The organism is Lysobacter koreensis, from assembly GCF_042677045.1.
GTDB classification, from domain to species: domain Bacteria; phylum Pseudomonadota; class Gammaproteobacteria; order Xanthomonadales; family Xanthomonadaceae; genus Lysobacter_K; species Lysobacter_K koreensis.
The window spans coordinates 112,652-333,713 of the sequence record NZ_JBHTIH010000007.1 but is presented as its reverse complement, the minus strand read 5'-3'; the positions used below and the strand labels follow the sequence as shown (position 1 = coordinate 333,713).

Annotated in this window: 214 protein-coding genes and 1 pseudogene (2 of these 215 cut by a window edge); 110 read left to right on the top strand and 105 right to left on the bottom strand. The window is 69.2% G+C overall.

Features of this window, described 5'->3' with window-relative positions; genetic code table 11:
* The 4 genes in view from ctaD to ACFQZQ_RS13630 are tightly spaced (at most 31 nt apart) and all read left to right on the top strand, a layout consistent with a single transcriptional unit that may run on beyond the window.
* A protein-coding gene (gene ctaD / locus ACFQZQ_RS13645; protein ID WP_386813466.1) for a cytochrome c oxidase subunit I crosses the window boundary here: on the top strand, positions 1-31 show its end. It extends 1,607 nt beyond the left edge of the window; 31 of the gene's 1,638 nt are visible here — the last part of the coding sequence; the start codon falls outside the window, past its left edge; its stop codon occupies positions 29-31.
* A gap of 18 nt (positions 32-49) precedes the next feature.
* Complete coding sequence (locus tag ACFQZQ_RS13640) at positions 50-184, top strand: hypothetical protein (protein ID WP_386813465.1); 135 nt, start codon at positions 50-52, stop codon at positions 182-184.
* The gene (locus tag ACFQZQ_RS13635; protein ID WP_386813464.1) at positions 181-792 is read left to right on the top strand and encodes a cytochrome c oxidase assembly protein; all 612 of its coding nucleotides are present in this window, start codon (positions 181-183) and stop codon (positions 790-792) included. The genes ACFQZQ_RS13640 and ACFQZQ_RS13635 overlap by 4 nt, the downstream gene beginning before the upstream one ends.
* A gap of 31 nt (positions 793-823) precedes the next feature.
* Positions 824-1,702, top strand: a complete 879-nt coding sequence (locus ACFQZQ_RS13630; RefSeq protein ID WP_386813463.1) for a cytochrome c oxidase subunit 3 — start codon at positions 824-826, stop codon at positions 1,700-1,702.
* 108 nt (positions 1,703-1,810) lie between these two features.
* Here the strand turns inward: ACFQZQ_RS13630 and ACFQZQ_RS13625 are convergent, their stop codons facing one another.
* The gene (locus tag ACFQZQ_RS13625; RefSeq protein WP_386813462.1) at positions 1,811-2,017 is read right to left on the bottom strand and encodes a twin transmembrane helix small protein; all 207 of its coding nucleotides are present in this window, start codon (positions 2,015-2,017) and stop codon (positions 1,811-1,813) included.
* Between the two features lie 93 nt (positions 2,018-2,110).
* On the opposite strand from ACFQZQ_RS13625, the gene ACFQZQ_RS13620 reads away from it, so the two are divergent.
* Genes ACFQZQ_RS13620 through ACFQZQ_RS13605 form a run of 4 tightly spaced genes read left to right on the top strand, consistent with a single transcriptional unit; the run spans position 2,111 to position 5,530 of the window.
* Positions 2,111-2,830 (top strand): SURF1 family protein, encoded by a 720-nt coding sequence (locus ACFQZQ_RS13620; protein ID WP_386813461.1) that lies wholly within the window; start codon positions 2,111-2,113, stop codon positions 2,828-2,830.
* The gene (locus tag ACFQZQ_RS13615) at positions 2,827-3,411 is read left to right on the top strand and encodes a hypothetical protein (protein ID WP_386813460.1); all 585 of its coding nucleotides are present in this window, start codon (positions 2,827-2,829) and stop codon (positions 3,409-3,411) included. The genes ACFQZQ_RS13620 and ACFQZQ_RS13615 overlap by 4 nt, the downstream gene beginning before the upstream one ends.
* A 14-nt stretch (positions 3,412-3,425) precedes the next feature.
* Positions 3,426-4,598, top strand: a complete 1,173-nt coding sequence (locus ACFQZQ_RS13610) for a COX15/CtaA family protein (RefSeq protein WP_386813490.1) — start codon at positions 3,426-3,428, stop codon at positions 4,596-4,598.
* Between the two features lie 11 nt (positions 4,599-4,609).
* Positions 4,610-5,530: a heme o synthase gene (locus ACFQZQ_RS13605; RefSeq protein WP_386813489.1), complete on the top strand. Its 921-nt coding sequence runs from the start codon at positions 4,610-4,612 to the stop codon at positions 5,528-5,530.
* Positions 5,531-5,657: 127 nt separating this feature from the next.
* On the opposite strand, the gene ACFQZQ_RS13600 is transcribed toward ACFQZQ_RS13605, so the two are convergent.
* From ACFQZQ_RS13600 to rpsU, 4 genes are all read right to left on the bottom strand, one after another.
* The gene (locus tag ACFQZQ_RS13600) at positions 5,658-7,640 is read right to left on the bottom strand and encodes a S9 family peptidase (RefSeq protein ID WP_386813459.1); all 1,983 of its coding nucleotides are present in this window, start codon (positions 7,638-7,640) and stop codon (positions 5,658-5,660) included.
* Positions 7,641-7,760: 120 nt separating this feature from the next.
* Positions 7,761-9,485 (bottom strand): DNA primase, encoded by a 1,725-nt coding sequence (dnaG, locus tag ACFQZQ_RS13595; protein ID WP_386813458.1) that lies wholly within the window; start codon positions 9,483-9,485, stop codon positions 7,761-7,763.
* A 137-nt stretch (positions 9,486-9,622) separates the two neighbouring features.
* Entirely contained in the window at positions 9,623-10,069 is a 447-nt protein-coding gene (locus ACFQZQ_RS13590) for a GatB/YqeY domain-containing protein (RefSeq protein WP_386813457.1), read from the bottom strand.
* Positions 10,070-10,236: 167 nt separating this feature from the next.
* On the bottom strand, positions 10,237-10,452 hold the full coding sequence (gene rpsU, locus ACFQZQ_RS13585; RefSeq protein WP_036137208.1) for a 30S ribosomal protein S21: 216 nt from the start codon (positions 10,450-10,452) through the stop codon (positions 10,237-10,239).
* A gap of 173 nt (positions 10,453-10,625) precedes the next feature.
* On the opposite strand from rpsU, the gene tsaD reads away from it, so the two are divergent.
* The 4 genes from tsaD (at position 10,626) to ACFQZQ_RS13565 (ending at position 13,787) form a co-directional block, all read left to right on the top strand.
* Positions 10,626-11,648: a tRNA (adenosine(37)-N6)-threonylcarbamoyltransferase complex transferase subunit TsaD gene (gene tsaD / locus ACFQZQ_RS13580; protein ID WP_386813456.1), complete on the top strand. Its 1,023-nt coding sequence runs from the start codon at positions 10,626-10,628 to the stop codon at positions 11,646-11,648.
* Positions 11,649-11,754: 106 nt separating this feature from the next.
* Positions 11,755-12,108: a dihydroneopterin aldolase gene (gene folB, locus ACFQZQ_RS13575; RefSeq protein WP_386813455.1), complete on the top strand. Its 354-nt coding sequence runs from the start codon at positions 11,755-11,757 to the stop codon at positions 12,106-12,108.
* 270 nt (positions 12,109-12,378) lie between these two features.
* A complete protein-coding gene (gene folK, locus ACFQZQ_RS13570) occupies positions 12,379-12,861 on the top strand; it encodes a 2-amino-4-hydroxy-6-hydroxymethyldihydropteridine diphosphokinase (RefSeq protein ID WP_386813454.1) in 483 nt (160 codons plus the stop codon).
* 95 nt (positions 12,862-12,956) lie between these two features.
* Positions 12,957-13,787, top strand: a complete 831-nt coding sequence (locus ACFQZQ_RS13565) for a DUF6159 family protein (RefSeq protein WP_386813453.1) — start codon at positions 12,957-12,959, stop codon at positions 13,785-13,787.
* 112 nt (positions 13,788-13,899) lie between these two features.
* Here ACFQZQ_RS13565 and ACFQZQ_RS13560 read toward each other — a convergent pair whose 3' ends face one another.
* Positions 13,900-14,697 carry a pteridine reductase gene (locus ACFQZQ_RS13560; protein ID WP_386813452.1) on the bottom strand — a complete coding sequence of 266 codons (798 nt, stop codon included), beginning with the start codon at positions 14,695-14,697 and terminating at the stop codon, positions 13,900-13,902.
* 67 nt (positions 14,698-14,764) lie between these two features.
* Here ACFQZQ_RS13560 and ACFQZQ_RS13555 point away from each other — a divergent pair, with 67 nt between their 5' ends.
* From ACFQZQ_RS13555 to ACFQZQ_RS13545, 3 genes are all read left to right on the top strand, one after another.
* Positions 14,765-16,015: a class I SAM-dependent methyltransferase gene (locus ACFQZQ_RS13555; RefSeq protein WP_386813451.1), complete on the top strand. Its 1,251-nt coding sequence runs from the start codon at positions 14,765-14,767 to the stop codon at positions 16,013-16,015.
* Positions 16,016-16,026: 11 nt separating this feature from the next.
* Entirely contained in the window at positions 16,027-16,446 is a 420-nt protein-coding gene (locus ACFQZQ_RS13550; RefSeq protein ID WP_386813450.1) for a VanZ family protein, read from the top strand.
* Positions 16,447-16,641: 195 nt separating this feature from the next.
* A complete protein-coding gene (locus ACFQZQ_RS13545) occupies positions 16,642-19,242 on the top strand; it encodes a TonB-dependent receptor plug domain-containing protein (protein ID WP_386813449.1) in 2,601 nt (866 codons plus the stop codon).
* A 384-nt stretch (positions 19,243-19,626) separates the two neighbouring features.
* Here ACFQZQ_RS13545 and ACFQZQ_RS13540 read toward each other — a convergent pair whose 3' ends face one another.
* From ACFQZQ_RS13540 to ACFQZQ_RS13515, 6 genes are all read right to left on the bottom strand, one after another.
* A complete protein-coding gene (locus ACFQZQ_RS13540; protein ID WP_386813448.1) occupies positions 19,627-20,850 on the bottom strand; it encodes a multifunctional CCA addition/repair protein in 1,224 nt (407 codons plus the stop codon).
* 318 nt (positions 20,851-21,168) lie between these two features.
* Complete coding sequence (locus tag ACFQZQ_RS13535) at positions 21,169-21,546, bottom strand: PH domain-containing protein (RefSeq protein ID WP_386813447.1); 378 nt, start codon at positions 21,544-21,546, stop codon at positions 21,169-21,171.
* 98 nt (positions 21,547-21,644) lie between these two features.
* Entirely contained in the window at positions 21,645-22,022 is a 378-nt protein-coding gene (locus ACFQZQ_RS13530; RefSeq protein ID WP_386813446.1) for a response regulator, read from the bottom strand.
* Positions 22,019-25,975 carry a chemotaxis protein CheB gene (locus ACFQZQ_RS13525; RefSeq protein ID WP_386813445.1) on the bottom strand — a complete coding sequence of 1,319 codons (3,957 nt, stop codon included), beginning with the start codon at positions 25,973-25,975 and terminating at the stop codon, positions 22,019-22,021. Before ACFQZQ_RS13525 ends, ACFQZQ_RS13530 begins: the two co-directional genes overlap by 4 nt.
* A gap of 96 nt (positions 25,976-26,071) precedes the next feature.
* Entirely contained in the window at positions 26,072-26,980 is a 909-nt protein-coding gene (locus ACFQZQ_RS13520) for a complex I NDUFA9 subunit family protein (protein WP_386813444.1), read from the bottom strand.
* A gap of 10 nt (positions 26,981-26,990) precedes the next feature.
* Entirely contained in the window at positions 26,991-29,081 is a 2,091-nt protein-coding gene (locus ACFQZQ_RS13515) for a lytic transglycosylase domain-containing protein (RefSeq protein WP_386813443.1), read from the bottom strand.
* A gap of 106 nt (positions 29,082-29,187) precedes the next feature.
* Here ACFQZQ_RS13515 and ACFQZQ_RS13510 point away from each other — a divergent pair, with 106 nt between their 5' ends.
* Together ACFQZQ_RS13510 and ACFQZQ_RS13505 are read left to right on the top strand one after the other, a co-directional pair.
* Complete coding sequence (locus ACFQZQ_RS13510; RefSeq protein WP_386813442.1) at positions 29,188-29,988, top strand: sulfite exporter TauE/SafE family protein; 801 nt, start codon at positions 29,188-29,190, stop codon at positions 29,986-29,988.
* Between the two features lie 151 nt (positions 29,989-30,139).
* The gene (locus tag ACFQZQ_RS13505; protein WP_386813440.1) at positions 30,140-33,043 is read left to right on the top strand and encodes a TonB-dependent receptor plug domain-containing protein; all 2,904 of its coding nucleotides are present in this window, start codon (positions 30,140-30,142) and stop codon (positions 33,041-33,043) included.
* A 132-nt stretch (positions 33,044-33,175) separates the two neighbouring features.
* Here the strand turns inward: ACFQZQ_RS13505 and ACFQZQ_RS13500 are convergent, their stop codons facing one another.
* From ACFQZQ_RS13500 to ACFQZQ_RS13485, 4 genes are all read right to left on the bottom strand, one after another.
* Entirely contained in the window at positions 33,176-33,937 is a 762-nt protein-coding gene (locus ACFQZQ_RS13500; protein WP_386813438.1) for an endonuclease/exonuclease/phosphatase family protein, read from the bottom strand.
* A gap of 20 nt (positions 33,938-33,957) precedes the next feature.
* Entirely contained in the window at positions 33,958-34,758 is an 801-nt protein-coding gene (locus ACFQZQ_RS13495) for a thiol:disulfide interchange protein DsbA/DsbL (protein ID WP_386813436.1), read from the bottom strand.
* A 171-nt stretch (positions 34,759-34,929) separates the two neighbouring features.
* Positions 34,930-35,619 (bottom strand): thiol:disulfide interchange protein DsbA/DsbL, encoded by a 690-nt coding sequence (locus ACFQZQ_RS13490; RefSeq protein WP_386813434.1) that lies wholly within the window; start codon positions 35,617-35,619, stop codon positions 34,930-34,932.
* A 147-nt stretch (positions 35,620-35,766) separates the two neighbouring features.
* Entirely contained in the window at positions 35,767-36,642 is an 876-nt protein-coding gene (locus ACFQZQ_RS13485; RefSeq protein WP_386813433.1) for a c-type cytochrome, read from the bottom strand.
* A 270-nt stretch (positions 36,643-36,912) separates the two neighbouring features.
* Here ACFQZQ_RS13485 and yihA point away from each other — a divergent pair, with 270 nt between their 5' ends.
* Positions 36,913-37,521, top strand: coding sequence for a ribosome biogenesis GTP-binding protein YihA/YsxC (yihA, locus tag ACFQZQ_RS13480; protein ID WP_386813431.1), 609 nt, complete (start codon positions 36,913-36,915; stop codon positions 37,519-37,521).
* An 88-nt stretch (positions 37,522-37,609) separates the two neighbouring features.
* Here the strand turns inward: yihA and ACFQZQ_RS13475 are convergent, their stop codons facing one another.
* From ACFQZQ_RS13475 to ACFQZQ_RS13460, 4 genes are all read right to left on the bottom strand, one after another.
* Positions 37,610-38,437, bottom strand: coding sequence for a putative signal transducing protein (locus ACFQZQ_RS13475; protein ID WP_386813429.1), 828 nt, complete (start codon positions 38,435-38,437; stop codon positions 37,610-37,612).
* Positions 38,438-38,538: 101 nt separating this feature from the next.
* Positions 38,539-39,477 (bottom strand): ABC transporter permease subunit, encoded by a 939-nt coding sequence (locus tag ACFQZQ_RS13470; RefSeq protein ID WP_386813427.1) that lies wholly within the window; start codon positions 39,475-39,477, stop codon positions 38,539-38,541.
* A gap of 1 nt (position 39,478) precedes the next feature.
* A complete protein-coding gene (locus ACFQZQ_RS13465; protein ID WP_386813425.1) occupies positions 39,479-40,174 on the bottom strand; it encodes a VIT1/CCC1 transporter family protein in 696 nt (231 codons plus the stop codon).
* Positions 40,175-40,203: 29 nt separating this feature from the next.
* Complete coding sequence (locus tag ACFQZQ_RS13460) at positions 40,204-41,790, bottom strand: peptide ABC transporter substrate-binding protein (RefSeq protein WP_386813423.1); 1,587 nt, start codon at positions 41,788-41,790, stop codon at positions 40,204-40,206.
* A gap of 93 nt (positions 41,791-41,883) precedes the next feature.
* Between ACFQZQ_RS13460 and ACFQZQ_RS13455 the strand changes: the two genes are divergently transcribed.
* Positions 41,884-43,278, top strand: a complete 1,395-nt coding sequence (locus ACFQZQ_RS13455; protein WP_386813421.1) for a glutamate--cysteine ligase — start codon at positions 41,884-41,886, stop codon at positions 43,276-43,278.
* A gap of 100 nt (positions 43,279-43,378) precedes the next feature.
* Here ACFQZQ_RS13455 and ACFQZQ_RS13450 read toward each other — a convergent pair whose 3' ends face one another.
* Positions 43,379-45,076, bottom strand: a complete 1,698-nt coding sequence (locus ACFQZQ_RS13450; RefSeq protein ID WP_386813420.1) for a hypothetical protein — start codon at positions 45,074-45,076, stop codon at positions 43,379-43,381.
* Positions 45,077-45,221: 145 nt separating this feature from the next.
* Between ACFQZQ_RS13450 and ppc the strand changes: the two genes are divergently transcribed.
* From ppc to fghA, 3 genes are all read left to right on the top strand, one after another.
* A complete protein-coding gene (ppc, locus tag ACFQZQ_RS13445; protein WP_386813418.1) occupies positions 45,222-48,023 on the top strand; it encodes a phosphoenolpyruvate carboxylase in 2,802 nt (933 codons plus the stop codon).
* Positions 48,024-48,255: 232 nt separating this feature from the next.
* Complete coding sequence (locus ACFQZQ_RS13440) at positions 48,256-49,365, top strand: S-(hydroxymethyl)glutathione dehydrogenase/class III alcohol dehydrogenase (protein WP_386813416.1); 1,110 nt, start codon at positions 48,256-48,258, stop codon at positions 49,363-49,365.
* Between the two features lie 12 nt (positions 49,366-49,377).
* A complete protein-coding gene (gene fghA, locus ACFQZQ_RS13435; RefSeq protein ID WP_386813414.1) occupies positions 49,378-50,208 on the top strand; it encodes an S-formylglutathione hydrolase in 831 nt (276 codons plus the stop codon).
* A 44-nt stretch (positions 50,209-50,252) separates the two neighbouring features.
* Here the strand turns inward: fghA and ACFQZQ_RS13430 are convergent, their stop codons facing one another.
* From ACFQZQ_RS13430 to ACFQZQ_RS13390, 9 genes are all read right to left on the bottom strand, one after another.
* On the bottom strand, positions 50,253-50,939 hold the full coding sequence (locus ACFQZQ_RS13430) for a Dph6-related ATP pyrophosphatase (RefSeq protein ID WP_386813413.1): 687 nt from the start codon (positions 50,937-50,939) through the stop codon (positions 50,253-50,255).
* Positions 50,940-51,136: 197 nt separating this feature from the next.
* Entirely contained in the window at positions 51,137-51,481 is a 345-nt protein-coding gene (locus ACFQZQ_RS13425) for a hypothetical protein (RefSeq protein ID WP_386813411.1), read from the bottom strand.
* A 137-nt stretch (positions 51,482-51,618) separates the two neighbouring features.
* Entirely contained in the window at positions 51,619-55,134 is a 3,516-nt protein-coding gene (locus tag ACFQZQ_RS13420; protein ID WP_386813409.1) for an amidohydrolase family protein, read from the bottom strand.
* Between the two features lie 155 nt (positions 55,135-55,289).
* Entirely contained in the window at positions 55,290-56,234 is a 945-nt protein-coding gene (locus ACFQZQ_RS13415) for a DegV family protein (RefSeq protein ID WP_386813407.1), read from the bottom strand.
* A gap of 108 nt (positions 56,235-56,342) precedes the next feature.
* A complete protein-coding gene (locus ACFQZQ_RS13410; protein WP_386813406.1) occupies positions 56,343-56,975 on the bottom strand; it encodes a 2-hydroxychromene-2-carboxylate isomerase in 633 nt (210 codons plus the stop codon).
* Positions 56,976-57,082: 107 nt separating this feature from the next.
* Positions 57,083-57,487, bottom strand: a complete 405-nt coding sequence (locus ACFQZQ_RS13405; protein WP_386813404.1) for a DUF1761 domain-containing protein — start codon at positions 57,485-57,487, stop codon at positions 57,083-57,085.
* Between the two features lie 246 nt (positions 57,488-57,733).
* On the bottom strand, positions 57,734-57,997 hold the full coding sequence (locus ACFQZQ_RS13400) for a hypothetical protein (RefSeq protein WP_386813402.1): 264 nt from the start codon (positions 57,995-57,997) through the stop codon (positions 57,734-57,736).
* Positions 57,998-58,029: 32 nt separating this feature from the next.
* Entirely contained in the window at positions 58,030-59,400 is a 1,371-nt protein-coding gene (locus ACFQZQ_RS13395; RefSeq protein ID WP_386813400.1) for an amidohydrolase family protein, read from the bottom strand.
* 215 nt (positions 59,401-59,615) lie between these two features.
* On the bottom strand, positions 59,616-61,070 hold the full coding sequence (locus ACFQZQ_RS13390; protein ID WP_386813398.1) for an amidohydrolase: 1,455 nt from the start codon (positions 61,068-61,070) through the stop codon (positions 59,616-59,618).
* A 162-nt stretch (positions 61,071-61,232) separates the two neighbouring features.
* On the opposite strand from ACFQZQ_RS13390, the gene ACFQZQ_RS13385 reads away from it, so the two are divergent.
* Positions 61,233-62,009, top strand: a complete 777-nt coding sequence (locus ACFQZQ_RS13385; protein WP_386813396.1) for an AMP nucleosidase — start codon at positions 61,233-61,235, stop codon at positions 62,007-62,009.
* Positions 62,010-62,074: 65 nt separating this feature from the next.
* Here ACFQZQ_RS13385 and ACFQZQ_RS13380 read toward each other — a convergent pair whose 3' ends face one another.
* Positions 62,075-62,647, bottom strand: a complete 573-nt coding sequence (locus ACFQZQ_RS13380) for a hypothetical protein (RefSeq protein ID WP_386813394.1) — start codon at positions 62,645-62,647, stop codon at positions 62,075-62,077.
* 942 nt (positions 62,648-63,589) lie between these two features.
* On the opposite strand from ACFQZQ_RS13380, the gene ACFQZQ_RS13375 reads away from it, so the two are divergent.
* The 3 genes from ACFQZQ_RS13375 to ACFQZQ_RS13365 all read left to right on the top strand — a co-directional run bounded on the left by ACFQZQ_RS13375 (position 63,590) and on the right by ACFQZQ_RS13365 (position 65,275).
* Complete coding sequence (locus ACFQZQ_RS13375; protein WP_386813393.1) at positions 63,590-64,189, top strand: lysozyme inhibitor LprI family protein; 600 nt, start codon at positions 63,590-63,592, stop codon at positions 64,187-64,189.
* A gap of 126 nt (positions 64,190-64,315) precedes the next feature.
* Positions 64,316-64,858: a DUF924 family protein gene (locus tag ACFQZQ_RS13370; RefSeq protein ID WP_386813391.1), complete on the top strand. Its 543-nt coding sequence runs from the start codon at positions 64,316-64,318 to the stop codon at positions 64,856-64,858.
* Positions 64,859-64,924: 66 nt separating this feature from the next.
* Positions 64,925-65,275 (top strand): hypothetical protein, encoded by a 351-nt coding sequence (locus ACFQZQ_RS13365; RefSeq protein ID WP_386813389.1) that lies wholly within the window; start codon positions 64,925-64,927, stop codon positions 65,273-65,275.
* Positions 65,276-65,361: 86 nt separating this feature from the next.
* Here ACFQZQ_RS13365 and grxD read toward each other — a convergent pair whose 3' ends face one another.
* The gene (gene grxD / locus ACFQZQ_RS13360; protein WP_386813388.1) at positions 65,362-66,291 is read right to left on the bottom strand and encodes a Grx4 family monothiol glutaredoxin; all 930 of its coding nucleotides are present in this window, start codon (positions 66,289-66,291) and stop codon (positions 65,362-65,364) included.
* 329 nt (positions 66,292-66,620) lie between these two features.
* Between grxD and ACFQZQ_RS13355 the strand changes: the two genes are divergently transcribed.
* Entirely contained in the window at positions 66,621-67,457 is an 837-nt protein-coding gene (locus tag ACFQZQ_RS13355; RefSeq protein ID WP_386813387.1) for a polysaccharide deacetylase family protein, read from the top strand.
* Between the two features lie 67 nt (positions 67,458-67,524).
* On the opposite strand, the gene ACFQZQ_RS13350 is transcribed toward ACFQZQ_RS13355, so the two are convergent.
* The 3 genes from ACFQZQ_RS13350 to ACFQZQ_RS13340 all read right to left on the bottom strand — a co-directional run bounded on the left by ACFQZQ_RS13350 (position 67,525) and on the right by ACFQZQ_RS13340 (position 70,230).
* Positions 67,525-68,232, bottom strand: coding sequence for a methyltransferase domain-containing protein (locus ACFQZQ_RS13350; RefSeq protein ID WP_386813385.1), 708 nt, complete (start codon positions 68,230-68,232; stop codon positions 67,525-67,527).
* Positions 68,229-68,861, bottom strand: a complete 633-nt coding sequence (locus tag ACFQZQ_RS13345) for an SGNH/GDSL hydrolase family protein (RefSeq protein WP_386813488.1) — start codon at positions 68,859-68,861, stop codon at positions 68,229-68,231. Before ACFQZQ_RS13345 ends, ACFQZQ_RS13350 begins: the two co-directional genes overlap by 4 nt.
* 94 nt (positions 68,862-68,955) lie before the next feature.
* Positions 68,956-70,230, bottom strand: a complete 1,275-nt coding sequence (locus ACFQZQ_RS13340) for an aminotransferase class I/II-fold pyridoxal phosphate-dependent enzyme (protein ID WP_386813384.1) — start codon at positions 70,228-70,230, stop codon at positions 68,956-68,958.
* A 165-nt stretch (positions 70,231-70,395) separates the two neighbouring features.
* Here ACFQZQ_RS13340 and rsgA point away from each other — a divergent pair, with 165 nt between their 5' ends.
* The 4 genes from rsgA to ACFQZQ_RS13320 all read left to right on the top strand — a co-directional run bounded on the left by rsgA (position 70,396) and on the right by ACFQZQ_RS13320 (position 76,385).
* Positions 70,396-71,547, top strand: a complete 1,152-nt coding sequence (gene rsgA / locus ACFQZQ_RS13335) for a ribosome small subunit-dependent GTPase A (RefSeq protein ID WP_386813383.1) — start codon at positions 70,396-70,398, stop codon at positions 71,545-71,547.
* Between the two features lie 217 nt (positions 71,548-71,764).
* Positions 71,765-73,018 carry a flavohemoglobin expression-modulating QEGLA motif protein gene (locus tag ACFQZQ_RS13330; protein ID WP_386813487.1) on the top strand — a complete coding sequence of 418 codons (1,254 nt, stop codon included), beginning with the start codon at positions 71,765-71,767 and terminating at the stop codon, positions 73,016-73,018.
* Between the two features lie 95 nt (positions 73,019-73,113).
* Positions 73,114-75,417 (top strand): NADP-dependent malic enzyme, encoded by a 2,304-nt coding sequence (locus tag ACFQZQ_RS13325; protein WP_386813382.1) that lies wholly within the window; start codon positions 73,114-73,116, stop codon positions 75,415-75,417.
* Complete coding sequence (locus ACFQZQ_RS13320; protein WP_386813380.1) at positions 75,414-76,385, top strand: glycosyltransferase family 2 protein; 972 nt, start codon at positions 75,414-75,416, stop codon at positions 76,383-76,385. The genes ACFQZQ_RS13325 and ACFQZQ_RS13320 overlap by 4 nt, the downstream gene beginning before the upstream one ends.
* Positions 76,386-77,317: 932 nt before the next feature.
* Here ACFQZQ_RS13320 and ACFQZQ_RS13315 read toward each other — a convergent pair.
* From ACFQZQ_RS13315 to ACFQZQ_RS13300, 4 genes are all read right to left on the bottom strand, one after another.
* Entirely contained in the window at positions 77,318-78,997 is a 1,680-nt protein-coding gene (locus tag ACFQZQ_RS13315) for a M28 family metallopeptidase (protein WP_386813379.1), read from the bottom strand.
* A 70-nt stretch (positions 78,998-79,067) separates the two neighbouring features.
* Positions 79,068-79,445 (bottom strand): response regulator, encoded by a 378-nt coding sequence (locus ACFQZQ_RS13310; protein ID WP_386813378.1) that lies wholly within the window; start codon positions 79,443-79,445, stop codon positions 79,068-79,070.
* The gene (locus tag ACFQZQ_RS13305) at positions 79,442-79,882 is read right to left on the bottom strand and encodes a response regulator (RefSeq protein ID WP_386813376.1); all 441 of its coding nucleotides are present in this window, start codon (positions 79,880-79,882) and stop codon (positions 79,442-79,444) included. The genes ACFQZQ_RS13310 and ACFQZQ_RS13305 overlap by 4 nt, the downstream gene beginning before the upstream one ends.
* Positions 79,879-81,693: a sensor histidine kinase gene (locus ACFQZQ_RS13300; protein WP_386813375.1), complete on the bottom strand. Its 1,815-nt coding sequence runs from the start codon at positions 81,691-81,693 to the stop codon at positions 79,879-79,881. The genes ACFQZQ_RS13305 and ACFQZQ_RS13300 overlap by 4 nt, the downstream gene beginning before the upstream one ends.
* A 245-nt stretch (positions 81,694-81,938) precedes the next feature.
* Between ACFQZQ_RS13300 and aceE the strand changes: the two genes are divergently transcribed.
* From aceE to ACFQZQ_RS13275, 5 genes are all read left to right on the top strand, one after another.
* Positions 81,939-84,644, top strand: a complete 2,706-nt coding sequence (aceE, locus tag ACFQZQ_RS13295; protein WP_386813373.1) for a pyruvate dehydrogenase (acetyl-transferring), homodimeric type — start codon at positions 81,939-81,941, stop codon at positions 84,642-84,644.
* A gap of 216 nt (positions 84,645-84,860) precedes the next feature.
* The gene (locus ACFQZQ_RS13290; RefSeq protein WP_386813371.1) at positions 84,861-85,148 is read left to right on the top strand and encodes a type II toxin-antitoxin system RelE/ParE family toxin; all 288 of its coding nucleotides are present in this window, start codon (positions 84,861-84,863) and stop codon (positions 85,146-85,148) included.
* Between the two features lie 29 nt (positions 85,149-85,177).
* The gene (locus ACFQZQ_RS13285; protein ID WP_386813370.1) at positions 85,178-85,552 is read left to right on the top strand and encodes an addiction module antidote protein; all 375 of its coding nucleotides are present in this window, start codon (positions 85,178-85,180) and stop codon (positions 85,550-85,552) included.
* An 86-nt stretch (positions 85,553-85,638) separates the two neighbouring features.
* On the top strand, positions 85,639-86,727 hold the full coding sequence (locus ACFQZQ_RS13280; protein WP_386813369.1) for a DNA glycosylase AlkZ-like family protein: 1,089 nt from the start codon (positions 85,639-85,641) through the stop codon (positions 86,725-86,727).
* Positions 86,728-87,291: 564 nt separating this feature from the next.
* Positions 87,292-88,380: an ImmA/IrrE family metallo-endopeptidase gene (locus ACFQZQ_RS13275; RefSeq protein ID WP_386813367.1), complete on the top strand. Its 1,089-nt coding sequence runs from the start codon at positions 87,292-87,294 to the stop codon at positions 88,378-88,380.
* On the opposite strand, the gene ACFQZQ_RS13270 is transcribed toward ACFQZQ_RS13275, so the two are convergent.
* Genes ACFQZQ_RS13270 through ACFQZQ_RS13260 form a run of 3 tightly spaced genes read right to left on the bottom strand, consistent with a single transcriptional unit; the run spans position 88,361 to position 91,081 of the window.
* Positions 88,361-89,293 (bottom strand): alpha-glutamyl/putrescinyl thymine pyrophosphorylase clade 3 protein, encoded by a 933-nt coding sequence (locus tag ACFQZQ_RS13270; RefSeq protein ID WP_386813366.1) that lies wholly within the window; start codon positions 89,291-89,293, stop codon positions 88,361-88,363. The genes ACFQZQ_RS13275 and ACFQZQ_RS13270 overlap by 20 nt on opposite strands.
* A complete protein-coding gene (locus tag ACFQZQ_RS13265) occupies positions 89,280-90,062 on the bottom strand; it encodes a hypothetical protein (protein ID WP_386813364.1) in 783 nt (260 codons plus the stop codon). Before ACFQZQ_RS13265 ends, ACFQZQ_RS13270 begins: the two co-directional genes overlap by 14 nt.
* A gap of 23 nt (positions 90,063-90,085) precedes the next feature.
* Positions 90,086-91,081, bottom strand: coding sequence for a thymidylate synthase (locus tag ACFQZQ_RS13260; protein ID WP_386813363.1), 996 nt, complete (start codon positions 91,079-91,081; stop codon positions 90,086-90,088).
* Between the two features lie 416 nt (positions 91,082-91,497).
* Between ACFQZQ_RS13260 and ACFQZQ_RS13255 the strand changes: the two genes are divergently transcribed.
* Positions 91,498-91,995, top strand: a complete 498-nt coding sequence (locus tag ACFQZQ_RS13255; RefSeq protein ID WP_386813362.1) for a hypothetical protein — start codon at positions 91,498-91,500, stop codon at positions 91,993-91,995.
* A 135-nt stretch (positions 91,996-92,130) separates the two neighbouring features.
* Entirely contained in the window at positions 92,131-92,334 is a 204-nt protein-coding gene (locus ACFQZQ_RS13250) for a hypothetical protein (protein WP_386813360.1), read from the top strand.
* Positions 92,335-92,533: 199 nt separating this feature from the next.
* On the opposite strand, the gene ACFQZQ_RS13245 is transcribed toward ACFQZQ_RS13250, so the two are convergent.
* The gene (locus ACFQZQ_RS13245; protein WP_386813359.1) at positions 92,534-93,640 is read right to left on the bottom strand and encodes an NADH:flavin oxidoreductase/NADH oxidase; all 1,107 of its coding nucleotides are present in this window, start codon (positions 93,638-93,640) and stop codon (positions 92,534-92,536) included.
* 140 nt (positions 93,641-93,780) lie between these two features.
* Positions 93,781-94,197: a hypothetical protein gene (locus ACFQZQ_RS13240; RefSeq protein WP_386813357.1), complete on the bottom strand. Its 417-nt coding sequence runs from the start codon at positions 94,195-94,197 to the stop codon at positions 93,781-93,783.
* Positions 94,198-94,442: 245 nt separating this feature from the next.
* Here ACFQZQ_RS13240 and ACFQZQ_RS13235 point away from each other — a divergent pair, with 245 nt between their 5' ends.
* The 3 genes from ACFQZQ_RS13235 (at position 94,443) to ACFQZQ_RS13225 (ending at position 95,695) form a co-directional block, all read left to right on the top strand.
* Positions 94,443-94,907, top strand: a complete 465-nt coding sequence (locus tag ACFQZQ_RS13235) for an Hsp20/alpha crystallin family protein (RefSeq protein WP_386813486.1) — start codon at positions 94,443-94,445, stop codon at positions 94,905-94,907.
* 71 nt (positions 94,908-94,978) lie between these two features.
* Positions 94,979-95,269 carry a hypothetical protein gene (locus ACFQZQ_RS13230; protein ID WP_386813356.1) on the top strand — a complete coding sequence of 97 codons (291 nt, stop codon included), beginning with the start codon at positions 94,979-94,981 and terminating at the stop codon, positions 95,267-95,269.
* A gap of 207 nt (positions 95,270-95,476) precedes the next feature.
* Positions 95,477-95,695 (top strand): hypothetical protein, encoded by a 219-nt coding sequence (locus ACFQZQ_RS13225; protein WP_386813355.1) that lies wholly within the window; start codon positions 95,477-95,479, stop codon positions 95,693-95,695.
* Between the two features lie 77 nt (positions 95,696-95,772).
* Here ACFQZQ_RS13225 and ACFQZQ_RS13220 read toward each other — a convergent pair whose 3' ends face one another.
* A complete protein-coding gene (locus ACFQZQ_RS13220; protein WP_386813354.1) occupies positions 95,773-96,570 on the bottom strand; it encodes an alpha/beta hydrolase-fold protein in 798 nt (265 codons plus the stop codon).
* Between the two features lie 193 nt (positions 96,571-96,763).
* On the opposite strand from ACFQZQ_RS13220, the gene ACFQZQ_RS13215 reads away from it, so the two are divergent.
* Positions 96,764-98,023 (top strand): putative DNA modification/repair radical SAM protein, encoded by a 1,260-nt coding sequence (locus tag ACFQZQ_RS13215; RefSeq protein WP_386813352.1) that lies wholly within the window; start codon positions 96,764-96,766, stop codon positions 98,021-98,023.
* A gap of 14 nt (positions 98,024-98,037) precedes the next feature.
* Positions 98,038-98,847: pseudogene (locus tag ACFQZQ_RS13210) on the top strand (TIGR03915 family putative DNA repair protein); the annotation flags it as partial.
* 64 nt (positions 98,848-98,911) lie between these two features.
* Here the strand turns inward: ACFQZQ_RS13210 and ACFQZQ_RS13205 are convergent.
* Positions 98,912-99,181, bottom strand: a complete 270-nt coding sequence (locus tag ACFQZQ_RS13205; protein WP_386813350.1) for a hypothetical protein — start codon at positions 99,179-99,181, stop codon at positions 98,912-98,914.
* 255 nt (positions 99,182-99,436) lie between these two features.
* Between ACFQZQ_RS13205 and ACFQZQ_RS13200 the strand changes: the two genes are divergently transcribed.
* Complete coding sequence (locus tag ACFQZQ_RS13200) at positions 99,437-100,087, top strand: DUF4136 domain-containing protein (RefSeq protein WP_386813349.1); 651 nt, start codon at positions 99,437-99,439, stop codon at positions 100,085-100,087.
* Positions 100,088-100,294: 207 nt separating this feature from the next.
* Here ACFQZQ_RS13200 and ACFQZQ_RS13195 read toward each other — a convergent pair whose 3' ends face one another.
* From ACFQZQ_RS13195 to ACFQZQ_RS13180, 4 genes are all read right to left on the bottom strand, one after another.
* The gene (locus ACFQZQ_RS13195; RefSeq protein ID WP_386813348.1) at positions 100,295-100,750 is read right to left on the bottom strand and encodes a hypothetical protein; all 456 of its coding nucleotides are present in this window, start codon (positions 100,748-100,750) and stop codon (positions 100,295-100,297) included.
* A 132-nt stretch (positions 100,751-100,882) separates the two neighbouring features.
* A complete protein-coding gene (locus tag ACFQZQ_RS13190; RefSeq protein WP_386813347.1) occupies positions 100,883-101,410 on the bottom strand; it encodes a DUF4199 domain-containing protein in 528 nt (175 codons plus the stop codon).
* A gap of 49 nt (positions 101,411-101,459) precedes the next feature.
* Positions 101,460-101,843: a VOC family protein gene (locus ACFQZQ_RS13185; protein WP_386813346.1), complete on the bottom strand. Its 384-nt coding sequence runs from the start codon at positions 101,841-101,843 to the stop codon at positions 101,460-101,462.
* A 114-nt stretch (positions 101,844-101,957) separates the two neighbouring features.
* Entirely contained in the window at positions 101,958-102,371 is a 414-nt protein-coding gene (locus ACFQZQ_RS13180; protein ID WP_386813345.1) for a helix-turn-helix transcriptional regulator, read from the bottom strand.
* A gap of 100 nt (positions 102,372-102,471) precedes the next feature.
* Between ACFQZQ_RS13180 and ACFQZQ_RS13175 the strand changes: the two genes are divergently transcribed.
* The 3 genes from ACFQZQ_RS13175 (at position 102,472) to ACFQZQ_RS13165 (ending at position 104,597) form a co-directional block, all read left to right on the top strand.
* Entirely contained in the window at positions 102,472-102,612 is a 141-nt protein-coding gene (locus tag ACFQZQ_RS13175) for a hypothetical protein (RefSeq protein WP_386813344.1), read from the top strand.
* Positions 102,613-102,638: 26 nt separating this feature from the next.
* Entirely contained in the window at positions 102,639-103,583 is a 945-nt protein-coding gene (gene rlmF / locus ACFQZQ_RS13170) for a 23S rRNA (adenine(1618)-N(6))-methyltransferase RlmF (RefSeq protein ID WP_386813343.1), read from the top strand.
* 195 nt (positions 103,584-103,778) lie between these two features.
* Complete coding sequence (locus ACFQZQ_RS13165; protein ID WP_386813341.1) at positions 103,779-104,597, top strand: NAD-dependent epimerase/dehydratase family protein; 819 nt, start codon at positions 103,779-103,781, stop codon at positions 104,595-104,597.
* Between the two features lie 165 nt (positions 104,598-104,762).
* Here ACFQZQ_RS13165 and ACFQZQ_RS13160 read toward each other — a convergent pair whose 3' ends face one another.
* From ACFQZQ_RS13160 to ACFQZQ_RS13140, 5 genes are all read right to left on the bottom strand, one after another.
* On the bottom strand, positions 104,763-106,673 hold the full coding sequence (locus tag ACFQZQ_RS13160; protein WP_386813339.1) for a transglycosylase domain-containing protein: 1,911 nt from the start codon (positions 106,671-106,673) through the stop codon (positions 104,763-104,765).
* Positions 106,674-106,870: 197 nt separating this feature from the next.
* On the bottom strand, positions 106,871-107,581 hold the full coding sequence (locus ACFQZQ_RS13155; RefSeq protein ID WP_386813338.1) for a hypothetical protein: 711 nt from the start codon (positions 107,579-107,581) through the stop codon (positions 106,871-106,873).
* Between the two features lie 172 nt (positions 107,582-107,753).
* Complete coding sequence (locus tag ACFQZQ_RS13150; RefSeq protein WP_386813336.1) at positions 107,754-108,110, bottom strand: PDZ domain-containing protein; 357 nt, start codon at positions 108,108-108,110, stop codon at positions 107,754-107,756.
* A gap of 74 nt (positions 108,111-108,184) precedes the next feature.
* Complete coding sequence (locus tag ACFQZQ_RS13145) at positions 108,185-108,553, bottom strand: DUF6463 family protein (RefSeq protein ID WP_386813335.1); 369 nt, start codon at positions 108,551-108,553, stop codon at positions 108,185-108,187.
* A 175-nt stretch (positions 108,554-108,728) separates the two neighbouring features.
* The gene (locus tag ACFQZQ_RS13140) at positions 108,729-109,451 is read right to left on the bottom strand and encodes a L,D-transpeptidase family protein (RefSeq protein WP_386813334.1); all 723 of its coding nucleotides are present in this window, start codon (positions 109,449-109,451) and stop codon (positions 108,729-108,731) included.
* A 269-nt stretch (positions 109,452-109,720) separates the two neighbouring features.
* Here ACFQZQ_RS13140 and ACFQZQ_RS13135 point away from each other — a divergent pair, with 269 nt between their 5' ends.
* Positions 109,721-110,119, top strand: coding sequence for a hypothetical protein (locus ACFQZQ_RS13135; protein WP_386813332.1), 399 nt, complete (start codon positions 109,721-109,723; stop codon positions 110,117-110,119).
* Between the two features lie 44 nt (positions 110,120-110,163).
* Here ACFQZQ_RS13135 and ACFQZQ_RS13130 read toward each other — a convergent pair whose 3' ends face one another.
* Together ACFQZQ_RS13130 and ACFQZQ_RS13125 are read right to left on the bottom strand one after the other, a co-directional pair.
* Positions 110,164-110,541 carry a hypothetical protein gene (locus tag ACFQZQ_RS13130; protein WP_386813330.1) on the bottom strand — a complete coding sequence of 126 codons (378 nt, stop codon included), beginning with the start codon at positions 110,539-110,541 and terminating at the stop codon, positions 110,164-110,166.
* Between the two features lie 122 nt (positions 110,542-110,663).
* Positions 110,664-111,071: a DUF2784 domain-containing protein gene (locus ACFQZQ_RS13125; RefSeq protein WP_386813329.1), complete on the bottom strand. Its 408-nt coding sequence runs from the start codon at positions 111,069-111,071 to the stop codon at positions 110,664-110,666.
* 189 nt (positions 111,072-111,260) lie between these two features.
* Between ACFQZQ_RS13125 and ACFQZQ_RS13120 the strand changes: the two genes are divergently transcribed.
* The 3 genes from ACFQZQ_RS13120 to ACFQZQ_RS13110 all read left to right on the top strand — a co-directional run bounded on the left by ACFQZQ_RS13120 (position 111,261) and on the right by ACFQZQ_RS13110 (position 115,818).
* Complete coding sequence (locus tag ACFQZQ_RS13120; RefSeq protein ID WP_386813328.1) at positions 111,261-112,958, top strand: tetratricopeptide repeat protein; 1,698 nt, start codon at positions 111,261-111,263, stop codon at positions 112,956-112,958.
* Between the two features lie 430 nt (positions 112,959-113,388).
* The gene (locus tag ACFQZQ_RS13115; protein WP_386813326.1) at positions 113,389-114,624 is read left to right on the top strand and encodes an MFS transporter; all 1,236 of its coding nucleotides are present in this window, start codon (positions 113,389-113,391) and stop codon (positions 114,622-114,624) included.
* Between the two features lie 171 nt (positions 114,625-114,795).
* Positions 114,796-115,818, top strand: a complete 1,023-nt coding sequence (locus tag ACFQZQ_RS13110) for an alpha/beta hydrolase family protein (RefSeq protein WP_386813324.1) — start codon at positions 114,796-114,798, stop codon at positions 115,816-115,818.
* A gap of 44 nt (positions 115,819-115,862) precedes the next feature.
* Here the strand turns inward: ACFQZQ_RS13110 and ACFQZQ_RS13105 are convergent, their stop codons facing one another.
* The 4 genes from ACFQZQ_RS13105 to ACFQZQ_RS13090 all read right to left on the bottom strand — a co-directional run bounded on the left by ACFQZQ_RS13105 (position 115,863) and on the right by ACFQZQ_RS13090 (position 118,587).
* A complete protein-coding gene (locus tag ACFQZQ_RS13105; protein WP_386813323.1) occupies positions 115,863-116,195 on the bottom strand; it encodes a hypothetical protein in 333 nt (110 codons plus the stop codon).
* 30 nt (positions 116,196-116,225) lie between these two features.
* A complete protein-coding gene (locus tag ACFQZQ_RS13100) occupies positions 116,226-116,456 on the bottom strand; it encodes a hypothetical protein (RefSeq protein ID WP_386813322.1) in 231 nt (76 codons plus the stop codon).
* Positions 116,457-116,594: 138 nt separating this feature from the next.
* On the bottom strand, positions 116,595-117,872 hold the full coding sequence (locus ACFQZQ_RS13095; protein WP_386813321.1) for an ATP-binding protein: 1,278 nt from the start codon (positions 117,870-117,872) through the stop codon (positions 116,595-116,597).
* Positions 117,862-118,587, bottom strand: coding sequence for a response regulator transcription factor (locus ACFQZQ_RS13090; protein ID WP_386813319.1), 726 nt, complete (start codon positions 118,585-118,587; stop codon positions 117,862-117,864). Before ACFQZQ_RS13090 ends, ACFQZQ_RS13095 begins: the two co-directional genes overlap by 11 nt.
* A 450-nt stretch (positions 118,588-119,037) precedes the next feature.
* Here ACFQZQ_RS13090 and ACFQZQ_RS13085 point away from each other — a divergent pair, with 450 nt between their 5' ends.
* Entirely contained in the window at positions 119,038-119,757 is a 720-nt protein-coding gene (locus ACFQZQ_RS13085) for a phosphatase PAP2 family protein (protein ID WP_386813318.1), read from the top strand.
* A complete protein-coding gene (locus tag ACFQZQ_RS13080) occupies positions 119,754-121,433 on the top strand; it encodes a phosphoethanolamine transferase (protein ID WP_386813317.1) in 1,680 nt (559 codons plus the stop codon). The genes ACFQZQ_RS13085 and ACFQZQ_RS13080 overlap by 4 nt, the downstream gene beginning before the upstream one ends.
* A 62-nt stretch (positions 121,434-121,495) precedes the next feature.
* Here the strand turns inward: ACFQZQ_RS13080 and ACFQZQ_RS13075 are convergent, their stop codons facing one another.
* The 8 genes from ACFQZQ_RS13075 to ACFQZQ_RS13040 form a co-directional block, all read right to left on the bottom strand.
* The gene (locus ACFQZQ_RS13075; protein WP_386813316.1) at positions 121,496-121,960 is read right to left on the bottom strand and encodes a helix-turn-helix transcriptional regulator; all 465 of its coding nucleotides are present in this window, start codon (positions 121,958-121,960) and stop codon (positions 121,496-121,498) included.
* A gap of 123 nt (positions 121,961-122,083) precedes the next feature.
* A complete protein-coding gene (locus tag ACFQZQ_RS13070) occupies positions 122,084-122,464 on the bottom strand; it encodes a hypothetical protein (protein ID WP_386813315.1) in 381 nt (126 codons plus the stop codon).
* Positions 122,465-122,714: 250 nt separating this feature from the next.
* Positions 122,715-123,509, bottom strand: a complete 795-nt coding sequence (locus ACFQZQ_RS13065; protein ID WP_386813313.1) for a LytR/AlgR family response regulator transcription factor — start codon at positions 123,507-123,509, stop codon at positions 122,715-122,717.
* A complete protein-coding gene (locus ACFQZQ_RS13060; protein ID WP_386813312.1) occupies positions 123,502-124,758 on the bottom strand; it encodes a sensor histidine kinase in 1,257 nt (418 codons plus the stop codon). The genes ACFQZQ_RS13065 and ACFQZQ_RS13060 overlap by 8 nt, the downstream gene beginning before the upstream one ends.
* A 192-nt stretch (positions 124,759-124,950) precedes the next feature.
* Positions 124,951-125,334, bottom strand: a complete 384-nt coding sequence (locus ACFQZQ_RS13055; RefSeq protein WP_386813311.1) for a GNAT family N-acetyltransferase — start codon at positions 125,332-125,334, stop codon at positions 124,951-124,953.
* Positions 125,335-125,462: 128 nt separating this feature from the next.
* Positions 125,463-125,852 carry a nuclear transport factor 2 family protein gene (locus ACFQZQ_RS13050; RefSeq protein WP_386813485.1) on the bottom strand — a complete coding sequence of 130 codons (390 nt, stop codon included), beginning with the start codon at positions 125,850-125,852 and terminating at the stop codon, positions 125,463-125,465.
* A 59-nt stretch (positions 125,853-125,911) separates the two neighbouring features.
* Positions 125,912-126,382, bottom strand: a complete 471-nt coding sequence (locus ACFQZQ_RS13045) for a YehS family protein (protein WP_386813310.1) — start codon at positions 126,380-126,382, stop codon at positions 125,912-125,914.
* 132 nt (positions 126,383-126,514) lie between these two features.
* Positions 126,515-127,408, bottom strand: a complete 894-nt coding sequence (locus ACFQZQ_RS13040; protein WP_386813308.1) for an ATP-grasp domain-containing protein — start codon at positions 127,406-127,408, stop codon at positions 126,515-126,517.
* Positions 127,409-127,575: 167 nt separating this feature from the next.
* On the opposite strand from ACFQZQ_RS13040, the gene ACFQZQ_RS13035 reads away from it, so the two are divergent.
* Both ACFQZQ_RS13035 and ACFQZQ_RS13030 read left to right on the top strand, forming a co-directional pair.
* A complete protein-coding gene (locus ACFQZQ_RS13035) occupies positions 127,576-127,956 on the top strand; it encodes a hypothetical protein (RefSeq protein WP_386813306.1) in 381 nt (126 codons plus the stop codon).
* A 134-nt stretch (positions 127,957-128,090) separates the two neighbouring features.
* Complete coding sequence (locus tag ACFQZQ_RS13030) at positions 128,091-129,233, top strand: GGDEF domain-containing protein (protein ID WP_386813304.1); 1,143 nt, start codon at positions 128,091-128,093, stop codon at positions 129,231-129,233.
* 6 nt (positions 129,234-129,239) lie between these two features.
* Here the strand turns inward: ACFQZQ_RS13030 and ACFQZQ_RS13025 are convergent, their stop codons facing one another.
* From ACFQZQ_RS13025 to ACFQZQ_RS13015, 3 genes are all read right to left on the bottom strand, one after another.
* Positions 129,240-130,508 carry a serine hydrolase domain-containing protein gene (locus ACFQZQ_RS13025; RefSeq protein ID WP_386813302.1) on the bottom strand — a complete coding sequence of 423 codons (1,269 nt, stop codon included), beginning with the start codon at positions 130,506-130,508 and terminating at the stop codon, positions 129,240-129,242.
* A 63-nt stretch (positions 130,509-130,571) separates the two neighbouring features.
* Entirely contained in the window at positions 130,572-130,898 is a 327-nt protein-coding gene (locus tag ACFQZQ_RS13020; protein WP_386813301.1) for a hypothetical protein, read from the bottom strand.
* A gap of 143 nt (positions 130,899-131,041) precedes the next feature.
* Positions 131,042-131,485, bottom strand: coding sequence for a hypothetical protein (locus ACFQZQ_RS13015; protein WP_386813300.1), 444 nt, complete (start codon positions 131,483-131,485; stop codon positions 131,042-131,044).
* A gap of 296 nt (positions 131,486-131,781) precedes the next feature.
* Between ACFQZQ_RS13015 and ACFQZQ_RS13010 the strand changes: the two genes are divergently transcribed.
* Positions 131,782-133,098, top strand: coding sequence for a vanadium-dependent haloperoxidase (locus ACFQZQ_RS13010; RefSeq protein WP_386813299.1), 1,317 nt, complete (start codon positions 131,782-131,784; stop codon positions 133,096-133,098).
* A 48-nt stretch (positions 133,099-133,146) separates the two neighbouring features.
* Here ACFQZQ_RS13010 and ACFQZQ_RS13005 read toward each other — a convergent pair whose 3' ends face one another.
* From ACFQZQ_RS13005 to ACFQZQ_RS12995, 3 genes are all read right to left on the bottom strand, one after another.
* On the bottom strand, positions 133,147-133,521 hold the full coding sequence (locus ACFQZQ_RS13005; protein ID WP_386813298.1) for a YciI family protein: 375 nt from the start codon (positions 133,519-133,521) through the stop codon (positions 133,147-133,149).
* Between the two features lie 169 nt (positions 133,522-133,690).
* Complete coding sequence (locus tag ACFQZQ_RS13000) at positions 133,691-134,020, bottom strand: RcnB family protein (protein ID WP_386813296.1); 330 nt, start codon at positions 134,018-134,020, stop codon at positions 133,691-133,693.
* A gap of 160 nt (positions 134,021-134,180) precedes the next feature.
* Complete coding sequence (locus tag ACFQZQ_RS12995; protein WP_386813295.1) at positions 134,181-136,298, bottom strand: catalase; 2,118 nt, start codon at positions 136,296-136,298, stop codon at positions 134,181-134,183.
* Between the two features lie 217 nt (positions 136,299-136,515).
* On the opposite strand from ACFQZQ_RS12995, the gene tsaA reads away from it, so the two are divergent.
* The gene (gene tsaA / locus ACFQZQ_RS12990; RefSeq protein ID WP_386813294.1) at positions 136,516-137,049 is read left to right on the top strand and encodes a tRNA (N6-threonylcarbamoyladenosine(37)-N6)-methyltransferase TrmO; all 534 of its coding nucleotides are present in this window, start codon (positions 136,516-136,518) and stop codon (positions 137,047-137,049) included.
* Between the two features lie 210 nt (positions 137,050-137,259).
* On the opposite strand, the gene ACFQZQ_RS12985 is transcribed toward tsaA, so the two are convergent.
* Positions 137,260-137,769, bottom strand: a complete 510-nt coding sequence (locus ACFQZQ_RS12985) for a fasciclin domain-containing protein (protein WP_386813484.1) — start codon at positions 137,767-137,769, stop codon at positions 137,260-137,262.
* A gap of 333 nt (positions 137,770-138,102) precedes the next feature.
* Here ACFQZQ_RS12985 and ACFQZQ_RS12980 point away from each other — a divergent pair, with 333 nt between their 5' ends.
* The 3 genes from ACFQZQ_RS12980 to ACFQZQ_RS12970 all read left to right on the top strand — a co-directional run bounded on the left by ACFQZQ_RS12980 (position 138,103) and on the right by ACFQZQ_RS12970 (position 140,301).
* Complete coding sequence (locus tag ACFQZQ_RS12980) at positions 138,103-138,369, top strand: DUF2798 domain-containing protein (RefSeq protein WP_386813293.1); 267 nt, start codon at positions 138,103-138,105, stop codon at positions 138,367-138,369.
* An 89-nt stretch (positions 138,370-138,458) separates the two neighbouring features.
* Positions 138,459-139,385, top strand: coding sequence for an ABC transporter ATP-binding protein (locus ACFQZQ_RS12975; protein ID WP_386813291.1), 927 nt, complete (start codon positions 138,459-138,461; stop codon positions 139,383-139,385).
* Positions 139,386-139,539: 154 nt separating this feature from the next.
* Entirely contained in the window at positions 139,540-140,301 is a 762-nt protein-coding gene (locus tag ACFQZQ_RS12970; protein WP_386813483.1) for an ABC transporter permease, read from the top strand.
* Positions 140,302-140,850: 549 nt separating this feature from the next.
* On the opposite strand, the gene ACFQZQ_RS12965 is transcribed toward ACFQZQ_RS12970, so the two are convergent.
* Together ACFQZQ_RS12965 and msrB are read right to left on the bottom strand one after the other, a co-directional pair.
* Positions 140,851-141,105 carry a DUF3297 family protein gene (locus ACFQZQ_RS12965; RefSeq protein ID WP_386813290.1) on the bottom strand — a complete coding sequence of 85 codons (255 nt, stop codon included), beginning with the start codon at positions 141,103-141,105 and terminating at the stop codon, positions 140,851-140,853.
* Positions 141,106-141,228: 123 nt separating this feature from the next.
* Complete coding sequence (msrB, locus tag ACFQZQ_RS12960) at positions 141,229-141,696, bottom strand: peptide-methionine (R)-S-oxide reductase MsrB (protein ID WP_386813288.1); 468 nt, start codon at positions 141,694-141,696, stop codon at positions 141,229-141,231.
* Between the two features lie 104 nt (positions 141,697-141,800).
* Between msrB and ACFQZQ_RS12955 the strand changes: the two genes are divergently transcribed.
* Both ACFQZQ_RS12955 and ACFQZQ_RS12950 read left to right on the top strand, forming a co-directional pair.
* Positions 141,801-143,675: an ABCB family ABC transporter ATP-binding protein/permease gene (locus ACFQZQ_RS12955; RefSeq protein WP_386813286.1), complete on the top strand. Its 1,875-nt coding sequence runs from the start codon at positions 141,801-141,803 to the stop codon at positions 143,673-143,675.
* Positions 143,676-143,790: 115 nt separating this feature from the next.
* The gene (locus ACFQZQ_RS12950; protein WP_386813285.1) at positions 143,791-144,351 is read left to right on the top strand and encodes a DUF6630 family protein; all 561 of its coding nucleotides are present in this window, start codon (positions 143,791-143,793) and stop codon (positions 144,349-144,351) included.
* A 76-nt stretch (positions 144,352-144,427) separates the two neighbouring features.
* Here ACFQZQ_RS12950 and ACFQZQ_RS12945 read toward each other — a convergent pair whose 3' ends face one another.
* On the bottom strand, positions 144,428-146,140 hold the full coding sequence (locus ACFQZQ_RS12945; RefSeq protein WP_386813284.1) for a sialidase family protein: 1,713 nt from the start codon (positions 146,138-146,140) through the stop codon (positions 144,428-144,430).
* A 176-nt stretch (positions 146,141-146,316) separates the two neighbouring features.
* On the opposite strand from ACFQZQ_RS12945, the gene ACFQZQ_RS12940 reads away from it, so the two are divergent.
* Positions 146,317-146,697, top strand: coding sequence for a YajD family HNH nuclease (locus tag ACFQZQ_RS12940; protein ID WP_386813283.1), 381 nt, complete (start codon positions 146,317-146,319; stop codon positions 146,695-146,697).
* 118 nt (positions 146,698-146,815) lie between these two features.
* On the opposite strand, the gene ACFQZQ_RS12935 is transcribed toward ACFQZQ_RS12940, so the two are convergent.
* The gene (locus ACFQZQ_RS12935; RefSeq protein ID WP_386813282.1) at positions 146,816-147,100 is read right to left on the bottom strand and encodes a DUF4031 domain-containing protein; all 285 of its coding nucleotides are present in this window, start codon (positions 147,098-147,100) and stop codon (positions 146,816-146,818) included.
* A gap of 123 nt (positions 147,101-147,223) precedes the next feature.
* On the opposite strand from ACFQZQ_RS12935, the gene ACFQZQ_RS12930 reads away from it, so the two are divergent.
* The 5 genes from ACFQZQ_RS12930 (at position 147,224) to ACFQZQ_RS12910 (ending at position 152,227) form a co-directional block, all read left to right on the top strand.
* Entirely contained in the window at positions 147,224-148,012 is a 789-nt protein-coding gene (locus ACFQZQ_RS12930; protein WP_386813280.1) for an NRDE family protein, read from the top strand.
* 322 nt (positions 148,013-148,334) lie between these two features.
* Positions 148,335-148,544 (top strand): cold-shock protein, encoded by a 210-nt coding sequence (locus ACFQZQ_RS12925; RefSeq protein WP_386813279.1) that lies wholly within the window; start codon positions 148,335-148,337, stop codon positions 148,542-148,544.
* Positions 148,545-148,707: 163 nt separating this feature from the next.
* Positions 148,708-149,121, top strand: a complete 414-nt coding sequence (locus ACFQZQ_RS12920; RefSeq protein ID WP_386813277.1) for a hypothetical protein — start codon at positions 148,708-148,710, stop codon at positions 149,119-149,121.
* 158 nt (positions 149,122-149,279) lie between these two features.
* Positions 149,280-149,957, top strand: a complete 678-nt coding sequence (locus ACFQZQ_RS12915; RefSeq protein WP_386813275.1) for a DsbA family oxidoreductase — start codon at positions 149,280-149,282, stop codon at positions 149,955-149,957.
* Between the two features lie 113 nt (positions 149,958-150,070).
* Positions 150,071-152,227: a TonB-dependent receptor family protein gene (locus ACFQZQ_RS12910; protein ID WP_386813273.1), complete on the top strand. Its 2,157-nt coding sequence runs from the start codon at positions 150,071-150,073 to the stop codon at positions 152,225-152,227.
* Between the two features lie 16 nt (positions 152,228-152,243).
* On the opposite strand, the gene ACFQZQ_RS12905 is transcribed toward ACFQZQ_RS12910, so the two are convergent.
* Positions 152,244-152,504, bottom strand: coding sequence for a hypothetical protein (locus ACFQZQ_RS12905; RefSeq protein WP_386813272.1), 261 nt, complete (start codon positions 152,502-152,504; stop codon positions 152,244-152,246).
* Between the two features lie 143 nt (positions 152,505-152,647).
* Between ACFQZQ_RS12905 and ACFQZQ_RS12900 the strand changes: the two genes are divergently transcribed.
* Together ACFQZQ_RS12900 and ACFQZQ_RS12895 are read left to right on the top strand one after the other, a co-directional pair.
* Complete coding sequence (locus ACFQZQ_RS12900) at positions 152,648-153,769, top strand: class I SAM-dependent methyltransferase (protein WP_386813271.1); 1,122 nt, start codon at positions 152,648-152,650, stop codon at positions 153,767-153,769.
* Entirely contained in the window at positions 153,766-154,467 is a 702-nt protein-coding gene (locus ACFQZQ_RS12895; protein WP_386813270.1) for a pseudouridine synthase, read from the top strand. The genes ACFQZQ_RS12900 and ACFQZQ_RS12895 overlap by 4 nt, the downstream gene beginning before the upstream one ends.
* On the opposite strand, the gene ACFQZQ_RS12890 is transcribed toward ACFQZQ_RS12895, so the two are convergent.
* Entirely contained in the window at positions 154,464-155,003 is a 540-nt protein-coding gene (locus ACFQZQ_RS12890) for a DUF1415 domain-containing protein (RefSeq protein WP_386813269.1), read from the bottom strand. The genes ACFQZQ_RS12895 and ACFQZQ_RS12890 overlap by 4 nt on opposite strands.
* A gap of 37 nt (positions 155,004-155,040) precedes the next feature.
* Entirely contained in the window at positions 155,041-155,523 is a 483-nt protein-coding gene (locus ACFQZQ_RS12885) for a YajQ family cyclic di-GMP-binding protein (protein WP_386813267.1), read from the bottom strand.
* 159 nt (positions 155,524-155,682) lie between these two features.
* Between ACFQZQ_RS12885 and ACFQZQ_RS12880 the strand changes: the two genes are divergently transcribed.
* The 3 genes from ACFQZQ_RS12880 to ACFQZQ_RS12870 are packed head-to-tail and all read left to right on the top strand — an operon-like array spanning position 155,683 to position 158,196.
* On the top strand, positions 155,683-156,762 hold the full coding sequence (locus tag ACFQZQ_RS12880) for an NAD(P)-dependent alcohol dehydrogenase (RefSeq protein ID WP_386813266.1): 1,080 nt from the start codon (positions 155,683-155,685) through the stop codon (positions 156,760-156,762).
* Between the two features lie 16 nt (positions 156,763-156,778).
* Positions 156,779-157,315 carry a DUF1453 domain-containing protein gene (locus tag ACFQZQ_RS12875; RefSeq protein ID WP_386813265.1) on the top strand — a complete coding sequence of 179 codons (537 nt, stop codon included), beginning with the start codon at positions 156,779-156,781 and terminating at the stop codon, positions 157,313-157,315.
* The gene (locus ACFQZQ_RS12870; RefSeq protein ID WP_386813264.1) at positions 157,312-158,196 is read left to right on the top strand and encodes a DMT family transporter; all 885 of its coding nucleotides are present in this window, start codon (positions 157,312-157,314) and stop codon (positions 158,194-158,196) included. The genes ACFQZQ_RS12875 and ACFQZQ_RS12870 overlap by 4 nt, the downstream gene beginning before the upstream one ends.
* A 72-nt stretch (positions 158,197-158,268) precedes the next feature.
* Here the strand turns inward: ACFQZQ_RS12870 and ACFQZQ_RS12865 are convergent, their stop codons facing one another.
* Positions 158,269-158,463: a hypothetical protein gene (locus ACFQZQ_RS12865; RefSeq protein ID WP_386813262.1), complete on the bottom strand. Its 195-nt coding sequence runs from the start codon at positions 158,461-158,463 to the stop codon at positions 158,269-158,271.
* 298 nt (positions 158,464-158,761) lie between these two features.
* Positions 158,762-159,439 (bottom strand): OmpW/AlkL family protein, encoded by a 678-nt coding sequence (locus tag ACFQZQ_RS12860; protein ID WP_386813260.1) that lies wholly within the window; start codon positions 159,437-159,439, stop codon positions 158,762-158,764.
* Positions 159,440-159,741: 302 nt separating this feature from the next.
* Between ACFQZQ_RS12860 and ACFQZQ_RS12855 the strand changes: the two genes are divergently transcribed.
* The 14 genes from ACFQZQ_RS12855 to ACFQZQ_RS12790 all read left to right on the top strand — a co-directional run bounded on the left by ACFQZQ_RS12855 (position 159,742) and on the right by ACFQZQ_RS12790 (position 173,507).
* Entirely contained in the window at positions 159,742-160,584 is an 843-nt protein-coding gene (locus tag ACFQZQ_RS12855) for a DUF2884 family protein (protein ID WP_386813258.1), read from the top strand.
* On the top strand, positions 160,585-162,162 hold the full coding sequence (locus ACFQZQ_RS12850) for a dihydrolipoyllysine-residue acetyltransferase (protein WP_386813256.1): 1,578 nt from the start codon (positions 160,585-160,587) through the stop codon (positions 162,160-162,162). It abuts the gene before it with no gap.
* Between the two features lie 7 nt (positions 162,163-162,169).
* Positions 162,170-162,916, top strand: coding sequence for a hypothetical protein (locus tag ACFQZQ_RS12845; protein WP_386813255.1), 747 nt, complete (start codon positions 162,170-162,172; stop codon positions 162,914-162,916).
* A complete protein-coding gene (gene lpdA / locus ACFQZQ_RS12840) occupies positions 162,903-164,738 on the top strand; it encodes a dihydrolipoyl dehydrogenase (protein WP_386813254.1) in 1,836 nt (611 codons plus the stop codon). Before ACFQZQ_RS12845 ends, lpdA begins: the two co-directional genes overlap by 14 nt.
* A 598-nt stretch (positions 164,739-165,336) precedes the next feature.
* Entirely contained in the window at positions 165,337-165,705 is a 369-nt protein-coding gene (locus ACFQZQ_RS12835; RefSeq protein WP_386813252.1) for a hypothetical protein, read from the top strand.
* 10 nt (positions 165,706-165,715) lie between these two features.
* The gene (gene atpB / locus ACFQZQ_RS12830; RefSeq protein WP_386813251.1) at positions 165,716-166,540 is read left to right on the top strand and encodes a F0F1 ATP synthase subunit A; all 825 of its coding nucleotides are present in this window, start codon (positions 165,716-165,718) and stop codon (positions 166,538-166,540) included.
* Between the two features lie 77 nt (positions 166,541-166,617).
* Positions 166,618-166,902, top strand: a complete 285-nt coding sequence (gene atpE / locus ACFQZQ_RS12825) for a F0F1 ATP synthase subunit C (protein ID WP_386813250.1) — start codon at positions 166,618-166,620, stop codon at positions 166,900-166,902.
* 103 nt (positions 166,903-167,005) lie between these two features.
* On the top strand, positions 167,006-167,476 hold the full coding sequence (locus tag ACFQZQ_RS12820; protein ID WP_386813249.1) for a F0F1 ATP synthase subunit B: 471 nt from the start codon (positions 167,006-167,008) through the stop codon (positions 167,474-167,476).
* Positions 167,477-167,493: 17 nt separating this feature from the next.
* Positions 167,494-168,021, top strand: coding sequence for a F0F1 ATP synthase subunit delta (locus ACFQZQ_RS12815; protein ID WP_386813248.1), 528 nt, complete (start codon positions 167,494-167,496; stop codon positions 168,019-168,021).
* 68 nt (positions 168,022-168,089) lie between these two features.
* Positions 168,090-169,640, top strand: coding sequence for a F0F1 ATP synthase subunit alpha (atpA, locus tag ACFQZQ_RS12810; protein ID WP_386813247.1), 1,551 nt, complete (start codon positions 168,090-168,092; stop codon positions 169,638-169,640).
* An 83-nt stretch (positions 169,641-169,723) separates the two neighbouring features.
* Positions 169,724-170,587 (top strand): F0F1 ATP synthase subunit gamma, encoded by an 864-nt coding sequence (gene atpG / locus ACFQZQ_RS12805; protein ID WP_386813246.1) that lies wholly within the window; start codon positions 169,724-169,726, stop codon positions 170,585-170,587.
* 82 nt (positions 170,588-170,669) lie between these two features.
* Positions 170,670-172,070, top strand: coding sequence for a F0F1 ATP synthase subunit beta (gene atpD, locus ACFQZQ_RS12800; protein WP_386813245.1), 1,401 nt, complete (start codon positions 170,670-170,672; stop codon positions 172,068-172,070).
* Positions 172,071-172,163: 93 nt separating this feature from the next.
* A complete protein-coding gene (locus tag ACFQZQ_RS12795) occupies positions 172,164-172,589 on the top strand; it encodes a F0F1 ATP synthase subunit epsilon (RefSeq protein ID WP_386813244.1) in 426 nt (141 codons plus the stop codon).
* A 297-nt stretch (positions 172,590-172,886) separates the two neighbouring features.
* Positions 172,887-173,507 carry a thymidine kinase gene (locus ACFQZQ_RS12790; protein ID WP_386813242.1) on the top strand — a complete coding sequence of 207 codons (621 nt, stop codon included), beginning with the start codon at positions 172,887-172,889 and terminating at the stop codon, positions 173,505-173,507.
* Between the two features lie 24 nt (positions 173,508-173,531).
* Here ACFQZQ_RS12790 and ACFQZQ_RS12785 read toward each other — a convergent pair whose 3' ends face one another.
* Together ACFQZQ_RS12785 and ACFQZQ_RS12780 are read right to left on the bottom strand one after the other, a co-directional pair.
* Positions 173,532-176,378: a serine/threonine-protein kinase gene (locus ACFQZQ_RS12785; protein ID WP_386813241.1), complete on the bottom strand. Its 2,847-nt coding sequence runs from the start codon at positions 176,376-176,378 to the stop codon at positions 173,532-173,534.
* A 16-nt stretch (positions 176,379-176,394) separates the two neighbouring features.
* The gene (locus ACFQZQ_RS12780; RefSeq protein WP_386813240.1) at positions 176,395-176,955 is read right to left on the bottom strand and encodes an ECF-type sigma factor; all 561 of its coding nucleotides are present in this window, start codon (positions 176,953-176,955) and stop codon (positions 176,395-176,397) included.
* Positions 176,956-177,407: 452 nt separating this feature from the next.
* On the opposite strand from ACFQZQ_RS12780, the gene ACFQZQ_RS12775 reads away from it, so the two are divergent.
* Entirely contained in the window at positions 177,408-178,607 is a 1,200-nt protein-coding gene (locus tag ACFQZQ_RS12775) for a S1 family peptidase (RefSeq protein ID WP_386813239.1), read from the top strand.
* A gap of 181 nt (positions 178,608-178,788) precedes the next feature.
* Here ACFQZQ_RS12775 and mutM read toward each other — a convergent pair whose 3' ends face one another.
* Positions 178,789-179,616 (bottom strand): bifunctional DNA-formamidopyrimidine glycosylase/DNA-(apurinic or apyrimidinic site) lyase, encoded by an 828-nt coding sequence (gene mutM / locus ACFQZQ_RS12770; RefSeq protein WP_386813238.1) that lies wholly within the window; start codon positions 179,614-179,616, stop codon positions 178,789-178,791.
* Positions 179,617-179,906: 290 nt separating this feature from the next.
* Here mutM and ACFQZQ_RS12765 point away from each other — a divergent pair, with 290 nt between their 5' ends.
* The 5 genes from ACFQZQ_RS12765 to ACFQZQ_RS12745 all read left to right on the top strand — a co-directional run bounded on the left by ACFQZQ_RS12765 (position 179,907) and on the right by ACFQZQ_RS12745 (position 183,972).
* Positions 179,907-181,112, top strand: coding sequence for a DesA family fatty acid desaturase (locus ACFQZQ_RS12765; protein WP_386813236.1), 1,206 nt, complete (start codon positions 179,907-179,909; stop codon positions 181,110-181,112).
* Positions 181,087-181,464: an EF-hand domain-containing protein gene (locus ACFQZQ_RS12760; RefSeq protein WP_386813235.1), complete on the top strand. Its 378-nt coding sequence runs from the start codon at positions 181,087-181,089 to the stop codon at positions 181,462-181,464. Before ACFQZQ_RS12765 ends, ACFQZQ_RS12760 begins: the two co-directional genes overlap by 26 nt.
* Before the next feature lie 105 nt (positions 181,465-181,569).
* A complete protein-coding gene (locus tag ACFQZQ_RS12755; protein WP_386813234.1) occupies positions 181,570-181,938 on the top strand; it encodes a hypothetical protein in 369 nt (122 codons plus the stop codon).
* 58 nt (positions 181,939-181,996) lie between these two features.
* Positions 181,997-183,394, top strand: a complete 1,398-nt coding sequence (locus ACFQZQ_RS12750) for a PQQ-dependent sugar dehydrogenase (protein WP_386813233.1) — start codon at positions 181,997-181,999, stop codon at positions 183,392-183,394.
* A complete protein-coding gene (locus ACFQZQ_RS12745; protein WP_386813231.1) occupies positions 183,391-183,972 on the top strand; it encodes a hypothetical protein in 582 nt (193 codons plus the stop codon). Before ACFQZQ_RS12750 ends, ACFQZQ_RS12745 begins: the two co-directional genes overlap by 4 nt.
* A 17-nt stretch (positions 183,973-183,989) precedes the next feature.
* Here ACFQZQ_RS12745 and ACFQZQ_RS12740 read toward each other — a convergent pair whose 3' ends face one another.
* On the bottom strand, positions 183,990-185,663 hold the full coding sequence (locus ACFQZQ_RS12740) for an MFS transporter (protein WP_386813230.1): 1,674 nt from the start codon (positions 185,661-185,663) through the stop codon (positions 183,990-183,992).
* A gap of 138 nt (positions 185,664-185,801) precedes the next feature.
* On the opposite strand from ACFQZQ_RS12740, the gene acs reads away from it, so the two are divergent.
* Complete coding sequence (acs, locus tag ACFQZQ_RS12735; protein WP_386813229.1) at positions 185,802-187,763, top strand: acetate--CoA ligase; 1,962 nt, start codon at positions 185,802-185,804, stop codon at positions 187,761-187,763.
* 156 nt (positions 187,764-187,919) lie between these two features.
* Here the strand turns inward: acs and ACFQZQ_RS12730 are convergent, their stop codons facing one another.
* On the bottom strand, positions 187,920-188,282 hold the full coding sequence (locus ACFQZQ_RS12730; protein WP_386813228.1) for an endonuclease domain-containing protein: 363 nt from the start codon (positions 188,280-188,282) through the stop codon (positions 187,920-187,922).
* Positions 188,283-188,575: 293 nt separating this feature from the next.
* Here ACFQZQ_RS12730 and ACFQZQ_RS12725 point away from each other — a divergent pair, with 293 nt between their 5' ends.
* The 8 genes from ACFQZQ_RS12725 (at position 188,576) to ACFQZQ_RS12690 (ending at position 196,029) form a co-directional block, all read left to right on the top strand.
* Positions 188,576-189,616 (top strand): patatin-like phospholipase family protein, encoded by a 1,041-nt coding sequence (locus tag ACFQZQ_RS12725; protein ID WP_386813227.1) that lies wholly within the window; start codon positions 188,576-188,578, stop codon positions 189,614-189,616.
* Between the two features lie 402 nt (positions 189,617-190,018).
* Entirely contained in the window at positions 190,019-190,498 is a 480-nt protein-coding gene (locus ACFQZQ_RS12720; RefSeq protein WP_386813225.1) for a hypothetical protein, read from the top strand.
* Positions 190,499-190,569: 71 nt separating this feature from the next.
* Positions 190,570-190,917, top strand: coding sequence for an excalibur calcium-binding domain-containing protein (locus ACFQZQ_RS12715; protein ID WP_386813224.1), 348 nt, complete (start codon positions 190,570-190,572; stop codon positions 190,915-190,917).
* A 187-nt stretch (positions 190,918-191,104) separates the two neighbouring features.
* Positions 191,105-191,488 carry a VOC family protein gene (locus tag ACFQZQ_RS12710; protein WP_386813223.1) on the top strand — a complete coding sequence of 128 codons (384 nt, stop codon included), beginning with the start codon at positions 191,105-191,107 and terminating at the stop codon, positions 191,486-191,488.
* 137 nt (positions 191,489-191,625) lie between these two features.
* Entirely contained in the window at positions 191,626-192,120 is a 495-nt protein-coding gene (locus ACFQZQ_RS12705) for a hypothetical protein (RefSeq protein ID WP_386813222.1), read from the top strand.
* 146 nt (positions 192,121-192,266) lie between these two features.
* On the top strand, positions 192,267-193,529 hold the full coding sequence (gene chrA, locus ACFQZQ_RS12700; RefSeq protein WP_386813220.1) for a chromate efflux transporter: 1,263 nt from the start codon (positions 192,267-192,269) through the stop codon (positions 193,527-193,529).
* A gap of 331 nt (positions 193,530-193,860) precedes the next feature.
* Entirely contained in the window at positions 193,861-194,406 is a 546-nt protein-coding gene (locus tag ACFQZQ_RS12695; RefSeq protein WP_386813218.1) for a hypothetical protein, read from the top strand.
* Positions 194,407-194,523: 117 nt separating this feature from the next.
* Complete coding sequence (locus ACFQZQ_RS12690) at positions 194,524-196,029, top strand: hypothetical protein (RefSeq protein ID WP_386813217.1); 1,506 nt, start codon at positions 194,524-194,526, stop codon at positions 196,027-196,029.
* 577 nt (positions 196,030-196,606) lie between these two features.
* Here the strand turns inward: ACFQZQ_RS12690 and ACFQZQ_RS12685 are convergent.
* From ACFQZQ_RS12685 to ACFQZQ_RS12640, 10 genes are all read right to left on the bottom strand, one after another.
* Positions 196,607-197,428 (bottom strand): EAL domain-containing protein, encoded by an 822-nt coding sequence (locus ACFQZQ_RS12685; protein WP_386813216.1) that lies wholly within the window; start codon positions 197,426-197,428, stop codon positions 196,607-196,609.
* A gap of 255 nt (positions 197,429-197,683) precedes the next feature.
* The gene (gene rpmG, locus ACFQZQ_RS12680; RefSeq protein ID WP_207522235.1) at positions 197,684-197,848 is read right to left on the bottom strand and encodes a 50S ribosomal protein L33; all 165 of its coding nucleotides are present in this window, start codon (positions 197,846-197,848) and stop codon (positions 197,684-197,686) included.
* A gap of 13 nt (positions 197,849-197,861) precedes the next feature.
* Positions 197,862-198,098, bottom strand: coding sequence for a 50S ribosomal protein L28 (gene rpmB / locus ACFQZQ_RS12675; protein WP_386813215.1), 237 nt, complete (start codon positions 198,096-198,098; stop codon positions 197,862-197,864).
* A 358-nt stretch (positions 198,099-198,456) separates the two neighbouring features.
* Positions 198,457-198,783, bottom strand: coding sequence for a lipid-A-disaccharide synthase N-terminal domain-containing protein (locus ACFQZQ_RS12670; RefSeq protein WP_386813213.1), 327 nt, complete (start codon positions 198,781-198,783; stop codon positions 198,457-198,459).
* A gap of 12 nt (positions 198,784-198,795) precedes the next feature.
* Entirely contained in the window at positions 198,796-199,521 is a 726-nt protein-coding gene (locus ACFQZQ_RS12665; RefSeq protein ID WP_386813212.1) for a glycosyltransferase family 2 protein, read from the bottom strand.
* Entirely contained in the window at positions 199,518-200,492 is a 975-nt protein-coding gene (locus tag ACFQZQ_RS12660) for an NAD-dependent epimerase/dehydratase family protein (RefSeq protein WP_386813211.1), read from the bottom strand. Before ACFQZQ_RS12660 ends, ACFQZQ_RS12665 begins: the two co-directional genes overlap by 4 nt.
* Before the next feature lie 265 nt (positions 200,493-200,757).
* A complete protein-coding gene (locus tag ACFQZQ_RS12655; RefSeq protein ID WP_386813210.1) occupies positions 200,758-201,687 on the bottom strand; it encodes a ParB/RepB/Spo0J family partition protein in 930 nt (309 codons plus the stop codon).
* Complete coding sequence (locus ACFQZQ_RS12650; RefSeq protein WP_386813209.1) at positions 201,684-202,505, bottom strand: ParA family protein; 822 nt, start codon at positions 202,503-202,505, stop codon at positions 201,684-201,686. Before ACFQZQ_RS12650 ends, ACFQZQ_RS12655 begins: the two co-directional genes overlap by 4 nt.
* 119 nt (positions 202,506-202,624) lie before the next feature.
* Positions 202,625-203,287 carry a 16S rRNA (guanine(527)-N(7))-methyltransferase RsmG gene (rsmG, locus tag ACFQZQ_RS12645; RefSeq protein ID WP_386813207.1) on the bottom strand — a complete coding sequence of 221 codons (663 nt, stop codon included), beginning with the start codon at positions 203,285-203,287 and terminating at the stop codon, positions 202,625-202,627.
* Between the two features lie 112 nt (positions 203,288-203,399).
* Entirely contained in the window at positions 203,400-203,996 is a 597-nt protein-coding gene (locus ACFQZQ_RS12640) for a 4'-phosphopantetheinyl transferase family protein (protein WP_386813205.1), read from the bottom strand.
* 155 nt (positions 203,997-204,151) lie between these two features.
* Between ACFQZQ_RS12640 and ACFQZQ_RS12635 the strand changes: the two genes are divergently transcribed.
* Positions 204,152-205,537, top strand: coding sequence for an AMP-binding protein (locus tag ACFQZQ_RS12635; protein WP_386813482.1), 1,386 nt, complete (start codon positions 204,152-204,154; stop codon positions 205,535-205,537).
* A gap of 172 nt (positions 205,538-205,709) precedes the next feature.
* Entirely contained in the window at positions 205,710-205,982 is a 273-nt protein-coding gene (locus ACFQZQ_RS12630; protein ID WP_386813481.1) for a GlsB/YeaQ/YmgE family stress response membrane protein, read from the top strand.
* An 81-nt stretch (positions 205,983-206,063) separates the two neighbouring features.
* On the opposite strand, the gene xth is transcribed toward ACFQZQ_RS12630, so the two are convergent.
* On the bottom strand, positions 206,064-206,837 hold the full coding sequence (gene xth, locus ACFQZQ_RS12625; protein WP_386813204.1) for an exodeoxyribonuclease III: 774 nt from the start codon (positions 206,835-206,837) through the stop codon (positions 206,064-206,066).
* An 89-nt stretch (positions 206,838-206,926) separates the two neighbouring features.
* Between xth and ltaE the strand changes: the two genes are divergently transcribed.
* The gene (gene ltaE / locus ACFQZQ_RS12620) at positions 206,927-207,943 is read left to right on the top strand and encodes a low-specificity L-threonine aldolase (RefSeq protein ID WP_386813203.1); all 1,017 of its coding nucleotides are present in this window, start codon (positions 206,927-206,929) and stop codon (positions 207,941-207,943) included.
* Positions 207,944-208,112: 169 nt separating this feature from the next.
* Here ltaE and tssA read toward each other — a convergent pair whose 3' ends face one another.
* Positions 208,113-209,138 carry a type VI secretion system protein TssA gene (gene tssA / locus ACFQZQ_RS12615; protein ID WP_386813201.1) on the bottom strand — a complete coding sequence of 342 codons (1,026 nt, stop codon included), beginning with the start codon at positions 209,136-209,138 and terminating at the stop codon, positions 208,113-208,115.
* 225 nt (positions 209,139-209,363) lie between these two features.
* Here tssA and ACFQZQ_RS12610 point away from each other — a divergent pair, with 225 nt between their 5' ends.
* The 4 genes from ACFQZQ_RS12610 to ACFQZQ_RS12595 all read left to right on the top strand — a co-directional run bounded on the left by ACFQZQ_RS12610 (position 209,364) and on the right by ACFQZQ_RS12595 (position 215,778).
* Positions 209,364-212,339, top strand: a complete 2,976-nt coding sequence (locus tag ACFQZQ_RS12610) for a type VI secretion system Vgr family protein (RefSeq protein ID WP_386813200.1) — start codon at positions 209,364-209,366, stop codon at positions 212,337-212,339.
* A gap of 3 nt (positions 212,340-212,342) precedes the next feature.
* A complete protein-coding gene (locus ACFQZQ_RS12605) occupies positions 212,343-213,152 on the top strand; it encodes a DUF4123 domain-containing protein (RefSeq protein WP_386813199.1) in 810 nt (269 codons plus the stop codon).
* A 6-nt stretch (positions 213,153-213,158) separates the two neighbouring features.
* Positions 213,159-214,037, top strand: a complete 879-nt coding sequence (locus tag ACFQZQ_RS12600) for a DUF3304 domain-containing protein (RefSeq protein WP_386813198.1) — start codon at positions 213,159-213,161, stop codon at positions 214,035-214,037.
* 82 nt (positions 214,038-214,119) lie between these two features.
* Positions 214,120-215,778, top strand: a complete 1,659-nt coding sequence (locus ACFQZQ_RS12595) for a T6SS phospholipase effector Tle1-like catalytic domain-containing protein (RefSeq protein ID WP_386813197.1) — start codon at positions 214,120-214,122, stop codon at positions 215,776-215,778.
* Between the two features lie 435 nt (positions 215,779-216,213).
* Here ACFQZQ_RS12595 and ACFQZQ_RS12590 read toward each other — a convergent pair whose 3' ends face one another.
* A complete protein-coding gene (locus ACFQZQ_RS12590) occupies positions 216,214-216,597 on the bottom strand; it encodes a GtrA family protein (RefSeq protein ID WP_386813196.1) in 384 nt (127 codons plus the stop codon).
* Complete coding sequence (locus tag ACFQZQ_RS12585; protein ID WP_386813195.1) at positions 216,594-218,648, bottom strand: hypothetical protein; 2,055 nt, start codon at positions 218,646-218,648, stop codon at positions 216,594-216,596. The genes ACFQZQ_RS12590 and ACFQZQ_RS12585 overlap by 4 nt, the downstream gene beginning before the upstream one ends.
* A 195-nt stretch (positions 218,649-218,843) precedes the next feature.
* Here ACFQZQ_RS12585 and glmU point away from each other — a divergent pair, with 195 nt between their 5' ends.
* Entirely contained in the window at positions 218,844-220,217 is a 1,374-nt protein-coding gene (gene glmU, locus ACFQZQ_RS12580; RefSeq protein ID WP_386813194.1) for a bifunctional UDP-N-acetylglucosamine diphosphorylase/glucosamine-1-phosphate N-acetyltransferase GlmU, read from the top strand.
* Between the two features lie 415 nt (positions 220,218-220,632).
* Here the strand turns inward: glmU and ACFQZQ_RS12575 are convergent, their stop codons facing one another.
* A protein-coding gene (locus tag ACFQZQ_RS12575) for a sensor histidine kinase (protein ID WP_386813193.1) crosses the window boundary here: on the bottom strand, positions 220,633-221,062 show its 3' portion. Its footprint extends 887 nt past the window's final position; only the last 430 of its 1,317 coding nucleotides appear in the window; its start codon lies beyond the right edge, outside the window; the stop codon is at positions 220,633-220,635.

Below are 221,062 nucleotides of genomic sequence, written 5' to 3'. Positions count from 1 at the left end.
CGACCTCGCCCACGGCGACATCACCCACTGACCGTGGCTTGAAACGACCGTGACCCCGACCTCCGCCCCCGACCACGATGCCGCCGCACGCCGCCAGCGCGCGCGCCGCACCGCGTTGTGGGCGGCGGTGATCGCGGCGTCGGTGTACCTGGGCTTCATTGCGATGGGGGTGCTCGCGCAATGAACACGCCCGGCGCCGACGGCAACGCGCGCGCGCACCGCACCGGCATCGCCAAGATGGTGCTGGTGGCGCTGGGCGCGTTCGCATTCACCTTCGCCCTGGTGCCGCTGTACCGGATCGCCTGCGAGAAGGTGTTCGGCGTGCGCCTGGAGCGCGGTGCCGCGCAGGAACAAGGCGCGGCCAAGGCCGCGGTGACCCAGCGTCTGGTCACGGTGCAGTTCGACGGCGGGGTCAATTCCAAGCTGCCGTGGGAGTTCGCACCCAAGCAACTGACCATGCAGGTGCGCCCGGGCCAGTCGTACGAGACCACCTACTTCGCGCGCAACACCAGCGACCGCGCGATCGTCGGCAGCGCGGTGCCGTCGGTAGCGCCGGCGCGCGCGTCGGGCTACTTCAGCAAGACCGAATGCTTTTGCTTCACCGCGCAGACCCTGCAGGCCGGCGAGGCGCGCGACATGCCGGTGCGTTTCATCATCGACCCGAACCTGCCGGCCGACGTCAAGACCGTTACCCTGTCGTACACGTTCTTCAAGAACGACGCGCTCACCGCGCGCGCGTCCGCACTGCCTTCCTCCGCTGCAGCGCCCACCGCGCCGCGCGCCGCGCCCTGACTTCCAGCATTACTGATACGGAAACGCCGCCATGGCCCAAGCCCACACGCCAGACGCCAACATCTACTTCGTGCCGCACAGCAGCCGCTGGCCGTTCCTCGGTTCGATCGCGCTGTTCATCACGATGATCGGCTTCGCCAGCTGGCTCAACGAGGTCAGCTGGGGCAAGCCGGCGTTCTTCGTCGGGCTGGCGCTGATGTGCGGCGTGCTGTTCGCCTGGTTCGGCGACGTGATCCGCGAGAGCCTGCGCGGCCACTACAACCGCCAGGTGGACATCTCGTTCCGGATGGGGATGGTGTGGTTCATCTTCTCGGAAGTGATGTTCTTCGCCGCGTTCTTCGGCGCGCTGTTCTACGCCCGCCAGTTCGCGTTGCCGTGGCTGGGCGGCGAGGGCGACGGCATGGCGACCAACTCGCTGCTGTGGAACACCTTCAGCAACGCCTGGCCGAGCAATGGCCCGGCCGCCGTCGGCGGCGCCTACCAGACGATCCCGGCCTGGGGCCTGCCTCTGCTCAACACCCTGATCCTGCTGAGCTCGGGCGTGACCGTCACCATCGCCCACCACGCGCTCAAGGCCGGCCACCGCAAGCAGCTGAACATTTTCCTGGGCCTGACCGTGCTGCTGGGCTGCCTGTTCCTGTTCTTCCAGGCCGAGGAGTACATCCACGCCTACAAGGAACTGAACCTGACCCTGGGCTCGGGCATCTACGGCTCGACGTTCTTCATGCTCACCGGCTTCCACGGCCTGCACGTGACGCTGGGCACGATCATGCTGGCGATCATCTGGTTCCGCTGCATGACCGGCCACTTCGACCGCGACAACCACTTCGCGTTCGAGGCGGTGGCCTGGTACTGGCACTTCGTCGACGTGGTCTGGCTGGGCCTGTTCCTGTTCGTCTACGTGCTGTAAGCCGCCACATCCGATGCACGCACGGGCCGGCACTGCCGGCCCGTTGCGTCTCCAGCGACGCGTTTTTCCCATCGAATCGGGGCCATGGTCCCGATGCGTGGGCGCCGATCAGCCGCCGACGCCGTGCGGCACGATCCAGCCCATCCTGATCGCGATCGCCACGATCACGATCAGCGCGACGGACAGCGCGATGCGACGGGTCAGCGCGTTCACCGTGCGCTTGCTCTGGCCCTTGTCCACCAGCATGTAATAGAGGCCGGCGCCGAGGTTCCAGAGGATGAGAATCAGGAAGGCGACGATCAACAGGGTTTTCATGACCAGGCTCCGGCACAGCGGCACCGGGCGCGGCGCCGACACCGGCGGTGGCGCCGGGGCGCGGGGATTATCGCAGGGCGCCGGAGCGCGCACGTGAGCCGCACCCGCAACCTGTGGGTCGGGTGGCTGCTGGCGTTGCCGACGATCGTGCTGTTTGTCGGGCTTGGCCTCTGGCAGGCGCGGCGCGCGGTCGAGAAGCAGGCGATGCTCGATGGCGCCGCGCGCGTGCTCGCGGCACGCAGCGCGTTGCCGCTGGCGGCCGCGGCCGATCCGCTGCGTGCCCGCGCGGTCGACTGGGCCGCGGGCAGCGGCGCGTTCGATCCACGCGGGCCGTTGCTGCTCGACAACCAGCAACGCGATGGCCGCGCCGGCGTGCGCGCCTACCGGATCTTCGTGCCCACGCAGGGCGCGCCGCTGCTGGTCGACCTGGGCTGGCTGCCGCTGGCCGGCGACCGCGCATTGCCGGCGGTCGCGCGGCCGGCGGGCACGCTCGCGTTGCGCGGCCTGCTGGCGCCGCCGCCGTCGGCCGGGATCGCGCTCGGCCCGGGCATCGCCCGTGGTGGCGAGGGCTGGTTGCTGACCCGCGTCGACATGGCCGCGATAGCGCGCGACACCGGCCTATCGCTGCCACTGGCGCCGCGCGTGCTGCGCCTGGATCCGGCGCTGCCGCTGGGCTACGCCCGCGACCTCGCGCTGCTCGCCAACACCCTGCCGCCCGACAAGCACCGCGGCTACGCGCTGCAGTGGTTCGCGCTGGCGCTGACGGTGCTCGTCGTCGCCTTACTCCTTACGTTCCGCAGGCCCCGCCGATGACCGAACCAGTGCACGACCGCACCCGCAACCGCAACCGGCTGATGCTGATGGCGATCTTCGCCATGTTCTTCGGCTCGATGCTGGTCGCCGGGTTGCTGCGCTTCTCCGGCTGGCGGCCGGCCGGCAGCAAGAACGTCGGCGAGATGCTCGACCCGCCCGGCGACCTGCGCCGGGTCACGCCGCAACGCGTCGACGGCAAGGCCTACGCGTGGAACCCGGCCGCGCGCACCTGGCGCATCGCGCTGGCGCCGCCGGCGGTCTGCAGCGGCCAGTGCGAGCAACTCGCGCGCGACATCGACACCGTCTGGCAGCTGTTCGGCAAGGACGCCGACCGCGTCGACGTGCTGTGGCTGTGCGCGTCGATGCCGTGCGCGCTGCCGGCCGGCGCGCCGCGTCCGACGACGCTGCAGCTGCTGAAGCCCGACCCCGCGCTGCGCGCCGGCCTGCCGCGCGTCGATGACGCCCAAGGCGTGCCGGTCTATGTCATCGACCCGAACGGCTTCGTGGTGCTGCGCTACGCTCCGGGCACCGACCCGGCCGGACTGCGCGCCGACCTGGCCAAGCTGCTGAAGTTGAAGTGATGCCCGAGGCCCGCATGACCGCACCGCACCAAGCCCCGTCGAAGCCGGCCCCGTCGAAGCCGGTCTACAGGCACCTGCACCGCCTCGCCTGGCTCGCGGTCGCGCTGGCGCTGGGGGTGATCGTGTTCGGCGCGTTCGTGCGCCTGTCCAACGCCGGCCTGAGCTGCCCGGACTGGCCGACCTGCTACGGCCAGGCCGCGTGGCCGACCGCCGTCCACGAAGGCGCCGACCACGTCGCCGCCAGCATCCGCCCGGTCGAGCCGCACAAGGCCTGGCGCGAGCAGCTGCACCGCCACTTGGCCGCGTCGCTGGGGGTGCTGGTGCTGGCCCTGGCGTTACTGGTCGCGCGCCGGCGCCGCTATGGCATCGCCCAGGTGCTCGCCGCCGCCGCGCTGGTCGGCGTGTCGATCCCGCTGTACATGCAGGGACAGTACGTCGCCGCGTCGGTGCTGGCCGCGCTCGGCGAGGGCGTGCTGCTGTTCGCCGCGCTGCGCTGGAGCAACCACGACCTCGCCCGTGTCGGCGCGCTGACCCTGGCGGTGATCGTGTTCCAGGCGCTGCTCGGGATGTGGACGGTGACCTGGCTGCTCAAGCCGCTGGTGGTGATGGGCCACCTGCTCGGCGGGCTGCTGACGTTGTCGTTGCTGCTGTGGATGGCGTGGCGCGCGACCAACCTGCCGATTCGTCTGGTCGACGCGGCCAGCGTGCGCAAGTGGCTGGTCGTCGGGCTGGTGCTGCTCGGCGTGCAGATCGCGCTGGGCGGCTGGACCAGCGCCAACTACGCGGCGCTGGCGTGCGGCAGCGATTTCCCGACCTGCAACCGCCAGTGGTGGCCGCCGACCGATTTCGGCGAGGCGTTCGTGCTGTGGCGCGGACTGGGCATCGACTACGAAGGCGGCGTGCTCAGCGGCGCGGCGCTGGTCGCGGTGCAGCTCGCGCACCGGATGATGGCGGTGGTGGTGTTCGTGTACCTGCTCGGGCTGGCGGCCAAGTTGCTGCGCACGCCGGGCATGCGCGGCTGGGCGGTGATGCTGGGGGCGCTGACGCTGGCGCAGGTCGCGCTCGGCATCGCCAACGTCAAGCTGTCGCTGCCGTTGTGGACGGCGGTGGGGCACAACGCCGGCGCGGTCCTGCTGCTGTTCGTGCTGGTGTCGCTGCTGGCGCGCCTGCGCGCGCCGGAGGCATGATGGCCACGACCATGCGACCGACCCTGCGCCAATACTTCGACCTGACCAAGCCGCGCGTGGTGGCGCTGATCGTGTTCACCGCGATCGTCGGCATGTTCCTGGCCGTACCCGGGCTGCCGCCGTTGCGCGAGTCGGTGCTCGGCTTCCTCGGCATCTGGCTGGCGGCCTCCAGTGCGGCGGCGATCAACCAGCTGCTCGACTCGCGCATCGACGCGAAGATGGCGCGCACCTCGTGGCGCCCGATCGTCGCCGGGCAGATCACCCCGGCCCAGGCGCTGGTGTTCGCGCTGGCGCTGGCGGCGTTGTCGATGCTGATCCTGTTCGTGTGGGTTAACCCGCTGACCGCGGTGCTGACGTTCGCCTCGCTGATCGGCTACGCGGTGGTCTACACCGTGTTCCTCAAGCGCGCGACGCCGCAGAACATCGTGATCGGCGGCATCGCCGGCGCCGCGCCGCCGCTGCTGGGCTGGGCCGCGGTCACCAACATGCGCGGCGAATGGGCCTGGGCGCACGCGCTGCTGCTGGTGCTGATCATCTTCGTGTGGACGCCGCCGCATTTCTGGGCGCTGGCGATCTTCCGCCGCGCCGACTACGCGCGCGCGATGGTGCCGATGCTGCCGGTCACCCACGGCGTGCAGTACACGCGCGTGCAGATCCTGCTGTACACGATCCTGCTGGTGGTGGTGACGGTGCTGCCGTGGCTGGCCGGCATGAGCGGCGCGTTCTACCTGTGCGGCGCGCTGGTGCTGGGTGTGGGCTTCCTGTGGCATGCCTGGAAGCTGATGGACCCGCCCGACGAGCTGTACGCGATGAAGGTGTTCAACTACTCGATCGTGTACCTGATGGCGCTGTTCGCGTTCCTGCTGGTCGACCACTGGCTGCTGCCGTGGCTGCAGCCGGGGGCGGCGATGGAGTTCATTCCGCAGCGGTAGGCCGCATCGCGTACCCCGCGCGAACCCGTGGTGCAGCGTGGCCACGACTGGGATCGCTAAACCGCCAGCCGAGAGAAAAGGCCCGCATCGCTGCGGGCCTTTTCGTTGTTCGCAGTGGCGCGGTGGTCTATTCGCTACCGCCGAGCAGGTGCTGCTGCCAGAACAGCATCGTCGCCGCGCCGAAGTAGTCGGCGTTGGCTTTCTTGGCGAAGCCGTGGCCTTCGTCGTTGTACATCAGGAACCACACCGGCTGGCCGTTGCCGCGCACCGCTTTCACGATCTGCTCGGCCTCGGTGTAGGGCACGCGCGGGTCGTTCTTGCCTTGGGCGACGAAAAGCGGCGCGGTGATCCTCGATGCGCCGTTGAGCGGCGAGATCCGATCGAACACCGCCTTCATCGCCGGGTCGCGTTCGTCGCCGTACTCGGCGCGGCGCAGGTCGCGGCGGTAGGCCTCGGTGTTGTTGAGGAAGGTGCCGAAGTGCGAGATGCCGACGATGTCGACGCCGGCCTTGATGCGCTCGGGGTAGTGCATCAGCGAGGCCAGCACCATGTAGCCGCCGTAGCTGCCGCCGTAGACGCCGACGCGGCTCGCATCGAGTTCGGGCTGCCGCGCGATCCAGTCGAGCAGCGCGCCGATGTCCTTGACCGAGTCCTCGCGCTTGGCGGCGTTGTCGAGCGACAGGTAGGTCTTGCCATAGCCCGACGAGCCGCGCACGTTCGGCACCAGCATCGCCACGCCCAGTTCGTTGGCGAGGAACTGCGCGGTCGGGTTGAAGGTCGGCAGCGACTGGGCTTCGGGGCCGCCGTGGATGTTGATGACCACCGGCAGTTTCCTGCCGGCCGGCACGTTGGCCGGCTTGTAGTAGAACGCCGGGATCGTGCGTGGCTTGCCGTCGACCTGGTCGAAGGTCGGGTAGCGCACCAGGGTCGGGGCGACGAACTTGGCCGCGTCCAGCCCGCCGACTTCGCTGCGCGTCCAGCGCGCGAGCGTGCCGCCGGCCAGGTCGAGCACGTGGATGTCGCTGGGCGAGGTCGCGGTGTTGAGCGTCAATGCCAACTGCTTGCCGTCGGGCGAGAAGCCGAAGCCGCCGATCGCGCCGACCGGCAATGCCGGCAGCGCAAGCGGCTGGTGGCCGGGCAGGCGCAGCACGTGCAGCTTGTCGATGCCGTCCTCGTTGCTGACGTAGGCCAGGTGCTTGCCGTCCTCGGCGATATCGAAGCTGTCCACGTCCCAGGGGATGTCCCGGGTCAGCACCTTGAACTCGCCTGTGGCGGGGTTGTGGTAACGCAGCGTGCCGAACTCGCTGGCTTTGCCCTGCAGCGGCTCGTCGGAGACGAAGTACACCGCCTGGCCGTCGGGCGCGAAGCGGAAGCCGTTGAACGCGGCCTTGCCGCCATCGACCGGGAACAGCTCGAGCTTGCCGCTCGCAAGGTCGACCACCCCGGGATACGACTCGGCGGCGGACACGTACTTCATCACCAGCAGGCGCTTGCCGTCGGGCGAGAAATCCATCGCGCTCCAGTTGCCGCCTTCGGTGACGACGGTGCGTGGCTTGCGGCTGGCGAAGTCCATCACCCAGATGTCGGTGTCCTTGCCGTTGCGCGCGGTGCTGCTCCAGGCGAACTGGCGGCCGTCGTGCGCGAACAGCGGCGACTGGTTGCGCGCCTTCCCGTCGGTCAGCAGCGTGGTCGCGCGGGTCTTCAGGTCGAACCAGTGCAACTGCCAGAACTCGTTGCCGCCGACGTCCTTGCCGAACACGAAACCGTCGAGACCGGACTTGAGCGGCGCGGTGCCCAGGCTGTTGACCGGCTCGGGGTAGAACGTGAGCTGCTCGCGCATGCCCATCGGCTGGCACACGCGGTGGGCCTGGACGGTCTCGGCGAAGCGGGTGCCGACCAGCATGCAGCCGTCGCGGGTCCAGCCGGCGAAGCTCGCGCCGCGGGTGTTCTGGTAGCGGTTGAGCTGCTCGACCAGTTCCGGCGGAATGGCGGGTACGTTCTCGCTGACGCGGTTGCCGACCTCGAGGCGTTGTACGGGCGGTGACTGGGCGAACGCGGACGCGCAGGCGAGGGTGAGCGCGGTGGCGGTGAAGGCATGGCGCAGCGACATGGTGGATTCCCGGATGGACCAGGATCCGAGCTTATCGCGCGCCAGCGGAGGCGACTTGGCCGAAAGTCATGGCCCGGCGAAAGGCCTGGAGACGGGCTGACACCCGTCCCGCAGAGGCGGCTAGGCGAACCGCGATTGCAGCAGCGCGCGCAGTTCGTGCTTGTCGTCGTCGTCGAGCCCGCCCTCGCGCTGCTTGGCCTGCAGTTCGTCGAGGCGCTGCTGCAGCGTCAGCCGGTCGAGCTGGGTGATGACGTCGGTGAACTCGGCGCGCAGCGTGCTCTCGTCGCCAGGCAGCGACTGCAGCGCGAGCTTCTGCAGCGCCGCGTGCTCGTCGCGTCCGGCGAAATGCTCGACCAGCGCGCCGGTGCCGATGTCCGGGCGCTGGTAGACCAACTGCAGCAGGTCGACCAGCAGCGGGATGCCGGGCTGGCGCAATGCGGCGAAACGGAACGGTGCCTGCAGCTGCAACGCCAGCGCGGGTTGCTGCAGCAGCACCGAGATCGCGCTGCGCACCAGGCTGCGTTTCGGCGCCGCCACGGCGCTGCCGGGGCGTGCGCGCGGGGCTTGCGTTTGCTGCGGTTCGGGCGCGCGTGCGCCCACGCCGGTGAGTTCGGTCAGTCGCTGCTTCATCAGGTCGCCGAACGCGCCATCGGGGATCTGCGCGAGCAGCGGCTTGGCGCGCTCGGCCAGCCGGCCCTTGCCCTCGAGCGTGTTGAGGTTGACGTCCTGGCCAAGCGAGTCGAACAGGAACTGCGACAACGGCGTGGCCTGCTGCAGGCGTGCCTCGAAGCCGTCGCGGCCTTCCTGGCGCACGATCGAATCGGGGTCCTCGCCGTCGGGCAGGAACAGGAAGAACGCCTGGCGGCCGTCCTTCATGCGCGGCAGCACCGACTCCATCGCCTTGAGCGCGGCGCCGCGGCCGGCGCGGTCGCCGTCGAAGCAGAAGTAGACGTCCGGGGCGTTGCGGAACAGCAGTTCGGCGTGGTCGGCGGTGGTCGCGGTGCCGAGCGTGGCGACCGCGGTGTCGACGCCGTGCTGGAACAGCGCGACCACGTCCATGTAACCCTCGACCACGATCAGCCGCGGAATCTTGTTGTGCGCCTGGCGCACCTGCCACAGGCCGTACAGCTCGCGGCCCTTGTGGAACAGTTCGGTCTCGGGCGAGTTGAGGTATTTCGGGCTCGCGTCCTTGTCGAGCACACGGCCGCCGAAGCCAATCGTGCGGCCGCGGCGGTCGAGGATCGGGAACATCACCCGGTCGCGGAACTTGTCGTAGACGCGGCCGCTGTCGTTCTTCGACATCATCCCGCCGCGTTCGAGCAGCGTCATCCGCCGCGCGTCGCCGCCGAGCGCGTCGCGCAGCGCGTTGTAGCCCTCCGGGGCGTAGCCGATCGCGAAGCGCGCGCGGGTGTCGGCATCCACCTCGCGGCGATCGAGATAGCGCTGCGCCTTGTCGCTGGCGGCCAGCTGCGCGACATAGAACCGCGAGGCCGCGTCGAGCACGCCATACAGGTCGTGCGCGTCGGGGTTGGCGTTGCGCTGCTGGGTGTCGCGCGGCACTTCCACGCCGACCTGCTTGGCCAGTTCCTCGACCGCGTCGAGAAATTCCAGGCGCTCGTAGTTCATCAGGAAGCTCAGCGCGGTGCCGTGCGCGCCACAGCCGAAGCAGTGGTAGAACTGCTTGGTCGGCGACACCGTGAAGCTCGGCGAACGCTCGTCGTGGAACGGGCAGCGCGCCGAGTACTCCTTGCCCTGCCGCTTCAGCGGCACGCGCGCACCGATCAGCTCGACGATGTCGGCGCGCGCGAGGAGGTCGTCGATGAAGGCGTCTGGGATGCGGGCCATCAGGCGTGGCCCCGCAAAGTGCCCTGCGTCGTTACCGGGCGGCAACCGCGGCGCTTTTTCGGCTGGCCACTCGTCACGCCAGCGACATCGGGTTTGACAGATTGGTCGCGGGTGGCCATGGCCGCCAGCTTAGTGGATCAAGCAGACAGCTTCTTCTTGACGAGGGCCGACACCAGGCCCATATCCGCCTGCCCGGCCAGCTTCGGCTTGAGCGCGCCCATCAGCTTGCCGATGTCGGCCGGACCGGCGGCACCGGTCTCGGCAATGGCGGCCTCGATCGCGGCCCCGATCGCGGCCTCGTCCATCTTCGCGGGCAGGTAGCGGTCCAGCACCACGATCTCCTCGCGCTCGATCGCGGCCAGGTCCTCGCGGGCGGCGGCCTCGAACTGGCTGACCGAGTCGCGGCGCTGCTTGACCATCTTGTCGAGCACGCCGATCACCGCGACGTCGTCCAGCTCGATGCGCTCGTCGACCTCGCGCTGCTTGATCGCGGCGTTGATCAGCCGGATCACGCCGAGGCTGTGCTTGTCGCCGCCCTTCATCGCGGCCTTCATGTCGTCGATCAGTCGTTGCTTGAGGCTCATGGCGGATCCTTGGCGGTGGTCGCCCGGGCGGACCGGGCGGGGGCGGAGCACGTCCGCGTCACGAAATCGAAGAACGCAAAAAGCCGGCGGCGCATCGGCGCGGCCGGCTTTCGCACTTCCGTTGCAGCCTGACCCAAGGCCAGGCTACCGGGAAGAAACCGCTGTACTCAGTACAGGCGCTGGCGCTTGGTCACGTCGCGCGAGGCGCGGCGGGACTGGCGCTTCACCGCCGCGGCGGCCTTGCGCTTGCGCTCCTGGGTCGGCTTCTCGTAGAACTCGCGCTTGCGGGTCTCGGCGAGCACGCCGGCCTTCTCGCAGGTGCGCTTGAAGCGGCGCAGGGCAAACTCGAAAGGCTCGTTTTCGCGGACTTTGACGCTCGGCATACGTTATCTCTGTTCAGGGACAGGCCCGGGCACACCGGGCGAGCCGCGCATTATAGCGGCGGCCCGCGAGCCGGTGCAAGATAGCCGGACATGAAGAGCCAGCAACCCACCAGACAGCGGTTTTCCCGGGCCGCGGCCCCTGCGGCCCCGGCCTGGCCCGGCGGTGGCCGGCGATGAAGGTCCTGGGCATCGAAACCAGCTGCGACGAGACCGGGGTGGCCGTCTACGACACCGCCACCGGGCTGCGCGCGCACGCGCTGTACAGCCAGATCGCGCTGCACGCCGAGTACGGCGGGGTGGTGCCCGAGCTGGCCAGCCGCGACCACGTGCGCAAGCTGCTGCCGCTGATCCGCCAGACCCTGGCCGAGTCCGGCATGGCCGTTGCCGACATCGACGGGGTCGCCTACACCGCCGGCCCGGGGCTGGTCGGGGCGTTGCTGGTCGGCGCCGGGGTGGCGCGCTCGCTGGCCTGGGCGCTGGACGTGCCGGCGGTCGCCGTCCACCACATGGAAGGCCACCTGCTCGCCCCGCTGATCGAGGACGACCCGGCGGGACGCCCGCAGCCGCCGTTCGTGGCCCTGCTGGTCTCGGGCGGGCACACCCAGTTGGTCGCGGTCGAGGCGATCGGCCGCTACCGGCTGCTCGGCGAGACCCTCGACGACGCTGCCGGCGAGGCGTTCGACAAGACCGCCAAGATGATGGGCCTGCCCTACCCGGGCGGGCCGCAGCTGGCGGCGCTGGCCGAACAGGGCCGTCCCGGCGCCTACAAGTTCAGCCGGCCGATGACCGACCGGCCCGGGTTGGACTTCAGCTTCAGCGGCCTCAAGACCCAGGTGCTGCTGGCCTGGCGCGACAGCGACCAGAGCGACGCCACCCGCGCCGACATCGCGCGCGGTTTCGAGGATGCGGTGGTCGACACCCTGGCGATCAAGTGCCAGCGTGCGCTGGACGCGGCCGGCTGCGACACGCTGGTGGTCGCCGGCGGGGTCGGCGCCAACCGGCGGCTGCGCGCCAAGCTGGCCGAGATGACGGCCAAGCGCGGCGGCCGCGTCTGCTTTCCGCGACCCGCGTTTTGCACCGACAACGGCGCGATGATCGCGTTCGCCGGCGCGTTGCGGCTGCAGGCAGGCCAGCACGAGGCCGCGTCGATCAGCGTGACCCCGCGCTGGGACATGGCAACCTTGCCGGCGGTTTGAATCATCCTTGGGTAGGAGCGGCTTCCGCCGCGAGCTCCTGTTCGCTTGCGTGGCACTGACGACCCCATCGCGGCTGAAGCCGCTCCTAAAACAGCGCTGGATCGGCATGGACAAGGTTTTCATCGAAGCCCTCGAGATCGAGGCCCTGATCGGCATCTACGACTGGGAGCGGCGCATCCGCCAGCCGCTGCTGTTCGACGTCGAGATGGCGTTCGACAACCGCGTGCCGGCCGCGACCGACGCGATCGCCGATACGCTGAACTACAAGGCGGTCAGCAAGCGGCTCATCGAGTACGTGTCGCAGTCCGAGTTCGGCCTGGTCGAGACCCTGGCCGAGCGCGTGGCCGCGATCATCCTCGACGAGTTCGGCGTGCAGCAGGTCAAGCTCAAGCTCAGCAAGCCCGGCGCGGTGCGCGGCGCGCGCGCGGTCGGGGTGATGATCGAGCGCAGCCGACAATGAGTTTGCAGTTTCAGCGCCCTCCCTTGCGCATGGCGCAGGGGAGGGTTGGGGAGGGGTGCCTTTGACTTCGGTGTTTGCGAACAGCACCCGGAGCACCCCCTCCCAACCGTCCGGCCCGCAGGCACAGCCTGCGGTCATTCGTCGGCCCGCAAGCCGGTGGCTTGGAAGCGGCCCTCCTCATCCCCCTGCGCTACGCGCAAGGGGAGGGGCAACAGCAGCCCTGCTCTGGCGGGGGCTAAAGACTGGACCGCGCGGAATGACGGGAATCGCATGAGCAAGGCCTACCTCAGCCTCGGCAGCAACCTGGATGCGCCCACCCATTTGCGCGGCGCGGTCGCGGCCTTGCGCGAGCGTTTCGGCGCGATCGTGCTGTCGCCGGTGTACCGCACGCGCGCGGTCGGCTTCGACGGCGCGGATTTCCACAACGCCGCGGCGATCGTCGACACCGACCTCGATCCGCAGGCGCTCAACGCGTGGCTGCATGCGCTCGAGGACGCCCACGGCCGCGACCGCAGCGGGCCGCGCTACGGCGACCGCACGCTCGACATCGACATCGTCCTGTTCGACGACCACGTGCTGGAGGGACCGGGCCACCTGAGCATCCCGCGCCCCGAGCTGCGGCATGCGTTCGTGTTGCAGCCGCTGGCCGACATCGCGCCGGGCGTGGTCGTGCCCGGCGACGGCCGCACATTGGCGCAGCTGTGGGCGGCGCACCCCGATCGCGACGCGGCGACCACCACCGTCGAACTCTGAGCGCCGCCGCGCGGGCGGCCGCAGGCGGGCGCCGCCGTTGCAGCCCGCCCGGGTTCGCCCGAGACTACGGCCTGTCACTACAGGGGAGTTCGACGATGTTCGAGAAATTTTCGCGTAGCTGGGGCCTGGTGAAGGCGAGCGCGGCGGTGCTGCGTTCGGACAAGGAGCTGATGCTGTTCCCGGTGATCTCGACGATCGCCACGCTGGTGGTGCTCGCCACGTTCGCGATCCCGACGTTCGCGCTGCGCCTGTTCGACAACGGCTTCAGCGTGTTCGGGGCGATCTGGGGATTCGCGTTCTATTTCTGCCAGTACACGGTGATCATCTTCTTCAACTGCGCGCTGGTCGGCGCGGCGATGATCCGGCTCGAAGGTGGCGACCCGACGCTGGCCGACGGCCTCAACGCGGCCAGGGCGAAGCTGCCGGCGATCCTGGGTTACGCCGCGATCGCCGCCACCGTCGGCGTGCTGCTGCAGTCGCTGAAGAACCGCGACAACAACTTCTTGGTGCGCCTGGTCGGCAGCGGCCTCGGCGTAGCCTGGACCCTGGCGACGTTCCTGGTGGTGCCGGTGCTGGTCAGCCAGAACGTCGGCCCGGTCGACGCGCTGAAGCAGAGCGTGGCGCTGCTCAAGCGCACTTGGGGCGAGAACGCGATCGGCAACGTCGGCATCGGCGCGGTGTTCGGCCTGATCACCTTCGCCGTGTTCGTCGTGGGCGCGCTGCTGGCGGTTGCCGCGTGGCAGGTGTCGGTGATGCTGGCGATCGCGGTGGTGGCGCTGTTCGTGATCGGGGTGTTGCTGCTGGGGGTGTACCAGGCGGCATTGAGCGGGATCTACTCGGCGGCGTTGTACCGCTATGCGACGCAGGGCGAGGCGCCGGCGGCGTTCCAGGGGGCGCAGCTGGAGCAGGCGTTCGCGCCCCGATAAAGCGACGTCCGCTGGTGGAAACGCCGGGCCAGGTGCCCGGCGTTTTTGTTTCCGGGTGCGGTGGATGCGTGATCGAGCCCCGCGCGTTCCGGTCGCGGCTCCGCGCTGGGCGTTAACCCGCCAGCAGCCGCCCGCCATCCAGCTGCAGCACCTGGCCGGTGCAGTAGCTTGCGTCCTGCAACAGCCAGCGCACGGCTTCGGCGACCTCGTCCGGGGTGCCGGTGCGCGCCAGCGGAGTGCGCGCGAGCATCGCGTCCTGGGCGGGGGTGTTGCCCGCGTTTTCCTGCTCGTCGGCATCCGGCCACAGGATCGCCCCGGGCGAGACCGCGTTGACGCGCACTTCGGGGGCGAGTTCCAGCGCCAGCGATTTGGTCGCCATCAGCAACGCGGCCTTGGCCATGCAGTACACGGCGTGCTGGCGCAGCGGGCGCTCGCCGTAGATGTCGGTCAGGTTGACGATCGCGCCGCGCGTGGCCCTCAAGTGCCGCGCGGCGGCCTGGGCGAGGAACAGCGGCGCGCGCGCGTTGCTGGCGAACAGCGCGTCCCACTGTGCCGGCGTCGCGCTGCCGATCGGGGTGGGCGTGAATGTCGAGGCGTTGTTGACCAGCGCGTCGAGCCGGCCGAAGCGGCCAACGGTGTTCGCGACCAGTTCCGGCAGGCGGTCGAACTGCGCGAGGTCGGCCTGCAGCAGCAAAGTGCTGCCCGCCCGCGCGCGTTCGAGTTCGGCGGCCAGTGCCCGCGCCTCGCTCGCCGAGTGGCCGTAGTGCAGCGCCAGGTCGTAGCCGGCCGCGTGCAGCGCGCGCGAGATCGCGGCGCCGATGCGGCGCGCGCTGCCGGTTACCAGCGCGACCGGCGCGGACGGCGCGGCTTGTGCGCCCGAAGCGGGCGCGTGCGTGGGTGGTGTCGTCATGACGGACTCTCCGGGTCGCTGCCGTATCCTGCACGCAGTTTCCCATGCGTCCGCGACGCCTGCCGGCATGCCCCCCGCACCCACGTCCCCCGATTTCCCGTCGCGTGAGCCCACGCTCCCCGAGCGCCAGCGCGAAAGCCAGTCCCTGCCGCCGCCGGAGGCCGACGCGCTCGCCCACAGCGCGCGGCTGGCGGCGGGCATCCGCGCCGAGATCGCGGCCAGCGAAACGGCGGCGATCCCGTTCTCGCGTTTCATGGAGCTGGCCTTGTACGCGCCGGGCCTGGGCTACTACAGCGCCGGTGCCAGCAAGTTCGGGCAGGAAGGCGATTTCGTCACCGCGCCCGAATTGGGGCCGGTGTTCGCCGCCTGCGTCGCGCAGGGCGTGGCGCCGGTGCTGCAGCAGCTGGGCGCTGATGCGATCTTCTTCGAGCTCGGCGGCGGCACCGGCGCGTTCGCCGAGGTCGTGCTCAAGCGCCTGCTCGAGCTGGACGCGCTGCCCGACCGCTACGCGATCCTCGAGCCCAGCGCGCAGCTGCGCGAGCGCCAGCGCGAACGCCTGCAGCAACGCCTGACGCCGCCGCTGTTCGCGTTGGTCGAGTGGCTCGACGGGCCGCTGCCGCACGACTGGAACGGCGTGCTGTTCGCCAACGAGGTGATCGACGCGCTGCCGACGCCGCGTTTCGCGATCCAGCACGGCGAGGTCTACGAGGAGCACGTGGTGGTCGACGGCGACGGCTTCGCGCGCGTGCTGCGGCCGGCCGATGCGTTCCTCGGCAACGCGGTGCGCCAGCTCGAGCGCGCGCTCGGTACGCCGTTCGCCGAGGGCTACCGGTCGGAACTGCTGCCGCAGCTGCCGTACTGGATCCAGGCGGTGTCCGGCGGGCTCACGGCCGGCGCGATGCTGTTCGTCGACTACGGCTACCCGCGCGCCGAGTACTACCAGTCCGCGCGCAGCGATGGCACCCTGCGCGCGTTCTACCGCCACCGCATGCATGCCGACCCGCTGCGCTGGCCCGGCCTGCAGGACCTGACCGCGTCGGTGGATTTCACCGCGCTGGCCGAGGCCGGGGTCGCCGCCGGCTTCGGGTTCGCCGGGTACTGCTCGCAGGCCAGCTTCCTGCTCGGCAACGGCCTGGCGCAGGTGCTGCAGCGCATCGAGAAGATCGAGGACGTTGGCGAACGCCAGCGCCGCCACAACGAGGTCAAGCGCCTGACCCTGCCCAGCGAGATGGGCGAGCGGTTCCAGGTGATGGGCTTCGAGAAGGGCGTCGAGTTCGGGGCCGCGTTCCTGGCGGGCGACCTGAGTTTCCGGCTTTGAACGAGCCTGCTGTGAGCGCGGCAGCGCGCGGCGCCGTGCTGCGCGCGTTCCGCCGCCCGCGGCTGTGGCTGGGGATCGGCGCACTGGGCCTGCTGGTGCTGGTCGGGCTGGCGCTGCTGCCGGCGCGCGGTCTGCCGCCGGCGCCGTTCAGCGGCTTCGACAAGTTCGGCCACTTCCTCGGCTACGCGGCGCTGTCGGCGTACGCCGGCATGCTGTTCGCGCGCATGCGCGCGCAAACCTGGGCCGCGGCCGGGCTGGTCGCCCTGGGCTTCGCGCTCGAGTTCGCGCAGGCGCAACTGACCGACTCGCGCAGCGGCGAACTGCGCGACGCGGTCGCCAATACCGCGGGCGTGCTGGCCGGGCTGGTGTCGGCCCGGGCCTCGCCGCGATGGGCCGGGCTGCTGCAACGGCTCGACGCGCGTTTGCCCTGAGCGCGTCGCTGGCGGGCGGCGCCCGGTCCGGCGGCGGGCATCCCACCGGGCCAGGTTGGCCCCACACGGGCCGCCCCTCCTTCAACCGACAGCTTCGGCAAACCACGCGGCCCGCTTGCGCAAAGGTTAAACATTGGTGAAGCTCTGGTCAGGGCTCGACAGGGGGAGTCCGTCCACCACTTCAAGGACCCGAGCATGATCGCCATTCACCGCAACCGTCTCACGCTCGCCGTGATCGCCACACTGGCCGCCGGCACCCTCCATCCCGCCTTCGCGCAAGACAGCAGCAACCCGGACAGCGCCACCGCGCAAGCCAGCGCACAGGCGCAGGCCGCGGCAGCCGACGAGCCGACCACGACGCTGGAAACCGTCTCGGTGCTGGGTTCGCGCACCAAGCCGCGCACCGAGTCCACTTCGGCGGTGGCGATCGACATCCTCGGCGGCGAGGAATTCCACAACCAGCCGTCGGTCGACGTGCTCGACAAGATGCGCACGATGATCCCGTCGTTCAACGTCAGCACCATTCCGATCGACGACGCCGCCACCCTGGTGCGCCCGGCCAACCTGCGCGGCCTGCCGCCGGACAACACCCTGGTGTTGGTCAACGGCAAGCGCCGCCATCGCGCGGCGGTCATCACCTTCCTCGGCCACGGCCTGTCCGACGGCTCGCAGGGCCCGGACATCTCGGTATTCCCGTCGCTGGCGCTGGAGCAGGTCGAAGTCCTGCGCGACGGCGCGGCCGCGCAGTACGGTTCCGACGCGATCGCCGGCGTGATCAATTTCGGCCTGAAGAAAATCGACCACGGCGGCACCGTCGAAGCGTTCGCCGGCGAGCATTACGAAGGCGACGGCTTCACCCAGCAATACTCGGCGCAGGTGGGGCTGCCGCTGACCGCGAACGGCTTCGCCACCCTGACCGCCGAATGGCGCGACGCGGATCCGACCTCGCGCAGCGTGCAGCGGGACGACGCCGCGGCAGTCGCGGCCGCCGGCTACCCGGGCGTGCGCAACCCGGCGCAGATCTGGGGCTCGCCCGAGGTCCACGAGGACATGAAGTTCATCGCCAACTTCGGCGTCGACGGCGAAAACGTCAGCTTCTACGGCTTCGGCAACTACGCCAAGCGCGACGTCGAAGGCGGCTTTTACTACCGCAACCCGACCACGCGCAACGGCGTGTATTCGAACGACGGCGGCCAGACCCTGCTGATCGGCGACCTCAACACCAGCAACGCCGTCACCTGCCCGACCATCGCGCTGCGTGCCAACGGCAACCTGCTGCCGTACGCGGGCGTCGCCGCCGCGGTCGCCGCACTGCCGCCGGAATGCTTCACCTTCCTGGCGCAGTTCCCCGGCGGTTTCACCCCGCAGTTCGGCGGCCGGATGGAAGACCAGTCGCTGGTGCTGGGCCTGAAGGGCGTTTGGGGCGACGGCTGGCACTGGGACCTGAGCGGCAGCCACGGTCGCAACGACATCGATTTCTACATGCTCAACACGGTCAATGCCTCGCAGGGACCGAACCAGCCGGGCGATAACGAGTTCGCCCCTGGCGGCAACACCCAGACCGAGACCACCTTCAACTTCGACATCGGCCATGACTTCGAGACCGGCTTCACCACCGGGCCGCTGAGCGTGGCGATGGGTGCGGAATGGCGCGAGGAAGAGTTCGAGGTCAAGGCCGGCGATCTGTCCTCCTTCGCGATCGGGCCATTGGTCTCGCAGGGCTTCGCCCTGGGCTCCAACGGCTTCAACGGCTTCAACCCGCGCACGGCCGGCTCGAACAGCCGCGACAACTGGGCGGTCTATGTCGATGCCGAAGGCCGCCTGACCGAGCAGCTGCTGCTGGCCGCGGCAGTACGGCACGAGGACTTCAGTGACTTCGGCGGCACCACCAACTGGAAGTTGACCGGCCGCTTCGACTTCACCGAGACCTTTGCCGCGCGCGGTGCGGTCAGCACCGGCTTCCGCGCGCCGACGCCGGGCCAGGCCAACGCCGAGCAGGTGACCACGTCCTTCATCAATGGCCTGCTGCGCGACACCGCCGTCCTGTCGCCGACCAACCCGATCGCCGCGTTCTACGGCGCCGAGCCGCTGACGCCGGAGGAATCGCAGAACGTCTCGCTCGGCCTGGTGTGGGACAGCGGCCCCTGGTTGGTCACGACCGACTGGTACCGCATCAAGACCGAGGATCGGATCTCCCTGAGCAACTTCTTCACCGTGACCGACGCCGATCGCGCTGCCCTGGTGGCCGGCGGCAACCCGGAGGCGGCATCGATCAGCGAGGTGCAGTTCTTCGTCAATGACTTCGACACCACCACGTCCGGCGTGGACTTCGTGTCCAGCTATGCCAGCGAACACTTCGGCGGTGACACGACCTACTCGCTCGCGGCCAACTGGAACAAGACCGAAGTCGACGATTTCACCCCGGGCATCATCACCCCGGTGCGGATCAAGAAGCTGGAGGAATCGCTGCCGAGCACCAAGGGCTACTTCAGCATCAACCACCAGCGCGAGGTGTTCCACGCCAACGCACGGGTGAACTACTACGGCTCGTTCTTCGAGGACCACCTCGACGACGGCGGCCTGCCGATCAACGAGGGCAGCGCGGTGACGCTGGACGCCGAGATCGGCTGGAAGTTCGCCTCGGGCCTGTACTTCAACCTCGGCGCGCAGAACCTGCTGGACAAGGTGCCCGACAACAACCCGTGGGGCGGCATCGCCGGCGCGCAGTACCCGGTGCACGCGCCGTACGGCTTCAACGGCGGCTTCTACTACGCGCGGGTCGGCTTCAAGTTCTGAGATAGGCAACGGGCGCAGCGGGGGAACGCTGCGCGCCTGGTCAACGTGACAAGGGCATCAACACGCCGGACGGTCCTAGGATCGCCCGGCGTTTTTTTCCTCGTCCTTCTCTTCGCGCCGCGCATCTACTCCCTCCCTTGCGAAGCAGGGGGCGATGCGATTCGCCTGCGAGCCATCGGCACGAGTACCGAAGAGCGCCGGGCGCGTTGTGCGGGCCCGCCCCATCTGCCCGCATCTACTCCCTCCCTTGCGAAGCAGGGGAGGGTTGGGGAGGGGTGCCTTTGCGGTTGCCGTTGGAGTTCAGGAACAACAACCGCAAAGGCACCCCCTCCCAACCTCCCCCTGCGCTTTGGGCAAGGAGAAGGGTGGGAGCCACCGCGACGCTCAGCGCTTGCCGGTAACCGCCGCGACCGCCGCGATGCGCGCCTTGCGCACCGCCTCGCCCAGGTCCGGGCCGCTGAACTGCTCGGCCAGTTCGCCCGCGCGCACCGCGCACGCGGCGGCGTGCGCCGCGCGCAATGCGCGGCCCGGTGGGTAATCGTCATCGGCGTGGCCGGTGCGGCCGCGCTTGTCGGCCTCACACACCAGCGCCAGCTGGGCAATGCGCGCCGGCTTGCGGAAGCCGTCGCAGCGTTCGATCAGCTTGACCACGGTCTCCGCGCGCAATTCGTCGAAGCGGTGCACGTTGAGGTGCTCGCGGCAGGCCGCTTCGGCCAGTTGGCGGTGCTCGGCGGGGATCTTCAGCCGCTCGCACAGGCCGCGCAGCGGCGCCACCCCGGCCTGCTCGTGGCCGATGTGCTTGGGCAGCACGTGCGCCGGCGTCAGCGCCTTGCCCAGGTCGTGGGTCAGTGCGGCGAAACCGACCAGGTCGTCGCCGGGCGCGAGCTTGGCGGCCATGTCGCAGACCAGTTCGGCATGCACGCCGGTGTCGACCTCGGGATGAAACTCGGCACGCTGGGGCACGCCGTACAGCGCCTCGACCTCGGGCAGCACCACCGCCAGCGCGCCGCAGTCGTGCAGGGTGCGCAGGAACGCCGATGGGGTTTCGCTGGCGAGCGCGCGGCGCAGTTCCTGCCACACGCGTTCGGGCACCAGCTCGCCCAGCTCGCCGCCGTCGACCATCTGCCGCATCAGCGCGATCGTTTCTGGTGCGACGTGGAAACCCAGCGACGCGAAGCGCGCCATGAAGCGGGCCGCGCGCAGCACCCGCAACGGGTCCTCGACGAACGCGGCGCCGACGTGGCGCAGCACGCGCGCGTCGATGTCGCGCGCGCCGCCGTGCGGATCGACCAGGGTGCCGTCTTCGGCCTGCGCGATTGCGTTGATGGTGAAGTCGCGCCGGCCCAGGTCCTCGTCCAGGGTCACCGACGGATCGGCGTCGACCACGAAGCCGCGGTAGCCGCGTCCGGACTTGCGTTCGGTGCGCGCCAGCGCGTACTCCTCGCCGCTGAGCGGGTGCAGGAACACCGGGAAGTCGCGCCCGACCGGCTTGAAGCCGGCCGCTTCCATCGAGGCCTGGGTTTCGCCGACCACCACGTGGTCGCGGTCGCCCGGCGCCAGCCCGAGCAGGCGGTCGCGCACGGCGCCGCCTACGAGGTAGGTGTTCATGGATGAATTGGGCACAAGCTGACAGGCCAGTTGGTGGGGAGCATTGTCATTCCGACCGTAGCGGGAAATCCGCAGTTGCGTTTGCAGTTGCGTTTCCAGTTGCAGTTGCAGTTGCAGTTGCCTTCGTCCGTCATTCCCGCGAAGGCGGGAATCCAAGGACGTTGCTTCTCAAGCCTCGCAGCAGCCAAGGCGAAGTCCATGGATTCCCGCCTTCGCGGGAATGACGAGCAATAGCCAAAGCGCTTGGGCATCGCGGGACCAAGCATTGAATAGAGTTCCGCATCCCGACGAACCAACGGTGCCGTTGACCCAACGGCCCTACCGCGGTGCGTGCTGCGCTAGCAGCGACACGATGTCCTGCGCGCCGGAGTTGCGGCCCAGGCTGCGCTCGATCGGCGCCGCCTGCCCCGACACCCAGATCCGCAGTTCGGCCTCGAGGTCGAAGTGGCCGGCGGTCTCCAGCGAGAACATCACGATGCTGCGGTAGGGCAGGCTCAGGTACTCGACCTTGCTGCCGGTAACGCCCTGCTTGTTGACCAGGATCAACCGGCGGTCGGTGAACACGATCAGGTCGCGGATCAGGCCGAACGCGCGTTGCAGGGTTTCGCCCGGCGCCAGCAGCGGCGCGAAATCTTCGCTGAGCTTGTCCACGGATTTTTCGCCGGCGTGGCCGAGCAGGGTGTCGAGCAGTCCCATGGCAGTGTCCTGTGGGGCGGGGGAAAGAAGCTGCGCCATCCTAGGGCCGGGCTGGCCAGGCTGCACCTTGTCGCGGACGCTGCCGGCCTGCGCGCGTGTCAGCCGCGCAGCAACGCCAGCAGTGCCTGCTGCAGCTGCTCCAGGCCATAGGGCTTCTGCAGGATCGGGTGCGCGCTGTACTCGTCCGGCAGGCCCTTGTAGCCGTAGCCGGAGGTGAACATCAGCGGCACGTCGCGTTGCCTGAGCGCGTCGGCCACCGGAAACACCGGCTTGCCGGCGATGTTGATGTCGAGGATCGCGGCGTCGAAGCGTTGGCTCTCCACCAGTTCCAGCGCGGTGTGCACGCGCGCGGCCTTGAGCACTTCGTTGCCGGCGTCCCGCAGCAGGTCCTCGAGCATCATCGCCAGGCACGCCTCGTCCTCGACGATCAGGATCCGCGCGCGGGTGGAACCGAAACCGGGGGCAGGCTGGCTCATGGTTCGTCCTCGGACAGCGGCACGTCTATGGTGCAGACCACGCCATCGGGCTCGAACTGCAGCGCCACGTCGCCGTCGAGTTCGAACGCGAGCCCGTCGGCGATCAGCCGCGAGCCGAAGCCGCGCCGCGCCGGCGGCGCCACCGGCGGCCCGCCATGCTCGCGCCACTCCAGGTGCAGCCAGGCCCCACCGTTGCGGTAACGGCCTTCGCCGCGCACCGCAACCCGGCCCTCGGGCACCGACAAGGCGCCGTACTTGACCGCGTTGGTGGTCAGCTCGTGCAGCGCCATGCTCAGCGCCAGCGCGGTCTTGGGGGTCAGTTGCAGGTCTTCGATGTCCAGCTCGGCCTGCACGTGGCCCTCGCGGCGATAGGGGGCGAGCTCGTTGAGCACGATCTCGTTCAGCCAGGCGCCGCTCCAGGCGTCGACCGCCAGCAGGTTGTGGGTGCTGGACAGCGCCTGCAGCCGGGCCAGGAACGTCTCCTTGAACGCCTGGGTAGACGGCGCGTGCGCCAGGGTCTGCAACGCGATGGACTGCACGCTGGCAAGGGTGTTCTTGACCCGGTGGTTGAGCTCGCCAAGCATCAGTTCGCGGTGCTGCGCCGCACGCCGGCGTTCGCTGATGTCCTGCACCACCGCCAGGATGCGCCGCGGCTCGCCGTTTAGCGACTCCATGCGCGACATGCTGTTGATGACCCACACCGCGGAGCCGTCGGGACGCAGGTAGCGCTTTTCGATCTGCATCGCCGGCCCGCCGGCGAGCAGCGTCTCGATGGCCTGCACGCTGACGGCCAGGTCTGCCGGGTGGGTGACGTCCTGCAGGCGCAGTGCGTACAGGGCCTGCGCGCTGCGTCCGGTGATCTCGCAGAACGCCGGGTTGACCAGCACGAAGCGGCCGTCGGCCTCGACTTCGGCCAAGCCGGCGGTGGTCTGGTCGATGAGCTGGGCCAAGCGGCGTTCGCTGGCCTGCAGCGCCCGGTCCGCGCGCACGCGGTCGTCGATCACGCGCGCGATCAGCGAGCCGGCGATCACCTGGCCGGCGGCGTCGTGCACCGGGGAACAGGTCACCGCGACCTGCACCGTGCCGCCGTCGTGGTGCAGCCATTCCATTTCGAAGCTCGTCGGCTGCGGCTGCCCGCACCCGGCCAGCAGCGTCTGCAGCTGTGGTGCGCTGGCGCGCACCAGCAGCGACAGCGGCTTGCCGAGCGCCTTGCCGGCGGGATAGCCCAGGGTGACGCGGGCGCTGTCGTTCCAGCTGGTGATGGTGCCGTCCAGCGCGTGGCCGATGATGATGTCGCTGGACGAGTCGACGATCGCCGCCAGCGTGCCGCGTTCGAGCTCGTGGCGGCGGCGCTCGGTGATGTCGGTGAAAGTCAGCACCACGCCGTCGATGACGTTGTCGATGGTGCGGTAGGGGTGCATCCGCAGCAGGAACACCGGGCCGTGGGCGTGGCCCTGCAGCAGGCGCTCGACCATCCCCAGGCTGCGCGAGACCTGGCGCACGTCGGCTTCCAGGTCCGGATACGGGATGCGCGAGGAGATCTCGGTGATCGGCCGGCCGAGGTCGCCGTCGCGCAGGTGGAACAGCGCGCTGACGGTCGGGGTGAAGCCGGTGACGTGCAGCTGCGCATCCAGGAACAGGGTCGCGATCTGGGTGCTTTCCATCAGGTTGCGCAGGTCGCTGTTGGCGCGCGTCAGGGCGGTGTTCTTGTTGAACAACTCGGCGTTGACGATCTGCAGCTCCTCGTTGATCGACTGCATCTCCTCCTTCGAGGTCTCCAGTTCCTCGTTGGAGGACTGCAGCTCCTCGTTGACCGACTGGTATTCCTCGTTGGCCGATTTCAGCTCCTCGTTGGCGGTTTCCTGCTGGTCGATCGCCGCCTGCAGCTGCAGGCGGGTGGCCTCCAGTTCCTGCTCCAGCAGCTGCACGCGGCGGTTGTCGGCGCTGTCCTGGCCGGCGAGCGCGGCTGCGGCCGGCTCGCGCTCGCGGAACGCGACCACGCACAGCGCGCCGGCGCCGTCGGCCTCGGGCAGCGGTTCGACGATCAGCTGCAGCAGCCGGCGCTGGCCGTCGATCTGCAGCAGAACGTCGTCCTGCACCACCGGGCGCTGCTGGGCGAAGGCCTGCTGCACGCCGACGCGCGCGGCGCCGCGCAGGCCTTTGTGCAGCAGCGCGAACAGGTTGAGGCTGGCCGCGCCCGAGGACGGCTGCAGGTAGCGGCCGGTGTCGCCGCAGAACCGCAGCACGTCGCACTGGCTGTCGATCACCACGTAGGCCGGCGAGTGCCGTTCCAGCACGCGGCGGGCGTTGCGCTCGATCAGGTCCTCGGCGCCGGCGCGGGCCGGGGCGGCGGCGTTGCGGGCCGCCGCGGCAAAGCCGGCGCCGGGCGTGTAGCGCGCGGGCAGCGCCGGCAGGCGGGCGTTGCCGTCCTCGCGACGCAGGTAGAGCCGGTGCTTCTTGTCGACCACGCCGAACAGGCGCGCGTTGCGCGACAGCCCTTCCGACGGCCCCAGCAGCAAATAGCCATGCGCTTGCAGCGCGTAGTGGAAGACCCGCACCAGCCGCTCCTGCAGCTCGGCATTCATGTAGATCAGCAGGTTGCGGCAGGAGATCAGGTCCAGCCGCATGAACGGCGGGTCCTTGATCGCGCTGTGCGGGGAAAAGATGCACAGCTCGCGGATCGCCTTGCTGACCACGAAGTCGTCGCCATCGGCCAGGAACCAGCGCTCCAGCCGCTGCGGCGAGATCCCGGTCAGCGGCCCGCGGAAGCGGCCGGCGCGCGCGCTGGCGATCGCGCGATCGTCGATGTCGGTGGCGAAGATCTGCACCTTGGGCTGGCCGTGGCCCGATGCCATCGCCTCCTTCAGCGCGATCGCGATCGAGTAGGCCTCCTCGCCGGTGGCGCAGCCGGGCACCCACACCCGCAGCGTGTCGGCGGCGCCCTTCTCGGCCAGCAGCGCTGGAAACACGCTTGTCTGCAGCAGGTCGAACGCGGTCGGGTCGCGGAAGAATTCGGTGACGCTGATCAGCAGCTCGCGGAACAGCAGGTCGAGCTCGGCCGGCTCCTCGCGCAGGCGCTGGAGGTAGTCGGCCGCGGTCGCGGTCTGCAGCACCTGCATCCGCCGCTGGATGCGGCGCACCAGGGTCTTTTCCTTGTACTGGCTGAAATCGTGGCCGCTGTCGGCATGCAGCAGGCGGGTGATCTCGCGCAGGTGGCTGGGCACGTCGTGGCGGACGCCATCGGGCCCGGCCTGTTCGCGCGCGATGCGCAGCTGTTGCTGGTGCGCGAGCAGCCGCGCCGGCATCTGCTCGACCGGCAGCACGTCGTCGACCAGGCCGGTGGCGGCCGCGCTGGCCGGCATGCCGCTCATCGCAGCGTGGTCGAAGCCGGCCTGGGCCAGGGTCAGGCCGCCGTGCTCCTTGACCGCGCGCAGGCCGCGCGCGCCGTCGCTGCCGCTGCCCGACAGCACGATGCAGGCCGCGCAATCGCCCTGGTCCTCGGCCAGCGACATGAAGAACGTGTCGATCGGCCAGCGGTGCTGGCGCGGCGGCGCCGGCTTGCTCAGCTGCAAGGTGCCGTCGGCGATGGTCAGGGTCGCGTCGGGCGGGATCACGTAGACATGCCCCGGCTGCACGCGCTCGCCGTCGCTGGCTTCGACCACCTCCATCGCAGTGCTGCGCCCGACCAGTTCGGCCAGCAGGCTGGTGTGCTGCGGCGCCAGGTGTTGCACCAGCACGAAGGCCATCGCGCTGTCGTTGGGCATGTGCGCGAAGAAGCTCTTGAACGCTTCCAGGCCGCCGGCGGACGCGCCGATGCCGACAATCAGCGGCGGCAACGCAGGCGCGGTCAACGTCTTGCGGCTCGCCAGCGCTGCATCACCGTCGCCGGTGGTCGCCGCTGCCGGAATGACCCTGCGCGGTTTGCGGCGCGACGCGGTGGGATCGGAGGACATCGCGTGATCTTGCGCCTTGGGCCGTGTGACAGGCCAGTATCCATCCCCGCCACGCGCGCTGTCACTGCCGCGGCGCGGGGCCGCGGCAGCTGTGCGTCATCCGCGCGCGGGAGCGCCGAGGATCTGCGGCAGCAGCGGCGTCACCGCGGTGCGGGCGATGCCGAGGCGGGCCAGGCCGTCGTCGTCGCTGACCGAATCGGTCTGCAACGAGCGCCAGTTGTCGCGGCTGATCGGCTTGCCCGGCAGGTGCTCGCCGATCTCGGCCTGCAGCCGGCCGAGCACCTCGGGCAGGGCGATCACCGCGCGGTGGCGGCCGCGCGCCTGCGCGGTCATGCGCACGATCTCCGCCAGCGTCAGCACCTCGGGCCCGACCAGGTCGTAGCGCTGGCCGATGCTGGCCGGGTCGCGCAAGGCCCGCGCGAACGCCTCGACCACGTCGCCGACCCAGACCGGCTGGAACCGCGCGTCGGCGCGGCCGATCGGCAACGCCGGGGCGATCCGCAGCAGCTGGTCGAAGCGGCAGAACAGGCCGTCGCCGGGGCCGGCGATCACCGACGGCCGGAACACGGTCCAGTCCAGACGCGAGGCGAGCACCTCGCGTTCGGCGCGGCCGCGCGCCTGCAGGTAGTGGCTGTCGCCTTCGCCGGCATGCAGCGCGCTCATCTGCAGCAGCCGGCGCACGCCGGCGGCCTGCATCGCCGCGATCACCGCTTCGGTCAGGCCGATGAACACGCGTTCGAAGCCGCTGCCGCTGTCGCCGTCCTCGTTGAGGATGCCGACCAGGTTGATCACCGCGTCGGCGTCCTCGAACGCGTCGCGCAGGAAGCCGGCATCGAACGGATCGCCTTCGCGCAGTTCGGCGCCGGGCGGCAACGCGGTGCGCGTATCGGCGTGCAACGCGCGACTGAGCACGGTCACGCGGTGGCCGTCGCCGAGCAGGCGCGGGACCAGGTGCCGGCCGACGAAGCCGGTGCCCCCGAGGATCACGACATGCTGGTGGGCCATGGCGGCCACCTCACTTCTTGCGGGACGGTTTCGCCGGCGTGGTCGCCGCGGCCGGCGCGGGTGCCGCAGCCGGCGGCGACGCCAGTGGGCAGGCAAACCGCTTGCGCGCGCCGTCGGTGCGACCGCGCATGCGCTCGCTCAGGGTCAGCGCATCGCCGTTGAGGCGCCAGTCGTAGATCACGCTGAAGGCGAGCACGCGCGCGACGTAGTCGCGGGTCTCCTTGTAGCTGATCGTCTCGATCCAGAAGTCCGGGTCCATCCCCGGGCGCTGCGACTGCCAGCGCGCGAGCGGCGCCGGGCCGGCGTTGTAGCCGGCGATCGCCTGGTAGGGCTGGCCGCCGTACTGGTCGAGCATCTGCCGCAGGTAGGCGCTGCCGAGCATGATGTTGGTGTCCGGCACGTACAGGCTGTCGGCGCCGGCCCACGGCACGCCGATGCGGCTGGACACCGCCGCGCCGGTGCCGGGCAGCACCTGCATCAGGCCCATCGCGTTGGCGCCGGAGCGCGCGCGCGGATCGAACACGCTCTCGGCGCGGATCTCGGCGGCGACCCAGGCCGGGTCGATGCGGTTGCGCGCGGCCTCGCGGCGGATGCTGGCGTCGTGGTGCAGCGGGAACCGCAGGTGGTACAGGCGCAGTTCGTCCGGCTTGGGCGTACCGCTGGCGTCCTTGCCCAGCGCGAACACCGCGCGGTCGAACCAGCCATTGGCCTGCGCGACCTCGACCGCGCGCCGCCGCTGCGCGTCGTCGAAGCGCGCCAGCGCCTCGTTCCATTCGCGCTCGGCCCAGCTCTTGCGCTGCAGGTTGTACAGCGCCATCGCGCGCACGATCGCCGGGTCGCGCGCGATCGCGGCGCGCGCCGCAGCGCTGTCATCCGGCATCAGCGGGCACAGCGCGTACGGCAGGTTGAGCTTGTCGGCGGCCAGGAAGCCGTGGAACTCGGGCTTCTTCGCGGCCTCGCTGTACAGGCGCTGCGCTTGCGCCTGCTCGCCGGTGCGCTCGGCCAGCCGCGCCTCGAAGTACTGCCAGCGCGAATCGGCGCGCTGCTTGGGCGGCATCTTGCGGATCGCGGCCAGCGCGGCGCGCCAGTCCGAGCGCGCCATCGCCTCGCGCGCGCGCCATTCGTGCAGCTTGTCGTCGTAGCTGGCCTCCGGCACCGCGTTGAGGCGTCGCGCCGATTCGGGTTCGTACGAGGCCACCGTCCATAGCGCGACCTGGTACAGCACGCGGCCGCGGTCGGCGTCGGAGAAGCCCAGCGCGTTGGCGTACTTGGGCAGTTGCGCCTCGGCTGCCATCGGCACTGACTTGCCCAGCCGCGCCAGGCCGTGCGAGGCGATGCGGCGGCTGCGTTCGGTCTTCGGCCAGGCCAGCGCGCGTTCGTTGACGGCCTCGAGGAACGCCGCGTAGTCGTTGGCCAGCGCGGCCTCGTCGGCCGGCAGCCCACGCGCGGCCGAACGCATCACCGTCGGCTGCCATTCGGCCGCGGCCGCGTCGATGCGCTGCCAGCGCAGGTCGGCCGGCAAGCCGCCCTTGGCGGCGAGCACCGCCAGCGGCGCATCGCATTCGCCCGGCAACGATTTGCCGGAGCTGCGCCAGATCTGCTGCGCGTCGGCGATCCATCGTGCGTCGGCGCGGCCGAGCGCCTGGCGCGCGTTCAATTCCGCGCAACGCAGGCCGACGCTGGCCGTGCCCGGCTTCCACGCGGCCAGGAATGCCGGCCAGTCCTCGCGGCGCGCGGCGGCGGCGAGCCAGAGTTCGCGGAACGCGGTGGCCACCGCCTGGTTGCCATGACGGGCGAGGAACGCCTGCGCCTGCGCGTTCGACAGCGTGTCGATGCCGCGGCGCAGGCTGGCGTACTCGATCCAGCCGTACAGCGGATGGCCAGCGAGGTCGGCGTACTGCGCGGCGTCGAAGCCGCCGCGTTCGGCCGCCTCCAGCGCGGCGCGCACGCGCGGCAGGCGCGGGTCGGCCGCGGGGGTTGTCGGCACCGGCGCGGCGATCGGCGCGGACGCGGTGGTCTGCGCGCACGCGGCGGTGACGAAGGTCGTGGTGAGTGCCGCCAGCGCGAGCACCAGCGGGCGGATTGGGGGTCGAATACGCATGCGCCGGACTATAGACGAGCGATGTGAAGCATCGGTCGGCGCTGCGCGACGCGCGCTCAGCGCGCGTTACGATCGCGCGATTCGCTTCGCCATCACCGGATAGCTCGTGCTTGCATCATTGCTGTTGTTCCTCGCGCTGGGCGTGGTCGCCGGCATCCTCGCCGGCCTGCTCGGTGTCGGCGGCGGGCTGGTGCTGGTCGCCGCATTGGCGTGGCTGTTGCCGTCGCTGGGCATTCCGGCCGAGGCGGCGATGCATGCGGCGCTGGCCAGCTCGCTGGCCAGCATCGTGCTGACCGCCGCCGCCTCGGCGCGCGCGCACGCCAAGCGCGGCAGCGTGCTGTGGCCGACCGTCGCTTGGATGGTGCCGGGCCTGCTGCTGGGCGGCTGGCTCGGCAGCGCGGTGGCGGTGGAGATCGACGGCGACGTGCTGCGTTACCTCGTCGCCGGCTACTGCCTGCTCGCCGCCGCGCAGTTGCTACTGGGCGCGCCGCGCGCGGGTGTCGCTGGCGAGGTGCCGGCGCCCCGCGGCGCCTTGATGAGCGCGGCCGGGGTCGGCATCGGCGCGGTATCGGCGGTGGTCGGCATCGGCGGCGGCAGCATGACCGTGCCGCTGCTGGTCTGGCGCGGGATCGCCCCGGTGCGCGCGGTCGGCACCTCGTCCGCGTGCGGGGTCGCGATCGGCCTGGCCAGCGCGCTGGGCTACGCGCTGCATGCGCCCACGGGAGCGTTGCCGCAGCACGCGCTCGGCTATGTCTACCTGCCGGCGGCGATCGGCGTGGCGATGGCCTCGGTGCTGGCCGCGCCGTACGGCACCCGGCTCGCGCACCGGCTGGACGGGCAGACCCTCAAGCGCGTGTTCGCCGGCTTCCTGGTCACGGTCGCGGCCAGTTTGTTGCTCGGCGGCTGAGCCGCCCACGACCGCGCGCGAATCCAGCGTCCGTGCACTTTGCCGCTTGTGGCGGGTTCACATATTGTTTACAACCACGTTACGTCGCCCCAATCAGGGGGGAGCGGCGCGCACTCAGTCATTTCCAACACTTGCTACGGAGAGAGAGTCGATGAAAGCACTGCGCCGTCAAAGCCTGGCGAAAGCCATCCAGCTGTCGTTGTTGATCGCCGTTCCCGGATTCGCGGCCGCGCAGGACGCGCCCTCCCCGTCCGAAGCCACCACCCTGGACTCGGTGCAGGTCACCGGCACCCGCATCAAGAAGGCCGAGATCGAAGGCCAGGTACCGGTCCACACCCTGACCCGCGCCGACATCGAGCGCACGGGTCTGACCTCGATCGGCGATGTCGTGCAGCAGATCACCGGCTCGGGCTCGGGCTTCAACCGCACCCGCAACGCGTCGGGCAACGACGGCTTTCCGTCCGACGGCGGCGGCACCGGCGCCGGCGCGACCACGGTCGACCTGCGCAACCTCGGCACCAAGCGCGTGCTGGTGCTGGTCGACGGCATGCGGTGGGTCAACGAGTCCTCGGCCTCGGGCGTGGGCGGCGCGACCGACCTCAACACCATCCCGCTGGCGATCGTCGAGCGCATCGAGGTGCTGGAAGACGGCGCCTCGTCGCTGTACGGCTCCGACGCGATCGCCGGCGTGGTCAACGTGATCACCCGTCGCAATTTCGATGGCGTGCAGATCACCGCCAACTACGGCCAGTACGAGGACGGCGACGGCCAGACCTCCGGCGTCGACTTGGCCTGGGGCGGTTCCAGCGAGCGCGCCAGCTGGTTCCTCGGCGCGAGCTACTACGACCAGCAGGAAGTGTTCTCGAAGGATCGCGCGCGTACCCGCGACCCGGTGTTCGGCACCGGTTTGGAACTGGGCAGTACGCGTGTGCCCGGTGGGCGCTTCCGCTTCGTCGACCCGCGCAACGGTGGGCAGTACGACCTCACCACCGATCCCACGCTGACCAACCCGACCTACACTCCGGGCTTGCCGAACTGCGCCGGCGGCGCCGATCGTCCGGACGGCTTCCGCTGTTTTTCGGGCGCCCGCGACGCGTTCAACTACGCGCAGTTCAACCTCGCGCAGACGCCGTCCGAGCGCGCCGGCGTGTTCGGCCAGTTCCGCTTCGACCTGAGCGACAACCTCAACTGGTACGCGCGCGCGCTGTTCAACCGCCGCGACTCGCTGAACCAGGCCGCGCCGGAGCCGATCGATATCGGCCCGGGCAGCGGCACGGCGTTCGCATCCAACGCCGTGATCCCCGTAAACCAGCCGTTCAACCCGTTCGGCATCCAGCTCGACCCCAGCAACATTCGCACCATCCGCCGTCGTCCGATCGAGGGTGGGCCGCGCCTGTTCTCGCAGCAGGTCGACACCGCCTACTTCGGCACCGGTTTGGAAGGCACTTTCGACGTCGGCAGTCGCGGCTGGTTCTGGGACGCCAACCTCGCCCACAGCACCAACGAGGCCGAGCAGGAGAATCGCGGCAGCTACAACATCCGCAACATCGTTACCGCGCTCGGCGACCCGGCCGTGTGCGCCGCGACCCCGGGTTGCACGCCGCTGGACATCTTCGGCTTCAACACCATCACCCCGGAGATGCTGGCTTACATCAGCCCACTGTTCCGCGACCGCAGCGAGAACAAGCTGACCCTGGCCACGGCCAACGTCTCCGGCGATTTGTTCGACATGTGGGCCGGTCCGCTGTCGTTCGCGACCGGCTACGAGTACCGCAAGTACGAAGGTTCCTACGACCCGGATCCGCAGACCGTGCGCGGCGAGTACAACGGCGTGCCGTCGTTGCCGACCCGCGGCGAATACGACGTCAACGAGGTCTACGTCGAGCTCAACGTGCCGTTGATGGCCGATTCGAGCTGGGGCAAGAAGCTCGACCTCAACGTCGCCGGCCGCTACTCCGACTACTCCACCTTCGGTGGCGAGTTCGTGCCCAAGTTCGGCCTGCGCTGGCAGGTGGTGGACGAATTCCTGCTGCGCGGCACCTACGCCGAAGGCTTCCGGGCGCCCTCGATCGGCGAGCTGTTCGGTCTGGGCACTCGATTTGATGCCGCCATCACCGACCCGTGCCTGGGAGGCAACTTCGCTCGCAACGCGGCCAACTGCGCTGCGTTGGGCGTCGCACCGGGTCAGCCACAGTTCGATGCACAGATCGGCGTGAACACCGGCGGTACCCCGACGCTGGAGCCCGAGCGCTCGCAGAGCTTCTCGATGGGCATGGTGTGGACGCCCTCGTTCCTCGAGGACTCCGCGATCGCCAAGCGCGTCGACTTCGAGGGCACGTTCTACAAGCACCGCATAGAAGGCGCGATCCAGGCCCCGGATCCGCAGACCCAGTTGAACCTGTGCGTGCAGACGCTGGACCCGCAGTACTGCAACGGCATCGTGCGCAATGCCAGCACCGACCAGATCGAAGAGTTCTCCAACTTCCTGGCGAACTTCAACGTCATCAAGACCGACGGTTGGGATTTCGACGTGTACTGGGCGCTGCCCGAGACTGCGATCGGCGACTTCAAGGTCAGCTGGCAGAATTCGTGGGTCGGCAACTATGAGGCGGTCGGCGCCGACGGTTCGCGCCAGCCGTTGCAGGTCGGCGTGCTGGTCAGCGATCCGGTCACCCGTTCGATTCCGCGCTGGAACTCCACCGCCACGCTCGATTGGCAGCGCAATAACTGGACGGCGGCCTGGACGGCACGCCACGTTAGTGACATGACCGAGGATTGCTCCGGCGTGGACCTGAGCGGCGACGGTGGCACGGACTTCTGCCCGGACAACCCGGGACCCAACCAGAATCGCCTGGGCAGCACCACGTTCCACGACGTCCAGGTCGGCTACAAGTTTGATTACATGCGCGGGCTGCAGCTGTTGGTGGGCGCCAACAACGTGTTCGGCAAGGACCCGCCGGTGTGCCTGTCGTGCAACCTCAACAGCTTCGACGGCTCCACCTACGACCTGCCCGGTGGCGGCTTCTGGTACGTGCGCGCGGATCTGCGCTTCTGATCGCACGATCGCCAGGTTGAAAACGACGACGGCCGGTGGATTTCCACCGGCCGTTTTCTTTGTTGCCCAGAGGTGGATCCCGACTTGGCGCAGGCACTCGCGCCTGCAAGCAGGCAGGCAGCCGCAGCCCCGTCAGCGCAACGCCACTTCCGGCACGTCCAGCTCCAGCGACAGCGCCAGGTGGTCGGAGAACGCCGCCGCCAGCGCCTGCGTGCCGGTGCAGCGCAGGCCGTCGCCGATCAGGATGTGGTCGATCGCGCGCTGCGGGCGCCAGCTCGGGAAGGTCGGCACCTCGCAGGCCGGCGGTTGCAGCCGGGTCTGGCGGAACAGCGCCTGCATCTCGGGCCGGTCGATCGAGCAGTTGAAGTCGCCCATCAGCACCGCGTGCGGGTGGTCGTGCAGCAGCTCGGCGATGAACGACAGCTGCGAGGTGCGCGACGCCGCGCCGAGCGAGAGGTGGGCGATCGCGATGGTGAGGCCGTCGTCGCCGTGGCCGAAGTTCGCCATCAGCACGCCGCGCCCGGCGATGCGGCCGGGCAGCGGGTGGTCGATGACCTCGCGCGGTTCGAGCTTGCTGAGCAGGCCGTTGGCGCTGGAGGCGACCCCGCCGACGCTGCGGTTGGGCTGGTGGCTCCAATAGTCGAAGCCGCCGGCCTGGGCGAGGTAGTGGGTCTGGTTGGTGAAGCCCGAGCGCAGGCTGCCCGGGTCGCTCTCGTTGAGGCCGACGATGTCGTGGCTGCCCGCCAGCTGCGCGATCGCGTCGAGGCTGCCGCGCTTGTTGCCGGCCGGCAGCACGTGCGACCAGCTGCGCGCGACGTAGTCGTGGTAGCCGCGCGTGCTGGAGCCGGCCTGGATGTTGGCGCTGAGCAGCCGAAGCCGGCGGGGGGCCACCATGGCGGGGATCGCGGGGGCGATCAACCGCCGCTGGCGGGGGCGGCCGCGGGTGCCGGGGAGGCGGCCGTGCGCTCCTGCGCGACCAGGTGGTCGGCGATCCGCAGCATGTCCTCCAGGCTGCGCCCGACCACGCGGTACTTGCCGTTGACGACGATGTTGGGGCTGCTCTCGACGCCCGCGCGCTGCATGAACTGCACGCCGCGCTTGGCCTTGGCATCGATCGCGAAGCTGGCCATGGTGCTGGCGAACTGCGCCGGGTTGGCGCCGAACTGGCCGTAAAACGCCGCGATCTGCGCGTCCGTGGCGGTCATCGGCAGGCTGCGCTCCAGGTGTACGGCGCGGAACATCGCCTCGTGGCTCTTGTCGAGCAGGCCCATGGTCTGCGCGGTGTAGAAGGCCTTGGCGAACGGCATCGGGTTGGCGCCGAACGGGCCGGCGACCGCGACGAACTTCACGTCGGCCGGCTGCTTGGCCTTCCACGCGGCCACGAGCGGTTCGAACGACGCGCAGTGCGGGCAGGTATAGCTGAACACCTCGACCACCTCGATCTTGCCGTTGGTGGGCTCGTAGGGCTGGCCGCCGGCGATCTCGATGTAGTCGGTGCCGGCGACCGGGGCGGCGCCTTGCGGCGCGGTGATCGGGTTGGTGTTGGGGGCTGCGGCGGCCGGGGTGGTGGCCGGGGTGGCTTCAGCCGGGGCCGCGGCCGGGGCCGGCGCGCTGGCCGCAGGCGCGGTCGGCGCAGGAGCCGGCGCGGTGTCCTGCCCGGTGCAGGCAGCCAGGGGAAGCAGGGCGATCAGGAGCAGGCTCAGGCGCGAAGTCATCGGTCGGATCTCCAGCAGAAGAAAGGGATGCAGCCAACGCTGCAGGGGCGGACGGGGTCGCTCACGCGCCCGCCAGGCACGGCACCAAGGATAGCCTCGGGCCGGCGGCAACGGCGTGTACGCAACCCGGATCCGGGCATGGGCGGGGGATCGATCCGCGCCGGCGCGGGCTCAGCGCCGCTTGGCGGCGCGCTCGCGCGCAACCAGGTGTTCGGCGATGCGCAGGTTGTCGGCCGGCGACGCGCCGGTGACGCGGTACTTGCCGGCGACCACCAGGGTCGGGGTGTGCTCGACCCCGCTGCGGCGGATGAACTGGTCGGCCTGCTGCAACCGCGCCGCGATCGCGGCACTGGCGAACGCGTTGGCGAATCGCCCCGGGTCGGCGCCGAAGCGGGCGTAGAACCCGGCGATCTCGTCGACGCTGGGCTGGCTCTTGGGCAGGCTGCCTTCCTCGTGCAACGCGCGGAACATCGCCGCATGGCTTTTGCCGACCAGTCCCAGCGAATCGGCGGTGTAGAACGCCTTGGCGTAAGGGGTCCACATGCCGCCGAACGGTGCGGCCAGCGGCACGAACTTCACGTCGGCCGGCTGGCGGGCCTTCCACGCGGCCACCAGCGGCTCGAACCGCGCGCAGGCGGGGCAAGTGTAGCCAAACACCTCGACCACCTCGATCTTGCCCTTGGCCGGCGCATACGGCTGGCCGCCGTCGATCTCGATGTAGTCGCTGCCCGCCACCGGGGCCGGGCCGGCCGGCAACCGCGGCTTGCCGGCGGCGAGTGCCGCCAACGGCAGCAGCACAACGGCCAGCAGGCTGAGCAGCAGCATCGGCGCGCGGGCGGGCAGGGAGAAGCGTGGCGTCATCGGCGGATTCACTCGGTCCGGAGGTTGCCGCGGCGGCGCGGCGGGAAAAGTAAAAACGCCGACCGTGATGCCACGGTCGGCGCTGGAAAACAACCAAGGAGTGCGAACTGCGACCGCGCTGCGCGGCCGAAGTTCACGCCCAGCGGATCAGGAACCGGTGGCGGGCGTGGCCGGGACCGGCTCGACCGGGGTGGGCGTCGGCGCGGCCGGAGCCGGCGTGGCTGCCGGAGCCGGTGCCGGCGCGGCAGTCGGGGCATTGGCCGCCAGCGCCTCGTCGGCGCGCGGGTGCAGGCCCTGCAGGTAGCTGGCCAGCGAGCGGATTTCCTCGTCGGTCAGCTGCTTGGTGATCGTCGCCATGATGTTGAACAGCTGCGGGTCGCGCACGGTGGTAGTGCCGGCGCGGTACTCCTCGAGGCGGCGCTGCGCGTAGGCGGCCTGCTGGCCGGCGATGGCCGGGTAGGCCGGACCGGGGTTGCCGGCGCCGTCGGGGCCGTGGCAGGCCAGGCACGCCGGGATGCCGCGGCCCGCGTCGCCGGCCAGGAACAGCTGCTGGCCGACCTCGAAGAACTTCTTGCCGGCGTTCGGGCCGCTGGCGATCGCGCTGTCGTCGGCGACGCCGGCGCCGCCCTTCTGGGTCGCGAAGTAGGCGCCCAGGTCGCGCATGTCCTGCGCGCTGAGGGCGTCGGCGAACGGCTTCATCACCGCGGCCATGCCGGTGTTGCGCTCGCCGCTCTTGAACAGCGCCAGCTGCTGGGCGACGTAGCGCTCGCTCTGGCCGGCAATGCGCGGGTATTGCGGGTCGGACGGGTTGCCATCCAGGCCGTGGCAGGCCGCGCAGGTGCCGGCCTTGGTCGCGCCGGCCTTGGCGTCGCCCCACACCGTGGCTTCGGGCTTGGCGTCCAGCGGCGCGGTCTCGACCGGGGCGTTTTCCGGGATCGGGGTGACCGTGGTCTGGGCGTAGGCAACGGCGGCCACCGCGAGGACGGCGACGCCGAGGATGCCTAGGACGCGGGCTTGGCTCATTAGCTGGGCTCCGAACAACAAGATGTGACGCGGTGGGATGTGGCGCGAGGAGAGGGCGGGCCGCGTGGCGGCCGCCGCAACCGCGGAATTATCGTCGCGGCGGTGGGGCAGGGTCAACGCGGGCCGGTGTTTGTAGGTGCCGAGCCTGCTCGGCACGCTTTTTCAATTGGCCGCGTCGTCTGGATCTGCGGGTTCGACGGATAGAGGCGTGTCGGGCGGCCCCGCCACCTACGAAGGCCAGCGCCCGTGCGTCCGTGCGATCCTAGCCGCATGGCCAATTACCTCGCCCGCGCCAAGTACCTCCTGGCGGCGCACAACACCAACCAACTTCCGCCCGACGGCGGCTTCGAAGTCGCCTTCGCCGGCCGCTCCAACGCCGGGAAGTCGACCGCGCTCAACGCGATCTGCCAGCAGAACGCGCTGGCGCGGGTCTCCAAGACCCCCGGCCGCACCCAGCAGCTGGTGTTCTTCGACATCCCGCCGACCACCGACAAGTACCTGGTCGACCTCCCCGGCTACGGTTTCGCCAAGGTGCCCAAGGACCTGCAGGCACACTGGCAGGCGTTTCTCGACGAGTACTTCCGCACCCGCCAGGCGCTCAAGGGCCTGATCGTGGTGATGGACATCCGCCACCCGCTCAAGGACTACGACAAGCAGATGCTCGGCTACGCGGTCAGCCGCGGCCTGCCCGCGCACGCGATCCTGACCAAGGCCGACAAGCTCGGCCGCGGCGCGCAGGGCAACGCGATGCTCGCGGTGCGCAAGGAAATGCAGGCCGAGTACGGCGACGCGGTCAGCGTGCAGGTGTTCTCCGGCGAGTCGAAGCAGGGCGTCGACGAGGCGCGCCACAAGATCGGCGGCTGGCTGGGGTTGTTCTAGTCGCCGACAGGGCGAAAGCAGCCGGTAGAAGCCCGGGAGGCTGCGGCTACCCGGTTACGCCGGCCCCAGCGCTACGCGGGCGGCGGCATCACTTGGCGAGTTTGAGTGGTTCGGTCTTTTCGATCTCGCCGATCGAATCATGGAAACGCCGCGTGTCCAGCCGGCCATCCCTGTTGGAGTCGAGATCGCTGGTGACGATGCGACCATCGTCGTACCTTGCCCGCTTGAGCACATGCCCGGCCGGATCAAGCCATTCTTCGCTGTAGATAACGCCCGAAATGGCTTCCGACTGGTAGTCGGGACTGCCGTCTCCGTCGATGTCGCTGGTCTGGGTGAGCCACTGGCCATGCAAATACTCGAAAGCTGATTCCATCCGGCCATCGAAATCGTCGTCGTTCTGGCCTTGAGAAACGGCGCCATTTCGATCGAAATGACTGACGGCGTCCGCTTTTCCGTCCCGATTGCGGTCGAACTCGACGCGCTTCAGTACATCCCCGGAAAAGATTGCCCGTTCGTCCACGATGCCATCGCCGTTGTAGTCGACCCCGTTTTCCGTCGGCGGGCCGCGCAATGTGGCCCATGTCAAAAATGCGCCTGCCACCGCTCCGATGAGTAGGGCGACGATGGCGCTGCGGCGGGAAGGGCTCGCGGGTGGTGCCACCGGGGTCTCCGATGCTTCGTTGGCGAAATCATCCCCGTCACGGGAACTGCTTTGTTCCCAGTCCAGGACGATTTCACGGGCGTGCTCGGCCTGCGAGTCAGCAACACAGACATGGATGAGGCCCCCGGCCGGGAGATCCCCCAAGCCACCCTGCAGATACTCACCGCGAATGTAGCTAGGAACGCCCGCCTGTTCGAGCAGGTTCTTGACTAGATAAGCATCGGTTGAGTTGGCCGCTTCGTACACCGGTGTCATGCCTGCATCCTTGTAGGTAGTACTTGGTTCGTAGGCTGGGTTGGCTCCACCAACCCAGCTACATGAGCGACGAGGAGGCTGGGTGGATGGAGCCGGCTAATTTACGACGCGTCCTGCAGGCGCGGGTCCATCCAGCCGCGCAGCGCATCCACCGCGGTGTTGATCAGCACGATCAGCGCGCCGACCACCAGCACCACGCCCAGCACCAGGGTGTAGTCGCGGTTGAGCGCGCCCTGGATGAAGTAGCGGCCCATGCCGGGGATGCCGAATACCTGCTCGACCACCACCGAGCCGCTGACGACGTTGATCAGCGCCGGTGCCAGCCACGCGACCACCGGCAGCAGCGCCGGCTTCAGCGCGTGCGCGAACAGCAGCCGCGCCGGTGAGAACCCCCGCGCCCGCGCCGCGCGCAGGTACTCGGCCGACAGGGTTTCCAGCATCGACGCGCGGGTCAGGCGCGCGCAGTAGGCGATGTTGGGCAGCGCCAGCGCGACCACCGGCAGCACCACGTTGCGCCACTCGCCCCAGCCGCCGGCCGGCAGCCATTGCAGCGTGACCGCGAACAGCAGCACCAGCCCCGGTGCGGCGACGAATTTCGGGATCGCCAGCCCGAGCCCGGCGGCGAACATCAGCCCGCGGTCGGTCCAGCGGCCCGCGCGCAGCGCCGCCCACACGCCCAGCGGAATGCCCAGCGCGAGCGCGAGCAGCAACGCCAGCCCGCCATTGAGTGCCGACACCGGCAGTGCGTTGCCGATCAGCTGGTTGACGCTGTAGTCGGGGTACTGGAACGACGGGCCGAGGTCGCCGCGCGCGACGTCGCCCAGCCACGCGGCGTACTGGCCGATCAGCGGCCGGTCGAGTCGGTACTGGGTCGCGAGCGCGGCCTGCACCTCGGGCGGCGCGGCCTTCTCGGTATCGAACGGCCCGCCGGGCGCGGCGCGCAGCAGCACGAAGCACAGCGTGGCCAGCAGCCACAGCGTCAGGCCGGCTTCCAGCAGGCGTGACAGCGCGCGTGATCCAGGGCGAACGTGCGCGGACACGTCAGCCCTGCACGTGGAACTGGCTACCGACCAGCGCCGCGGCGCCCATCGCCAGTGCGCCCCAGAACGCGACGCGCACGGCGCCCCGCGTGACCGGGGCGCCACCGGTCCACGCCGCCAGTGCGCCGGATCCGAGCAAGGACACGAGCGTCGTCCCCATCGCCACCGGCGCGACGTGTGCGGCCGGCGCCAGCACGACCGCGCCGATCGGCAGCACGGCGCCGGCCACGAACGCCGCCGCCGACGCGAGCGCCGCCTGCAACGGGCGCGCACGCAGGGTCTCGGTGATGCCCAGCTCGTCGCGCGCGTGACTGCCCAACGCATCGTGCGCGGTGAGTTGGATCGCCACGTCGTGTGCGAGCGCCTCGCTGAGTCCGCGCTTGACGTAGATGTGGGTCAGTTCGGCCAGCTCGCTGTCCGCATCCTCGGCCAGCTCACGGGTTTCCTTGGCGATGTCGGCGCGCTCGGTGTCGGCCTGCGACTGCACCGACACGTACTCGCCGGCGGCCATCGACATCGCCCCCGCGACCACGCCGGCGATGCCGCTGGTGAGCACGGTGCCCGGCCCGGCACCACTGGCGGCGACGCCGACCACCAGCCCGGCGATCGAAACGATGCCGTCGTTTGCCCCGAGCACGGCCGCGCGCAGCCAGCCGACACGGTCGGCGCGGTGGTGTTCGGCGTGCCAACGGCGCATGCGATCTGTTCCTCGAACCGATGCCGCCATCATCGCCGCAAATGCAGCCAGCGCGAGGCATGGCGATCCAGGGCATTGGCTTCGAATCCGACCACCTGCTCGGATACCAAGTGCTTGGAGGTGTAGAAATACAGCGGCACCACCGCATTGGCGTTGAGCAGCCGGACTTCGGCGGCGTGCAGCCAGGCATTGCGCGCGGCCTCGGACTTCGCCGCGTCGGCCTTGGCCAGGCGGGCGCGGAAACCGGCGTCGTCATACCCGGTCCAGTTGAGCGGGCCGTCGCTGCCGAACGCGGCGAGGAAGTTGCCCGCGTCCGGCACGTCGGCGATCCAGCCGCCGCGGAACACCTGGGTGATCACGCGCTGCTTGCGGTTGCCGACGAACACCTTCCACTCCTCGTTGCGCAGCCGCACCTGCACGCCGAGCACCTGCCGCCACATCGCCGCGACCGCGAGCGCGAGCCGCCGGTGCGGGGTCGAGGTGTTGTAGCGCAGCTCGATCACCAAAGGTTTGTCATTGGAGTAGCCCGCGGCGCGGTACAGCGCGCGCGCGCGCGATTCGCGTTGCGCCTGGGTCAGCGTCGACCAGGTCGCCGATGCCGGCGTGTAGCCGGCGATGCCCGGCGGCACGATGCCGTAGGCCGGGGTCTCGCCCAGGCCGGTGACATGGCGGGTGAGGATGTCGCGGTCGACCGCCAGCGACAGTGCCTCGCGCAGTTGCGGCTGCTCCTGCAACGGCGCCCGGGTCAGGTTCATGCCAAGCCAGAACGCGCCGATGTACGGGCTGATCCGCAGCTGCGCACCGAAGCGCGCGCGCAGCGACGCCAGCGGCTGCGGCGGCACGACTTCGGTCAGGTGCAGGTCGCCGGCCGCGAAGCGTTGCAGTTCGGCGGCGGCGTCCTCGGTGACCTGGAAGCGCACGCGCTCGATCGCCACGCGCGCCGCATCGTGGAAGCGCGGGTTCTTCTCTACCACCAGGTTCGCCTGCGGCGTCCACGCCGCGAGCCGGTACGGACCATTCGAGACCAGCTGCCCGGGACGCGTGTGCTGCGCGCCGAACCGCGCCACCGCCGGCAGGTACACCGGGAACGCGATCGGCAAGGTCAGCAGCGCCGGCAGCGAGGCACTGCGGGTCAGGGTAAACACCACGCTGCGCGCATCGGGTGCCGCGACCCCAAGCGCGCTCGGCGGCAGCGTGCCGGCCTGCACCGCCTGCGCGTTGGTCAACGCATCGAACAACTCGCCGAACGGCGCGGCCGTGGCCGGTGCGAACGCGCGCCGGAAGCTGGCGACGATCTGCGGCGCATCCAGCGGCTGGCCATTGCTCCAGCGCAGGCCGTCGCGCAGCACGAAGGTCCAGGTGCGGCCGTCGGCCGACACCGTCCAGCGTTGCGCGATGCCGGGGACCAGGCGGCCTCGCGCGTCCTCGGTGACCAGCCCTTCGTAGAGGTCGCGCAGCACGTTGCCGCAGGCCACTTCCTGGCAGCGGTGCGCGTCGAGGGTGCTCGGTTCCGGGCCGTTGCCGCGTTCGAGTTGCTCGCCCGATGCCCGTGCCGACGCGACCGACCACGCCAGCGCCAGTGACAAGGCCAGACCGCAGCGTTGCAAAACGGACATGGTTCGATGCAAGGGGCGGTCTACACTGCCGGGGTCTTGCGATTGTAGGCGACGCGCCGCATATCGCTGGCTTGAATCCACTGCGAGGTGCGTGTGTCCGGTCCCAGCCAAGTCAAGGATGTCGAAATCCCGCTCATGGAGTTGGGTGGGCGCGATGCGCTGGTCGATTTCCTCGCCTCGGGCGTGCGTCCCGCGTCGGAGTGGAAGATCGGCACCGAGCACGAGAAGTTCGGTTTCCGCACCGACGACCTGCGGCCGCCGACCTTCGACGGCGAGCGCGGCATCGAGGCCCTGCTCAAGGGCCTGACCCAGTTCGGCTGGGCACCGGTGGAAGAACACCTGCCCGGACAACCGGACCGGGTGATCGCACTGACCCGCGACGACGCCTCGGTATCGCTGGAGCCGGCCGGCCAGCTGGAACTGTCGGGCGCGCCGCTGGCGACGCTGCACGACACCTGCTGCGAGGCGGCCAAGCACCTCAAGGAAGTGCGCGCGGTGGCCGAGCCGATGGGCCTGGGTTTCCTCGGCATGGGCTTCCAGCCCAAGTGGCGCCGCGACGAGATGCCGTGGATGCCCAAGGGCCGCTACAAGATCATGCGCGAGTACATGCCCAAGGTCGGCGACCTCGGCCTGGACATGATGACCCGCACGTCCACGGTGCAGGTCAACCTCGACGTGGCGTCGGAAGCGGACATGGTGCAGAAGTTCCGCGTGTCGCTGGCCCTGCAGCCGATCGCGACCGCGCTGTTCGCCGACTCGCCGTTCACGCAAGGCCAGCCGAACGGCTACCTGAGCTACCGCTCGCACATCTGGACCGACACCGACGCCGACCGCACCGGCCTGCTCGATTTCGTGTTCGAGGACGGCTTCGGCTACGAGCGCTACACCGACTACCTGCTCGACGTGCCGATGTACTTCGTCTACCGCGACGGCCAGTACATCGACGCGTCCGGCCAGTCGTTCCGCGACTACATGGAAGGCCGGCTGCCGGCGTACCCGCAGCAGCGGCCGACGATGAAGGACTGGGCCGACCACATGACCACCGCGTTCCCCGAGGTGCGGCTGAAGAAGTACCTGGAGATGCGCGGCGCCGACTCCGGTCCGTGGAACCGCATCTGCGCGTTGTCGGCGTTCTGGGTCGGGCTGCTGTACGACCAGACCGCGCTGGATGCGGCCTGGGACCTGGTCAAGGATTTCTCGCTGGCCGAACGCCACGCGCTGCGCGATGGCGTGCCGCGCCAGGCGTTCAAGCTACCGTTCCGCAATGGCACCGTGCTCGACCTGTCGCGGCGCGCGCTGGAGATCTCTGCGCACGGCCTGGCGCGTCGCGCCAAGCTCAACCAGAACGGCGCCGACGAATCGATCTACCTGGCGCCGCTGCTGGAGTTCGTCGAGGCCGGCATCACCCCGGCCGAACGCAAACTCGAGCTGTTCCATGGCGCCTGGGGCGGCAACATCGATCCGGTGTTCACGGAGTACGCGTACTAGGTGCACCCGCCGGTAGGCTGGGTTGGCTTCATCAACCCAGAGACGTGTACGACGAGGTGCCGGGTTGCTGGAGCCAACCCAGCCTACGGGTCTTGTCCGTTCAGAACCGCGACGCTGTCAGCTCCACATCCGCCCACTGCCACGCCTGGTCGAAACGCCGCTCGCTCTCGGCGGCCGCGTCGGCCTGCTTGAGCCGGGCTTGCGCGCGCGCCAGGCCGTGCAGCGACCAGCCGTTGTCGGGGTACTTGGCCAGGTCCTGCGCGTACACCGCCGCCGCTTCCTTCGGGCGCTTGGCATCGAGCAAGGCCGCGCCCAGGTACGGCCGCACCGGCAGCGGCCAGTCGGGCGGCTCGTTGTAGGGCAGGCGGTCCTCGGCGGCGACCGCGGCGCGCAGCGCGGCCAGCCCGGGCTGGCGCTGGCCGCGCGCGAGCGCCAGTTCGCCGCGCAGCATCGCTACCGCCACCTCGAGCACGTCGTCGGCGTGGGCGGCGGCGCTCAGCAGCACCTCGTGCAACGCCGGTTCCTTTGCGATCGCTTCCAGCGCATGCAGTTCCTGCTGGGCCGCGCGCAACGCCGCCGCGCCCGCCTTGCCTTTGCCCTGGCCGTGGCGCACCTGCGCCATGCCGCGCGCGAAATGCCAGATGCCGCGCGGATAAGGCAACGCGGCGGGCGGTTCGTCCGCCGCCAGCACCGAGTCCCATTGCCCGAAGCGGACCTGCGCGAACAGCGGCGCGACCAGGTACTGCTGCATGAACGGCAGCGCGTCCAGCTGCGCCGGATCGGCGCGCCTGGCGGTCTGCTGCGCCGCCTCGATCGCCAATGTGCGCGAGCCGTGCAGCGCCGCCGACATCGCCGCGAAGTGCCAGTTGTGTGGCACGTAGCCCAGCGGGTAGACGCCGTTACTGCCGCGGCATACGGCCAGGAACGCGGCGTCGGCGCTGCTGGCGGCCAGGTTGCTGAGGGTGGCGTCGTGGTAGCGGCCGGTGCGGATGTAGACATGCGCCGGCATGTGCACCAGGTGGCCGGAGCCGGGCGCGAGGGCAGCGAGTCTGTCCGCGTGGACTTCCGCGCGCTGCGGGGTCTTCGAGGCCTCGACCGCATGGATGTAATAGTGGGCCGCGCCGATGTGGTTGGGATTGCGCTGCAGCACGCGTTCCAGCGTGGCGACGATGCGTTCGGTGTACTCGGTCGGCTCGCCGTCGGCGGTCCAGTACGCCCACGGCGACAGGTCCATCAGCGCTTCGGCGTACAGCACGGCGACGTCGTCGTCGTCGGGAAATTGCTCCGCGACCTGCGCCATCGCCTGCGCGTAAGCCAGGTCCTGCGGCCGGCGGTCTTCCGGCGCGGGCGTGGTGTAGCGCTTGCCCAGCGCCTCGATCAGCGCGCGGTCGACCGCGCGCACGCGCGCCGCCTGCAGCTTGGCGCGGGTCATCAGCGCGGTCGCGTCGGCCGCCTGCTCCGGGTCCATCGGCATGTTGATGTTGGGGCCGAGCACCAGCGCCTGGCCCCACGCGCACATCGCGCAGCTGGGGTCGAGCCGCTCGCCTTCCGAGAACGCGCGTCGCGCCGCGTCGTGGTTGAAGCCATACGCCAGGCGCAGGCCCTGGTCGAAGTAGCGCTGCGCCTGCGGCACGCGGGTGTCGATGTCGCGGTGCAGGGCGCCGAAGGTGTCGAACAGCGGTGGCGCGATCGTCGCCCGCTCGTCGCGGGTGGCACGGCCTTCGCATGCGGCCAGCGCGAGCAGCAGCACGGCGGGCAGGAGCGGCGCGCGGGAGAACAGCGGTCGGGGCAGCGGCATGGCAATCACCGGGCAGGCAAGCGGCACCAGAAGGAAAAACGCGGCGCCCGGCGCGGCGCGGACATCGCCAAGGGCGCCACCAAGGACGTCACGCGACCGCGCCGCGACTACTGCGGCCCACCGCGGCGCGGTAGGCTCGTGGCTCATGAACGCTCGCACCGAACCGTCCGAGGAACCGTTGCGCGTCGTCGAGTTCGCCCCCACCGACGCGCTGTTGCGCGACGACGTGAAGACGCTCGGCATGCTGGTCGGCGAGATCCTCGCCGAGCAGTGCGGGCCGGCGTTCCTGGCCCAGGTCGAACGCCTGCGCCGGACCGCGGTCGTGCGCCGCGAGACCGGCGCGCCGGTGGGCGAACTCGCACGCGCGCTGGCCGGCATCGAGTTGGAGCAGGCGAACGACCTGGTGCGCGCGTTCGCGACCTATTTCCAGGCGGTCAACCTGGCCGAGCGCGTGCACCGCATCCGCCGCCGCCGCGACCACGAGCGCAGCGGCGCCGGCGCGCAGCCGGGCAGCCTGCGCGAGGTGCTCGCCGGCTTGGCGCGCGAGGGCGTCGGCATCGACGAGCTGGCCGCGCTGCTGCCGCGGCTGCGCATCGAGCCGGTGTTCACCGCGCACCCGACCGAGGCGGTGCGGCGCGCGCTGCTGGAGAAGGAGCGGCAGATCGTCGGCTGCCTGGTCGCCGATATCGACCGCGGGCGCACGCCGGCCGAGCGCCGCGCCGACCGCGAGCGCGTGCGCCTGGCGCTGACCGCGAGCTGGCAGACCGCGCAGGCGCCCGCCGAAAAACCCAGCGTCGCCGACGAGTTCGAGCACGTCGGCTTCTACCTGTCCGACGTGCTGTACCGGGTGCTGCCGGTGTTCCACGAGATGTTCGAGGACGCGTTGCGCGACGCGTTCGGCGGTGCCGGCGGCCCCAGCGACCCCAGCGACCCCAGCGACCCCAGCGACCCCAGCGACATGCCCGCGCTGCCGCCGGTGCTCGGCTTCGGCACCTGGGTCGGCGGCGACATGGATGGCAACCCCAATGTCGGCGCCGACACCGTCGCCGCGACCCTGGCCGGGCAGCGCGCGCTGGTGCTGGCCGCGTACCGGCGCGACCTCGCCGCGCTGGGCGAACTGCTGAGCCAGTCGCTGACCCGGGTGCGGGTGTCCGACGCGCTGCTGGCGCGCATCGACGACTACCGCGCGCTGTTGCCGCAGGCCGCGCCCAAGCTGCGCCCGCGCCACGCCGACATGCCGTACCGCAACCTGCTCACGCTGATGGTCGAGCGGCTGTGGGCGAGCGCGCACGACGAGCCGCAGGCCTACCCCGACGCGGCCGAGTTCCTCGCCGACATCGCGTTGATCGAGGACAGCCTGCACGCGCACGGCGGCGAACACGCCGGCGGCTTCGCGGTACGGCGCCTGCGGCGGCGCGCGCAGTGCTTCGGCTTCCACCTGGCCAGCCTCGACCTGCGCCAGGATTCGGCCGCGCACGACGCCGCGCTTGCGGCCTTGCTGGCCGATCCGGAGTGGAGCGGTCGCAGCGTGGCCGCGCGCGTCGCCCGCCTGCATGCGCTGCTCGCCGGCAACGATACGGAGGTCGCGCCCGATGCCGCTGCCGCGCGGTCGACGCTGGACGTGTTCCGCACCGTCGCGCGCCTGCGCCCGCGTTACGGCGCGCGCGCGTTCGGGCCGTACATCGTCAGCATGAGTCGCAGCGCCGCCGATGCGCTGGCGGTGCTGGCGCTGGCGCGGCTGGCCGGTTGCGTCGACGGCGACGGCGGGGTGCCGCTGGACGTCGCGCCGCTGTTCGAGACCGTCGCCGACCTCGACGCCGCCGCCGACACCCTGCGCGCGCTGTTCGCCGACCCGCTCTACCGCGCCCACCTGACCGCGCGCGGCGACCGCCAGGTGGTGATGCTCGGCTACTCCGACAGCGCCAAGGACGGCGGCATCGTCGCCTCGCGCTGGGCCTTGCAGCAGACCCAGATCGCGTTGACCGCGCTGGCCCGCGACAGCGGCGTGCAGATCGCGTTCTTCCACGGCCGCGGCGGCTCGATCAGCCGCGGTGGCGGCAAGACCGAGCGCGCGGTGATCGCCGCGCCGCGCGGTTCGGTCGACGGTTTTCTGCGCCTGACCGAGCAGGGCGAAGTGATCCACCGCAAGTACGGCATCCGCGCGCTGGCGCTGCGCACGCTGGAGCAGACCACCGGCGCGGTGCTGCGCGCGACCCTGCGACCGCGGCCACCGGAACCGCGCGAGACCGCGTGGCGCACGATCGCGGCCGAGCTGGCGCGTGATGCGCGCGCCCACTACCGCGCGCTGGTGCACGACGATGCCGACTTCCCCGCGTACTTCCGCGCGGCCACCCCGATCGATGTGATCGAGCGGCTGCGGATCGGCTCGCGCCCGAGCAAGCGCGCCGGCAGCGGTGGTATCGATTCCCTGCGCGCGATTCCGTGGGTGTTCGCGTGGTCGCAGAACCGCGCCGGCCTGACCGCGTGGTACGGCGTCGGCACCGCGCTCGAGCGCGCGTTAGCCACGCACGGCCGCGACGCGCTCGCCGAGATGGCGCGCGACTGGCCGTTCTTCACCACCTTGGTCGACGACGTCGAGATGGTGCTGGCCAAGTCCGACCTCGCTATCTTCGCGTGCTACTCGCAGTTGGCCGCCGGGCTGGCACACGGCGACCTGCATGCGCAGTTCTACTCGGGGCTTGCCGCCGAGTTCGCGCGCACGCGCGCGGCGGTGCTGGCGATCAAGGGCATTGATGAACTGCTGGCCGGCGACCACCGCCTGCGCCAGTCGATCCGCCTTCGCAATCCTTACGTCGACCCGATCAGCCTGCTCCAGGTCGACCTGCTCGCGCGCTGGCGCGCCGGCGGCTGCGCCGACGATGCGCTGTTGCAGGCGCTGGTGGCGACGGTGAACGGCATCGCCGCCGGCGTGCAGAACACTGGGTGAGAGCCTGCGCTTGGCGAGCATCGCTCGCCGCAGGCACGAACGCCCAGCCATGGATGGCTGGGCCGGGCGATCCGAAGGCGATGGTGTTGCGCCATGGACGGCGACCGCGATGGTGTCGTGATGTGGGTGGTGCGTCGATCCGCTCGCGGCTGGAGCAGCTCCTACGAAATGCGCGCGCGCCGCCCCGAACCCGCTCGCTATCATGCCCACTTCGTTCCCCCGGAGCCCCGCCATGAAATCCCGCGCCGCCGTCGCCTTCGCTGCCGGCCAGCCGTTGCAGGTGGTCGAGATCGATGTCGCCCCGCCGCGCGCCGGCGAGGTGCTGGTGCGCATCACCGCCAGCGGCGTCTGCCACACCGATGCGTTCACGCTCAGCGGCGACGATCCCGAAGGCCTGTTCCCGGCGGTGCTCGGCCACGAAGGCGGCGGCATCGTGGTGGAAGTGGGCGCGGGCGTCACCAGCGTCAAGCCCGGCGACCACGTGATCCCGCTGTACACGGCCGAATGCCGCCAGTGCAAATTCTGTCTGTCGGGCAAGACCAACCTGTGCCAGGCGGTGCGCGCGACTCAGGGCCGCGGGTTGATGCCCGACGGCAGTTCGCGCTTCAGCTACAACGGCCAGCCGATCCACCACTACATGGGCTGCAGCACGTTCAGCGAGTACACGGTCGTGCCCGAGGTCTCGCTGGCGGTGATCAACCCCGCAGCAAAGCTGGAGAAGGTCTGCCTGCTCGGCTGCGGCGTCACCACCGGCATCGGCGCCGTGCACAACACCGCCAAGGTGCAAGCCGGCGACAGCGTCGCGGTGTTCGGGCTGGGCGGGATTGGTTTGGCGGTGATCCAGGGCGCGGTGCAGGCCAGGGCCGGGCGAATCGTCGCGATCGACACCAACCCGGGCAAGTTCGAACTCGCGCGCTCGATGGGCGCGACCGATTGCCTCAACCCGGCCGACTACGACAAGCCCATCCAGGACGTGGTGGTCGAGCTCACCGACGGCGGCGTCGACTTCAGCTTCGAGTGCATCGGCAACGTCCACGTCATGCGCGCGGCGCTAGAGTGCTGCCACAAGGGCTGGGGCGAGAGCGTCATCATCGGGGTCGCCGGCGCCGGCCAGGAGATCAGCACGCGCCCGTTCCAGCTGGTGACCGGGCGCGTCTGGCGGGGTTCGGCGTTCGGCGGCGTCAAGGGCCGCACGCAGCTGCCGGGCATGGTCGAGCAGGCGATGCGCGGCGAGATCGACCTGGACCCGTTCATCACCCACGAGCTGCCGCTGGAGCGCATCAACGAGGCGTTCGCTCTCATGCACGAAGGCAAGTCGATCCGCACCGTGATCCGGTTCTGAGGCGTCGCCGGCATGCAACGCCTCGAATCCCACGCCTGCTTCGGCGGCCGCCAAGAAGTCTGGAGCCACCCGTCGACCACGCTGCGCTGCGACATGCGCTTCGGCGTGTACCTGCCGCCGCAGGCGGAGCAGCAGGCGTGCCCGGTGCTGTACTGGCTGTCCGGCCTGACCTGCAGCGAGCAGAACTTCATCGCCAAGGCCGGCGCGCAGCGTTACGCCGCGCATCACGGCCTGATCCTGGTCGCGCCCGACACCAGCCCGCGCGGCGAGGGCGTCGCCGATGCCGAAGGCTACGACCTGGGCCTGGGGGCAGGCTTCTACGTCAACGCGACGCAGGCGCCGTGGTCATCCCATTACCGCATGTACGACTACGTGGTCGACGAACTGCCGGCGCTGGTCGACGCGCACTTCCCGTCCAGCACCGCGCGCGCGATCAGCGGCCATTCGATGGGCGGCCACGGCGCGCTGGTGGTCGCGTTGCGCAACCCCGGTCGCTATCGCAGCGTGTCGGCGTTCGCGCCGATCGTCGCGCCGTCGCAGGTGCCGTGGGGCGAGAAGGCGTTTTCCGCCTACCTCGGCGCCGATCGCGCGGCGTGGCAGGCCTGGGACGCGAGCGAGCTGGTGTCCAGCGCAGCGGAAAAACTGCCGCTGCTGGTCGACCAGGGCGAGGACGATGAGTTCCTCGCCAGCCAGCTGCAACCCGAGCGCCTGCAGGCCGCCTGCACCGCCGCCGGGCATCCGCTGCGGCTGCGCCTGCAGCCGGGTTACGACCACAGCTACTACTTCATCGCCAGCTTCATCGGCGAGCACCTGGCCCACCACGCGCGTGCCTTGAAAGGCTGACTCCAGCCGCCTCCGCACTGCTGCTGATCCGGGCAGGCCCGGATCTACAACGGCAGCGCGAAGTCGGTGTAGGCGAAGCGGCCGTCGCGCAGCACGCTCTCGCCACGCGCGATCGCCAGCGGCCGCGCGAACATCGGGCCGTCGGACACCAGGGTGTGGAATTCGCCGTTCTCGCCACAGGGATCGCAGGCGGGGGGCAACTCCGACAGCAGCGTCGCATCGAACGCGCGCCCGCTGAATTGCGCCCCCAGCTGCTCGCTATCGACGCAGCACAGGTGGGCGCGCAGGCCGCCGTCGATCATCACCCGCGCCAGCGCCGCGGTGTCGGCGCCGAACAGCGGCGTCTCGATCTTCCATCCCAGGCGCGTGCACAGCGCCTCGCGCCAGGCCCGCACGTCGGCGAGGAACAGATCGCCGAACGCGATCGTGCGCAGCCCCGGCCAGAGCTGGTGGGCGGTGTCGAGCGCCGCGGCGAACGCGGCCTCGTAGACCGCGTTGTCGCATTGCGGCGGGATGCTGGCCTCGACCAGCGGCAGGCCGACGGCGTCGGCCTGCGCGTGCAGCACGTCGCGGCGAATGCCGTGCATCGCCACGCGCTCGTAGCCGGAGGTCAAGGTCGTGAGCAGCCCGACCACGCGCACCTCGGCGCGCTGGCGCAGGGCCTGCAGGGTCCACGCGGCGTCCTTGCCGCCGCTCCACGACAGCAGCACTTGGGTGGGTGGAGTCGGCACGGGATCGCTCGCGGGAACGGGTGCCCAGTATCGACCGCCTGGTATCGGCTGGCGCGCAAATGAAAACCGCGATGGCCGTGACTGACACGGGCATCGCGGCAAGGCGGCGATTGCGCCGCTAGTGACCCACCTCTACACCCGGGCCGCGCAGGTCCTGGTGGACGTCGGTACCGGTAGCAACGGCACCTGGGGCCGGCTCAGGCCGCCGTCACGTCGCGCAGTTCCCAGTGGCTGCCGGCCAGCAGCCGCAGGCGCTGCTTGAGCACCGTGCCGGGGATGGTCGAGGTCACCACCAGGTCGATGTGCAGGTCGTCCTGCTCGCCGTGGACGACCGCGTTGGGGTCGGTGGCCGCGAGCGAGCGGTCGACCTCGTCCGGCTCGGGCTGCTTGCCGCGCCAGCGTTCGAACAGCGCGTCGCTGCGCAATGCGTCCTGCAGTTCGGCGGCAAACCCCGGCCCGCTCTGCGCGGTGAACGACAGGGCGGGGTCGGTGCCGCGCGCACGCGCGCCGTCGGGCAGGCTGATGTAGTACCGGGTCGCCATCGTGGTGTCTCGTCAGGGAACTGGAACCAGCGTAGGACGCCGATCATGGGCCCGCCGTGAACGCCGCGCCCGGTTGCATTCCCCTGGGCGCGGCCTGCCTGGTCAGGGCCAGCCTGGTCAGGGCGAGCCGCGGCGGTTCAATCGAGGTGAACGTGGGCGCCGTGGCCTTTCGGACAGTGGCAGACCGCGGTCGGGCCGTACTCCAGCCCGAACGTCTGGCCGGCGCGGTGGCGTTGCCAGTAGAAGTTCGGCGCCTTCTCGGCGCGGTGGCCGACCTCGGCCATGTCGGCGTCGACGTCGAACAGGCGGCCGTCGACCATCACGTAGCGGGTGTCGATGGTCGCGCGGATGTTCTCCAGCGGATTGGCATTGAGCACCACCAGGTCGGCCTGCTTGCCGACCTCGAGCGACCCCAGTTGCCTGCCCAGCCCGAGCAGGTCGGCGCCGTCGAAGGTCGCCGCGCGCAGCGCCTCGAAGTTGCTGAAGCCGCCCTGCACCAGCGACCAGGTTTCCCAGTTCGGCGACAGCCCCTGCAGCTGGCCGTGGCCACCGACCTGGATCCTGACCCCCGCGTCGCGCAGCTGCTTGACCGCCTTGGCGACCTGCACGTGGTAGTAGTCCCAGTCCGGCGCGCTCTCGCGGCGGATGCTGCGCGCATCGAGCGTCTCGCGCGGGAAGAAACGGTTGAGCTTCTTGTCCTCCCAGACGTTGTCCTTGGCGTACCACCAGTACTCGCCGGACAGGCCGCCGTAGCTGACCACCAGGGTCGGCGTGTTGCGCACGTCGGTCTGCGACCAGAGGCCGATTACGTCCTTGTACAGCGGCGCGACCGGGATGTTGTGCTCGATGCTGGTGACGCCGTCGAGGATCATGGTCATGTTGTGCTGGAAGGTGCTGCCGCCTTCCTCGACCACCAGCATGCCCAGCTCGCGCGCGGCGGTGTTGATCTGCTGGCGCTGATCGCGGCGCGGCTGGTTGTAGCTCTTGACCGAGAACGCGCCGTTGGCCTGCATCCGGCGCAGGTGGCTGCGGGCGTCGTCGAGCGAGTTGACCACCGCCTTGAAGTCGCCGTCGGCGCCGTACAGGATCGTGCCGGTCGAGAACACGCGCGGGCCGACCATCTTCCCGGCCTTCTGCAGCTCGGCCTCGGAGAACACGAACTCGGTCGTGGCCGACGGGTCGTGCATGGTGGTCACGCCGAACGCGAGGTTGGTGTAGTACGCCCAGTTCTGCTGCGGGACCACGCCCTGGCCGAAGTGCGCGGCGTGCGCGTGCGCGTCGACATAGCCGGGCACGATGGTCTTGCCGCGCGCGTCGATCACGCGCGCGCCAGCCGGCACCGAAACCGAGCCCGCCGCGCCGACCGCCTCGATCACGTCGCCGCGCACCACCAGGGTGCCGTCCTCGATCACTTCCTCGGTGTTCTCGGCGTCGCGCATGGTGACGATGCGGGCGTGGGTGAACGCGACCAGTTCGTTCGACTTGTCGACCGGCACCGTCAGCCCGACCTGGATGCCGCCGCCAGTGGGGGGCTTGGGCAACTCCTTCGGTGCGCCGGGCAGGAACGCGAAGCTCTGGTTGAGGTCACGCGAGTAGTACCGGTCGCCGACCATCCAGTTCAGCGACTTCGAGTCGGCGCCCCAGTGGAAGTAGCTGCCGACGTCGGCGCTGACCTGGGTCACCGGCAGCGCCTTGCTGTCCTTCGACAATTCGATCGCCGCGCCGGTGGTGACCAGCGGCGCCACGTAGGCGTTGAACAATTCGGTGAACGCGACCCACTTGCCGTCGGGCGAGACGCTGACCGCATCGACGTACTTGAGGTCGAACACCTCGCGCGGCTCCTCGCCGTGCAGGCCGACCGACATCAGCTTCTTCTTGAGGCCGCCGCCGGTGAGGTAGTAGACGCGCTGGCCGTCGGCGCTGAACTGCGGCGCGTCGCCCTCGGTCGCCACGCGCAGCGGCTTGCCGCCACTGGCCGGCATCACGTAGATGCCCTTGTCGCCCGACCACATCGCGCCGGTCAAGCTGCCGCCGCCGCTCTTGGAATAGACGATGCGGGTGCCGTCCGGCGAGAAGCGCGGTCCGTAATAGAACCCCTTCTCCTGGGTCAGGCGCTTGCCCATGCCGCCGCCGCTGGCGTCACGCACGTAGATCGCGCCGAGCGCCGCGTCCGACCAGGTCGTGTACAGCAGCTTGCGGCCGTCGGCACTGAAGCTGGGCTGGTACTCGTACAGGCCCTCGTTGCCGGTCAGGCGCTCGGGCTTGCCGTCGGGCAGGCGCTTGCGCCACAGCTGGCCGACCGCATGGAACACCAGGGTGTTGCCATCGGCCGAGGTCGCGACGTCGCGGATCATCTTCGGCGCGAACGTGCCTTCGTCGAGCTTCTGCTCGAAGCGCAGCGGCGCGGTGACGGTCTGTTCGACGCGGGCGCTGAACGGGATGTTCGCGGTTTTGCCGCTGGCCATGTCGACGCGCCACAGCTTGCCCTGCGCCCACAGCACCACCGATCGGGAATCCGGGGTCCAGTCGAAGTTCGGGTACGGGCCGAAGATCGCCCACGCCTCCTGCTGGTCGTGCGAGAGGCCGTCCCATACCGGGCGCACCGCGCCGCTGGCGAGGTCGAGCACGTGCAGCACCGACTTCTCGCGCACGCGCTTCACGAACGCGAGCGACTTGCCGTCCGGCGAAGGCTGCGGCCGCACCGCGCCGCCGGGCGTGGCGATCAGCGTCTCGGCCTTGCCGGTCTGGCGGTCGAGGCGCTTGATCGCGTAGATCACGTCGTGCGGGTTCTTGTTGTACTGGAACGTCGGCCCGTCGCTGACGTCCTCGGAGAAGTACACGTAGCGGCCGTCGGGCGAGACCGCGGGTTCGCCGAGGTCCTGCTGGTCGTTCTTCTGCTTGGTCAGCTGCACGCCGCCGCTGCCGGTCTCGCCGCCGCCGACGTGGTACAGCCACAGCTCGCCGGCGCCGAGCGAGCGCTCGCCGGTGAAGTGCTTGCGGCCGACCAGGAACTGGCCGTCCGGCGTCCACGCCGGGTTGTTGAGCAGGCGGAAGTCTTCGCGGGTGACCTGGGTCGCGTTGCTGCCGTCGGCGCTCATGCCCTGCACCGGCACGCGCCACAGGTTGTTGCCGCCGCCGCGGTCGGAGGTGAAGGCCAGCTCGCGGCCGTCGGGCGAGAAGCGCGGCTGCACGTCCCAGGCCGGGCCGCCGCTGACGCGGATCGCCTTGCCGCCGCCGATCGGCAGGCGGTACAGGTCGCCGAGCAGCGAGAACGCCAGCTCGCGGCCATCGGGCGAGACGTCGACGTCCATCCAGGTGCCTTCGTCGGTGTCGAAGCGCACTGCCTTGGTCTCGCCGTGAGCGGCGCTGACGTCCCACTTCGGCTTCTCGTCGTCGGCCGCGCCCGGCTTGGCCTTGCCCTTGGCGGTCTGCGGCGATGCCTGCGCCGGGTCGGTGCCGGCCGGGTCGAGCGCGTCCTGCTCCAGTTGCACCGGCGGCGTGTCGCCCTCGGCGGCGTCCTTGGTCTGTGGTGCCGGTTGCGGCACAGGCTGCGGCGCCGGTGGCGGCGGATCTTCCGCGAAGGCGGCCGCGCCGATATCGAAGGAAAGCGCGCTGGCAAGCGCGAGGACGAGCAAACGGCGGGTCGGGATCATCGATGGGCTGCGCAGGCGGACAAAGTCCTGCAGCCTAACCCGCGGCCATGGGCGCGGCTGTAGGCGGAAAGTCCTGTGTGCCGAGTCGGGCGGGAGCCCCGCATCGCTGGCCTTTCCCTTTGCAACAGGGGGATTGAGGGGTATTTGCTCTCAGCTCACGCGTCGAACTTCGCCGTCTCCGCGGCAAACCCGACCGACAGCGCGCCCTTGCCGACGTTGACCATGCCGGTCAGGCTCATCACGCTTTCGAACAGCTCGATGTTGTTGGCGCTGCAGGCCAGGCGCAGATTCTCGTAGCCGGGCAGGCTACGCATCTCGGCCAGTGCGCCGCCATAGCTCAGGCACACGGTCGGGGTCATCAGCCCCGACTCGACGCGCTTGACGGTGAACTCGAACAGCTTCTGCACGGCCAGGTCGAAGCCCTTGATCTTGGCCGCCGGCGAGGTCTCGCCGCGGTTGCAGTGCAGCACCGGCTTGATGTCGAGCGCGCTGCCCAGCGCGGCGCTGAGCAGGCTCACGCTGCGGTCGCCCTTGGTGCGCGCGCGGTTGCGCAGGTAGTACAGGTCGCGCGGCACCAGGTAGCCCTGGGTGTACAGCGCCAGGTTTTCCAGCCGCGCGCGGATCTTCGGCGCGCCTTCGCCGGCCGCGCGCAGGCGCACGGCTTCGACCGCGGTGATGCCCTGCGCCCCGAACAGGTTCTGGGTATCGACCACGCGCAAGGCGAACGGCGTGTCGTGGCCGGCGGCGGCGCGCACCGGGCGGTAGTCGTTGAGGATCGCGAAGCTGGCCTGCATCGCGTTGTCGTGGATCGGGCTGCGCGAGCTGGTGATGGTCATGCAGAACACGTAGTCGTAATCGATGACGAGCTTCTGCAGGAACAGGTCCTGGATCTGCTGCACCGTGAACGGCATCGTCTCCGCTTCCGCGCCGCGCTGCGCGATGTAGGTGTCGAGGAAATGCAGCGTGGCCTGCTCGTCGCGGTGGTCGGCCAGCACGGCCTCGCCGATGCGCACGGTGATCGGCAACACGGTGATCTCGTGGCGCTGCAGGTACTCCAGCGGCAGGTCGCAGGCGGAGTCGACGACGAGTCCAATGCGCATAGGTGATTTCCCGGTTAAGCGTGCGTGCGGTCACAAAAGTGTCGCAAGAATAGCGCCATCGGCGGGCGCAGTCTGCCCGCCGGCTAGCACGGCCACGCGCCCGGGCGCCTACCCGCGTCGGGCGGTTCCCACCGGCAACGCGGACACGGCCTGCATCTGCGGATCGGCCAGCACCGCCGGGTCGCGCCACGCGGCGAGCGCAAACTCGTGGGCGTCGTTGCCCCAGAACAGCTGCCCGTCGAATGCCAGCGTCGGCACCCCATACACGCCGGCGGCGAGCGCGGCGTCGGTGTTGGCGCGCAACGCGGCCTTGCTGTCGTCGCTGGTGATCGCGTCCATTGCGACGCCCAGTCGCGCCGCTACCGCCGCCAGCGCGTCGGCACTGTCGCCGGCCTGCCCGCGCGCCCAGATCCACTCGAAGATCGCATCCACCGCCGCGGGGGTGCTGCCGGCGGCGACGCACAGGCGCAGCGCCGCGATCGGGTTGAACGGATGCGCGGGCGGGAACAGCAGCGGCACGCCTTCGCGGCGCGACTGCCACAGCACGTGGCGGTAGGTGAACTCGCGCTTGCCGGGGATCTCCGCCGGGCCCTTCTGCCCGCGCGCGGCGAGGATCGCGGCGAACACGATCGGCACCGGCGTCACCGCGATGCCCGCATCGCCGTCTTTCAGCTTCTGCCACTGCAGGTACGAGAACGGCGAGATGAAATCGAAATACCAGGAAGGAGAGGTGTCAGCCATGGTCGAATCGGTTCCAAAGGGTGGTGGAAGGGTCACCGCCTTCTACGGGTGCCACTGCAAGCGACCAAGATCGACGCACCACTCGACGGCGCGCCGCGCAACGAGCGTCAGTGCCACGCCCCCAGGATCAACCCGTACAGGCTGAACTGCGCGATGTGGTAGCCGCTGTCGATCATCCACAGCTTGAGGCTGCGCTGCGCGAACGCGTAGTTGATGCCGAAGCTCATCGCCACGAAGAACAGCCCGACCACGAAGCCAGCGCCGAAGCCGTCGGCCGCGCTCGCCTTCGGCCCGAGGAACACGCCGAAGATCAACGCCGACAACAGGCTGCACAGGAACGCGATCGCGAAGATCCGCGCCGGGTGCGGCGGCGCCGACGCCGGGTCAATCCCGGCCTCGCGGCACCACGCGTTCTTGAACAGCGGCCCGTACCACAGCCCGCCGAGCACGAACGCGGAGACGGCCGCGGCGATCACCGCCAGCCAGTTGAGGTCGATCGGGGGCATGGTCATGGGCTGCTCCGGGTTGGAATAAGAGATCGGGGTCGGACCGTCAGTCGCCGCCGACACGGCGAAACTCAGCCTCCGGTACCTTCGTGGCGCGCCGCTTCGCTTGGCGCGAAGCTGGACATCATCGGCGTGGCTCAGGCCGGTCCGTCCGGCGCCGCGCCAGCATACGGCCGCCACGGCCCGCACGGGCCGTGGCGATATCGACTGAACCAAGCCGAGCCGCGAAGTGGCTTCGGCTTGAACGAACTGTCAGGCCATCGCCCGGCGCGTGATCAACCAGCCGACCGCCGAACCCGCCAGGCCGCCGTAGAGCACGCCCTGGGAAAAGCGAAAGCCGCCGTAGTAGGCGACTGCAGCTCCGGCGCCGGCACCGACGAGCGAAAACCAGGCGACGCGGCGCTTGCGCGCAAGCTGCGCAGACTCCGCCGCTCGTTTGCGCCGAATCTCCTCCTGGACGCGCAGATCCGGCTCCATGACGGCATGAGCGATGGCGTCTGCTTGGGTCTTTTCCATATTCGCGTGAACCTGTGTATGCGGCCTGACGCTCAGCGTGCGTCCGCGGCCGGGGTTGCCTGGCTGGTGTCCGTGCCCGGGAATGCCTGCCGTGTATCCGTACCCGGATACGCGCGCGGCAGCCCACCCAGCTCGGCCGGTACCGCGCCGCGCAGGTAGCGGTCGCGCAGTTCGGTCTGGCGGCTGCGCATCGTGATCGCGCGGCCGTCGAGCCACACCTGCAACGCGACCGAATTGACCTCGAGCGGATCGCCGCTCCACAGCACCAGGTCGGCGCGCTGGCCCGGCGCGATGCGGCCGAGTTCGCCGGCGACGCCGAACGCCTCGGCCGGCACCGTGGTCAGGCCCGCCAGTCCGTCGGCCCACGGCAGGCCCGCGGCGACTGCGTTGCCGGCCAGCTGGCGCACCTTGCGCGCATTGTGCGAGCCATCGCCGGCCTGGCTGAAGGCCACCGCCACGCCGGCCGCGCGCAGCCGCGCGGCGTTCTCCATGGTCGCGCCGAGTTCGTCGAAGTCGGCCGGCAGGTTCGCCAACGGATCGACGAACACCGGCACCTTGGCCGCCGCCAGTTGCGGCGCCAGCTTCCAGGCCTCGGCGCCGCCGGCGATCGCAATGCGCACCTGGTGGCGCGCCGACCAGCGCAGCAGCTGGCGGATGTCGGCGGCGCGGTTGACCGAGACCACCACGCGCCCACCGCCGCCGATGTAGCGCGCCAGCGTCGCGCGTCCGGCCGGGGTCAGCAGCGCGGCGTTGGCGTCGGCCGGGATGCGCCCGCGCACCTCGTCGATCAGCTGGTCGAGGATCATCCACTGCGCCGCGCGCGAGTTGCCGGTCAGCCCCGACGCATCGCCGCCGAGCTTCACGAACAGCACCCGCGGTCCGATCGGATCCGGGCCGCCGTCCAGCCGCACCGCGCCGCCTTGTCCTGCGACGATCGAGCCGCCGCTGGCGGTGCCGGCGCCGAGCAGCGTCCAGCCGATGCCCTCGACGCGCGCGACCGGGATCAGGATCGACTCGGGGTTGTAGGCCAGGGTCACGTCGAACTCGGGCCGCACCGTCATTTCCTTCTGCTCGGCGCCGAGCGCGAGCGTCTCGTCGACCGTGGACTTCTCGCCCGAGACCTCCTCCAGTCCGATCTGGGTGATGCCGCCGAACAGCGTCGGCGTCAGCGGCCGGCCCTGCGCGTCGACCACCTGCGCATTCGCCGGTGCCACCAGGCCCGTGCCGACCGCGCGCACCTTGCCGCCGCTGACCAGCACGTCGGCGTTCTGCAAGCTGCCCTGCGCGCCGGCGGTGTGCACGGTGGCGTTGCGGATCAGCAGGTCTTGGGCGCTCGCGCCGAACGTCGCGAAGGCCAGCGCCGCGCCGAGCAAGGTGGCGGCGACCGCCCCCTTGCCCGTCATCCCCGCGAAGGCGGGGATCCAGTGACGTTGCCCTTGCCCCTGCTGTTGTCCCCTCCCTTGCGCGTAGCGCAGGGGAGGGTTGGGGAGGGGTGCTGTTGCATTCGTCGTTGTTGACGTCACGAAAGTCCCTGGATGTTCGGCTCCGCCGAAGTAAGGCGCGAGCCCGCCTTCGCGGGAATGACGAGCAATAGCGATAGCGACGAACCCGCGCCGGCTCACAGCGCACCCCCGATCACGCTCTGCCCGAGCATGAAATCCGATTTCGGTTGCCGGCTCGTATCGCCACGGTCGTACACGCGCGCGCCGTCGACGTAGACCTGCTCGGCCTTCGCGTACACGCTGAACGGGTTGCCGTTCCAGAGCACCACGTCGGCCATCTTGCCGGCCTCCAGGGTGCCGGTCTGGTCGTCGATGCCGAGCGACTTGGCCGCGTTCTGGGTCAGCCAGCGGATCGCGCGTTCCGGCGCGATCTCCATCCCGGCCAGCTTGGCGTGCGCGATCACCTTCGCCGCCTCCTGGTTCAGGCGCTGGATGCCTTCGGGCGAATCCGAATGCACGATCGCGCAGCTGTTCGCGGGGCGGTCGACGATCGCGATGTTCTCCTGGATGCCGTCGAACGCCTCCATCTTGAAGCCCCACCAGTCGGCCCACAGCGCGCCGCACACGCCCTCGGCGGCAAGCCGGTCGGCGAGCTTGTACGCCTCCACGCCGTGGTGGAACGCGGCGACCTTGAAGCCGAATTCCTTGGCCAGGTCGAGCATCGTCGCCATCTCGTCGGCGCGGTAGCAGTGGATGTGCACCTGGATCTCGCCGCTGATCGCGCCGGCCAGGGTGTCGAGCTTGAGGTCGCGCTTGCCGCCGGTGTCCTTTTCGCTGTCGACCGCGTCGGTGTCGCCCTGCCACCAGCGGCGCTTCTTGGTCGATTCCTCTTTCTTGCCGTTTTTCTTCAGGTACTCGCTGGCGTCGATGAACGCCGCGCGGTAACCGGCGACGTTGCCCATGCGCGTCGCCGGGCCGGCCTTCTGGCCGTAGACGCGCTTGGGGTTCTCGCCGCAAGCCATCTTCAGGCCCCACGGCGCGCCGGGGAACTTCATCGCCTGGTAGGTCGTGGCCGGCACGTTCTTGAGCGTCACGCCGCGGCCGCCGACCAGGTTGGCCGAACCGGGCAGCACCTGCAGCGAGGTGATGCCGCCGGCGAGCGCTTTCGCGAAGCCCGGATCCTGCGGCCACACCGAGTGCTCGGCCCAGACGTTCGCGGTGACCGCGCCGGTGGCCTCGTTGCCGTCGCTGTGCGCGCTGACGCCGGGGCTGGGGTACACGCCCAGGTGCGAGTGCACGTCGATGATGCCCGGCGTCACCCACTTGCCGCTGCCGTCGACGCGGGTGGCATCGGCCGGCGCATCGAGCGCGGTGCCGACCGCGACCACCTTGCCATCGCGTAGCAGCACGTCGGCGCCGTCGAGGCGCTCGCCGGTCCCGGTCAGCACCGTGGCGTTGTGGATCAGCACCGGCGGCGCGGCGATCGCGCGGTAGGTGCTCGCATAGGGGTCCTGCATGAAGCGCGACGGCTTGGCGGATTTATCCGACGTCTCGGCCGGCGCGGCCACGGCGGCGCCGCACAGCGCGGTGGCCAACGCCGCGGCCAGCGCGGCGGGTGCAAATCGAAGCATGTTGGGTCCCCTGGGATGGCGCGACGCCCACGCGGCGGCAGCCCGGGCACCCTAGCCCGCGCCGGCGCGCCCTGCCAAGCCTGACGATGGTCATGCGCGATGACACAATGCGCAAAACACACAAGATGAACGGGGCGAACGCCCGCGCAGGAGGATCGTGAGATGAAAGACAAGGAACAGATCGTCGGCAACTGGCTGCCGCGCTACACCGGGGTGCCGCTCGACCGGTTCGGCGAACACATCCTGCTGACCAACTTCGGCGGCTACCTGCACACGTTCGCGCGCCTGACCGGCGCCGAAGTGGTCGGCCTCGACCGGCCGATGCCGAGCGCGACCAGCGACGGCATCACCATGATCAACTTCGGCATGGGCAGCCCGAACGCGGCGACGATGATGGACCTGCTCAGCGCGACCATGCCCAACGCGGTGCTGTTCCTGGGCAAGTGCGGCGGCCTCAAGCGCAAGAACCAGCTCGGCGACCTGATCCTACCGATCGCCGCGATCCGCGGCGAGGGCACCTCCAACGACTACATGCCGCCGGAAGTCCCGGCGCTACCGGCGTTCGCGCTGCAGCGCGCGGTCTCGACCATGATCCGCGACCTCGGCCACGACTACTGGACCGGCACGGTGTTCACCACCAACCGCCGCGTCTGGGAGCACGACGAGGTGTTCAAGGAGTACCTGCGCAAGCTGCGCTGCATGGCGATCGACATGGAGACGGCGACGATCTTCGCCGCCGGCTTCGCCAACCGCATCCCGTGCGGGGCGCTATTGCTGGTGTCGGACCAGCCCATGATCCCGGAGGGGATCAAGACCGAGGCGTCGGACCTGCGCGTCAGCAGCGAGTTCGTGGACCGGCATATCCAGATCGGGATCGAGGCGTTGAAGTTGATCCGACGGGGTGGGAAGTCGGTGCGGCATTTGCGGTTTGATGAGTGAGGTTTTCCGTCGCGTGATCCGCATCACCGCAAGAAAATCAAAAGCGGCTTCGGTTGAACGAACCGTTAGATGACAGCCTCCACGAAAGTTGGTCGCTGATGTGCCAGATAGGCTTCGAATGACATCATGACTTGGCTAAGTTGCGGTGCATTAAGAAGCCGAAGTTTACTGGTGTTGATCTCGTCGGCGGCTGCAGGCCATAGCCCCGTTAGCCCGGGATAGGTCAGGTCGGTGTCCAAGACGAATCCATCTACCCTCGCTGCTAACACGTGGAAAAGGAATCGGCCAAGAATGAATGTTGTTGTCTGCACATTGCGCTGAAGGCCATCTAGGAGGGTCGGGCTTGGCGTTTTTCCGAAAGCGATCGTCGCGGAGTGCCTGTACAGCCACGTCACCGAGCCAGTCGAGTGCGCGCCGATGTAAAGCCGGAAATAGTCAGGTATCAATCGATCGTTATAGAACGCATGTCGATCTATGAATGGGGTTGACACCAGCTTCGGATCGGAGTGCTCACACACCATTGCCTTCAGGCATACCCAATTTGCGAGATCGCGCTGCTTCTCTCGGTCAAGGCTTAGCTCCACGTCGTGGATTCCAGCGAGAAGGATGGGCTTTACAGCACTCTCAATCTGGCTCATCCAACCGTTGTTGCATGACTCGCAAACAACCCGGAACTTCTTTGTAATTAGGTGGCCTTGTCGTCGCGATCTTGCGGTCAATACTTTTGGCGAGTAGCCCCGCTGAGTAAGCGTTGTTGCGGTGTTATGAACTCCGTCAGTGGCAATGAAATCTCCGAGCCAGTCAGGGTAGAAGTGCTCCTTGGACTTGTTGCCTTGACGCCCGCAAAAAATACAAGGCTTCTGATGTCTCACGTGCGAGGCGCCTTATGCTGTTACCTGACGCTGGACACACCCGGAAGTAGGGTGCGGTGCGGGATTGAGATGGTTCGACACGCAAGTCAACAGTACTCATATGGCGCAGGGCCGTAGGATGGGTTGAGCGAAAGCGATACCCATCACGAGAGTGGATCAGCCTCGGTAGACAAGCAAGATCAAGAGCTTTCGCACGCTGCGCGCGCGAGTCACTTTTGTCTTGGCAAAAGTAACCAAAACCGCCTGCGCCGGACGCTCGCCGGAGACGATGAAGCTGTCTCCGGTCCCCTCCGCTCCTCGAGCAAAGGGTACGGCGCCCAAACTCGCTTCGCTCAGACAAGGGCGCCTTTTCCCCCTTTGCCCTCCGGTGCTCGGCGAGCTCTACGGCACGGGTAGGGCGAAGAGCTTCAGATCAACAGCAACACAACAGCAACAGCAACGTCCCTGGATCCCCGCCTTCGCGGGGATGACGGGCAACAGCTGGGACAACAGTCTGGAGGCTGGGTTGGCTCCATCAACCCAGCACGCTCGGAGCTAAAAGGTCCGCCGTCGGACCCCAAAGGCTCGACGCCTGGAGCTCTACGGGTCCGGCGCTGGACCCCAGAGGCTCTACGCTCCGCAAAAGCCGCCCCCGGCCGCGGGATCGCAGCGCCTGAGACCTCCGCGCGGCACACTGGCGCCCATAGAGACATAGAGGGGAAACCGGTCATGGAACAGGCCATCTATCTGCTCGCCGGCGCGGCGCTGACCTGGGCGTTCTACTTCGTCCAGCGCAAGGTCGAGCGGCGCAAGACGGGCGAGGCGATCGAGCGCCACCAGCAGCTGCTCGCGCTCAAGCAGGGGCTGGAAGGCGCCAACATCAGCCTCGACGAGCTGCGCCGCTTCGAAAGCCGGCTGATCGGCAAGGCCGAGACCGCGGTGCGCATCGCCGACCGCTACGTGACCCAGGCCGAGGAAGTCGCGCGCCACACCGGGGTCGAGGCGCTCAGCCACGACGACATGAACCAGACCGCGATCGCCGAGTTCCAACGCGTCGACGCGCGCCTGGACGGGCTGGTCGCGCACCTGCGGCGCCAGCTCGACGGCGACAGCCTGGCCACGTTCGAGGGCGCGCACCAGGCCTGGCTGGGCTTCCGCGAACGCTACGCGCGCTTCATCGCGCAGTCGTACTCGTCCGGCTCGATCCGCCCGCTGATCCACGCGGTCACCCTGGAGAGCATCACCGCGGCGTGGATCACCGAGCTGGAAACCCAGCTCGGTGGCGAGGATGTCGATTGGGCGGGCACAGCCGCCTCGCCGTTCGACTGAGGTGCTGCGGGCACAGCCGCCTCGCCGATGCAGATGTGACGCGCGTCGCGGCGTCGCCCTTCGATTGACGCGTCGCCCGCGCCGCGGCTGCTACGGTCGGCGCAAAGACCCAACACGGAGGTGAGCGTGAACGTGACCGCACACGATGTCGTCGAGTTCTGGCGGCAGGCTGGGCCCGGGCACTGGTTCGCCCGCGACGCGGCGTTCGATACCCAATGCGAGTCGCGCTTCCTGCAGCCGCACTACGCCGCCGCGCGCCGCGAGTGCGAGCACTGGATGGACGACGCGCACGGCGCGCTGGCGCTGCTGATCCTGCTCGACCAGATCCCGCGCAACGTGTTTCGCGGCCACGCGCACGCCTACGCCACCGACCCGCTGGCGCGCCACTACGCCGCGCGCGCGGTCGTCGCCGGCTTCGACCGCGAGGTCGAGGCGTCGTTGCGAGTGTTCTTCTACCTGCCGTTCGAGCATTCCGAGGAGCTGGCCGACCAGCGCCGCTCGCTGCAGCTGCACGCCGGCCTGCCCGGCGACAACGCCGACCAGTGGGCGCGGCTGCACCTGGACATCATCGAGCGCTTCGGCCGTTTCCCGCACCGCAACGCGGCGCTGGGGCGGGAGAGCACGGCGGAGGAACAGGCGTTCCTCGACGCGGGCGGGTTTTCGGGGTGAGCGTGGTCGGGCGATGGGTATCGCTGCGCTTAACCCATCCTACGTACCTGACGCAGAATAGGATCCATGAAAACAGCCGACGTAGAAATATCTTTAGCGCTACGTGCAGTTGATCGCATTTCAACGAAGGACATTTCTCGCTTGGCCGAGCATTTTGACGTGGTGGATAAATCAGCCAATGGATGGGGGTGGGTCATTGAAGAAAATGGCTCCCACTCAAGCGTAGACGAAGCGGTGATTGCATTCGTTTCCCGGTTGACCGAGTTTCGCGATCAGATTGCCCAGGCGGATCCAGTGTTCCGCGTTGCCGTCTACAACCCAAACTTCACTTACACCTGTCGTCTCTCATGTGCTGAGCAAATCAGCAGCTTCTCAGCTGTTCTGGAAATCAGCGTCTATCCAACTGAGGATGACTAATTTCTGATTCCACAGATTCGTTACAAGCCGCATCACTTGAGGGCCGGCGCTCTCAAGGACGGGATAGCTGCGGATATACGAAGAATTCAGTAACGCGCCACGTGCGAATCGGCGAACTCCGTCCAGCCCTCGATGCCGCCGTCGATGTTGAACAACTGGCGGAAGCCGAGACCGCGGAAATGCTCGGCCGCCTGCGCGCTGCGCTGGCCGTGGTGGCACAGGAATGCGAGCGGCGTGTCCTTCGGCAAGGCTTCCAGTTGCGCGAGCGCATCGCCGTCCAGCGTTGAGAACGGCACGTTGACGCTCGCCAGCGCGCGCTCCTCGGGCGGACGCACGTCAACCAGTTTCAGCGTGCCGGCTTTGACTCGCTCGGCCGCTTCGACCGGCGACAGCGCGGTCACTTTCGGCGGCGCGTTCGGATTGTCGATCACCAGCCCGCGGCCGCGCTCGTCGTCGGCCCAGTCGATCGTCAGGCCCTCGGCGCGGTGCGCGCTGGCCAGGTCGAACTGCGCGCGCAGGCCGTCGTGCTCGACTGCGATCGCGCGGGCATCGACCGGCGCCAGCTGCAGCTTGGCGTTGAAGCGCGGGTCGACCTCGACCTGCAACGCGTAGCCGTCGCCGGCGTTGGCCACGGCCTCGCGCAGCATCTGCGCGGCAGCCGCGGTGATGGTGATGCGCGGCGGCGTGCGGTCCGGTTCGGGCAGGCCGAGCGCGGTGTTGAGCTCGCCGGAGTTGGCCATCTGCTCGATGATGTCGCTGCCGCCGACCAGCTCGCCGCCGATGTAGAGCTGCGGGATCGTCGGCCACTGGCCGTAGGCCTTGATGCCTTCGCGGATTTCCGGGTCGGCGAGCACGTCGACGTGGGCGAAGTCGACGCCGAGCGCGCCCAGCGCGCCGACCGCCTTGGCCGAGAAGCCGCACTGCGGCGCGCCCGGTTCGCCCTTCATGAACAGGACGACTTGGTTGGAAGCGAGCAGCGATTCGATGCGCGCGCGCAGGGCGGGGTCGAGCGACATGGGGCAGGTCCGAAACGATCTGGGGGCCTGCCAGTTTACGCCGCGTAGCAAGTCCCTTTTCGGGACGCCCCGAAGGAAGTCCCCTTGGGGTACGCCGCGTAGCAAGTCCAGTCGGACGCCGGCAAGGTAGTCCTTCGCCCCTGGGTAGGAGCGGCTTCAGCCGCGAGCTTCTGTCCCTCGCGCTCACCGCAAGAAGCTCCGCTGCGGCTAGCGGATCGAAAAGCTCGCGGCTGAAGCCGCTCCTACGCGGCGAAGCCCCCTTCGTGACACGCGCGAATTCCTTGAAGCCCGCCGCGCGACCGCTGAAACGCGCATGGCATCATCCCGGCATGGCCGTTTTCCCCCCGCACCGCCCGCCGCGCCGTCCGCATCTGTGGCTGTGGTGCCTGCTCGCCTCGCAATTGCTGGTGGCCGCGATCTGGTGGCGTTTCGGTTGGCACTGGGGTCTGCCGGCGCTGCTGGCCTCGCACCTGCCGTTCGCGTGGGCGACGCTGAAGGCCGACTCGCCGTGGTTCAGCCCGGTGTTGACGCGGCTGCCGACCGACGCGCGCGCGGTGTGGTTGACGATCGACGACGGCCCGTCGGAAGAAACCCCGGCGATCCTCGACCTGCTCGACGCGCACGCCGCCAAGGCGACGTTCTTCGTGGTCGGCGCGCGCGCCGCGGCGCGGCCGCAGCTGGTGCGCGAGATCGCGCGCCGCGGCCACACCCTGGGCAACCACAGCCACTCGCATCCGTCGGCGTGGTTCTGGGCGCTGCCGCCGGCGCGGATGCGCGCCGAGGTCGCGCAGACCCAGGCGCTGCTGACGCAGCTCACCGGCGCGCCGCCGCGCTGGTTCCGCGCGGTGGTCGGCATGGCCAATCCGTTCGTGGCCGCGGCGCTCAAGCCGCACGGCCTGGCGCGGGTGGCGTGGTGCGCGCGCGGCTTCGATGCGGTCGCGGCCGATCCGGCGCGGGTGGTGGCGCGCATCGAGCGCGGCCTCAAGCCCGGCGCGATCGTGCTGATGCACGAAGGCGCCCGCCACGGCCGCAATGTTGAGACGCTGGCGTTGCTGCTGCGGCGGCTGGACGCGCTGGGTTATCGCACGCTGCTGCCGGAAACGCTGGAAGGCGCGGCACCTGTCGATGCCGGCGCACGCGCCGCGGCTTCGGGCGTTTCGCCCTAGGCAGCGGCAACGGCAACCGCAAATCTCCCCCCAGCCCCTCTTTTTCAAAGAGGGGAGTCAGGCGAGGTCAGGCCGGGGACTTCGTCGCCACGATCCGCCAGTTGTTGAACGGGGTATTGCCGTACAGCGGGGTGAACTGCGCGCTCAGGCCGGCGGCGGCGAACTTCGCGCGCAGGGCCTCGGCATCGGGGTAGCGGCGCGGCCCGGCGTTCATCCAGCCCAGCACGCGCGAGAACACGTCGACCGCGCGGGTGATGCGCGCGCGCCGGCCGCCGTCGTCCAGCCCGGTGCGGATCACCAGCCGCGCGCCGGGCACCAGCATCGCGATCGCCGCGTCGAGCGTGCGTTCCTGCGCGTCGGGGGCGATGAACTGCAGCACGTCGAGGATCGCAACGCTGCCCTGGTGGCGGGGCAGGGTGCGGGCCAGGTCGACGGTCTCGAATTCGACCGCCTGCAGCCCGCTGCGCGCGGCGGCGCGCTGGGCGCGCGTGATCTTGCCGGCGTCGTTGTCGACGCCGCGGTAGGGCAGGCCGATGCCATCGGCGCGCAACGCATGCGCGAGCAGGCCCAGGCCGCAGCCCAGGTCGAGCAGCGGCGCGTCGCTGCCGCGCAACGCATCGCACACGCCCGGATACAGCGGGTCGCTGCCCAGCTTGCTGCGCGCGTAGAAGTAGTCCCAGCGGCTGCCGAGCGGGCGGGTTGGCGCGAACGCGCGCGCGATCGCCTGCGCGCGGTCGCCGCGCAGCGGCCGCGTCGGCACGAGGGTGTCGTTCAACGCGGCGGCGCCAGCAGGTCGCGCGCGACCGGCAGCGCGAGCGCAGTCCACTGCGCGTACATCGCCGCGGACGGGTGCAGGCCGTCGTCGGCCAGCATCGCCGCCTCGCCGCCGTGCGCGCGGCTGGCCGCGGTGATGTCGACGAACGCGACCCCGTGCTCGCGGCACAGCGCCTGTGCCGCGGCGTTGAAGGCGTCCAGCTCGGCGGCGATCTGGGCGCGGTCGGGGCGCGGCTGCGTCGTCCCGGAGCGCGTCGCGAACGGGGTCACGCCCCAGTCCGGGATCGACAGCACCAGCACGCGCTCGGCGCGCCCGCCAGCGAGCTTGATCGCGCGCGCCAGCAGGTCGACGAACTCGGCGCGGTAGTTGGCCACGCTGCGGCCGCGGTACTGGTTGTTGACGCCGATCAGCAGGCTGACGAACTGCCATTCGCCCAGCGGCTGCGCGGCGTCGATCGCGGCGGTCAGTTCGTCGGTGGTCCAGCCGGTGGTGGCGATGATGCGCGGGTCGGCCAGCGCGATGCCTTGCGCGCGCAGCGCCGTGGCCAGCTGCACCGGCCAGCGGCCGGCTTCGGCCACGCCTTCGCCGATGGTGTAGCTGTCGCCCAGTGCCAGGTAGCTGATCGTCATGGGGTCCTCGTGCGCGCGTGGCGCGCTGGTATAGGCGGGTGGCATGCCCAATGCGCTGCAGCCGGCGCCGAGCAGCGCCAGCGCGGCCAGCGGCTTACGCCACTGCGGCACGGTTGGCGAGGGTCTGCGCCGACGCGGCTTCGGCCTGGCGCTGCACGTGCCGGTCGAGCACGCGCTCGATGCGCGCGAACACCTCGCGCACGACCTCCGGCTGCGGCAGCAGGGTCACCCGGAAGTGGTTGCGGTAGGGCACGTTGAAGCTCGAGCCGGGCACCACCAGCACGTCCTCGGTCTCGAGCAGCTCGAGCGCGAACGCGTGGTCGTCGAAACCCTGCGCCGCGGCGCCGACCACCGCCGGGAACGCGTACAGCGCGCCGGCCGGGGCGACCAGCTCCAGGTGCTGGCTGGCACCGATCGCGTCGATCACCGCGCGCCGGGTCTCGTACAGGCGACCGCCGGGCGCGCACAGCGGCGCGATGGTGTTCTCGCCGTGCAGGGCGGCGTCGATCGCGAACTGGCCGGGCACGTTCGCGCACAGGCGCAGCGCGCCGAGCAGGTCCATCGCGTGGTGGAAGTCGCCGGAGACCAGCGGGTCGCCGGACAGCACCGCCCAGCCCACGCGCCAGCCGCAGGCGCGGTGGACCTTGCTCAGGCCGCCGAACGACAGGCACGGCAGCTCGCCGGCCAGCGGCGCCAGCGGCTGGAACTGGGTGTCGTCGTAGACGATCGAGTCGTAGATCTCGTCGCTCATCAGCAGCAGCTTGTGGCGCTGCGCGATCGCGACGATCTTCTCCAGCAGCGCGCGCGGGTAGGCGGCGCCGGTCGGGTTGTTCGGGTTGATCAGCACGATCGCGCGCGTGCGGCTGGACACCAGCGCCTCGATCTCCTCCGGGTCGGGCAGGAAGCCGTTCTCCGGCGCGCAGCGGTAGTAGACCGGGCGGCCGTCGTTGAGGATCGTGGCGGCCGACCACAGCGGGTAATCGGGCGAGGGCAGCAGCACCTCGTCGCCGGGGTTGAGCAGGGCACGCAGCGACAGGTCGATCAGCTCGCTGACGCCATTGCCGACGAACACGCGCTCAGGCGAGGCGTTCGGCGTGCCGCGCTGCCGGTGGAACGCGGCGATCGCCTCGCGCGCGGCGGGCAGGCCCTGCTGGTGGGTGTAGGGGTCGGTGTCGGCGATGCCGTCGACGATCGCGCGCTGCAGGTGCTCGGGCGCGCGGAAGCCGAACGCGCCGGGGTTGCCGATGTTGAGCTTGATCTGCTTGCGGCCCTGGGCCTCGAGTTCGCGCGCCCGGCGGGCGAGTTCGCCGCGGATCTCGTAGCGGACTTCGGACAGGCGTTCGCGGGTCTTGAGCGGGGGCAGGGACATTGCGGTGCGGTGGGGGCGGCAAAGGGATGGGCCAGCCTAGCCGAAGGACCGGGCGGAATCACGGGGCCGGATCACAGGCCGGCTTCCGCCGGGCAGCCGCGCGAAGTGGGGCCACGGGGTGGCGCAGGGCTAGAATCCCCGCATGACCCTGCCCCGCCCACGCGTTTGACCCCCGAACTGTCCGCCCTGCAGGCGATCGGCTGGCCGCTGGCCGCGGACGGCCTGTCGCCGGTCCCGGCCTGGCGCGAGGCCCTGGCCGCGCACCTGCAGGCCCGCCCGGCGCGGGTGGTCGAACAGCACCGCAGCGGCTACGTGGTCGCCGACGGCCCCGAGCGCAGCTTCACCGTCGAATCGCTGCCCGAGTGGCAGCGCCCGCGCTTCCCGCCCGAGCAGCGGCCCGGGGTTGGCGACTGGGTGCTGATCGAGGGCGGCAGCGAGGCCGAAGGCGGCGAACCTACCGACGACCGGCCGCAGGCGCGCAAGATCGTCGCCCTGCTGCCGCGGCGCAGCGCGATCAAGCGCGGCGCCGCCGGCGAGCACTACAAGCAGCAGTTGATCGCGGCCAACATCGACACCGTGTTCATCGTCTGCGGGCTCGACGCCGACTTCAACCCGCGCCGGATCGAGCGCTACCTGCTGCTGGTGCGCGGTGGCGCGCAGCCGGTGGTGGTGCTGACCAAGGCCGACCTGGCGATGGCCGCCGATGCGCAGGCACTGCCCGGCGCGGTCGCGGCGCTGGTCGAGCTGGCGGCGCAGGAGATCCCGGTGCGCGCGGTCAACGCCAAGGACGCCGACAGCGTGGCCGCGCTCAACCCGTGGCTGCAGCCGGGCCACACCGTGGTGCTGGTCGGTTCGTCCGGCGCCGGCAAGTCGACCCTGACCAACAGCCTGCTCGGCAGCGACCGGATGAAGACCGCCGCGGTGCGCGAGAGCGACGACCGCGGCCGCCACACCACCACCCACCGCGCGCTGATCCCGCTGGCGTCCGGCGCCTGCCTGATCGACACGCCCGGCATGCGCGAGCTCAAGCCGACCGGCGAGGAGGACGTCGCGGAGAACTTCGGCGACGTCGAGGCGATCGCCGCGCAGTGCCGGTTCCGCGACTGCTCGCACGAACGCGAACCCGGCTGCGCGGTGCGCGAGGCGATCGAGGCCGGCAAGCTCGACCCGCAGCGCTTCGCCAACTACCTCAAGCTCAGCGACGAGGTCGCCGGCGCCGCCAACAAGCTCGCCAACCGCCGCGCCGAGAACGCCGCCGCGAAGGTGCAGGGCAAGGCGCTCAACAAGCGCCTGGACGACAAGTATGGGCGGCACTGAGCGCGACGATTCCTCTGTGCCCGCCGCGGGACCAATGGCCCCGCCAGTCGCCGCGCCGCCGCTTGCGTCGCCAGTCCCCGCGCTGCCGCCGGCCCCTGCACGCGCCGCGGACGCCAGCAGCGCCGTCGACGTCGTCGATGCGCCGGTCGAACCGGCCCAGGCCGCCGAGGAGGCGGCCCGCGCCGCGTCACTGGCGTCGCGTCGGTCGGCGAAGCCGATGGCGCCCGAGATCGCCCACCACGCCGCGCTCGACGCGCGCATGGTCCGCGCCGCGCGCGGAATCAAGCTGCTGTCGCTGGCCAGCTGGCCGGCCGGGATGGAGGTGCAGTTCCTCGCCGACTACGCGCGCGGGACCGCGACGCTGCCGCAGGTTGCGTACCCGCGGCAGGATTTCAGTGACGTTTGCCGCGAGCTCGACGCGATCGCCACCGAGGCCGACGCGCAGCACCCGCTCGGCCAGTATCTGATCGAGTCCGCGCGCAGCTGGGCGATCGCCGCGCAGCTGTGCGAGGTACTCGGCACCACCGCGGTCACCGAGCACTCGATCCGCCTGTACGGCAAGCCCGACGAGCCGCTGCCCGGCAACGGCCCGACCACGCGCGAGGCGGCGCGGCACTTCATCTCGATCGCCGACGAGCTCGACCACGAGCTGATGTCGCCGGCCGAGCACGTGTCGATCTCCGCCACCGCGCTGCGCCTGCAGCTGCAGCGCGACCTCGACGACTACTTCGATGCGCGCGTGATTGAGGTCGTGCTCGACCCCGACCTGATCGCCAAGGCCGCCGCCGGCGCCACCCGCATCCGCCTGCGCAGCGGCGCGGCGTTCAGCGACTACGACCGCGACCAGCTGCTGCAGCACGAGGCGTTCGTGCATTCGCTGACCGCGCTCAACGGCCGCGAACAGCCGGTGCTGCAGAGCCTGTCGCTGGCCTCGCCGCGCACCACCGCGACCCAGGAAGGCCTAGCCACGTTCGCCGAGCAGATCACCGGCAGCATCGACATCGGCCGCATGAAACGCCTGAGCCTGCGCATCGAGGCGGTGGCGATGGCGCTCGACGGCGCCGACTTCATCGAGGTGTTCCGCTATTTCGTCGCCGCCGGGCAGTCGCGGGAGGACAGCTTCGCCTCGGCCCAGCGCGTGTTCCGCGGCGTGCCGACCGGCGGTGGCGCGGCGTTCACCAAGGACACGGTGTACCTGCGCGGCCTGGTCGGCGTGCACACGTTCTTCCGCTGGGCGTTGCGCCAGCAGAAGCTGCAAACCTGCCGCTGGCTGTTCGCCGGCAAGATGACCCTGGCTGACGTGCAGCGCTTCGAGCCGCTGTTCGAATCCGGCGTGCTGCTGCCGCCGCGCTGGCTGCCGCACTGGCTGTCGCGCGCGAACGGGCTGGCCGGGATGCTCGCGTTCTCGCTGTTCGCCAACCGCATCCGCCTGGACGCGATCGCCAACAGTGACGGGTTTCTCGATATCTGAAGAGCGGAAACCCCGTTCCTCCTTGTGACACCCCCGCACCCAAGCCGTCGCGATGCGAGGCTAGAATCCCCTTTCCCCTTGCAGTGCCCCACGCCATGTCCAACGACAACGACCTGAAAGACTCCGAACTGAAGCAGGCCGCGCTCGAGTACCACCGCCTGTCGCCGCCGGGCAAGATCAAGGTCGTCGCGACCAAGCCGATGGTCACCCAGCGCGACCTCGCGTTGGCCTACTCGCCCGGCGTGGCCTATGCGTGCGAGGCGATCGTCGCCGACCCCAACGCCGCCAGCGAACTCACCGCGCGCGGCAACCTGGTCGCGGTGATCTCCAACGGCACCGCGGTGCTCGGCCTGGGCGACATCGGACCGCTCGCCGGCAAGCCGGTCATGGAAGGCAAGGGCGTGCTGTTCCAGAAGTTCGCCGGCATCGACGTGTTCGACATCGAGATCGACGAGCGCGACCCCGACAAGCTGGTCGAGATCATCGCCAGCCTCGAACCGACCTTCGGCGGCATCAACCTGGAGGACATCAAGGCACCGGAGTGCTTCATCGTCGAGCGCAAGCTGCGCGAGCGGATGAAGATCCCGGTGTTCCACGACGACCAGCACGGCACCGCGATCATCGTCGGTGCCGCGGTGTTCAACGCGCTCGAGATCGTCGGCAAGAAGATCGAGGACGTGAAGCTGGCGACCAGCGGCGCCGGCGCGGCCGGCATCGCCTGCCTCGACATGCTGGTCGCGCTGGGCATGAAGCCGGAGAACATCCTCGCGGTCGATCGCGACGGCGTGCTCTACACCGGCCGCCCGCACCTCGACCCAGACAAGGCGCGTTACGCGCGCGACACCGACAAGCGCTCGCTGGCCGACATCGTCAATCGGGCCGACATCTTCCTCGGCCTGTCCGCCGGCGGCGTGCTCAAGCCGGAGATGGTCGCGACCATGGCCGACAAGCCGATCATCCTCGCCCTGGCCAACCCGTATCCGGAGATCCTGCCGGAGGACGCGAAGAAGGTCCGTCCCGACTGCATCATCGCCACCGGCCGCTCGGACTACCCGAACCAGGTCAACAACGCGCTGTGCTTCCCGTACATCTTCCGCGGCGCGCTCGATGTCGGCGCGACCGAGATCAACGAGGCGATGAAGCTCGCCTGCGTGCGCGCGATCGCACAACTGGCGCGGATGGAGGCCGGCGACCTGGCCGCCGCGTACGGCAGCGAAATCCCGACCTTCGGCCCCGAGTACCTGATCCCGCGCCCGTTCGACCCGCGCCTGCTGGTGATGCTGGCGCCCGCCGTGGCCAAGGCGGCGATGGACTCGGGCATCGCCACGCGCCCGATCGCCGATTTCGAGGCCTACAACGAGAAGCTCGGCCAGTTCATCTACCGCACCGGCCTGCTGATGAAGCCGGTGTACGAGCGCGCGCGCGCTGACCGCAAGCGCGTGGTCTACGCCGAGGGCGAGGAGGAAACCGTGCTGCGCGCGGTGCAGACGGTGATCGACGAGCAGCTGGCAATGCCCATTCTGATCGGCCGCCCGGACGTGATCCAGGCGCGCATCGAACGGCTCGGCCTGCGCATGCGCGAGGGCGTGGATTTCGAACTCACCAACATCAACTCCGACCCGCGCTTCGACGACTACTGGCAGCAGTACCACGCCCTGACCGAGCGCCGCGGCGTGACCCCGGCGGCGGCCAAGAACCTGCTGCGCTCGCGGCCGACCCTGATTGCGGCGCTGATGGTCGAGCGCGGCGAAGCCGACGCGATGATCTGCGGCCTGGTCGGGCGCTTCCACAAGAAGCTGGGCTACCTGCGCAGCGTGTTCGACTTCGACAAGGGCGTGGTCGGCACCGCCGCGATGACCGGCGTGATCAACGACCAGGGCGCGTGGTTCTTCCTCGACACCCACGTCCAGCTCGACCCTAGTGCAGAACAGATCGCCGAAGCCACGCTGCAGGCCAGCTACCGGCTCAGGCTGATGGGCATCGAGCCCAAGGTCGCGCTGCTGTCGCACTCCAACTTCGGCAGCCACGACAACCCGTCGGCGGCGAAGATGCGCAAGGCGCGCCAGATCATCGCCGCGCGCATGCCCAAGCTCGAGGTCGACGGCGAGATGATGGCCGACACCGCGTGGGACGCCGAACTGCGCCAGCGCATCTTCCCCAACACCACCCTGACCGGCCGTGCCAACCTGTTCGTGATGCCGAACCTGGACGCGGCCAACATCACCTACAACATGATCCGGGTGATGACCGACGGCGTCGCGATCGGCCCGATCCTGATGGGCCTGGACAAGCCGGCGCACATCCTCACGCCGGCCTCGACGCCGCGCCGGGTGATCAACATGACCGCGATCGCGGCGGTGGATGCGCAGATTCGAGCGGCGCGCGACGCGAAGCAGTGAACCACCCCCGCGTCACTGTCCTGCTGCTGACGTACAACACCGCCGAGCTGGTCGAGGCGGCGATCGCCGGCGCGCTGGCGCAGACCGTGCCGTGCCGGATCCTCGTGTCCGATGACGCCTCTCCCGACGGCACCGGCGAGCGCATCGAACGCGCGCTGGCCGGCTACGACGGCCCGCACGAGGTGCGGGTGTTCCGTAACCCGGCCAACCTGGGTCTGGGCGCGCACCTGTCGGCGCGCATGACCGATGCCTGCGGCGAGATCGTGGTGCTGATGGCGGGCGACGACGTGTCGTACCCCGATCGCGCGGCGCGGATGCTCGAGGTGTTCGACGCCGATCCGGCGGTGATGGTCGCCGGCGGCGGCTACGACCGGGTCGACGACGACGGCCACGATCTCGGCCTCAGCCATGCGCGCGTGCCAGCGCGCTTCGACATCCACCACTTCGCCAATGCCGGCCGCTTCACCACCCTGCTCGGCGCGTCGATGGCGTTCCGGCGCGAGGTGTTCGAGCGCTTCGGGCCGCTGCGCGCGGTGGTCGAGGACAACGCGCTGACCATGCGCGCGATGCTGCTGGGCACGGGCGTGCAGTTGCCCGCGCCGCTGATCCGCTACCGCATCAGTTCCAGCAGCCTCAGCGGCTGGGTGTTCGCCAAGGGCGACCGCTCCAGTGAGGCGTTCGTGCGCCGCTACCGGCGGATGATCAGGATGTACCGCGACGTCGCCGACGACCTCGACCATGCGCTGACCCGCGTCGACGGCCTGCCCGCCGATCGGGTCCGGGCGGGGCGGCAGCTGGCCGGCATGTACCGGCTCGAAGCGGAGCAGCGCGAGGTGATCCTCGACCGGCCGCGCCGCGAGTGGATCGCGCCGCTGTGGCGCGGCCTCGCGCGCCCCGGCCTGCGTCGCAAGAGCCTCGAGCGCGCGGCCAAGCTGCTGCTGCCGCGCGCGTGGTTTGGCGCGGGCTAGCGGTCTGCCGCGAAGCCGCTCCTCCCAACTTCTCCCTTCGCCATGCGAAAGGGGAGGAGCAGGCCGGGGTCCTCACGTTCTGGATTTGCTCCCTCCCTTGCGCAGCAGGGGAGGGTTAGGGGAGGGGTGCTGTTCGCCGGCTGCAGCAAAAGCCAAAAGCGACCCCCTCCCAACCTCCCCCTTCGCTACGCGAAAGGGGAGGGGCAGAGCGACCGCACGCTTTTGACCTGCTCCCTCCCTTGCCAAGCAGGGGAGGGTTGGGGAGCGGTGCTCTTCGCCGTCTTCAGCAAAAGCCAAAAGCGACCCCCTCCCAACCGTCCGGCCCGCAGGCACAGCCTGCGGGCATTCGTCGGTCCGCAAGCCAGTGGCTTGCAAGCGGCCCGCCTCATCCCTCTTCGCTACGCGAAAGGGGAGGGGCAGAGCGGGGTCCTCACGTTCTGGATTTGCTCCCTCCCTTGCGGCAGGGGAGGGCTGGGGAGGGGTGCTCTTCGCCGGCTGCAGCAAAAGCCAAAAGCGACCTCCGCCCAACCTCCCCCTTCGCCATGCGAAGGGGGAGGAGCAGAGCGACCGCACGCTTATGATCCGCTCCCTCCCTTGCAAAGCAGGGGAGGGCTGGGGAGGGGTGCTCTTCGCCGGCTGCAGCAAAAGCCAAAAGCGACCCCCTCCCAACCTCCCCCTTCGCTACGCGAAAGGGGAGGAGCAGAGCGACCGCACGCTTATGACCCGCTCCCTCCCTTGCGCAGCAGGGGGTGATGAACCGCGTTTTCGAACCGCCAGTGGCAGTTCGTGCGGTGAAGAACGCCCGGGAGGGCTGGATGTGCTGGGAGGGGTGCTCCTCGCCGGCTGCAGCAAAAGCCAAAAGCGACCCCCTCCCAACCTCCCCCTTCGCTATGCGAAAGGGGAGGAGCAGAGCGGGCGCGCGCTGATACCGCCTACTTCCGCTCCGCCGCCGTCGCATCGCGCGCCGCGCGGAACTCCGATTCGGTGCCCCAGTTCGGCCAGCTCTCGGCGTTGGCCAGCTCGCTGCCCACCGCATAAAGCAGCTGCAGGTCGCGCGCCATGCCGGTGAACGGCCAGGCGGCTTCCCAATGGTCGGCGGGCTGGTGGTAACGCTCGGCGGTGTAGGCCTTGCCCATTGCCTCGCCGGCTGCGACGCCACCGTCGACATGGTCGTTGCCCGAGCCGAACGAGATCGCCGGCACGCCGCGCTTGGCGAACGGGAAGTGGTCGGAGCGGAAGAAGTAGCCCGCTTCCGGCTTCAGGTCGGTGCTGTACTCGCGGCCCCAGCGCTTGGCGGTGTCGACCAGCGCGTCGAGCAGGTCGACCTTGGCGCTGCCCGAGGTGGTGAAGTTGCGCGTCGGCCCATGCGGATTCAACGCGTCCATGTTGAGCACGGCGACGGTCTTGCCCAGCGGGTACAGCGGTTTGGACGCGTAGTACTCCGAGCCCAGCAGGCCCTTCTCCTCGGCGGTCACCGCCAGGAACACCACCGACCGCTCCGGCTTGGCCTTGGCCTGCGCGAACGCGCGGCCCATCTCGATCAGCGCGGCGATGCCGGTCGCGTTGTCGACCGCGCCGTTGTAGATGCGGTCGCCGGTCGCGTCGGGCTGGCCGACGCCGAGGTGGTCCCAGTGGCCGCTGTAGATCACCGTCTCGTCCGGGCGCTGGCTGCCGTCGATGCGGCCGACGATGTTCTGCGAAGTGATGACCTTGGCGTCGACCGCGTAGTCGGCCGAGAAGGTGGTGCCCTTCAGTTCCACCGGCTTGAACCCGCGCGTGAGCGCCAGTTTCTTCTGCGCGTCGAAATCCAGGCCGGCGCGCTTGAACAGGTCGACCGCGAGGTCGCGCTGCATCCAGCCTTCCATCTGCGGATGCGCCTTGCCGGGCTCGTCGCGGACCACGTCGAACATGGTGTTGGTGTTGGAGTTCTTGACCGTCGCCCAGCCGTACGACGCCGGCTCGGTCTCGTGCACGATCAGCAGGCCGGCCGCGCCCTGGCGCGCGGCTTCCTCGAACTTGTAGGTCCAGCGGCCGTAGTAGGTCATCGCCTTGCCGCCGAAATCGCCCTGACCAGCGGCAACGCCGGGCTTCTCGTAGTCGGGGTCGTTGATCAGCACCACCGCGATCTTGCCGCGCAGGTCGACGCCCTTGAAGTCGTCCCACTTGCGCTCCGGCGCCTTGACGCCGTAGCCGACGAACACCAGCGGCGCATCGACGATCGACACCTGCCTGGAGCCGTCCATCGCCGCGCGGATCGCGACTTCGCTGCCCTGGGTCAGGACTTGCTGCTTGCCGCCGACCTTTAGCGACAGCGTCGGCGTGCCGGTGATCTCGGCGCGCAGCAGCGGCACCGCCTGGGTCCACAGGCGCTTGCCGTCCTTGAGATCGCCGCCGGGCTGAAGCCCGGCAGCCTGCATCTGCGCGGACACGTAGTCGATGGTTTTTACTTCGCCCGCGGTCGCCGGGCCGCGGCCCTCGAACTCGTCGGACGCCAGCGTCTTGACCGCCTCGGACAGGCGTTGCGGATCGAAGGTCGGCGCGTCGGCGGCGTGGGCCGGTGACAGCGCCAGCGCGATGGAGACGGAGAGCAGCGAGGCAGCCAGGAGCTTCATGCGGGACCTGTCGGGGAGCCAGTCGGAGTGCGGCCGATACTAGCAGCGGCGCGCTTTGCCGGATCGGCCGTTACTCGCCCAGCAGGTCCTGCACCAGTGCGGGCAGTAGCCGCAGTTCGTCCTTGGGCACCGAGCCGTCGGCCTCTGGCAGCTGGTAGTAACCCAGCGACCCGGTCAGGAAAACGAAGCGCGCCGTCGGCGCATGCGCGCGCACCAGTTCCAGCACGCGCGCGCCGTCGAAGCCGGGCAGGTTGAAGTCCGACAGCACCAGGTGCGGCGCGAACGCTGCCAATGCCTGCAGCACCTCGGCTTCGGTATCGACGCGCCGGCATTCCACGTCCAGGCCGGCGTCGGCCAGCATGATGCAGGTCAGCTCGGCGTCGTCGGGCGAGTCCTCGACCAGCAGGATTCGCCAGCGCACGCCGGCGCGAGCGATCAAGGCGTTCACTCGCCCTGCGGAGGTTCGTTGAACACTGCCCAGAACTTGCCCAGCGCCTTCACCGCCTCGAAGAACTGGTCGACGTCGACCGGCTTGACCACGTAGGCGTTGACGCCAAGGTCCCAGCTGCGCGCCAGGTCGTTCTCCTCGCGCGACGACGACAGGATCACCACCGGGATGCGGCGCAGCTGGGTGTGGGTGCGCAGCTCCTGCAGCACCTCCAGCCCGTCCATGCGCGGCATCTTGATGTCCAGCAGCAGCACCGCGGGGTCGCCCTTTTCGCGGTCGGCGAAGCGGCCGCGGTACAGCAGGTAGTCCAGCGCCTCGACGCCGTCCTCGACGTGCACGATCGGGTTGACCAGGTTGGCGTCGCGCAGCGCGTCGATCGCCATCTCGGCATCGGCGGGGCTGTCTTCGGCGAGCAGGATGGTGCGGATGGGGTTCATGGCAGGGTCTCGTTGGAAGGATGGTCGAGCGCGGCGGGCAGGGTGAAGTGGAAGGTGGCGCCGCGTTCGGGTTCGGCTTCGGCCCAGATCCGGCCGCCATGGCGCATCAGCACCCGGCGCACACTGGCCAGGCCGATGCCGGTGCCGGGGTAGTCGCTGGCCTTGTGCATTCGCTGGAACACGCCGAACAGCTTGCCGGCGTAGGCCATGTCGAAGCCGGCGCCATTGTCGCGCACGGTGAAGTGGTGGCCGCCGTCGTCGGCGGGGTGGTGCTCGACTTCGATCACCGCCGGTTCGCGCTTGGCGCTGTACTTGACCGCGTTGCCGAGCAGGTTCTGCCACACCTGGCGCAGCATGTTCTCGTCGGCCACCAGCATCGGCATCGGCGCGATGCGCCATTCGATGCGGTGGTTGGGGTTGTCGTTCTTGGCGTTGGAGTCGAGCAACGCGCGCGTCTCGGCGACCAGCGACTGCATGTCCACCGCCTGCAGCCGCAACGCGCTGCGGCCCAGGCGCGAGTACACCAGCAAGTCGTCGATCAGCGTCGCCATGCGCTTGGCCGAGCTGCCGATCACGCCGATGTAGTGGCGGCTCTTCTCGTCGGCGTCGTCGCCCAACTGGCGGGCGAGCTTGTCGGCGAACCCGGAAATATGCCGCAGCGGCGCGCGCAGGTCGTGCGAGACCGAATAGCTGAATGCCTCCAGCTCGCGGTTCACGTCCGAGACCTGGTCGACCTTGCCTTCCAGCTGGCGGTTGAGCTCGACGATGCGCTGCTCGGCGGCCTTCTGCGCGGTCACGTCGCTGGCGGTGATCAGCACCACGTGGTCGCTGCTGTCGGGCAGCGGCATCTTGCGCGCGTTGACCAGCATCGTGCGCTCGATGCCGTCGACCGTGCGCTGCGCCAGTTCGTGATCCCACAGCTCGCGTCCGCGCGACACCACGTCGCCCAGCCGCTGCAGGGTCTCGGCATTGTCCCAAGCGCCATCGCCGACCTGCGCCAGCGGCGTGCCGATCGCGTCGTCTTGGTTGATCCCATACAACTCGGAGAACGCCGCGTTGTGCATCACCACGCGCAGCGTGGCATCGGCCAGCACGATCGGCTCGCGCACGGTCTGCAGGATCGACTGCGCGCGCGCGCTGGCCTGGGACGCGTCGCGCTCGGCCTCCACGCGGCGGGCCAGCTGCCGGCGCGAGAAGTAGGTGACCAGCCCCAGCAGCACCAGTTGCGCCAGCATCGCGCCCCAGGTCAGCAGCGCGGTGCGCTGGCGCAGACGGTCGGCCTGCGCGAGGCGCGCGGCCAGCAGGGCCGTCTCGGTGGCGATCACCTCATCGGCGATCGCGCGGATCGGGTAGCGGGTGACGATCGCCTCGACCAGATCGCGCGACTGCGCCGTGTCCGTGCCGCCCGCCAGCATCCGGTCGACCAGCACCCGGCGCTGGTCGATCGTCGCCCGCAGCATCCCGATCCGTACCTGCTGCTCGGGGTTGTCGCGGGTCAGCCGGGTGATCCGGTCCAGCCCCCGCGGGATCTCGCGCCCGCTGTCGCTGACGCGCCGGCGCACGTTCGGCGTGTCGATGCCGACCGCCAGCGCCATCGCGCCCGACTCGCGGTTGCGCACGTCGTACAGCAGCGTGTGCACGGCAGCCTCGACCTCGCGGGTGTGGGTGACGCGGGCCTCCGCATCCAGCGTGCGCTCGGTCGCGATGCGTACCAGCACGAACGGCGCCACCACGATCAGCAGGATCGCCAGGGCCAGCAGGGGCAGTCGCAGGCGGGAGGCGGTGTCGCGGACAGGCGTGGCGTTGGGCATGCGGCGTTCATGGCGGCGGAGGGAGCAGGGCGTGGTGGTGCCCCCGGACGGCCCTGCGCATGATGCACGCCGGGGTGGATCTGGCCGCTGGAGATGCGCACGCAATCTACGCAACCGCGCCGTGACGGCTTGTGAAGGCCTCGTGATACCAAGGCAGTACGGTAGACCCTCGGCTAGAATGTTCGCTCTAACGACAGCACGCGCGATGAGGGCATCCAGCGGCCCCATGCCCCCCGGAGTACGCAATGAGCCAGACGGAACCAACCCCGATCACCGACCTGCTGCAGGCCGACCCCGACCCGACCGAGACCCGCGAGTGGGTCGAGTCGGCCGAGGCCGTCATCGCGCGCGAAGGCCCGCAGCGCGCCCACCAGCTGATCGAAAGCGTGGTCGAGGTCACCCGCCGCGCCGGCGCGCACCTGCCGTTCTCGCCGACCACCGACTACATCAACACCATCCCCGCGCACCTGGAGGCCAAGAGCCCCGGCGACGCCGCGATGGAATGGCGGATCCGCTCGCTGATCCGCTGGAACGCGCTGGCGATGGTGGTGCGCGCCAACCGCAAGCCCGGCGACCTCGGCGGCCATATCGCCAGCTTCGCCTCGGCGGCCACCCTCTACGACGTCGGCTTCAACCACTTCTGGCGCGGCCCCGAGGGCGACCACCCCGGTGACCTGATCGGCATCCAGGGCCACAGCTCGCCGGGCATCTACGCGCGCAGCTTCCTCGAAGGCCGCATCAGCGAAAGCCAGCTCGACCACTTCCGCATGGAAGTCGACGGCCGCGGCATCTCCTCCTACCCGCACCCGTGGCTGATGCCGGACTACTGGCAGGTGCCGACCGTGTCGATGGGTCTGGGCCCGATCAGCGCGATCTACCAGGCGCGCAACTGGAAGTACCTCGAAGGCCGGGGCCTGATGCCCAAGACCGACCGCAAGGTCTGGGCGTTCCTCGGCGACGGCGAGACCGACGAGCCCGAATCCCTCGGCGCGATTTCCGTGGCCGGTAGAGAAGGCCTCGACAACCTGGTGTTCGTCATCAACTGCAACCTGCAGCGCCTCGACGGCCCGGTGCGCGGCAACGGCAAGATCATCCAGGAGCTCGAAGGCCAGTTCCGCGGCGCCGGCTGGAACGTGATCAAGACCGTCTGGGGCAGCTACTGGGACCCGCTGCTCGCGCGCGACACCAGCGGCAAGCTGCGCCAGCTGATGATGGAAACCGTCGACGGCGAGTACCAGAACTGCAAGGCGTTCGGCGGCAAGTACACGCGCGACAACTTCTTCGGCAAGTACCCGGAAACCGCCGCGCTGGTCGCCAACATGAGCGACGACGACATCTGGCGGCTCAACCGCGGCGGCCACGACCCGCACAAGGTGTTTGCGGCCTACGACCAGGCGGTGAAGACCACCGGCATGCCGACCGTGATCCTGGCCAAGACCGTCAAGGGCTACGGCATGGGCACCTCGGGCGAGTCGCTCAACCCGACCCACGGCACCAAGAAGATGGACGACGACGCGGTGCGCGCGTTCCGCGACCGCTTCAACATCCCGGTCAGCGACGCGCAGCTGGCCGACAGCGCGGTGCCGTTCTACCACCCCGGCGCGAACTCGCCGGAAGTCGAGTACATGGTCGAGCGCCGCCGCGCGCTCGGCGGCTTCCTGCCGCAGCGCCGCCGCAAGTCGGCCGAGTCGCTCGAAGTGCCCAAGCTCGAAACCTACGAGCGCCTGCTCAAGGACACCGGCGAGCGCGAGATCAGCACCACCATGGCGTTCGTGCAGATGCTCAACATCACCCTGCGCGACAAGCAGGTCGGCCCGCGCTGCGTGCCGATCGTCGCGGATGAAGCGCGCACGTTCGGCATGGAAGGCCTGTTCCGCCAGATCGGCATCTACTCGCCGCACGGCCAGAAGTACAAGCCGGTCGACCGCGACCAGCTCATGTACTACCGCGAGGACACCGCCGGTCAGGTGCTGGAGGAGGGCATCACCGAGTGCGGCGCGTTCTCGTCGTGGCTGGCCGCCGCGACCAGCTACAGCACCAACGACCTGCAGATGCTGCCGTTCTACATCTACTACTCGATGTTCGGCTTCCAGCGCATCGGCGACAGCGCCTGGCAGGCGGCCGACATGCGCGCGCGCGGCTTCCTGCTCGGCGCGACCGCGGGCCGCACCACGCTCAACGGCGAAGGCCTGCAGCACGAGGACGGCCATGGCATGGTCCAGGCCGGGCTGATCCCCAACTGCCGCAGCTACGACCCCACCTTCAGCTACGAGGTCGTCACCGTCATCCAGCACGGCATGCAGCGCATGCTCGCCGAGCAGCGCGACGAGTACTACTACGTCACCCTGATGAACGAGAACTACACCCACCCGGCCATGCCCGAAGGCAGCGCCGAGGGGATCATCAAGGGCATGTACCTGCTCAAGGACGCCGGCAAGGCCAAGAAGGGCGAGCTGCGCGTGCAGCTGCTCGGCAGCGGCACCATCCTGCGCGAGGCGATCGCCGCCGCCGACCTGCTCGACAAGGACTTCGGCGTCAGCGCCGATATCTGGAGCTGCCCGAGCTTCAACGAGCTCGCCCGCGACGGCTTGGATGCGTCGCGCTTCAACCGCCTCAACCCGGAAGCCAAGGCCCCGCGCAAGGCGTACGTGACCGAGCTACTGGAAGGCCGCCAGGGCCCGGCCATCGCCGCGACCGACTACATCCGCGTCTACGCCGACCAGATCCGCGAGTTCGTGCCGATGCGCTACACCGTGCTCGGCACCGACGGCTTCGGCCGCTCCGACACCCGCGCCAACCTGCGCCGCCACTTCGAGGTCGACCGCTTCCACATCGCCCACGCCGCCATCGCGGCGCTGGCGGCGGAAGGCAAGATGACGGCCAAGGACGTGGCGCGTGCGATCAAGCAGTACAAGATCGACAGCGACAAGCCAAACCCGATCACGGTGTAAGTGCTCTTAGCCCCCTCCCTTGCGAAGCAGGGGGCGAGGAGGAGCGCTTGCGAGCCACCGGCTCGCGCTCCGACGAGCGGCCGCAGGCTGCGCCTGCGGACCGGACGGGCTGAGGAGGGGTAAGGCGGCCGCAGGCCGCTTTCTTCATGTCCGCAACCCTACGGACCATGTCTCCCATAGTTGACGAGATTGTCAACCAAGGGATACATTGCCCGCATGGAGATCCGTCGCACCCAGGAGTTCGACAAGCGACTCAAGAAGCTGGCCGACGCCAACGCGAAGACCCGCATCGCGATCACCATCCAGAAGATGGAAGACGGCAACTTCGGCGACTCCAAGTCGGTGGGCGGTGGCGTGATCGAAGCCCGCATCCACTACGGCCCGGGTTACCGCGTGTACTACACCCGTTACGGTCAGGAAATCGTCGTGCTGTTGTTGTGCGGTGACAAGGCGAGCCAGCCGGCAGACATCACCCGCGCCAGGGAAATGGCGAGCGAATTTTGAAACGACTGCCCTCACGGAGGGAGCAGGCCATGGCCATCAAGACATCCAAATTCGACGCCGCCGACTACCTCACTTCGCCAGCGGACATCGAGGCCTACCTCGAAGCCGCGCTCGAGGAGAACGATCCGGCCTTCTTCCAGAAAGCACTCGGCACCGTGGCGCGCGCGCAGGGCATGCAAGCCGTCGCCGACAAGTCGAAAGCAACCCGAGCTGGCTTGTACAAGGCATTGAGCACGGAAGGCAATCCGGAATTCGCGACTGTGTATCGCGTCATCGGCGCGCTCGGTTACCGGCTCACCCTGGAGAAAGTCGTTCGGGCTTCAAAGCCGGCGGCCAAAAAGCGACCAGCGCCCAAGACGGCCGCAGTCAAGAAAACTTCGGCGCGAGTCCAGCAGCGGGTTTGACGTCACTGTGACTCTTGCCGCCAACGACAACATCCGCGTCTACGCCGACTCCGATTGGCGTTTGAAGGCATAGCAGGCACCACGGCATGGCGATCACGCTCGACCATCTGCGCCGCTATGCCGTGGCCCGCACGCTGTTCAAGCCGACCACGCTCGCGCGTGCGATCGACAAGCTGGGCTTCGTGCAGGCCGACCCGATCCGCGCGCCGGCGCGCGCGCAGGACCTGACGCTGCGCCACCGCGTCGCCGGCTACCGCGCCGGCGACCTCGAACGCCGCTATCCGAAGCTGCCGCTGGAAGAAGACTTCTTCGTCAACTACGGCTTCCTGCCGCGCGCGCACTACGAGCTGATGCACCCCCGCACGCCGAAAGCGGCGTGGACGCCCGCGCGCTGGAAGCAGGCGCGCGCGGTGTGGGACTTCATCGCCGAGCGCGGCGCCGTGCATCCGCGCGAGGTCGACGCGCACTTCGCCCACGGCAAGGTCACCAACTGGTTCGGCGGCTCGTCGAACGCGAGCACGCAGCTGCTCGACGGCATGCACTACCGCGGCCTGCTGCGCGTGGCGCGTCGCGACGGCGGCACGCGCGTCTACGCGACGCGTGCCAGCGACGCCGCGCCGGCGGACGCCGCCACCGCGAGCCAACGCATGGACGCGCTGGTGGACGTGGTGGTGCGCAAGTACGCGCCGCTGCCCGCGTCCAGCCTGGCGCAACTCGTCCGGCAACTGGGCGGCGGCGCGCCGCAATGGGAAGCGCAGCGGGCGGCGGCGCTGGCCCGCGCGAAGCAGCGCCTCGGCCATGCGCGCGTGGACGGCATCGACTGGTACTGGCCCGTCGACGACAACCCGGCCGCGGCGCGCTGGAAGCCCGACCAGGCGGTGCGCCTGCTGACGCCGTTCGACCCGGTGGTCTGGGACCGTCGCCGCTTCGAGATCCTGTGGGACTGGACCTACCGCTTCGAGGCCTACACCCCCGCGCCCAAGCGCAAGCTCGGCTACTACGCGCTGCCGCTGCTATGGCACGACCGCGTGATCGGCTGGGGCAACGTGAGCGTCGCCGACGGTGCGCTCAGCAACAGCTTCGGCTACACCAGCGGCCGCGCACCGCGCGACGCCGCATTCCGCGCCGGGCTGGAGGCTGAGCTGGCGCAGATGCAGAGCTTCCTCGGTTTTTAGCCCCGCGTAGGGACATCCTTTGGGTGGTAACGTGAGGGCATTGGAACGGCGGTAGTTACGACACCCGCGCCGACCTGCGCCGGCACTTCGAGCATCGATGCGAAGAAGCCGAATCCTATTGAGTTGTAGAAATTTCTACGTCGCTAGTTTGAATCCAAGTGATTTACATTGACCGACCAAGAAAGCGCACACGCCCTTCGCAACGTAACCGCCACGATAGTTACGGTAATCACTAGGCGAAGGTAGAGTGCACATTACTTTTTCGGACAAGGCGATACGCGATATCTGCGAGCGAGAACGCATAGCGCGTCAAAGCTTAGGCCCTGTGGTTAGCGGAAAGCTCATGGATCGACTGGCTGACTTGAGAGCGGCAGATAGTCTGCTCGACATGCCACTTGGGCCGCCCCACGCCAATCCCACTTGTAGCGATGAGTATTTGGTAGAGGTGGCGCACGGGTTCCACCTCGTTGTTCGCCCAAAGCGATCGTCAGCCGACGAGGGAGGCAGTCACGAGATGCATCTTTCCAAGATCGACAGCATAAAAGTCCTCCGGATCGAGCAGCCATGATTGATCAGACGCACTTCGCTCCAGATTGGGCATCGCCTCCGGGACGCACAATCCAGGCTCTGCTCGATAAACGCGGCGTCATGGCTGCGGACCTTGCCGGCCGGCTTGAGATTTCCTTGAGTAGCTTGCAAGAGCTGCTCGATGGTACTTATCGAATAACTGATGAACTGGCCGACCAGTTGCAGGTCCACTTGGGAGCCACGGCGCGGTTCTGGAAATCCAGAGAAGAGCAGTTCCGTACTGCAGAGGCGATGCCCGAAATATCCACCGACGCGCTTGCGGATCGGATTCCCCTACGAGACATGATTCGATTCGGATGGTTAGATCGTTTTCGCCGCGACGACGGCGAACTGGCTGCCGCACTGCGCTTCTTTGGTTTGAAAACGCCCGGTGAGTTCAATGCGAAGTACGAAGGATTGACTGCTGCGTTGGCATTCCGAAGATCCGCATCCTTTGAGGTCAAACCTGGTTCATTAGCCGCGTGGTTTCGAGCAGCCGAAATACAAACGGAGAGTGCAGAGTGCGCGGATTGGAACCGACCTCTTTTTGTAGAGGCGCTTTCGAAAGCCCGAGCACTAACGCGTGAGAGGGATCCAGCTCAGTTCATTCCTAGGCTCCGAGATATATGCGGGGCTGCAGGCGTGGTTGTCGCGATAGTGCGGGCGCCCACGGGTTGTCCTGTCAGTGGTGCGACCTTCTTCTCAAATCCACGGAGAGCCGTAATCCTCCTAAGTGCGCGACATCTCACCGATGACCATTTCTGGTTTAGTTTCTTTCATGAAGCTGGCCATGTTGTTCTGCATGGCGAAAACACCATCTTTGTAGAGACTGACTCAAGCGATTTCGGCAACAAAGAGCAAGAGGCGAACGAATTTTCATCGAGCCTACTAGTCCCCGGCTGCCATCAACAAATGCTAAGAACGTTGGCGCCAACAAAGTACGACATTGTCCGTTTTGCGCGTCTCGTAGGTGTCTCGCCGGGAATCATCACCGGACAGCTTCAGCACCTCGGATTGTTGCGAAGGAATCAGTTTAATTTCCTCAAACGGAAATACAAGTTCAATGCTAGCCTCGAAAGGCAATGAATTTGTCAGGGCTCTTTTGCCAATTGCAAATTGAATCCTCCATTACCTGCATGTTCACGCCCAGCTCGGTGCCTAAGGCAACTACAGCTGCGTCGTACCGAGCTATCGACGATAGTTTTCCAAATAGAAGTTTGCTGCCCGTAAGTGGACCCGTCGCTCCGCTCATGTATGCACTATCGGGCTCAATATTCGCTAAGCCTAGCTTTCCGATCATGGTTAGGTAGTCGAACTTAGCGATGCGTCCAAACGACCGGACAGCAGACATGCTCGCGTAAAGAAGACGAAATGCCTCCCTTGGTTCGCCCAGGCTTTGTTGAGACGCTGAATTGAATAGGCGCTGATGGCCGTTTGCCGCGTCAATCCAGCCTACATAAGTAGCCACTGCAGACCCAGTTCCATTCTCCGACCAGGCATCAATCGAAACGTATTTTCTGTGGTTGCTGAATCTGCGGATGATGCCGTCGCTTCCTTTCAATTGTGGACTGTTCGCGGACAGCCAATTGCGAAATCCAGCAACGTCACTTGAGACCTCGGCCCAGCCCCAGACTCCGCCGTCTCCGAGGCGCCCATAAATATCCTTTGGGTACTGCCACGCGGAACGCAAGCTTTTCCCGAAGTGAACCGAGAGAAAGACCTGCCAGCAGGCTTCATCGATACTTCCTTCGGTGGCGAATAGAACCGCAGCTCTCAGCGGGTCGTACATCTCCGAAGACGGGTTTCGCCTCATTTCAGATATAGGCCGCTTTTTCATTGCTTGAACGAAATCAATCCGACGAATGCTTTCTATAATTTGCTCAACAAGCACTTCTCTAGCTGATTGATCTTCGATGCCAGGCAGAAGCCCGTGAGCCTTCTCATACGTAGCTAAGCGCGCGTCAAGTTGAGTGGCTAATCGTCTATCAGCAGGCCGCACTCTGTCTCTCCCTAGAAAAACTACCTACCCACTTTGACAGATTCTTTATCACATCAGACGTTACGCCAAAACTGCTCTGAATATTATGGTTAAAGCCGATGACCTTTATACTTCGATCGACGCTATGCCCTCTGATCTCCGTGATGTTGCCCTCATAGCAAAGTCCCGCAACATTGCTAGTCGCGCGTCGAGGGAGATCAAGCTCGGTTTTCTTGAACGCTGAAAGTTCGAGGTTGAATATGCGGGATACCGCGTTTACAACCGAACTGCCGTTCAAAATTAATAGCTCAATCTCCGATGCCGCTAAGGCTGCACCCAGAGTGTCGCCCGCTTCGGATAGCAGGGCGTTCTTCTGCCTACCGGTTAGGGACATCCATTTCTCGCCGGTGGCGTAGGGGATTATGTCTAGGTGGCACGCAGGATTAAGAGTGTTGTAGTAGGAGCTGCCGGTTTGAGATATCAGGGCTTCAAGCTTGTTAAACCAAAGACCATACGGCCTGTTTGAGAAGTAGCCGAGCCCGTGCTCGAGGAGGCAGTCGATGTCTTGGTCATCACAATCGGCCCAGCTTTTCCTTCCAAGTGAGCGGAGGGTGGGGAATCGCCGGTCAGTGCCCTCTAGTTCTTGTCCTACCTCATCAACAAACTCTCTATTGCTAGGGTTAATCCCCACTGTAGCCACCTTGGCTCTCTCAGCGTCGCCAAAGAAGACGATGGGACTAGCCCATGGAATGACGCCGCACGAGAACAGGCGCTCCTCGGTCAATCTCATTACCGATCTCTTGACAATGCTTCTCAATTTGCAAGCTCTGCATCTGAGTCGGGAAAAAGAGGTCTTTGAACCGGGGCACTAGCGAGGCGCTGTTGCACTCCTCGTCTTTTGTTCTCGATGTACTGATCGTAGATTTTGGATGTCATTTTTTTCATCTGTCTCGCCATGCCTCGGGGGTCGCTGTCCCGAGAGAATCGGTATATTCGTAAGAGTCTCGCCAAGTCTTTCCAGTATGGCTCCAAATCTACTGAATCTAGATCTACCTTTTTCTTTCGTCTGATCTTTGATTCCACTTTCAGGAAGTGCTTGACGGCCTCAAACTGATTTCCTACTGGCATCGGTGGCATTTGCACCGTTTCATGAAGACCATCTTCGACATAAGCTTGTGCGGCTTCAATATGGTCCTCATACAAATGAAGACTTCCCACGACATGCTTGTAGGTGCCGATTTCTACGCCGACCGCTCTCGCAATGAGTTCTTGAATCATCGTAAATGCGAAAACATCGTGAGGAAGCCCCAAGTATGCGTCGTTGGAACGCATCATAGTAAAGGCGTGGAGTTTTTTTTGCCGCACCATGAACTGAATGCTGCACGTGCATGGCACTTCGCGTGTGTTTTTTAGATCGGCCGCGTCGAATATCTGGATAACGGCTCGACGCGTGTTCTGTCGCTCTCGTAGAAGTTTAATTATGTTGGCGACCTGATCTTCGCCTCGAAAATTAAACATTCGTGGCCCGTATGCGCCTGAGATAGTCTTGTTGTCTGCGGATTCTTTCTTGTAGGCGGCGACATAGTACGTGATGAAGGCAAGAGAGTCAGTCTTGGCAAGGTACCAAGCAAGCTCCCCTAAGCAGCTGAATATTTGACTGCGACGGGCAGTTCTGCTCAGCCGCGCGCGAGGATTTGTTAGATGAAGGATTACGCCGGTTTTCTCGAGTGTGACGCCTCTCGTGGCTTGTAGGCCGCGACCCTTCTTTGCTAGCAACTTTGTTAGTACCCGATGGAGTAGGTCGTCCAACGTCTCGGCTTTTAGGTACATGATTCGCCCCCGCGAACAAGCCCACAATACGGCCGGGCGTCAGTATTTTGGTAAGTAAAGCGGGATTAGAGGACGCCACTTTTCTAATGACCGCTCCAGCCTCGACGAATATTTCTGCGTCGACTGTCGGTGTAGTGACCACCCCCCGCGTCCGACGGTATCAGGGCCGACCCTAGCACCGCAGCTTGCTTAGGTCGTCCGTTCGCGAGCTTCTACCGACCAAGAATTTTTCTATGACGTGCCAAGACCGTTTGGGCACCCTCCTACTTTCGCTTCCCAACCGCCCCACGCCTTGGCACACTCGCTCCCGCTCCGATCGCGCCGTTTGCGATCAACCCACGCCACACGGAATGCGGCGGAGCAAGGACGCTGCCGGCAGCTCGCCGGTTGCACACATGGATAAGCACAAGGAGATGGCTGTGTCGCAGAATCTTGTTTCCCTCGAAATCACCGAAACCCAGCTGGCCACCGCGATGGCGGCGGTGTTGCAGATCGAGTCCGCGTTGCCGGGCCTGATCTCGCTGGAGCCGGGCGAGCACCTGGCGTACATGGGCCCGAAGAGCGAGGCGTTCGGTCGCGGCACCATCCGCGTGCTGGCGCAGAACCCGCACATCGTGCCGCCGAGCCTGGACGTGGCGGGCGCGCAGGCCGACCTGGCCGCCTACGACCAGCTGCTGCCGATCCGCGACGCGCTCGCGCGCCTGCAGTCGCGCCTGGACGACACCATCGCCGCGCTCGGCAGCGACGTGCTGGCGACCGCGTTGGAAGGCTACGGCCAGCTCAAGCTGTCCGGCGCCGCGCACGGCCTGGACGAGCTGCGCAAGGAGCTGGGCTCGCGTTTCGCCCGTTCGCGGCGCACCGCGGCGGCTCCGGCGCCGGCCGAGTCGGCCTGACCGGCTGACCGGTGCGACCCGCCTCTGGCGGGCCGCCGAGCAGGAAGCCGCCTCCGGGCGGCTTTTTGTTGGCTGCGACTCCGGCGGCGGCGGGCCGTCGGTGGCCATGGAGCGGCGGCGCGCCACCATAAATCGGTGGCGAGCCACCATAAATCGGCGGCGTACGGCCTCGAAACGGCGGCGCGCGACCATAAATCGGCGGCGCGCGACCATAAATCGGCGGAGCGCCACCAAAAAGCGGCGGCACGCCACCGCAAACCGCCGGCGTGTGACGTCGCGGCGGCGGTGCGTCACCGAAAACCAGCGGCGCTCGACCTCGCCGCGGCGGTGCGCCATTGAAAACCGGCGGCCTACGACCTCGCCACGGCGGCGCACGACCCGGAAACGGCGACGCCAGGCCGCCATCCGGTGCTCGTGGATCGGTAGGGCGGGTTTTCAACCCGCCAGCGCCATGCTCGGTCCGCGATGAGCCACGCCGGCAGTCGCGGCGATGTCCCGCGGGCGGCGGGTTGAAACCCGCCCTACGGACTCCGCGCCACTAGCTCGCCGTGAACAGGTCCGGGAATTGCCGCGGCTGCGAGCGCAGGTACTGCACCGGGGCCTTGACCGAGGCGCCCAGGTGCGCGGCGGCGTGCCAGGGCCAGCGCGGGTCGTAGAGCATGGCCCGCGCCAGCGCGACCAGGTCGGCGTCGCCGGTGCCGATGATGGCCTCGGCATGATCGTAGTCGGTGATCAGCCCGACCGCGACCACCGGCATGGCGACCGCGGCCTTCAGTGCGCGGGCCAGTGGCACTTGGTAGCCGGGCCCGACCGGGATGGCCTGCGCGGGGTGCAGCCCGCCGCTGGAGACATGGATCGCGCTGCAACCGCGTTGCTCGAGGGCCTGCGCGAAGGCCAGCGTCTGCTCGATGGTCCAGCCGCCCTCGACCCAGTCGGTGCCCGACACCCGCAGGGTCACGGGCCGGTCGGACGGGAACGCGTCGCGCACCGCGTCGAACACCTCCAGCGGAAACCGCATGCGGTTCTCGAGGCTGCCGCCGAAGTCGTCATCGCGCCGGTTGGAAAGCGGCGACAGGAACTGGTGCAGCAGGTAGCCGTGGGCCGCGTGCAGCTGCACGGCGTCGATCCCCAGTCGCGCGGCGCGACGAGCCGCCGCGACGAAAGCCTCGCGCACGGCCGCCATCGCCGCCCGGTCGAGCGCCTGCGGGGCGCGGTCATGCGCGCCGAACGGCACCGCGGACGGCGCGACGGTCTGCCAGCCATGGGGATGATCGGGCGGGAGCTGCGCGCCGCCTCGCCAAGGCACCTCGGTGGAGGCCTTGCGCCCGGCGTGTGCCAGCTGGATCGCGATCGGCATGTCCGAGCAGGCGCGGATGCGCGACAGCGTCGTGGCCATCGCCGCCTCGGTGCGGTCGTCCCACAGTCCCACGTCGGCGTACGAGATCCGCCCTTCGGGCAGCACGGCGGTGGCTTCGATCGTCAGCAACGCCGCCCCCGACAGTGCCAACTGCCCCAGGTGGATGACGTGCCAGTCGGTCATGCAGCCGTCGATGGCCGAGTACTGGCACATCGGCGCGATCACGATCCGGTTGGCGAGCTGGAGCGAGCCCACCGTCAACGGCTCGAATAGTCTGGGCGCAGGCATGGGACGTTCGCCTTCTGTTGGGTGGGGCCGCTGCGCGGTCAGGGGCCGATCGAAGTGCCGGGATCAGGTGTATTTCCCCGGCACGGGCAAATGAACCTGACCCCTTTTGGGGGGTGGCGCAAGACCCCGGAACGACGGCGCTAGGCCGCCATCCAGTACTCGTAGTACGGCCGCTCGCGATCGTCGAGGATCGCGTGCAGCGCCGCGAGGTTCGACGGGTCCGGGTTCAACCCGGCGTCGAGGTGCTCGGGCTTGATCGGGATGATGCAGCGGTCGTGGCCCGCGGCGGCGACCTCGGCGGGCGGCTCGTCGGTGATCGCGGCAAACGACAGCAGCTCCGGTTCGCCGGGCGCTTCCCAGCGCGACCACAGGCACGCGACCAGCATGTCCTGCACCGGCTGCGGGCGGAACTCGAGGATCACGTTCTCGGCGCTCTCGCCTTCCGCCAGTTCGCGGTGCTCCATGTCGTGGCGCGCGACGTTCTCGGAGAACGCGTTGCGCACCACGATCCCGTGCGTGGAGCCGAACAGGCCCTTCCAGGACCATGCGCAACGCACGGCTTGGCGCCTGGAGCGCTGGTCCAACGCGCGTGGGGCATAACCGCAGGCATGGCGCCGCATGGGAGTTCGAGGCGCCTGCCGCAGCGTCTTACCGGTTTTTCACCACCCTGAAAAATTGCCAAACGCCCGCGTGCGTCGCAAAAAGCCGGCCCTTGAAGCCGGCCGCGGATGACCTATCTGCCTACCCGGACGGTGCAAACGCCCGTACCCCAACCGATAGGGAGACTTTTGCCATGAACAAGATGGTTCGTTATCCGCAGTGGACCGGCGCGGGGCTGCAGCAGGACCCGGTGCGCCAGATCTTCGATCGCCTGTTCGAAGGCAACCTGTTCCAGAACGGGTCGGCCGACGAGTCGTCCGTGGTCACCAGCCAGTGGATCCCGCTGGTCGACATCAAGGAAGAGCCCAGCCGCTTCGTGCTGTATGCCGACATCCCCGGCGTCGACCCGCAGGACATCGAGGTGCAGATGGACAAGGGCCTGCTGACCATCAAGGGCGAGCGGCGCGGCGAGGCGCAGGACGCCGAACGCTTCTCGCGCGTCGAGCGGCACCACGGCAGCTTCCACCGGCGCTTCGCGCTGCCCGACAGCGCCGACCCGGACGGCATCACCGCGTCCGGCCGCAACGGCGTGCTGGAGATCACCATCCCCAAGCGGCCGGAAACCACCCCGCGTCGCATCCAGGTGGGATCGGTGCTCGGTTCGTAACCGAGCAAGCGGCTGCCCGGCCCCGGCCGGGCAGCCGATTCCACGGGTTGGCGGCAAGCGGGGGCGACGAGATGGACAGGAAGACCGAGGAGTTGCTGTGCGAGTTGCAGGCGCAGCTGTATGCGCAACGCATCGCGCTGCGCGCGCTGGCACGCACGCATCCCAACCCGGCGGGGCTGCTGTCGAGCTGGCGGGAGGCGCTGCTGGAAGCGAGCACCCGCGACCCGGTGGCACCGCCGCCCACGCGCCATAGCGAGTACATCGCCGAGCAGGTGCAGGCATACGCCGAACTTTGGACCGCGGAGCTGGTGGACCTGGCGATCGCGGACCCGAAGGCGCCGCCCGTCCCCGACCTGCGCTGAGAGCTCCCGCAGGCTTGCCGCCGCGGATCCGCGCGCGGTGAGGTCACGCCGGTGGCCGCGGCCGCTGCGCCCGATCGCTGGCGGGTTGAAACCCGCCCTACAGTCGTGTGCCGCCGATGACGGCACAACCCGGGATTGGCACGTTGCGCCCGCGCGGGCTCTTCGGGCATCAAGAAGCGGGCAAGGTCGGCGCGCTACCATCGCCGCATGCCGCACAAGCCTGTCGATCCGGCCAGCCTGCCGCCGTGGAAGCGCAAGCCCCCGCCGGGCAAGTCGCGGCCGCTGAGCGCGCAACAGGTGGAGGCGGCGCGCACGCGCGCGGCGCAGGCGGGCCGTCGCTATCCGAACCTGGTCGACAACATGTGGGCGGCGCGCCACGTGCCGCGGGGCATGGTGGACCCGGGGTCGGGGCGCGAGCCACGCTAGGCCACGGTCAGCGACGCGCTTTTAGCGGTGATCGCCACGATGGCGCCGGGCAGCGCCGGGCCGTGGCCGCCGCGCCGCTACTGCGGGTCGGCGGCCTCCAGCACGTCGCCCAACGCCGGCGACCACACGCGCCAGCTGTGCCCGCCGGGCCGCACCAGCACCTGCTCGGGGCGCAGGGCCGGGGTCAGCAGCGGCATCGCCTTGCGCAGCTTGTCGTGGTCGCCGTAAGCCAGCCACACCCGGCGCGCGCGCGCCGGGTCGCGGGACAGGCCCTGCACGTGGCGCCAGAGTTCGTGTTGCCAGGTGTCGCGCGTGACCGCCTGCGCGGGGCCGGCATCCCAGCCGGCAACGCCACCGGCGCCGGCGACTTCCTGCAGGATCGCGCGTTCGCCCAGGAACGGCGCCAGCAGCACCAGGCCGTCGAGCTGGCCCGGGTAGGCCTGGTCGTACATCAGCGTGCCCATGCCGCCCATCGAGGCCCCGCTGAGCCAGATCTCGCGGTAGCCGCGCTGGCGCGCCGGCGCGATCACCTGCTCGTGCAGGCGCCGGCTCGCCGTGCCGTCCAGGTAGTACGGCAAGGTCAGCTCGGCGAGCACCACGTCGGTGTCGGGCCAGCTGCGCTGGATCGCTTCCACCACGCCGCTGCGCTGCAGCGCGCGCAGGTCGTCGGCGCGCCCGGGCAGCACCACCATCAGCCGTTGCGGTGGCTGCGGCGCCGAAATGAGGCTGGTCGGAATCGGCTGGGAAGGATCGCCGCCGGCCGCGCAGCCGGCGAGCAGCGCGACCCAGACCAGCATCAGCCACTGCAACAAACGCCAGGGTGGCCGCGCGGCCGTGATGGCTCGGGCGTTCTGGTTGGCACGCGTGATGGCCATGATCCGCTCCGCAACAAGGGGGTCTTGCGTGCGGACGGTAACGCATCGGCCCGCACCCGCAGGCCATCGGCGAGCGCCGGGACGCGCGGCGGTCGCGATGGCTGAACGACCCTGAACAACACGGGGGCGCGCGCGTCTCATCGGTTGAGACGCGCGCATGGGCGAATGGCCGCCCCCCGTTCGGCCGACCGCGATGCAGCTGCTGGACAAACTCGCGGTGCTGGCCGATGCCGCCAAGTACGACGCGTCGTGCGCGTCCAGTGGCGCCGGCAAGCGCGATTCGCTGGGCAAGGGCGGCGGCGTCGGCAGCACCGGCGGCATGGGCATCTGCCACTCGTACACGCCCGACGGGCGCTGCGTGTCGCTGCTGAAGATCCTGCTGACCAACTTCTGCATCTACGACTGCGTGTACTGCGTCAACCGGGTGTCGAGCAACGTGCGCCGCGCGCGCTTCGCCACCGACGAGGTGGTGCGGCTGACGCTGGACTTCTACAAGCGCAACTACATCGAGGGCCTGTTCCTTTCCAGCGGCATCATCCGCAGCGGCGACTACACGATGGAGCAGCTGGTCGAGGTCGCGCGCAGCCTGCGCGAGGACCACCAGTTCCGCGGCTACATCCACCTCAAGACCATTCCCGAGGCGTCGCCGGAGCTGCTGGCCGCCGCCGGCCGCTACGCCGACCGGCTCAGCATCAACGTCGAGCTGCCGACCGACGCCGGCCTGCAAGCGCTGGCGCCGCAGAAAAGCGCGGCCGGCATCCGCGATGCGATGGGCGAACTGCGCTGGCGCATCGACGAGTCCAAGCAGGACCGCAAGACCGCACGCAAGCGCAAGGGCCGCGCGCCGCCGGCGTTCGCGCAGGCCGGGCAGAGCACGCAGATGATCGTCGGCGCCGACGGCGCCGACGACCGCGCGGTGCTCGACAGCTCCGTCGCGCTGTACGACGGCTACCGCATGCGCCGCGTCTACTACTCGGCGTTCAGTCCGATCCCGGACGCGTCGGCGGCGCTGCCGCTGAAGGCGCCGCCCTTGCTGCGCGAGCACCGGCTCTACCAGGCCGACTGGCTGCTGCGCTTCTACGAGTTCGGCGTCGACGAGATCGCGCCGCGCGGCGCCGACGGCAGCGCGACGATGCTCGACCTGGAGATCGACCCGAAGCTCGCGTGGGCGCTGCGCCACCCGGAGTTCTTCCCGGTCGACCTCAACCGCGCGCCGCGCGAGCACCTGCTGCGCGTGCCCGGCCTGGGCACGCGCAACGTCAAGCGCGTGCTCGCGTCGCGCCGGCACGCGGCGCTGCGCCTGGGCGACCTGGCGCGGCTGCGGGCGCCGCTGGCCAAGCTGCTGCCGTTCGTGCAGCTGCTCGACCACCACCCGCGCGACGCGCTCGACCGCCCCGACGCGCTGCGCGCGCGGCTGGCGCCGCCGCCGCGCCAGGCCGACCTGTTCGGTTGACCGTGGCCGGCGACCTGCACCTGGCCACGGTCGATCCGCCGTGGGACCTGGAGGCCTGGCGGACTCAGGCGCGCGCGGCGTTGCGCGCGGGCATCGAGCCGGCACGGCTGTCGTGGACGGACGCATCCGACGCGGGCCTGTTCGGCGGCGCGCCGGTGACCGCGCTGCCGCCACTGCGCGATGCGCCGGCGGTGCCGCGCGAGTTCCTGGCGTTGGCCGCGCGTGTGCTCGCCCACCGCGATCCGCAGCGCCACGGCCTGCTGTACCGCCTGCTGTGGCGGATGGCCCACGGTGAGCCGCGGCTGCTGTCGCACGGCCTGGACGCGGACGTGCACCGCGCCGGCGGACTCGACAAGCCGGTGCGCCGCGACCTGCACAAGATGAAGGCGTTCGTGCGCTTCCGCGAGGTCCTCGGCGCGGCGGACGAGTTCGTCGCCTGGTTCGAGCCCGAGCACCACATCCTCGACCTGGTGGCGCCGTTCTTCGCGCGCCGCTTCGCCAGCATGCGCTGGGCGATCCTGACCCCGTACCGCAGCGCGCGCTGGGACGGCGGTGCGCTCGCGTTCGGTGGCGGCGCACGACCGGACGAGGCGCCGCCGATCGATGCGCGCGAGGCGTTATGGCGCGTCTACTACGCCAACATCTTCAACCCCGCACGCCTGAACCCGCGGATGATGCGCCAGGAAATGCCGCAGAAATACTGGAAGCACCTGCCCGAAACCCACACCCTGCCGACCCTGCTGCGCGAGGCCGGCGCCCGTGTCCGCGACATGGCCGCGCGCGACGCGGAGGCGCCGCGCAAGCCGGTGATGGTCGCGCGCGCACGCGCCGGGCGGAAACCGCAGTAAGCCTGCGCGCCGGGCGCGCGCGGAAAAAAACGCGTGCGCCTTACTCGCCGGTCGGCGCCGCTTCGCCGGACTGCTCGCGTTCCTTCAGCACTTCCGCCGCTTCCCTGTCGGCACGCACGCGGTGGTGCAGCGACTTGCAGCGCTCGATCCCGGCATCGGTCAGCTTGAGTTCGCCATCGTCGCCGGCCTCGACCAGGCCTGCATCGGCCAGACGCGCCTGCAAGGCCTTGGTTTGCACCGCTTTTGACGCGTGGTCGATTTCCACCAGGACCTCCAGCAGCGCCAACTCTTCCAGACTGATCGGATCCACGGCGGCCACGGCATAAGGAGGGGGCGACAGTATGAACCTGTCGCAGCGCGTTCATACCAGCGCCGGCGCTGCCGGGTCGCGCCCTGGCCCCGGCGCGGGTTGTCCGATGGCGCGATCAGCGGACGTTCCCCACAGCAAGCGCACGGGAATCCGAGACCCGTGCGCGCCCGGGCGAATCCCGGGACTCTGCACCAGGCTGTGGTGCAGGGGCCTTGCATCCGCTGGACACGCGGCGCCGGCCACAGGAGGTCGAAAGTGAAATCCCTTGCGCGCATGTGGGTGCTGGTGTTGATCGCCGTCGTGGCGGCCGGCTGCGCGAGCGGGCCGGCGGTGATCGCCGACTACGATCGCAGCGCGAACTTCAGCGCCTATCGCAGCTACGCGTTCCTCGAAAAAGTCGGCAGCGACCCCGCCGGCTACGAATCGCTGGCCACCCAGGCCGTGAAAGCGGCGGTGCGCCGCGAGATGGACGCGCGCGGCTACGCCTATGCCGCGGCCGATCCGGACCTGCAGGTCAACTTCAGTACCCAGCTGGCGCAGAAGACCCGCATCAGCCAGATGCCGGGGCCGATGTTCCATCCGTGGGGCCCCTACGGTGGCTACGGCCGTTACGGCGGCTGGGGCGGCTGGGGTCCGTGGGGCGGCTACGGCCGCCACGGCGGTTGGGGTGGCTGGGGTGGGTATGGCGGCTGGGGCTACGACGGCTGGGGCTACGACACCTACGTCGACCAGTACCTCGAAGGCACGCTCAGGATCGACATCGTCGACGCCCGCCGCCAGCAGGTGGTGTGGGAGGGCATGGCCGTCGAACGCGTCCCCACCCGGCAGCGGCAGAATCGCCAGGCCCAGGCCAGCGCGACGGTCGCGGCGATTTTTGCGAGCTATCCGTTCCGCGCCGGCCAATAGGCCGCGGTTGAGCGCGTGCGGCGCGTGCACCGCACCGCGTTGGCCGGAATCGCGGCGTCATCGCGATCCGGTCCGGATTCATTGATGCCGGAAACGCGTCAAGTTCATTTCCGCGGTCCGGGATGAAGGAACCTCGTTCCCCAGTCCCGGTTCACACGAAGCCGCCTACGGCGATGCGGTTCGCCGGGTGCGAGGCCCGCGTTCCGCTCAGCGCAACACGTGCCTGCTCGCCATGGCACGCGAATACCACAACAACAGCCCGAGCAGCGCCGCGATCACCCCGTTCGTGGCCATCATCTGCCCGCCCATGATGGCGCCGCCATCGGTCAGCACATAGGTGTAGAGCAGGCTGACTAGGAACGCCGCCAGCGAGGTGGCGAAGACCGGATAGGCCAGCTGGTTGCGCAACAGCAACAGTACCGACGCCAGCATCGCGCCCCACACGCCGACCGCCCACACCGCGGTCATCCACGTCGGCATCGCCTCATAGTGGGCGATCTGTGCCGGCTTCATGCCCGCGCTGGCGAGGTAACTGCTGCCCTGGGTCATGTACATCACGAAATCGAATGCCCCGATGGCGTTGAACAGCACCGCGATCACGCCGACCAGCCACAGGTGCCAAGGCGCTTTCCCTGTCATGTCCTTCACTGTCATGTCGCTCATCGTGCTCTCCCAGGATCTGCGTTTGGATGGACTAGGACACCGGTGGCCAATGCCGGGCAACGGTGGGTGGTGGAGACCTCGGTCAAGTCAGCCCTCGCCGTGAAGTGGATCGCAGCGGCGAGGCTGCGCGACTCAGCGCGCCGCCGGCAGCAGTTTCGCGTTGCGCAGCAACAGCGCCGACACCAGCGCAACGATCGCCCCGACCGGGAAAATCTCGAGAAAGGTGATTGGAATTCGGAACAGCGGATTGCCGTACTGCACCCGCATCGCTTCCAGTTTCGTGGCCTCGGCGGCCAGCGCGGCGGCCGTCATTCCTTCCGCTTGGCGGGCCCTCAGGATCCCGGCGATGTACTGGTCCATGAACGCGTAGTCGGTCATCGCCAGGTAGATTTCCCAGACCGCGACATAGGCCAGTCCGGCGACCGACGCGATCCCCAGCCCCACCGCGAATGCGGGCCGGAACCGGATCACGCCGCCCAGATCGACATCCCGATAGCGCTTCACGCCGACAAATATGAAGGTCAACGCCACCAGCATGACCAGGTAGCCGAACCACTTGGAGCTGAAAATGCTCTGCTGGCCACCCAGCACGATGCCGATGAGCATCGTGGCGATTACCACCAGGCCCGACAGCAAGCCGTAGACGAAGGCGTATCTCATTGCGGTGATTCCGTTGTGGGCGCGCCGCCCGGCAGGGGGACGGCCGGGCTCAGCCCTGGGACAGGGTCAGGACGTTGCCGTCCGGATCGGCGAAAAAGGCGACCTTGGTTCGAGCATCCGGTGAGGTCCAGATGCCCGCTTCGTCCTGGCCCATGCCTTCGTGGAAGGTAAACACGATGCCACGTTGGCGCAGTACGTCGGCAGCAGACGCCAGGTCGTCAACATTCCAGCCGAGCACGGGATGGGGCTGCGCCTTGTACTCCGGTCCCATGACCGTCATGCGCAGCAGGGCCGCGCCGAAGTCGATGAAATCGCCGAACGCGTCCGAACTGCGCAGTCGCAGTCCAAGCGTGTCGCAGTAGAAGCTAAGCGCCCGCTCCCGGTCGCTCACATACACGAAGGCCACCGCGACGCCGGGCTGCGGGAAATTCATGGCACGTCTCCGATCGCTTCAGGAATGGGCGATCTCACGATGCGGATCCTCCAGAAGGCGCCCGCCGGACGCCATCCCCCGAAGGGGTGATTCCCGCCATGCCACCCTCCGGGGCTACGGGATAAGCCCCAGCTGGCGGGCCTTGTCGATCGCGTGAATGCGACGCTGCACCTGCAGTTTTTCGTAGACCCGGGCGACATGCGTCTTGACGGTATTGGGCGAGATGCCCAACTGCTTCGCCAGTTCCTTGGTCGACTGCCCGGATGCGAGCAGCTCCAGGATCTCGCACTCACGCTCGGTCAGACCCAGTGAGCGGATCGCCGCCTGGTTGCGCACGAACGCCGGCGGCGCCGATCGGGGGGTCAGGCGTTGACCGGCCCACAACCCCAAGCCCGCGAAACCGACCGCCAGCAACACAATGTAGATCTCGGTCGAAAACGCGCGCGTGACATAGCGATACTCCAACCACTCGAGGGCCGCGACCGAAATCGCCAGCGCCAGCGCGTACAGGAGGACGGTTTTCGCCATGTCCGGAGACTGACAGAAACGATTTGCGCCTGCCAACATGGACACGGGGCGGTGCGAGCACTTTCGCCGTGAGGTCCCCGATCCGCCTGACGAACAGCGCATGGCGGAAGTCAACGCAGGCATCGAGCGCTACTGCAGGGGAACCGACAAACAACTGGCCGCGCTTCGAAGCAAGTACGCGACCAGGCCAGACGTCTTGTCCCGACTGGACCGCTACGACGCGACCATCGAGGCGGACTGAACGAGTCATCGAAAGACGGGAATGGAATGCGCAGCAACCTCCAGGCACCACTACACCCACGCAACCGCCACCAGGGTCGATACGACTTCGCGCGATTGACCGCAGCGTGCCCGGAGCTGGCGGGCTTCGTCATCGGAAGTCCGGTCGGCGACGCGACGATCGACTTCGGCGATCCCGCCGCCGTGCGCGCATTGAACCGCGCGCTGCTCAAGGTGCAGTACGGCGTCGCGCACTGGGAACTCCCGGACGGCTACCTGTGTCCGCCGATCCCCGGCCGCGCCGACTACGTGCACGGCTTGGCGGACCTGCTGGCCGAAGGCAATGGCGGTGTCGTCCCGCGCGGCAACGCGATCCGGGTGCTGGACATCGGGGTCGGCGCCAACTGCATCTATCCGCTGGTCGGACACGGCGACTATGGATGGCGCTTCGTGGGTTCCGAGGTCGATGCGACGGCATTGCAGGCGGCCCACGCGATCGTGCAGGCGAACCCCGGATTGGGCGAGGTGATCGAGTTGCGCCACCAATCCAATCGCGGACGCATCTTCGCGGGCGTGGTGCACGGCGACGAACGCTTCGACCTGACGCTGTGCAATCCGCCGTTCCATGCCAGCGCCGACGAAGCGGCGCGCGGCAGCCGGCGCAAGTCGCAGAACCTGGGCAGGCAGCAGGCGCCGCTGAACTTCGGTGGCCAGGCCGGCGAACTGTGGTGCACCGGCGGCGAGGCATCGTTCGTGCGACGGATGATCCGCGAGAGCGCCGGCATCGGGGCGCAGGTGCGGTGGTTCAGCAGCCTGGTGGCGAAGTCGGAACACCTTGCCGACCTGCGCAAACAACTTGCGAAAGCCGGCGCGAGCGACGTGCGCGAAGTGCCGATGGCGCAGGGCAACAAGCGCAGCCGCTTCGTGGCGTGGACCTTTCTGGACCCTGCGCAACGCGCGGCATGGTGCCTGGAGCGCTGGCCTCGCGTGTAACCGCGGCGGTTCACGCAGGGCGGGTTTTCAACCCGCCATCGCCATGCCGCCGAGTCCGACACGGCGGGTTAGAAGCCCGCCCTACGCCCGGGCGCCGTCGCCGCCGAGGAGTGCGGGATGCGCGATGCGCCCGCGGGAAGGTCCCGGCACCTCACGCCCGGCGTAGCATCGGGCCACCTTTGCGCGGAATACGGCATGCCCGGTGATCGCTCCACCCTGGTGATTGCCGGCGCCGGCGATGTCGGCGGGCGGCTTGCGCGGCTGCGCGCGGCGCGCGGCGACGAGGTGCTGGCGCTGCGCCGGCGGCCGACCGAGTCCGACAGCGCCGTGCGTGCGGTCTGCGCCGACCTGGTGTCCGGCGTTGGGCTGCGGTTGCTGCCCCGCCGCGCCGACGCGCTGGTGTTCTGCGCCGCGCCGGATCGCCGCGACGAGGCCGCCTACCGCGCGTTGTTCGTCGACGGCCTGCGCCGCATGCTCGACCACGTGCAGGCACCGCGCGTGCTGCTGGTGTCCTCGACCGCGGTCTACGGCGAGGACGCGGGCGAGTGGGTCGACGAGGACACGCCCGAGCAACCGCCGGCCTTCAACGGCCGCGTGCTGCGCGCAGCCGAGGGCGAGCTGGCGCGCGAGCGTGGCGCCGTGGTGCTGCGCCTGACCGGCCTGTACGGACCGGGTCGCGACGCGCTGCTGCGTCGCGCCCGTGCGGGCACACCGGGCCGGCCACACTGGACCAATCGGGTTCACGTCGATGACGCGGCGGCGGCGCTGTCGCACCTGCTCGACCTGCCGCAGCCCGATCCGTTGTACCTCGGCAGCGATGCGCTACCGGCATTGGAGTCGGATGTGTTTGCCTGGGTGCGCGCCCACGAAGGCCTGGCGCCGGTTGTCGCCGCGCAACTGCCGGAAAGCGGACGCCGCGTCAGCAGCGCGCGCCTGCGCGCGAGTGGATGGACGCCGCGCTATCCGGATTACCGCAGTGGCTATGCGGGGCTGCTGGCGCCGCCGGGACAGTAGCGACGGCGCGGCTCCAGCGATAAAGGCGCGAGCAGGAAGAGCGGAAGTCGCCAGTCCGAACCGGCCCGTGGCGGCATCACGTTCGCGAGCAGCCGTCCTCCCGCGGCTCAGATGCGCGCCATTGCCGCCCGCAGGCTTGGTGGGCAAGCCGACTGCGCGTTCGGGTCAATGCCTGCCGCGCTTCTTCCCCTTGCCGAACCAGCGATGCCGCAGCTTCTGCCAGCGTGAGCTGCGCGGAGGTTCGTGGCGACGCGTCGTCGCGACGGGCGGCGCGCCCAACGCGCGCGCGCCGATGGCCTGGGCGGTGAACGCGGACCACATCTGCGCGGGCAGTCCGCCGCCGGTCACGCCGCGCATCGGCGTGTTGTCGTCGTTGCCCAGCCAGACCCCGACCGCGATGTCACCGGCCAGGCCGATGAACATCGCATCGCGGTTTTCCTGGGTGGTGCCGGTCTTGCCGAACACCGGCACCGACAGTCGCGCGGCCTTGCCGGTGCCGTGGTCGACGGCCGACCACAGCAGGTCCAGCAAAGCGGCGCGTTCGGCGGGCTCCAGCGCCGGCGCAGCGGACTCTCTCGGCTGGTCGTCATCGCCGATGTCCATCAGCCCGCGCGGCTGCACGACCCCTGTCTGCGAGCCCAGGCTGGCGTAGGCGGCGGTCATCTCCAGCAGGTTGGTCTCCGACACGCCCAGGGCGATCGTGGACTCGTTGGCGAGTTCGCTGCGGATGCCGAGGTCGCGCGCGGCGCGCACCACCGCGCGCGGGCCCACCTGTTCGGTCAGGCGGACCGCGGCGACGTTGCTGGACTGCGCGAACGCGTCGCGCAACGCGACCGGGCCGGCGTAGCGGTTGGCGTAATTCTGCGGCGTCCAGTCGCCGAGGGTGATCGGCGCGTCGTCGACCAGCGAATCGGCGGTCATGCCGTCGCGCAGCGCCGCGAGGTACACGAACAGCTTGAACGTCGAGCCCGGCTGGCGCTGCGCCTGGGTGACGCGGTTGAACGCGCTCTTGGCGTAATCGCCGCCGCCGACCATCGCCAGCACCTCGCCATTGCTGCGCATCGCCACCAGCGCGGCCTGGCCGACGCCATCGCGTGCGCCGCGACGCAGGCCGTCGCGCACGACCTGTTCGGCCAGCGCCTGCAGGCGCGGATCGAGCGTGGTCGGCACGTGCACCTCGCCGTAGTCGGCAGCAAAGGCGTTCTTGGCCTGCGGCGACACCCAGTCGGCGAAGTAGCTGCCGACCGGCAGGTCGGCCCGACCGCTGCGCAGGCGCGCCGGACGCGCGCGGTCGGCCTGCTCCTGGGTGATCGCGCCGGCCTCGACCATCGCGCGCAGCACCACCTGCGCGCGCGCGCGGGCGCCGCGCAGGTTGTCGGTCGGCGCCAGCGTCGACGGCGCCTTGATCATGCCGGCCAGCATCGCGGCCTGGCCGAGGTCGAGCTTCTCGGGCGTGGTGTCGAAGTAGTGCCGCGCCGCCGCGCGCAGGCCGTAGGTGCCGTCGCCGAAGTAGACGCTGCTCAGATAGCGCGACAGGATTTCGTTCTTGTCCAGGCGCAGTTCCAGCCACGTCGCGATCAGCGCTTCCTGCGCCTTGCGCCGGAACGTCCGCTCCGACGACAGGAACGAGGTCTTGGCCAGCTGCTGGGTGATCGTGCTGCCGCCTTGCTCGACCTTGCCGGCGGTCGCGTTGTGGCGGGCCGCGCGCGCGACGCCGCGCAGGTCGATGCCGGCGTGGGAATAGAAGCGCCGATCCTCGATCGCCAGCACCGCGTCGCGCACGTGGCGCGGCAGGATGCGGACGTCGACCGGGGTTTCCTTGTAAGCACCGCGCCGCGCGAACGACTCGCCGCTGCGGTCGAGCAGGATCAAGGTCGGTTCGGGCAGCGGCTGCAGCGCCTGCGATATCGGCAATGCCCAGCTGAGCCAGGCGAACGCCAGCAGCGCGAGCACGGCAGCGATGCCCGCGGCGCGCCACGGCCGGTCGCGGATGCGCCCGGCGAGACGACGCAACGGCGACGCGGCGTTGTGGGCAGTGTCGATGGGGGCTGCGGGGAAGGTCGCGGTTTCGCTCATCGGCGAAGTGTCCGCTGGACGGCTTCATCGGCTGCGTGACGGCAGCCGCGGCGCCGGCGGCGCGGTCGTCGCCATTCGGCGCATTACGCCTTCGGCCAATGCGCCCCGCGAGGTCTGACGTCATCCCCGCGCAGGCGGGGATCCATGGACGTCACGCCTTTGAGCCACCCAATCCGGTCGACGAAACCGACGCGCCGTCACTGCGGCGCGCGCGGATTCCGCTCGGGGTTGTACATGACCTCCAGTCGGAAGTTGCGATAGAAGGTCACCTGCGCGTCGTTGTTGCGCGGAAGGTTGCTCTTGTCAGGCAGACCGGTGGGACCGGCAACGACAAAGCCGAAGTTGGGCCGCTCCTTGTCGACCCAACTGCGTACTTGGCTCGACACCATCAGGTCGAGGTTGGGCGCGGACGGCAGCGTGGCTTCGTTGTCGAAGTTCATCGCACTCGAGAACGGCTGCGTGGCCATGCCGAGCGTGGTCGCGTGCGACTTCGGTGGCGAGCTGGAGACGGTTTCGCCACCGCTGCGACTTACCGACCGCGCGACGTCGAAGCGCAACCGCGCCGAGGCGACGGAGTCGAACTGACTGAGGTCGAACACGACCCCGCCGCGGAACACCGCGACGCGAATGTCGTGGCAGGGCAGGGGCGGCGTGCCCTTGCGGAAGAAGTTGTCGAAGCCGACCAGCATCTCGTTGGCGGCGGGCGCGAACGAGCTTGGCGGAACCTTGCCCGCGCGCAGGCAGGCGCCTTCTAAACCCGCGGTTCCCTTGGTTCCGGTCTTGAGCGGGGCGCTGGGGAGCAATTCGACGGTCTTGGCCTTGATCGGCGCGCAGCCCTTGCAACCTGGCAGCGTGAGTGCGGCGATCAGGCAGCACGCCAGGCCGGCGTGTTTGAAGAGTCCGTTCATGACGCGCATCCCTGCCGTGGTTGGGTCTGTGATCCAACGGCTGCTGGCCGGGCATGCGGCCAGAAAATGGGGATGTCAGGAAGAGGGGGGCGCGTTCATGCCTCGGGCTCGGATCTCACTCAGGTGACGAGGCAGCCTGCGGGCCGGCGGTGCCAGCACGCTGGGCTCGTTGCTAGTGTCCGGCGACGATGTCGATCAGCACCGGGCCGGTTCCGGCGCGCTGCACCTTCAGCACGACGTGGTCGCCGCCTTGCACGGCGGCCAGGGTCTTCTTCAGCGCCAGTCCGCTGGCGCCCTTGATCGGCTTGCCGTTCAACTCGACGATCAGGTCGCCCTTCCTGAGCCCGGCTTTTTCCGAAGGACTGCCGGCCTGCACCGAGGCGACTTTCACTTCGGCCAGGGTGGTGCTGAGGAAGCCCTCGGTCGCCACCGCCACGCCGAAGCCGAGGCGCGCTTTGGCGAAGGCGGGCGATGGGACGAGCGACGAGAACAACGCGAGGAGCACGAGTGCGAGCGCGGAAAGCTTCATGGGTGTTCCTGGATAAAGGCAGGGGTGGGACGCACGTCGCGCTGCGCGTGCAGCAGCCCGCGCAAGCGCCCGGCTCAGATCGCCAGCGGGCGAACGCCGGGTGCCTTCTTCAGCACGATCAGCAGCGCGACCGGGAACATCAGCCAGAAGCCCGACACCGGCATCAGCACCACGCCGAGCACGGTCAGCAGCAACAGCGCGACACCGACCGACCTGGGAATGGGGGAACCGTTGGCTTCGAGCGCGGACAGCAGCATGCCGACCACGAACAGGACCGCCCCGAACAACGCGAACCACGCGGCGAGCCCGGCCTTCTCGGAGGTAATCGAGTTGTACAAACCGCTCGCCAGCAGCTCGCGATAAACGCTGCCGAAGAAGGTGATGCCCACGACGGTATGCCCCAGGGCCACGAACATCACCCACTTGCCGATCCACTTCTTCATGCCGTCCCTGCCGTTGGTTTGCGTGGGCGGAGCATGGCAGCCGGGACGCTGCGGGGGGATATGCCACATGTCACTCGACCTTGTGGCGGATCGTGGCGACACCGCCTGATCCAAGATGCACGCGCGCTGTTTCGGCGTGGCGGGGCAAAACGCGTGCGGGGCACGCGGCCGCGTGTTACTCGACGCTGGCGACGCTGCTGCCGGCGCCAGTCGTCGCCGATTGCGCGGCCAGGCGTTCGGACGCGTGGCCCGGTTCCAGCCCGGTGTAGGCGTCGACCGGGGCGCGGTCGCTAGGCCACACCACCGACGGCCCGTGCGAGGTTTCGTCGGCGATCACCACCATGCCGCCGTGCTCGGTCTGCGCGAACAGGATCTTCGCGAACGCCTTGGGCAGGCGCACGCAGCCGTGGCTGGCGGGGTAGCCCGGGATGCGGCCGGCGTGCAACGCGATGCCATCCCAGGTCAGGCGCTGCATGTACGGCATCGGCGCGTTGTTGTAGAGGTTGGAGTGGTGCACTTCGCGCTTCTGCAGGATCGGGAACACGCCGGTTGGGGTCTCGTTGCCGGGCTTGCCGCTGCTGATCGTCGACACGCCGATGCGGATGCCGTTGCGGTACACGTGCGCGCGCTGCTCGGGCAGGCTGACCACGATCACCAGCGGGCCGACCGGCGAAGCCTCCGGCGTCCAGCGGTAGGCGCCGGGCTCGAGTTCGAGGTCCCCCGCGGGCCCGCCCTGGTCGCGGCCGTCGTCGCCGGGGACCTGCGGCGTGCCGGCATCGGCGATCGGCCAGTCGCTGGCGTTCTGCGCCAGCACCGGCGCGGCGGCCAGCGCCAGGCCCAGGACCGCGGCGCGCAGGAGCAGGAAGGAGGGGCGGGCATTGCGCGGGATCGGTTTCATGGCGTGGACGCTAGAAGACGGCGCATGACGCAGGAATTGACTTTGTTAGCCGCCGGTTAAATGCGGGCCTGAATTGGCCGAAAAGCCGCGGCGTTTTTTCACTGGAGGCTGATCTGTCTGGCTGGCAGCTGAGCGGAAGGACGCGCCTGTCGCGCGTCCGATGCGGGCGAGCTGCCGTCGGCAGCCGCCACGTAATCGCCCCGCGCGCAGCCCGAACTAACGGTCGAGGGCCGCCGAAGCGTTCGCTGGCCGCCGAGTGGAATGCGCCCATGGACGTCCGATGCCTGGTCCTGAAATCGCTGCTGGTCGCCGCCGCGCTCAACGCGACGGCGGCGATCGCGCAGCCGCCCGCGCCCGCGCCCGCGTCCGCGCCGAGCGCGACCATGCTGATCCACTGCAGCTACGGCACCTGGCCGACCCGCGACCAGGTCGCGCGCCACCTGCGGTTGCCGTCGGTGACGGTCGGCGAGGTCGCTGCCCGCGGGGTCGACGCGCCGGCCTCCAGTTCCGAAGCCCCGACCAGCGACGACGTCCGCCAGTTGCAGCAGTTCATCCGCCGGCAAGGCCGGCACGCGTGCGAGCACGGCGCCAGCCACGTGCAGGTGGACTTCCATCCGCCGCGCGGGCGCCGCGTGGCGGTGCTCGGCGTGGGCGAGGAATCGTCGTAACCGTTGCCGGCGGCACGCCGCCGATCGCGGCTGGCGCGCGGTGCTCAGTCGAGCTTGCGCAGCCGGTGCTGCGGCTGCTCGCACACCACCAGCTCTCCGGCGCCGGTCACGGTGCCGACGGCCTGGACGCGATCGCTTGGCTGCAGGGACTGCACGTCGCCGAGCGGCTGCGCCTTGCACAGGTTCCAGCGCGCCGGCAGTTGCACCCGCACGATGCCGGCGCCGCGGGTGGACACGGTGACCACCGCATTGCCGTCGTAGGCCCAGGGGGCGGTGTCGACGCCGACCACCGTACCTTCGATCGTGGCCTGCTGGCCGACCACCAGCGCGTCGGCAGTGGTGGGCGTGCTGGCGCAGGCGGACAACGCCGCGAGCGCGATGGCGATGACGGCAGCGGACGGGTGGCGGGGAAATCGAATCATCGGTGCGGCTCCAGTTGCAGTGCGCAAGGGTCGGTGCCGCAGGATGGGCCAGCGAAGCGATCGCAACAACCGCACACCCCGCGGTCGCGCGCGGCGGCGCTGGCTGCGGCCTCTTCGACGCGTCACCGCCCGCGACGCGGCGGCACCGCGAACCAGGCCGCGATCACCAGCAGCGCGAACCCGGTGTAGGCGGCGACGAACAGCGACCACGGCGCCTCGAAGAAGATCAGCCGCGCCAGCCAGTGCGCGATAAAGGAGTCGCCGTAGCTCGCCTGGCCCGCACGCTCGCGCAGCGCCTGCTCCCACACCGTCAGCGGGCACAACGCGCCCAGCCACGCCTGCAGCGCGATGCCGGCCATCAGCAGCACGTGCGTGAGCCGCCAGCGGAAGCCGCGCACCCAGCGCCACTGGCGCCAGGCGCCGAGCGGGATCGCCAGCGCGCCGAGCAGCACGAACACGACGATGCCGACGTGCAGCAGCAGGATCGCGTCGGCCAGGTGCGCGGCGAGGGCGGGCGACAGCGCGGTCATGCGCGCGACTGTACCGAGGTTGCGCGCCGCCGATCGCCCTCGCGTAGCCCGGGCAAGCGCAGCGCACCCGCGGTCTGAAGGCACGGCGCCTGCACGCGCGCATTGGCGTGAAATTTGCCCGCCGCGCGCGTTTGATTCGCGCGTGTTGACGGCGTAGAACAAAGTTCCCCAAGGCAAAGGGGTACCGCCATGAACCGCCTGTTGGCCATCGCGCTGACCGCCGCCGTCGCCTCGCTTGGCCTGTCGTGCCAGCACCCATCGCCAGACACGTCGCCCACCACGTCCACCGCGCCCGCGCCGGTCCTGCCCGGCATCGTCGGCGCCACCCTGCTCGACGGCCTGGGCGATTACCACGTCGCCATCACCGCCAAGCCCGAAGCACAGCGCTGGTTCGACCAGGCGCTGATGCTCACCTACGGCTTCAACCACGACGGCGCCGAGCGCTCGTTCCTGCGCGCGACCGAACTGGATCCCGACTGCGCGATGTGCTGGTGGGGCGCGTCGCTGGTGCTGGGCCCGCACGTCAATGCCGCGATGGACCCGGCCAACAATGCCGCCGCATGGACGCGCTTGCAGAAGGCGGTCGCACTGGCGCCCCAGGCGACGCCGCGCGAGCAGGCGTTCATCCGCGCGCTGTCCGCGCGCTACGCCGAGAACCCAGCGGCCGATCGCAAATCGCTGGACGCGGCCTACGTCGAGGCCACGCGCAAGCTGGTCGCCGAATTGCCGGACGATCTCGACGCGGCCACCCTCCACGCCGAGGCGATGATGGACACGCAGCCGTGGAACTACTACGACGAAAAGCTGCAGCCCAAGGGCCACACCGCTCAGATCGTGTCGACGCTGGAATCGGTGATCAAGCGCAACCCCGACCACGCCGGCGCGCTGCACCTGTACGTGCATGCGGTGGAAGCCTCGGCCGATCCGCAACGCGGCGCCGCCGCCGCCGACCACCTGCGCACGCTGATTCCCGGCTCCGGCCACCTGGTGCACATGCCCGCGCACATCTACTCGCGCGTGGGCCGCTGGCATGACGCGGTGCTCGCCAACCAGCTGGCGATCCAGGCCGACGACGCCTACCTCGCGATCTGCCGCGGCAATACCAAGGGCGTGTATCCGCTCGGCTACGTGCCGCACAACCACCACTTCCTGTGGTTCGCGGCGAGCATGGAAGGCACCCGCGCGCTGGCGAAATCCGCCGCCGAGCAGACCGCCACCCGCACCGACCTGCCCGAGCTGATGCGCCAGCCCGGCTTCGCCGGCCTGCAGCAGTACTGGCTGACGCCGTGGTTCTACCGCGTGCGCTTCGGGCTGTGGGACGAGATCGTCGGCGTGCCCAATCCCGCGCCGGATTTGCCCTATGTCACCGCGATCTGGCACTACGCGCAGGGCATGGCCGCAGTGCGCCAGCAGCGCTTGGACGAAGCCGAGCAACATCTGACGCAACTCGCGCAGCGCGCCGCCGATCCGGTGCTGGACACGCTCACCGTCTGGGACCGCTACCCGCTGACACATGCGGCGCGCATCGCCGAACGCACCCTGGCCGGCGAACTGGCGACCGCACGCGGCGATCGCGCGGCCGGCATCGCGGCGCTGCGCGAGGCGGTGGTGATCGAGGACCAGATTCCCTACGACGAACCACCCGGCTGGCATTCGCCGACCCGGCAGACCCTGGGCGCGATGCTGCTCGCCGCCGGCAAGCCCGCCGAAGCCGAAGCGGCGTACCGTGAGGAACTCAAGCGCAATCCCGACAACGGCTGGTCGCTGTACGGCCTGGCGCAAAGCCTGCGCGCGCAGAAGCGCGACGCCGAGGCCAAGGCGGTGGACGGCCGCTTCGCCAAGGCCTGGCAGAACGCCGACATCAAGCTCAGCGCGTCGCGGATGTGAATGCAGTCGTGGCTACGGGGGCGGATGCGTTGCGCATTCGCCCACGTGGAGCGTGCTGCCGAAGGGGATTTCATCCGGGTCGTCGCCCAAGGGGACTTCCTGCGGGCGTAACCGATGGGCGTTGCGCCGCATTGGGTTCCCGCGCGGTCGAACATCCGGCTTCTTGCGCGTCGTAGCGACGGAATGTCACGGGAATGTTTCCGGCGCCGGAACCTTGTCGCCACGGACCAGTCAGTCGGCAAGGGCGACCACTCCGATGGCGCCTCGTCGGGTTGAATCCGCGGCAGCAACGTACGCACCGTAGGCTGGGTTGGCTTCATCAACCCAGCAACGCGTGCGCCAGGACGCTGGGTTGGTGAAGCCAACCCAGCCTACGTTCTCTATCGTGGAGCCTGCGTCGGATGACGCGCCCCGACGTCGAGGTGTCGACATGCCCCCTGCCCAGGCCGCTGCGCCCGCGTCGCACCCATCGCGCGAGGTGCGGCTGCTGCTGATCGGACGCGGGTTGCGCGCCGCGGTCGACGGCTTCGTGGCGGTGCTGCTGCCGGCGTACCTGCTGGCGCTGGGCTTCGACGTCTGGCACGTCGGCGTGCTCAGTTCCGCGACCCTGCTCGGCTCGGCGCTGATGACGCTGGCGGTGGGCCGCTGGGGGCATCGCCTGCCGCACGGCCGGCTGCTGCGCGCGGCGGGGCTGCTGATGGCGTTGACCGGCTTCGCATTCGCCGGTCTGTCGGCGTTCTGGCCGCTGCTGCTGGTCGCGTTCGTGGGCACGTTGAACCCCAGCGCCGGCGACGTCAGCGTGTTCCTGCCGCTGGAGCACATGCGCCTGGCGAATGCCGTCCAGGGGCCGGCCGCGCAAGGGCCGTCGCGCACCACGCTGTTCGCGCGCTATTCGCTGGTCGCTGCCCTGTGCGCGGCGCTGGGCTCGCTTGCCGCGGCCGCGCCGGAGGCGCTGGTGCGCGCGGGCATCGGGTTGTTGCCGGCGCTGCGGGGGATGTTCGTGGTGTACGGCCTGGCCGGGGTGGCGATCTGGCTGTTGTATGCGCGCCTGCCGCCATCGGACGACGATGGGCCGCACGCGCCACCGGTGCCGCTGCGTGAGTCGCGCCGCATCGTCGCGCGGCTGGCGGCGCTGTTCTCGATCGATGCCTTCGCCGGCGGCCTGCTGGTGCAGTCGCTGCTGGCGCTGTGGCTGTTCGAACGCTTTGGCCTGTCGCTGGCGCAGGCGGCGACGTTCTTCTTCTGGTCGGGCCTGCTCAGCGCGCTGTCGCAACTGGCGGCGCCGCGGGTGGCGCGCCGCATCGGGCTGCTCAACACGATGGTGTTCACCCACATCCCGGCCAGTCTGGCGCTGATCGCCGCGGCGTTCGCGCCCTCGATGCAGCTGGCGCTCGGCTTGCTGTTCGTGCGCGCCGCGCTGTCGCAGATGGACGTGCCCACGCGTGCGGCGTTCGTGATGGCGGTGGTCAGCCCGTCCGAGCGCAGCGCGGCGGCGAGCTACACCGCGGTGCCGCGCAGCCTGGCCTCGGCGCTGAGCCCGTCGCTGGGCGGCGCGCTGTTCGCCGCCGGCTGGCTGGCGGCGCCGCTACTGGCCTGCGGGGTGCTGAAGATCGCCTACGACCTGACGCTGCTGGCGATGTTCCGGGGCGTGCACGCCGAAGAGTGATGGTCGCCAGCGGCGCGGCCGCGGTGATCGTTCGCTCGCCGGGCCGCCGGTGCGAGCGGCAACGCCGGCCGTCTGCAGACCTCTGGCACGGGCGGTGGCAGCCGTCCGTGGATAAGGTCCGGCCACGTTGCAGTGGTTGCCCGCTGCTTGCTTGCCCTGAGGGAAAGACCCATGAAATGGCTTCGTCGGATCCTGATTGCGGCCGCGGTCCTGGTGCTGGTGCTGGTCGGCGTTGCCGTTGCCACGGCGCAGCGCAGCGAGCGGCCGGTGGGTTTCCAACTGGTCCGGGCGGCGGGGGCGGACGGGCGCGCGTTCGCGGTCGGGGTCTGGTATCCCACGCAGGCGCGGCCACGGCCAACGACGTTCCTGGGCGGCATCGTGATGGATGTGGCGCCCGCGGCCGCGGTCGACGGACGCGCCTTGCCGCTGGTGGTGATCTCGCACGGCAACGGCGGCGGGCCCGGCAGCCATGCCGACCTGGCGATGGCGCTGGCCGATGCCGGCTATGTCGTCGCCGCGCCGATGCACAGCGGCGACAACTTCGCCGACCAGGCCGCCGCCGGCTCGGTGAACCTGTTCAGTGGCCGCAACCGCGAGCTGCGCGCGACCGTCGACCACATGCTCACGGCCTGGCCGGAGCGCGGCCGCATCGACCCACAGCGCATCGGCGCGTTCGGGTTTTCCGCGGGCGGCTTCACGGTGTTGACCGCTGTCGGCGCCGCGCCGGACCTGCGCCTGGTGGCGACGCAGTGCACCGCCTCGCCGGAGTTCATCTGCGACGTGCTGCGCCATGCCAAGTCGCCGTTGCTGGATGCCGCCGCGCCCGGCGTCGGCGATGCGTTCGTGGCCGACCCGCGGATCAAGGCGGCGGTGGTGGCGGCACCGGGGCTGGGGTTCGCGATGGGGACCAACGGCCTGGCCGACGTGCGCGTGCCGGTGCAGCTGTGGAGCGGCGAGCAGGACGACAAGGTCCCGTACGCGACCAATGCCAAGCCGGTGCGCGAAGCGCTCGGCGCGCGGGTCGAGTTCCACGCGGTGCCCGGTGCCGGGCACACCTCGTTCCTTACCCCGTGCGGCCTGCTGCGGCCACCGGGCCTGTGCACGGACCCGGGGCAGTTCGACCGCAGGACCTTCCATGCCGCGATGAACGCCAGCGTGGTGGCGTTCTTCGATGAGCGCCTGAAGCCGCGCTGACGCCGATGGCCGGCGGACGTCCCCCGCCACTCCGCCACCGCCCGTCAGCGGACCTTCGGGTACAGCCCGCCGCAATGGCACCAGCCATCGGGACTGCAGATCACCTTGTGCGGGCGGCACAGCTGCGCCATGCCCTTGCACGAGAAGTTGCCGGTCGCGCCCTTCTTGCAGAAGCAGGTGAAGGTGCTGTTGCCGCCGTCGCAGACGAAACCGTTGCCGCCCTGCGCGGCCATCGCCGTGGCCGCCAGTTCCGCGGTCTGCTCCGGCCCCAGTTCGGTCGATTGCATGTGGCTGCAGGCGCTCGCCAGCAGCAGGAATGTCGCCAACACCGTCGCCAAGGCCAGCGCATCGAACAGCGTCTTGGGGTGGATCGCCATCGTCCTTCTCCGCTTCCATAGGTGATGGGGTTAACGCTCGGGTTGCAGTGCAGCGGTCACGACCACGGGCCGGGGTCCGACCAACGGACGTTGCGCCCCGGAGCGTTGCAGGCCTGCAACGCCGTGCGCGCTGGCACCGGCCTCGCGCAGCTTCTGAGCGCATTCCTCGCAGCACACCTCGACGCTGCGCCCGCCGATCGTCACCGTGATCGCGTCGCCGTCGAGTTCGCAATCGCATGCCGCGCAGGTCTTCTGAGCCATGACACTTCTCCGTGGATGCCCGCCATCCGGGCACGCATAGGAGACCATTCACGGACGGCCGTCGCTGTCGAAATCTTTAGGTATTCAAGGCCAGCGGGCGCTGTGGCTGGATACGACCCGACGCGATCGGTGGACGATTCAAGGCCGGCCCCGGAGTTCGAGCGTGGTGGTCGTCCCGCGCCCGGCATGGGAGACGATATCGAGCTTCCACGCCAGGTGCTCGCACAAGCGCGCGATCAGGTCCAGGCCAATGCCGCCGCCGCCGCGGTCACCGCCGCCGCGCGCCACCTGCGCATAGATCGCGCTGATTTCCTCGGGGGTCATGCCGTGGCCCGGGTCTTCGATGACGACGGTCGCGCCGGGCTCCAGGCGGATCCGGATCTCGCCGCGATCGCTGTTCTCGATCGCATTGCGCAGCAGGTTGCCGATCGCCGCCTGCACGATCGGCAGCGGCGCGACGATCTCGCTGGGTGGCAATGCGTCCACCACCAGTGCGAGGTCCTTGCCGCGGGTGAGGTGGCGGTGATCCTCGACGATCTCCGGCAACAGCTGGTCCAGCGCGACGGGCTCGCTGACGCTGGCCAGGCGGGCCGGGTCCTTGGCCAGCACCAGCAGCAGCGAGATCAGGTGTTCGACGTCGCGCGCGGTGCGCTGGATCCGCGCCAGCTGGTTGCGGGCGGCTGCGGGCACGCCGGGTTGTCCCAGTGCGAGTTCGGTGGCGCCGGCAATGACCGCGATCGGCGTGCGCAACTCGTGGCTGGCGCTGTCGATAAAGGCGCGCTCGCGCTCGACGAAGTGCTCGTTGCGTTGCAGATAGTTGTTGAGGGCGTCGGCGATCACCACCAGCTCGGCGCTGGCCGACTCGGCGACCTCGATGCGCTCCCCGGCGCGGTCCGGCCGCAGCGAGCCGATGCGTTGCGCCATCTCGCTCAGCGGACGCACCAGGAACCCCACGCCCCAGGCGATGGCGATGGCAAGCAACGCGATCACCACGGTGGCCGAGCCCAGCACGGTCAAGGCCAGGTCGGTTTCGCGTTGCTCCAGCTCGGCGATGTCCAGCGCCAAGGCCAGCCGTCGGCCGTTGACATCGCGTACCAGCACCACCCGGACGCCGCCGTCGACGTCGACATCGTCGTGGACGCCCGGTGCGAGGCCACGCAAGCTCGCAGGAAGGCGGCCGGGCACGCTGCCATCGAACAGCTTCAGCGTTTCGGTGTCGGTCCAGCGGTACTCCCGGTCCGCTTCGCTGCGTTCGATGAAATGGTCGAGCTCCGATCCGAGCAAGGACTGCCACACCAGTTGCTCGGCCTGCTCGTTGACCACGAAGCCGTGGACCAGCACGGCGGCGGTCAGCAGAACCGCATACCCCAACAGCCCGACGACGATGCGCTGGCGAAGCCCGGATCTAGCGACCATCGGCCACCTCATTGGTTTCGGGCGGGCCGGCGTCGGCCAGGCTGCCGTCGAACAACCGGTACCCCACGCGTGGCAGGGTGTGGATCAGCTTCAGCGGGTACGGGCCGTCGACGCTGCGGCGCAGTTCGTAGACATGCGAACGCAGCATGTCGCCATCGGGCGGGTCATCGCCCCACAAGGCCCGCTCCAGGCGTTCGCGGGTGACGGCCGCCGGGCTGGCCTGCATCAACACCTCCAGCAATTTCCGGCAGGCCGGGTACAGGCGCAAGGCGCGTCCCTGGCGGGTGACTTCCAGCGTGGTCGGGTCGTAGCGCAGGTCCGCGACCTGCAGCACGCGGCTGCGACCCCGGCCCGCGGCGCGCGCCATCAGCGCTTCCAGGCGGACCTCGAGTTCGGGCAGGGCGAAGGGCTTGGTCAGGTAGTCGTCGGCGCCGGCACGGAAGCCGGCGATCTTGTCGGGTAGTTCGTCGCGCGCGGTCAGCATCAGCACCGGCACATCGCAATGGGCTTCTTCGCGCAGGCGGCGCAACACCTCGCGGCCATCCAGCCGCGGCAGCATCCAGTCCAGCACGATGGCGTCGTAGGGCTGGGTGATGGCCAGGTGGAAGCCGGTCTGCCCATCGGGCGCGGCATCCAGGGTGTGGCCGCGCGCCTCGAAGTACTCGAACAGGTTCGCCACCAGGCTCCGGTTGTCCTCGACCACGAGCAAGCGCATGCCATCTCCCAGGAATCACTCGGTGCGCGAAACGGCGCGCAAGGCCTTGCAGCTTCCGGCGTGACGCGTCGGAGCACTGTCGGAACAGCTGCCGCGGATTCTCCCATGCCGCCGATGCACATCAACCGGAGTTCGTCCGCGCACGGGGCGAACTCCATCGCCAGCAAGCTGGGTCGGGCCAAGCACTCGGAGGCTGCTTAACGGTTTGCGAAGCCCGCTCCTACCGCTCTCCGACACACCGCTTCCGATCATGGCGATGAATCTCTCCCAACCCAGCCGCCTCCGATCCCGCCAGTGAAGTCGTTGCCGCCGATGAAGGTCCCCGCAAACAACAACGGCCGCTCACGGTGGCGTGCGCGCGCGCGCCCCGCAGGCCCGTGCTCGCCGCTTTCTCCAGTCGCAGCGTTCGACCGCGGGCCCGGCTTCCTGACGGCCCACCTGTGGGCGCCCTTGTCCGTCCTGCTGGCGTTGGCCACCGTGCTGATGGCGTGGCACGCAGACCAATGGTTCGCCGATCGCCTGTACGCCTGGCAAGGGCATCACTGGACCCTGCGCTTCAACTTCGTCACCGAAACGCTGATCCACGTCCTCGGGCGGGATCTGAGCACGGCCGCATGGCTGGGCGTGCTCGCGGCGTGGATCGTGGTGCGCACGCGGCCGGGGCTCTCGCTCTGGCGCAGGCCGTTGGCGTGCCTGCTGGTGTCGACCCTGCTGGCCACGGCGTTGGTGGCCTGGGTCAAGTCCTGGTCGAACATGGATTGCCCATGGGACCTCGTTCGCTACGGCGGCGACCGCGCCTTCGTCGGCCTGTTCGGCCTGCGCCCGGTCGGCATGGCGCGCGGCGTGTGCTTCCCTGCCGGCCATGCCAGCGCCGGCTATGCGTGGATGGCCCTGTACTTCTTCTGCCTGGCCACCCGCCCACGGTGGCGCTGGGCGGGCTTGTCGGTGGGCGTGGGGTTGGGCGTTCTGTTCGGGTTCTCCCAGCAGCTGCGCGGTGCGCATTTCCTGTCGCACGACCTGTGGACGGCCGCGATCAGCTGGCTGACGGCACTGGGCGTGCATGCCTTCGGCTGGCGCGAGTCCGCAGTTGTCGCGCAACTCGCGCGCGCCGCGGCGACGCATGCGCCGCCTTCCGCGGCGACCGGCATGGCGCAGCCGGTGGCGCCATGAACGCGCTCGCGCGCGAGGTCGGCGCTGGGGCGTGGGCGCGCTCGCTCGCGCACCGGCCCGAAATCAGCGTCGAGGCGCTTGCGCTGGTGGTGAGCGGGTTCTTCACCCTGAGCTTCCACCACGCGTTCTGGCGTGCGGTCATCGCAACCGGCGCGTTGCATGGCGCTGGCGGCTGGCTGACCGGCGTCAGCCTGGCGGTCTCGATTACCGCGTTGAACATGATCCTGTTGTGCGTGCTGCTGAACCGCTGGACGGCGAAGCCGGTGTTGACCGTGCTGCTGCTGGCGACCGCCCTGGCCGCGCACTTCATGGACCAGTACACGGTCTATTTCGACGACGACATGATCCGCAACATCCTGCATACCGACCGCAAGGAATCGGCCGAGCTGGTATCGCTTGGATTGATCCCGGCGCTGTTCCTGCGTGGGGTGCTGCCCGTCGCGCTGCTATGGCGGCTGCGCCTGAAGCCCACGCCGATGGGTCGCGCGCTGCTGGTCCGCAGCGTGTGCCTGGGCGCGGCGATCGCGGTTGCGGCGGGTGGAATCCTGCTGTCTTTCCAGAACCTGTCGGCGCTGATGCGCAACCACACCGAGGTCCGGCACCTGATCACGCCAGGCAACTACCTGGTCTCGCTCGGTCGCGTGCTGCTCGATGACGGCAGCGCCAGGAAGCCGCGCACGCCGATCGGCACCGACGCCCGCGTTGTGGCCCGCGCGCCAGCCTCCCGGCCGCGGCTGTTGGTGCTGGTAGTCGGGGAAACGTTGCGCGCGCAGAACTGGGGTCTCAACGGCTATGCACGGCAGACCACGCCGCAACTGGCACAGATAGACCTGGTCAATTTCAGCGATGTCACCGCCTGCGGTTCCAGCACCGAGGTGTCGCTGCCGTGCATGTTCTCGCCATACGGGCGCGGGCACTACGACAAGGGCCGGATCAAGCATTCGCAGTCGCTGCTGCACGTGCTGGAGCACGCCGGCATCCCGACCCTGTGGCGTGACAACCAGACCGGCTGCAAGGGCGTGTGCGACGGCCTGGCGTTTGAGTCCTTCGAACACGCCCGGGATCGGCGGCTATGCGACCGCGAAGGCTGCCTGGACGAGGTCATGCTGCGAGGCCTGGCCGACGAAGTCGGCAAGCGCCCGGGCGACATGGTGGTGGTGCTGCACCAGCTGGGCAGCCACGGGCCTCGGTACTACAAGCGCTATCCCGAGCGCCTGCGGCGGTACCGGCCTGCCTGCGAACGTTCGGAACTGGGGCAATGCCGCCCATCGGAAATCGTCAACGCATACGACAACGCGGTGCTGTACACCGACGAATTCCTGGCGCGCACCATCCACTTCCTCGCCGGACAGACCTCCCGCGATACCGCATTGATCTACCTCTCCGACCACGGCGAGTCGCTCGGCGAGCATGGCCTGTTCCTCCATGGCGTGCCTTACGCCATCGCGCCGGATACCCAGCTCAAGGTGCCGATGATTATGTGGATGTCATCGGGCTTCGCCGCGGCGCGTGGCATCGACATGCAGTGCATGAAGAAGTCTGCGAACCGTCCATCGAGCCATGACAACCTCTTCCACTCCGTGCTCGGACTGATGCAGGTGGACACCCGGGAGTACGACCCCGACCTGGACCTGTTCCAACACTGCTCGGCCGTGCCGGGTTCAACGCGATCCTAGCCGACACCTCGACCAGCTGCGCCGCACTTCGCAACCGCGGCAGCACGCGCGAATGGACTTCGCTAGGCGCTCTTGGCCAGCGCCGGCTGCCGGAACGCGGTCGGCGAACGGCCGTAGGCCTGTTTGAACGCTGCGGCGAAGTGGCTATGGCTGGAGAAGCCCAGGTCCTGCGCGAGCGCGGACATGTCGTCGCAGTGCGCGACCAGGTCGAGCGCGCGCGCCAGGCGCAGGCGCAGGTGGTAGCGGTATAGCGGCAGGCCTTCGACCTGCTGGAAGGCCTGGGTCAGGTACACCGCCGAGCCGCCGATCTGCGCCGCGATTTCCGCCAGGCTCCAGCGCCGGCTGAGGTCGCCGGCGAGCAGCAGCTTGGCGCGGTCCACCAGCCGCTGCCGTGCGTGGCTCGCGCCGGGCTCGCGAGTGGTGCCCGGCCCAAGGCTGCGACACACCAGGGTCAGCGCCAGGCTCTCCGCTTCCAGCGGTTCGATGCTGCGGTGGCGGCAGGTGCCCAGGCAGTGCACGTTCGTCACCGCGACGGTGCCGGTGTCGAGCAGGCGGCTGGTTTCGAACTCGGGCGTCTCACGCGCAGCGGGGCAGGGAAAGGGGGGCTCAGCGCCAGCCTAGCGGATGCGCGTTGGCTTTTCGTCGCGGTGTCAGCGCGCGGCGATCGGCCGCGGCATCTCGCAGTCCGGGCCGGGGCTGGTGTCGTCGGTGCTCACGCACAGGCCGAAGCGGTGCAGGCCGGGGACCAGGCGGGTGTCGCCCTTGGCGATCGCGAAACGTTCGACCGCTTCGGACCGGCAGGCGCGGTTGCGCGGGCCGGAGGCCGGTGCGCAGTTGGGCGCGAACACGGTGTAGTGGCACTGCCCGCTGGCGCTGCGCAGGCAGTCGAAGCGGGCGACGCCGGCCTGGCTGCTGGCGCGGCTGTAGAGCACGTCGCTACCGTCGACGATGGTGCGGTTAACGAAGCTGCTGCCGCCGACGTCGCAGCCGAACAGCGAGAGCACGAAGTAGCACAGGGCGATCAGTTTCATGGGGCACCTCGCGGGTGGGTAGCGGCGCGGCGTGGGTTGGAATTTTCCGTGGTACGGCTTTTCTGCTCGTCATCCCCGCGAAGGCGGGGATCCAGGGACGTTGGCTCTTGTCGGGAAGGAAGTCCGGGTGTCAGCCTTCAGCAGAACGATGCGGCACGAGCGAGAGTCCATGGATCCCCGCCTTCGCGGGGATGACGATTCCGATGCTTGGTGCGGGGTGCGTTGGATGGTGTTTTTCATCGCCGCGACTTCACATATGCCGGAACAGCGTCATGAACGGCGCGCTGACGGCCAGGGTTTCGGGCCGCGACTTCAGGCGCACGGTGCCGCGGCCACTGTCGTCGCGGACGATGCCGGCGATCGCCTTGAGGTTGACGATCGTCGAGCGGTGGATCTGCTTGAAGGTGGTCGCGTCGAGCACCCCCAACAGCTCGCGGATAGGGGTGCGCAGCAGCGCTTCGCCTTCGGCGGTGACCACGGTCGTGTACTTGTTGTCGGCGCGGAAGTAGGCGACGTCGTCGACCAGGATCAGGCGCGTCTCGCGGCCGGCGCTGGCGGTGAGCCAGGTCAGCGGCGGTGGCGCGTCGGCGGGCGGACGTGCCGCACTGGAATGGGCACCGAGGCGTTCGAGCAGCGCGCTCAGCGCGGCGGCCTCGTTGTTGCCGGTGCGCGCCTGCAGGCGCTGCACGGTCGCGGCCAGCCGCTCGGGCTTGATCGGCTTGAGCAGGTAATCGACCGCGCCGCGCTCGAACGCGTCGATCGCGTACTGGTCGTAGGCGGTCACGAACACGATCTGGGTGTGCGGGGTCGCGTGCGCCGCGGCGGCGGCGACTTCCAGCCCGCTCAGGCCGGGCATGCGGATGTCGAGGAACGCGACCTCGGGCCGGTGCTCGGCCAGCGCCTCCAGCGCATGCGCGCCGTCCTCGCACTCGGCCACGATCCGCAGCTGCGGCCAGGCCTGCTTGAGCGCATCGACCAGGCCCTGGCGCAGCAGCGCCTCGTCCTCGGCGATCACGCAGGTCACGTTTGTGGCCAGCTCAGACATGAGGGACTTCCTGCGCAGCTTTGTCTGCGGGCACGGTCAGCGTCGCGGCGACGCCGGCAGGGAAGTTGGCGACCACCGCCAGCGCCGCGCGGCCGCCGTGGCGCAGGCGCAGGCGTTCGCGCACGTTCTTCAGGCCGATGCCGGTGCCCGCGGTTTTGGCGTTGAACCCGTCGCCGTCGTCGGCCACGGTGATCGCGACCTCGTCGTCGCTGCGGCGCGCGCGGATCCACACGGTGCCGCCGCCGGTGCGCGGCTCCAGCCCGTGCTTGATCGCGTTCTCGACCAAGGTCTGCAGCATCATCGGCGGCAGCGGCGTGGCGCGCAGGTTTTCCGGCACGTCGACCTGCACCGACAGGCGCGCGCCCATGCGGATCTTGAGGATCTCCAGGTAGGCGATCGCGCGCTCCAGTTCCGCGCCCAGCGTCGAGGTCTCGTCGTCGGTGCGCGGCAGCGAGTGGCGCAGGTACTGGATCAAATGCCCGAGCATCTCGTCGGCGCGCGGCGGGTCGCTGCGCGCCAGCAGCTGGGCGCTGGCCAGGGTGTTGTAGAGGAAGTGCGGCTCGACCTGCGCGTGCAACAGGGAGAGCTTGGCGACGGTGAGTTCCTTCTCGGTCGCGGTCTGGGTGGCCTCGCTCTTCTCGCCGCGGCGGCGCTCGCCAACGCGGCGGCTGATCGCGCGGGTGATCGCCTCGGCGTTCTCGAAGTTGCTGCCGTCGTCGACCAGGAACCAGTCGCTCCACGCCGGCGACTCGGGCTCGCAGATCAGGGTGACGCTGCCGCTGTCGTGGCCGGGGGTGACGGTGGCGAGGATCTGGTTGCGCGGCACGCCGAACCACGACAGCGGGTTCCAGCGCCCGCCGACGCGTTCGATCTGCACGTCGGGGCGGCCGACCTTGGCGCGCACCTGCAGGCTGTCGCGTGCGCTCTCGACGTGCTGGATGCGTGGCAGTTCGCGGATCGCCGCATCGAGCAGGTCGAACGCCTCACCGGCCTCGAACGGGATCTCGACCTGGCGGCGCTGGCGGTTGGCGAGCGCCTCCTTGTCGATGCGCCCGGCGATCAGCCGCACGCGGCCCAGGTGCGAGAGCGCGCCGGCGACCACCAGCGCCATCGTCAGCATCCCGGCCACCACCACCGGCCATTCGATCCAGCCGATCAGCGGCAGGTTCGACCACAGCCCGGCGAACAGGAACACCACCAGCAACCAGGCCAGGGTGATGCGCAGGACGAAGGCGAGGCTCTTGAACACGGGGCTTCCTGGGTGAGCTGTATGGATTGCGGCCGAGCATAGCGAGCCGCGGCGCGCGGTGGCCGGGATTGCGACGGGTGCGGGGATGGGGCGACGAAGCGGGGGAAAATGCCGGCGGGCGAACGAGGGATCGGCCTCGTGGGGGCGTGGTCGCGCCGTCAGCTAACCCGCCCGGCCTCGCGGCTTGCGGGGTCAGCCGGGCCTGCCGAGCTCCAGCCGGAGTTCTGCGCCCGAAACCGGGCTGCACGGCTGCCAGCCCTGGGACAGGTAGAAGCGCTCGGCGCGCGTGCCCGGATTGGTGGTGAGCCACAGGCGCGCGTGGCCCAGCGACCACAGCCAGTCGACGACCGTGGCGTGCAGTGCCTTGCCATGGCCGCGACCCTCGTGGTGCGGGTGCACGAACAGCGCCCACACGCTGCCGTCCTTATGGCCGCTGGCGAACGCCGTGATCTCTCCCTCCGCCTCGATGACCCAGGTGCGCCCGAGCGTCTCCAGCGCGGCGAGGTAGTCCGCTTCGGAGATCCGCGTCGGACTGGAGAGCGTGTTCTCGCGCACCGCCAGGCGCACGCGATGCATGGCCGGGATATCGGATGGGGTGGCTTGGCGCGGTGTCACGGGTGGGTCCTGGCGCTTGAAATACGCCGAGCCGCGAAACGAGTTCGGCTTGAACTAATTGTTAGGCCTTGAGCGGTGGAAAATAAGGCTCAATGCCGGTGCTCCGTGTCTTGGACTTGAACGATCTGCCACTTTCCATTGCGGCGAAGCCATGTGCTAGTCCAAGAAAAGGTGCCGCGATCCCCACCTTTGCGCCACTCGTCCTCGCCATGAGCGACTGCAACGTTTCCGAAGACGCGTACCGTTACCGCTGTGGCCCGAAGCAGCGAGTACGGCTCACCAGCTTGCATGGCTTGGATGGCCTGAGCCTTGTCCAGAACTGTCCCATCCGGAAGTACCCACACGCAATCTTGCGCGAAGATGCGTTCCAAAACAGACGAGTCATTCCGCCCAAGCGACTCGGCAAGAGCTCGCTCGTCACGTTCTATGATGCGAGCAGCATTCTCTCGGCCAAGTGCTGGAGAAGCTATGAGAAACATCAGCAGGAGCGCGGTTCTGATCATCAAGGCCTATCGCTTGGTTGACGGGCTCACCCAGCCTACCCGCCGCGCACGCGCAGCGTCAGGCCCTTGAGGAAGTTGCGCAGCAGCTGGTCGCCGCACAGGCGGAAGTTGTGGTGGCCGGGCTGGCGGAAAAGCGCGGTCAGTTCCGGCTTGGAGATCGGGAAGCCGGCGTCGGCAAAGGCCTGGTGCATGTCGCCGTCCTTGAGTTCGAACGCGACGCGCAGCTTCTTCAGCACCACGTTGTTGGTGATGCGCTTCTCGACCGGGCGCGGCACGCCGTCGGGGTTGGGGCCGCGGTAGTGCAGCACCAGGCCGTCGAGGAAATGCGCGAGCACCGGGTTGGGGCACTCGACGTAGCCCGGCTCGTCCTCCTTGCGCAGGTAGCCGGGCACGTCGGCCTTGTCGAGCGGTAAGTCCGGATCGGCCAGGCGCGTGATCTCGACGACCTTGGCGTCGCTGAGGTCGAGCATGTAGCGGATGGAGCGCAGTACGTCGTTGTTGATCATTGCCTGTTCCGTGATGCGAATCTTGGTGAGCCAGAGGCTTCGTAGGATGCGGTAAGCGCAGCGCACCGCATCGCTCGCGACAGATGCGGTGCGCTGCGCTTACCGCATCCTACGGTGACGTGGTGTGGCGAATCACGCGCGCGCGGCGAGCCACACGCGCACCGCCTCGCCGAACGCGGCGCCGTGGCGCGGGTCGTGGTCGAAGTAGAGGTCGGGTTCGATCAGTTCGGCCTCCATCAGCAGCCAGCGGCCGTCGGCGTCGGGCACGGTGTCGATGCGCGCGTACAGCAGCGGCGCGTCGATCGCGGCCAGGGTCTGTTCGGCCAGCGCCAGCGCGCCGGGCGGCGGCGCCGGCAGCGCGGTGTAGGCGCCGCCGTACTGCACCTGCACGCGGAACTCGCCGGGTAGCGGTCGTTTGTTGACGACATGGCCCAGGCGCCCGCCGAAAAACAGCAGCGAGGTCTCGCCTGCGCTCTCGATGCTCGGCAGGTAGGGCTGGACCATCGCCGCGCCGGTCACCGCGTGCGCGCCGGCTTCGTCGAAGGCCTCGCCGCGGCGCAGGCGTTGGGTCTGCCACGCGCCGCCGGAGACGGTCGGCTTGACGATCAGCTCCGCCGCGTCGGTGGCCGCGAACGCGGCCTCGACCTGTTGCGCGGTGACGCGCTCGGACCAGGTGGTGGGCGGGATCGCGATGCCGCGCTGCGCGAGCTCTTGCAGGTAGCGCTTGTCGGAATTCCAGCCGAGCAGCGCGGCCGGGTTGGCCAGCGGCAGGCCGGCGTGTTCCCACGTCCGGCACGCGCGCAACCAGCGGGCGTGGTCGAAGTGGTAGCCCCAGACCAGCAGCGGCAGCACCAGCGCGAAGCCCGCGAGCCCGCCGGCGCCGTCGACGTGCGCGGTCCACGGCGTCGGCGTCGCGGTCACGCCCGCGCTCGAAAGCGCGTTGCGCAGGCGCGCGAGCACCCCCTCCCAGATGCCCGCGTACGAGGCGTCGGCAGGATCGGGGGTGAGGATGGCGACCTCGGTCATCGTGGTTTCGCTGCAGGCGCCCGGTGCAGGCGCGGCAGGCGAGTGTATCGGGCGCGCCACGTACCCGCGCGGCGTTTTCACGCCGGTTTAAGTTCGCCGGGGCCAGGCTTCAACTCGGCACGGGAGCCCGGGTCGCCGTTCGCGGCGGTCCCTTGAGGAGACGTGCCATGAAACGATCCACCGCAATTGCCGCGTGCGTGTTGGCCGCGCTCGCACTGCTGCCGCTGGCGGGCATCGCGCAGGACCTGGCGGTGACCGCCGCAAAGAACGCCAAGGTGCTGCTCGACAACGACAAGGTCCGCGTCATCGAGCTGCAGATGGCACCCGGCGGAAAGACCGGCATGCATTCGCACGGCGACCACGTCGTGTACTTCGTCACCGGCGGCGAGGCGACCCAGAACAACGCCGACGGCACGTCGACCAAGCGCCAGCCCAAGCCCGGTGAGGTCATGTGGAGCGGGCCGGTCACCCACGACACCCACAACACCGGCAAGGCGATGGTCAAGGCGGTGATCGTCGAGCTGAAGGCGCCGGCCAGCCCGCCGTAGGCGATGTGGACGCGGCGATGCGCAGCGTCGCGTGGCGGCATGGGTATCGCTGGCGGGGCCGGGCGGGTGACGCCGCGGCCGGGGTGGGCGCACGGGCGCGGGAGTAGAATCGCCGCACGGCTGGAGCGGCGAGCATGGCGACCCCGCGCACGCACGAAGCGATGATCCAGGCCCGCGGCCTGCCGCGCGGCAACGGCGGGCTGCAGGGCGACGGTGCGATGACCGGCATCCTCGCCCAGGTCTCGCGCGAGGCCCTGCAGGGCGAAGGCCTCGACGCGGTGCTGCAGCGCATCGTCGATTGCCTGTTCCGGCGCCTGCCGGTGGCGATCGCGAGCATCATCCTGCTCGACGACGCCGGCACCCATTTCGTGCAGGAAGTCTGGGCCGGCCAGCTCGACCTGGAGCAGTCGGTGCCGTTGCCGTGGCCGGTGACGTTGGGCGCGGCCGGGCGCTGCGCGCGCAACGGCCAGGCCCAGCTGATCGCTGACATCGAGCACGATCCGGATTACGTGCCGGGCCATCGCGCGGTGCGCTCCGAGTACCTGGTGCCGATCCGCCACCGCGCCCGCATGCACGGCGTGCTCAACATCGAAAGCGAGCACGCCGAGTTCTTCACCCTGGAAGTGCGCGCGCTGTTCGACGCCGTTGCCGACCAGATCGCCGGTGCCATCCACCTGGCGCGGGTGGCGGGCGAGCTCGCGGCCGCCAACCGCAAGCTCGAGGGGTTGTCGATGAGCGACGGCCTCACCGGGATTGCCAATCGCCGCTGCTTCGACCTGCGCCTGGCCGCGGACTGGCAGCGCCTGGCGCAGGAAGGGCGGATGCTGGCGCTGGCGCTGGTGGACGCCGACTGCTTCAAGCCGCTCAACGACACCTGCGGGCACCTGTACGGCGACGAGTGCTTGCGCACGCTCGCGCGCCTCTGCGGCGGGTTCGCCGAGCGCGACGAGGACCTGGTGGCGCGCTACGGCGGCGAGGAACTGGTGCTGCTGCTGCCGGGCCGCGACCTGCCGGCCGTGCACCGCACCGGTGAGCATCTGCGGCAGCGGGTCGAAGCCGAGGCGATCGCGCACCCGTGCTCCACGGTCGCGCCGCACGTGACGATCAGCGTCGGCGTCTGCGCGATGCAACCCGAGCCGGCGCGCGCACCGGAACTGCTGATCCAGACCGCGGATCGCGCGCTGTACGCCGCCAAGGCCCAGGGCCGCAACTGCGTGGTCGCCGCCGTGCCGCGGACGCCGCGGGACCGGCGCAGCCGCGCGCGCACCGCGGAGTGACGCGACTCAGCGCGGGCGCGTCGCGTCCGCCCGGATCGACCCGGCGGGTAGCGCGACCGAAACGGGCGGCCGCGCGAGGGTCTCTTCGATCGCGGTGAACGCCGAGTGCCGGCCCGGCGCGGCATCGGGCACGCCGGTCGCGAAGTACGCCACCCCGGTGCCGGACGCGCGGTCGATCCACAGGCCCGACAGCAGGCCGTAGGCGGCGCCGGCGTGGCCGATGCGCGCGACCCCGTCGCCGAACAGGTCGTCGCGGCAGCCGGCCGCGCGCGTCGCCAGCGTCTGCACGGCCAGGCCGTAGCGGCAGAAGAAGCCGCGCCCGGAGGCGCTGGCGTCGTCCTCGGCGGTGATGCCGTTGCCGGGTAAGTAGCGCCAATGCGGTGCGGTCATCGCCTGCACCGATGCGGGCGTCAGCAACCGCAAGCCATCGACCTCGCCCTCGCCCAGCAGCAGGCGGCCCAGCGCCGCCAGCCCGAGCGCGGAAATGCGCAGCCCGCCCTGCGGCGAGAACAGCGCGCCATTGGCCCCGGCGCGCCAACGCGACAGGTCGCAGTCGCCGGTGCGCGACAGGTTGACCGCGCACGCCGGCTTGCGGCCGCGGTGGTCGTCGCGCAGCGGCGCGCCGCTCGCGTCGTACAGCACCACCGCGCGCGCGGCGACGGATGCGTCGCAGCTGTCCCAGTTGAAACATGAGGCGATGCCCAACGGGCGCAGCACCAGCGCGTCCATCAGCCGGTCGAAGCGCTCGCCGGTGGCGCGCTCCATCACCGCCGCGACCAGCGGCAGGTTGAGGTTGGCGTAGCGGAAGTGCGTGCCGGGCGCGTGCGCGGCGTCCCACGCGCGCGGGTCGTCGAGGATCGTGCGCAACTCGCCGTCCAGCGGAATTGCGTAATAGCCGGCCGCATCCGTGAGGCCGGAACGGTGCGAGAGCAGCAGGCGCAGCGTGATCGGCTGGCGCGGATGCGCAGGGTGGCGCAGCGACCACCCCAGCAGCGTCGACACGTCGGCATCGAGGTGCAGGCGGCCCTGCTCGACCAGGCGCATCACCCCGATCGCGGTGACCAGTTTGGAGATCGATGCGACCCGCACCGGGTCGTCGGCGCCGACCGCACGCCCGGCCGAGATGTCGGCCAGCCCGCGCGCTTCGATCGTGGTGATGCCGCGGCGGTCGAAGGCCACGCGTACCGTGGCGGTCGGTTCCGTGGCGCGCGCGTTGGCGGCGCCCAGCAGCAGCGCCACGGTGGCGGCGAGGATGCGGGCGCGACGCGACGTCATCGGAAGTGCCTGCGCCATGCCTGCGGCCGTGCTCGACGCGTGGTGACGGCCGGGCGCCTGCCGTCAGTCGAGCGCATCGAACCATGCCGCATACGGCGAATGGCGGGCCATCGTGCGGTTGCAGTCGGGCGCGCCATCGGTCCACCACGCCGGGCCGCGTTCGCCGAGCGCGACCTTGGCCGCGTCGACCTCGCTGCGCGCCTGCCGTTCGGCCGCCGCGTCGCCGGCACGCAACGCGCGGCCGACCGCGGCGCGGGCGCGCATCAGGCGTTGCGTCTGCGCCGCGCGTTCGGCCGCGGGCAACGACGGATCACTGCAGCGCCACAGGCGACCGCGCACCACGAAATAGCGGCCGTCCGGGGTCACGGGGTAGGGCGGCGGTTTGCGCATCGACCCAGTCTGCCAGCCGCTGCGTGCGGCGCGCGGTGATGGCGGTCGACGATTCGACTCGTCATCGGTTGGCGCCGGGAGGAGCCTGCGGCCGCACGTACCGCCGTCCTAACCGCCGGCCCGCCGGCCCGCCGGGTGTCGGCCTAGTCGCGCGCGGAAATGATGAAGCTGCCGAACGACACGCCCAGGGTGCGGCCGCTGCCCTTGCCGGTCAGGGCGAGCGAGATCGAACCTTTGGTGACCACCTGCGCCTTGGAGGCGTTGCCCGAATTGCCGGCGTTGGCCTCGGCAGTCGCGTAGCCGCCGATCAGGTCGCGGATGTCGTTGACCGGGGTGAACTTGCCCAAACCATTCTCGATCGTGGACTTGCCGAACGTCAGCCCGCCGCCCTTGGATTCGATGGTGACCGCCAGGGTCTGGCCGTTGTCGCACTTGATCACGCCGTCGCCGCTGGAACGCTTGTAGAACGCGCCGCCGCCGGACATGTTGTAGGTCATGGTGCAGCTGGTCTGCGCGGCGTGGGCCGGCAGCGCGGCCAGGGCCATGGGTGCGGCCAGGGCGGTGGCCAGGACGATTGCAAGACGCATCGAGGACTCCGTGTCGGTAGGCGCGCCAATCGCGCCCGGCAAGTATGCCGCGCGCGTCTCGCGCACACGCGATCACAGGATCCTGCGCGCCGGCCCGCGCCGGGCATCGGTCGCCGCCGCCCGCTGCAGATGCGAGAACCGCGCCAACTTCCGGGTCGCGCTGCGCGCTGCCGCCGTTGGCGCGTGGCGGCAGGGACGCCGGTAATCGCGCGCCGCGTTTGCCCTAATCGATGAAGCCGCATTTCGCGGCAGGGCCGCGCGCGGGGGGTGGCCCCCCACCATCGAAGGATCCGGACATGAACGTGCAAGCCAAATTGCGCCATCCCCGCCGCCGCGCCGCCCGGCTCGGTGTGGCCTACTGCATCGGCCTGGCGATCGCCGGGCCGGTCTGCGCCGACGCGGTCACCGACTGGAACCTGGTATTCGACCAGGCTTCGCCCGCGTTCGGGGGGCCGCCGGCACGCAGCCCGCCCGGGGCGATGATGCATGTCGCGATCCACGACGCGCTCAATAGCATCGATCCACGCTACCAGCCCTACACCGCGCTAAGTCCGGCCAATCCCAACGCCTCGCCCGATGCCGCGATCGCCGCCGCCGCGCGCGACGTGCTGATCAACCAGCTCAGCCGCCTGCCCGACAACGCGGCCAAGGCCGCGGCGCGGACCAACGTGCAGTCCGCCTACGTCGCCGCACTGGCGGCCATCCCCGATGGCACCGCCGAGAACCTCGGTGTTGCAGCCGGACAGGCGGCCGCCGCGGCGATCATCGCGCTGCGCCTCAACGACGGCCAGGGCACGCCCAACCTGCCGTACACCCTGGCGCCGGGACTGGGCGTGTACCAGCCCACGCCGCCGAACTTCGCGACGCCGAGCTTTGCCGGCCTGGCCCTGTGGACCCCGTTCGCGATGACCAGCGCCTCGCAGTTCCACCCGGGCCCGTCGCCGATCTTCGCGCTCAAGGGCGCGCCGTACGCGCGCGACTACAACGAGGTGAAAGCCGTGGGTTCGGCGGTGGTCCGCAACGCCGCGCCGGATTCGGAGGAAAGCCGGATCGCGCGCTTTTTCCCGGGCGGCGGTGGCAACGGCAATGCGCTTGCCCGTGCTGCGATCAACGGCCTGGGACTGGATCGCTGGCAGCATGCGCGGCTGTTTGCACTGCGCGGCATGGCCGAAACCGATGCGCTGATCACCGCGTTCGGAACCAAGTACGTCTACAACTTCTGGCGGCCGGTGACCGCGATCCGCTGGGCAGACGACGGCAACCGCCGCACCGAGCCCGATCCGGGCTGGCTGTCCTACCAGCTGACACCGGCCTATCCGGACTACATCTGCGGCCTGCCCTCGGTGATTGGTTCCACGACCGAAGTACTGCGTCGCTTCTTCGGCACGGACGACATCACTTTCAGCTTCACCGTCTCGATTCCGCAACCGGCGCCGGCGCCCCCGGAAGTGCTGACGCGCAACTACACGTCGCTGTCGCAGGCCGCGAACGAAGCAGTCGATGCCCGCGTGTTCGGCGGCATGCATTTCCGCGACGGCTGCGAGCAGGCCAAGCGCACGAGTTCGAAGGTGGCCAGCTACGTGTTCGCGCGCTATCTGAAGCCGGTGCAATGAGTCGGCCGCGCTGATCGAGTCCGGCGCGGCGGCGGGCGTGCGGCAGAGCTAGGCGCCGACCCGCCGCCGCACCGCGGCGATGTCGCGGATCGGTCGCACCTCGATGCAGCCGGTGCGGCTCCACGGGAATTCCTGGGCGATGCGGAGCGCATCGTCCAGGCTCGGCGCCTCGATCACGTTGAAGCCGGCCAGCATCTCCTTGGTCTCGGCGAACGGGCCGTCGACGATGGTGGTGCGGCCGTTGCGCACCCGCACCGACTTGGCGGTGGCCGGCGCTTCCAGCTGCTGCGAATCGAGCAGCCGGCCGTCGTCGCGCAGTTCGTCGGCATGCACCAGGCAGCCGCGCATCAGGGTGTCGAACTCGCCCGCGGGCAGCGCGTCCAGCAGCTGCGCGTCGGTGTAGATCATCATCAGGAACTGCATGGCGGCCTCGGTGGGGAAGGGCGTTGGGCCGACCTTAGCGCATCGCGGCGAAGGATCGAGGCGCGCCGGTACGCCAGCCGCCACGCCGCGCGATGGGCACGCGGCGCGATGCCCGGAAAACGACGAGCCCCGCGGGTGCGGGGCTCGGGATGCGGCACGGTGGCGGCGATCAGTGGTGCAGCAGGATGTCGGCGATGATGCCGGTCGCGACCGCGACCAGGATGAACTTGCCGTCGTCGCCGCGCACCCAGCGGTGGCCGCGCGGCGGCGGTGCGAGGTGGTACACGCGGTAATCGCTCACGTGGTAGCGCGGCTGCAGGTAGACCACGTCGATGCGCTCCCCCTTGCGCCAGCCCTCGTGCTTGCCACGGTCGTGGTGGCCGTGGCGGCCGTGGCCATCGTCGTCGTGGCCGTGGCCGTGTTTCTTGCCAGCCTCGGCGGACGCCGACGCCAGCGCCAGCAACGCGGCCAGCGGCGCGATCAACAGCAGGTATCTCATGGGTGCCCCCTTGCAGTGGCCGGGCCGCGGGCCCGGTGGTGGATGACGAATGCCAAGCGCGCCGATCCTACGTCGCCGGCGGCGCCGAACGTGCGCGCGCGTCGCGCGGCTTGTTCGAAGCTTGACGGCGGTCGCCGTTTGCGCGGCCGCGGCTTCGGCCTCAGGGCAGCGTGCGCAGCTTCGGCTCGCGCTCCCACTGCCGGGTCTGGGCGGCCTTGACGAACGCCTTGCCATCGCCGGCGTCGACCACGCCCGGGTCCTTGCCGATACCGCCGGCCTTGAGCAACGCCTGCGCGCCGGCATCGGCGGCGATCGCCTTGAGGTGGCCGAACGCGTCGCGCACGAAGTCCACCGCCGCCGCTTCCTTCGCCAGGCGCTTGCCGGCCTCGTCGGACAACACCACCGCGACCGCATCGAACACCAGCGACGGCGTGCCGGCCAGCTGGCCGTCGGCGGGCAGCTTCTTGCGGTCGGACAACATCGCGCCGCCGAGCTTCGGGGCGACGATCTTGACCGTGGCGCCGGCATCTTCCGCCGCCTTGCGCAGCGCCTTGATCGTGGCGGCGTTGGAGCCGTCGTCGACCAAGATGCCGACCGCGCGCCCCTGCAACGTCGGCTTCATCTTGCCGATGATCTGCAAGGCCGGCGATGGTGGCATGTCGATGGCCGGAACCTTGGCCGGCGGTGCCGGTGGCAGCGCATCCATGCCCAGGCCGTTGGCTACACGCTGCGCGAGGTCGGTATCGATGTGGCGCAGGTGGCCGACGATCAACTCGCGCACGTGCGCCGTCTCGACCTTGGACAACTCGAACACGAATGCCGCGGCGATGTGGGCCTGCTCGAACTTGGTCTGGCTGCGGTAGAACAGCCGCGGCTGGCTGTAGTGGTCGGCGAAGGTCTCGGGGCGGATGCGGCCCTTGACGCCGTCGTCGGCCTGGTTTGCGAGGTGCTCCGCAAAGCTGCGGAAGCCGGCCGGTGTCGCGCGCGCGGAGGTCGGATCGAGCGAGCTGGGCTCGTAGGCGACGCGGCCCTTCGGCACCTGCATCTGCATGTGGCCGTCGCGCTGCTGGTTCGCGAACGGGCACTTGGGCGCGTTGATCGGGATCTGGTGGAAGTTCGGGCCGCCCAGACGGATCAGCTGGGTGTCGAGGTAGGAGAACAGCCGGCCCTGCAGCAGCGGGTCGTTGCTGAAGTCGATGCCGGGCACGATGTTGGCCGGGCAGAACGCGACCTGTTCGGTCTCGGCGAAGAAGTTGTCGGGCATGCGGTCGAGGACCATGCGCCCGACCACGGTCAGCGGCACCAACTCTTCGGGCACCAGCTTGGTCGGGTCGAGGTGGTCGAACGGGAACGCGTCGGCCTGTTCCTCGGTGAACAGCTGCACGGCCAGGTCCCAGGCCGGGAAGTTGCCCGACTGCACCGCCTCGAACATGTCGCGGCGGTGGAAGTCGTTGTCGCAGCCCTGCAGTTTCACCGCTTCATCCCACACCGTGGACTGCAGCCCCAGCTGCGGACGCCAGTGGAACTTGACGAACGTCGACTTGCCCTTGGCATCGAGCAGGCGGAACGAGTGCACGCCGAAGCCTTCGATCATGCGCAGCGAGCGCGGGATCGCGCGGTCGCTCATCGCCCAGAAGATCGTGTGCATCGATTCGGGGGTGAGCGAGATGAAATCCCAGAACGTGTCGTGCGCGGCGGCGGCCTGCGGGTAGCCGCGGTCGGGTTCCATCTTCACCGAGTGCACCAGGTCGGGGAACTTCATCGCGTCCTGGATGAAGAACACCGGCACGTTGTTGCCGACCAGGTCGAAGTTGCCCTGCTGGGTGTAGAACTTGACCGCGAAGCCGCGCACGTCGCGCGGTGTGTCGACCGAACCGGCGCCGCCGGCGACGGTGGAGAAGCGCGCGAACACCGGGGTGCGCTGGCCGACCTCGTTGAACAGCGCGGCGCTGGTGTACTTGGCCAGCGATTTGGTCAGTTCGAAATAGCCGTGCACGCCGGTGCCGCGCGCGTGGACGATGCGCTCGGGGATGCGCTCGTGGTCGAAGTGGGTGATCTTCTCGCGCAGGATGAAGTCTTCGAGCAGGGTCGGGCCGCGCGGCCCGGCCTTCAGCGAGTTCTGGTTGTCCGCCAGCGGCACGCCCTGGTTGGTGGTCAGCGGCGGGTGGGTGCCGCCGGCGTGCTGGTGCAGTTCGTCGCCATGGCCGCGCTCCGCCTGGTCGGGGGCCGGCTTGCGGGCGGCCGGGGGGGATTTGGCGGGCGTCTTCTTGGCGGCCATGCGGGGCTCCTGCTGGGTGGTGGGGCGCGGCGGGTGCGGCGCGGAAGGAGCACCGTCGCGCAGGCGGGGTTAACGCCCTGTGCAATACCTGCGGCATGCAGGCATGAACGGGTGCGCCAGCGCGCACGGGTTGCGACACTGCGCGTCCTTGCATCGCCGTTCGCTCGTCGCCCGAGACGATCGGTTTCGCTTTGCCCAACCCATCCGACGAAACCCCATGCCCGACGATCCGCCCGGTTTCTCCTTCGTGCCGATCGCCTACGTGCGCTCGCCGTACGCGCGGCGCATCGATGCACCGCACCAGTCGACGGTGGTCGCCGGCACCGAGACCGGCGACCTGGCGCCGGCCACGATCGCGTTCGTCGACGGCATTCCCGACGCCGCGTTCCGCGACCTGGCCGGCTTCGAGCGGCTGTGGCTGGTGTTCGTGTTCCATCGCAGCCAGGGCTGGAAGGCCGAGGTCCGGCCGCCGCGCGGCGGCGGCAAGCGCAGCGTGCTGGCCACGCGCTCGCCGCACCGGCCCAACGCGATCGGCCTGTCGGCGGTGGAACTGGTCGCGGTCGAGGCGCGCGCGTTGCAGGTGCGCGGCATCGACCTGCTCGATGGCACGCCGATCCTCGACATCAAGCCTTACGTGCCGTATGCCGATGCGTTCCCGCACGCGTGCGCCGGCTGGATCGATGGCATCGACGCCGCGCAGGGCCGGCAGTCGGCGCCCGGGCCGCGCCGGCCGCGGTCGCCGCGCACTTAGGTCGGGTCAAGCAATCGGCCGGGTGAAGGCGCTGCCGTGCACCCAGAAATGAAGGGGGCGGTCGAGGCCGTAGCCGCGCAAAAAAAGGAACGGCCGAGGCCGTCGCCACGCAGCCAAAAGAAAGGGACGGCCGAAGCCGTAGCCACGCAGCCAAAAGAAAGGGACGGCCGAGGCCGTCCCTTGTGATGTCGCAAGCCCCGACGAGAAGGCTTACGGCATCAGCACCTTGTCGACCACGTGGATCACGCCGTTGCTCTGCATCACGTCGGCGGTGGTGACCATCGCGGTGTTGCCCTTGGCGTCGGTCAGGCTGATCCCGTTGGCCCCCGCGGCCTTCGCGATCAGGCTGCCGCCCTGCACGGTGGTCAGCGTGGCGCTGCCGCCACCGGCCTGGACCTGCGCCATCAGCGCGGCAGCGTCGAGCTTGCCGGGCACCACGTGGTAGGTCAGCACCTTGGTCAGGTCGGCCTTCTTCTCGGGCTTGAGCAGGCCGTCGACGGTGCCGGCCGGCAGCGCGTCGAACGCGGCGTTGACCGGCGCGAACACGGTGAACGGGCCGGCGCCCTTGAGCGTGTCGACCAGCCCGGCGGCCTTGACCGCGGCGACCAGGGTGGTGTGGTCCTTGGAATTGACGGCGTTGTCGATGATGTCCTTGTCGGCGTACATCGGCGCGCCGCCGACCATCGGGTTCTCGGGCGTCGCCGGGGCCGGCGTGGGCATGTCGACGGCCGCGGCCGGCTCGGTGGTCGCGGCCGCGGCGGCTGCGGTGTCGGCATCGGCATCGGCGTCCTTGCCGGCACAGGCCGACAGGGCCAGCACGGCGACCAGGGCGAGGGCGAGCGGGGCGAGGTTCATGGGGGACTCTTTCATGGCGGACTCCTGGGATGGGCGCGGTAAGGCGCGGGTTCGGCCGTAGCTACGCGCGCAGCGTGGATTCGGATGCAGGCCGACGCGCATTGCCCCGTGCGCGGGACGATGCTTCCCCGCTTTGCCGGCTTATCGCCATCGCAGCTGGCGCCTAGGCTATGCCGTTCCCCCGCCCGAGACCTGCCGATGCTCACCCCGCGCCAAGCGCAATTCGCGTTCATCCCGTTGGCTGCCCTGCTGATGTCCGGCGTCATCAGCCTGGCGATGAGCGTGCTCACCCTCGGCCTGGCGCCCGGCTTGCCCGGCGCGTGGCTGCGGGCGTGGGCGCTCGCGTTCGCCGTGGCCCTGCCGACCGCATGGGTGGTGTTGCCGGGCCTGCGCGCCTTGCTGGCGCGGCTGGTGCGCGAGCCGGTGCCAACGCTGCCCACCCGCGACATCGGCGAGCGGGAATGAGCCGCGCCGCGCCCGCGACCGCCGCACCCGGGCGCCGACCGCCGTCGGCTACGATCCGGGCTACCCCGGTGGAGACAGAGGCGGCGCGCGTGGAGTCGATCATTTCGGTCAAGGACGTCAGCAAGACCTACGCCTCCGGCTTCGAGGCGCTCAAGCATGTCGACCTGGAGATCCGCCGCGGCGAGATCCTCGCCCTGCTCGGCCCCAACGGCGCCGGCAAGACCACCCTGATCAGCATCATCTGCGGGATCGTCAACGCCAGCAGCGGCTCGGTCACCGCCGACGGCCACGACATCGTCCGCGACTACCGCGCTGCGCGCAGCAAGATCGGGCTGGTGCCGCAGGAACTGTCGACCGACGCGTTCGAGACGGTGTGGGCGACCGTGCGCTTCAGCCGCGGCCTGTTCGGCAAGCCCCGCAACGATGCCCACCTGGAAAAGGTTCTGCGCGACCTGTCGCTGTGGGACAAGAAGGACAGCAAGATCATGGCGCTGTCGGGCGGCATGAAGCGCCGCGTGCTGATCGCCAAGGCGCTGTCGCACGAGCCGCGGATCCTGTTCCTGGACGAGCCCACCGCCGGCGTCGACGTCGAGCTGCGCCGCGACATGTGGCAGATGGTGCGCGAGCTGCGCGCCAATGGCGTGACCATCATCCTGACCACGCACTACATCGAGGAAGCGCAGGAGATGGCCGACCGCATCGGCGTGATCAACCACGGCGAGCTGGTGCTGGTCGAGGACAAGCACGTGCTGATGCGCAAGCTCGGCAAGAAGCAGCTCACGCTGCAGCTGCCCGAGCCGCTGCCGCGCGTGCCCGAGGCGCTGGCGGACCTGCCGCTGGAGCTGGCCGACGACGGCCACGCGCTGGTCTACACCTTCGACGCGCAGGCCGACCGCGGCGGCATCGCCACGCTGCTGCGGCGGCTGGGCGAGCACGGCATCGAGTTCAAGGACCTGCACTCGAGCGAGAGCTCGCTGGAGGAGATTTTCGTCAGCCTGGTGCGGGGTTCTGCATGATGTCGCGATACGCAAATCCCCCTCAGTCCCCCTTTTTCAAAGGGGGAAGGCAAGCGCCCCGTTTGACTCGGAGCAACAAGCACACCGGCTTGTCTCCCCTCTTTGCAAAAGAGGGGTCGGGGGAGATTTGCTTTTGCCAGGAGGCGGCATGTCCATGAACGTCCACGCGATCGCCGCGATCTACCGCTTCGAGATGGCGCGTACCTTCCGCACCCTGACCCAGTCGATCGCCTCGCCGGTGCTGTCGACCTCGCTGTACTTCGTGGTGTTCGGCGCGGCGATCGGCGCGCGCATGGGCGACATCGAGGGCGTGAGCTACGGCGCCTTCATCATCCCCGGGCTGATCATGCTGGCGCTGCTCAACGAGAGCATCTCCAACGCTTCGTTCGGCATCTACATGCCCAAGTGGGCCGGCACGATCTACGAGCTGCTGTCGGCGCCGGTGTCCTACGTCGAGGTCGTGATCGGCTACGTCGGCGCGGCGGCGACCAAGTCGGTGATGCTGGGGGTGCTGATCCTGGCCACGGCGCGGCTGTTCGTGCCGTACGAGATCGCGCACCCGCTGTGGATGCTCGCGTTCCTGGTGCTGACCGCGGTCACCTTCAGCCTGTTCGGTTTCATCATCGGGCTGTGGGCCGACGACTTCCAGAAACTGCAGGTGATCCCGCTGATGATCGTGACGCCGCTGACGTTCCTGGGCGGTGCGTTCTACTCGATCAGCATGCTGCCGCCGGCGTGGCAGAAGCTCACCCTGTTCAACCCGGTGGTGTACCTGATCAGCGGCTTCCGCTGGAGCTTCTACGGCATCGCCGACGTCAACGTGGCGGTCAGCGCGGCGGCGATCCTCGGGTTCCTGGCGCTGTGCCTGCTCGCGGTGTGGTGGATCTTCAAGACCGGCTACAAGCTCAAGGCCTGAAGCCCCCGGGCATGGCCCAAAGCCGCGGCGGCGGGCCGGAGCCCAGGCCGACCCGCCGCCACCGCGTCTCCCTGACGAGGAGGCGGCCAGTGTCGGTGGCGGTGGTCGCAACAGCTGAGAACGGCGGGTTGACGCGTCGCCGGCGCGCGCGGTCACGCGCCGCAGATCGGCCGGCGACTAGCGTGTGCGGGTGCCGCCACCGCGAGACCGACCGATGCACGAGAACCCCAGCCCCGATCCGACCGCGCCCGATCCGGCGGTGCCCGACCCCGCAACCAATCCCACGCCCGGACCCAAGCCCGAGCTCCCGCCCGCGCCGCCACCGGCGCGCCCGGAGCAGCCCGCGCCGCCGCCGCCACGCCCGGAAATCACCCCGCCGCCGGAGCCCGGGCCGGCACCCGCGCCGCCGGAAGTTCCCGAGCTGCCGCAGCCGGCCCCGGCCGAACCGCAACCGGAAATCCCGGCGCCCGGGCAGCCGCTGCCGGTGGCGCCGCCAGCAATAGATCCACTGCCGCCGGCCCCCATGGCCTGACGCGGCGGCCGGCGTGGCTAGTTGTCGCCGGCCTTGGTATCGAGGAAATACGGCTCGACCTTGCCGTTGACCTTCATCGTCATCGGGTTGCCGTGGCGGTCGAGCGCCTTGCCGACCGCGCAGCGGATCCAGCCTTCGCTGATGCAGTACTCCTCGACGTTGGTGCGTTCCTGGCCGTTGAAGACGATGCCGACCCCGCGCTCGAGCAGGGCGGCGTCGTGGAACGGGCTGCGGGGGTTCAGGGACAGGCGGTCGGGCAGGGTGTCGGTCATCGGGGCAAGTTCACTGGAGTGGCGCGACGGGCCACGTGCGGGCGACAGGATACGGGCTGGCCGCGTCCGCCTGCGACCCGCGGACCGGCCGCGCCGGGATCGCGGCCGGATCGATGGCCGCGATCAGTTGCCGACGCCGGCCTCGGCGCCGCCGCGGTGCAGCGGGTTGGGGAGCGCATCTCCCTTGGCGGTGAACCCCAGCGACACCGAGTTGAGGCAATGGCGCTCGAAGGTCGGCGGCGGACCGTCGGGAAACACGTGCCCGAGGTGGCTGCCGCAACGCGCGCAGACGATCTCGTCGCGGGTCATGCCGTAGCTGGTGTCGGTGATCACGCGCACGTGGCCCGGGTCGTAGGGCGCGAAGAAGCTCGGCCAGCCGGTGCCGGAGTCGAACTTGGTGTCGGAGCGGAACAGCGGCAGCCCGCACAGCCGGCAGGTGTAGATGCCGTCGAGCTTGTTGTCGAGGAACACCCCGCAGAACGCGGCTTCGGTGCCGTGCTCGAGCAGCACCCGGCGCTCGGCGGCGCTGAGCCCGGCGCTGAGCGCGGCGCGCTGGGAATCGGTCGGCGGGGTCAGGTCGAAGGCGGTCATGGCGGCTCCTTGCAGCGTTGCCGCACTTCAGCAGCCCGCGGCTTCAGGCCCGGTGAAGGGGCTGGCCGCTTGGAACCGTGCCCCGGCGGCACCAGATCGAAGCGATGACCCCAGCCCCGCCTCCCGCCACGCCGGCCGCCGCCGCCCCTCTCGACGGCACCGCTCCGGTCGCCCGCCCCGCGTCGGCGCGCAGCGAGGCGCAGGTGCTGCGCGACCTGCTGCCGTTCCTGCGCCCGTTCGTGGGCCGCATCGCGCTGGCGCTGGGGCTGGTGGTCGCCGGCAAGCTGGCCAACCTGACCGTGCCGCTGGTGCTCAAGCGCCTGGTGGACGGCCTCGACGTCGCGCCGACCCTACTGGTGTTGCCGGTCGCGCTGCTGCTCGCCTACGGCGCCTCGCGGCTGTCGGTGACGCTGTTCACCGAGTTGCGCCAGGTGGTGTTCGCGCGGGTGATGGCACGGGTGTCGCGCAAGGTGACGCTGCAGGTGTTCCGCCACCTGCACGCGCTGAGCCTGCGCTTCCACCTCGCGCGCCGCACCGGCGGCGTGGCCCGCGACGTCGAACGCGGAGGCAGCGCGATTTCCGACCTGCTCGACTGGACCCTGTACACCATCCTGCCCACCCTGATCGAGGTGGTGCTGGTGACCGGCGTGCTGGTCTACCTCTACGACTGGGGCTTCGCGGCGATCACCCTGGCGACGCTGGTGGCGTACATCGTGTTCACGTTCTCGGTGACCGAATGGCGCACGCGCTTCTACCGCGCCGCGGTCGAGGCCGATACCCACGCCAACGAGCGCGCGGTGGACTCGCTGCTCAATTACGAGACCGTCAAGTACTTCGGCAACGAGGAGCACGAGGCGCGCCGCTACGACGAGAACCTCGTCCGCCTCGAGAACGCCCAGGTCATGAGCCGCAAGACCCTGGCGGTGCTCAACCTGGGGCAGGTCGCGATCGTCTCGCTGGGGGTCACCGCGATGATGTGGCGCGCGGCCGCCGGCGTGGTCGCCGGCAGCATGACGATCGGCGACCTGGTGCTGGTCAACGCCTACCTGCTGCAGTTGTCGGCGCCGCTGAACATGCTCGGCATGATGTACCGCGAGGTGAAGCAGGCGTTCACCAACCTGGAACGGCTGTTCGGCCTGCTCGACGAGCGCCAGGACGTGCAGGACCGCGCCGGCGCGGTGGCCTTGCAGGCGAGCACGCCGCGGGTCGCATTCGAGCACGTGGACTTTTCCTACGACGCGCGCCGGCAGATCCTGCGCGATGTCAGCTTCACCATCGCGCCGGGCGGCACGGTCGCCGTGGTCGGCCATTCGGGCTCGGGCAAGTCGACCCTGGCGCGGCTGCTGTACCGCTTCTACGACGTCGACGACGGCCGGATCGCGATCACCGATGCGGCGGGCGACACCCGTGACGTCCGCGACTACGCGCAGGCGTCGGTGCGCAGCGCGATCGCGATCGTGCCGCAGGACACGGTGCTGTTCAACGACAGCATCTACTACAACATCCTCTACGGCCGCCCGGGCGCGAGCGGTGCCGAGGTCGAGCAGGCCGCGCGCGCGGCGCACATCCACGACCTGATCGTGTCGCTGCCCGACGGCTACGAGTCGCAGGTCGGCGAGCGCGGGCTCAAGCTCAGCGGCGGCGAGAAGCAGCGCGTGGCGATCGCGCGCGCCTTGCTGAAGAACCCGGCGATACTGATCTTCGACGAGGCGACCTCGGCGCTGGATTCCCGCTCGGAACGCTCGATCCAGGCCGAGCTCGACCGCATCGCGATTGGCCGCACCACGCTGGTGATCGCGCACCGGCTGTCGACGGTGATGGATGCCGACGAGATCCTGGTCATGGACAGCGGCCGGATCGTCGAACGCGGCACGCACGCGCGCCTGTTGGCGCTGAGTGGCCACTACGCGCAGATGTGGCAGCTGCAGCAGCAGGAGCAGCGCGAAGCGGTCGCCATCGAAGCGGCCGCTGAATCGTAGGAGCGACTTCCGTCGCGAGCTTTCCCCTCAACCCGCGCGCGCCGCCCAATCGCACCCACAATCGACATCCGATGCGCCACCATCGTCTTTCAACCGCCAACGGTGAACCTGCGCCATGAACGCCCCCGACGTCGACTTCGATCCGGACGACAACTTCGCCAACCGCTTCGAGGGCGGCATCGACGTGGACGAGGACGACAGCGTCGAGGCGCTGGTCTGGCAGCTGCTGCTGCTGATCAACCCCGGCGACGAGGAAACCGCGCTGCGCCAGTTCGCGGCCTACCGCGACGCGCTGGCCGAGGGCGGCGATGGCGACGCCGAGCCGGTGTGGCTGCTCAAGGACGCGATCGACTGGACCTCGGGCTTCCATGTCGAGGCGCACGACACCCAGGCGCTGATCGATGCGGTCAACGAACTGGCCGCGCGCTGGAACCTGCGCCTCGACTGGGGCGTGGAAGACCCGACCGACGACGAGTTCCTCGCCGCCACCGACGTGCCGACACTGATGGCGACCGCGTACGACCGCCTGCGCGAGTACGACTACACGCTGTGGACCTGGAATGCGGGCGCCGGCGTCCACGCCGGCTGGATCGCGCGCAGCGTCGACGACGAGGCGATGCAGGTGGTGGCCGCGGCGCTCCACATCGAGCTGCGCGCCGGCAGCGACGCGTTTTGAACGCGCTCGCCGCGCCCAGGCGCCGATCGCGCGTGGCCACGGCCCTGCGTTCGCGGAGGTTTGCGCGCCCGCTGGGCTAGGGGCGCTTCGGCGCCACGTCCTGCGCGCGCAGCGGGCGCATCGTCGTCCGCCCCCAGCCCGGCACGCGTCGCTGCATGCTGGATACCAGCTGCGCGCTGACCAGCCGCTGCAGGCGCGCGTCGGCGCGGAACGTCGCCGGTGCCGCCGCATCGCGCGCCTGCGCCCGGCTGGCGGCCGTGCTCGGCGCGCCCAGCGCCATCGCACCGGCGACCGACACCGCCGGCGCGGCGAACACGTCGGTGCGGTTGTTGAAGTCGCCGCTGCTGGTGCGCACGAAGAACGGTACGAACACGTTGCCGCGGCTCTTGAGCGCCTGGTAGTCGCCCAGGAACAGGCCGCCGGCGTTGGGCGCGGTGGCCAAGTCGAACGCCGGCGACACGCGCGTCTCGCTCCAGGTCACGCCGCCGTCGCCGGAGCGCGCCAGCCAGTAGTCGGTCGGCAGGGTCGCGGCATCGGCGGTGTTGCTGCGGAAGTCGTAGTAGCTCACGCCGACCACGCCGTCGGCGCGCACGTGCACGCTGGGCGTGAACGCGGCCACGCCGGTCGCCGGGTTGACGCGGGTCGGGGTCGACCAGCTCGCGCCGCCGTCGGTCGAGCGCGAGATCGCGATCGCATCCACGGCGCCGTTGTTGAAGCGCGCGTCCTGCCAGACCACGAACAGCTGGCCGTTGCCGGCGACCGCGATCTGCGCCAGCGCCGCGCCGTCGCGCACCGCGGTGCCGGTCTGCGGGTCGCGCGCGCCGACCGCGAGCAGGTCGGCGATCCGGGTCGGCGTCGACCAGGTCAGGCCCTTGTCGGGCGAGCGAATCACCGCCAGATGGGCGCTGGTGCTGCCGTTGGCGGCGCGATCGAGCTGGGTGAACAGGTTGACCAGCACGCCACTGGGCAGGACCACGATCAGGTTGCCGATCGTCTGGCTGGCCGGGCCCGGATCGTAGATCGCCCGCGCCGGTTCCCAGCCGAAGCCGCCGTTGCTGGTTCGCGCGAAGTAGGTCGGGCCGCCGCCATCGCCGGCGACCAGCCGGTTCCACACCGCGTAGACCAGGTTGGCGTTGGTCGGGTCGGCGGTGATCGCGTTCTTGTCGTTGAAGAAGCCCTCGCCGTCGCGGATCAGGGTGATCGGCAGGCTCCAGCTGCGGCCGCGGTCGGTCGAGCGGCTGACCAGCATCGCGTTGGCGGAGCCGGCGGTGAACGATCCGCCGGTGGTCGACAGCGACATCGCGTGCGCGGTGCCGTCGGGCGCGAACGTGACCCACGGGTCGGTCGCGCGGGTGTAGTCGCCGCCGTTGCCGAAGGTGCCGCCACCGCAGCGCGAGAACGGCAGCGGCGCCCGCGTCCAGGTCTGGCCGCCGTCGAACGAGGCCGCGCTGACCAGGCCGCGCGCCGAGCCGTTCGACCAGCGGTCCTGCTGCCACACCCCGACCAGGTTGGCCGAGTCCAGCGGGTTGACCGCGAGGTAGGGCTCGACCTCGGCATCGACGAACACCGTGCCGACCACCGCCACGCCGTCGCAGTTGACCGCAAATGGGGTGGGCCCCGAGGCCCGGTACGCGGTGTCGGTGGCCGGGGGCGGCGGTGGCGGCGGCGGTTGGGTCGGCGGCGGTGGCGGTGCCGGGGTGCGGCTGCCACCGCCTCCGCCGCCGCAACCGGCCAGGACCAGGGCGCCGCCCAGCGCCGCCATCCGCACCCACGCCGTCATCGTGTTCATCGCACTCGCTCCGCGCTGCCGATGCGCCGAGCGTAGTCCAAACCGGGCCGTCGCAGGCAGTCCGAGGTTGGCGTGGCGCGCCCCGTCGCGGACCGGCGTTTCGCCGCGGCCGCGCGCGTTCTACGATAGGTTCCGCGTCGCGCTACCGCGCCATGCCGCCACCGACGGAACTTTCGATGTCGACCGCAAAATCGCCGCAGGGCAACGACAAGCTCGACCGCATCGTCGCCGACGCGCGCCGCAACGCCGAACAGCGCGACAAGGGTTACCGCGAGCGCGCCCTGAAGATGTACCCGTGGATCTGCGGCCGCTGCGCGCGCGAGTTCACCCGCGCCAACCTGCAGGAGTTGACGGTCCACCACCGCAACCACGACCACGACTACAACCCGGCCGACGGCAGCAACTGGGAGCTGCTGTGCGTGTACTGCCACGACAACGAGCACTCGCGCTACGTCGACCACACCGGCGTCAGCGCTTCCGCCGCCGAAGACAAGCAGGCCGCGGCGACCGGCAACCCGTTCGCCAACCTCAAGGCGTTGCTCAAGCGCGACGACTAGGTGCGCAGGTTCGATTGCCAGGCTACGCCGTAGGACGGTCGGCATGCCCGGCCGGCGTCGGATCAGACAGACGCCCGGCCAGGCCAGCCCCGATCAGGCCTCCGATCCGACCAGCCCGTCAGGCGTGTTCGCCGCGCCCCTGCGCCTTGGCCGTGCGGATCACCGCGCGCAGCCGCTCGCGGTCGCGGTGCCGCGAAATCCCGAGTGCCCCCAGTGCCAGCGCGCGCTCGCGCAACGCCGCGGTGACGTCGTAGTGCGCGCCGCTGGTCTTGTCCTGGAACGCCCGCCGCGGCAGGCCAAGTTGCTGCGCGAACGCGTGCAGCTCGGCGAGCGAGTCGGCCATCAGGTGCGCCCAGCGTTCGCCGCGCCACAGGGTCACCGCGTCGTCGACGTAGACGCTCACGGCGGCGCGGCCGGGCGGCGGTGGGTGGACAACGGCCGGGGACTCATGAGCGGCAGGTTACCCGCTGCGTCGCCGCGCCAGGGGGCGGGCTGGGCGGCAGCGGATCGGCGCTAGCATGGCCGCATGTGCCTGATCGCGCTGGCCTGGCGTACCCATCCCCGTTACGAGCTGGCGCTGATCGCCAACCGCGACGAGTTCCACGACCGGCCGGCCGCGCCAGCCGGCGCCGATCCGCTGCACCCCGAGGTCCATGGCGGGCGTGACCTCGAACAAGGCGGCAGCTGGCTGCTGGTGTCCGCGCGCGGGCGCCTGGCCGCGGTCACCAACGTGCGCGCCGGCCCGGCCGGCGAGACCGCGCCGCGTTCGCGCGGGGCGCTGGTGCGCGACTTCGCCACCGGCGCGATCGGCGGCGCCGGCTTCCTCGACGCGCTGGCCCCGAGCGCGGCCGAGTACGGCCGCTTCAACCTGCTGCTGTGGGATGGCGCCACCCTGATGTTCGGGAGCAACCATCCGGGGTTCGTCGGCCACGCGGTGGCGCCGGGCGTGCATGCGATGTCCAACGGCGCGTTCGACGCGCCCTGGCCGAAGAGCGGCCACGCGACCCGGGCGTTGCGGGCATGGCTCGAGTCCGACCTGGGGGCGGTGGCTAGTCCGGACGCCCTCGCCCCGCTGTTCGCGGCCTTGGCCGACACCACCCCGGCCCCGGATGCGGCGCTGCCCGACACCGGCGTCGGGCTGGCCCTGGAGCGCGCGCTGTCGCCGCCGTTCGTGCGCGGCCCGCGCTACGGCACCCGCTGCAGCACCGTGGTGCTGGTGGCGGCGGACGCGATCACTTTCGTCGAGCGGCGCTTCGGCCCGGACGCACAGTCCCTCGGGGAAAGCCCGGCGACCGTGCCGCGCACCCGCGCCTGACCGGGCACGGAGGATCGCCGCCTGTTCAGGCGCGTCCTGCCGGCGTGTAGTTCGCGCACAGGCCTGAATGCGCCGGTCGCGGCCCGGTGGCGGCGCCCGGGCCGCCGGGCTGGATGAACGGACCCCGGGTGGGCGGCCCCCATGATTTGCATTCCTGCGCCGGGGGAGCTACGGTGCGCTGGCTGTTTGCCAGGGTCACCGTGAATCGTGGCCCGATGCCGTAGATCCCAGATCCGCTACATCGTTGCACCTCGCTTTCTCCTTGCAACCAGCACAACGTCGCGCAAGCGGCAATTTCAATCTATGTTCCAAGGAGCAAGTTATGTCGAACCGTGAAACCGGTACCGTCAAGTGGTTCAACGATGCCAAGGGCTTCGGCTTCATCAGCCGCGAGAATGGCGAGGACGTGTTCGTTCACTTCCGTGCCATCCAGTCCCAGGGCTTCAAGAGCCTGCAGGAAGGCCAGAAGGTCTCGTTCACCGTCACCCAGGGCCAGAAGGGCCTGCAGGCTGACGCTGTCGAAGCGCTGTAAGCCAAGTCACTGAGGCGCTGCCGCTAGGCAGCGACTGAAAGACGGAAAAGCCCGGCTTCGGCCGGGCTTTTTTTTGCGCGCGATTTTCATCCGATCGACGCGGACACCTGCCTGTCGCTTGGGCGCGTTACAACGACGCCGTCCCCCGATCGACGGAACGGCCATGACCCGCAAACGCACCGCCGCCAGCACCGGCCGGCAGTTGACCGACCTGATGATCGCCGCACCCGAGGTGGTCGCGATCCGGACCTCGCGGATGGCGGCGATGAGCGGCCCCACCTGCCGCCGCGACCAACGCGAGATGGCGCGGATGGTGATGGAGAAGGGCGCGGCCGCGCAGGAGTCGTGGCTGGGCGTGGCGGCCGAGATCGCGCTGGCCAACCAGAAAATGTTCGCCGCCACCGTCGGCGCGTTCTGGGTAGGGCCGTTCCCGGCGACGGGCGCGGGGGCACCGGCGGCCCTGGCGCTGCGGCTGGGCGAGATTTCCCAAGACGCGTTCTACGGCGCGATGGCCGCGGCCATCAGCCCCTTGCGCAAACGCGCGATGGCCAACGTCAGGCGCCTGCGCAAACCCTGAAGGTCGGCGGCCGCCGACGTGTCCACGCGGCCTCCTGACGGCCGGGACACGCTGTTGCACCGACCGCGTCGCGGCGCGGGTTGATCGACGCCGCGCACGACCGCATGTCGACTGTGCGAGGGCCAACCGCTGGCGCTCCCCGTCCCGCGAGGTGTGCAATGAGCGTGACCGCCCGGCCCGTGCCGATCAGGATCGATTTCGTGTCCGACGTGTCGTGCCCCTGGTGCGCGGTCGGCCTCAACGCGCTGGAGCGCGCGCTGGAACGGGTCGGCGACGCCCTGGCGGTGGAACTGCATTTCCAGCCGTTCGAGCTGAATCCGCAGATGCCGCCCGAGGGCCAGGACGCCGACGAGCACCTCACCGAGAAGTACGGCTCCACCCCGGGGCAGCTGGCCCAGAACCGCGAGGTCCTGCGCCAGCGCGGCGCGGCGGTGGGTTTCGATTTCAACCGGCGCGGGCGCGTCTACAACACCTTCGATGCGCACCGCCTGCTGCATTGGGCCGGCATCGAAGGGCCGGAGCAGGCCCGCGCGCTAAAGCACGCACTGCTGCGCGCCTACTTCACCGACGGCCAGGACGTGTCCGCGCACGAGGTACTCGCGCGCGTCGCCGGCCAGGCCGGGCTCGACGAAGCGCGGGCGCGGCAGCTGCTGGCATCAAACGAGTACGCCGACGAGGTGCGCGCGCAGGAGCGGCTTTACCAGGGGCGCGGCATCACCGCGGTGCCATCGGTGATCCTCAACGACCAGCACCTGATCCAGGGCGGGCAGCCGGTGGAGCTGTTCGAGCAGGCGCTGCGGCAGGTCGCGGGGCTCGACCGCGACGCGTCGGATTAGCCCGACCAGCCGCGGCGCCGGCCGCGCGGGGCCATCCACGCCACAACACGCCGCGCGGCGATGGACGTACGCTGGCCGTCCTCGCCACCGGGACTTGCCGATTCGTGAAGGGAATGACCGCGACGGGCGCGCCGCGCCAACCCACCGTGGCTTCCGGCTTGCGTGTCGGCGTCGGCTGGCTGGCGGCGGCGCTGGTCCCCGCGCCTGCCGCCGCCCAGCAAGCGCCGACCACCCTTGAGCGCGTGCAGGTGATCGCCACCCGCACCGCGCAGGCCGGCGCCGCGGTGCCGGCGTCGGTCAGCGTGGTCGAGGGCGCGGACTTGCGCGCCGACTCGCTTGGTGCATCGCTGTCGGAGAAGCTGGCGACGGTGCCCGGGCTGCTCGCGCGCAACCGCCAGAACTTCGCCCAGGACGAGCAGCTGTCGATCCGCGGCTTCGGCACCCGCTCGAGTTTCGGCATCCGCGGCGTGCGTCTATTCGTCGATGGCATCCCGGCGACGATGCCCGACGGCCAGGGCCAGGTGTCGCACTTCAACCTCGCGACCGCGGACCGCATCGAGGTGCTGCGCGGCCCGTTCTCGGCCTTGTACGGCAACGCCTCCGGTGGCGTGCTGCAGCTGTTCACCGCGGACGGGCAGGCGCCCGGCTCGCTCGGCCTCGCGTTGGTCGGCGGCAGCTTCGGCCAGCGCCGTGCCAGCGTCGATGCCCAGGGCGCGCACGATCGGTTCGACTACAACCTGGGCCTGAGCCATTTCGTGACGGACGGTTATCGCGAGCACAGCCGCGCGCGGCGGACGTCGCTCAACGGCAAGGCGAACGTCGCGTTCGGCGAGGCCAGCGGCCTGACGTTGCTGGTCAACGCGCTGGACGCGCCGGACACGCGCGACCCGCAGGGACTGACGCGCGCGCAATTCGTCGCCGATCCGCGCCAGGCCGGCGCCGGTGCGCAGGCGTTCAACACCCGCAAGAGCGTGGCGCAGCAGCAGCTGGGCGCGGTGCTCGAACACCCGTTGCGCGACGGCGGCCAGCTGCGGGTGCTGGCCTACGGCGGTCGTCGCCACGTCACCCAGTTCCTGTCAATCCCGCTGGCGACCCAGCGCAATCCGCTCAGCGGTGGCGGCGTGATCGACCTGCGCGCGCCGTACGCGGGTATCGACGCGCGCTGGTCGCGGCAGGCATCGCTGCTGGAGCGACCTGTGGAATGGGTGGTCGGCCTCAACTTCGACGCGCAACGGCAGCAGCGGCGCGGCTACGAGAACTTCGTCGGCGACATGCTCGGCGTGCGCGGCGCGTTGCGCCTGCAACAGAACGACCGGGTCACCGCGTTCGACCAGTACGCGCAGGCGACCTGGCGGCCGGCCGACGCCTGGTCGTTGATGGCCGGGGTGCGGCGCAGCGCGGTCGCGTTCCGCTCGCGCGATGCCTACATCACCGCCGCCAATCCCGACGACAGCGGCCGCGTGCGCCATACCGCGACCTCGCCGGTGTTCGGCGCGAGCGTGCGCGTGCGCCCGGCAATGCACGCCTACGCGGCCTACGGCCACGGCTTCGAGACGCCGACCTTCAACGAGCTGGGCTACCGCAGCGACGGCGGCAGCGGGCTCAACTTCGGCCTGCGCCCGGCGCGCACGCGCAGTGGCGAACTGGGCCTCAAGCTCGATCGCGCCGACGGCCTGCGCTCCGAGCTGGCGCTGTTCCGCGCCGACACCCGCGACGAACTCACCGTCGCCACCAGCGCCGGCGGCCGCAGCACGTTCCAGAACGCCGGGCGCGCGCGCCGGGTCGGCGCGGAGTGGTCGGCGAGCGTGCCGTTGTCGCCGCAGTGGCACGCCTCGCTCGCGCTGACCTACGTCGACGCGCGCTACCGCGACGGGTTCCTGGCCTGCAGCAGGACGCCATGCGCGGTGGCCAACACGCCGGTGCCGGCCGGCGCGCGCATTCCCGGTGTGCCGCGCGCCAGCGCATACGCGGCGTTGCGCTGGCGCGGCGAGGTCGGTTGGCACGCGCGCGTCGACGGCCAGTCCGTCGGCGCGGTCACGGTCAACAATTTCGGCGACGAACGCGCCAACGCCTACACGGTGTTCGGCGCCAGCGGCGGCTACGGCTTCCGCGCGGCGCGCAACGAAGGCCGCGTGTTCCTCGGCGTCGGCAATCTTTTCGATCGGCGCTATGCCGGCTCGGTGATCGTCAACGAGAGCAACCGCCGCTATTACGAGTCCGCACCGGGTCGCCACGTCGTTGCCGGCGTGGAGCTGCGCTGGCGCGACTAGCCTTTCGCCACGGCGCTCAGTCCGCCGCGGCCGCGGGTGTCGCCCCGAAGCGCCGCGCGTAGTCGCGTTCGCTCGCCACGCGGTCGATCTCGGCGTCGGCCAGGTCGGGCGCGCCGTACACGGCATAGGCCACCGCACCGTCGTGCCGTCCGACGTGGTGCAGGCGGTAGCGCGGGCGACCGCCGCCGCCGTTTTCGGGGTAGTGCATGGGCGGCTGGGCGGCGTCGAGGTCGAGTTCGCTGTTGTCGACCAGACCGCCGACGAAGAGGGCTCGCATCAGGGTGTCTCCCGTTGTGGTCTGGTTCGATGGTGCCCAACGCAACGTTGCCGGGGCATGAAAGGGGGGTAGCGACGAGGCCCAGGCCCGCCGACCCGCCACGACGCGTAAAATCGCCCGATTCCCCCGTACCCCAGGCCGACATGTCCGCTGACAGCTCCGACGCTGCGCTCGAAACGCTGTTCCTGCCGTTCGCGGACGGCCGCCTCGTCTGGCCCGAGGCCGGGGTGCTGTTCCTGCGCGCCCGCGATGGCGCGCCGCTGCGGCAGCCCGGCCGCGTCGGCCTGGTCTGTGAACAGAGCTTCAAGCCCGATGCCGACGCGCTGCAGCGTTCAGGTTTCGAGGTGCGCGGCGTCGATGCGCCCAGCGACGGCGATAGCGCGCGCTATCCGCTGGTACTGGTGCTGCCGCCACGCCAGCGCGACGAATCGCGCGCCCTGTTCGCCCGCGCGATCGCATCCACCGCGCCCGGCGGGCGGGTACTGGCCTGCGTGGCCAACAACGAAGGCGCCAAGTCGGCCGAGGCCGACCTGCGCGCGCTCACCGGCCCGGTCGCCAACCTGACCAAGCACAAGTGCCGCGCGTTCTGGACCGCGCCGCTGGACGGCCCGGCCGATCCGGCGCTGGCCGCCCAATGGGCCGCGCTCGACGCGGTGCGCCCGATCGGCGACGGCCGCTTCGTCAGCCGTCCGGGCGTGTTCGCCTGGGACCGGATCGATCCGGCCTCGGCGTTGCTGGCCGCGCACCTGCCGGCCGACCTGGCCGGGCGCGCCGCCGACCTGGGTGCCGGTTTCGGCTACCTGTCGGCCGAACTGCTCGCGCGCTGCCCCGGCATCCACGCGCTCGACCTGTACGAAGCCGAAGGCCGCGCGTTGCAGCTCGCGCGCCAGAACCTCGCCGCGTCCGAGGGGCGCGCGCAGCTGGGCTATCACTGGCATGACGTCACCGGCGGCCTGCCCGACAGCTACGACGTGATCGTGAGCAACCCGCCGTTCCACACCCAGAGCCGTGCCGACCGTCCCGACATCGGCCGGCGTTTTATCGCCGTCGCCGCGCAGGCCCTGAAGCCCGGCGGCCGGCTGTGGATGGTCGCCAACCGCCACCTGCCGTACGAATCGGTGCTAAACGACAGCTTCGGCGCGGTCCGCATCGTCGCCCAGCAGGACGGCTTCAAGATCGTCGAGGCGATCAAGGCGCTGCCGACCAGGCCCGAGCGCGCGCCCAAGCCGTTCGACCGGGTCGCGGCGCGGAGCCAGCACCGATGAAGCTGGTCAAGCTGATCGGCAACCTCGGTTACGGCAGCCGCAAGGAAGTCGCGGCGATGTTCCGCGAAGGCCGCATCACCGATGCCGACGGCGAGGTCCTGTACGCCGACGACCAGGTCGAGCACGCGCGCATCCGCATCGACGACGAGCCGCTCGACCCGCCCGCCGGGCTGGTGCTGCTGCTGCACAAGCCGGTCGGCTACACCTGCTCGACCAAGGACAAGGGGCGAGTCGTTTACGACCTGCTGCCGCCGCGCTACCGGCTGCGCTCGCCGCTGCTGTCGACCGTCGGCCGCCTCGACCGCGACACCAGCGGCGCGTTGCTGATGACCGACGACGGCGGCCTGCTGCACCGGATCGTGTCGCCGAAGGCGCAGCTGCCGAAGGTGTACGAGGCGACGCTGGCCAGCGACCTGCGTGGCGACGAGGCCGCGGTGTTCGCCAGCGGCACGCTGATGCTGGAATCGGAGAAGGAACCGCTGGCGCCGGCGGGCATGGAAGTGGTGGCGCCGCGGCATGCGCGCCTGACCCTGATCGAGGGTCGCTACCACCAGGTGCGGCGGATGTTCGCTGCGGTCGGCAACCACGTGCAGGCGCTGCACCGCAGCCGCATCGGCGGCCTGACCCTTGACGACCTGCCGCCCGGCGAGTGGCGCGTGCTGGGCGCGGCCGACCTGGAGCGTCTGTTCGGGCGTTAGGGCTTCAGCAGGCGGCGCCAGCCGTCGATACCGAGTTTCTCCAGCGTTTCCAGGTTGCGCTCGACGATCACGTCCGGGTCGGGAAAGGTCGCGACCGCGCGTTCCACGCTGTCCTCGCGCAGCAGGTGCAGCATCGGGTACGGCGAGCGGTTGCTGCAGTTGCCGACGTCGTCGTAGTGCGTGCCGGCGAACTGGTAGTCGGGATGGAAGCTCGCGACCTGGATCTCGCCGCTCAGGCCGAGCGCATCGACCGCGGCATCGGCCAGGTCGAGGAAGTCGTTGTAGTCGAGGAAGTCGCCCAGCACGCGCGGGTGGACCAGTAGGGTGGTGTCGATCAGCGCCGGGTCGGTGCGCTGCAGCAGGTCGAGTTCGCGCGCGAGCTCCTCGAGCAGCGCGTCGCTGCTGGTCGCGTCGCTGAGCACGAAGCGCACCTGCTGCTTGACGTACACCGCCTTGGCGAACGGGCACAGGTTGAGGCCGATCACCGCCCGCTCCAGCCAGCGGCGGGTGGCGGCGATGGGGTCGTCGTCGATCATGCTGTTGGGTTCGCGACGACCCGCGCGCCTGTGCCGCTCAATCGCGGAAATTGTCGAACTGCAGCGGCCGTTCGAACTCGCCGGCCTTGAGCAGCGCCATCACCGCCTGCAGGTCGTCGCGTTTCTTGCCGGTGATGCGCAGCTTGTCGCCGTTGATCTGGGTCTCGACCTTGAGCTTGGCGTCCTTGATCGCGGCGACGATCTTCTTGGCCAGCTTCTGCTCGATGCCCTGCTGCACGGTGACCTGCTGGCGCGCGCCGGCCAGGTTGGTCTCGACCTCGCCGAACTCCAGGCAGCGCACGTCGATGCCGCGCGCGATCAGGCGCGCGCGCAGGATGTCCTGCATCTGCTTGAGTTGGAAATCGCTGGGCGCCGCCTGCTTGATCGCCTTGTCGTCCAGTTCGAACGAGGCCTCCACGCCCTTGAAATCGAAGCGGGTGGTGAGCTCGCGGTTGGCCTGGTCGACCGCGTTGGTGAGTTCGTGGCTGTCGACTTCGGAGACGACGTCGAAGGAGGGCATGGCAGGCTCCATGGAACGCAAAGTGGGGACGGGAAGGGTAGCGTAAGCACGCCGCGCGCTGCAGTGGCCTGGTCTGCAACGGCATGGTTGTTGCGCGGGCGCGACGCCGCGGCCGCGCGCAGGTGGCTAGACTGGCGGCTGCCCCCGCGGATGCCCGCCATGCTGACCACGCCTGCCTATGCCGCCGCCACGGCCGCCGCCCCACTGGCCCCGTTCACCATCGAGCGCCGCGAACCGCGCGCGAACGAGGTGCTGATCGAGATCCTCTACTGCGGCGTCTGCCACTCCGACATCCACCAGGCGCGCGACGAGTGGGGCGGCTCGATCTTCCCGATGGTGCCGGGCCACGAGATCGTCGGCCGCGTCGCCCAGCTCGGCGCCGGCGTCGACAGGTTCCAACTCGGCGACGCGGTCGGGGTCGGCTGCTTCGTCGATTCGTGCCGCAGCTGCGCCCAATGCCGCGCCGGCGAGGAGCAGTACTGCGAATCCGGCATGAGCGGCACCTACAACAGCCACGAGCGCGGCGCCGACGGCCGCTTCGACCGCACCCGGCCGACTTACGGCGGCTATGCGACCCGGATCACCGTCGACCAGGCCTACGTGCTGCGCATCCCCGAGGCGCTGCCGTTGGACCGGGCCGCGCCGCTGCTGTGCGCGGGCATCACCACCTACTCGCCGCTCAAGCATTTCGGGGTCAAGGCCGGCGACGCGGTCGCGGTGGTCGGGCTCGGCGGGCTGGGGCACATGGCGGTCAAGATCGCGCGCGCGATGGGCGCGCAGGTCACGGTGCTGAGTACCTCCGAAGCCAAGCGCGCGGCCGCGCTGGAGCTGGGCGCGCACGAGTTCGCCGCGACCGGCGACCCGGCCACGTTCAAGGCCCACGCCAAGCGCTTCGACCTGATCCTCGACACGGTGTCCGCGCCGCACGACTACAACGCCTACCTGGGCCTGCTGAAGTTCGACGGCACCATGGTGCTGCTCGGCATCCCCGAGCAGCCGGCGCCGGTGGCCGCGGGCGCGTTGATCATGCAGCGGCGCAAGCTCGGCGGTTCGCTGATCGGCGGTATCCGCGAAACCCAGGAGATGCTGGATTTCTGCGCGCAGCATGGCATCGCCGCGGACATCGAGTTGATCGCCATCGACCGCATCAACGAGGCCTACGAACGCATGCTCAAGGCCGACGTGCGCTACCGCTTCGTGATCGACATCGCCAGCCTGCGCGACGGCGCCGGCGCATGAACCCACGGAGTCACCCGTGCCGCTGTTGCTGATCCCGATCGCGGGGCTCGCGTTCGTGCTGCTGTGGCTGATGCTGTTGCCACTGGCGCTGTGGCAGCGCTACCGCCGCGGCCACGCGCGGCGGCGCGCGGTGCCGTGGGCGGTATCGCTCAACGCCTGGCTGCTGCTGGCCTCGACCGGGCTGTTCGTGCTGACCGCGTGGCTGAGCGGGTGGTGGATCGCCGGCGCGCTGCGGCACGCGCTGCTGGGGTTGGCGGCGGGGGTCGCAGTCGGCATCGTCGGGCTGTGGCTGACGCGCTTCGAGCGCGACGCGCGCGGGCTGCATTTCGCGCCGAACCGCTGGCTGGTGCTGGCGCTGACCGCGGTCGTCGCGGCGCGGATCGGCTATGGGCTGTGGCACGCGTGGCAGCTGTGGCGCGCCGATGCCGGCCACGCGCAGTGGCTGGCCCAGCAGGGCAACCTGCTCGCGGTCGGCGGCCTGCTGCTGGGCTATTACCTCGCCTATGCCTGGGGCCTGCGCCGGCGCACGTCGCGACTGGCGGTGCAGCCATGACCGCGGCGCGCGCGCGGCAGACCCGTGCGATGGCGGTGATGCTGGTCGCGGTCGCGATGTTCGCGCTGATGGACGCCGGGCTGAAGCTACTGTCGGCGCGCTACCCGCCGTTCCAGGTGGCCGCGATGCGCGGCGCCTCGTCGCTGCCGCTGGTGCTGGCCTGGGTCGCGATGACCAGCGGCTTGGCGCCGCTGCTGCGCGTGCGCTGGTCGTTGCACCTGCTGCGTGGCGTGCTCGGCATCGCGATGATGGCGGCGTTCGTGTACGCGCTGCGCACCTTGCCGCTGTCGACCGCGTACTCGATCTTCTTCGTCGCGCCCTTGCTGATCACCGCGCTGTCGGTGCCATTTCTGCGCGAACGGGTCGGCCCGCGTCGCTGGATCGCGATCGCGGTGGGCCTGGTCGGGGTGCTGGTGCTGCTGCGGCCAACCGGCGACGGGTTGCTGAGCCTGGCGGCGCTGGCGGTGTTGCTGGCCGCGCTGATGTACGCGATCAGCGCGATCACCGTGCGCCTGCTCGCGCGCACCGACAGCACGCCGTCGATGATGGTCTGGTTGCTGGCGATGATGGCGATCGGCGCCGGCGTGCTCGCGATCCCGGACTGGGTGCCGATCCGCGCCAGCGACGGCTGGACCATCGTCGGCGTCGGCGTGGCCGGTGCGCTCGGCCAGTACACGATCACCGAGGCGTTTCGGCAAGGCGAGGCGTCGTTGATCGCGCCGCTGGAGTACACCGCGTTGATCTGGGGGGTGATGCTCGACGCGAGCTTGTGGGGCGTGCTGCCCGATGCGGTGACGTGGCTGGGCGCGGCGATCATCGTTGCCAGCGGTCTGTACCTGCTGCGCCGCGAGCGCGTGCACGCCGAGTCCGAGCACCCGTGACGATGCGATCGACCCGGACGGCGAGGCGGCGCGCGGTCAGTTCGCGTGGACTGCGATCGTTGGCCGGTGTCGCTAGGACGCGGTGCTCGCGGTCAGCGCCGCCGACAGCGCCGCGTCGCCAGTGACGAGCGCCTGCCAGCGCAGTTCCTGGCCGTTGCGGCGGCCTTTCTCGACCAGCTTGAGGCCGTCGGCATCGATGGTGAGCGTGTAGGCCTTGCCCTCGACCTCGATTTCGCGGCGGATGGGTTTGTCGAGTTTGGTGGTCATCGCGGTGGGCCTTGGGGAGGGAAGGGGCGACGCTAGCGCCGCGGGCGCTCACGGGCCGTGAACGGCGCGCAGGCGCAGATGCGACTGGCCATTGGCGGAGGAGCGGTTCGTTGGCTCGGCGGTGCCGGACGAACGCGTAATCGAGGGTCCCTGCGCGCGGACATCCACGGGGGACACATCCGCGTCGGCGCAGGCGCGAGGCGGCGGCGGGTGCCACTTCGAACCCGACACCAAAAAGAACGGGCCCCAACGGGCCCGTTCGTCGATGCAAGCCGTGATGCGGCTGCCGGGCGACGGCTTAGAAGCGCGCGCCCAGGCCCACGCCGACCACGACCGGATTTAACTCGGCCTCGCCGGCATCGATGCCATCGACCTTCACATCCGATTTGCCCTGCATGTAGCGCACGTCGGCGCGGGCGAACCAGGTCGGGGTGATGTTGACGTCGACGCCGGCGGTCGCCATGGCGCCCTTGGCGGTTTCCACGCCGATGCGCTGGCCGGCCAGCGGGCCGCTGGGCTCCGCGGTCTCGCCGTCGTAGTTGGCCTCGTAGTAGCCCAGGCCCACGAACGGGCGAACGGTCTTGTCGGCGGTGCCGAAGTGGTACTGGCCACTGAGCGCATACGGCTGCGAGTTCACGCTCGCGGCCTTGCCGCCAGCGGTGCTGACGCGATGGCCGAGCTTGTCGGCCGCGCCCCAGGCTTCGACCGCGATGTTGTCGTTGATGTGGTAGCTCGCGCTCAGGGTCGCGGCGCCATCGCCGTCGACCCGCGCGCGGCTGCCCGCGATGGTCGGGTTGCGGGTCGGCTCCGACAACGCGTAGCCGCCTACCACGGAGAATCGCTTGCCGCTGGCGCTGTCGGCCGACACGGAGGTATCGGTGGCGGTGGTGGCATCGGTGTCCTGCGCGAACGCAGCAGCCGGGGCGATGGCCAGGGCGGCCATCACGGCCAGGGTCAAATGACGAAAGTGACGCATGCAGGTTTCTCCTTCGGTTCTAGTTCCGGTCTGCAGCAAGTGCCCGCAGCCGGTGCCTTTCAGAGGCGCGCCCACCGTAGCCAGCGCGCGATGAACACTGCTTGCCCCGCGAACCGGCGCGCGGAGAACTTTCCGGAACCGCGGTGCTACGCGGCGCGCGTAAGCCAGCGCGCATGAACCGGTCTTGACCGCCGGGGTCGGTGCGGCCGACTGCGGCCGAAAGTCATCGGCCCGACCGGCAGGGGGACTTCGCGCGCGCGGCGCGGCAAGATAGCCGCACCCCACTTTGGCGGAGACGCACGATGCGCCGCACTTCCCTGACGCTGCGTGCCCGACGCGTTTTGCTCGTATTGGCGGCGTTGTCGCTGCCGTGCGGCGCCGGCCTCGCCGCCGAGATCCACTGCGATGTCGAGAGCGACTACGAACTGAGCTTGAACGAGCGCAGCCTGATCCTGACCCGAGAATCCGCGGGCCACGCCGTCGCCGAGTCGAAAGACTCCCCACCCAAGGCGGTCGTGATGCGCCAGGGACGCCTGTTCGTCGACGACGAATGGGTGACGTTGAGCGTCACCGACAGCCAGCGCATCGCCGCCTTCGAGCAGGGCACGCGCGCGGTGATGCCCGAGGCCCAGGCGATCGGCCGCGCCGCGGCGGACATCGCCTTCACCGCGCTGGGCGAAGTCGCCGCCGGCTTCAGTCCCGACCCCAAGGCGGTGCGGGCCAAGCTGGCCCGCGCCCGCGCGCAGTTGGACGCGCGCCTGGCGCGCTCGGTGACCGCAAACCGCTTCAACGGCAGCGAGCTGGGCGACGGCATCGGCGAGGCGGTCGCCGAGGTCATCCCGAGCATGATCGGCGACATCATCGGAGGCGCGATCAGCGCCGCCTTCAGCGGCGACGCCAGCCGCCTCAAGCGCATGGAGAACCTCGACGCGCAGATCGAGGCCCAGGTCAGGCCGCGCGCCGATGCGCTGGAGCAGCGCGCCGAAGGGTTGTGCCTGCGCATGGTCGAACTGGACCGGATCGACAACGCGCTCGAGTACCGCACGCGCCACGGCCAGCCGTTGAATCTGATGCAGGCCGACGCGGGCCGTACGCTGCCGGCCGCCCGCAAGCCGCAGGCCGAGGCCACCCCAAGCCCGCGCTGAGTGCGCGCGTACCGCGGCGTACGTGCGCACGCCCGGGCCGCTGGCGCGGCGCGGCGCGGTTGGCGCTGTCGCATCGCACCGGCCACAATAGGGTTTTCGCGCATTGCAGGGCCCGACATGGCTGAGCTGAAGGAAGCACGCGTCCCGGATATCGGCGATTACGACGGCGTGCCGGTGATCGAGTTGCTGGTCGCGGTCGGCGACACCGTCGCCCAGGACCAGGGCCTGGTCACGCTGGAGTCGGACAAGGCGACCATGGAAGTACCGGCGCCGTTCGCGGGCGTGGTGCGCGAGATCAAGGTCAAGATCGGCGACAGCCTCGCCGAAGGCAGCGTGGTGGCGTTGATCGAGCCGGCCGGCGAGCAGCCTGCCGCCGCGGCGCCGGCGGCGAAGGCCGACACCGCCGTGCCGGCGTCGCCGCCGCGCGCGGAGCCGGTTGCACCCGCGGCCACCGTCGGCAGCGCGGAGACCGGCGCCAAGGTCGAACCGGTCGCGGTCGCCGCGCAGCCCGACCAACTCGCGCAGCGCGAGATCGCAGCGGCGCAGTCCGCGCCGGGCACCGACCCGGAGGCGATGCCGCCACGGCTTTCCAATTCCATGTCCCCGCCGGTCGCGTTCACCGCCGACGAACTGATGCCCGGCCAGGTGCCGTACGCGAGCCCGGCGGTGCGGCTGTTCGCGCGCGAGCTCGGCGTCGATTTGATGCAGGTCATGGGCTCCGAGCGCGGCGGCCGGATCGGCAAGGAAGACGTGCAGAAGTTCGTCAAGGCCGCGCTGCAGGGCGGCGGCGTGGGAGCCGCCCCGGCGTCTGGCACCGGCGCGACCCTGGGCGGGCTCAACCTGCTGCCGTGGCCCAAGGTCGACTTCAGCAAGTTCGGCCCGACCGAGACGCGCGCGCTGACGCGCATCCAGAAACTGTCCGGGGCCAACCTCGCGCGCAACTGGGCGATGATCCCGCACGTCACCCAGCACGACGACGCCGACATCACCGAACTGGAAACTCTGCGCGTCGCGCTCAACAAGGAAAACGAGAAGAGCAAGGACGGCACCAAGCTGACCATGCTCGCGTTCCTGATGAAGGCCGCCGTCAGCGCGCTGCAGAAATTCCCGAACTTCAATGCCTCGCTCGATGCCAGCGGCGAGAACCTGGTGCTCAAGCAGTACTTCCACATCGGCTTCGCGGCCGACACCCCCAACGGGCTGGTGGTGCCGGTGGTGCGCGACTGCGACAAGAAGGGCGTGTTGCAGATCGCGCGCGAGTCCGGCGAACTGGCCGCCAAGGCGCGCGAGGGCAAGCTCGGCCCGGCCGAGATGAGCGGCGGCTGCTTCTCGATCAGTTCGCTGGGCGGCATCGGCGGCACCGCGTTCACGCCGATCGTCAACGCGCCGGAAGTGGCGATCCTCGGCGTGTCGAAGTCGGCGATGCGGCCGGTCTGGGATGGCGCTGCTTTCCAGCCGCGCCTGCTGCTGCCGCTGTCGCTGTCCTACGACCACCGCGTGATCGACGGCGCCGCCGCCGCGCGCTTCACCGCCTACCTCGCGCAACTGCTGGCCGACATGCGGCGCGTGCTGCTGTGAGGCGCCGATGATCACGTCCGCACGCATGCTGGCCCTGTGCGCCATCCTGCTGGCGCCGCCGCTCGCGCGTGCCGACGAAGGCTGTCGCCTTGAGCTTGGCCGCGGCTGGCCGCCGGGCACCGAGAACCACGGCAGCGCCGTCGAACAGTTGCTGTCCCGGCATGCCGACGCGCCGGTGCTGACCCTGACCCTGCTGCCGCTGCGCGGCGCCGAAAGCGGGCTGGTGCTGATCCCCGGCGAAGGCGAGGGCGATTGGGCGGTGCGTCACGCCAAGGCCGAGCATCGCGTCTCCGACTGGAGCAACTCGCGCGACGGCGCCCGCCGCGAGCTGCGTACCGAGCAGGAACCGCTGATCGACCAGGCGGCGATCCCCGCCGGCATCGCGCGTCGCGTGGTGGCGCTATGGCAGCGCACCCTGACCGCGCTGGTGCCGGCCGACCGCGCCGCGCCGTTCCACGACGACAACGTGTGGCTGTTCGCCCTGCGCGATCCCGCCAGCGGAGAGGTGTTGCGGGTCAGCGGGCTCGCCCCCGGCTGCGGCCCGGCGGAACTGCTGATGGCGCAACGCGAGCGGATCATCGACACCATCGACGACGACCCCGAGGACCGCCATCGCGGCTGGGCCAAGCTGGAAGCATCATTGCGCGAGCTGCAGGACCGACTCGAACGCGAGCCGGCCATCGCCAGCGCGGCGCCGGGCAATGCCGATGCCACCGTGTCGGCGACCGCAGGAGACAACGATGGCAACGATTGAAGTCAAGGTGCCGGACATCGGCGATTACGACGGCGTCCCGGTGATCGAGCTGCTGGTCGCGGTCGGCGACACGGTCGCCAAGGACCAGGGCTTGGTCACGCTGGAGTCGGACAAGGCGACGATGGAAGTGCCGTCGTCGGCCGCCGGCGTGGTCAAGGAGCTCAAGGTCAAGCTTGGCGACAAGGTGGTCGAGGGCGCGGTGATCGCGGTACTCGAATCCGCGGAAGCCGGCGTCGCCGAGTCGAGGGCGACGCCCACGACCAGCGGACAGAGTGCTGCGCCCGCAGCACCTGCAGCACCTGCAGCGCCTGTACCGGCAAAGCCGGCAGCGCCGGCCGAGTCGAAACCGCCGACGCCAGCGCCAGCTACCGCCGGTGCACCGGCGTCCGGCCGCAAGGCCGACATCGAGTGCGCGATGCTGGTGCTCGGCGCCGGACCCGGCGGCTACACCGCGGCGTTCCGCGCCGCCGACCTCGGCCTCGACACGGTGCTGGTCGAGCGCTATCCGCAATTGGGCGGCGTTTGCCTCAACGTCGGCTGCATCCCGTCGAAGGCGCTGCTGCACGCGGCCGCCGTGGTCGACGAGGCCGCGCACGCGAAGGACTACGGCATCGACTTCGGCAAGCCGAAGATCGCGCTCGACACCCTGCGCGCCTACAAGGAGAAGGTCATTGGGCAGTTCACCAAGGGCCTGGCCGGCATGGCCAAGCAGCGCAAGGTGCGCGTGGTGGCCGGTACCGGCGCGTTCGTGTCGCCGAACGAAGTGGAAGTCGAAGGCGCCGATGGCAAGCAGTTGATCCGTTTCGGGCAATGCATCATCGCCGCCGGTTCACAGGCGGTGAAGCTGCCGGGCTTCCCGTGGGACGACGCGCGCGTGATGGACTCCACCGACGCACTCGCGCTGGCCGACATCCCCAAGACCTTGCTGGTGGTCGGCGGCGGCATCATCGGCCTGGAGATGGCGACGGTCTACCGCGCGCTGGGTAGCCAGGTCACCGTGGTCGAGTTCATGGACCAGCTGATGCCGGGCACCGACCCCGACCTGGTCAAGCCGCTCGCCGACCGCCTCAGGAAACAGGGCGTGGTCGTGCACCTCAAGGTCAAGGCCAGCGCCACCCAGGCGCAGAAGCAGGGAATCAAGGTGTCGTTCGAACCGGCTGCGGCCGGTGGCGCCGCACCCGAGGCGCAGGTGTTCGATCGCGTGCTGGTCGCGGTCGGGCGCGCGCCCAACGGCGGCAAGCTGCGTGCCGAGCAAGCCGGCGTCAGCGTGAGCGAGCGCGGCTTCATCCCGGTCGATCGGCAGATGCGCAGCAACGTGCCGCACATCTTCGCGATCGGCGACCTGGTCGGTAATCCGATGCTCGCGCACAAGGCCACCCACGAGGGCAAGCTGGCGGCCGAAGTCGCCGCCGGCGAGAAGAAAGAGTGGGTCGCGCGGGTAGTCCCCTCGGTGGCCTACACCGATCCCGAGATCGCCTGGGTCGGTGTCACCGAGACCGAAGCCAAGGCCAAGGGCCTCAAGGTGGGCGTCGGCAAATTCCCGTGGGCGGCCAGTGCGCGCGCGGTCGGCATCGGCCGCAGCGAAGGCTTTACCAAGCTGATCTTCGACGAAGCCACCCACCGCATCGTCGGCGGCGGCATCGTCGGCGTGCACGCCGGCGACCTGATCAGCGAACTCGCGCTCGCGATCGAGATGGGCTGCGAGGTCGGCGACATCGCGCACACCATCCACCCGCACCCGACGCTGAGCGAATCGGTGGCGATGGCCGCCGAGGTGTTCGACGGCACGATCACCGATCTCTATATCCCGAAGAAGAAGTAGAGCGGTCACCCCGAACGCAGCGGGGGGCCTGCTTTGGCGTGGTCAAGCAGGTCGCTCACTGCGTTCGGGATGACTGACAAGGCGAAGCCCCGGCCGATTGGCCGGGGCTTCGTGATGCCCACCGCAGCTTTTGCCTTGACGAGGAGAGAGTGGCGGGGGCGTTCAATGAGTCTGACCCGGTGCTTCGGCAAAGGTTCCGGGCCAAGCTCCGGCGATCAGCGTACGGCCGCGGCGAGGCAGGGCTGTCCGATCCGCGTGCAGCATCTCGGGCAAGTGGAGTTCGATGGCGTCGCGCCCCGGCGGCCACGGCGTCATGGCCTCCAATCAAACGTTCGCTTCGGCTCGATAGCCATGGGCTATGTTGGTAGGCCGTTGGCGTCGCCGCGCTTACCTGTCGGGTCACTCCATTGCGACCGCCCGTGCATAAGCTGCGACCTGGCGCCGCGTGCCCGCCCCCGCGAGGCGCCATCCAGGCGCCGCTGCCAGCGCTGCAATGGCCAAAACATGGCGTTTAGCGGTTGCCGCGGCAACCGCCGCCGCCTATACTTCCGCGGCTTCACCGGGCGCTTTGCGTCCTCCCCCGACCGACGAGCCCTGCGTGCACGATCCATTGTCCGCAGGCCGCCGGCTGGCGTCGCGCGCGATCGCCCTCCAGGCCGGCGCGACGGCGTTGGCCGCGCTGGCCTTCCTCGCCCACAGTGCGCCCTCGGCGCTCGCGGCGGCGGTTGGTGGTGGCGCGCTGGTCGCCGGGAATGCGGCATCGGCCTTCATGGCCCTCGGTGGCGGCGTGCAGCCGGCCGGGGCGGCGATGGGGCGGCTGCTGGCGGGTGTGGTGCTGAAATGGGCGGTGGTGTTTGCAGTCCTTACGCTCGGCCTAGCCGGGTTGAAGCTGCCGCCGCTGCCAATGCTGGTGGGAGTGCTGGCGGCGACGCTGGCCTTCGTGCTGGCCCAACTTCTGAAACGATAAGGTGTCTTTCGTGAGTGAACAGACCGGCTCGGGCGGCCTGAACGAATACATCAAGCACCATCTGACCCATAACACCGGGGAGATGTTTGGTGGCCAGTTCCACTTCGATACCTGGCTCGTCAGCCTGGGTCTGGGGTTGGTGTTCCTGCTGTGGTTCGGTCTGGCCGCGCGCAAGGCGACCGCCGGCGTCCCGACCAAGGGCCAGGCCTTTGTCGAGATGATCTTCGAGTTCATCGACGGCCAGGTCAAAGACACCTTCCACGGCGACCGTCGCTCGGTCGCGCCGCTGGCGCTGACCATCTTCATGTGGGTCGTGTTCATGAACACGATGGACCTGCTGCCGCTGGACCTGCCGGGTTGGCTGGTGCAGACGGTCGCCGGCGCCGAAACCGCGCACCACACCTATTCCCGCATCGTTCCCACCGCTGACCTCAACACCACGTTCGCCTTGTCGGTGTCGGTGTTCTTCATCCTGCTCGGCCACGCGATCTCCGCCAAGGGCGGCCTGGGCTTCGGCAAGGAACTGCTGACCGCGCCATTCCACGCGCACGGCTTCATGGCCGTGGTCATGGCGCCGGTCAACCTGCTGATGAACATCATCGAGTGGCTGGTCAAGCCGGTTTCGCTGGCCATGCGACTGTTCGGCAACATGTACGGCGGCGAGCTGGTGTTCATGCTGATCGCCGGCCTGATGGGCACGTGGCTGACCTTCATCCCGGGCGTGATCGCCAACTCGGCGTGGGCGATCTTCCACATCCTGATCATCCTGCTGCAAGCCTTCATCTTCATGATCCTCACGGTCGTCTACATCGCCGGCGCCCGCGAAGGCCACTGATCCAGCTCGACAGCTTCTTCCGCTTCCACCGTTTCGTTCCTTCACTTTCCAGCACTACCTTTACCAGGAGAACCACCATGGAATTCATCGCCCAAATCCAGAGCCTGACCGCGATCGCCATCGGCATCATCATCGGTCTGGGCGCCTTGGGTGCCTGCCTTGGCATCGCGATCATGGGTGCGAAGTTCCTCGAGTCCGCCGCCCGCCAGCCGGAGCTGGTGCCGATGCTGCAGGGCCGCATGTTCCTGCTGGCCGGCCTGATCGACGCCGCGTTCATCATCGGCGTCGCGATCGCGCTGTACCTGGCCACCGGCAACCCGCTGATCGGCGAGATCACCTCGCGCCTGACCACCGGCGGTTGATCCACCCCGTCCGCCCGCGGCCCGTGGCTGCGGGCGGATGTCGTCGGTCGGCCCGTTGCCGACCGCTTAGCACTACCTCTCAGCAATACCTCGAGGACCCGTCATGAATCTCAACATGACTTTCTTCGGTCAGATGCTCTCCTTCGCGATCCTGGTCTGGTTCACGATGAAGTTCATTTGGCCGCCGCTGAACGCGGCCATCGAAGAACGCCAGAAGAAAATCGCCGAAGGCCTGGCGGCTGCCGATAACAGCCAGAAGGCCCTCGCGCAGGCGCAGCAGAACGCCGATTCGGCGATGCGCGACGCCCGCGTCAAGGCCAACGAGGTCATCGATCAGGCGCACCAGCGTGCCAACCAGATCATCGACCAGGCCAAGAACGACGCGCTCGCCGAAGCCGCGCGCCAGAAGGCGCTGTCGGACGCCGAGATCGTCGCGTCCGCCAACCGCGCCCGCGAGGACCTGCGCAAGCAGGTGTCGCTGCTGGCCGTGTCCGGCGCCGAGAAGCTGCTCAAGCGCGAGATCGACGCCAACACCCACAAGGTGTTGCTCGACGATCTGGCCGCGCAGCTCTGATCGGAGCGCACTGACCGATGAGCCAGGCCCTGACCCTCGCCCGCCCGTACGCCCGCGCCGCGTTTTCGCTGGCGCGTGACGGCGGCCATGCCGCTGCGTGGTCGCAAGCGCTCGCGTTTGCGGCCCGCGTCGCGGCCGATCCGCAGGCGCGCGCGCTGCTCGCCCACCCGCGCCTGTCGGCCGCCGACGCCGTCGGCCTGCTGGCCGCGGACGGCGCGGATCCGGCGTTCACCCGCTTCCTGGGCGTGCTCGCCGACAACCGCCGGCTGCCGTTGCTGCCGGAGATCGCCGGCCTGTTCGAACAGCTGCACGCCGACCAGCAGCGCGTGGTCAAGGCGCGCATCACCTCCGCGCAGGCCTTGCCGCAGTCCGAGCTGGCCAGCCTCACCGCGGCGCTGAAGCAGCGCTTCGGCCGCGAGGTCGAGGTCGAAACCGCGGTCGATGAAGCCTTGATCGGCGGCGCGGTGATCGACGCCGGCGACGTGGTCATCGACGGTTCGCTGCGCGGCAAGCTCGCGCGCCTGCAGACCACGCTGGCCAACTGATCGGCCTCGCAACCACACCCGCATCAATTTGAACCACCGGCGGCAACGCCGGCACAAGGGAAAGCCCCATGGCAACCACGCAGCTCAATCCGTCCGAAATCAGCGAACTGATCAAGACCCGCATCGAACAGGTCAAGCTGACCGCCGAAGCGCGCAACGAAGGCACCGTGACCTCGGTGTCCGACGGCATCGTGCGCATCCACGGCATCGCCGACGTGATGCAGGGCGAGATGATCGAACTGCCGAACAACACCTTTGCCCTGGCGCTGAACCTGGAGCGCGACTCGGTCGGGGCCGTGGTGCTGGGTGACTACGAACACCTGCGCGAAGGCGACGTCGCCAAGACCACCGCGCGCATCCTCGAAGTGCCAGTCGGCCCGGAGCTGCTCGGCCGCGTCGTCAACGCGCTGGGCGAGCCGATCGACGGCAAGGGCCCGATCACCGCCAAGCTGACCGCGCCGGTGGAGCGCGTCGCCCCGGGCGTGATCTGGCGCAAGTCGGTCGACCAGCCGGTGCAGACCGGCTACAAGACCGTCGACGCGATGATCCCGATCGGCCGTGGCCAGCGCGAGCTGATCATCGGCGACCGCCAGACCGGCAAGACCGCGCTGGCGATCGACGCGATCATCAACCAGAAGGGCACTGGCATTAAGTGCGTGTACGTGGCGATCGGCCAGAAGGCCTCGTCCGTCGCCAACGTGGTGCGCAAGCTCGAAGAAAACGGCGCGATGGCGCACACGATCGTCGTGGCCGCGACCGCGTCCGAGTCGGCCGCGATGCAGTACATCAGCCCGTACTCGGGCTGCACCATGGGCGAGTACTTCCTCGACCGCGGCGAAGACGCGCTGATCGTGTACGACGACCTGTCCAAGCAGGCCGTGGCCTACCGCCAGATCTCGCTGCTGCTCAAGCGCCCGCCGGGCCGCGAAGCCTACCCGGGCGACGTGTTCTACCTGCACTCCCGCCTGCTCGAGCGCGCCTCGCGCGTGTCCGAGGAGTACGTCGAGAAGTTCACCAACGGCGCCGTGAAGGGCCAGACCGGTTCGCTGACCGCGCTGCCGATCATCGAGACCCAGGCCGGCGACGTCTCCGCGTTCGTGCCGACCAACGTGATCTCGATCACCGACGGCCAGATCTTCCTCGAGACCGACCTGTTCAACGCCGGCATCCGCCCGGCGGTGAACGCCGGCATCTCGGTGTCGCGCGTCGGCGGCGCGGCCCAGACCAAGATCATCAAGAAGCTGTCGGGCGGCATCCGCATCGCGCTCGCCCAGTACCGTGAGCTGGCTGCGTTCGCGCAGTTCGCCTCCGACCTGGACGAAGCCACCCGCAAGCAGCTCGAGCGCGGCCAGCGCGTCACCGAGTTGATGAAGCAGAAGCAGTACGCGCCGATGTCGATCGCCGACCAGGCCCTGTCGATCTACGCCGTCAACGAGGGTTACCTCGACGACGTGCCGGTCAACAAGCTGCTCGCTTTCGAGGAAGGCCTGCACGCGCACTTCGCCAACACCGCCGGCGAGCTGATCGGGAAGATCAACGGCACCGGCAACTGGAACGACGACATCGAGGCGGCCTTCAAGAAGGGCATCGCCGAGTTCAAGTCGACCGGTACTTGGTAATTGCGTAGGGCGGGCCCTGGCCCGCCTTCGTTGCAAAGCTGATATCGCACGGCGGGCTTGAGCCCGCCCTACCGAGAAGAGAAATGGCCGGCGGCAGAGAAATCAAAACCAAGATCAAGAGCGTGCAGAACACCCGCAAGGTGACGCGCGCGCTCGAGATGGTCTCGGCTTCCAAGATCCGCAAGGCGCAGGAGCGGATGAAGACCTCGCGCCCGTACGCGCGGGTGATGAAGCAGGTGATCGGCCACCTGGCGCAGGCCAATGCCGACTACCAGCACCCGTACATGATCGAGCGCCAGGATCCCAAGCGCGTCGGCTACGTCATCGTCTCGTCCGACCGCGGACTGGCCGGCGGCCTCAACAACAACCTGTTCCGCAAACTGCTCGGCGAGATCCGCAAGTGGCAGGAGCAGGGCGTCGAGGTCGACGTGGTCACCATCGGCCAGAAGGCCTCGGTGTTCTTCCGCCGCATCAAGGTCAACATGCTGGCCTCGGTCACCCACCTGGGCGACCAGCCCAAGCTGGAGCAGCTGGTCGGCGTGATCAAGGTGATGCTGGACAGCTACAGCGCCGGCAGTCTCGACCGCGTGTTCATCTGCTACAACGATTTCGTCAACACCATGACCCAGCGCGCCGCGTTCGAGCAGCTGCTGCCGCTGCCGGAGCCGGAGACGCAGGTCGCCCACCACGACTGGGACTACATCTACGAACCCGATGCGGAGACCGTGCTCAACCACGTCCTGACCCGCTACATCGAGTCGCTGGTGTACCAGGCGGTGCTGGAGAACGTGGCGTCCGAGCACGCCGCGCGCATGGTCGCGATGAAGTCCGCGTCGGACAACGCCACCAAGCTGATCGGCACGCTGCAACTGGTCTACAACAAGGCCCGCCAGGCCGCGATCACGCAAGAGATCTCCGAGATCGTCGGCGGCGCCGCGGCGGTTTGACCGGCACCGGTTTCCAGAACCACATCCCCGGCGGGCGCAAGCCGCGAACGCCAAGCAGCTTTAGAGATACGAGGAAATAGTGATGAGCCAGGGCAAGATCGTTCAGATCATCGGTGCCGTCGTCGACGTCGAGTTCCCGCGCGAGTCCGTGCCGCGCGTGTACGACGCATTGAAGGTCGACAACACCGCGATCACGCTGGAAGTGCAGCAGCAGCTCGGCGACGGCGTGGTCCGCACGATCGCGCTGGGTTCGACCGACGGCCTCAAGCGCAACCTGGTGGCCAATAACACCGGCAAGGGCATCTCGGTGCCGGTCGGCAAGGGCACGCTGGGCCGCATCATGGACGTGCTCGGCACCCCGATCGACGAGGCCGGCCCGGTCGAAGCGCAGGCGATGTGGGAAATCCACCGCGATGCGCCGAGCTACGAAGAGCAGGCCGCGGCGAACGAATTGCTGGAAACCGGCATCAAGGTCATCGACCTGATGTGCCCGTTCGCCAAGGGCGGCAAGGTCGGCCTGTTCGGCGGCGCCGGCGTCGGCAAGACCGTCAACATGATGGAGCTGATCAACAACATCGCCAAGGCGCACGAAGGCCTGTCGGTGTTCGCCGGCGTGGGCGAGCGTACCCGCGAGGGCAACGACTTCTACCACGAGATGAAGGACTCCAACGTCCTCGACAAGGTCGCGATGGTGTACGGCCAGATGAACGAGCCGCCGGGCAACCGCCTGCGCGTCGCGCTGACCGGCCTGACCATGGCCGAGTACTTCCGCGACGAGAAGGATGCCTCGGGCAAGGGCCGCGACGTGCTGTTCTTCGTCGACAACATCTACCGCTACACCCTGGCCGGTACCGAAGTCTCGGCGCTGCTCGGCCGCATGCCGTCGGCCGTGGGTTACCAGCCGACCCTGGCCGAGGAAATGGGCGTGCTGCAGGAGCGCATCACCTCGACCAAGACCGGCTCGATCACCTCGATCCAGGCCGTGTACGTGCCCGCGGACGACCTGACCGACCCGTCGCCGGCGACCACGTTCGCGCACTTGGACGCCACCGTGGTGCTGTCGCGCAACATCGCGTCGCTGGGCATCTACCCGGCGGTCGACCCGCTCGACTCGACCTCGCGCCAGCTCGACCCGAACGTGATCGGCAACGAGCACTACGACGTCGCGCGCAAGGTTCAGTCGACGCTGCAGAAGTACAAGGAGCTGAAGGACATCATCGCGATCCTCGGCATGGACGAACTGTCCGAAGAGGACAAGCAGGCCGTGTCGCGCGCGCGCAAGATCGAACGCTTCTTCTCGCAGCCGTTCCACGTCGCCGAGGTGTTCACCGGCTCGCCGGGCAAGTACGTGACGTTGAAGGACACGATCCGCGGCTTCAAGGGCATCGTCGAGGGCGAGTACGACCACCTGCCGGAGCAGGCGTTCTACATGGTCGGCGCGATCGAGGAAGCGGTCGAGAAGGCCAAGAAGATCACGGGTTAAGGCAGCGGCGCAGGGCGGGTTGCACCCCGCCGTCACGCACCACCCCGCCTAAGAGCGGCGGGTTGAAACCCGCCCTACCGGACAGAGAATCACATGGCATCCAGTTTCCGTTGCGACATCGTCAGCGCCGAGCACGAGATCTTCCACGGCGAGGCGACCCTGCTGGTCGCCACCGGCGAGATCGGCGAGCTCGGCATCGCGCCGAAGCACGCGCCGCTGATCACCCGCCTGAAGCCGGGCAAGGTGGTGGTGACCCTGCCCAGCGGGGAGCAGCTCGACTTCGCGGTTTCCGGCGGCATCCTCGAAGTGCAGCCCACGGTGGTGACCGTGCTGGCCGACACCGCTATCCGTGCCCAGGACATCGACGAGGCCGCGGTGCGCGCCGCCAAGGAAGAGGCCGAGCGAATCCTGGCCCACCGCGGCGAGAAGATGGAAGTCGCGCAGGCGCAGGCCAAGCTGGCCGAGGCGCTGGTGCAGCTGCAGGCACTGGAGCGCTTGCGCAAGAACATGAAGCACTGATCCCCGGCTTTGCGCGTCGATGAGAACGCCGGCCTCGCGCCGGCGTTTTTTCGTTAGCGGAGGCGCAAGCGAATCACCGCTGCAGCGGAACCCGTAGGTCCGAGCTTGCTCGGAACCTGCGCGGGGCAACCGGGCAGGCGTGATCCGAGCAGATTCGGATCTACATGAGCGCGGGCGCGGCGGAGCTCCTGCCCGAAACCGCTGGCCGTCCGACCAGCGTGCGCGGTCGGGAAAAAGCCATCCCAGCAAGCGCGGATCTACCGTTCCGTATGGCGTCCAAACCCATAAACTGCGCGCATGGCCAAGCTCTATTTCTACTATTCGGCGATGAACGCCGGCAAGACGACCACCTTGCTGCAGTCCGCGCATAACTACAGCGAGCGCGGCATGCGGGTGGCGATCCTGACCCCGTCGCTCGACGACCGCGCCGGCAGCGGCACGGTGTCGTCGCGGATCGGCCTGAGTGCGCCGGGGATCGCCTTCGAGCGCGAACAGGATCTGGAGCGGCTGGTCCGCGCCGACATCGCCGCGCACGGCAAGCTCGATTGCGTGCTGGTCGACGAGGCGCAGTTCCTTGCCAAGGCCCAGGTCTGGCAACTGAGCGAGGTGGTCGACGCGTTGCGCATCCCCGTGCTGTGCTATGGCCTGCGCACCGATTTCCGCGGCGAACTGTTCGAGGGCAGCCAGTACCTGCTGGCGTGGGCCGACGAACTGACCGAGATCAAGACCATCTGCCACAGCGGCAAGAAGGCGACGATGGTGCTGCGCGTGGACGCGCAGGGACGCGCGGTGCTCGACGGGCCGCAGGTCGAGATCGGCGGCAACGAGCGCTACCTGTCGGTGTCGCGCGCCGAGTACAAGAAGGTGATGCGCGGCGAGGGCGAGATCGCACCGCTGCAGCCGTCGTTGCCGCTGTAGTGCATGCGGCGCGCAACCGCTGGGTCAGCGCGCCGCCGAAGCGGTTGACGTCGACGCGCCGTCGGCGCAGCCCGCGCGGATCGCCGCGACCTCGCGGGTGATCGCGCCGCCCTCGCGCTGGGCCTGCTGCAACTGCGCCAGCAACGCGTCCAATGCCTGCATCGCCACGGGTTGGCGGGGGCCGCTGCAACGCACCTGCGCGGCATAGGCGCGCGCGCGCCAGGCCAGCGGGCGCAGGGCGAGGTCGGACTCTGGCAGGCGCGCCAGCGCGTCCAGTCGCACCAGCCCGCTCGCGTCGCCGGACAGAGCCTGGTGGCGGGCCAGCGACAGTTGCGCGGTGCGCGCGTTCGGGTGTTCGAAGCCGTAGCCGTGGCGGGTCAGCTGCACCGCCTGCGCCAGCCGCGCGACGATCGGGTCCGGCAGGCCGAGCGCGGCGCTGACTTCGCCGATCAAGCGGTCGACGTCGCCGACCAGGGCGTGGTTGGCGCCGTAACGCTCGCTGCGCAGGCGCCGCGCGCGTTCCAGGTGCGGCAGGGCGTCGCGGTCGTCGCCGACGCCGTGCTCGAGCTCGGCCAACTCGACCAGCGATTCGGCGATCTGGGCCGGGTCGCCACCGCGGCGGCTGATCGCCAGCGCGGTGCGTAGCGAACCCAGCGCCGCCCGGGTATCGCCGCGCTGCCATTCGACCTGGCCCAGCGCGCGGTGGCTGTCGCGCAGCTCGGCGTGGTCGCGGCCGTAGCGTTCGAGCAGGACGCGCTGGTGGTCGCGCAGCTCGCGCTCGGCATCGGCGTAGCGGCCTTGCTCGACCAGCACCGCGGCCAGGTCGCGTTGCACCGCCAGCGTCGTCGGGTGCAGCGACCCGTGGGCTTCGAGCGCGATCGAGAAGGCGCCGCGCAGCTCGCGTTCGGCCGTGGCGTGGTGGCCGCGCTGGCGCGCCAGCTCGGCGAGCCGGCGACCGATGCGGATCATCAGCGGGTGGCGCTCGCCGGCCACCTGGCGCAGCTGCAAGCGCGCCGCCTGGTAGTTGCGCCCGGCCGCCGCGGCATTGCCGTCGTCGGCATCCAGCCCGGCCAGGTCCAGGCGGTTCTCGACCTCGCCGATCTGCGCGCCGGCCGCATCGCGGCGCAGCGCCAGCGCGCGCTCGAACAGCAGCCGCGCGGTCCGGCGCTCGCCGTTGGCGCCGCGGCAGCGCCCCAGTTGCGAGTAGAAGTCCGCCGCCTGCGGCGGCAGCTGCGCCTGCTCGCGGCGCGCGGTGTCCAGCGCCGGTTGCATCAGGTCGATGCACGCGCGCGGGTCGCCGAGTTGGCGCAGCACCTCGCCGCGCTGGGTCAGCGATTCCAGACGCAGGCTGACCGGGATGCCGGCGGTGAGGTCGATGATCCCGGCCTGGCGGTCGAGCAGCGCATGCGCCTCGCGGTAGTCGCCCAGGCCGCTGCGCAGGCGCGCGACCACGCCGAGCAGTTCGGCGCGCGCGCGCGGTTGCTTCATGAGCTCGCGGTTGCCGCGTTCGACCGCGTCGTCGAGCAGGTTGCGCAGGTCGACGCCGCCGCCGTTGGGCGCGCCGCCGGCGTTCTCGAACAGGCCGACCATGAAGTCCTGCATCGCCTGCGCGCGGCCGGCCTCGCGCACCGCCTCGCGTGCCTGCCAGGCCACCACGCCCAGCGCCAGGCTCAGCACCACCGCGGCGAACGAGCCGGTGGCCAGCGCCCAGCGGTGCCGGCGCAGGTACTTGCGCATTCGGTAGCCGACGCTCTGCGCGCGCGCCTGCACCGGTCGCCCGGCCTCGTAGCGCTGCAGGTCCAGCGACAGCGCCTCGGCCGACGGGTAGCGTTGCTCGGGGCGCTTGGACAGCGTCTTCAGCACGATGTTGTCGAGGTCGCCGGCCAGCCGCCGCGAATGCCGGCGCAGCAGGTGCGGGTCGGCCCCGGCGGCCTCGCCGTGGGCATCGCGCAGCACGGTCTGCGAGGGCCGCAACGGATCGACGGCGAGGATTGCCTCCTCCCACTCGGCATCGGTCTGGCGCTTGAGCCGGTAGGGCTTGGCGTCGGTCAGCAGCTCGTACAGCACTACGCCCAGCGAGTAGACGTCGGTCATGGTGGTGACCGGTTCGCCGCGGATCTGCTCGGGCGCGGCGTAGTGCAGGGTGAAGGTGCGCACCCCGGTGCGGGTCTGCTCGACCTTGGGCGCATCGGAGTCGAGCAGCTTGGCGATGCCGAAGTCGAGCAGGCGCACGTCGCCGCCGGGCGTGACCAGGATGTTGGACGGCTTGAGGTCGCGGTGCACGATCAGGTTGGCGTGCGCGTGGCTGACCGCGTCGCAGATCTGCTCGAACATCCGCAGCCGCCTTTCCAGCGGCGTGTTGTGGTGCCGGCAGTAGTCGGTGATCGGCTCGCCTTCGACGTATTCCAGCGCGAGGTAGGGCAGGTTTTCGGCACTGATGCCGGCATCGAGCAGGCGCGCGATGTGCGGGTGCGCCAGCCGCGCGAGGATCTGCCGCTCGCGGGTGAAGCGCAGGCGCAGGTTGGGGTCCGCCAGGCCGGGGCGCAGCAGCTTCAGCGCGACCCGGCGCTGGTACAGGCCATCGGCGCGCGCGGCCAGCCAGACCTGGCCCATGCCGCCCTCGCCGAGCATGCGTTCGAGCCGGTACGGACCGATCTCGCTGCCCGGGCGCAGCGCCGCCAGCGGCGGGATCAGCGGTTCGGAGAGGAAGTCCTCGTGGCCGTCCTCCAGAGCGATCAGCGATTCCAGTTCGTCGGCGAGCGCGGCATCGTCGTCGCGCAGGTCGCGCAGGCGCTGCGCACGTTCCTGGTCATCCAGCTCGAACAGCGCATCGAGCAGGGGGGACAGCCGTTGCCAACGCTCGGCGTCCATCGGCTACCGACTCGGCTCAGCCGTCCAGTGACGCCAGCAGGAACAGCCGCGCCTTCTGCCAGTCGCGGCGGATGCTGCGCTCGGAGCGCTGCAGCAGGGCGGCGATCTCCAGTTCGGACAAACCGCCGAAGTAGCGCAGTTCCACCACCTGCGCCAGGCGCTGGTCGACCGCCGCCAGCTTGGTCAGCGCGGTGTCCAGGCCGAGGGTTTCCTCGTCCAGACGCAGGCCGCCCTCGATGTCCTCGGGCAGGTCGGTGACGCGGTGCAGGTCGCCGCCGCGCTTCTGCGCCAGCCGCTGGCGCGCGTAGTCGACCACCACCGAGCGCATCGCCGAGGCGGCGTAGGCGAAGAAGTGCGCGCGATCGTCGAACTTCGCCTCGCGGCGGCCGACGAGCTTCAGGTAGGCCTCGTGCACCAGCGCGGTCGCATCCAGCGTCTGGCCGTGCTGACCGGCGAGCTGGCGGCGCGCCATCATGTGCAGTTCCTGGTAGAGCGTGGCGAGCACGCGATCCAGTGCGCCGCGGTCGCCGCCGCGTGCCGCATCCAGCAGCAATGTGATGTCAGCCGTATCGGACATGCAACCTCCCCTGAGGCAAGTGGGCCGACTATAGCGCGTTCAGTTGTCGCGCAAAGCCGGTGCCGACGGGCTGGCAGCGCTGGGCAAGGGGGCGGGCGCGGCCGGAGTTCATGCCGCCCAGGGCCTGGAGTCGGCCGGGTTCGCGCGAGACGATCTGCCCGCGCGCGGGCGTTGTGCGTCGCAACGAATCGGCGCCGTGGCCGCGCGTTTCCAGGGCGCCGGCGCGTGCCGCCGGTCGGACAACTTGCGGATTTTTCGCCGCTGAAGGAAAAAGCAAGCACTTTCGGCCTGAAGTGTGACGGTGTTCGCGAATTCACCCCGCGGTTTCCGCTCGACTCCGCCGGCCCGTCGAGAGCCCGTAGCGCCGATCAAGGCGGGCAGTTCGCGCTGTTGATGTTCGTGTCGTTCCTTCCGAATCATCCCCCAGCACCGCCACCAAGGAGTTTCAACGCATGCACGCATCGTCCCTGACCGCCCGCCGGTCGTCCAAGCGCGCGACCCTCGTTCTCACCCTGTTTGCCGCCGCGCTGCCTGCCGGCGCCGCCGTCGCCAGCGACGCCTTCGACCCGCAGCTCAGTTTCGCCATGCAGCGCGACCTGGGCATATTCCCGCACCAGGTCGCGCAGTACCTGCAGACCGAGCGTGCCGCCAACTCGCAGGGCGCCATCGCCCAGCGCCAGCTTGGCGCGGGCTTCGCCGGCAGCTGGATCGAGCGCAAGGCGGACGGCTCTTTCCAGTTCGTCGTCGCCACCACGCGGGCCTCGCGCGCTGCAGCCGTGCCGGGCGCGACGATGCGCCAGGTCCGCCACAGCCTGCGCGACCTCGACGCTGCCAAGGATCGCCTCGACGGCATCTACGCGGTCGCACTCGACAGGCGCGCGGCGCTGCGTGGCGTGCATTCGTGGCATGTCGATCCCGTGACCAACAGCGTGACGTTGAGCATCGCGGCCGACGCGACGGACGCCGCGGTCGACTTCATCGCCCGCAGCGGCGCCGACCCCGACGCGGTGCGCGTGCAGATCGTGCCCGGCTGGCCGCAGACGACTGCGAACATCGTCGGCGGCTACGAGTACATCGTGAACAACGCGTCGTACTGCTCGGTGGGCTTCTCGGTCACCAAGGGCGCGCAGAAGGGCTTCGCCACCGCCGGCCACTGCGGCAGCGCAGGCAACAGCGTGAAGGTTGAAGGCCAGTCGGTCGGCTCGTTCCAGTCGTCGAGCTTCCCCGGCAACGACCGCGCCTGGGTCAGCGTCAGCAGCGGTCATACCCTGTACGGGCTGGTCTACAACTACAGCTCCGGCACCTATCCGCGGGTCATCGGCAGCACCGAGGCGGCGACCGGCGCGTCGCTGTGTCGCTCCGGTCGCACCACCGGCTGGAAGTGCGGCTCGATCACGGCGAAGAACGTGACCGTCAACTACTCGGTCGGCGCGGTGTATGGCCTTACCCAGACCAATGTCTGCACCGGCCGCGGCGACTCGGGCGGCAGTTGGATCACCGGTGCCGGCCAGGCGCAGGGCGTGACGTCCGGCGGCAACCTGCCCAACGGCAGCAACGACAACTGCTCGCTGCCGAGCTCGCAACGGCAGACGTTCTTCCAGCGCCTCAATCCGATCCTGAGCGCGTACGGCCTGACCCTGGTCCGCGGCTGATCGCAGCACGAAACGCAGAACGCCCCGGATTTCCGGGGCGTTCTCGTGCGTCAACCCGGAGCACCCGCGCGTGAACGCCGTACTGGCTGCGCCGCGATCATTGCAACCGACCCCGGCCTGCCTCGGCTGCCGTCATCATCGGTTGCCTCGACCGCGCTGAACCAGGTGTCGGGTTAGGCATCTAGCGCTGGCAGTGCGGGCACCAGACCGTGGTGCGCTGCGCGATCGCCGCCTGCTTCAACGGCCGCCCGCACTTCGGGCACGGTTCGCCGCCGCGGCCATAGGCCGACAACTCCTGTTCGAAATAGCCCGGCGCGCCATCGGGACTGATGAAGTCGCGCAGCGTGGTGCCGCCGCGGGCGATCGCGTAGGCCAGGATCGCCTTCACCGCGGCGGCGAGCAGCGCGTAGCGTTCGCGCGAGACCTTGCCGGCCGCGCGCAGCGGCGAGATCCCCGCGGCGAACAGCGCCTCGGCGACGTAGATGTTGCCCACGCCGACCACCACGCGCTGGTCCATCAGGAACGCCTTGACCGGCGCGCTGCGGCCGCGGCTGCGCGCGAACAGGTAGTCGCCGTCGAAATCGGCGGACAGCGGCTCCGGCCCCAGGTCGGCCAGCAATGGATGGACTTCGCCTGCGGGCTGCCACAGCAGGCAGCCGAAGCGGCGCGGGTCGTTGAAGCGCAGCACGCGCCGCGCGCCCGAGCCGCCTCCATCCAGCAGCAGGTCGACATGGTCGTGGGCGGTGACCGGCGTGTCGGATGGCAGCACCCGCAGGCTGCCGGACATCCCCAGGTGGAGCAGGGCGCTGCCGGCGGCGGTGTCGAGCAGCAGGTACTTCGCGCGCCGGCGCACCGCGTCGATGCGCTGGCCGGGCAGGGTGTCCTGGATTTCGGACGGGATCGGCCAGCGCAAGTCGGGCCGGCGCAGGGTCGCGGCGAGCACGCGCCGGCCTTCCAGGTGGGGGGCGAGGCCGGCGCGGGTGGTTTCTACTTCGGGGAGTTCGGGCATGGGGTGTCGGGCTGGGCGTGTTCCGGGCCGCTGCGGCGGCATGGGTAACGCGGCGTTGGAAGGTTGCGCGGCGCGGTTGTTCGCGGCGCGCCGCCAGCTTACGGCTTGCGTCGCACCGCGCCCGCACGCGTTCAGCCCGACCGCTTGCGCGCGCGCTGAACGACCCCCATCACAGTCCCTGCCCATACCCACGCGCACGGCCGCGGCGCGGTGGCATCATCGCTTCGGGCCGATCGGCCCAAAGCGCCCGGCGACACGTCCCGCGCGACCGCACCACTTGTGGAGTTCCAATGCCCGCTTCATTGCTCGACTTCCTCGCCGGCGGCTTCGCCCAGGCCGGCCTCGGCACGCTCGCGATCTATTTCCTGGCCGCGACCCAGCTGACCATCCTCTCGGTGACGCTGTACCTGCACCGCTCGCAGGCGCACCGCTCGGTCGACTTCCACCCGGCGCTCGCGCACGTGTTCCGCTTCTGGACCTGGCTGACGACCTCGATGATCACGCGCGAGTGGGCGGCGATCCACCGCAAGCACCACGCCAAGTGCGAGACCGAGGAAGACCCGCACAGCCCGCAGATCAAGGGCATCAGGACCGTGTTCTGGCGCGGCGTCGAGCTCTACCGCGAGGCGCGTGCCGACCGCGAGTCGATCGAGAAGTACGGCAAGGGCTGCCCGGACGACTGGATCGAGCGCCACCTCTACTCGCGCTACCCGACGCTCGGCCCGACTTTGCTGCTGTTCGCCAGCTTCGCGCTGTTCGGCTTCGCCGGCGTGGCGATCTGGGCGCTGCAGATGGCGTGGATCCCGTTCTGGGCCGCCGGCGTGGTCAATGGCCTGGGCCACTGGTGGGGCTACCGCAACTTCGAGACCGCCGACACCGCCACCAACCTCACCCCGTGGGGCTTCTGGATCGGCGGCGAGGAGCTGCACAACAACCACCACGCGTTCCCCAGTTCCGCGAAGTTCGCGTTGCGCCGCTTCGAGTTCGACATCGGCTGGAGCACGATCAAGCTGCTGCAGGCGATCGGCCTGGCCAAGGTGCTGCGCGTCGCGCCGTCGCTGGACGTGCGCCCGAACATCGCGATGCCCGACACCGAGACGCTCAAGGCGCTGCTCGCGATCCGCTTCCAGGCGATGACCGACTACTACCGCGCGGTCACCTTGCCGGCCCTGCGCGAAGAGAAGCGCCACGCCGCGCAGCGCGTGCGCGCGCTGCCGCGCACGTTGCGCAAGGGGCTGGCCGACGGCGGCCGCTGGCTCGACGACGACAAGCGCGCGCGGCTGCAGGCTTGGGTCGCCGAAAGCCCGCGCATGGCGCAGCTGGCGGACTTCCGCGCGCGCCTGGCGCAGGTGCTCGACGAGCGTTCCAACGATGCCCAGGCGACCTTGCAGAAGCTGCATGCGTGGTGCGCGGAGGCCGAGGCCAGCGGCATCCACGCGCTGCAGGCGTTCTCGGCGCGCATGAAGGGCTATGCCTTGGCGCCGGCGCGTGCGTGATCGCGCGCGCCCGTGGTCCGGCCGGCACCTGTGCGTGGCCGCGGCGGCACTGCTGACGTCGTCCGCGGCCCTGGCGCAGGTGCGCGCCAGCAGCGACTACCTGGGCAAGATGGACAGCAACGCCGACGGCCGCGTCGCGCTGGCCGAGTACCAGGACTGGATGGGCTATGCGTTCGCGCGCATGGACCGCGACGGCGACGGCGTGCTGACGCCGGCCGAGCTGCCCGGCGGCCGCGGCAAGCCGGTGCACCTGGCCGCCCACCGTGAATCGCTGGCGGCCGCGTTCCGCCGCCAGGACCGCAACCGCGACGGCGCGCTCGACGCGCGCGAGTTGGCGGCACCGCCGCAGTAACGCTCGCCGGCGTCGCCCCGACGCGACTGCGCTGGTTTACGCGGCGATCACAACGGCCGGACTAGCGTCGCCGCTGCCGGAAGTTCCGGTGACGAGGATGCCGTCATGGACGCAATGGGGATGCTGCAAACCGCGACCGCGCTGTTCGCGTTCGCGGCGTTGGGTGGCGTGGTGATGGCGGCGATCCGCCTGGGCGCCAAGCGCAATCCGCCGGCGTGGCTGGCGATGGGGCACGGCCTGCTCGCCGGTGCCGGGCTCACCCTGCTGATCTACGCCGCGCTGGCCGCGGGCATTCCGGGCACCGCGCAGATCGCGCTGGCGTTGCTGCTGCTGGCGGCAGCGGGCGGCGCGTTCATGAACCTGGTCTACCACTGGAAGCAGAAGCCGTTGCCGACCGGGCTGCTGTTCGGCCATGCCGGGCTGGCGGTGCTCGGCTTCGCGTTGCTGCTGTTCGCCGCGTTCGGCGGTGGCTGACCCAAGCCCACTGAATCAACCTGACTGACCCAACTTGACTGAACCGCGAGGACGCGACATGCCCCGATGGTGGATTCTCCCGTTGGTCGCCGCGCTGGCGCTGGCCGGCTGCGCCGAGCGCTCGCGGTTGTTGAACGGCGAGTCGGTCGGCCCGCAGCCGACCCTGCCGCCGCCGAACAAGACCCTGATCCCGACCGTGCACATCGCCCCAGCGGTCGGCTGGCCCGACGGCGCGACCCCGACCGCGGCGCCGGGCTTCGCGGTCAACGCGTTCGCGACCGGGCTGGACCACCCGCGCTGGCTGCACGTGCTGCCCAACGGCGACGTGCTGGTGGCCGAGAGCAACGCGCCGCCGCGGCCGGAGGATGGCAAGGGCATCAAGGGCGCGGTGATGAAGGCGGTGATGAAGCGCGCCGGCGCCGGCGTACCCAGCGCGAACCGCATCACCCTGCTGCGCGACGCCGACCGCGACGGTCGCGCCGAGCTGCGCACGGTGTTCCTGCAGGGCCTGAACTCGCCGTTCGGGATGGCGCTGGTCGGCGACACCCTGTACGTGGCCAATGCCGACGCCGTGGTCAGCGTGCCGTACCGCCTCGGCCAGACCGAGGTCACGGCCGCACCGACCCAATTGGTCGCGTTGCCCGGCGGCCCGCTCAACCACCACTGGACCAAGAACCTGCTCGCCAGCCGCGATGGCACGAAGCTGTACGTCACCGTCGGCTCCAACAGCAACGTCGCCGAGAACGGCATGGACAAAGAGGTCGACCGCGCGGCGATCCTGGAAGTCGACCTGCGCGCGGGCGCGGTGCCCGCTCCGGCGAACGCGAAGGGTTACCGCGTGTTCGCCAGCGGCCTGCGCAATCCCAACGGCCTGGCGTGGCAGCCCGATTCCGGCGCGTTGTGGACCGTGGTCAACGAGCGCGACGAGATCGGCAGCGACCTGGTGCCCGACTACCTGACCTCGGTGCGCGACGGCGGGTTCTACGGCTGGCCGTACAGCTACTTCGGCGCGCACGTCGACGCGCGCGTCAAGCCACCGCGGCCGGACCTGGTCGCTCAGGCGATCGTGCCCGACTACGCGCTGGGCACGCACGTGGCGCCGCTGGGACTGGCGTTCTACGACGGCGCGGCGTTGCCGCCGCAGTACCGCGGCGGCGCCTTCATCGGCCGCCACGGTTCGTGGAACCGGCGGCCGCGCAGCGGCTACGACGTGGTGTTCGTGCCGTTTGCCGGCGGCCGCCCGAATGGCCCGCCGCAAGCGGTGCTGACCGATTTCGTCAATGCCGACGGCAACGCGCGCGGCCGCCCGGTCGGCGTCGTGGTCGACGGCGCCGGCGCGGTGCTGGTCGCCGACGATGTCGGCAACGCGGTGTGGCGGGTCACGGCGAGCACGCCGCCGCCGGCAGCCGCGTCGCCCGCGCCTGCCGCCAGCACGGAACCGGCCAGCCGCAAATGAGCCCGGCGGCGGTTCCGCTGGACGCATTGCTGTGGGGGCTGCTGGGCTCCGTCGTGCTGCCGCTGTGGCTGCTAGCGGGCTTGGCCGACTACTGGGCGCACGCCCGCAGCGACATCGCCCACACCGCCGGCCTTCACGAGTCGGCGCTGCACCTGCTGCAGACCGCGCAGATCGGCGTGCCGGTGCTGCTCGTGCTGCTCGCCCGGATCAACGCGCTGACGCTGGCCGTGCTGATCCTCGGTGTCGCCGCGCACACGGTGACCGCCTACCGCGACGTGCGCTACGCCGCTGCGCGCCGCCACATCTCGCCGTTCGAGCAGTTCGTGCACAACTTCCTCAACGTGCTGCCGCTGGCGGCGTTGGCGATCGTGATCGTGCTGCACTGGCCGGCATTCCAGGCGCTGCTGGCGCTGGCCGAGGCACCGCCGAATGCGTGGACGCTGCAATGGCGCGAGCCGCCGTTCGAGCGCGCGGTGATCGCCGCGGTGCTGGTCGCGTCGCTACTGTTCGGCTTGTTGCCGGGGGTGATCGAGTTCGTGCGCACGCTGGCTGCCAGGCCGCCGGCCGGATCGCGCTGAAGTCCACGCAGCGAAACTCACTGGGTGATGTCGACATCCCTGGTCTCCGGCAGGAACAGCGTGCCGATCACCAGCGTCATCGCCGCGATCGCGATCGGGTACCACACGCCCTGGTAAATGTTGCCCGACGCGGCGACCAGCGCGAACGCGATCGTCGGCAGGAAACCACCGAACCAGCCGTTGCCGATGTGGTACGGCAGCGACATCGAGGTATAGCGGATCCGGGTCGGGAACAGCTCGACCAGCCACGCCGCGATCGGCCCGTAGACCATGGTCACGTAGATCACCAGGAGCGACAGCAGCGCGATCACCATCGGCGTGTTGATCCGCGCCGGGTCGGCCTGCTCCGGATAGCCGGCGCTGGCCAGCGCGGACTTCAGTCCGGCGTTGAACGTGTCGCCCGATGCCTTGAGCGCATCCGCGCTGCGGCCACTGCCCTCGAACGCGCTGACCACCGTGTCGCCGACCGTGACGCTGGCGACGGTGCCCGCCGGCGCCGCGACGTTCGCGTACGGCACGCCGCCCTTGGCCAGCGCCGACTTGGCGATGTCGCATGACGTAGTGAACCGGCTGGTGCCGACCGGGTTGAACTGGAACGTGCAGGTGTCCGGGTCGGCGGTGACCACCACCGGGCTGGTTCGGGCCGCGGCTTCGATCGCGGGATTGGCGTAGTGGGTCAGCGCCTTGAAGATCGGGAAGTAGGTCAGCGCCGCGATCAGGCAGCCGGCCATGATGATCGGCTTGCGCCCGACCCTGTCCGACAGCCAGCCGAAGAAGATGAAGAACGGCGTGCCGATCAGCAGGCCCGCGGCGATCATCAGGTTGGCCGACGCGGCCTCGACCTTGAGCGTCTGGGTCAGGAAGAACAGCGCGTAGAACTGGCCCGCGTACCAGACCACCGCCTGCCCCGCGGTCGCGCCGAGCAGCGCCAGCAGCGCGATCTTGCCGTTCTTCGAAAAGAAGCTCTCGGTGATCGGCGCCTGCGAGGTCTTGCCCTGCGCCTTCATTTCCTGGAACAGCGGCGACTCGGCCAGCTGCAGGCGGATCCACACGGATACCAGCAGCAGCACGAACGACAGCAGGAACGGAATGCGCCAGCCCCAGGCCTCGAACGCCTCGGGACCAAGGAAGTAGCGGCAGCCCAGGATCACCAGCAGCGACAGGAACAGGCCCAGCGTCGCGGTGGTCTGGATGAAGCTGGTGTACAGGCCGCGCTTGCCGTGCGGCGCGTGCTCGGCGACATAGGTCGCCGCGCCACCGTACTCGCCGCCCAGCGCCAGGCCCTGCAGCAGGCGCAGGCTGATCAGGATGATCGGCGCGGCGATGCCGATGCTGGCGTAGCCGGGCAGCACCCCGACCAGAAACGTCGACACGCCCATGATCACGATCGTGACCAGGAACGTGTGCTTGCGCCCGATCATGTCGCCGAGCCGCCCGAACACCAGCGCGCCGAACGGCCGCACCGCGAACCCGGCGGCGAACGCGAGCAGCGCGAAGATGAAGCCGCTGGTCGGATTCAACGCGGAGAAGAACTGCTTGGCGATGATCGCCGCGAGCGAGCCGTACAGGTAGAAGTCGTACCACTCGAACACGGTGCCCAGCGACGAGGCGAAGATGACCTTCTTGTGGCCCTGGGTGAGCCTGGGTTCGAGCGTGCCCGCGACAGGCGCGACGGTGGCGGTGCTGGACATCGGCGGCTCCCCGGTGGACAGGCCCTAGCGTGCCACGCGAGCGGCCCGGATCGGCAACGCGCTCGACCCGCCTCCACCCGGGTCGTCGGCCACGTCGATGCGGCAGAATCTGCCTACCCACGTTCCGGAGCACGTCCCATGACGCAGGCCGTCTATCCCGTCCGCGCGCAGTTCGCGCAGCGCGCGCGCATCGACCGCGCCGAGTACGAGCGCCTGTACGCGCAGTCGGTAGCGCAGCCGGACACGTTCTGGGGCGCCGTCGCGCAGCGCTTGGAGTGGATGACGCCGCCGACCCAGGTCAAGGACACGAGCTTCGCGCTCGCCGATTTCCGCATCCGCTGGTACGCCGACGGCGAGCTCAACGCCAGCGTCAACTGCCTCGACCGCCACCTCGCCGCGCGCGGCGACAAGACCGCGTTGATCTTCGAGCCCGACGATCCGGCGCAGCCGGCGCAGCGCATCAGTTACCGCGAGCTGCACGCACGCGTGTGCCAGCTCGCCAACGCGATGCGCCAGCTGGGCGTGCGCAAGGGCGACCGGGTCACGATCTACCTGCCGATGATTCCGGAGGCCGCGATCGCGATGCTCGCCTGCGCGCGCATCGGCGCGATCCACATGGTGGTGTTCGGCGGCTTCTCCGCCCACTCGATCGCCGACCGCGTCGCCGACTGCGGCAGCAAGCTGATCATCACCGCCGACCAGGGCCTGCGCGGCGGCAAACCGGTCGCGCTCAAGGCCAACGTCGACGCCGCGCTGAAGCTGCCAGGCACCAACTCGGTCGAGACCGTGCTCGTGGTGCGCCACACCCACGCCGCAGTCGACATGCAGATGCCGCGCGACCGCTGGTACGACGCCGTCGTCGACAGCCAGCCGACGCAGTGCGAGCCCGAGCGCATGAACGCCGAGGACCCGCTGTTCATCCTCTACACCTCCGGCAGCACCGGCAAGCCCAAGGGCGTGCTGCATACCACCGGCGGTTATCTAGTGTACGTGTCGTACACCCACGAGGCGGTGTTCGACCTGCGCGAGGACGATGTCTACTGGTGCACCGCCGACGTCGGCTGGATCACCGGCCACAGCTACATCGTCTACGGCCCGCTGGCCAACGGCGCGACCGCGCTGATGTTCGAAGGCGTGCCGAATTATCCCGACGTGTCGCGCTTCTGGCAGGTGATCGACAAGCACGCGGTCACCATCTTCTACACCGCGCCGACCGCGATCCGCGCGCTGATGCGCGAAGGCGACGAGCCGGTGCAGCGCACCTCGCGAAAATCTCTGCGCCTGCTTGGCACGGTCGGCGAACCGATCAACCCCGAGGCCTGGCGCTGGTACCACGAGGTGGTTGGCGACGCGCGTTGCCCGATCGTCGACACCTGGTGGCAGACCGAGACCGGCGGCATCCTGATCGCGCCGCTGCCGGGAGCGACCGACCTCAAGCCCGGCTCGGCGACCAGGCCGGTCTTCGGCGTGCTGCCGGCGCTGGTCGACGCCAGTGGCCAGGTGCTCGAGGGCGAGGCCGAGGGCAACCTGGTATTGCTCGACTCCTGGCCCGGGCAGATGCGCACGGTGTACGGCGACCACCAGCGCTTCATCGACACCTACTTCAAGACCTACCCGGGCACGTACTTCACCGGCGACGGCTGCCGCCGCGACAGTGACGGCGACTACTGGATCACCGGCCGCGTCGACGACGTCATCAACGTCAGCGGTCACCGCATCGGCACCGCCGAAGTCGAAAGCGCGCTGGTCTCGCACCCGAAGGTCGCCGAGGCGGCGGTGGTCGGCTTCCCGCACGACCTCAAGGGGCAGGGCATCTACGCCTACGTGACTCTGATCGCCGGCGAGGCGCCCAGCGACGAACTGCGCGCCGAACTGGTCAGGCACGTGCGCGCCGAGATCGGCCCGATCGCCACCCCTGATCATCTGCAATGGGCGCCGGGCCTGCCGAAGACGCGCTCGGGCAAGATCATGCGCCGCATCCTGCGCAAGATCGCCGAAGCCGGTTCGTCGCAGCTGGCCCCGGACCGGCTCGGCGACACCAGCACGCTGGCCGATCCGTCGGTGGTCGACGCGCTGGTCAAGGAGCGGTTGGCGAAGTGATGGGGTGGGCCGAGAGCAGGAGCAAATCCCCCCAGCCCCCCTTTTTCAAAGGGGGGAGCGCACGAGCGCTTTCACTCTCAAGCATTTCCGTTCCTGCATTGGCCCTTGCCGTTCCCCCCTTTGAAAAAGGGGGGCAGGGGGGATTTGCTTTGGCTCTCACCGCATACGCTCCACCACGACCCGCCAAATCACCTCCACCACCCCCTCCGTCTCCAGCAACACCTGCCGATCATCGAACCGCAGCACGCTCAAGCCCATCGCCCCCAGTGCTGCGTCGCGCAGTGCATCCGCCATGCGACCACCATCGGTGAAATGCTGCGCACCATCCAACTCCACCACCAGCCCCGCCGCAGGCGCGTAGAAGTCCACGATGAAAGGCCCAAGCGGTTTCTGCCGATAGAACGGCACGCCTGCGATTTGCTTGCGACGCACGCGATACCAGAGCCGTTGTTCCGCATCGGTCATCGCGCAGCGCAAGCTGCGTGAGTAGGGCTTGAGTCGGCGGTCGTAGTTCTGCATGCACCAAGCAAATCCCCCCAACCCCTTTTTACAAAGGGGGGAAGTGCACCAGCGCGGGTAGGACTTCCCCGCATCCGTCGCTGTTCCCCCCTTTGAAAAAGGGGGGCAGGGGGGATTTGCTCTTGCTTTTGGTCCTTGCCCTCCAACCGACCCCCCCATTCCCCCAAGCCCTGCTCCCGCGCTCCCGTGCCCGTGATGCCCGTCACCACGCAACGCCCGGCCAGCAGCCATTGGGTGGGATGCAGGTAAGCTGCGCGCCCATGGCCATCCCGCCCCTGACCCTTTCGGCTCCGATGAACACGTCCCGGCTGCGCCCGCTGTTGCTGCTGTCCCTCACTGCCTGCCTGGCCGCCTTGCTCGGCGCCTGCGGCGGCGACAACGTCAAGCCGACCGCGCCGGTCGCGGTGGTCACCCCGCCACCGCAACAGCCGCTGCCGAAGATCCGCGTCGGCATCGCGCTCGGCGGCGGCGCGGCCAAGGGCTTCGCCCACATCGGCGTGATCAAGATGCTCGAGGCCAGCGGCGTGCAGCCGGTGGTGGTGTCGGGCACCAGCGCCGGCAGCGTGGTCGGCGCGCTCTACGCCAGCGGTATGGACGCGTTCGCGATGCAGCAGCACGCGTTCGCGCTGGACGAAGACAAGATCCGCGACGTCAGCCTGTTCTCCGGCGGCGTGGTCAAGGGCCAGAAACTGCAGGACTACGTCAACCAGTTGCTCGGCAACCGCACGCTGGAGCGCATGCGCAAGCCGTTCGCGGCGGTCGCCACCGAACTGGAAACCGGCAAGCGCATGGTGTTCACCCGCGGCAACACCGGCCAGGCCGTGCGCGCGTCCAGCTCCATCCCCGGCGTGTTCGAACCGGTGGTGATCGGCAAGCTGCACTACGTCGACGGCGGCGTGGTCAGCCCGGTACCGGTCGACGCCGCGCGCGCGCTGGGCGCCGACTTCGTGATCGCGGTCGACATCTCCACCAAGGCCAGCGGCAAGGCGCCGGGCAGCCTGCTGGGCAACATCAACCAGTCGATCACGATCATGGGCCAGCGCCTGGGCGCGCAGGAACTCGCGCGCGCCGACATCGTGATCCGTCCCAAGGTGAGCGACATCGGCGCCGCCGACTTCGAGCAGAAGAACACCGCGATCCTGGAAGGCGAGCGCGCCGCGCTGGCGGCGATGCCGCAGATCCGCGCCAAGCTCGCGCAACTGCAGCGCACGCGCGTCGCCGCGCAGAAGGCGCGCACGCCGGCGCCGAAAAAAGTGGTGCCCAAGTGCGAACCAGACCGCCTCGACAAGCTGCTGCGCCGCGACCCCGACTGCACTCCCGCCGACGCGCAGTAACCCGACGTCGCAGCGACGTCGCTATGCAGGATGGGTCGAGCGCAGCGATACCCATCGCGCCGCCCAGCGCCCAAGGCCATCGGGCCTGCGCAGACCTTCCCGAATCGCGGCAACCACCTCCCCCTTTGAAAAAGGAGGATTGAGGGGGATTTGCCGTTGCCGTTGCTGTTGCCCAAGTCAGCGCAAAAGAAAAACCAAATCCTCCCCAGCCCTCCTTTGGCAAAGGAGGGAGAACAGCAAGGCGCCGGCGTTGGCGCGCCCGCCGAGGGCGCTGCTCCCCCGTCAACGGCAATGGCGGCCGAAGAGTTTTTCTGCTTGACGCTCCCTCAAGCGAACCTGAGCATCCATGGCGTATCCCCTTTTCGGGGATCTAACAGCTGTTAGGTGTCGAATGGAGGTGTCATGAGCTTCTGGAAAAAACTGGTTGGGGCGCACAATCCACCACCAAAAGTGTCTGACCCGGATTTTGGCCCCATTACTTTTGATGGGCCGTACGGCAATGGCGACGTTGGGATTTGGCAGATGGATTCGGAGTGGGAAGTCCCAGAACACTTCGCCAAAGTGGGTTGCTCAAGCATTCCCGGCACAGCAGCAGGGCCGTACGAGTTATCTAGGATTTTCCTTCTAGAGAAGGCGCGTGACTATCCCGCTATCTGGGCAAGGCTTCACGATCAACTTGCCTCTATTCGTGACAAGTGGGCCGCGCAAGACTCTTCAGTACCTTTGAATCAGAGCTTTTTCATCTCATCGCTCGGATTGGACCCCAATCCTGCGGACCCGCCACTCTGGAACGTGAGCTTTGAGTCGACCGGAAAGCGTTGGCTCTTTGTCACGTTTAACATGCAAGGTAATGAGATCGTTGGTCACACTGTCGACACTTAGCAATTCGTTCAAGCCCATGTGGCTTCGCCGCACTGTTTAACTCAGCGTTAAACCTTGCTCGGGGGATTGCCGTGAAAGTGAAAGACCTATTCTGGTTCGTAGTCTTTGGCGGCGCCGCCCTGTTCGCTTATGACAAGTACTCGCCCAACGCCGCGGACGCCGCGGACGCCGCGGCGCCCCAAGTCGCTCCTCCCAATGTTGCGGTGCAAGCCGTTGCAGCGGAGGATCGCTCCTGGATCAAGCCACGCAGTCCGTTTGCTAGTGCGACGTCCGAATCTTCGTCAAATTGCGATGGACGGACGAGTTGCCCTCAGATGACTTCGTGCGCTGAGGCCAAATACTTTATCCAGCACTGTCCCAACACAGCGATGGACGGCGACCGTGACGGCATCCCGTGTGAGGATCAGTGGTGCAGGTGAGCGGTGCAAGGTCCAACAATTCCACAAGGAACTTCCCCTCAACTCCGGGTCCATGACGCTCTCGCCTTGAGCTTCCAGGCGTCGGCTTTTCATCATGTGTCCTCGTGTTGCGTGTTGCGTTCTTCAAGCCAAAGCCGCTTCGTAGCGCGCCCTGATTCCGGCATCAGGCCTCTCATGGAGTCGCCCCATGTTCGACCACGTGGACTTTGCGGTAACCGACCTGGCGCGCAGTCGCGACTTCTACACCACAGTCTTGGCGACGCTCGGCATTTCCCCGCTGGTGCACATACAACGCACCGATGGACGCGAGGGCACCGGCTTCGGCATCGCAGGCGACGCGCGGTTCTGGATTGGCGGCGGTCGCCCGGTTGAGGGGCGCCTTCATATCGCCTTTCAGGCTGAGTCGAGGGATGCGGTCGTCGCTTTTCATGCTGCCGCACTTGGCGCCGGCGCGGTGGATCGCGGCGGGCCTGCTCTACGGCCGCAATATGGAGACTCATACTACGCCGCCTTCGTCCTGGATCCGGACGGGCACGTCATAGAGGCGGTGTGCCGACGGGCAGACGGCTGACGGTTGCGGCGATGCGGAATGGCGGTTGCCCGGCTGCATTGCCGCCATCGGTCTCGTGGGGCGTAGAGTGGCTTGCCCGGACCTGGCATCGCCATCCGCCATCGCACACCGCGGCTCGGCCCAGGCGTCCAGATGCCATGCGAACGACCGTCCTCGCCACCGCGCTGCTTAACCTGCACTTCTCCGGGGCGGCCCTCGCGTGCTCGTGCGCGCCGCCGGAGTCACCGCGGCAGGAGGCGGCCAGGAGCGTCAACACCTTCGCCGGCACCGTCATCTCGATAGCGACCATCGCGCCCCCGCCCGCGCGACGGGTTGGCCTGTTCGAACCCTTCTTCAACGACATCCGCAGCCTGCTGACGGGCCGAACCATCCGCCCGCCGGAGAGGTTCGAGCCCTACCAGATCGTGACGTTCCAGGTGTCGCGCACCTTCCACGGCGCACCTGCCGCTGTCCGCCGCATCAGTACCGGGCCGGTGGATTCCACCTGCAGCTCTCGCTTCGACCAGGGCAAGACGTACGTGGTGTACGCGTTCGAGTGGCAAGGCAGGCTCATCGCCGGCGGGGCTTGTTCGCGCACCGGGGTGTCGAGTGATCCACGCGTGGGCTACCAGGCGCTCGTGGATGGCATCTGACCATTCATCCCCGCCGCGGCCGCGTCGCGGATAGGCCCGATTCCGCGCGTTAGCGCGCTGCAGGGGCCACGCGAAAGCCGCGGCGGCGACGGCGCCGCACTGCGCTACGCTGCCGGCACCCAGTGACGCGACACGGCGGAACCGCGATGTCTTCCCAGGCCCAGCTGCCGCCGTCCGATCACGACGCCACTGGCGCTCACTACGCGGTCCCGCGCGAACCGTGGTGGCCGCTGTTCCTGCGTTTCCTGCGCTTCGGGGCATTGGCCTGGGGCGGCCCGGTCGCCCAGATCGGCATGATCCGCCACGAGCTGGTAGACGAGGAGCGCTGGATCAGCAGCGCGCAATTCAACCGCGTGCTCGCGGTCTACCAGGTCCTGCCCGGCCCCGAGGCACACGAGCTGTGCGTGTACTTCGGCATGCGCTCGCGCGGCCGCTGGGGCGGGGTGGTGGCGGGCCTGGGCTTCATGCTGCCGGGCTTCGTGCTGATGTTCGCGCTGTCGTGGGCGTACGTGCGCTACGGGCTCAAGACCGCGGGCTTGCAGGCCGTGTTCGCCGCGGTGCAGGTCGCGGTGGCGGCGCTGATCGTGCGCGCGGTGTTCCGCATCGGCGGCCACGTGGTCACCGATCGCTGGCTGTGGGTGATCGCGATCCTCGCCGCCGGCGCGCACCTGGCCGGCGTGCACTTCGCGATCGTGCTCGCGGCCGCCGGCAGCATTTATCTGTTGGCGCAGCGCCAGACGCGCGCCGCCGCCGCACTGGCCGCGCTCGTGACGGCCGCGGTCGTCGCGTTCGCATGGGATGCCGGCGGGCTGGCCGGCTTCGATGCACTGACCGCCAAGCCCGACGCGATCGGCGCGGTGGCGCGCGCGGCGGCGATGCCGTTGCCGGCGTTGTTCTGGTCCGGCCTCAAGGCCGGGCTGCTGACCTTTGGCGGCGCCTACACCGTGATCCCCTTCCTGCAACGCGACGCGGTGACGCAGGGCGCGTGGATGAGCAACGCGCAGTTCCTCGACGGCCTGGCCTTGTCGGGGCTGTTGCCGGCGCCGCTGATCATCTTCTCCACCTTCGTGGGCTATCTGGGCGGCGGCCCGTGGGGCGCGGTGGCGATGACGGCCGGAATCTTCCTGCCGGCGTTCGCGTTCACCCTGGTCGGTCACGACGCGCTCGAGCACCTCGTGCACCGGCCGCGCATCCGCGTGTTCCTGCAAGGCGTCACCGCCGGCGTGGTCGGGCTGATCGCCGGCACCACGCTGGCGCTGCTCAGCGTGAGCCTGACCGGGCTGCCGGCGCTGGTCCTGTTCGCGATCGTGCTCGGCATCCTTTTCGGCTCGAAGGCGCGCTGGGTGATTCCCGCCGTGATCGCCGGCGCGGCGCTGTGGGGCTGGGCGTCGCTGGCCGTGCCGGGTTGAGTATGGCCGGTCGCTCGGACCTGGATCGCGGCGTACTGGACTGCTGCTGGCAGCGCACCTGTGCCCGAGAACTCGTCCAGGCCAAGCCGGCTCGCTATTCGAAACCGCCGTCGAAAAAGGGGGAGGCCGCCGAGCAACGGCGGCTACGTTCCCTGATCTGCAGCCCCTACCTGCGCTGACGCCGATCAGCGCCGAGGGAAGTGCAATCGTGAACTGCTGCAATCGCGCCACGGGCCATGGTGCGATACCGCGTTCCTTGCATCGGCCTGAATGGCGGGCCGGAGTGTTAGGCACTCGTCCGTCCCGTGAAGGTGGCAAAAATGGAGGCCCTATGTGCAATCCCAGCAAAATTGCCGCGCTCCTGATCAGCGCGAGCGTTTTCCTTTTGTTGGCAGTAGTTCTTGCTGCTACAGCGACGGCGCTCGCGGGTTCATGGTGGACGTCGTCGGCCAACATGCCAATCATGATCGTTATCGCTGTATTAAGTGGCACCGCCATGGGATCGGTCAACGCCGCTGCCGCCGAGGCGGCCCAATGCACGGTGGCGCCTTGCAAGGAGGCCGGCGACAAGCTTTTTGCGGCGCTTATAGGCTTAGTTGCTGCCCTCGGCGCGCTGACGGCGGCGGCGGTGGCGGGAGCCCTCATTGCGACAATCCCCTACGCTGGTATCGCGGTGGCGGTCGCAATTGGTGTCAGCGCTGCTGCGGCAGGGATTACGCTCGTCGTCGTATCAAGCGTACTTCTCCCGCAACTTGATGATTGTCGTGCCCGTTCGGCTGCAGGGACACCCAGCGGCCTGGTTGCGTTTCAGAAGACGCTCGGCATCTTCGCGGGTGTCGCACTTGCGTTGACAGGAGGGATTGTCACTTTTGCGTAGTGCGACCTAACCATTCGTTGCACGCGAGGGTAAAAATCCGGCGTCGCCGTCTGTTGGCTGCGGGTGAACGCAAACTTTGTCGTATGACTTAAAAGTGTCCTGCTCGAAGGAGGTTCAATGAACGCTAACGCAAGGTGCGTCCGATCAGAACTGGTTGCCTTCGTGATCGTGTGCACCACGACATTGCTTGTTGCCTGTACTACGAGCGGCACCGGTACCCGGACGGTCCCAATTACGCCAATGTGCACGATTCTTTGCGATGTGCGCGCCACGAGTACAGCTTCGTGGAACGGCCAGGTATTCGTATCGGAACGGACCGACCCGAACGTCCCGCACAACTTCGCCGCGTTCCGGCCTATGTCTCCACCGCTTGGCGATCCGGCGGTCGGGTTCACGCTTGCCGCGACGGGTGTTCCCGATACATACGGCATCAGCGAGGCTTGGCTGCGCGTACCGGCTGCACCGGAAGTGCACCGCGCCCAAGCCACACGGGCTGCGCGCACCACATCCAGCGGGCCTGATTTTTTCGGCAGTGCCTGGAACATCACGGCCCAGAATACGAGCGGGAGCTGGTCTTCGGTAGGAACGGGTACTGCGAACCGCGGGGATGAGGCGGACACGCCCGAGATCGCCGCCCTTACGGTGCCCCAATTGATGGCTGTGGGGCTTGCGTCCCCGCAAATGTTCGGATGCGTCGGGGGCCGCGCCGAGAACAATGGCTCGCGCACAACTTGGCTGATTGAGTCCACGTCGCCGACCAGGCCACCGACAACCTCGCCCTATGGCGTGAGTGGGGGTGTTGTGTTCATTCAGGATGTCGTGAACGGGGACAACTACTTCGTTCCAAACAGACCGATTCCGTCTGCACCGCTCGCACCGCCGAGTTTCGGGCCGCCCACGCCACCGACGCCGACAATCTCAGGTCCGGGCGACCAGGCCGGGACGGGCTCGGTGCAATGCGCGATGAGGCAGTTCGATGACGACCTCGCTACGCGCGAGCTTCATATGCTCGCGATCCGCAATGGCGTCCTGTACCACAGCATGGCCAGCGATTTCGGGCCGGTGACCGACGGGAGCGGACGAATGTTTAGCCGTTTCCGTGCCGTCTCGGGTTGGGGCGATGTGGGGCAGGTGCTGGGTGGCGGATTCGGCACCATCACGAGTGCGACAGTCGTGGCGCAAGCCTCTGCGGTCAATGTCTTCTTCATCGCCGAATCCGGAGGGCGATACCGACTTTGGCACGCCGTTCGATTCTCTGCAGGAGGCGGGTCGTGGCGGCCTCCTGTCGACGTTCTTTCGCGCTCCGGAGACGCTGCTAACGGTTCGGTGTATTCGTACAAGGTATCGGCTGGCATCTGCCCGACGTTTGGAGCGACAGTGTGGGACGCGCAGAGCACAGAACTATTGATTGCATTGCTAGGCGGTCCTGGCGGATTCGAAGTGCTGGTAATCCGCGTCGTCTCCGCGCCTCGCCAATGGAGGCCTGGCGTCAACGGCATCTACTCGCCATGGGCAAGCCTTCCGGGAATTCCCGCCGACGGACTCAACAATCCCCACATCCCGCGGGATGTCGCCATCACTGCGCGACCATTTAGAGACAACGCGACGCCTCCATCACCCTAACGCGTATTGACGCCCATACCGTCTTTGCACTCGACAGGCGCAGTGCTGCGCTCGCGGCTACAAGTTCTCCGAAAGAAAATGGTCGCCGATGCCAGGCATCGCTTGGTAGCGTTGGGTGGCCACGTCGCTGCGCGCCAGTTGCTCCAGCCGCCGGTCGATCGGGCCGATTCCGCCCGTAGTAACGCCAAACAGTCCAGCTCGCGTAGGGCGCAATAACCGAAGGGCATTGCACCGGATCCCTGTCCGAGGTGACGAGGTGCGGTGCATTACGTCCCCGCATAATGCTCCCGAAGCTGTTGCTCTCGGCAACAGCAAGAGCAAATCCTCCCCGGCCCTCCTTTTCCAAAGGAGGGAGAATGGCCCGATCCCAGGAGCGCGCGGCCGCTTCCCCCCTTTGAAAAAGGGGGATTGAGGGGGATTTGCTGTGGCCGTTGCCCACGTCAGAACAAGAGCAAATCCTCCCCGGCCCTCCTTTTTCAAAGGAGGGAGAACAGCGCGATCAAGAGCCCGGGCGGCCGGCCCGCAGGTCAGGCGGCGTCATAGCGGCCAAGGGAGGGAGATGCCGCGACAAGCCTCCTCAGGGCGGAGCGGATCCCGCTGTCGCGACACCGGATTCCAGCAGTTCCCACAACGCGCCATCCACCGTGGGCAACGCCTCCAGCGCCGGCGTTGCAAACAGGTAGCCCTGGAACAGGGTGATCCCCATCGCCCGCAGCGTCTGGTATTCCTCGACAGTCTCGACGCCTTCGGCCAGCACGGTGCAGCCCAGCTCGCGGCAGGTGGTGACGGTGCCGCGGGTGATCGCGCGCCGGACCGGGTGCCGGTCGATGCCGCGGATCAGGGCCATGTCGAGCTTGACGATGTCCGGCTGGAAGTCGGCGAGCAGGTTGAGGCTGGAGTAGCCGGCGCCGAAGTCGTCGATCGCGGTCATGAAGCCGCGGCCCTGGTAGTCCTCGAGGATGCGCACGAGGTGCGGGATGTCGTGCACGCGCTCGGACTCGGTGACCTCGAAGATCAGCTGCTCGGTGGCGAAGCCGCACATGCTGGCAGCGGCCAGCGTGAGGCGGATGCAGGTGGCCGGCTCGTACACGGCGTTGGGCATGAAGTTGATCGCCAGGCGCTGGGTCATGCCCAGCCGCGCGGCGGTGGCGATCGCCTTGACGCGGCAGGTCTGGTCGAAGCGGTAGAGCTGGTCGGGCTTGAGGCGGGCGATGACCTCGCCGGCGCCTTCGCCGTCCATGCCGCGCACGAGGGCCTCGTACGCGTAGATGCTGCGCGTGCTCGCATCGACGATCGGCTGGAAGGCCATGCGCACGTCGAAGCCGAGGCGGTCGTCGCCCTGGCAGGCGGCGCAGGGGTTGGGGCTGTTGCCTTCGCCGAAGAAAGTAGTGAGGAACATGTCGCGTGATACCCCCTTGCGTGTGTCGCCGGTTTTAGCAACCCGCCCGCGGACGGGGCGTGAAGCGCCGCGCGCCACCTTCTGGAGGCGTGCCGTTTCGCGGGGCGGATGCGTACACCCCGGATCGGCAGGCACAAAAAACCCGCCTTGCGGCGGGTTTTCGTTGTGACGTCGAACAAGCTCGAAAGCAGATCCCTCGCTGCGCTCGGGATGACGTTCTGACAAAGCCGTGCGCGTTGCGCACGGGTCAGAACGTCACTTGATCTTGCCTTCCTTGTAGATCACGTGCTTGCGGACGACGGGATCGTACTTCTTGATCTCCATCTTGGCCGGCGTGTTCTTCTTGTTCTTGTCGGTGGTGTAGAAATGGCCGGTGTTGGCCGTCGAGATCAGGCGGATCTTGTCGCGCTTGGAAGCCATGGTTCAGTCCTCCTCAGATCTTTTCGCCGCGTGCGCGGAGATCGGCCAGGACGGAATCGATGCCGTTCTTGTCGATGGTGCGCATGGCGTTGGTGGAAACGCGGAGCTTGACCCAACGGTTCTCCGAAGCGACCCAGAAGCGGCGCTCGTGGAGGTTGGGCATGAAGCGGCGGCGGGTCTTGTTGTTGGCGTGCGAGACGTTGTTACCGAAAACCGTCCGCTTGCCTGTTACTTGGCATACACGTGACATTGCGCACCTCGAAAGGATGTTGGTGCTTCCCTTGGCCAGGGAGGCGGCGGCCCCGCACCTAGGGACGGATGTCCTTCAGGGCGCGCGATACGGGCGGGTGGGTCCGCGTTGGAACGCGGGCGCTGCACGAGGCGGGGCCGGAATCGCGCTTCCGGGGGACCGCCCGGTCATCCCCCGAAAGGGCAGGCCGGACACAGCGAGCCGCGCATTATGCTCAGGTTTCCCTTGTGCCGCAAGCAGTTAGCGCACGTAGGGCGGGTTTCAACCCGCCATCGCCATACCCGCGTGCCGCGCCAGCCACGCCCCGAAGCCGCCCGTTGCCGCGGACACGCGATGGCGGGTTAAAACCCGCCCTACGTCAGTGCTCGGCCTTGTCGCGCCGCCAGCCGCGGTGTTTCACGTCCAGGTACAGGCTGTAGGCGGCGGTGAACGAGGGGAACAGGTTCTGGATGATCCCGACCGAGTCCTGCTTGTGCGAGAACACGAAGTAGCTGAGCGTCATCGCGCTGCCGACCAGGCTCATGTACCAGAACAGCCGCGGGATCACCGGCTTGCCCTCGCGCCGGCTGGCGAGGAACTGCACCAGCCAGCGGCCGCCGAACATGAACGCGCCGGTCCAGCCGATCAGCTTCCACGGCGACATGTGCAGGCCGGTCCACTCCAGCCACGCGATCGGGGCGTTCATGACGTCCACGGCTCAGACCTCCTCGGTGCGGGTGACCTTGCCACGTTTGATCAGCCAGGCCACGCCGCGCAGGTCGGCGATGCCGACCAGGGCGCGGTTGAGGTTGTTGTACTTGGACACGCCGGTGCCGCGCGGGCGGTGGTTGACCGGCACGCTGACCGTCTTCCAGCCGGCGCGCTGCATCAGCGCCGGCAGGTAGCGGTGCATGTGGTTGAAGAACGGCAGGTCGAGGAACGCCTCGCGTTCGAACAGCTTGGTGCCGCAGCCGGTGTCGGGGGTGTCGTCGTGCAGCAGCCGGCGGCGGATCGCGTTGGCCCACTTCGAGGCCCAGCGCTTGCTGCCCGAGTCGCGGCGGTCGACGCGCCAGCCGGCGAACAGCTTGGTGTCGGGCGCGGCGGTGTCGCGTTGGGCGAGCAGCTTCGGGAGGTCGGCTGGGTCGTTCTGGCCGTCGCCGTCGAGGGTCGCGATCCACGCCCCGCGTGCGGCCTTGACCCCGTTGCGGATAGCGCTGCTCTGGCCGGCGTTGGCCAGGTGGCGGACCACGCGCAGCTCAGGCACCTGTGCTTTCAGCGCCTGCAACGCCGCCAGGGTGCCGTCGCTGGAGCAGTCGTCGACGAAGACGATCTCGAACGGCTCGGCCCCGCGCAACGCGGCGACGATCTCGTGCACCAGCGTGGCGACGTTGCCCTGCTCGTTGAACACCGGGACCACGACGGACAGCTGCGGCTGCGCGCTCATGCGCGGTCTCCGAAGTAGTCGCGGCACCACGCGACCACGCGCGGCAGGCCGGCCTCGATCGCGGTGGTCGGTTCGAACCCGAACGCGGCGCGCGCGCGCGCGGTGTCGGCCATGGTCTCGATCATGTCGCCCGGCTGCATCGGCTGGTAGACCTTCTGGGCCGGACGCCCGGCGGCGCCTTCAATGACCGCGATGAAGCGTTCGAGTTCCACCGGGGTGTGGTTGCCGAGGTTGAAGACCCGATGCGGGACTTCGTCGGCCGAGGGGTGTCCGAGCGCGCCGAGCACGCCGGCAACGATGTCGTCGATGTAGGTGAAGTCGCGGCGCATCCGGCCGTGGTTGAACACCTCGATCGGCCGTCCGGCCAGCACCGCGCGCGAGAACAGCAGCGGCGCCATGTCCGGCCGGCCCCACGGCCCGTACACGGTGAAGAAGCGCAGCCCGGTCGCGCGCAGCCCGTACAGGTGCGCGTAGGTGTGCGCCATCAGCTCGTTGGCGGCCTTGGTCGCCGCGTACAGCGAGCGCGGCTGGTCGATGCGCTGGTCTTCGGAGAACGGCGGCGTGGCCGAGTCGCCGTACACCGACGACGAACTGGCATACACCAAGTGCTGCACGCCGCGGTGGCGGCACAGCTCGAGCATGTTGACGAAGCCGGCCAGGTTGCTGTCGACGTAGGCGTGCGGGTGGCTCAGCGAGTAGCGCACGCCGGCCTGCGCGGCGAGGTGGACCACGCGCGTGGGCTGCAGCTCGTCGAACAGCGCGGCCAGGCCGTCGCGGTCGGTCAAGTCGAGCGTGCGGATGTCCGCGTCCGGGCACAGCGCCGCGACCCGGTCGCGCTTGAGCTGCGGGTCGTAGTAGTCGTTGTAGCTGTCGAGGCCAACCACGGCGTCGCCGCGGGCCTGCAATGCGCGGCAGACATGGGCGCCGATGAAGCCGGCGGCGCCGGTGACGAGGATGGGGGAGGTCGGCATGGCGCTAAGGATAAACGGCGATCGTTGAAGGCAACGATGCTGGCGTGCGGCGGGTCGACGCGCTGTCTCGGCTCCCTCCTTTGCAAAAGGGTGAAGCGATGCGCTTGCGAACCGCAGGTTCGCGCTTCGATGAACGACCGCAGGCTACGCCTGCGGGCCGGACGGGCTGGGGAGGATTGGCTGTTGCTGTTTGTTGTTGCTGTTGCCAGAACCAGGGCCCCAGCAAATCCCCCTCGATCCCCCTTCTTCAAAGGGGGAAGAAGAGCTATTCGGCCTTGCCGCGCAGCTTCTCGAGCACGCCGTCGAGCGAATCCAGGTCGCTGTAGTGGATCACCAGCCGGCCCTTGCCGCCGCGGCCGTGCAGCACGTTGACCTTGGTGTTGAGCGATTCTGACAACTCGCGCTCGAGGCTGACGATGTCGGCCTGCGGCTTGGCCTTGGCGGCGGCCTTGGTCTTGCCGTTGACCGGCAGCATCCCGGCGGCGAGCTGCTGCACGCGGTGCTCGACCTCGCGCACCGACCAGTCGTTCTCGGCGGCCTGCCGCGCCAGCGCAATCGCGGCCTGCGGGGTCAGCGCCAGCAGCGCGCGGGCGTGGCCCATTTCCAGCGCGCGGGTCTCGACCAGCACCCGGATCTCGGCCGGCAGTTCCAGCAGGCGCAGCAGGTTGGACACCGCCGCGCGCGAGCGGCCGACGGCTTCGGCGGCCTGGGCGTGGGTCAGGTCGAACTCGTCGATCAGCCGATGCAGCGCCTGCGCTTCTTCCAGCGGGTTGAGGTCTTCGCGCTGGATGTTCTCGATCAGCGCCATCGCGATGACGGTGCGGTCGTCGACCTCGCGGATCACCACCGGGATCTCGGCCAGGCCCGCAAGCTGGGTCGCGCGCCAGCGGCGCTCGCCGGCGATGATCTCGTAGGTCTTGCCGCCGCGGCCGTTGCCGACTTCGCGCACGACGATCGGCTGGATCACGCCCTGGGCCTTGATCGACTCGGCCAGCTCGGCGAGCTTGCCGTCGTCCATGGTCTTGCGCGGCTGGTATTTGCCGGGCGCGAGCGCGTCGACCGGCAACGAGCGCAGCACGTCGGTTGGCTGCGCTTCCAGAATCGGCGCTTCGGCGGCGGCCTTCGGGCCGAGCAGCGCTTCCAGGCCGCGGCCGAGGCCGCGCTTCTTGGCCGCCACGGGCTTGCCAGCGGTCATGCGATGGTTTCCTTGCGTTCTGCGGGCTGGGCGGCGGCCTTCGCGGCCGCGTCGCGTTCGCGCTGGCGGCGCAGCACTTCGCCGGCCAGGCCCAGGTAGGCGATGCCGCCGCGGCTGGCCTTGTCGTAGCCGACGATGCTCTGGCCGTGGCTGGGGGCCTCGGCCAGGCGCACGTTGCGCGGCACGATGGTGCGGAACACCTTGTCGCCGAAGTGGTTGGTGAGTTCGGCCGACACCGCGTTGGCCAGGTTGTTGCGCACGTCGAACATGGTGCGCAGCACGCCTTCGATCTCCAGGGTCGGATTGAGCCGCTGGTTGATGCCGGCGATGGTGTCGAGCAGCGCGCTGACGCCTTCCAGCGCGTAGTACTCGCACTGCATCGGCACGATGATCGAGTGCGCCGCGGTCAGCGCGTTGAGCGTCAGCAGCGACAGCGCCGGCGGGCAGTCGATCAGGATGAAGTCGTAATTGCCGACCAGCGGCACGAGCGCGACCTTGAGGCGCTGCTCGCGGCCGTCGTGCGCCATCAGCTCGATCTCGACCGCGGTCAGGTCAATGTTGCCCGGCAGCAAGTCGTAGTCCTCGCCGGTGCGCACGATCGCGTCAGCGATCGCGCTCTCGCCCATGAGCACCTCGCACACCGTGGTTTCCAGCTCGCGCTTGTTGACGCCGCTGCCCATGGTCGCGTTGCCCTGCGGGTCCAGGTCGACCAGCAGCACGCGTTTGGGCGTGCGCGCGAGCGCGGCGGCGAGGTTGACCGCGGTGGTGGTCTTGCCGACTCCGCCTTTCTGGTTGGCGACGGCGATGATGCGGGCCATGCGGCTCGTCCCCTGGTGGGCGTGGTGGGTGGTGGATGCGGACGGCGAGAGACGCCGGCCGGAAAGGGATTATGCCCGCACCGGACGCGCCCGCGCCCGTTCAAGAACCGAGACCGCGGTCACGGGCCGGCTTGGCGGGCGACGACCACGAGGTGGCGCTCGGCGTCCAGGCCCGGCACGCGCAACGGGTGCGAGGCCTGCAACGCCCAGCCGGCGGGGAGCGCGGCGATCTCGTCGGCGGGGTAAACGCCCTTCATCGCCAGCAACTGGCCGCCGGGCCGGAGCAGGTGGCCGCCGAGCTCGACGATCAGCGGCAACGTCGCCAGCGCGCGCGCGGTGATCGCGGCGTAGGCGCCGGGTTCATCGAACGCCTCGATCCGCGATTCAGCCACGCGCACGTCGCTCAGCTGCAGCTGGCGCACGACCTCGCGCATGAACCGCGCCTTCTTGCCGTTGCTCTCGACCAGGGTCACGCGCAGCCCGGGCTTGACGATCGCCAGCGGGATGCCGGGCAGGCCGGCGCCGGTGCCCAGGTCGGCCAGCGCGCCGCCGTCGGCGACCAGCGGGTCGACGAACGGGTGCATCGCGAGCGAGTCGAGCAGGTGCTTGCCGACCATCTCGCGCGGGTCGCGCACCGCGGTCAGGTTGTAGGTCTGGTTCCAGCGCGCGAGCAGCGCGAGGTAGTCGAGTAGCGGCGCGGCCAGTGCGCGGTCGAGCGCGAGCGCGGCCAGGCCGGTTTCCAGGGTGGCGCGCAGTTCAGGGGGCAGGGCGTGGGCATTCATGCGCGCAAAGTATTGCCGATGTCGCGCGGATCGGGGCGCGCATTCAACCGAGTCGATGACGCCTACCGGTCGCGCCCGTCGTAGGGCGGGTTTCAACCCGCCGTATCGCGCCTCAAGGAGCCCGCCACGCCAACGCGCCGACATACCCCGGCGCGGGGGCGAGTTCTTGCAGCGTCCAGTCGGCAGCGACGCCCAGCGCGGCGTCGCAGTCCACCAGCACCAGCCGCGCGTCGTGCTCGGCGAAGCGCAGGCGGTCGAGTCCGAACGACAGGCCGTGGCCGTGCGCCTTGAGCACCGCCTCCTTGGCGCACCACAGCCGCGCGAACGCGGCATCGCGTTCGGCCTCCGGCTGCGCCGCCAGCCAGGCGCCCTCGCTGGCGGTGAAAAACCGCTGCGCCAGTGCGAGCGCGCGTGGCCGGGCCCGCTGCCGTTCCAGGTCCACGCCGACCCGCACGCCATCGCCCAGTGCGACCAGCAGGTACTCGCCGCTGTGGCTCCAGTTGCAGTCCAGCCGCGCGAATGCGCCGTCCAGTTGCGGCCGGCCGCGGCTGTCGCGCGGCAGCGACAGCGAGGTGGCCGGGACAGCGAGCTGCGCGGCCAGCCACGCCCGCGCCGCGGGTTCGGCCGGCGTGCGCGGGGCCTGCGGCAACAACCCCCAGTGCAGCGGTCCGCACTGGTGCACGGGGGCGGGGACGGCGGTCAGCGACATGAACGTGGGGTTTGGCCTCGGCCGGGGGCGCCAGCGTAAGCTACTGCGCAGGGGGCGGCCCGGTGCCGCGGGAACAGACACGGCAGTCGTGCGGCCAGGGCCGCGACCACGGCAGCCGTGGCAAGCGGCGATCGCCGCAGGAACCAAGCTTAATGATGTCAGCCGTCGTCGACGCCACTGCCACGCGTACCACCGTTGCCAGGTCGGCGCTCACCCATGGAGTGGCGTCGCGCGCGATCGCCTTCGATGCGCACGGCGAGACCACCCTGGCGGAATTCGAACGCGAGGTTCGCGGCGTGGCCGCGGTGCTGCCGACGGCGCGCTACGCGATCAACCTGTGCGAGGACCGGCACCGCTTCCTGGTCGCGTTCTGCGCGGCCGCGCTGCGCGGCCAGACCACCTTGCTGCCGTCGTCGCGGGCCGCGGCGGTGGTCGACGAAGTGCTCTCGCAGCACCCGGACAGCTACTGCCTCGGCGACGACGCCCTGGTGCCCGAGCCGCCGCACTACTGGCGCCTGCCGCCGGTGTTGCCGCAGCTCGACGGCGCGGCGCTGATGGTCGACGACGCGGCGTTGGTCGCGATCGGCTTCACCTCCGGCAGCACCGGCCAGTCGACCCCCAATGCCAAGACCTGGGCCGCGTTCCGGGCCAGCACCGCGCAGAACTTCGCGGCGCTGGCCGACCTGCTCGGCCGGCGCGACGGCGACCCGGTCGATTCGGGCAGCGGCAATACCCACGTGGTCGCGACCGTGCCGCCGCAGCACATGTACGGCATGGAGATGTCGGTGCTGCTGCCGCTGCTCGGCGACCTGGCCGTGCACGCGACCCGGCCGTTCTTTCCCGACGACATCGCCCGCGCCCTGCGCGACGCGGTGTCGCCGCCGCTGCTGGTGACCACCCCGGTGCACCTGCGCGCGCTGCTCGAATCCGGCGTCGCGCTGCCGAAGCTGGCGGGCATCGTGTCGGCGACCGCGCCGTTGCCGGTGCAGCTGGCGTTCGCGGCCGAGATGCGCTTCGGCTGCGAGGTGCGCGAGGTATTCGGCTCCACCGAGACCTGCGTGATCGCGCGCCGCCGCACCGCGATCGAGCGCGCGTGGACGCCGCTGCCCGGCGTGCGCCTCGCCCCGCAACCCGACGGCACCGCGGTGCACGCGCCGCACCTGCCGGAGCCGGTGGTGCTGGCCGACTTGATGGAGGTGTTCGCCGACGGCCGGTTCGAGTTGCGCGGCCGCAGCGCCGACCTGCTGGAGATCGCCGGCAAGCGCGCCTCGCTTGGGGACCTGACCCGCAAGCTGCTCGCCGTGCCCGGGGTCGTCGAGGGCGTGGTGCTGCAGCTGGACGAGGCCGACAGCGCCGGCGTGCGGCGCATTGCCGCGCTCGCGGTTGCCCCGTCGCTGGACGCCGCCGCGATCGTGCGCGTGCTGCGCGAGCACGTCGACCCGGTGTTTCTGCCGCGACGCCTGCGCTGCGTTGCAGCATTGCCGCGCAACGAGACCGGCAAGCTGCCGCGGCAGGCGCTGCTGGAGCTGCTGCGCGGCTGATCAGGCGGTGGCGACGGCCTGAGCGCGTGCCCCGAAACCCATTCCGGAGGGGGCCTGCGGCCTTCCTGAACCGCAGACACGGCCGTCACACCGCCCTGTACAGACTGAAATCCGCCCCCATACAGGGGTGCGTTTTTCAACCCTCTGTAACGGACTAGGAGACACGAACATGATGGGCATCATTATTTGGCTGATCGTCGGCGGCATCATCGGCTGGCTCGCGAGCATGGTCATGAAGACCGATGGCCAGCAGGGCATCTTCCTCAACATCGTCGTCGGCATCATCGGCGCGTTCCTCGGCGGCTGGATCGGCGGCATGCTCGGTTTCGGCGGCGGCGACATCAACGACGGCAACTTCAGCCTGCCGGGCCTGCTGATGTCGCTGGTCGGCGCGATCGTGCTGCTGGCGATCGTCAACCTGTTCCGTCGCGGCCGGGTGCGCTGATCGCTGCGATGTAACTGGATGAACGAAAAAGGCCCGGCATCTGCCGGGCCTTTTTTTGCGTGTGCCAGGACAGGTAAGCGGTCAGCCCTCGGCGAGCTCCACCCATGCCGGCGCGTGATCGCTCGGCCGGTCCCAGGCGCGCGGTTCGCGGTCGACGCCGGCGCCCGTGCAGCGCGCGCGCAGCGCGTCGGACACCAGGGTCAGGTCGATGCGCAGCCCCAGGTCGCGGCGGAAGCCGGCCTGCCGGTAATCCCACCAGCTGAACACGCCGGCGGCGTCGTGGTGCAGGCGGAAGGCGTCATGCAGCCCGAGCGTGCACAGGCGTTGCAGCGCCGCGCGTTCGGCGGTCGAGGTCAGGATGTGGCCGTCGTTCCAGACCGCCGGGTCGTGCACGTCGCGCTCGTCCGGGGCGATGTTGAAATCGCCGAGCACCACCAGCTGCGGGTGCGCGAGAAGTTCCTTGATCAGCCAGCCCTGCACGGCTTCCAGCCAGCGCAGCTTGTACGCGTACTTGTCGGTGCCCACATCCTGGCCGTTGACCACGTACAGGTTGACGATGCGGATCCCGCCGACGGTGGCGGCGATCGCGCGCTGCTGCGGGTCGTCGAAGCCGGGAATGCCGACCTGCACGTCGCGGGCGGGCTCGCGCGACAGGATCGCCACGCCGTTGTAGGTCTTCTGCCCGGCAAACACGCTGCGGTAGCCCAGCCCCGCGAGCGCGGTATCCGGAAACCGCTCGTCCTCGAGCTTGGTCTCCTGCAGGCCGACGATGTCCGGCGCGCTCGCCGCGAGCCATTGTTCCAGGTGCGGCATGCGCACGTTGAGCGAGTTCACGTTCCAGCTGGCGATCTTCATGCGGCCCAGTCTATGCGAGCGGCCTGCCCGGGCGACAGGCTGCGCGATGGCACACTGCGATGCATCCGAAACCCACCCGCGGCACGCCCATGAACTGGATCGACCTGCGCAGCGACACCGTGACCCAGCCCACGCCGGCGATGCGCGAGGCGATGGCGCGGGCGCCGGTCGGCGACGACGTCTACGGCGAGGACCCCACGGTCAACGCGTTGCAGCAGCGGCTAGCCGACGACCTCGGGTTCGAGGCCGGCCTGTTCGTCCCCAGCGGCACCCAGTCGAACCTGCTGGCGCTGATCGCGCACTGCCAGCGCGGCGACGAGTACCTGGTCGGCATGGACGCGCACACCTACAAGTACGAAGGCGGTGGCGCGGCGGTGCTCGGCTCGATCCAGCCGCAGCCGATCGTGCACGCGGCCGACGGCACGCTGCCGCTGGACGCGGTCGAGCGCGCGATCAAGCCGATCGACCCGCACTTCGCGCGCTCCCGGCTGCTGTGCCTGGAAAACACCTGGCACGGCCGGCCGATGCCGCTCGACTACCTGCGCGACGCGCGCGCGCTGTGCGACCGCCGCGGGCTGGCGCTGCACCTGGATGGCGCGCGCCTGTACAACGCCGCGGTCGCGCAGGGCGTGCCGGTGCGCGACATCGCCGGCCATTTCGACAGCGTCTCGGTGTGCCTGTCCAAAGGCCTGGGCGCCCCGGTGGGTTCGGTGCTGCTCGGCACGCACGCGCTGATCGACAGCGCGCGCCGGTGGCGCAAGGTCACCGGCGGCGGCATGCGCCAGGCGGGCATCCTCGCCGCCGCCGGGCTGCATGCGCTCGACCACCACGTCACGCGCCTGGCCGACGACCACGCGCGTGCCGCGCGGCTGGCGCAGGCGCTGCACGCACTGAGCGGCATCGCGGTCACCTCCCAGCACAGCAACATGGTGTTCATCGAGGTGGACGGCGAGCGCCTGGATGAACTGAAGCAGCACATGGACGCCGCGCGGATCCGCCTGTCGATCGGCACCACGCCCGCGATCCGCCTGGTGCTGCACCTGGACGTCGACGACGACGGCGTGCAGCGGACGATCGCGGCGCTGCAGGCGTTCGCACGCCGCTGACAAACTGCGAAGACCGAGAAGGCGGCTGGATGTAAACGGGTTTACTCGCGCCGCCGATGCCAAGGTGTGCCCGTTGTAGATCCGAGCCCGCTCGGATCGCTCTCGTCGATCCCGAAGCGCAAGCGTGCCAAGCACGCCCGGCACCACGAATGCGCTGCTGGGCCGGTAGCTACTCGTCGCCCGCCGCGCCCTCGGCGACGTCGAGCATTTCCTGCATCTGCGCCAAGGTCGCGTCGTCCTTGATCACGCGCTTGAGCCATACGTGCAGCGGCATCTCGCCCCAGCGCGCGGCCTTGTCGGCGAGGTAGGCGACCGGGCTGTGCGGCTCGGTGCGGCGGAAGTAGTCGGCGACCCGGCGCAGCTGCGCGATCGCCTCCTTGCGAGTGGCGATCGCGCAGCTGCCGGCCGGCGTGGCGGTGGTGGCCGGCATGCCGGCGACGGCGACGTCAGCCGTTGCCTCGGGGATCTCGCCCTCGATCAGCACCCCGGCGTCGCGAGCGAAGCGGCGCACCACGTCGTGGAGGTGGTCGAGCTGGTCGCGCACCGCGGTGAAGCTCGGGCCGTCGAGCCCCAGCCGCGCGTCGACCGAGTGTTCCAGCGCCTGCAGCGCTTGCCGGCACTCGGGCACGACCTCGATCAGGCGCACGTAGAACTCGTGCGGGGTTGCGCGGCGCGCGGTCTCCAGCGTGTCCAAGCTCGGCCCGCCGTGGTCGCCCTCGCGGCGCGCGGCCTCGAAGTCGGCCAGTCCGAAGCGCCCCTGCGGCGCCTGCACCAGCGGCAGCCTGCGCAGCCAGTTCAACGAGTGCGTCAGCAGCCAGCTCAGGTTGCCGATGCGCTGCTCGAGGTCGCCGTCCTCGACCTGCGGGTGCACCTCGTCCCAGTACCGGTCGCACAGCCCGGCGACCAGCCGGTAGCCCTGCGCCAAGCCGGCGAAGCCCTGGGTCTGGGTGTGCGCCTCGCACCACCACACCGCCAGTTGCAGGTCCTTGCTGCGCTGCTGCAGCAGACGCGTGCAGTGCGCGGCGACGGTCGGCCAGTCGGCGCTCTTGAGGTCGGTGACCCAGTCGCCCTGTTCCAGCGACGGGTCGTCGGCGCGGCGGGCTTCCTGGATCGCGTCGTACTCGGGCGAGAACGACAGGTCTTCGCCGACGGGAGCGGCATCCGTGATCGGTGCCAACAGGGCATCCAGTTCCATACAAGGCCTTCCAATGGCATGCGGTGGGCGGATTCTACATAGCCGGCCGCCGCGGGCGCGATCCGCACCGCTGCGGGCACGGCCACGGCAACCAGCCGGCAGTTCTGGTACTTTCTGCGCGCGGCAAGCACGCTGCGTTGGGCCTGCAGGCGTTTCGATCGGCGATACCGCCCCGTGGATGGGGGTGAGGTAGATCGAAAGCGCCTTTCTACGGAGGGAAAGGGCATGAATTTGGCAGCAAGCACGGTCCAGGTGGTATTGGCTGGACTGGCCCGTTTCACCGATGCGCAGCGGCTGTACGCGCTGGAACTCGGGGGCGGCGCCGCCGGCGCGGACCTGGTGGTCGAGCGCTGGCAGGGCTGGGACGGCCTGTCGTCCGGCTTCGAATGGTGGGTCGATGCGCTGTCGCTCGACGCGCATTTGCCGCTCGACGATCTGCTCGGCCAGCGCGCCACGCTGTGGACGCGGCTGGCCGATGGCAGCCGCTGCGGCCGCACCGGCCTGGTCCGCGAAGCGCAATGCGTCGGCAGCGACGGCGGCCTGGCCCGCTACCGCCTGTGCCTGGTGCCGTGGACCTGGCTGCTCACGCAAGGGCGCCACAGCCGCGTCTACCAGGACAAGACGGTGGTGCAGATCGTCGAGGCGGTGTTCGCCGCATACGCCGCGAAGCAAGTCCCCTTGGGGGGCGCGCCGCTGGCTACGTGGCGATGGGGCGACGAGGTCGGCCCGTTCCTCGCGTCGGTGCGGCCGCGCAGCTACTGCGTGCAGTACCGCGAGACCGATGCGGCGTTCGTCAATCGCCTGCTGGCCGAGGAAGGCCTGGGCTCGCGCCTGGAGGAGAATCCCGACGCGCCGGGCGGCCACCAACTGCTGCTGTTCGCGGACAGCGCGCAGGGCCCGCAGGACGCCAGCGCCGAAGCCGGCGGCGGGATCCGCTTCCACCGCAGCGACGCCACCGAGTCCAGCGACACCATCCAGGCCTTCGGCGCCGTGCACCGGCTGGAGTCGACCGCGCTGACCCTGCTCAGCTTCGACTACAAGACCATGCAGGCGCAGACCGCGAGCCTGGCCTTGCGCAGTGGCGATGACAGCGCCGCCTCGCTGGAAATCTACGACCCGGTCGGCGCCTACGCGTACGCCGACCGCAGCGAGGCCGAGCGCCATGCCGGCCTGATCGCGCAGGCGCGCGCGGCGCGCGCCAACACTTGGCTGGGCCACGGCAGCGTGCGCAGCTTCCGCGCCGGCCACTGGTTCGCGCTGACCCAGGGGCCGCAACTGGACGACGCCGCGCCGCGCGAGGCGCTGCTGGTCGCGGTGCACCAGGCCGGGGTCAACAACCTGCCCAAGACAGTGCGCGAAGGCGTGGCGCAGACGTTGGGGAACAGCGACTTGACCGAGCTGTCGGAAGCGGCGCCCGCCGCCGCCGACCACGATGTATCGCACACCGCCTGGCGCCAGGTGCTGGCGCGCGCCGAGGCGGTGGGTTACGCCAACCACTTCCGCGCGGTGCCGCGCGAGCAAGCGTGGCGGCCGCCGCTGGCGGACGCCGCGCAGCAAGTGCTCTTGGCGGACGACACCGCTACCTTGAACCCGCGCCCGACCGCGCCGGGCTACCAGACCGCGATCGTGGTCGGGCCGGACGCATCGACCCGCGCGCACGGCAGCGCCGAACTGCACAGCGACGCGCTCGGCCGGATCCGGGTCAAGTTCCATTTCCAGCAGGAGGTGCTGGGCGAAGAAGCCGCGGACGCCGCGCAGCAAGTCCCTTCTCGGCACAGCTGCTGGCTGCGTGTCGCCCAGCGTTATGCCGGCCCCGGCGTAGGCAGCCAGTTCCTGCCGCGCATCGGCCAGGAGGTGCTGGTGGCGTTCCTGGAAGGCGACATCGATCGGCCGGTGGTGGTCGGCGCGCTCTACAACGGCCACGGCGAGGCCGGCATCGCGCCGACCCCGGGCGGCAGTGGCGCCCCGTCCGACCTGGCGGCCTACCAGCAGGCCGGTGACCACCGCTCCAGCGCGCAGGCCAACCTCGCCGGCGGCCACGCCCCGGCCTGGCACGGCATGAGCCCCGATGCCGACGGCCACCGCAACGCCGCGGCGCTGCTCGGCATCAAGTCCAAGGAATTCGGCGGCGCCGGCCACAACGCGCTGGTGTTCGACGACAGCGACGGCCAGCTGCGCCTGCAACTGGCGACCACTCATGCCGCGACCCAGCTCAACCTCGGGCACCTGATCCACCAGGCTGACAACTACCGCGGCAGCTTCCGCGGCGAAGGCTTCGAGCTGCGCACCGACCGGTGGGGCGCGGTGCGTGCGCAGCGCGGCCTGTGGCTGAGTGCGTACGGCCTCGACGGCGACACCGCCGCCGGCGACCAGGTCGCCGCCACCGCGCTGCTGCGACAGGCCGCGCAACTGGGCGAGGCGTTCTCCGACATCGCCGGCACCCACCAGACCGTCAGGCTGGCCGCGCACGAGGGCGTGGCGCAGGCCGGACGGTCGCAACTGATCGACAATCAGGCGCCACTTCGGGCGTTGTTGACGAGTGCCAAAACGCTGGTGGCCGGCAACGGCTTCGATGACGGCGTGAGCGATGCGCCAGACCGCAAGCCCGACGCCGGCCAAGGCCGCGTCCCGCACAGCGGCGACGCCTTGCTCGGCCTGACCGCCCCGGCCGGAATTGGCTTCGTCGCCGGCCAGAGCCTGCACTGGAGCGCCGGCGAAACCCTCACCATCGCCAGCGGCCACGCCAGCAACGCTGCGCTCGCCGGCGACCTGCGCCTGCATGCCGGTCAGGCCATCGGCTGCCTCGCCAACGCGGTCGAATCCAAGGACGCCGCCACCACACCCGCGCTGAGCCTGGTGACCGCGCAAGGCAAGCTCGAGTTCGAGGCCCAGCGCGACCAGCTCAAGCTGCAATCCAAGGACCAGCTGAAGATCGTCAGCGCCAACGCGAAGGTCGAACTGGCCGCCGGCAAGACGATCCACCTGGCCACCAGCGGCGGCGCCAGCCTGACCATCGAAGGCGGCAACATCGCGATCGCGTGTCCGGGCACCATCACCGTGCATGCGGCGAAGAAGTCGTTCGTGGGGCCGGCTGATATCAACTATCCGCTGCCAGCCTTCGGCGAGTCCGAGTTCTGTCTGGAATGTTTCATGCGTGCCGCAGCGGCAGGCGCACCGTTGGTGCCTGCGAATGGGTCGTAGGTGATGACTCACTATCTGCTGTTCGACGGCATCCAAATCATGAGCACGGCTCTCACGCCGACGTTAAAGGCGATGGCAACCTTCCGGATCTATGACGATCTCGGTGAAGAGGCTGCTGATGTGGGGCCGATCCTGGTCGAATCGGACGTGGCCGTCGAAGCCTGGGTTGCCGATCCTGAACCGAGAGCGCCGCTAAGCTATGCCATCAGCCGGTTGCAATCTGATGCGCCGCTTGAGTCATTGGGCCTGCACCTGCGCGCGATTCGATACCTGCATTTGACGTCATACGAGCAGCACTTCCTGCGCTACGCCGACACCCGTGTGCTCACGTCCTTGATGCAGGTATTGAGTAGGCCGCAGAAGCAGGGCTTGCTCGGTCCGATACAGCGTTGGACGATCAAGGATCGTATGGGCAACAACGTGCATCATGAAAAGTCGCAAAGTGAGTCGGTCGAGCTTCCGTTGAAATTGACTTCAGCGCAGCAACTGGAGTTGCTACGCCTATCGCGTCCTGATCAGTTGCTTGCAGAGGTGATAGCCGATGATTCCGCTCTGGCGGAAATCGGTTCGGATGCCGAACGCCACGCCTGGGCACGAGAAGCACTCGAATTCCTGGAAGTCCACCGGGCACGTTCATTCCCGTATCGCCTTGCTGTCGGATCGACCGCAGTGCGCACGAGCGGCCGTGCTCTTCAAGACCCCGGCTTTGCGCGCGCGGTAGTCACATCGCTCGAAACGGGTGTAGGTGCCGAGTCCTTATTCACATGGTCCCCCTCGCCAGTCGATGGGCTCAGTGCGTCGCAGGAGGAGTAAGGGGGCATGTCGAATCCACAATTGCCAGCGCATTCCACTCAGTTCGACGGAGGCTGGGCGGAAGGGTTGCTATGGCTGTTTTTGTTTCTCGGATATCTGAGTGCTTTGGGTTGCGGCAGTCTGTTCTTGGTCGGAGGACTGGGCTTCACGTCGGGCGCCGAGGCTGTAGCTGTTGTGTTTTTCCTAACAGTGGGGGCAACTTCAATGGCTGCTGCAACAGGGTTGGGTATCGCCGTCCGTAACACGGGGCGAAAATTCCTCAATCGCGGCAAGTGGCAATGGATTGGCAAGGTTTCCCGATGGGCGCTGCATGGCCTATGGCTGATGCCGTTAGCCTTCGTTCTTGCTGGGCTGGCTCTTGCACCAAAATCCGCCGAATCCAATCAGCCAGGCATGATTGGTGGCGCATCACAGGAGGAGATGATTCCGGTGGGAATAACCGGCATCGACCACTTGCCGGCGCATCTTGCCGTGCAGAGCCTCTCGGTTGATGGGTCTGGAGGCGGCAGTGCCGGAACGGGGAGCTTGGCTTGCTGCGCCAGCCTGCCAGCGCTATGGCGAAAGAGTTTGGTGGTGGAGATTCGCTGGGGCGTAACCAACTTCCGCGACTGCAAGGCTGACGAGTACGTGGCGCGCGTGCCGGTGGAGCAGTACAGCGAAGTCGGCAACCTGTTCGTGCACTTCTTCGCAGACGGAAAAGTTCGAGCGGTGTCCTCCAACTACAACCCGGCAGGCGCAAGGCATCCGGAGTCGGAGTACCCGATCAAGACTCCGATACCCGACAAGGACCCGTGGCACCGCTACTCGCTGGAGAGCACCTGCTTGGGAAAGGACCGGGAAGCGCCGCCCACGCAGCACAAGGAAGGTGATGTGTCCTATGAGTAGTCTCATTCCCGCAGCGACCGGAGATACCGCCCGCATCCGGCCGGTACGCCCCAGCCAGCCTTGCCGAGCTGAGCACTGCGAGGTGCGCGCCAACATCGGCGTGTTCTTTGACGGCACCGGCAACAACGCCGAGTGGGTTGAGCCACTGACGTCGGGTACCCAGCGCGCACGCAGGAAGGACAGCAATGTTTACCGACTGTTCAACGCCTATCCGCGTAAAGCTGAAGAAGGGAACTATCGGGTCTACATTCCGGGGCTGGGGACCCCGTTCCCCGAGATCGGCGAGACACAACCAGCCGGCAACGGCATGGGCTTCGGCGAGGGCGGTGAGGCCCGCATCCTTTTCGGAATGCTGCAGCTGATGAATGTCATGCATATGGCGGCCGATCATGCCAAGCGCGTGATGTTTCAACCGGGAACCATCAAGTCTCTCTGCAGCCAGCACATGTGGGTGCAAACCCCGCCCAGCACCCGCCTGCGCCATCAGGCCGCGCTCAAGCCGGTCAACTTGGACCATGCGCAAGGGGGAGGGCTGCTTAGCGCCTGGCCCGGCGGTGGGAGCCATCAGACACGGTTCTTCAAAGAGCAGAACGCCAAGCTCTCGCAGAAGATCGCCCAGGCAAGCAAGCCGAAGCTGGTCGAAGTCTTCATCGATGTGTTTGGCTTTTCGCGTGGCGCCGCGGAAGCGCGGGTGTTCTGCAACTGGATCGACAAGCTGTTCCAGGGCGAGAAACTGTTCGGCGTCAAGGCACACATTCGCTTTCTCGGCATCTTCGACACGGTGGCGTCGGTCGGCATGCCGGCATCGGCAACCGGCTTTACCGATGGGCACCTGGATTGGGCCGATGCGCCCAACCTCCGCGTCCCGTCTCGGGTAAAGAACTGCGAGCACTACGTTGCAGCACACGAGAACCGCGGGTCGTTCCCGGTCGAACTGGTCAACAAGCCGGATGGCGCGTTGCCATCGAACTGCAGGCAGTTCATCTATCCGGGCATGCACTCTGATGTCGGGGGAGGCTATACGCCGAGCGAGCAGGGACGTGGGCCGACTGGTCGCAACAGCGAGAAGCTTGCCCAGATTTCGCTCAACGACATGTACGCGGCTGCGCGGGCGGCGAAGGTGCCATTGGACAAGGCGCTGGCAACGGAAGGAGCGTACGACCCGTTCCAGATTGCGCCGGCGTTGCGCACCGCATATGACGGATGGAAAGCGCACAGTGGCGGGGCCAAGCCGCTGCGCGAGTGGCTGTTCCCTTACCTGGCATGGCGCTACCAGGTTCGCAGCACCTATCCCAACTTACCCTCCGTGCGTCGTGCCAGCAGCAAGGACCGCGGTGATCTGGTGGGTGCCAATGCAACGCTAATGGCAGACGTGGAAGCCCTCGCCAATCCCCCGACGACGGCTCAACGAACCAATGACTTGTTGCTTCGGGCGGTCATTCCAGTGGCGGGTTTGTTCGCCAAGCGCAGATTCGAAAAGCTCGCACCGGAGGCCGCCGAGATCTACCGCAGGGCCAAGCGGGCCGCGCCCACGCCTGCTCCGCTGGCGACTGTATTTGCCGACTTCGCTCACGACTCGTTCGCTGGTTTCCGGCCGTTCGACACCAAGATTCTTGGGTTCATCGATCCGCCGGGATCTTGGGAGTCGGAGGGCTATTTCCGTTGGCGCGTGCACTATCGTGGCGATGACACGCGATTGACACAGCGATTCAGCGACGATTCTGGAGACAAGCGCGCATGACATCGACGGTTCACCATGCTTTCCGCCCCACGCTGCTGCTGAACGGGTTCGCCTTGGTATTCGCAGCGATCATCATGCTGTGCGAGCTGGCCTTTGACTGGTTCGGACCAAACGGTTACGGCCCAATGGTGCTAGCTATCTTGGCTTCGGGACTGCCCCTGGTCTCACTAACCATCGCCCCTCGCAACAAGCTTGTGCTTCTCGCATTGCTCGCTACCAGCGTTCTTATGATTCTTGTTGCTGTGCTTCTACTGGTGCGCGTGAGCTACTACCCTAGCTGGGTCGGGTTATCGCTTGTAGCGCTTATAGCTACTACGCCTTTGGTAAACATTCTGAGATGGCGCTCTCGGTGGGCTCGCGGTAGAGAAATCTTCGGGCGCCCTCTAACACTCCATTCAAGCCCAGCCCCTTCGGCGGGTCGGTTTCATTTAGGCGCTATCGCCGATACACCCAGTGCCGCGACAGCAGGAAGCCGAACCCGCCCAGAATTAGCTCCACGCCGGGCTTCGCCAGCCAGGTCCACTTCAAGCCGACCGCGTCGTCGATCGCGCCGATCGCAAAGGTGCTGATCAGGGTCGTCAGCAGCCACATCATCACGAAGCGGACGAACTGGCGGTGGCCGACCTGGGTGTCGTCGCCGGCGAAGGTGATGCGGCCGTTAAGCCAGAAGCCGAGCAAGGCGCCGCTGATGCGGCCGGCGACGTTGGCCGCTTCGACCGGCAGGCCGAGGTGGCTGAGGCCGACCATCACGCCCCAGTCGAGCAGCCATTGCACGATGCCGATCGCGAGGTAGTGGCGACTCTGGCGCTTGAGGCTCACGGCGCGGCCTCGCGCGTGGGGATGCGCCACCACTGCGCTTCATCGACGACGAGGTCGCGGCGGGCGCCGACGCGTTGCAGGCCGGCGCGTTGCGCGGGCGTCAGGCTGGCGGGGCGCACGATGACCTCGGCGATGCGTTCGCGCTGCAGTAACGCGCTCCAGGCCGCGCCGCTGGCGTCGGCGTCGGCCGCGGTGCGCGCGGCTTCGAGCTTGGGGTCGTACCAGGCGGTGCTGCGGCCGCGGCCGGCGAGCTCGGCGTAATACGGCATCGCCGGATCGAGCACCAGCACACGGCCGCTGCCGGGCGCGCGCTCGCGGATCGCGGCGGCGAGCAAGCGTTCGGGAACGTAGCGGGCGAACAACGGCATGTCGCCGCCTAGGGCGGCAACGCTGCGCTTGATGCCGCCGGTATGCAGGAACCATTGCGCGTTCGCCTGGAAGGCCAGGTTCAGCACGCACAGGCCGGCGACCAGCCAGGCTGCGCGGCGCGCGTCGATGCGGCGGTCGATCGCCGCGAGCAGGGCGGGCAGCAGCAGCACCATCCCCGGGTGCAGGTAACGCGCGTACTGCAACGGCAGCAACGCCAGCCCCATCGCCAGGGTCGCGCATACCGCCAGCGCGCGAGTGCGCGCGTCGGCGAACGCGAGCGCCCACGCGCCGCCAAGGGCGACGAGTACGAAACCGATGCCACCGCTCCAGCCCTCGAGATAACGCGCGGTGTCGAAGGTCAGCCGCCATGGCGTGTCGGCGCCCAACCCGGACTGCCAACGGGAATCGTTGAAGTTGGCCGCGGCGAAGTACGGCGACGCGAACACGTCGTTGAGCAGCGGCAGCACCGGGTTGCCGGCGACCAGCCACGCATAGGTGTAGCTCGACGCGGCGACCGCCAGCGCGCCCGCCAGCGCCAGCAGCAATCCGAGGGAGTCGATCCGGCTGCGCCCGCGCCACGCCGCCCAGGCCAGCAGCGGCAAGGCGGTGAGGCCGTGCAGCTGCTTGAGCGCGCACAGCAGGCCGAACAGCAAGGCGGCGGCGATCAGGATGCGGCGCCGGCGCGGGTCATCGTCGAGAACGCGCTTGTCGCCCGCGCGCTCATCGAAAACCAGCGCGGCCAACGCGACGGTGACCGCGGTCGCCGGTGTTTCGGTCTGCATCCCGCCGAGCAGCGCGGCCACCAGCGGCAGGCTGGCGTACACAGCGAGCGTTGCCCAGCGCATCGCAGGCCGCAGGCCCAGCGCCGCAGCGAGCTGCCACAAGCCCGCCGCGGTCGCGACGAACCACAGCGCATTGAACGCGCTGCGGGCCTCAGCGCGCGCCAGCACCTGCGCGATCGCCTGCAGCACGTCGCCGGCCCACGGCGCGAGCGCCCACACCTGGTGGCTCGGGTCGAGCGCATAGCGCCCGTGCAGCAGCAACTGCCAGGGCAGGCCGAGGTGATAGGCGAGGTCGTCGTGCTGCATGGTCGGCAGCCAGGCGCCGGCCGCGGCCAGGCCGAGCAACAGCGTCGTCCACGCCGCCGCCTGCGGGGACGCGTCCACGGCTTGCCGCCACCCGCCAGTCAGGATCGCGGCTTGCGCGCGCAACGCATCACGGCGCGCCACGATTGCCAGTCCCAGCAACGGTGCGTAGACCCACCAGCGATGCACCGGCAGCGGCAAGGTCCAGCCGACCACGGCGGCCAACATTGCCAGCCCGGCGAGCAACGCGAGCAACGGCCGCGTCGCGCCGACCAGCGCGCTGCCCAAGCCCGCCGCGGCGCAGGCGATGGCGATCACGGCCACTGCCGGCACGATTCCGGTCAAGACCAGCAACGCCAGTAACCACACCAGTGCGAGCGCATCGGCCCACGCCCAGCCACGCCAGCGCCGCAGTGGCCACGCGATCAGGCCGGCCAGGCCAGCGAGCAGCAGGCTCTCGCCGAAACGCGCGGCCGGCAGCGATTGCCACAGGCGGTGGGCGAAGAATCCGGCCACGCAGGCGGCCACGCCGGCCCAGACCAGGGCTTCAGGCCAGCGCGCGCGCGGGACGGGGGGTGAAAAGGGGGAGGCCGGCACCGCGGCATCCTAGCAGCGCGTCGCGGATAGAATCAGTCCCGCGCGCGCCTCAACTGCCCACACTCAGGGGTGCGTCATCACCGCCGAAGCGACAGTGCGCGAAGACAATGGCGCCTGCACGCGCGGGAATGGCGCAGGCCGAACGCTTTCCCCGCCGTGTCGTGTTGGCACGTCCGCCCAATAACTGGAGTCCGCATGACCGCACCACTGCACGTCGTCATCCTCGCCGCCGGCGAAGGCAAGCGCATGAAGTCGGCGTTGCCGAAGGTGCTGCAGAAGATCGCCGGGCGACCGATGCTGGCGCATGTGATCGCGACCACGCGCGCGCTGCAGCCGGCCGGCATCCACGTGGTGCACGGCCATGGCGGCGATGCGGTGCTGGCGGCGTTCGCTGAGCAATCCGACCTGCACTGGGCCGAGCAGGCGCAGCGCCTGGGTACCGGCCACGCCTTGCAACATGCGTTGCCTGGCGTGCCGCCCGACGCGCGCGTGCTGGTGCTGTACGGCGACGTGCCGTTGATCGCGGCCGAGACCCTGCAGCGCTTGCTCGACGCGCCCGGCCGGCTCGCGGTGCTGGTCGCCGACCTGGCCGACCCGACCGGTTACGGCCGCATCGTGCGCGACGCGGAAGGCCGCGTCGGCCGCATCGTCGAGCACAAGGACGCCGACGAGGAACAGCGCCAGATCCGCACCGTCAACACCGGCATCCTGGTCGCCGACGGCGAACCGCTGCGGCGCTGGCTGGACTACCTGGACAACGACAACGTGCAGGGCGAGTTCTACCTGACCGACGTGTTCGCGTCGGCCGCGGCCGAGTTCAGCGCCGCCGAAATGGTCCACGTGCACGACCCGGTCGAGGTCGAGGGCGCCAACGACCCGTGGCAGCTGGCGCAGCTGGAGCGCGCGTTCCAGCGCCGCGCCGCGCGCGCGCTGTGCGTGGCCGGCGCGCGCCTGGTCGACCCGGCGCGCTACGACCAGCGCGGCGAGGTCAGCGTGGGCATGGACGTGGAGATCGATGTCGACGTGGTGCTTGAGGGAATCGTCGAACTGGCCGATGGCGTGCGCATCGGCCCGTTCTGCCGGCTCAAGGACGTCAAGCTCGGCCCCGGCACCGAGGTGCGCGCGCACTGCGACCTGGACGGGGTGGTGGTCGAGGGCGCGGCGCTGATCGGGCCGTTCGCGCGGCTGCGCCCGGGCACCGTGCTCGCCGATGGCGTGCATATCGGCAATTTCGTCGAGACCAAGAACGCCAGGCTCGGCGTGACCAGCAAGGCCAACCACCTGAGCTACCTGGGCGATGCGGTGATCGGCAGCGGCGTCAACGTCGGCGCGGGCACCATCACCTGCAACTACGACGGCGCCAACAAGTTCACCACCACGATCGAGGACGGCGCGTTCATCGGCTCCAATGCGTCGCTGGTGGCGCCGGTGACGGTCGGCAAGGACGCGACCATCGCGGCCGGTTCGGTGATCACCAAGGACGCGCCGGCCGGCGAGTTGACCGTGGCGCGCGCGCGGCAGGTCACGCTGGATGGGTGGCAACGACCGGTCAAGAAACCCAAAGCCTAGTAGCGCGGGCGTTGACCATCACGACGCGCGGCGGCGCGGCTATCTCCCAATCGGGTGAGGTTTCGTCTGGCGCGGCAACGACCGGTCAAGAAACCCAAAGCCTAGTGGCGCGGGCGTTGACCATCGCGGCGCGCGGCGGCGCGGTTATCTCCCAATCGGCGTGAGGTTTCATCTGGCGCGGCAACGACCGATCAAGAAACCCAAAGCCTAGTGGCGCGGGTGTTGACCATCGCGGCGCGCGGCGGCGCGGTTAACTCCCAATCGGCGTTAGGTTTCGTCTGGTGCGGCAGCGGCCGCAGAAGAGACCGCGTTGAGGAGGTAGGGCGGGTTTCAACCCGCCATCGCCGGCGTCGTCAGCCGCGAAACCTCGGCGGTCCGAACAACGTAGATCCACGACGGCGGGTTGAAACCCGCCCTACGCGGGCAGCGTCAGGCTCACGCACAGCCCGCCGCCTTCGCGGTTGGCCAGGGCGATGCGGCCGCCGTGCGCTTCGGCGATCTCGCGCACCAAGGCCAGGCCGAGGCCGCTGCCGGTGCGCTTGGTCGAGTAGAACGGCACCAGCGCGTTGGCTAGCACCGCGTCGGACATGCCCGGTCCGCGATCGCTGACGTCGATGCGCAGGTGCCGGCCGAGCGGGTGCACGGCCAGCGTCACCTGTTCCGGTGGCGAGCCGGATTCGTGGGCATTCTTCAGCATGTTGATCAGCGCCTGCTCGATCTGGGCGGGATCGAAATGGGCGAGGGTCGTCGGCGGCGTGGCCTCCTGTGCGAACGGGTAGTGCGCCTTGAGGCTGGCCAGGAACGTGTTCCATTCGACTGCTTCGGGCACGGGCGCCGGCAGTTTG

Excerpts from the sequence above, each read along its gene's own strand:
- ACFQZQ_RS12925 (WP_386813279.1), top strand. The coding sequence starts at position 148,335 with ATGTCGAACCGTGAAACCGGTACCGTCAAGTGGTTCAACGATGCCAAG.
- ACFQZQ_RS13110 (WP_386813324.1), top strand. The coding sequence starts at position 114,796 with ATGAAATGGCTTCGTCGGATCCTGATTGCGGCCGCGGTCCTGGTGCTG.
- ACFQZQ_RS13125 (WP_386813329.1), bottom strand. The coding sequence starts at position 111,071 with ATGACCGCGCTGTCGCCCGCCCTCGCCGCGCACCTGGCCGACGCGATC.
- ACFQZQ_RS12685 (WP_386813216.1), bottom strand. The coding sequence starts at position 197,428 with ATGTTCCTCACTACTTTCTTCGGCGAAGGCAACAGCCCCAACCCCTGC.
- atpG (WP_386813246.1), top strand. The coding sequence starts at position 169,724 with ATGGCCGGCGGCAGAGAAATCAAAACCAAGATCAAGAGCGTGCAGAAC.
- ACFQZQ_RS13305 (WP_386813376.1), bottom strand. The coding sequence starts at position 79,882 with ATGAACCCCATCCGCACCATCCTGCTCGCCGAAGACAGCCCCGCCGAT.
- tsaD (WP_386813456.1), top strand. The coding sequence starts at position 10,626 with ATGAAGGTCCTGGGCATCGAAACCAGCTGCGACGAGACCGGGGTGGCC.
- ACFQZQ_RS12605 (WP_386813199.1), top strand. The coding sequence starts at position 212,343 with ATGACTCACTATCTGCTGTTCGACGGCATCCAAATCATGAGCACGGCT.
- ACFQZQ_RS12795 (WP_386813244.1), top strand. The coding sequence starts at position 172,164 with ATGGCATCCAGTTTCCGTTGCGACATCGTCAGCGCCGAGCACGAGATC.
- ACFQZQ_RS12665 (WP_386813212.1), bottom strand. The coding sequence starts at position 199,521 with ATGAGCGCGCAGCCGCAGCTGTCCGTCGTGGTCCCGGTGTTCAACGAG.
- ACFQZQ_RS13505 (WP_386813440.1), top strand. The coding sequence starts at position 30,140 with ATGAAAGCACTGCGCCGTCAAAGCCTGGCGAAAGCCATCCAGCTGTCG.
- ACFQZQ_RS13000 (WP_386813296.1), bottom strand. The coding sequence starts at position 134,020 with ATGAGATACCTGCTGTTGATCGCGCCGCTGGCCGCGTTGCTGGCGCTG.
- ACFQZQ_RS13065 (WP_386813313.1), bottom strand. The coding sequence starts at position 123,509 with ATGTCTGAGCTGGCCACAAACGTGACCTGCGTGATCGCCGAGGACGAG.
- ACFQZQ_RS12860 (WP_386813260.1), bottom strand. The coding sequence starts at position 159,439 with ATGCGTCACTTTCGTCATTTGACCCTGGCCGTGATGGCCGCCCTGGCC.
- ACFQZQ_RS13080 (WP_386813317.1), top strand. The coding sequence starts at position 119,754 with ATGAACGCGCTCGCGCGCGAGGTCGGCGCTGGGGCGTGGGCGCGCTCG.
- ACFQZQ_RS13605 (WP_386813489.1), top strand. The coding sequence starts at position 4,610 with ATGCGACCGACCCTGCGCCAATACTTCGACCTGACCAAGCCGCGCGTG.
- aceE (WP_386813373.1), top strand. The coding sequence starts at position 81,939 with ATGAGCCAGACGGAACCAACCCCGATCACCGACCTGCTGCAGGCCGAC.
- ACFQZQ_RS13365 (WP_386813389.1), top strand. The coding sequence starts at position 64,925 with ATGAAAACAGCCGACGTAGAAATATCTTTAGCGCTACGTGCAGTTGAT.
- ACFQZQ_RS13410 (WP_386813406.1), bottom strand. The coding sequence starts at position 56,975 with ATGGCTGACACCTCTCCTTCCTGGTATTTCGATTTCATCTCGCCGTTC.
- ACFQZQ_RS13535 (WP_386813447.1), bottom strand. The coding sequence starts at position 21,546 with ATGGGACTGCTCGACACCCTGCTCGGCCACGCCGGCGAAAAATCCGTG.
- ACFQZQ_RS13195 (WP_386813348.1), bottom strand. The coding sequence starts at position 100,750 with ATGAGCGACATGACAGTGAAGGACATGACAGGGAAAGCGCCTTGGCAC.
- ACFQZQ_RS12970 (WP_386813483.1), top strand. The coding sequence starts at position 139,540 with ATGAACGTCCACGCGATCGCCGCGATCTACCGCTTCGAGATGGCGCGT.
- ACFQZQ_RS13115 (WP_386813326.1), top strand. The coding sequence starts at position 113,389 with ATGCCCCCTGCCCAGGCCGCTGCGCCCGCGTCGCACCCATCGCGCGAG.
- ACFQZQ_RS13610 (WP_386813490.1), top strand. The coding sequence starts at position 3,426 with ATGACCGCACCGCACCAAGCCCCGTCGAAGCCGGCCCCGTCGAAGCCG.
- ACFQZQ_RS12880 (WP_386813266.1), top strand. The coding sequence starts at position 155,683 with ATGCTGACCACGCCTGCCTATGCCGCCGCCACGGCCGCCGCCCCACTG.
- ACFQZQ_RS13290 (WP_386813371.1), top strand. The coding sequence starts at position 84,861 with ATGGAGATCCGTCGCACCCAGGAGTTCGACAAGCGACTCAAGAAGCTG.
- ACFQZQ_RS13215 (WP_386813352.1), top strand. The coding sequence starts at position 96,764 with ATGCAGCTGCTGGACAAACTCGCGGTGCTGGCCGATGCCGCCAAGTAC.
- ACFQZQ_RS13340 (WP_386813384.1), bottom strand. The coding sequence starts at position 70,230 with ATGTCCCTGCCCCCGCTCAAGACCCGCGAACGCCTGTCCGAAGTCCGC.
- ACFQZQ_RS13415 (WP_386813407.1), bottom strand. The coding sequence starts at position 56,234 with ATGCGCATTGGACTCGTCGTCGACTCCGCCTGCGACCTGCCGCTGGAG.
- ACFQZQ_RS13105 (WP_386813323.1), bottom strand. The coding sequence starts at position 116,195 with ATGGCGATCCACCCCAAGACGCTGTTCGATGCGCTGGCCTTGGCGACG.
- rpmB (WP_386813215.1), bottom strand. The coding sequence starts at position 198,098 with ATGTCACGTGTATGCCAAGTAACAGGCAAGCGGACGGTTTTCGGTAAC.
- rpsU (WP_036137208.1), bottom strand. The coding sequence starts at position 10,452 with ATGCCGAGCGTCAAAGTCCGCGAAAACGAGCCTTTCGAGTTTGCCCTG.
- ACFQZQ_RS12920 (WP_386813277.1), top strand. The coding sequence starts at position 148,708 with ATGACCCGCAAACGCACCGCCGCCAGCACCGGCCGGCAGTTGACCGAC.
- ACFQZQ_RS12950 (WP_386813285.1), top strand. The coding sequence starts at position 143,791 with ATGAACGCCCCCGACGTCGACTTCGATCCGGACGACAACTTCGCCAAC.
- ACFQZQ_RS13255 (WP_386813362.1), top strand. The coding sequence starts at position 91,498 with ATGGATAAGCACAAGGAGATGGCTGTGTCGCAGAATCTTGTTTCCCTC.
- ACFQZQ_RS13225 (WP_386813355.1), top strand. The coding sequence starts at position 95,477 with ATGCCGCACAAGCCTGTCGATCCGGCCAGCCTGCCGCCGTGGAAGCGC.
- ACFQZQ_RS13235 (WP_386813486.1), top strand. The coding sequence starts at position 94,443 with ATGGTTCGTTATCCGCAGTGGACCGGCGCGGGGCTGCAGCAGGACCCG.
- ACFQZQ_RS13475 (WP_386813429.1), bottom strand. The coding sequence starts at position 38,437 with ATGACACCGGTGTACGAAGCGGCCAACTCAACCGATGCTTATCTAGTC.
- ACFQZQ_RS13040 (WP_386813308.1), bottom strand. The coding sequence starts at position 127,408 with ATGACCGAGGTCGCCATCCTCACCCCCGATCCTGCCGACGCCTCGTAC.
- glmU (WP_386813194.1), top strand. The coding sequence starts at position 218,844 with ATGACCGCACCACTGCACGTCGTCATCCTCGCCGCCGGCGAAGGCAAG.
- ACFQZQ_RS12655 (WP_386813210.1), bottom strand. The coding sequence starts at position 201,687 with ATGACCGCTGGCAAGCCCGTGGCGGCCAAGAAGCGCGGCCTCGGCCGC.
- folB (WP_386813455.1), top strand. The coding sequence starts at position 11,755 with ATGGACAAGGTTTTCATCGAAGCCCTCGAGATCGAGGCCCTGATCGGC.
- ACFQZQ_RS12765 (WP_386813236.1), top strand. The coding sequence starts at position 179,907 with ATGCCCGCTTCATTGCTCGACTTCCTCGCCGGCGGCTTCGCCCAGGCC.
- dnaG (WP_386813458.1), bottom strand. The coding sequence starts at position 9,485 with ATGGCCCGCATCCCAGACGCCTTCATCGACGACCTCCTCGCGCGCGCC.
- ACFQZQ_RS12910 (WP_386813273.1), top strand. The coding sequence starts at position 150,071 with ATGACCGCGACGGGCGCGCCGCGCCAACCCACCGTGGCTTCCGGCTTG.
- ACFQZQ_RS13555 (WP_386813451.1), top strand. The coding sequence starts at position 14,765 with ATGCCCCCCGCACCCACGTCCCCCGATTTCCCGTCGCGTGAGCCCACG.
- ACFQZQ_RS12955 (WP_386813286.1), top strand. The coding sequence starts at position 141,801 with ATGACCCCAGCCCCGCCTCCCGCCACGCCGGCCGCCGCCGCCCCTCTC.
- ACFQZQ_RS13030 (WP_386813304.1), top strand. The coding sequence starts at position 128,091 with ATGGCGACCCCGCGCACGCACGAAGCGATGATCCAGGCCCGCGGCCTG.
- ACFQZQ_RS12995 (WP_386813295.1), bottom strand. The coding sequence starts at position 136,298 with ATGGCCGCCAAGAAGACGCCCGCCAAATCCCCCCCGGCCGCCCGCAAG.
- chrA (WP_386813220.1), top strand. The coding sequence starts at position 192,267 with ATGTCTTCCCAGGCCCAGCTGCCGCCGTCCGATCACGACGCCACTGGC.
- ACFQZQ_RS13355 (WP_386813387.1), top strand. The coding sequence starts at position 66,621 with ATGGCCGTTTTCCCCCCGCACCGCCCGCCGCGCCGTCCGCATCTGTGG.
- ACFQZQ_RS13385 (WP_386813396.1), top strand. The coding sequence starts at position 61,233 with ATGAAAGACAAGGAACAGATCGTCGGCAACTGGCTGCCGCGCTACACC.
- ACFQZQ_RS13520 (WP_386813444.1), bottom strand. The coding sequence starts at position 26,980 with ATGGCCCACCAGCATGTCGTGATCCTCGGGGGCACCGGCTTCGTCGGC.
- ACFQZQ_RS13330 (WP_386813487.1), top strand. The coding sequence starts at position 71,765 with ATGGCGCCCGAGATCGCCCACCACGCCGCGCTCGACGCGCGCATGGTC.
- ACFQZQ_RS12985 (WP_386813484.1), bottom strand. The coding sequence starts at position 137,769 with ATGCCCACGCCGGCCCCGGCGACGCCCGAGAACCCGATGGTCGGCGGC.
- rpmG (WP_207522235.1), bottom strand. The coding sequence starts at position 197,848 with ATGGCTTCCAAGCGCGACAAGATCCGCCTGATCTCGACGGCCAACACC.
- ACFQZQ_RS12930 (WP_386813280.1), top strand. The coding sequence starts at position 147,224 with ATGTGCCTGATCGCGCTGGCCTGGCGTACCCATCCCCGTTACGAGCTG.
- ACFQZQ_RS13130 (WP_386813330.1), bottom strand. The coding sequence starts at position 110,541 with ATGATTCGATTTCCCCGCCACCCGTCCGCTGCCGTCATCGCCATCGCG.
- fghA (WP_386813414.1), top strand. The coding sequence starts at position 49,378 with ATGCAACGCCTCGAATCCCACGCCTGCTTCGGCGGCCGCCAAGAAGTC.
- ACFQZQ_RS12720 (WP_386813225.1), top strand. The coding sequence starts at position 190,019 with ATGAGCTTCTGGAAAAAACTGGTTGGGGCGCACAATCCACCACCAAAA.
- ACFQZQ_RS12815 (WP_386813248.1), top strand. The coding sequence starts at position 167,494 with ATGAGCCAGGCCCTGACCCTCGCCCGCCCGTACGCCCGCGCCGCGTTT.
- folK (WP_386813454.1), top strand. The coding sequence starts at position 12,379 with ATGAGCAAGGCCTACCTCAGCCTCGGCAGCAACCTGGATGCGCCCACC.
- ACFQZQ_RS13005 (WP_386813298.1), bottom strand. The coding sequence starts at position 133,521 with ATGCAGTTCCTGATGATGATCTACACCGACGCGCAGCTGCTGGACGCG.
- ACFQZQ_RS13440 (WP_386813416.1), top strand. The coding sequence starts at position 48,256 with ATGAAATCCCGCGCCGCCGTCGCCTTCGCTGCCGGCCAGCCGTTGCAG.
- ACFQZQ_RS12725 (WP_386813227.1), top strand. The coding sequence starts at position 188,576 with ATGAACACGTCCCGGCTGCGCCCGCTGTTGCTGCTGTCCCTCACTGCC.
- ACFQZQ_RS13145 (WP_386813335.1), bottom strand. The coding sequence starts at position 108,553 with ATGAAGAAGTGGATCGGCAAGTGGGTGATGTTCGTGGCCCTGGGGCAT.
- ACFQZQ_RS12650 (WP_386813209.1), bottom strand. The coding sequence starts at position 202,505 with ATGGCCCGCATCATCGCCGTCGCCAACCAGAAAGGCGGAGTCGGCAAG.
- ACFQZQ_RS13280 (WP_386813369.1), top strand. The coding sequence starts at position 85,639 with ATGGCGATCACGCTCGACCATCTGCGCCGCTATGCCGTGGCCCGCACG.
- ACFQZQ_RS12785 (WP_386813241.1), bottom strand. The coding sequence starts at position 176,378 with ATGGACGCCGAGCGTTGGCAACGGCTGTCCCCCCTGCTCGATGCGCTG.
- ACFQZQ_RS13035 (WP_386813306.1), top strand. The coding sequence starts at position 127,576 with ATGAAACGATCCACCGCAATTGCCGCGTGCGTGTTGGCCGCGCTCGCA.
- ACFQZQ_RS13285 (WP_386813370.1), top strand. The coding sequence starts at position 85,178 with ATGGCCATCAAGACATCCAAATTCGACGCCGCCGACTACCTCACTTCG.
- ACFQZQ_RS13015 (WP_386813300.1), bottom strand. The coding sequence starts at position 131,485 with ATGCGTCTTGCAATCGTCCTGGCCACCGCCCTGGCCGCACCCATGGCC.
- ACFQZQ_RS13070 (WP_386813315.1), bottom strand. The coding sequence starts at position 122,464 with ATGAAACTGATCGCCCTGTGCTACTTCGTGCTCTCGCTGTTCGGCTGC.
- ACFQZQ_RS13425 (WP_386813411.1), bottom strand. The coding sequence starts at position 51,481 with ATGGCGACCCGGTACTACATCAGCCTGCCCGACGGCGCGCGTGCGCGC.
- tssA (WP_386813201.1), bottom strand. The coding sequence starts at position 209,138 with ATGGAACTGGATGCCCTGTTGGCACCGATCACGGATGCCGCTCCCGTC.
- ACFQZQ_RS13150 (WP_386813336.1), bottom strand. The coding sequence starts at position 108,110 with ATGAAGCTTTCCGCGCTCGCACTCGTGCTCCTCGCGTTGTTCTCGTCG.
- ACFQZQ_RS13025 (WP_386813302.1), bottom strand. The coding sequence starts at position 130,508 with ATGACGTCGCGTCGCGCCCGCATCCTCGCCGCCACCGTGGCGCTGCTG.
- ACFQZQ_RS13275 (WP_386813367.1), top strand. The coding sequence starts at position 87,292 with ATGATTGATCAGACGCACTTCGCTCCAGATTGGGCATCGCCTCCGGGA.
- lpdA (WP_386813254.1), top strand. The coding sequence starts at position 162,903 with ATGGCAACGATTGAAGTCAAGGTGCCGGACATCGGCGATTACGACGGC.
- ACFQZQ_RS13100 (WP_386813322.1), bottom strand. The coding sequence starts at position 116,456 with ATGGCTCAGAAGACCTGCGCGGCATGCGATTGCGAACTCGACGGCGAC.
- ACFQZQ_RS13460 (WP_386813423.1), bottom strand. The coding sequence starts at position 41,790 with ATGTCCGTTTTGCAACGCTGCGGTCTGGCCTTGTCACTGGCGCTGGCG.
- ACFQZQ_RS12820 (WP_386813249.1), top strand. The coding sequence starts at position 167,006 with ATGAATCTCAACATGACTTTCTTCGGTCAGATGCTCTCCTTCGCGATC.
- ACFQZQ_RS13300 (WP_386813375.1), bottom strand. The coding sequence starts at position 81,693 with ATGCCCAACGCCACGCCTGTCCGCGACACCGCCTCCCGCCTGCGACTG.
- ltaE (WP_386813203.1), top strand. The coding sequence starts at position 206,927 with ATGAACTGGATCGACCTGCGCAGCGACACCGTGACCCAGCCCACGCCG.
- rlmF (WP_386813343.1), top strand. The coding sequence starts at position 102,639 with ATGCGCAGCAACCTCCAGGCACCACTACACCCACGCAACCGCCACCAG.
- ACFQZQ_RS13180 (WP_386813345.1), bottom strand. The coding sequence starts at position 102,371 with ATGGCGAAAACCGTCCTCCTGTACGCGCTGGCGCTGGCGATTTCGGTC.
- ACFQZQ_RS12855 (WP_386813258.1), top strand. The coding sequence starts at position 159,742 with ATGCGCCGCACTTCCCTGACGCTGCGTGCCCGACGCGTTTTGCTCGTA.
- ACFQZQ_RS12750 (WP_386813233.1), top strand. The coding sequence starts at position 181,997 with ATGCCCCGATGGTGGATTCTCCCGTTGGTCGCCGCGCTGGCGCTGGCC.
- atpE (WP_386813250.1), top strand. The coding sequence starts at position 166,618 with ATGGAATTCATCGCCCAAATCCAGAGCCTGACCGCGATCGCCATCGGC.
- ACFQZQ_RS13010 (WP_386813299.1), top strand. The coding sequence starts at position 131,782 with ATGAACGTGCAAGCCAAATTGCGCCATCCCCGCCGCCGCGCCGCCCGG.
- ACFQZQ_RS12945 (WP_386813284.1), bottom strand. The coding sequence starts at position 146,140 with ATGAACACGATGACGGCGTGGGTGCGGATGGCGGCGCTGGGCGGCGCC.
- yihA (WP_386813431.1), top strand. The coding sequence starts at position 36,913 with ATGGCCAATTACCTCGCCCGCGCCAAGTACCTCCTGGCGGCGCACAAC.
- ACFQZQ_RS13420 (WP_386813409.1), bottom strand. The coding sequence starts at position 55,134 with ATGATCCCGACCCGCCGTTTGCTCGTCCTCGCGCTTGCCAGCGCGCTT.
- ACFQZQ_RS12790 (WP_386813242.1), top strand. The coding sequence starts at position 172,887 with ATGGCCAAGCTCTATTTCTACTATTCGGCGATGAACGCCGGCAAGACG.
- ACFQZQ_RS13490 (WP_386813434.1), bottom strand. The coding sequence starts at position 35,619 with ATGACGCCACGCTTCTCCCTGCCCGCCCGCGCGCCGATGCTGCTGCTC.
- ACFQZQ_RS13615 (WP_386813460.1), top strand. The coding sequence starts at position 2,827 with ATGACCGAACCAGTGCACGACCGCACCCGCAACCGCAACCGGCTGATG.
- ACFQZQ_RS13245 (WP_386813359.1), bottom strand. The coding sequence starts at position 93,640 with ATGCCTGCGCCCAGACTATTCGAGCCGTTGACGGTGGGCTCGCTCCAG.
- ACFQZQ_RS12730 (WP_386813228.1), bottom strand. The coding sequence starts at position 188,282 with ATGCAGAACTACGACCGCCGACTCAAGCCCTACTCACGCAGCTTGCGC.
- ACFQZQ_RS13375 (WP_386813393.1), top strand. The coding sequence starts at position 63,590 with ATGGAACAGGCCATCTATCTGCTCGCCGGCGCGGCGCTGACCTGGGCG.
- ACFQZQ_RS12760 (WP_386813235.1), top strand. The coding sequence starts at position 181,087 with ATGCCTTGGCGCCGGCGCGTGCGTGATCGCGCGCGCCCGTGGTCCGGC.
- ACFQZQ_RS13160 (WP_386813339.1), bottom strand. The coding sequence starts at position 106,673 with ATGAGCGAAACCGCGACCTTCCCCGCAGCCCCCATCGACACTGCCCAC.
- ACFQZQ_RS12870 (WP_386813264.1), top strand. The coding sequence starts at position 157,312 with ATGACCGCGGCGCGCGCGCGGCAGACCCGTGCGATGGCGGTGATGCTG.
- ACFQZQ_RS12670 (WP_386813213.1), bottom strand. The coding sequence starts at position 198,783 with ATGAACGCCCCGATCGCGTGGCTGGAGTGGACCGGCCTGCACATGTCG.
- atpA (WP_386813247.1), top strand. The coding sequence starts at position 168,090 with ATGGCAACCACGCAGCTCAATCCGTCCGAAATCAGCGAACTGATCAAG.
- ACFQZQ_RS12610 (WP_386813200.1), top strand. The coding sequence starts at position 209,364 with ATGAATTTGGCAGCAAGCACGGTCCAGGTGGTATTGGCTGGACTGGCC.
- ACFQZQ_RS12755 (WP_386813234.1), top strand. The coding sequence starts at position 181,570 with ATGGACGCAATGGGGATGCTGCAAACCGCGACCGCGCTGTTCGCGTTC.
- ACFQZQ_RS13155 (WP_386813338.1), bottom strand. The coding sequence starts at position 107,581 with ATGAACGGACTCTTCAAACACGCCGGCCTGGCGTGCTGCCTGATCGCC.
- ACFQZQ_RS13395 (WP_386813400.1), bottom strand. The coding sequence starts at position 59,400 with ATGACGGGCAAGGGGGCGGTCGCCGCCACCTTGCTCGGCGCGGCGCTG.
- ACFQZQ_RS13095 (WP_386813321.1), bottom strand. The coding sequence starts at position 117,872 with ATGGTCGCTAGATCCGGGCTTCGCCAGCGCATCGTCGTCGGGCTGTTG.
- ACFQZQ_RS13230 (WP_386813356.1), top strand. The coding sequence starts at position 94,979 with ATGGACAGGAAGACCGAGGAGTTGCTGTGCGAGTTGCAGGCGCAGCTG.
- atpD (WP_386813245.1), top strand. The coding sequence starts at position 170,670 with ATGAGCCAGGGCAAGATCGTTCAGATCATCGGTGCCGTCGTCGACGTC.
- ACFQZQ_RS13265 (WP_386813364.1), bottom strand. The coding sequence starts at position 90,062 with ATGAGATTGACCGAGGAGCGCCTGTTCTCGTGCGGCGTCATTCCATGG.
- ACFQZQ_RS12865 (WP_386813262.1), bottom strand. The coding sequence starts at position 158,463 with ATGACCACCAAACTCGACAAACCCATCCGCCGCGAAATCGAGGTCGAG.
- ACFQZQ_RS13525 (WP_386813445.1), bottom strand. The coding sequence starts at position 25,975 with ATGTCCTCCGATCCCACCGCGTCGCGCCGCAAACCGCGCAGGGTCATT.
- ACFQZQ_RS13530 (WP_386813446.1), bottom strand. The coding sequence starts at position 22,022 with ATGAGCCAGCCTGCCCCCGGTTTCGGTTCCACCCGCGCGCGGATCCTG.
- ACFQZQ_RS12740 (WP_386813230.1), bottom strand. The coding sequence starts at position 185,663 with ATGTCCAGCACCGCCACCGTCGCGCCTGTCGCGGGCACGCTCGAACCC.
- ACFQZQ_RS13405 (WP_386813404.1), bottom strand. The coding sequence starts at position 57,487 with ATGACCATGCCCCCGATCGACCTCAACTGGCTGGCGGTGATCGCCGCG.
- ACFQZQ_RS12885 (WP_386813267.1), bottom strand. The coding sequence starts at position 155,523 with ATGCCCTCCTTCGACGTCGTCTCCGAAGTCGACAGCCACGAACTCACC.
- tsaA (WP_386813294.1), top strand. The coding sequence starts at position 136,516 with ATGCCCGACGATCCGCCCGGTTTCTCCTTCGTGCCGATCGCCTACGTG.
- ACFQZQ_RS13560 (WP_386813452.1), bottom strand. The coding sequence starts at position 14,697 with ATGACGACACCACCCACGCACGCGCCCGCTTCGGGCGCACAAGCCGCG.
- ACFQZQ_RS13315 (WP_386813379.1), bottom strand. The coding sequence starts at position 78,997 with ATGAAGCTCCTGGCTGCCTCGCTGCTCTCCGTCTCCATCGCGCTGGCG.
- ACFQZQ_RS12895 (WP_386813270.1), top strand. The coding sequence starts at position 153,766 with ATGAAGCTGGTCAAGCTGATCGGCAACCTCGGTTACGGCAGCCGCAAG.
- ACFQZQ_RS13495 (WP_386813436.1), bottom strand. The coding sequence starts at position 34,758 with ATGACTTCGCGCCTGAGCCTGCTCCTGATCGCCCTGCTTCCCCTGGCT.
- ACFQZQ_RS12600 (WP_386813198.1), top strand. The coding sequence starts at position 213,159 with ATGTCGAATCCACAATTGCCAGCGCATTCCACTCAGTTCGACGGAGGC.
- acs (WP_386813229.1), top strand. The coding sequence starts at position 185,802 with ATGACGCAGGCCGTCTATCCCGTCCGCGCGCAGTTCGCGCAGCGCGCG.
- ACFQZQ_RS13090 (WP_386813319.1), bottom strand. The coding sequence starts at position 118,587 with ATGCGCTTGCTCGTGGTCGAGGACAACCGGAGCCTGGTGGCGAACCTG.
- ACFQZQ_RS12900 (WP_386813271.1), top strand. The coding sequence starts at position 152,648 with ATGTCCGCTGACAGCTCCGACGCTGCGCTCGAAACGCTGTTCCTGCCG.
- ACFQZQ_RS12940 (WP_386813283.1), top strand. The coding sequence starts at position 146,317 with ATGTCGACCGCAAAATCGCCGCAGGGCAACGACAAGCTCGACCGCATC.
- ACFQZQ_RS12690 (WP_386813217.1), top strand. The coding sequence starts at position 194,524 with ATGAACGCTAACGCAAGGTGCGTCCGATCAGAACTGGTTGCCTTCGTG.
- ACFQZQ_RS13540 (WP_386813448.1), bottom strand. The coding sequence starts at position 20,850 with ATGAACACCTACCTCGTAGGCGGCGCCGTGCGCGACCGCCTGCTCGGG.
- ACFQZQ_RS13545 (WP_386813449.1), top strand. The coding sequence starts at position 16,642 with ATGATCGCCATTCACCGCAACCGTCTCACGCTCGCCGTGATCGCCACA.
- ACFQZQ_RS12775 (WP_386813239.1), top strand. The coding sequence starts at position 177,408 with ATGCACGCATCGTCCCTGACCGCCCGCCGGTCGTCCAAGCGCGCGACC.
- ACFQZQ_RS13020 (WP_386813301.1), bottom strand. The coding sequence starts at position 130,898 with ATGCGCAAACCGCCGCCCTACCCCGTGACCCCGGACGGCCGCTATTTC.
- ACFQZQ_RS13220 (WP_386813354.1), bottom strand. The coding sequence starts at position 96,570 with ATGGCCATCACGCGTGCCAACCAGAACGCCCGAGCCATCACGGCCGCG.
- ACFQZQ_RS12630 (WP_386813481.1), top strand. The coding sequence starts at position 205,710 with ATGGGCATCATTATTTGGCTGATCGTCGGCGGCATCATCGGCTGGCTC.
- ACFQZQ_RS13185 (WP_386813346.1), bottom strand. The coding sequence starts at position 101,843 with ATGAATTTCCCGCAGCCCGGCGTCGCGGTGGCCTTCGTGTATGTGAGC.
- ACFQZQ_RS12980 (WP_386813293.1), top strand. The coding sequence starts at position 138,103 with ATGCTCACCCCGCGCCAAGCGCAATTCGCGTTCATCCCGTTGGCTGCC.
- ACFQZQ_RS13380 (WP_386813394.1), bottom strand. The coding sequence starts at position 62,647 with ATGAGCCAGATTGAGAGTGCTGTAAAGCCCATCCTTCTCGCTGGAATC.
- ACFQZQ_RS13515 (WP_386813443.1), bottom strand. The coding sequence starts at position 29,081 with ATGCGTATTCGACCCCCAATCCGCCCGCTGGTGCTCGCGCTGGCGGCA.
- ACFQZQ_RS13500 (WP_386813438.1), bottom strand. The coding sequence starts at position 33,937 with ATGGTGGCCCCCCGCCGGCTTCGGCTGCTCAGCGCCAACATCCAGGCC.
- ACFQZQ_RS13590 (WP_386813457.1), bottom strand. The coding sequence starts at position 10,069 with ATGAGCCTCAAGCAACGACTGATCGACGACATGAAGGCCGCGATGAAG.
- ACFQZQ_RS12695 (WP_386813218.1), top strand. The coding sequence starts at position 193,861 with ATGTGCAATCCCAGCAAAATTGCCGCGCTCCTGATCAGCGCGAGCGTT.
- ACFQZQ_RS12780 (WP_386813240.1), bottom strand. The coding sequence starts at position 176,955 with ATGTCCGATACGGCTGACATCACATTGCTGCTGGATGCGGCACGCGGC.
- ACFQZQ_RS12635 (WP_386813482.1), top strand. The coding sequence starts at position 204,152 with ATGTCAGCCGTCGTCGACGCCACTGCCACGCGTACCACCGTTGCCAGG.
- ACFQZQ_RS13400 (WP_386813402.1), bottom strand. The coding sequence starts at position 57,997 with ATGGAAAAGACCCAAGCAGACGCCATCGCTCATGCCGTCATGGAGCCG.
- ACFQZQ_RS13565 (WP_386813453.1), top strand. The coding sequence starts at position 12,957 with ATGTTCGAGAAATTTTCGCGTAGCTGGGGCCTGGTGAAGGCGAGCGCG.
- ACFQZQ_RS13465 (WP_386813425.1), bottom strand. The coding sequence starts at position 40,174 with ATGCGCCGTTGGCACGCCGAACACCACCGCGCCGACCGTGTCGGCTGG.
- ACFQZQ_RS13175 (WP_386813344.1), top strand. The coding sequence starts at position 102,472 with ATGGCGGAAGTCAACGCAGGCATCGAGCGCTACTGCAGGGGAACCGAC.
- ACFQZQ_RS12845 (WP_386813255.1), top strand. The coding sequence starts at position 162,170 with ATGATCACGTCCGCACGCATGCTGGCCCTGTGCGCCATCCTGCTGGCG.
- ACFQZQ_RS13345 (WP_386813488.1), bottom strand. The coding sequence starts at position 68,861 with ATGACGATCAGCTACCTGGCACTGGGCGACAGCTACACCATCGGCGAA.
- ACFQZQ_RS12965 (WP_386813290.1), bottom strand. The coding sequence starts at position 141,105 with ATGACCGACACCCTGCCCGACCGCCTGTCCCTGAACCCCCGCAGCCCG.
- ACFQZQ_RS13165 (WP_386813341.1), top strand. The coding sequence starts at position 103,779 with ATGCCCGGTGATCGCTCCACCCTGGTGATTGCCGGCGCCGGCGATGTC.
- ACFQZQ_RS12705 (WP_386813222.1), top strand. The coding sequence starts at position 191,626 with ATGCGAACGACCGTCCTCGCCACCGCGCTGCTTAACCTGCACTTCTCC.
- ACFQZQ_RS12905 (WP_386813272.1), bottom strand. The coding sequence starts at position 152,504 with ATGCGAGCCCTCTTCGTCGGCGGTCTGGTCGACAACAGCGAACTCGAC.
- ACFQZQ_RS12710 (WP_386813223.1), top strand. The coding sequence starts at position 191,105 with ATGTTCGACCACGTGGACTTTGCGGTAACCGACCTGGCGCGCAGTCGC.
- ACFQZQ_RS13485 (WP_386813433.1), bottom strand. The coding sequence starts at position 36,642 with ATGAGCCAAGCCCGCGTCCTAGGCATCCTCGGCGTCGCCGTCCTCGCG.
- rsmG (WP_386813207.1), bottom strand. The coding sequence starts at position 203,287 with ATGAATGCCCACGCCCTGCCCCCTGAACTGCGCGCCACCCTGGAAACC.
- ACFQZQ_RS13325 (WP_386813382.1), top strand. The coding sequence starts at position 73,114 with ATGTCCAACGACAACGACCTGAAAGACTCCGAACTGAAGCAGGCCGCG.
- xth (WP_386813204.1), bottom strand. The coding sequence starts at position 206,837 with ATGAAGATCGCCAGCTGGAACGTGAACTCGCTCAACGTGCGCATGCCG.
- ACFQZQ_RS13140 (WP_386813334.1), bottom strand. The coding sequence starts at position 109,451 with ATGAAACCGATCCCGCGCAATGCCCGCCCCTCCTTCCTGCTCCTGCGC.
- ACFQZQ_RS13055 (WP_386813311.1), bottom strand. The coding sequence starts at position 125,334 with ATGCATCGCGTGCGCCTGGCGGTGCGCGAGAACACGCTCTCCAGTCCG.
- ACFQZQ_RS13120 (WP_386813328.1), top strand. The coding sequence starts at position 111,261 with ATGAACCGCCTGTTGGCCATCGCGCTGACCGCCGCCGTCGCCTCGCTT.
- ACFQZQ_RS13045 (WP_386813310.1), bottom strand. The coding sequence starts at position 126,382 with ATGATCAACAACGACGTACTGCGCTCCATCCGCTACATGCTCGACCTC.
- ACFQZQ_RS13135 (WP_386813332.1), top strand. The coding sequence starts at position 109,721 with ATGGACGTCCGATGCCTGGTCCTGAAATCGCTGCTGGTCGCCGCCGCG.
- ACFQZQ_RS13600 (WP_386813459.1), bottom strand. The coding sequence starts at position 7,640 with ATGTCGCTGCGCCATGCCTTCACCGCCACCGCGCTCACCCTCGCCTGC.
- ACFQZQ_RS12890 (WP_386813269.1), bottom strand. The coding sequence starts at position 155,003 with ATGATCGACGACGACCCCATCGCCGCCACCCGCCGCTGGCTGGAGCGG.
- ACFQZQ_RS13050 (WP_386813485.1), bottom strand. The coding sequence starts at position 125,852 with ATGTTTCTCATAGCTTCTCCAGCACTTGGCCGAGAGAATGCTGCTCGC.
- ACFQZQ_RS12640 (WP_386813205.1), bottom strand. The coding sequence starts at position 203,996 with ATGTCGCTGACCGCCGTCCCCGCCCCCGTGCACCAGTGCGGACCGCTG.
- ACFQZQ_RS12745 (WP_386813231.1), top strand. The coding sequence starts at position 183,391 with ATGAGCCCGGCGGCGGTTCCGCTGGACGCATTGCTGTGGGGGCTGCTG.
- grxD (WP_386813388.1), bottom strand. The coding sequence starts at position 66,291 with ATGTCGCTCGACCCCGCCCTGCGCGCGCGCATCGAATCGCTGCTCGCT.
- ACFQZQ_RS12915 (WP_386813275.1), top strand. The coding sequence starts at position 149,280 with ATGAGCGTGACCGCCCGGCCCGTGCCGATCAGGATCGATTTCGTGTCC.
- ACFQZQ_RS13625 (WP_386813462.1), bottom strand. The coding sequence starts at position 2,017 with ATGAAAACCCTGTTGATCGTCGCCTTCCTGATTCTCATCCTCTGGAAC.
- ppc (WP_386813418.1), top strand. The coding sequence starts at position 45,222 with ATGAACGCTCGCACCGAACCGTCCGAGGAACCGTTGCGCGTCGTCGAG.
- ACFQZQ_RS13635 (WP_386813464.1), top strand. The coding sequence starts at position 181 with ATGAACACGCCCGGCGCCGACGGCAACGCGCGCGCGCACCGCACCGGC.
- ACFQZQ_RS13450 (WP_386813420.1), bottom strand. The coding sequence starts at position 45,076 with ATGCCGCTGCCCCGACCGCTGTTCTCCCGCGCGCCGCTCCTGCCCGCC.
- msrB (WP_386813288.1), bottom strand. The coding sequence starts at position 141,696 with ATGACCGCCTTCGACCTGACCCCGCCGACCGATTCCCAGCGCGCCGCG.
- ACFQZQ_RS13630 (WP_386813463.1), top strand. The coding sequence starts at position 824 with ATGGCCCAAGCCCACACGCCAGACGCCAACATCTACTTCGTGCCGCAC.
- ACFQZQ_RS13390 (WP_386813398.1), bottom strand. The coding sequence starts at position 61,070 with ATGCTTCGATTTGCACCCGCCGCGCTGGCCGCGGCGTTGGCCACCGCG.
- ACFQZQ_RS12660 (WP_386813211.1), bottom strand. The coding sequence starts at position 200,492 with ATGCCGACCTCCCCCATCCTCGTCACCGGCGCCGCCGGCTTCATCGGC.
- ACFQZQ_RS13190 (WP_386813347.1), bottom strand. The coding sequence starts at position 101,410 with ATGAGATACGCCTTCGTCTACGGCTTGCTGTCGGGCCTGGTGGTAATC.
- mutM (WP_386813238.1), bottom strand. The coding sequence starts at position 179,616 with ATGCCCGAACTCCCCGAAGTAGAAACCACCCGCGCCGGCCTCGCCCCC.